The organism is Salinicoccus sp. CNSTN-B1 (assembly GCF_054792835.1).
In genome coordinates this window covers 1,382,742-1,613,427 of sequence record NZ_JBTWMN010000004.1, presented here as the reverse complement: position 1 = coordinate 1,613,427, position 230,686 = coordinate 1,382,742, and the positions used below count along the sequence as shown (strand labels likewise).

Here is a 230,686-nt window from a genome sequence, read left to right as displayed (position 1 = left end):
ACATTGTCCAAATTTCCGACCTCGAGCCTCATTACGCGCATGACCCAGGATGTCCTGCAGTCTGAGATGCTGCTGTATATGTCATTGAGGGTGATCATCAAGGCACCATTGCTTGTTGTCGGCTCCCTCATCATGTCTTTTGTCGTCAACCCGACGCTTGGATTCTATCTCTCTTTTCTCACACCTATCCTTCTTATCTTCTTGATTTTTACAGCGAGAAAAGGTGGACAGATTTTCTTAAGGGTCCAAAAACGACTGGATAAGATAAACCGCTTCATCCAGCAGAATCTCGAAGCTGTGAGGCTGATCAAGGCAAACGACCGTGCCGATTTTGAAATCAACAAATTCAGCAAAGTGGCAGGGCGTCTGCGCGATGATACCATATATGCCTTAAGGTTGATGGAATCCATCATGCCGGTGCTGCTCCTCATCATCAACGGCAGTCTGCTAGTCGTACTTTGGATGGCTTCTGATCTTTTGCAGAACAACACGATCCAAGTGGGGGAAGTGGTGGCCGTCGTCAACTATGCATTGAGGATGCAGGGCGGCTTCTCGATGTTTGCATTCATCATCATCGCCTTCAGCCGCTCCAAAGCATCGAGCGACCGCATGGAAGAAGTGCTGAAATCCCCAATCAGCATAAATGACAATGCAGAAATCGTTAAAGAAAATCAGGCGGGGTCGGTCAAGTTTGAAGGGGTCTCCTTCAGATACCCGGGTTCTTCCCGCTATGTGTTGCGCGATATCAGTTTTGAAGTCCGAGAAAAAGAAAAATTCATCATTATGGGCGGGACCGGGTCAGGCAAAAGTACGCTGCTCAGCCTGATACCCAAAATGTACGAGACAGAGGAAGGTACCATCTACATCAACGAACGAGACATCAAGGAATGGAATGAAGAAGACCTCAGGCAGGCCATTGGCTATGTTCCGCAATCGGCGGTGCTCTTCTCTGGAAGCATATTCGAGAATCTGCTGTGGGGTGATTTGGAAGCGCTGGAATCCGATATCTTCACATCGACCCAAAAAGCCCAGATCCATAATTCCATCGAATCGTTCGATCATCGCTACGACACGAGGGTCGGACAAAGGGGCGTAACATTGTCCGGTGGCCAGAAGCAGCGGTTGTCGATAGCACGTGCACTTGTCAGGAAGCCGGGGATACTTATATTGGACGACAGCACTTCAGCACTTGATATAAGAACGGAGTCCGCCCTTTGGGAGGCGATCAGGGAAGAGGAGACCACCCAGATCATCGTCACGCAGAAGATAGTCACCGCCAAGATGGCAGATCGGATTTTGCTGCTTGAAGGCGGCGAGATCAATGCGCTCGGTTCGCACGAGGAACTGCTGCAACAATCCGACTTGTATCGTTCAATAGTCGAGTCCCAGACGGAAGGAGGGCAATTGGATGATTGATTTCATAAAGAAACCATTTGGACACGAGCCTGTCCTTACCAAGGAAGACATCAAAAAAAGGAAGGATAAGGATGATCAGCGCCGTGCCAATGATATTTCAGGCACCTTGAAAAGGCTCTGGAAATTCATTTCCGAGGAGCGGAAGCTGCTCTATTCAATCATTTTCCTGGTGACCCTGACCAGTCTGCTCAGCATAACCGGTCCGTTCCTGGTCGGCTATATCGTGGACAATTATTTCGTACCACGTGAATTTGACGGGCTCGGCCGCATACTACTTTTCCTCCTGGTCGTCTATATCCTCCTCTCCTCCATACAGTACACAGCAGCCTTCTTTATGGTGGGCTTATCGCAGAGGACGATATTCAAGCTACGATCGCGGCTGTTTTCGCACATGCAGAAGCTTCCTGTAAAATTTTATGACAAGAGGCAGCATGGCGAGCTGATGAGTCGGATGACAAATGACATCGAAACCATTTCGCAGACATTGAACACTTCATTCATCCAATTTACGACAAGCGTCGTGACGCTGATTGGTACAATCAGCGTGATGCTCTACCTCAGTCCGCTGCTGACGCTGTTGACCGTCACCATCATACCGTTATTGATCATGGCGGTGGCATTCATCACCAAGCGAACGGGACCGCTCTATAAAAAGAGGCAGAAGGCGACGGGTGAAATGAACGGCTATATCGAAGAGATGGTATCCGGACAGGAAATCGTTAAAGTCTTTTCGCAGGAAGAAACGGCCATCCGCAACTTCAGCGACAAGGCGGCGAACTTGAGGGAGATCACTTTTTGGGCCTTCCTGTATGCAGGTCTGATCCCGAAGATCATGAACATGCTGAATAATGTCAGCTTTACGATTGTTGCCGGGGCCGGTGGCCTGCTTGTGTTCTATACAGACGGGCTTGTGACCATCGGGACGATTGTCGTCTTCGCTGAATATGCCCGCCAATTCACACGGCCCCTGGCTGACCTTTCGAACCAGTTCAACCAGGTGCTGTCGGCTCTTGCCGGCGCAGAGCGGGTTTTTGGAATCATCGATTCGGAGACTGAAACAGATGCAGGTCATATCGAGGATGTGACGATCCGCGGAGAAATAGAATTTGACGACGTCTCATTCTCTTATGATGCTGATCAAGAGAAGTCGACGATCAATCAACTAAGCTTCAAGATCGATGCCGGCGAATCGGTTGCGCTCATCGGCGCGACCGGCGCAGGCAAGACGACGGTCATGCAGCTGCTTGCCCGTTTCTATGAGACAGACGAGGGTGAAATCCGCATCGACGACCGGAACATATTGGATTATAAACGTACGGCAGTGCGTTCACAGACGGCGTTTGTGCTTCAGGATCCATACCTGTTCGAGGCGACGATCCGCGAAAATATACGATATGGTAAATTGGATGCGACAGACGATGAAGTCATTGAAGCGGCAAAACTCGCTAATGCTCATGAGTTCATCATAGAGCTTGAAAATGGCTATGATACTGTGCTCGAGGCCGATGAGGGCTTCGTCTCCCAAGGACAGAAACAACTCATTTCCATAGCGAGAGCTCTGATAACTGATCCGGCGATACTGCTTCTTGACGAGGCGACGAGCAGCATAGACACGGTTACGGAACTGAAGATCCAGGAGGCGCTTGAACGATTGATGAAGGACCGTACAAGCATCATCATCGCGCATAGATTGAATACAATCAAAGCCGTGGATCGTATATTCGTCATGGAACTCGGCGAACTCGTTGAAAGCGGCAGTGAAGAAGAACTGCTTGAAGCGGGTGGCAGATATCATCAGATGATTGCGGACAACAAGTGATTTTACAAAAGCCTGAGAATACGCTATCATATATTCAATTGAATAATAGCACACCACTAGGGGTGTCCTTTCGGACTGAGAATTACCCTTATCACCTGATCTAGATCATACTAGCGTAGGGAAGTGGCATATTACATAGTATTAATATGCACACCACTACATTAGTGGTGTGCTTTTTTATTCTCTAATAATTTTAGGAGGGTATCAAAATGAAGAAAAGAAAAGCATTAACATTGACGGACGTTTTGGTGACCGTCGTCGTTTCACTGGTATTCGCAGTCATCTACTCGGTTTGGGGCGCTTTTTACACAGCCTTGAAGCCTCTTGGCATCCATCTGAATGAATTGGTCTACGGGATGTGGTTCATCGCCCCTGTAGTCGTATATCTGATCATCAGAAAACCGGGGGTTGCATTGATTGCGGAATTTGCAGCAGCCTCGGCTGAAACCATAGTCCTGCTGCAGTTCGATGTCATGCTTATCATCTATGGACTTATACAAGGGTTGGCCTGTGAACTTGTTTTTGCAATTGTACGATATAAAAGTACAGCGTTGATGGTCGCTGTATCAGCGGGAACAGCAGCGGCACTCTCTACACTGCCATTGGACTGGTACTATGGTTACCTTGCCCATCTCGAGACATGGAACCTGATTCTGATGGCTGGCTTCAGGATATTGAGTGGGGCAGTGGTCGCAGGGTGGCTTGCGCATATCCTCTATAGAGCATTGCTTGAGACGGGTGTTCTTAAACTGCTCGGTCAGTATAAGGAAATAGAAAAGGAGGCATAGATGGGATGGAAGTGGTGAATATGGCACTGCAGTTTCGAGGTGCCCATGACCCATTGTTTACGGACATGAACCTGCAGATAGAAAAAGGTGAAAAAGTTCTGATAGTGGGACCAAGTGGTTCCGGAAAAAGTACGTTATTGAATATATTGAGTGGCCTCATGCCACGCGTCATTGATGCACTGCTGGAAGCGGACCATATGGATTTACCTGATGGGGGTGCTGTGGTCTTTCAAGATCCCGATTCCCAGTTCACCATGCCTACAATCGGTGAAGAACTTGCTTTCATAATGGAGAACAATCAAGTGCATATTGACGATATGACTTCGAATGCCTTGTCAGCATTAGAAGCAGTGGGTTTGAGAAAGCCTCTTGAGACCCAAATCAGCAGCTTATCGGGAGGCATGAAGCAAAAACTGGCGATTGCTTCTGCATTGCTGCAGAAAGCCGATACTTTCTTTCTCGACGAGCCGACAAGCATGTTGGATGAAAACACTGCCTGTTCTTTATGGGAAATGATTCAGGAAGTGTGGGAAGAGCGTACCGTAGTAATTGTCGAACACCGGGTTGAACACGTGTGGTTTAGAGTGGATCGGATTATTTTGTTGAATGATGAAGGCTGTATCGTCGCTTCCGCTACACCAAGTGAGATGTTAAGTGACAATAGGGAAGCTTTGGATGCTCTAGGAGTGTGGCATCCACATTCATGGCAGAATGCCCCACGATTCACCAAAAGCACAGATAATGGCGCCCCGCTTCTCCAGATTAATGACCTTTCGATAAATAGAGTAGGAAGCGAGCTGCTCAGTGTGGATGATCTGCATATTCCTAAAGGGCAATGGATTACACTGGAAGGGGAGAATGGGAGCGGAAAATCAAGTTTCATGATGGCAGTCATGAAGCTGATGCAGACACGAGGAGAAGTCATATTCGAAGACCGTCCTATACGAAAGACCAAACAATTCCAAGGGGCACTCTATCCGGTTTTTCAGAACCCCGAGCTCCAATTCATCACCAACAGTGTCTTTGATGAAGTGTTCATCAATCTGGAAATGCATCATGATGAATCAGCAGCTGAGAAGAAGACTGGACAGGTGCTCTCACGGATGGGTCTATCCCATATCAAAAGACTGCATCCGCTTGAAATATCAACAGGCCAAAAGAGGCGGTTAAGTGTCGCAACCGCACTTGGTGGCATCCCGCAGATCATCTTTTTGGACGAACCGACCTTCGGCTTGGACGCGCGCCACACATTCAAACTGCTCGAACTGATTCATGAGCTGGTCGAAGACGGTACGACGATCATCATGATCACCCACGACAAGGAAATAAAAGAACGCTATCCGTCGCGGCGCCTGAAAATCCATAATGGTATGTTGGAAGAGGTGGGTGGCGGTGTTTGAATCCATAAAACGCTATTCCACATTTATAGATAGGACCAATCCGCTCACTAAAATAGTGGCGGCAATCTGTCTATTTATAGCAGTAGTATTGATACATGATCCGAACCATCTATTCCATCTGTCACTTTGGATGCTTTTATTATTTTTGGTCATGAGTGGAATTGAACTCAAGTATCAAGCATTGCTGATTGCCGTCACCGTTTTAACAGGGCTTGTGTCCAGCGCATATATGATTTTATATGGCGAAGGTGACACGACTCTATTTGAATTCGGTCTCGTGCACATCACTGAGGAAAGTATAGTGAGGGGACTTCATATTACGATGCGTGGCCTGACGCTGTCATTCTTCGGCTCACTCATCATTTTTACCACAAGGTTGACCGATGTATTCTACAGCATGATGCAGCAGGCGAAAGTAAAGCCGAAGTACGCCTATTCATTTATGGCCTCGATTCGTATGTTGCCTGTTATAGTCAATGAGTTCATCACCTTGAGGAGGGCACGCAAGGTACGCCGTTCATTGATCAGCCGAAAGCATATCGGAGGGCTCAGGGGATTCACGAGTACGGTGGTGATATTGCTCAGTCAGAGTATCCGACGGGCCCACCGTCTTGCGGTGGCGATGGAATCGAAAGGATTCGATGATGGGGCTAGGACCTACTATCGTCAGACAAGATTTTCCGGATATGACGTCTGTTTTATAGCGCTCATTGCCGTAGGTCTCATTGCATCCTACTATTCAGGGCAGTGGATAACACCTTTTGGTACATCCGATGCAAGATAATGAAAGAATCGCTTTGAAATATAGCGATAAAAGATATATACTGATAGGAGATTTTAATAATCCGTAAAATATCATCTGCTATAAATGAAAGCCGGATGCAAAATATGAAAAGGTGGCAGTCGAATGTATACGAAGGACGATATTGTAAATGAAGCGAAAGATCTTGGGAAGATGATCGCCCAAACCGATCAGGTGGAGTTTTTCAAAAAAGCTGAAGCCAAAATCCATGAAAATAAAGAAGTGCGCGAAAAGATGGCCAGTTTGAAGAGTCTCCAGAAGCAGGCGGTCAATTTCCAGAACTACGGTAAGGAACGGGCCTATCAGATGACTGAGGAGAAGATCAAGAAAATCGAAGCCGAGCTCGATGAAATGCCGATTGTCGACCAGTTCAAGGAGTCCCAAGGACAAGTAAATGAACTCCTTCAGATGGTATCCCACGCAATCAGCCAGACTGTAACAAACGATATCATCACCTCAACCGGTGGAGATCTGCTCCAAGGTGAAACGGGCGCGGCAATGGAAAACATGCCGAACCAGAAAAGACTAGACATTCGAGAAGCTGCATATCCCTTTAGGGTATGCAGCTTCTTTTTCGCTTGTCGTGTGTGGATATGGTGAGAGCCGTTGACGCAAGAACAGTCGGTAAGGTTAAACAATGGAAGCGACACGTGATATAATGCAGTTATATTTCAATCGATAATGGAAGTGTTTAAATGGCTACAGTTACACCTATGATGCAACAATATTTGAATATAAAAGAGGAACATCCTGATACACTGCTTTTCTACAGGCTCGGTGATTTCTATGAGCTTTTCTATGAAGATGCAATTACAGCAAGTAAGGTGCTGGAGATTACACTGACTTCAAGGGATAAGAAGAAAGATCCGATTCCGATGTGCGGGGTGCCGTATCATTCGGCTGATGGCTATATCGAACGCCTCATCAATCAAGGCTACAAAGTTGCGATATGCGAACAGATGGAAGACCCTAAAAAAACAAAAGGCATGGTCAAGCGTGAAGTTGTGCGCATCATTACACCGGGTACTCTGATAGACGATTTTGGCATGGATGATGGACGGAGCAACTACATACTGGCGATCGGGGAAAACGATGGAGCATTCGCTGTCGCCTACTCCGATATATCAACCGGTGAGATACAGGCATTCACAACCGAGCAACTCGCCCTTTTAAAAAGTGAGATTGAGCGCATCAATCCACGGGAGATCGTTGTGGAAGAAGAGATAACGGGAGTTTTATCAGAAATCTACCGGGACCCTCCAATCAATACGCCGTATAAGGCAAAGGGGCATTTCAGCCTGGATTATGATGATGGTATAAGTGAAGCGGAGAAGGAGACACTGGATCTTCTCATCTCCTACATCAATGCACACAACATGAAAGAGTTGAAGCACTTCAGACAGGTCAAAAAGCACCGACTCAATGAGACGATGCAGCTGAATTATGCCGCCATCTCCAACCTCGAACTTCTCGAGAGCCTTCAGACGAGAAAAGTGAAAGGTTCCCTCTTTTGGTATCTAAACCGTACCGAAACACCTATGGGGAAGCGCAAACTCCGCAAATGGATCGAAAGGCCCCTGTTATCAGAAGCGCTCATCCAGGAGCGGCAGGACGCTGTTGCTGTGTTGCTTGAAAACTTTCTGGAGAGGGAGGATATCCGGGAATTACTGAATAATGTGTATGACATTGAAAGGCTGGTCGGACGACTGAGTTTCGGCAACATCGATGCAAAAGATCTGGTCCAGCTTAAAGATTCTCTTGAAGGTCTGCCTAGTATAGCCGATACGCTTGAAAGAACAGGACTATCCACTTCGCCGTTATTCAAGGATTTTGATGTGTTGGATGATGTCCACAAGGTACTGGAAGAAAGTTTGTCCGATACACCACCTAAAACCATAAGAGAAGGTGGCATATTCAAAACGGGATATGATGCACAATTGGATGAATATCGCTACATCGCCACCAACGGCAGAAAGTGGCTTGATGACTACATTGCAGGCGAGCGTGAAAAGACCGGCATCAAAACACTCAAGGTAGGATTCAACAAAGTTTTTGGCTACTACATTGAAATATCCAAGGGCAGTGCAGTCAACTTCGATGCCGAAGCATTCGATTACCAGCGAAAACAGACGCTGGCGAATGCTGAACGCTTCATCACTCCGGAACTGAAGGATATGGAATCCAAGCTTCTGAGTGCGCATGATGAAAGCATCATACTGGAATATGACTTGTTCATTGCACTAAGGACACATATGGAACAGTTCATCGGGCGGTTGCAGTATACGGCCGAATTGATCAGTACCCTTGACTGCCTTGTGTCCTTCGCTACTGTTTCAAATGACTACAGGCTTGTCCGGCCCGCATTCAGCGATGGTGAACTCAGTGTCAAGGAAGGACGTCACCCGGTCGTTGAAAAAGTGATCGGGGAGAACACCTATGTTCCGAACTCGCTCGACATGGATGATGAAACTTTCATCTACCTTATCACCGGACCCAACATGTCCGGTAAAAGCACTTATATGCGTCAGACCGCCATCATCAGCATCATGGCCCAGATCGGAATGTATGTACCAGCACAATCTGCAGTACTGCCGATCTTCGATCAGATATTCACACGCATCGGCGCGAGCGACGATCTGGCGAGTGGCAAATCGACATTCATGATTGAGATGATGGAGGCCAATGAAGCGTTGCTTAATGCGACAGAAAACAGTCTCTTGATATTTGATGAAATCGGCCGTGGGACATCTACTTATGACGGTATGTCACTGGCTCAGGCCATGCTTGAATATATCCATGACAATATTGGTGCAAAAACACTGTTTTCAACGCATTACCACGAAATGACCCGGCTCAGCGGTGAGCTCGAACATTTGAAGAATGTCCATGTAAAAGCGACTGAATATGACGGTAAACTGATTTTCCTCCATAAGGTCAAGCCAGGCGCCGTCGAAAAAAGTTACGGCATACAAGTAGCAAAGCTTGCAGAACTGCCTGATGCAGTTACAAAGCGGGCACATGAACTACTTAAAACCTTTGAAGACGGTACAGGGGTGGCAAGCCAGCAGCTCGCACTGCCCCTTGACGATACCGAGAGTGAACAGCTGCATCCGGTGATGGAGAAATTGAAATACGTCGACATCAATCAGATGACGCCAGTCGATGCCTTGATGAAACTGCAGGAACTGCAGAATGAAATGAAGGGGGAATGATCCGATGGGCACCATAAAAGTATTGGAGAGTGCCATACAGAATAAGATTTCAGCAGGCGAAGTGGTGGAGCGTCCGAGTTCAGTCGTCAAAGAACTTTTGGAGAACTCCCTCGATGCGAATGCGGCTGAAATAGAAGTGTTCATAGAAGAGTCGGGTATGAAGAAAATCCGCATCGTCGATGATGGTGACGGCATCCACCATACGGATGGTCCCCTCCTTTTCCAACGGCATGCGACCAGTAAGATCTCCTCTGATTACGACCTGTTCCAAATCCGTTCACTCGGTTTCCGCGGAGAGGCACTGGCAAGCATCGGCGCCGTCGCCAAAGTCTCTGTGGAGACGAAGCACCATTCTGGTGACCCTGTATTCATCCGCTTTGAAGGCGGGGAACTAATGAGGCAGAGTCCTGGCAAGGAACGCCAGGGAACTGACATCACCATTACAGATCTGTTCTTCAACACGCCTGCCAGACTCAAGTATATTCGTTCTTTGAAGACTGAGAGCGGCAAAATTATTGATGTGGTCCAGAAGATGGCGATGGCCCATCCAAAAGTGAGCTTCCGGCTGGTGTTGGACGACCAGCAGAGATTGATGACCAAGGGCAACGGCAACCTCAAAGAAACCATGAGCGATATATACGGTCTCAATGTTGCACGAAACGCCGTTGAAATACGGGCGCAAGATGCTGATTTCAAGATACATGGATACGCGGTTCGTCCAGAGATCAATCGCAGCAACCGCAATTATATGAACATTTCCGTCAATCAGCGCCACATTAAAAATTTCGCATTGTCACAATCGATAGTTAAAGGATTCCACACACTGCTGCCAAAAGACAAATATCCAATTGCTGTGATCGATATTGAAATGGATCCGAAGCTGGTCGATGTAAACGTACATCCCGCCAAAATAGAGGTGAAGTTTTCAAAGGAGAGGGAATTGAACCATCTGCTTGAGAACGCAGTGCTTGAGAGTATGAGAAAAGAAGTGCTCATCCCTGATGTGGCAAAAAAGACGTCGGACAGGCAAAAGCCTGTCCAGGACGCGATTGATTTCACCCAGCCGAATCCATTTGATCGTCCAAGATACGATGCACCCCCGGTACCACGCAATTTTGAGGCGCGGCAATCTGAGCAACCCGAAACAGCATACACTGTCGATCCCGTGCGGACCGTCGCCCGGGAGGAGGGCCCTTCCTCAGAAACCAATCCTCCACCGGAACCGGAAGAAGAGCATGTTCCAGCTCCCTCAGAAAGCGAAGATGAAGCGGAAAAGCTGCCTTATATGGAGATAGTCGGTCAACTCCACGGTACCTACATCATCCTCCAGAACGACTCCGGCATGTACATGATGGATCAGCATGCCGCACAGGAGAGGATCAAATATGAATATTATTCTGCAAACATCACTGCGGGGAAAACAGCTGCCGTGCCGCTCCTCATCCCATATACGTTCGAATTTCCGATGAATGATATAATAGAGATAGATGGGAAACTTGAGAAACTTAAACAATTGGGCTTTGACATCGACAAGGTCGGTCCGACACAGTATGCCGTGACCGGTTACCCGAATTGGATCGATGAGAAGCGTCCGGAAGAGGACATCGGGGAACTCATCGATTTTGTCAGCGAGAAGGAAGATTTTTCGGTAAATCAATATAAAGAAGAACTCGCAATCATGATGAGCTGTAAGCAGTCCATAAAGGCTAACCACTATTTGGACAGAAGCCAGATAGAAGCGCTGCTCAAGTCGCTACGCAGCTGTTATTCACCCTATACATGTCCGCACGGAAGACCAGTGCTCATCCATATGAGCACGTATGAAATCGAGCGGATGTTCAATAGGATTATGAAATAGGATGTGGATATATGAGAATGATCGAAAAGATTATAAATAACAATGGCAGAGATATAGAGGTCAGCATATTCATGCCGGATGAGCCCATATGTGCAATTCAACTGATGCATGGCATGGCCGAACATAAAGGGCGCTATACTGCAATGATGACCTGGCTTGCGATGAATGACTGTATGGTGATCATGCATAATCATAGGGGACATGGACCTGAAGCAAAAAAGCTAGGGCATTTCGAGTCCCTCGACGTTCTGGCTGATGATGCCATTGCGGTGTCCCGCCTATTGCCGGCAAATATCCCGTCATTCATACTCGGACATTCGATGGGTTCCATCATTGCCCGCAGGTTATTGGAGCAGAATATTTATGATGGCGCAATCATTGTAGCGACGGGCAATAAAAAATCCCTGATTGAAACCATGGGCGTCAAACTACTCAAGCTCCTTGCGGCCGTCGCTCCGGAATATCGCTCCCCGATAATCAACAGTGTGGCGGTGTCGGGATATGATGGTGCATTTAAAGGTGAACAGAAAAACAGATGGCTATCGGAGGATGACTCCCGTGTATCTAACTACAATCAAGACCCTTACTGCGGCTTCCTGATGAGCAACCGGGCATTATTTGAGATTGCCCGCAATATCGATGAAAGTCTTGAGAAGAAGAATTTGAAGCGGTTGAATGCGGATGTGCCGATACTGCTTATAGGCGGTAAATCGGATCCATTCTCGAAGTATGGTGCTGACATCAGGAGTTTGGGTCGGACCTACAGGAAATATGTGGATTCCGTGACCGTACAACTCTATGAAGAGAGCAGGCATGAAGTGCTGTTTGAGAAGAACCGTGCACAAGTTTACAATAGACTGTTAGGGTGGGTGAGGAGACATGTCTGAAAAGAAGAAACTTCTGATACTCGTTGGGCCTACGGCCGTAGGTAAATCTTCACTGGCCGTTGAGATCGCCAAAAGATTCGACCTTGAAGTCATTAGTGGAGACTCTATGCAGGTCTATCAGGGCATGGACATTGGCACCGGAAAGATTACAGAAGAAGAGATGGATGGCGTCCAGCATTACATGATCAATGTCATGCCGCCTGATACGACATTCTCCGTCCACCAGTTCCAACACCATGTGGAGGATCTGATCGATGAATTCCATGAAGATGCCCGCACCCCCTTTATAGTAGGGGGGACCGGACACTATATCCGCGCTCTGGTGTACGGCTATGAATTCGATGAAGAAGATGATGAAGAAAAGAGAAGGTTGACTGGCCACTTCGAAAAACTGGCTACCCCCGTTCTGCACAATCAGCTGCAGCGCATCGATCCGAAAAGTGCAGAAGACATCCATCCAAACAACCGCAAGCGGGTGATCCGAGCCTTGGTGAAACACGAACTGAGCAACAGGATCAGCAACAGGACGGGCCCTGGCTACACAGATGAAATGAAATATGATACATTTATAGTAGGATTGACACGCAACCGTAAAGTCCTTCATGGACGAATCCGGGAAAGGGTCGAAAAGATGTTCGAGATGGGGCTTGAATCAGAAGTTCGTAAATTACTGGATGGCGGCCCTTTATCGAAAACAGCGAGTGCGGCAATCGGCTATAAGGAATTTATGCCCTATTTTGAAGGACATGGAACTTTGGATGATGTTAAAGAAGCGATCATTCAACATTCAAGGCAATATGCCAAAAGACAACTTACATTTTTTAGAAATCAGCTGCCTGTAACATGGTACGATCTGGATGTAGTCGATACGGATATAATATTGGAAGATATATATCAATTTCTGCAGGCGAAGGAGAGATAAAAATGGCAAGTCTTAATTTGCAGGATACATTCCTGAGTGACTTCAAGGAAACTGAAGTGGAAGTGACGGTATTCCTGGTCAATGGGTTTCAGATGCGGGGTACAGTAATTGATTTCGATAAGTACGTGATCCAGCTCAGTTCCGGAGGCAAAGATCATTTGATCTATAAGCATGCGATCAGTACATTTACGAAATAAAAGGACATCCCACTAGGTGGGATGTTTTTTTAACCTCCAGTGGGGTTACTTTTTAAAGCAATTAAATGTGTTAATGTAATCTAGGAATCCAGCATCTGTTGGCTGAACAAGCACACCGTAGTAAAGAGCAGCATTAAAATTCGGAGGTGTCATAATGACTCATATATATAAAGGTGTCATCATTGCAGTCGATACACCGGACCGCACATCGATAGACACCGAGGTGGAAGAGTTGAAAAGTCTGGCAGAATCCGTCGGTATAGAGATTGTCGGCGTCCATATCCAGAACAGGACCCGGGTCGATGCACGCTCCTATGCAGGTACAGGTTTTCTGACTGAAACGGCTGAAGTCTACGGGGAAGATGATCTGATAGACTATACCATCGTCAACGATGAAATCACGGCAAGCCAGAACCGTTCCATTGAATCCTATATGGATACTAAGGTAATTGACCGAACACAAGTCATATTGGACATATTCAGTATGCGTGCCCATTCGAAGGCAGGCCAACTGCAAGTCGAATTGGCACAGCTCCAGTACCTCGTACCGAGGTTGAAGGGTCAAGGCATCAATCTGTCGCGCCTCGGGGGTGGCATTGGTACAAGAGGGCCAGGGGAGACGAAACTGGAAACCGATAGAAGGCATATCAACCAGCGTATAAAAGAAATCAAGAAGCAGTTGAAGACGGTTGAAGCCCATAGGGAGAGATACCGGGCACAGCGCAAGCGCAACCAAGTCGTAAAGGTTTCATTGATTGGCTATACGAATGCAGGCAAATCTTCACTGTTCAACACAATGGCAAAAAGCGATACGTTTGAAGAAGATGCACTCTTTGCCACACTTGACCCTAAGACGAGGCAGATTGTATTGCCTTCTGGTTTCGAGTGCATCATATCGGATACGGTGGGCTTCATCCAAAACTTGCCGACGACATTGATTGAAAGCTTTAAATCGACGCTCGAGGAAGCGGCGGACAGTGATTTCATCATCCATGTCATCGACAACAGCACCGATGCGCTCGGTACCCACTACGATACTGTAAAGCAACTGATCGAACAGTTGGGGATGGATGACATACCGTCATGCGTGTTCTTCAACAAGACGGACATTGATGATGGGCGTTATCTGACGCCTGGAGAACCGCATGCCTATGTCTATAAGGACATGGCTGGAGAAGAGATTTTGGGCATATTGGAAGATTTCCTGAAAGAGACGATGGAAGCCTACCATGTCACATTGCCAATCTCTGAGCCACAGAAAGTCTATGACCTGAAACGTCATACAATCGTAGAAGAGGCGCTTTTGGATGAGGATGATGGATCCTACAGCTTCAAAGGCTTCGAACCACCAGGAGACTGGAGTAGAAGAATCGTTCAAAGAGGAGAATAAGTGTGAACCATACTGAAATAGCGAAGATGGTGTCTGACGCCGTCGAAGAGATTGACCCCATCATAAAAAAGAATAAAAAGATAGGACAGGCGAACTTCAATAAAGTCATGTCGGCGTTCTATGAAAATGGCGTCACCGAAAGTGACTTCAGCGGCACGACCGGTTACGGATACGATGACACAGGGCGGGATAAGCTCGAGGATATCTACAGCGCAGTGTTCCGCAGTGAAGATGCACTGGTCAGAAGCCAGATCATCTCAGGGACGCATGCCATCAGCCTGGTATTACTATCACTGCTTGAGTCCGGTGATGAATTGCTTTATATCAGTGGAGAACCGTATGATACTTTGGAAAAGGTGATAGGCACAAGTCATGACGATATCGGGAGTCTGATGGAAAAGGGCGTAGAATACCGCTCTGTAGATCTGGTCGACGACCATTTTGATGAAGAGGCGATTATGGCGGCAATCAATGAAAAGACCAAGATAGTCGCGATACAGCGCTCCCGGGGCTACAGCATGCGCAAATCTCTGACTATAGCTGAAATGGAAGAGATGATCCAAAAAATTAAAAAACAGCATCCTGAAGTGATCGTCTTTGTAGATAACTGCTACGGTGAGTTTGTGGAGACCCGTGAACCGATAGAAGCCGGAGCGGATGTAATTGCCGGCAGTCTGATAAAAAATCCAGGTGGCGGCATTGCGCCAATGGGAGGGTATGTCGCGGGCAACACGGATATCATTACGCGGGTAAGCTACAGGCTGACCGTACCGGGAATAGGCAAAGAAATGGGAGCAAGCCTAGATGGCCTCAAAGACATGTATCAAGGCTTTTTCCTGGCTCCGCACACGGTAATTGAAGGGCTTAACGGTGCGGTATTGACGAGCCACCTGTTGGCTTCGGTCGGACTCAAGACAGATCCACTACCAGATGCTGAGCGGACAGATCTGATCCAGAGCGTCACATTCAATACGGAAGAAGAGATGATCACTTTCACCCAAATGATCCAGAAGGCATCCCCGGTGAATTCCAAGTTCCTGCCTATACCGGATGATATACCAGGTTATGAAAACCCGGTCATCATGGCTGCAGGCACATTCATCCAAGGTGCATCCCTAGAACTGAGCGCAGATGGACCGATCAGAAGTCCCTACACAGTATTTGTACAGGGTGGGCTGGTCTTCGAGCATGTCGTCTATGCTTTGACCATGGCCATTCTGGAAATGGCTGAAAAAGGAATGATTGAACTATAGAAGAGGCGACCCCATAGGGGCCGCCTCTTTTATTTATTCCAATACTATTCAATGATATGACGATTCTGCCTTTTATGTCTAAGGAAGCCCAAGCGGGCATTGAATGCAATATTGAGTATAATCGCCGTCAGGCTTCCGAGGACGATGCCGCTTTCCGTTATGACAGCTAAACTGTCAGGCACGATCGCAAAAAGGTCGGGCAAAGCCGTGACGCCAAGGCCCATACCGATCGATATTGCAACGATCATCAGATTGTTCTGGTCCTCAAAGTCCACTTCTGGAAAGCATTTTAATGCCATATGAGACGACCATCCCGAACATTGCCAACATCGCACCGCCAAGGACTGGGGTTGGAATGGCCACTGCTACAGCACCGATTTTTGGAACGAGACCGAGCAGAATGAGCATGGTGCCTGCAATATAGATGATTTGTCTGCTTTTTATGCCTGAAAGCTGGACGAGGCCGACGTTCTGGGAATAGGTGGTGTAGGGGAAGGCATTGAAAATGCCACCGAGCAGGATCGCCCAGCCCTCTGCCCTGTAGCCTCTTTTCAAATCTTCTTGTCCGATATCCTCATCGCATATATCTCCAAGAGCAAAGTAGACACCAGTCGCCTCTATCAGACCGACGATTGTCACGAGCATCATCGTCAGTATAGGCACTATATTGAACTCAGGCAGCCCGAAATAGAAGACCCTGGGAAGATGTAGCCAACTGGCCGCACTGACTGCACTGAAATCCACCATGCCAAAAAAGCCACTGATGAAAGTCATGATCACTATACCGCATAGTATGGCAATCGATTTCAGGAAACCTTCTCCGAATCGGAACAGCACCAATATGACTGCAAGTGTACCGAAACCAAGTGCGAGATTCAGGCCTGATCCATAGTCGGCACTGCCCTGACCACCTGATATATCGTGCATGGCGACCGGCACGAGAGTAATTCCGATGATGGTCACTACGGAACCTGTGACCACAGGCGGGAAGAATCTGATCAGTCGGCTGAAATATTTGGCAATGACGACGACGAACAGACCTGCAGCAAGGATTGCTCCGTATATTGAAGGGATGCCGTAAGTATTGCCTATGGCGATCATCGGCCCTACAGCAGTAAATGTACAGCCAAGGACGACCGGGAGTCCGATGCCCGAATATTGCCTTTTCCAGGCCTGTAGGATTGTTGCGACGCCGCACATCATGATATCGATGGCAATGAGGTAGGTGAGCTGTGCGGGGGTCAAGCCGATGGCGGCGCCGACGATCAAAGGGACGACCACCGCGCCGGCATACATGGCAAGGATATGCTGGATGCCGAGTGAAAGTTTTTTAAGTGAAGACATCTGCATCACACTTCCACTCCAGACATGAAGGTTATCTCACCTTCCGTCAAAGAGGCGATCCGGGCAAGGGAATGGACATCGTATCCAGCAGTACGAAGTATTTCGCCGCCTTCCTGAAAGGCTTTTTCGATGACGATGCCGATACCGGTTACTGAAGCTTCAGTCTGTTCCACAAGTTCGAGCAGACCTTTAACGGCTTCCCCATTTGCCAGAAAATCGTCGATGATCAATACATTATCATCAGGTGAGATGAATTTCTCGGCGATGGCAATGGTATTCGTCTCATTTTTAGTATAGGAGAAAACACCTGCCGTTAGTAGTCCTTCATTCAAGGTCAACGACTGGCGCTTCCTTGCAAAGATCACAGGAATGCCGAGTGCAAGCCCGGTCATGACCGAAGGTGCGATGCCAGAAGATTCCAGCGTCAATATTTTAGTTATCCCGCGATCTCCGAAATGTTCTTTAAACGCTGCTCCAATTTCTTTCATAAGCGATGGGTCGATCTGATGGTTGAGGAAATGGTCGACTTTCAATACAGTATCTGAAAGTGCTGTTCCTTCATCCAATATTTTCTGTTTAAGCAACTCCATGAAATCCACTCCAAAATCATATTTTGAAAAAGCCAAAAGCACACATCATGAGATGAGCAGACTTCAAGTGGTTGCACAAGAGTTACTCACTCATAGTCAAGGCGTTTACAGCGCCCCGGTAGAAACTTGCAGGCCATATTCCTGCGATTATATGAGTGCTTTGTATTCAAGATGCTTATTATGATAACACAAAAAACGAACCTTTCAATAACGATAGTTAATTAAGTTCATTTTTCGATGTTAAATGGGCTATTTTAAACCAATAACTTTCGTAAATTGAAAGTTTAGGCTAAAAAAGTGCAGAAAAATATCCTTGTGACGTGAATCCATAAAATGAGCTTTTGGGTTCACATCGGCAAGGATGCTGTCTACTTCTCCAGTTGGAAATCTGTCAGGCAAGTCGAATCATTCTCATATGTTGAAAACGAGCCCTCGGTTTCATAGTCGCCATACGTGATGGTGATATCATATTCACGGTCCCGCGGCAGCCACAGATCTATAAAGCCATTCTCAAGAGTCTCCATATTTTCATCCACATGGACCTCTCCTTCTCCATCGGTAATCTTTACATGCATCTCCTTGGATACGAGTTCACCCTGACAGCCTGTCAGGCTATGGAATTCGCATGGGTGCGTGTAATTGATGAACGGTGCGATCGATACAAAAAATTCATGGTCAGGCAAGTCGTACCGCTCTTCCTGATTTTCGCCGATGATCAATTCGGAACCAGTGATGGAGGCTGCTTCTGCTTCTTTATTTGCACTGTATTGATCAACCTTTTCCTTTATGTCCATTTGACCATCTTCACCGCCGCATCCGGCAACAAAGAAAATAAGCAACACAAATGGTAATATCAGTCTCTTCATGATCAATCGCTCCTTCTGATCACCTATTTTAGCATGAATAAATGCGTCTGGAGCAAGATGTACGAAATGACACAATATAGTCAATATCCGCGCTTATATTGATAGGCTTCCAATAGGGTGACTATGACGTCCAGGGTGGGGGTTTCAAGAGCCCCTTTCCTGTCATGGAGATACTTTTGGATATAGGCATACTCCGTTTCCACCTCTGCCATGACGTCGTAGTACATGCTCGTCCCCATATCCGGATTATAATTTTTGTAGATTGTCATGGCCCTATCTATAAATTCCGGCGACACAATTTCCCGCTCGCTATTGACGATGGCCACACCTTCCTCAAGAAGGGCACGGGTCAATTGCGTCACAGACTGCAGATCAAAGATCTTCGATGTGTTTTTTGACAAAGCCGTTACAGAGTTGATGCCGAGATTGATCAGCAGCTTTTCATAGCGGATGCGTTCGAAATCTTCGCTTTTCTTTATCTCCAATTGTGTCTCGGGATGTTTTTCCAATGCTGTAATCAAACGATCAAGATTGGGATGGGGGTCATCCTCAATCAGTAGCGTGGCATCCTGGAAATGTTCAATTATGTCGTTTTTCTTCTGTCCACTGATATATACCACTGCAGGCACCGGGCGATTGAAATAGTGCTCATAGCCCATGCCGTTCTCACATAGGATGACCTCCGTTTCCCCATTGATGAGAGGGTGGAAAGTCTGGCTGATGCCTCTCAACGCCGTCGCCTTTACCGCAATGAATACCACGTCAAACGATCCGCCCTGATAGGCATCCATCGTCTCTATCCTGTAGGGATAGAAATGTTCCTCTCCCGCTTCAGAAATGGTGAATCCGGATTTCGGCTGCCTGCCGAACAGCACCGTATCATAATCGAGCATCTTCAGCTCCCGGGCGACGATACTGCCCACAGCACCTATGCCTATAACTGCAATTTTCATTTTTTAATCCTCCCGACGTATTTCGACCATCCAAATATATGGTAAACTAATTATAATATAATAGGCTTTAAATAAAAGGAGCAGTATGATGAAAACAACCAGTGAATGGAGTCAGATGAAACAAAATGGCGAAAAGATCACCATGGTGACCGCCTATGATTATCCGAGTGCAAAACAAAGCGAGGCAGCAGGGATGGACATGCTGCTTGTCGGTGACTCACTCGGCATGACGGTGCTTGGATACAAAAGCACGGTGCAGGTGACGACCGGAGATATGATCCATCATGCCAAAGCTGTCAGGCGGGGTGCCCCAGACACATATATGGTGGTCGACATGCCATTTGGTACGTATCACGCGGATGATGATACAAGCGTAAGAAATGTTCTGTCGCTTTATCAGCAGACAGACGCCAATGCCATCAAACTTGAAGGCGTAGATTGCCTGCCCGTCGTCAAACGGGCAGTGCGGGCCGGTGTACCAATCGTCGCGCACTTGGGACTGACACCGCAGTCAGTCGGCGTGACAGGATTTAAGATGCAGGCCGACACCCAGGAAGCGGCCATGCAGCTGATTGAAGACGCCAAGGCAATGGAGGCCGCTGGTGCATCATTGCTTGTACTTGAGGCGATTCCATCAGATCTAGCCCAGAGGGTGACGGAAGCCCTCACAATACCCACCATCGGCATCGGCGCAGGTAAAGAGGTGGATGGACAAGTGCTGGTCTATCACGATCTGCTCCAGTATGGCACCGAACGCCTGCCGAAGTTCGTCAGGTCGTATGCAGATTTCAATACTGCTGGGGTAGAAGGCCTCTCGGCTTATGTACAGGCCGTAAAGAATTCGGAATTTCCCGATGAAACCACCACTTATAAGAGAAAGGTTTTTGAAGAGTGATGAAAAATACAGATACGATAGAAGGCATACGCAACATATTAAAACCTTTAAGGACAGGGAGATTGCATTCGTGCCCACCATGGGGTACCTGCATGAAGGTCATGTTGCGCTTATAGAAGAAGCGAGGCGCAGGGGTGATACGGTAGTGGTCAGCATCTTCGTCAATCCCCTCCAATTCGGACCCGACGAGGATCTGGAAAGCTACCCGAGGGATCTCGAGCGAGACCTAGAAATATGCAGGCAAGCTGGAGTCGATGTGGTTTTCCATCCTTCTGAAGAAGAAATGTACCCAGAACAACCCGAACTTCAACTGTCCCTAAAATCCATGGCCTCGATACTTGATGGCGTCAGGAGACCTGGCCACTTTGAAGGGGTTGTGACCGTAGTCAACAAATTATTCAACATCATACGCCCGGACTTTGCGGTATTCGGAGAGAAGGACCGCCAACAGCTGATGATCATAAAGCGCATGGTTTTGGACTTCAACCATGAGCTCGAGGTGATTGGTGTGCCGACCGAGCGGGAACGTGATGGATTGGCAAAAAGCAGCCGGAACGTCAATCTCTCTCCAGCCGAACGCAATGAGGCCCCTGAAATCCACCGCGCGCTTGTAAGGGCGCAGGAAAGCATAAAACACGGCATGGTTGACGCTGAAGCTGTCAAAGAGGACATAAGGACCATATCGAATCGAAAACATCAGCGCACGTGGACGATCTACAGATCTACACCCATCCAAGACTTGATGCTGTTCAAAACATCGAGGGGGATGCTATAATATTCATTGCTGTAAAGTTCGAAAGAACACGGTTAATAGATAATATGTTGGTGATGAAATGATCAGAACAATGATGAATGGCAAGATCCATCGTGCAAAAGTTACAGAAGCAAACTTGAATTATGTCGGCAGTATCACAATTGATCCTGATTTCCTTGATGCGGCTGATATCCTTCCGAATGAGAAGGTCCAGATTGTCAATAACAATAATGGCGAGCGGATTGAAACATACGTCATCGAAGGCAAGCGGGGTTCGCGTGAAATATGCCTGAACGGGGCAGCAGCCCGCAAGGTACAGGTGGGGATATAGTCATCATCATCAGCTATGTTCAGTTGGATGACAGTGAATTGGAGGCATTCAAACCGAATGTCGTGCTGATGGGTGAAGACAATACAATCGTAGATGAGGCGTATTTCGAAGAGCGTCAAACCGAATATATTCCAGGATAAAGTAATTAGACGAAAGTTTAATTACTTTTTTTAAAATATATGAGGAGGGGAGGTGCCTGTATGATAAGAAAAGTGATGATGATCGTATTCCTATATTTCGTTTGGATATTTACGGCTCCTGTGCTGCAATCCTATGATTTTGAGGAAGGTATGGAGTTGTCCTATCTGCGTGGATGGCTCGAAGAGCACATTTATCCTTCTTACAATATGGATAAAATCCACCAGGTGAACAGCGATCAGACCCAGGAAGTGGAGATTGCGCTCGACAGTGAATATGATACTACCGGTAAAGAACATATCGGCTCGGAATATGAAGGAGAGTTCTACATTGAAAGTGAGCCAGGCGTGTTCCATATGGTATTGGTTAAAGATCAGAGGGTCGTCGGCGCCTATACAAACAGTGGGGACGTATCAGTCGAGACGATCAACATCGAAGGGTTGGACAGAGAACAGGTCGACTCCATATATGGTACTCCGGAATCAACCATCAAGAAGGGATGGAAGCGGCTGCGTGTGGATAATGAAGAATATGCAGTCTATGATATCAATGGCACATACGTCTATTTCTTCTATGATCTTCACAAATCGGATCAGGTGAACGGTCTGCTTGTCGTAGATAAAGAGGCCTTTGGTGAAAGCAGCGCCCTTTATAATCATCCTGAACCGGCGGATAATTCCAAAATGAACCATCTTCTCGTTAACGCAACCAACAGGAATACGGTCTGGAACCTCTATCATGGGACGAAGCGGCTTCAAAAGCAGCGCTTGGCCATAGCCGGGACATGGTTGAGAAAAATTACTTCAACCATGATTCCCCAGACGGCGTGACTTTGAAGGATCGGTTGGAGTCAGCTGATGTATCATACAGGATGGCAGGGAAAATATAGCGATGGGGCATACTTCGCCTATCTTCTCGCACCATAGCCTCATGAATTCACCCCGCACCGGGAGAACACATTGAAAGCCAGTTTTACACACCTGGGGACCGGCACAGCATATAATGAAGAAAATGTGCCTTACTATACGGAAAACTATATAAGAAAATAAAGAAGGCGACTATCTCATAGTCGCCTTCTTTCAATCCATTAGTGCCATCAGTTAAAGTCCACGATTTTGAATGCGTGATCGGTTTCGCATACTGTATATTCAACCGTCCCGCCTTCGATGCCGTTGGAAGTGATATGTTCATATTCACGGTACATCGTGACATTATATGTGCCGTTTCCCTTGTCTTCGATGCTCTGGACATCAACGGAATGAGTCGTATGATCGGCAAAATTGCCAGATGCACGGTTGTTGTCAAGATAGGATATGGCAGGGCTATCCTGCCCGATGTAATCCATCAGCCGGTTCGGGTGGCCATTGAAGAAGTTGGCGAGTTCATAGGCATATGATTCCATGAAAGTATCGAGATCCGGAGTGAAAGGGGCACCTTTCTTATCCATCTCATTGATGCTGATCGGTTCTTGGGTGCCATCCATAACAGCGAACGAATAGTCCACCATGCACTCAAGGCAGCCAATGTTCGGTGAGATCGGCAGCACATTTGTAAAGTTAAGATGGTGGTAGGCGAGGAATTTCTGCTGCATCGTAATACCTTCACAGTGCTCTGCAGCAAGACGATTCATGATGCATGCCTCACCGGCGGGATTTTGGATCATATGCTGTTCATAGGGGCCGGATGCAGAAGACCCGCCCATGGAAACTTCTTCCGTTTCTTCCTTCGTCTTTTCGTTTGTCGCCTCTTCCACCTGTTCCTCGGTCGCTTCCTCTGTTGTTTCCTCTTCGGAGTCTTCTTTCGCTTCCTCCGTAGACGCTTCACTTGTGGTGCCTCCTACGGCCGCTTCTTCAGTGGTCACTGCTTCAGTCGGCTGCTCTGTCGTTTCCTTTTCCGTATCCGTCATCGCTTCTTCAGCCTCATTGTCAGTGCCACCGCATCCTGTAAGCAAAAGCATAATCAGGGTCATCAATAGAATACTTAAGGACTTTTTCATCGAATGCTCCTCTCCATTTAGTCTTCGCTAAACTGCATCCCGTCCTTGTCACTTTCTATCCTTTATCTGGCTATAGTGGCAATATCCTTTAGAAAACTCTAGGCTAAAATGGGTTTTATATGTGTATTTCATGTCAGTTGGCGTTTTTTCACTTAGTGGCATATTACCGATGATGACAAAGTCGTCCCTTTCGAAATGAATGTGTCAACTTATGCATCAATCATCTGTGTAGACATTGGGGATTTATATTGATTGGCATCCACAAACTATTTAAGTTTCAAACTCCTCTTGTGCAATGATTTTTATATGGTTCCCGCGAATATTACTAGAAATGTTATTCAGGACGCGGGTAGATATATGGATTGCTGTTGCGCATGGACTTTAATGAATGTACGTGTGCCATCAGAAGCAATTTCGTTGATGATGCCATACCCAGCTGTCCGGTCTTCCCATGTCATGCTATCTGTAATGAAGATCGTATTGGATTCAATAACATAAATCGTATCCAATTTATTATGTATAATTTGGCTTTTATTCCATAAATACCTGTATTACATACATAGCCAAGTTGTATGGTTTCTAATCATCGAACTAGGGGAGAGGAACAGATTTATGTGTTTAAATACGAAATCATCTTTCAGGATCACTACCTTGAATGAAGCGAATACAAAGGAAGGCAGTGAAGAAACAGCGTATAGGCTGCCACACCGCCCAGAATGATCAGCTTCCCTATTAAAAAGTTTTCTCGTAGAAATAGAGCATACTTGAAATTTATTGCCTACTTCAGAGAGGTCACTGTAATTCCTCACTCCTTTTACTGCTTATGATTGCGTTAATTTCACCGCCTACTAGAATTATCAGAGAAGATAAATACAACCAGATCAGTAGAATGACGATGGTTCCAAGGTTTCCATAAATAATGGAGTAATCGGCGATACTCACATAGTATGAGAACCCGAGCGAAGCCAGTTGCCAGCCAACAACTGCAAATAATGTGCCGGGAAGGATGTCGAGAAAACGCAATTTCTTATTTGGCACAAAGTAATACAGACCTGCAACTAATGCCACTAGGATGATAGAACTGAAAGTCCAGCGGAAAGTGTTCCAATCCTGCAGGAAACTGGGGTCGACTCCTAACATGGAAGAAATGGATAACCCGATTCCGCTTCCAAACACCAATAATATTAAAGAGATGATCACGCCTAGGATCATACCGACGGTGAGCAGAATTGCAACACCAAATGCCCTAAGGAAAGGCCTGCTCTCTTCCACCCGGTGCGCACTGTTCAATGTCCGTGCCAATGCACTGGCACCCATTGCGGACAACCATAAAGTCGCTACCATACTGATCGACAACAAGTCACCTCTTGTAACCTCGAGCACATGATACAAATTGTCTTCAATCAACTGCATTGACCCTTCTGGCGCATACGGACTGATGATATCCAGTACAGTCCCGGTTGAGAGTGGCAGGAATCGCATTAAGGTAAATATTAGGATTAAAAATGGAAATATCGCAAGCAGCAAATAATAAGAAAGCTGGGCAGCCATATCAAACACTTTATCTTTTAAGGAATAGTGGACCAACTTTTTGAAAAAAACCTTTATCCGGATTGCCATTTAAAATTCCTCCGGTCCTATTCATTTTGCAGAACATACAGGATAAATCCCCAACAATTGTGGTGTGGATTGTGCTTTAAAAAAGGGGTTTCAGCATGTTAATCCATACCCGGCTTCTGATGCTTCTACTCTAGACCAGCAATGGGGAAGCCAATCTTCCTTCGTCTGAACTCTAATGAGTCCCTCATGCATATTAAAAAGATAGAATATGATTCCATTGAAGTATTGTGGAAAATAAAAATTGAAAAATAATGTTTCGCCTATCGGAATAAGGGGAAAATAGAGGAGCGGGCTTATATATTTAAATATAGAATAATCTTTCCAGATCACCATCCTGAATGAAACAAGAACGAGGGGATGCAATTGAAACATAAAACAGAAGACAAGCAAACGCAAGATCCAAAAGATATTTTAGAACAAATCAGAATCATACTTGATAGATAAAACATTCGAAACAAAGGATATTGACAGGATGGATACGGAAAGACAAAAGGGCGCATCTTTACGATGCGCCCTTTTATATATGAAATTCTTTAAAATGCACGGAACAGTCCAACGACTTTGCCGAGTACAGCGACACTGTCCAAGATGATTGGTTCCATTGTCGTGTTTTCAGGCTGCAGCCTATAGTAGCCATTCTCCTTATAGAAACGTTTGACTGTTGCTTCATCGTCATCCGTCATTGCGACGATGATATCGCCATTATGGGCAATGTTCTGCTTGCGTACTATCACTCTATCCCCATCATGGATGCCTGCATCAATCATGCTGTCCCCAGCTACATTGAGGAGGAATATCTCACTGTTGTGGTTCGCTGTGAAATGTTCGGGAGAGGGAAGTACTCATCGATATTCTCTACGGCAGTAATCGGCAGCCCGGCTGTAACCTTACCGAGGACCGGGACATGGATTACGGCACCATGGCTCTCGTTCTCTTCCGTGATGACTTCGATTGCCCTAGGTTTTGTCGGGTCCCTTTTGATGAAGCCCTTTTCCTGCAGTTTAGCCAGATGGCCATGGACAGTCGAGCTCGATTGGAGGCCGACTGCATTGCCGATTTCCCTGACACTCGGCGGATAGCCTTTATCCTTCACTGTGGATTTGATGAATTGGTATATTTGTTTCTGCCTGTCTGTTAGCGCCTTCATAGTTATTACCTCCGCCTTGTTGTTGTTTAAATTTTATCATATGAGAGGGCATCTTACAAACATTTGTTCGCTCTTCCATTGACCCGGAACAGGCGTTCTGTTAATATGTTTATACAAACATATGTTCTGGAGGTAGTAATGATGACATTGAGGGAATTTAAACTATTAGGTATGGTCTTTATATTTGTTTTCGCTGCTGGCCTCATTTTCATGTTGGATTCCCACAAGGAAGGGAATAGTAATTCTGAAGTTGTCTATATAGATGAATACCAGGTCGTCACACATGACGATGCACCCCCGCCTGTAGAGGAGACGGATCTATCGGCTGAAGAATACGCCGAGCGCAGCAATATGGAGCAGTTGATGGAAATGATTGGATTCATAAGATGACTTTGAAGTGTGGTAATGGTACCACACTTTTTTTTATGGTAGATTATAAGAAAGTGGACAGGAGGGCTGCTATGTTAGACAAAGATAAAATTCAGCGGATCAATACGCTCGCTGCCAAAAAGAAGTCGGGCAGCATTACAGGGGATGAACGCTCCGAACTGAAAGGTTTGAGGGAAGAGTATCTTAAAAACTTCCGCTCTTCATTCAAGAAGCAGGTGGAGAACACTAAAGTCGTCGACCCTGAAGGCAATGATGTGACCCCTGAAAAGGTAAAGAAAATCCAAGCAGATAAAAATAAGAATTCATAAAGGAGTATGCGCAAATGACTTTTGACAAGACAGACCAACTAGCTATCAACACAATCCGCTCACTATCCATCGATGCGATCGAAAAGGCGGCATCCGGCCACCCGGGCCTCCCTATGGGGGCTGCACCGATGGCCTATACACTCTGGTCCCGTCATCTGAACTTCAACCCGAACTCAATGGACTGGTTCAACCGTGACCGTTTCGTATTGAGTGCGGGCCATGGGTCCATGTTGCTGTATAGCCTGCTGCACTTGAGCGGTTCGCTTGAAATGGAAGAGCTGAAGAACTTCAGGCAGTACGAGTCGAAGACGCCTGGACACCCTGAATTCAAACATACCGAAGGTGTGGAAGTGACGACAGGACCATTGGGTCAAGGCTTCGCAATGAGTGTCGGTATGGCGATGGCTGAAAAGCACCTGTCAGCCCGCTTCAATAGGGATGGCTATGATGTGATGGACCACTACACTTATGTCATCGCGAGCGATGGTGACCTGATGGAAGGTGTCTCCCATGAAGCGGCATCACTGGCCGGCCACTTGGCGTTGGACAAACTGATTGTGCTTTATGACTCAAACGACATATCGCTCGATGGCGATCTCGACATGAGCTTCTCAGAAGATGTGGGCACACGTTTTAAAGGGTATAACTGGCACTACATCAAAGTGGAGGATGGCAATGACTGCGATGCCATAGATAAAGCGATAAAGAATGCCAAGGCATCAAACCGCCCGACACTTATCGAAGTGAAGACGATCATCGGCTACGGTTCCCCGAACAAGCAAGGCAAAAGCGCCTCACACGGTGCGCCGCTCGGTGAAGAGGAACGCAAGGCAGCTTTTGAATATTATGGATTGGACCCGGAGAAGACATTCGATGTCGATCCATCGGTCTATGAACGCTTCAGTGAAACGATGAAAACAAGAAGCAATGAAAAGAAGAAGCATGGAATGAAATGCTTAAAGGCTACAAAGAAACGCATCCAGAACTGCACGCTGAACTCGAGGATGCCATCAACCACCGTCTACAGGAAGATTATGATAAGGATATGCCTTATTATGAAGCAGGGGAAGAGAAAGCCACACGTGCGGTCTCAAGCGATATGATACAGGCGCTGTCTGATTCCGTTCCGACATTGTTCGGTGGTGCCGCGGACCTCGCCAGCAGTAATAAGACCAATGTGAAGGATGAAGAAGACTTCGGCCCTGATAATTATGCGGGACGGAACATTTGGTTTGGCGTCAGGGAATTCGGTATGGCGGCTGCCTTGAATGGCATGGCAGCGCACGGCGGCCTTCGTCCTTACGGTGGCACGTTCTTCGTCTTCAGTGACTATTTGAAGCCAGCTATGCGTTTGAGCGCGCTGATGAAACTGCCTGTAACTTATGTACTGACTCATGATTCAATCGCAGTAGGGGAAGACGGTCCGACGCATGAACCGGTAGAACAGCTTGCTGGTCTGCGCGCCATCCCGAACCTCAATACAATCAGACCGGCAGAAGGCAATGAGACACGTGCCGCCTGGAAGATAGCGATGGAAGCTGAAGATGCACCGACGGCCCTTGTGCTGACACGTCAAAATGTCAAAACGATAGATGTGCCATATGACGTTGTTGAGGAAGGGGTCAAAAAAGGTGGCTATATTGCCTACGACGAAGGGGATGATGCGATCCTATTCGCTTCCGGAAGCGAGCTGCCATTGGCTGTGGATACAGCAGAGCAGCTTAATGCACAAGGTGTAAAAGTGAAAGTCGCCTCCATCCCGAATATGCAGCAGTTCCTGAAACAGGACGAAGCCTATATCGAAAGTGTATTGAACACGCATATAGAAAACCGGACGGCCATTGAAATGGCAGCCAGCCTGGGTTGGCACCGCTTCATCGGCATGAAAGGCAAATTGCACACAATCGATACGTTCGGTGCGAGTGCGCCTGGCGACATAGTCGTCGAAAAATATGGATTTACCGTCGAACGGATACTGGAGACGGTGATGGAGAAATAATCTGTTGAAAAACACCTGTTTTTGATGTAGACTTTATACTGTTCTACGAAGAAAGAGGTGAGCAGTTTGGCTACATGGATCTGGATACTGATTGTTATTGTTGCACTCATCGGTGGCGTTGCCCTTGGTTTCTTCATGGCACGGAAATATATGATGGATTACCTCGAAAAGAATCCACCTATCAATGAAGAGATGCTCAGAATGATGATGATGCAAATGGGACAGAAACCTTCCCAGAAGAAAATCAATCAGATGATGACGATGATGAATCGCAGTGCCGATTCAAAATCAACAAAAGAGCGTATGAAAGCATCAAAAAAATAAAGATGAACCCTTCTATTATAGAAGGGTTTATTTTTATGCTTAAAATATTTCAATTTTCGAAATATATGATAGAATTTAATTGCAGTCAACAATAAGGGGGGATGGCATGAAAGTCTTCAAAAAGTTGGGGTGGTTCTTTAAAAGGGAACGGAAAAACTACATCGCCGGCATCATCATGCTGATACTCGTTGCATTGATGGAACTGGTGCCCCCGCAAGTCATAGGATGGGTCATCGACGGCATAAGGCAGGAAACGCTGACCGGAGGGAGACTGGGGCAATTCATCATTCTGCTAATAGTAGTGGCCGTCTTGACATACATATTCAGATACTTCTGGCGCATCATGATTTTCGGGGCGAGTTACCGCCTCGGGAAGATTCTTCGGTCTTCACTCTACAATAAATATTCACAGATGAGCCCTTCATTCTATCAGAAGAAGCGCACCGGGGACTTGATGGCCCATGCCACCAATGATATACAAGCAGTCCAGGCGACTGCCGGTGCCGGCATTCTAACCATTGCCGATTCACTGATCACCGGAGGGGCGGTACTGGTGACGATGGCCGTTACAATCAGCCCCAAACTGACATTGATGGCGATGATTCCGTTACCGTTCATGGTGATATTGACGAGCTATTACGGTACTCTCTTAAACCGCGGTTTCAAGAAGGCACAGGCTGCCTTCAGCATGCTCAACGATAAGACCCAGGAAAGCATATCGGGCATCAAGGTGACCAAGACGTTCGGATATGAGTCGCATGACCAGGAAGACTTCAGGAAGTTGAGTGATGATGTCGTCGATAAAAATCTAAAAGTATCAAAAATCGATGCGCTGTTCGATCCGACGATAATGACAGTGATTGGGGCGAGTTACTTCATCTCCATATTTTTCGGGGCACGCATGGTGCTTGACGATGCAATCACCGTCGGACAGCTGGTCACATTCACAACCTACCTCGGCATGATGGTCTGGCCGCTCCTTGCGCTTGGGATGTTCTTCAACCTGATTCAAAGGGGGAGCGCCTCCTACGCCCGTATAGAGAAAATCATGGAAACGAAAAATGATATCGGGGAAGAATATCTGATAGAAGATCAGCCTGAAGGAGACATTCACTTTAACATCGGCGCATTTAATTTTCCAGGTGAAGATTCAGGTGGAGTACGGGATGTGCGTTTTACAATTGAGAGAGGCGCGACGGTCGGTATAGTCGGCCGTACCGGTTCTGGCAAAAGCGCATTGCTCAGGCTCCTGCTCCGCGAATTTGATACGGTCAACCCGGAAGATATCGTCTACGGCAGCCATCCGCTAAGAGACTATAACATCAGCAATCTGAGGGCGCAGTTCGGTTATGTGCCCCAGGATCATTTCCTCTTCTCCACGACGATCCGCAATAATATCGCGTTCAGCAATCCAGAAATGGATGATGCACAAATCCATGAAGCGGCGCGCCTCAGTCAGATACATGATGATATAGAAGCATTCGCCCACGGCTACGAAACCGTTGTCGGGGAGCGTGGCGTATCATTGTCCGGAGGGCAGAAACAGCGCATATCCATTGCGCGCGCACTGATTCTCGATCCTGAAGTGCTGATACTTGATGACTCATTATCAGCCGTCGATGCAGAGACCGAAGAACGTATACTTGAGAGCCTGCAATCCAACCGGCGCGGCAAGACAAACATCATTACCGCACACCGCATGAGTGCTGTCAGCCATGCAGATCTGATCATCGTCATGGACGCCGGCACCATAATGGAGATGGGTACGCACGACACGCTGATGGCGGAGCAGGGCTGGTACCACGACACCTATAACGCGCAGGCGCTGCGTGAATCTCTGAAGAGTTCCTTGGAAGACATGGCTGAAGGGAGGCGGAATTAGATGGAGAACGACACTCTGAATCTAACATTCAATGATCAGAAGGATGTTCTGATTCGTCTGATGAAATATACGCTGCCTTTCAAAGGTGTGCTGACATTGGGGTTCCTTATGCTTGCGGTATCCACTGCAGCAGGCGTGGCCACACCTTACCTTGTCATGATCTTCATTGATGATTATTTGACACCAGGCGTGTTTCCGGAGCAGGACATCATGTGGCTGATCGTCCTTTTCGCCATCGTCCAGATACTCGGGGCAGTCACCACATACATGAACATCTACCTCTTCCAGTATTTGGCGTTCAAGGTGATCCAGCAGCTGCGGATCGATGCTTTTGAAAAGATCGGTCGTCTTGGCATGCGCTATTTCGATAAAGTGCCTGGAGGCAGCGTCGTCTCACGCATCACAAATGATACGGAAGCCATCGTCGATATGTTCATCGGTGTCTTGGCAACGTTTCTTATGGCGATCTTCATGGTCATTTCAAGCTTTGTGATGATGTTCATCCTGGACATCAAGTTGGCTTTGTTTGCACTGCTTTTCATGCCTGTGATTGCTGCCATTTTGGCAGTATACCGTAGGTATTCAGCGAATTTCTTCTCCCATGCACGCCAGCTTTTGAGTGAGATGAATGCGAAGTTGGCAGAATCGATAGAAGGCATGAAGATCATCCAGGTGTTCAATCAGGAGCGGCGTCTGCAGGAAGAATTCAATACGATAAATGAAACGCATTATAAATACAATATGAAGAACGTCAAACTCGATGGGTTGCTCCTGAGGCCCGCGATCAGCATGATCTATGTGCTTGCCATCGCAGTGATACTTGGCTATTTCGGGTTGCTAAGCTTTGAGTCGACCGTTACAGCCGGTGTCGTCTTCGCCTTTCTGCAGTATATGGAACGGTTCTTTGAACCGATCAACCAGGTCAGTCAGAATCTGAACATTTTTCAGCAGGCACTCGTATCCGCAAGCCGGGTGTTCACCTTGATGGATGATGAGCGCCTGGAACCGGTCCAAGATAAGGATGAGGAAGCGGAGATCACCGATGGACATATCGAGTTTAAAGATGTGACCTTCAGCTATGACGGTGAGGTGGATGTGCTGAAGCACATCACATTTACAGCCAGGCCGGGTGAGACTGTGGCATTGGTCGGACATACCGGTTCCGGCAAGAGTTCCATCATTAACCTGTTTATGCGCTTTTATGAATTCAATCAAGGCGATATCACCATCGATGGACATTCCATCAAGAAAATGCCGAAAGGCGAACTGAAGCAGAAGGTCGGACTGGTGCTGCAGGACCCATTCATCTTCTATGGCACCATTGCTTCAAACATCCGACTGTACCATCCCGATATGACATTTGAAGCAGTGAAGGCCGCAGGGGAGTTCGTCTACGCGGAGAAATTCATAAACAATCTTCCGGGCGGCTATCAGCATAGAGTGATCGAAAAGGGCAGTGCTTTTTCAAGCGGACAGCGCCAGCTGATCGCATTCGCCCGGACGATGGCGATAGACCCTAAAATATTGATTCTTGATGAAGCGACGGCAAATATCGATTCCGAAACAGAGGAACAGATCCAACATTCCTTGGAGAAGATGCGTCGGGGACGCACGACGCTCGCGATTGCGCATAGATTGTCGACCATACAGGATGCCGACCAGATCCTGGTGCTCAACCGTGGTGAAATTGTCGAGCGCGGTACGCATGACACGCTGATCCGTGAAGGGGGCATCTACCATAAGATGTACCAGTTGCAGAATGGCCAGCAATAATTGTCATACAATGTTCGCATATTCAGTCCCATAGAATATCTAAACTGAGAGGATGTCTGATAGAATGATATCTGATTGGGGTTTTTCTATGGGTAGTGAAGTGACATTCCTTCTCGCATTTGGTGCAGGCGTACTCAGCTTCGTCTCCCCATGTGTACTTCCGGTCTTCCCGGCTTTCATCTCCTACATAACAGGTATGAGCTATAATGAAGTGGAAAACCAGAAGTTCAATGTGCGGGCGATCCTTCATACTTTATTTTTCTTGATTGGATTCAGTCTGATTTATATCGCACTCGGATTCGGCACCGCATTCTTTGGTGGATTATTGATAGAATACTCGAATCTGATCCGTCAACTTGGTGCCATCCTGATCATAATATTCGGTCTTATTGTAACCGGTGTACTGAACTTCAACTTTTTGATGAAGGACAGGAAGGTCCAGTTTAAAAACAGACCATCCGGTTTCTTTGGTTCCATTCTGATCGGCATGGCTTTTGGTGCAGGATGGACGCCGTGTAACGGTCCGATCATCGGTGCAATATTCGCGATGAGTGCATCTGAACCGAACAATGCCCTTATGCTGATGGTCGTATACTGCCTTGGTTTTGCAGTACCGTTCTTTACACTGAGCTTCTTCGTGTCGCGGACACGCTGGATGCTGAAATATTCAAACCGTATCATGAAGATCGGTGGCGTCATCATGATTATGATGGGTGTATTGCTCTATTTTGATGGACTGACGCAGATCATTATTGGCTGCAGCCGTTCTTCGGCGATTTCCAGGGGTTTTAGGCCATGGGCATTGAAAGCATTTTGTTTACAGCCGCATCCATTATGGCTGTCATCATGGGTATTGGTGCCATAATCGTCAGGCAGCGTGCGGCCAAACGACCGCTGACGTTACGCAAGATCATCATACCACCGGTGATGATGTCGACCGGCGCCTTGATGTATGTATTCCCATATTTCAGGCTCAGCGCTTCCGAAATCTTAGAAGCAGTGGCAATGGGACTCATCTTTTCCGTCCTGCTCGTCGTCACCACCCGTTATGAGGAGAAGGGCGGCGAGCTATACGTCAGACAATCGAAACTCTTCCCCGTCATACTGGTCGGGTTGCTTGTCCTTAGGATCGTACTGAAGACCATCCTGTCCATGAGCATCTCCCCGGTGAAATCGGTGGGATGTTCTTCCTGCTCGCCTTCGTCATGATCATAATATGGCGTCTGTCGATGCTGGTGAAATTGAAGCAATATGAAAAGCAGCAGATCAAGTCAACTTGATCTGCTGCTTACTTTTTCTGTCTGCTCAAATATGGAGAATTTCTGCTTTTCATCATCGGCATATTCGAAGAGCGCCTCATACGGTGTATAATCAATGTCCAATTCATTGAGTTTCTTTTTCATGAATTTGTGATCACGCTTTGGCGTGGCAATGATATATCCTTTCATGATGTGGTCCAAAGTGATCTTTTTAGCGCCCTCATCAAGGGCGATCTTTGAAATTCTACCTGCAATCCGTTCCTTTGCCACATCCCTGAATAGTTCCGGCACAGGAGTGACAAGCTCATTCAGCATGGATTTAGCTTCGTCGTGCCACAGGGGTAGCGCCTTATCTATATAAAACGCCTGCCAATCGAGTTCACTATATCCATCTCCCTTTGGCATACGCTTCAAAAATTTCCTGAACATGAAATATCCGCCGATTACCATGAGCCCCAACATGATGAAGGTCCATAGTGCAATCAGCCACATAAATAGATCGTCCATTGCCTCACCTCATGGCTATTATAAGAAATAAAAAGAATATTGTCCATCTAATCATCCCCTTCGATATATAAGGCGAAGGAGGTGAAGGACATGTTGAAAAACTTAAGTGCGAAGTTCTACTTTTTTGAAGCAGATGGAAAAGGCGGGGAAAAACTCCGCTTCAGATCTGTCAGAAACCTGGAGTTGTCAGCGACTGATGCAGATATCAATGCAGCAGCCGAGGTGTATCAAGTGTTGACGAATGATGTATATGCAATCGTCGAGAAGGAACAGACTTACGTCATCAATTAATAAGGGGGATAAACCATGACCAAGAAACTCGTCATCGTCTTCAACACATCGGCAGACCGCCGGTTTACACTGAACATCAGCAACCCGAAGGATAACCTGACAGAAGAGGCCATACTCCTCGAGGCCAGAAGCTTATGGACACAGGTGTACTGGCACCATCACAGGGCAAGCCGGTGTCTGTCCATTCCGCTAAAATCGTCGAACAGAATGTAACCGAGATAATCTAGCATGGAATGGGTACCATTAGTCAGTGATGTTGGATTTCCGGCAGTGATCACATTCTTTCTGCTCTATAGGATGGAGCAGAAATTGGATGCTCTCATCATATCCATCAGACAGCTGCATTGAAAAAGCGCCCCCCAACTTACTTGGGGGGCGTTTTTCTTGTATAATCAAAAGATACGAGGTGATAGGAAAATGAAAATTCTACATACAGGAGATTGGCATATAGGAAAGCGGCTGAACGGCATGGATCTTATTGAAGATCAGCAACATATGCTCGAACAGATACTCGATTGCGTAAGGCAAGAGGACATCGATGTCCTCGTCCTCGCAGGGGACGTCTTCGACCGCGCCAACCCTTCCCAATCTGCATTGAAGCTGGTGAATGATTATCTGTATAAGATAAATATAGAGGAAAATGTCCCCGTCCTGGCGATCAGCGGGAATCATGACAGCCGCTCGCGCCTTGACTACGGCAGCTACTGGTTTGCCAAGAGCGGTTACCACATGCGCACATCAATCGACGACATTACGACACCAATAAAAATGGGGGACCATCACTTCTATATGATTCCTTATCTGGATGTTCTGGAAGCGAAAGTCCATTTTCAGGACGACGGGATAAAAACCCATCACGACGTCTATGTCCGCATCACAGAACAGTTATCGAAAGTGATGGATAAAAGTGCCTTCAATATAGTCGTCGGCCATATGTTCATTTCTGAAGGCAAGGCATCGGAGTCAGAGCGGCCGCTGTCGATAGGGTTGTCAGAAGAGGTCGGTGCAGAACTGTTTGAAGCATTTGATCTTGTGTTGCTCGGTCACCTGCATCATCCCTTTGCCATTACCCATGAGAAGATATTCTACAGTGGCTCGCTGCTTAAATATTCCTTCTCGGAAGTGAGCCAGCCGAAAGGATATCGTATCATCGACACAGATGGTGGGGTGCAATGCCGCTTTGTGCCACTTGCTGTGAAGCGTGACCTCATTCATTACACTGGAACATTCGATGATGTCATTGAAGAAGCGATCCATTTTGATGATAAGGAAGCATATTTCAAATTTGAATTGTCTGGCATGTCGCACATCAATGACCCCATGTCCAAGATCAAGATGATATACCCGAACACATTGGAACTGAGGCCCATAAAAGAAGTCAGCGAAGAAAGCATGAAGGCTGTTGATGCGGGCAGTTCGACCGACGGGGAGATATTCGGTTCATTCATCGAGAACATTTTCGGTGAATCACCGAGCCGTTATCAGACAGAAATATTCAATAACTATTTCAAAGGTGATATAGATGAAACCGATACAGATTAGCATGCATTATTTCGGCCCGTTCGAGAAAGAAACGATAGACTTCACTAAAGTCAAAGACAGCATGTTCCTGATCAGCGGCAGGACAGGATCCGGCAAAACGATGATTTTTGACGCCATCACCTATGCGCTCTACGGCACACTGTCGACAAGAGATCGTACCGAAGGTTCGGTCAGAAGCCAATTTGCGACGGATGATGATATCAGTTCGATTCGGCTGCAGTTTGAAATACGCGGACGTACATATACAGTGGAGCGTACGCTGTCCTACCACAAGGCGGGTCGGAAGACCCCGGTCCCACCAAAAGCGGTATTGTACAGCGGGGAAGGTGAGGTGATCGACAGCAGCATCAACGGCGTCAAGCAATCGATCATGGATATCATCAAGTTGAATGCGGACCAGTTCAGGCAGATCCTCGTACTCCCCAGGGTGAATTCAAGAGACTGCTCACTTCTTCCAGCGAACAGAAGCAGGAGATACTGCGCACCCTTTTCCGGACGGAACGCTTCGTCCAGTTCGAAAACAAACTCAATGAACTGAAGAAAGAGAAATTGAAGGATACTGCAGTGATGGAGACCAAAATACAGGAGCTCTTCAATTCCTTGAGCGGGGATGAACATGACGCGGTCAAGAGCCTGATGGAAGCGGACTATCCCACATCAGCCAAAAGGGTAGAAGCAATCAACCAAATCCAGAAGCTGCTGGCAGAAAAGCTTGAAGCAGTGATTACAGAAGCGACCAGCCAGCAGAAGGTGTTTGAAACCATCAAAAAAAGGTTGGACGCCAAGGAACTGCATAACACAAGGGTGAAGGAACTGCAGGAGATTGCAGACGGATTAAACAAGTTGGAGAGCCGGAAATCCGAGATGGAAGAATTGGAGAAGGTATTGGCGGACTACCGGGTCGCCAAAGAGAAGGAATATGCACTCAAAAAGAGAGTGACGCCCTTGCTGAGCAGAAAAGGCTTGACTTGAGCCTGAAGGAATTGACCGAAGTGCAGCAGATTTCGCAAAAAAAGCATGCGGATCATCTTGCAGAATATGAAGAATTGAAGGCCGCTGGAGACCGCTACGCTGGGTTGGAGAAATGGTTGAACCGGACGGAACGTTTCATGTCGGACGCACACATTCGGGAAAGTATCTCTGGAATCGAAGCGTTGCAGCGGGCTAAAACCGACAGTGAAGAAACGTCGCAAGCGCTGGCACGCCAGATTGAAGAACTGAAGGGGCGCATGCACGAAGACGCATGGAGCCGAGAAGCATCAGATCGGCTGGCTCGGGCCGTCTTCGAAAATGAAAAGGAGAGGATGGCGCTTGATGTTGCCATCAAAGAAGAGCAAGATAACCGGCGCAATGATGAAGAGAAATCCAAGATAGATGAAGAACTCCTTCAATTGGAAAAGCAGTCTGAAGAAACGAAAGAAAAACTGGAAAAGCTGAAACGCAGCGTAGAGGATAAGTTCTCGACTGAAGATGGTCATCATATCAGCCATCTTCTACAGCACCTTGAAGTCGGTCATGACTGTCCAGTGTGCAGGCAGCCGGTCCAGACATTACCGCACGATGTGGAAACGCTGACTGAGGCTGAAGAGGAGCGTCTGAAAACCCTCAATGATGCAATGCAGCACCTGGCCGAGCGCCGATCGGAACTGCAGGCGAAACGTAGAGTGATGGAAGAGATGACGCCTGATAAGAAGCGGGTGGATCTGGAAGTGCTCAAAAAGACTTATGCAGATCTTGAATCGGCTTATCAACAGCTTAAGCAAGATCAGCAGGCAGATTCTGCGAAGTACCAGAGGCAGTCTGAGTATAATGAAGAATACAAGCGCCTGGAACAGCGGTTGGCGGACGGCAGAGTTAATGAGAATAACATCACCCACCAGCTGCACCGGGCCCAGGAATTGAAGGATATGTTCATAACCGAGACAGGTTACGAGCAGTTCGAAGCATTCGCGCAAGCCTTCAAAGAAAAACGCAAAGAGGTTGATGGATACCGCCACCGTCTGCAGCAAAACGAATCCGTGCGCCTTACGACGAAGGATGAGCTTGCCAGAATGGAAGAAAAGACCGCAGCGTTAAACGAACAGGCGGTGAAAGTGCAACAGACACTGTCTTCCCTGACACCTGAGATAGATCAATTTACCCATGAAGTATCGATGGATCGAGAAGAATTGATCAGAATCTCGGAACGCACTGACATCGGTGAAATTGAGACGGCGATCAAATCCTATCATCGTGAAAAAGAAGTGGCACTGGATAGGAAACGCCATCTGGAAAGTCAGATGGATGGCCGTGAATGGATGGATCCATCCGGGAGCAGGAAGAACTCGCAGCTATAGAAAAGCATCTCGAGTCCCTGACGGAATCCCGGGCGAAGCTAAACGCCCAGATTGAGCATAACGATAAGAATCTAAAGCGGATTAACGATTTGATCGACCAGCATGAAGCGGCCCTCGAAGAGACGCAAGCCCTGCTGGCACTGGCTGACGCGGTAGCCGGCAGGAACGATCAGAAGGTCTCTTTGGAGCGGTTCGTATTGACCTATTACCTGGATCGCATACTGCAGATCGCCAATGTCCGGCTCCTTGAGATGACGGGGCACAGGTATGAACTGAGGCGGAGCACCTCACGCAGCAACCGGAAAACCGGACTCGATATCGAAGTGTTCGATTTCTACAACAATCAGCCGAGGCATATTTCTTCCCTGTCCGGCGGTGAATCATTTCAGGCGGCACTGACGCTCGCACTTGCACTGAATGAAGCATTGCAGCAGGAGTCCGGGGGCATCAGTTGGAAACGATGCTGATCGATGAAGGGTTCGGTACCCTCGACCCCGAAACATTGGATGTAGCGGTGAATACGCTCATCGACCTGCAGACGACGGGCAAGATGGTCGGCATCATTTCGCATGTGGAAGAGTTGAAGACACGCATGGAGCATATACTCGAAGTCGATGCCGCCAATGAACGCAGCGTTACTCGTTTCAAGTAGATCCAAGTTCAATTCCAAGGAAGTAGTGAAGATATGAAACAAATGAAGACGAGTCCAAAGATGGTGCTGATCGCGACATTATTGATGGGGTCATTCCTCGTCCTGCTCAATCAGATGCTGCTTGTCACTGCAGTCCCGCCGATCATGAATGACTTCAATGTACCGTTCAGCACTGCACAATGGCTGACGACGGGGTTCTTCCTCGTCAATGGCATCATGATTCCAGTGTCAGCATTCCTGATCAACAAATTCACTTCGAGGACGCTCTATCTGACCGGCATGATGATCTTCATCACCGGTACGCTGCTCGCCGCCTTGTCGCCAGTCTATTCGGTTCTGCTTATCGGGCGGGTGTTCCAGGGTCTTGCAGCAGGCGTCATGATGCCGCTGACACAAGTCATCCTGCTGACCCAGTTCCCGCTTGAACAGCGTGGCAAGGCGATGGGCTACTTCGGCCTGGTCATCGGTCTGGCACCAGCCATCGGCCCACCACTTGCTGGATATATCGTAGGAATATGGCCATGGCGCGCACTGTTCTTCATCGTGCTGCCGCTGGTATTATTGAATTTCGTCCTGGCTTTGGTTTCCATGAAGAACGTTACCCAGCAGACGGATCCAAAAGTCGACTTGCCGTCGATTGTATTATCTACATTCGGCTTCGGAGGACTGCTCTACGGATTTTCGATTGCCGGTACGAGGGGATGGACAGATCTGCTCGTAATATTCTCGATTGTGGTTGGTCTGCTGTTGGTGCTGGTGTTCGCGAAGCGACAGCTGAAGCTTAGGCAGCCCATCTTGGAAATGCGCGTGTTCAAGAATCGGCACTTCCTCTTGAGCTCGCTGATCGGTGTCGTGGTATTCACTTCAATGGTCGGGGCAAACAATATATTGCCCGTCCTGATGCAGGATATGCTCGGCTATTCGCCGTTTGAGTCAGGACTTGCGCTATTGCCTGGTGCACTGCTCATGGGGCTGACGATGCCGGTTGCGGGTACATTGTTCGATAAATTCGGTATACGGATTCTGACATTTACCGGACTGGCTCTGATTCTGGTCACGTCCATATTGTTGTCGGACCTTACGACCGAATCCACGTTCCGCTACATCACAATCATCTACACCTTCAGGCTATTGGGGACAGGATTGACGATGATGCCGCTCACCACATTCGCCATGAATGCACTTAAGGATATATTGATTCCGCATGGCACCGCCATGAACAATACGATGCGGCAGATCGGCGGTTCACTCTTTACCGCAATGATGGTCACCATCATGACCGGTGTGACCCTCCGACTCTCAGACGGCTCACCAACGGCGATGGAAGAAGTCACAGGGGTGAACGCATCCTTCATCTTCTCAGCGGTGATGGCGGCAGTAGGCATAGTGATGGCCTTCTTCCTAAAGGAACAGACACGTGGGGACAATGCTTCTGGGAAACAATAATCCAGATGAAATTGGATTTTATTGTATCCGCCATATTATTTTCACAAATATCCCTTTTTTACAGGTTGTGTGAAGCCACTTCTCTGATATAGTTGGGTATAAACGTCTCCGGAGGGTTTTTAATGAAGAAAATATTAGTTACTGTTTTAATGGCATCATTCATACTCTCTGCCTGCAGTGATTCGGACGTCGAAGTGATGTCCCGTTATGGTAATGAGCTGGACGATTTTGAAGTGACGAATCAGCAGGGCGAGGCATTTACGCGTGAAGATATGGAGGGCAAAGTATGGCTTCTCGATTTCATATTCACAAATTGCGCAACCGTCTGCCCACCCATGACGGCGAATATGACCGATGTCGTCAATGAGCTCGAGGAACGGGGCGTAGAAGATTATGGCGTCCTTAGTTTATCAGTCGACCCTGAAACGGACACGCCGCAAGTATTGGCTGACTATCTGTCCCATTACGATGTGCCAGATGATACTGAATGGCAGCTCGCCACCGGTTACGACTACAGCTTCATCAGAGGATTTGCTGAAGATAACTTCAAGACGATCGTAGCACCGCCGCCGGAAGGCAGCAACCAGGTGACACACGGCATCAGCTTCTATCTCGTCAATAAGCAAGGTAAGGTAATCAAAGATTATCCGGGTGTCGATACGGGGGATAATGAATTCCCGCTTGAAGAAGTGGTCTCCGATGTGGAGACGCTCGCAGAAGAAGATCCAGGAATAAAGGCAGAACCCACCGGGTTCTGTCTTTTATGTTCAATTAAGAGGCTGATATTGGTAGAATGGAGAAGCCAGTAATTTAAAAATGAGGGATAGGATATGGAGAATAGGCATAAACAGGCACAAGTCGCCACCATCATAGGCATGGCCGTCAATATTCTTCTGCTGTACTGAAGCTGATCGGTGGCGTGCTTGGCAACAGTAAGGCTCTCATTGCAGATGCAGTGCATTCCGCTTCAGACGTATTGAGTTCCCTTGCTGTACTGATCGGCATACGCGCCTCGCGCAAACCGCCTGATGAAGAGCATCCATACGGCCACGGCAAGTCCGAAAACGTCGCCACTCTGATTATAGCCATATTGCTCATCGTCGTTGGTTTCGAGATCATATACAATTCGGTCCGGTCGCTGATCTCAGGCCCTGTAGAAAGTGAGACGACGCTCATCGCACTGTACATCATCATCTTCTCAGTCGTCGTCAAGGAAGCTCTCTTTCAGTATAAACACCGGCTCGGCACCAGGATAAAGAGCCCGGCTCTGATTGCAGATGCATGGCACCACCGCTCTGATGCCATATCGTCCCTGGTGGCACTTGTGGGCATCGGGCTGACCATAGTGGGCAGCGCGTTCAACATTCCTGCCTTAGGCTATCTGGACCCTATAGCCAGCGCTGTTATCGCCATTATCATCATGTATATGGGCTACCAGTTGGCAAAAGAAGCGGTCAGCGTCTCCCTTGAAGTCGTGCTGAACGAAGATGAGACCCAGGATATGAGAGAGGCAGTGCTTGCTGTCGATAAAGTGCGTAACATCGATAATTTGAGTGCACGTTCACACGGGTCCTATGTGATTATCGACATTAAAATCGCCGTCGATGCAAGGATGACGGTCGAGGAGGGGCACCATGTGGCCAGGGCGGTCAAACAACTATTGATGCGCCAGTTTGAAGAAGTACAGGACGTGAATGTCCATGTCAATCCATACTAAGGAATAGGAGAAATTGATCAATGACACACAGAAAAGTGATATTAGATTGCGATCCGGGTCATGACGATGCCATATCGATCATCATCGCCGCTTCAGCAAAAAGCAGCCTGGACATCCTCGGCATCACCACAGTCGCAGGGAATGTCGAAGTCGATAAGAATACAATCAACGCCCTGAAGGTCAAGGGCCTTCTGAAGATTGACGTGCCGGTTATCCAAGGGGCCGCAAGGCCGCTTGTCAAAGAAAGTGAAATCGCAACGGAAATCCATGGCGAATCCGGCATGGATGGTCCCGTTCTGCCGGAACCGGACAGTCAGAAGGAAGAGGGACACGCAGTCGATTTCATCATCAATCAAGTCAAAAAGGCTGATGGGAAAGTCACATTGGTGCCTACCGGGCCATTGACGAATATCGCGATGGCGCTGATCAAAGCCCCTGAAATCAAATCGGATATCGAAGAAATCGTCCTGATGGGCGGCGGCACATTCGGCAACTGGACCCCTTCTGCCGAGTTCAATATCTATGTCGATGCAGAAGCGGCGAAGGTCGTATTTGACAGCGGCATCCTCGTTACGATGTTCGGCCTCGATGTGACGCATCAGGTAATCGCTACAGATGAAATCCAGAAGCGTTTGGCTGTAATCGACAATCCAACAGCGAAATTCGTATCAGAACTCCTTATCTTCTTCGGGGATATGTATAAAGAGCATTTTGGTATGTCAGGCGGCCCCATCCATGATGCCTGCACAACGATGTACCTGTTGGATGCGGACTTGTTTACATTCAAGCATGTGCATGCAGACGTCGAGACAAAAGGGGAGTTGACCTATGGTGAAACAGTAGTAGATCTCCTCGGTGTCACAGGTAAACCTGCCAACACTAAATTTGCGTATGAGGTCGACCAGGAAAAGTTCTGGAACTTGTTTGAAACCATACTGAAGTCCTACGGCGAGGAGGGCTGATCATGCATACCCCTAAAATCACCGTTATCGGCAGCATCAATATGGATCTGGTGACGTTGGCGGAAGCTATGCCGAAGCAAGGTGAGACCCTGTCGGGTGAAAGCTTCAAGACCCTACCGGGCGGCAAAGGGGCCAATCAGGCGGTCGCCGCTGCGAGACTTGGTGCAGAAGTGCATATAATCGGCAAAGTGGGGGATGATCCGTTCGGTAAGACCCTCATCGATAATTTCGAATCGCAGGGGGTGAAGACAGAAGCTATAGGAATAGAAGCGGGCGTCTCTTCCGGGCTCGCCAACATTATCGTGTCGGATCAGGACAACAGAATCATCATCATCGCCGGTGCAAACGGCGAGATGCATCCCGATTATATAGACAAGTTCAAAAAAAGGATCGAGGCAAGCGACTATATCCTGATCCAGTTTGAGATTCCGAAACAAACAGTTGAACACATACTGGACCTCTGCGAGACGCTTGATGTACCCGTCATCATCAACCCCGCACCCGCGATGCAGTTGGATGATGCCTATTGGGCGAAAGCCGCCTATATCACGCCGAATGACACCGAAGCGGAGAAGCTGTTCGCGTACGACACCGATGGCCTGCCGAAGTTCCAGGATAAGCTGGTCATCACAAACGGCGCCAAGGGTGCATCCTTCTTCAGAGGGGACCGGATGATCACCGTGCCTTCAGAAAAGGTTGAAGTCACCGATACCACAGGCGCCGGCGATACATTCAATGGCGCACTCGCCGTCGCACTTGCTGAAGGAAAGGCGCTTGAAGAAGCGGTCGCATTCGCCAATAAAGCCGCATCCTTTTCCGTACAGAAACTTGGCGCCCAAAGCGGCATGCCGAAGCGCTCAGAGATCGAATAATTGGCTGATGCCAACCAGACATCTGCATTTCTAATTGAAGAAACTCCCCAAAGTTGGACCAAACCGACTTTGGGGAGTTTTTCTATATACGACACGAATAGATTATAAAACAAGAACACCTCGGCACAAGTGATGCCGAGGTGTTCTCGTCTAAACAATATTATAGATGGACAGTATTATCTATTACCCGTGAATGTAGTAGGGTCCGGGCCATTGCGTTCATCTTTATTCAACTGGTTGATCCGACTGATCTGCGTCTTGCTGAGGGAGAAGCCGAATACGTCTATATTCTCTTCTATCCGCTCAGGTGTCACGGATTTCGGTATGGTGACGAGACCATGCTCTATATTCCAGCGGATGACCACTTGAGCGGGTGACTTGCCGGTTTCTTCCGCAATCTCATTGATGGTGTCGTCCTCAAGGATTTTGGCGTTCATTAATGGGGACCAGGATTCCATGATGATCTTGCGGGAATCGAGGTACAACTTCAAGTCGTTTTGGACAAGGTAGGGGTGATATTCCACCTGGTTGATGACCGGTTTTACATCCGTGCGCTGCAGCAATGTATCCATGTGCGAAACCATGAAGTTGCTGACACCAATATTTTTGACACGATTATTGTTGTACAGACGCTCCATTTCATGCCACGTCTCAATCATAAGGTCTTCATCGGTGCCTGGCCAATGCATAAGATACAGATCCAAGTAGTCTAACTGAAGATTTTCAAGGGATGTGTCATAGGCTTTCTCCACATTTCCAAGACCGTAGTCGTCAAGCCATAGCTTGGACGTCACGAAAAGGTCGGCACGCTCGATGCCTGCTTCCTTGATGCCTTCTTTAATACCTTCTCCGACACTCTTTTCATTCTTATAGATCATAGCTGTATCAATGCTGCGGTAGCCATTTATAATCGCATGTTTGACAGCATTCTTACAATCTTCCCCGTCTTCCACCCTGAATACGCCAAGCCCTATCTGCGGCATTGTGTTGCCATTATGAAACTCTACTTCTCTCATTTCCTAATCTCTCCTGTTCATGAAATTGTATCATCATGCCGTATTGATTGGACATATAAATATTTACCCACAATTTGGATTTAATAAAGAAAAAAGTGGCATCTTATTGTTATTGGGGGCAATTAAGTGCCATACGTTCATATGTCACATTCTTAAAAATCTCTTAAATATGACCAGTTGGATTGTGTGCCATTCAAGTCGTCATAGTTGAAGAGAATCCCTCCATCTGTTAAAGTACATTTCAAACCGGACAACAATTGTCCGATATAAGAGGAGGAAGTGGTGCTGCCGTGAAAATAAAGACAGGTGTTGAACAATCCGTCTATGCTGTCATTCTCCTCAATCTGCTACCAGAAGGCGCTGTGTTGCACAGTGAGGAAATCAGCAGACATATCGGGGCCTCGCCCAGCTATTTTCAAAAGTTGTTGAGAAGAATGGTGAAGGCAGACCTGATCAGATCCGTTCATGGCACTAAAGGCGGCTTCAGACTAAATCGCTTGCCGGAAGACATTCGGATATATGATATCTATACTGCGATTGAAGGCCGTCAGTCGCTCTACACATCGAGCGGCATCTTAGATAATATGATGGACTCAATCGAGGCGTCAGAGCAGTGCATATTGAGGGACACGATGAGTGAGGCCGAGGCATCCTGGAAAAGTGTGTTGAAGCGCGAGAATGTTGCCGACCTGACTGAAAAGCTCCGTGCCGGGAATTACAACGAACGTTTCAAAGTACTTGAAAAAGAACTGCAGAAAAGTTGCAGTGTGCAATATGAGCATATATAAAAAAGTAAAACTAATATGAAAGAAGATGTTAAATATGATAGTGGGACTCGACCGGATCAATGAACTGGCACAGAAAAAGAAACAGATAGGTTTGACGGCAACCGAACAGCAAGAGCAAAAGGAATTGCGCGAAAATTATCTGCGCCAATTCCGCGGACAGGTTCTCGATAATCTTTCAGGGCTTACAGTCATTGACCCTGTGGGAAATGATGTTACGCCAGAAAAACTGAAAAGGGAACAAGAGCTCAGCCGGTTACTCGATTACTAGGTCACCATATAAAGAAAGAAGGGTTATTCAATGAAATTAAGTGTATTGGATCAGGCGCCTGTAACTAAGGGCAACAACGGGAAGGACGCCCTCCATAAAGCAGAGGAACTGGCGGTATTGGCCGATTCCCTCGGATACCATCGCATGTGGATGGCAGAACACCATGGGCTTGGCACAGTAGTCAGTTCAGCCCCTGAGATTACTGCAGCCAGACTCGCGGCCAAGACCGAAAACATCAGGATAGGGACAGGCGGCATCATGATGATGCACTACTCACCACTGAAACTGGCTGAAGTATTCAAGACACTCAGTGCATTCTCCCCTGGCAGGATTGATTTTGGCGTAGGCCGCGCACCAGGTGGGGACGGCAGCGCCATGTATGCATTATCACAGGGCAGACGTCCTGAACTTGATAACCTTTATGAAAAGGTTGAAATAGCGCTTCAGTTGATCAACGATGAAACACCTGAAGGCAGACTTTATGGCTCAACACCAGCATTTCCTCAAAACGTTACCCTCCCTGAGGCATGGATGCTTGGTTCGAGTGGGAACAGTGCAGTAGAGACCGCTAAAATGGGTGCTGGGTATTCATTTGCCCAATTCTTCAATGGGGCATTGAGCCGTGAAATATTGGATGCATATAAGCAGAACTTTAAGCCGACCGATTTCATGGAGCAGCCAGAAATCAATGTATGCTATATGGTGACGACTGCAGAAACACGTGAAGAAGCGGAATTCCAGGCACTCCCTCAAGATATTGCAGGACTCATGTTGTCACAAGGCAGGATAATGCCACCCCTTACACCCGAGGAAGCACAGGACTATCCGTTGACGGAAATGGATAAAATGAAGATAGAGCAACGCAGGCCACTCCATATCGTCGGTTCGGCAAAAGAAGTTGCAGACCAGCTGAAGGAAGAACAAGAAAGATATGGATTCGATGAGGCGATGATCGTCAGTATTCCACACTCCCAGGAAACCAGATTAAACGTCTATCGTCTCTTGGCAAAAGAATTGCTGTAGAATGAAAAGGGTCAGGATATTTGATATCCTGACCTTTTATCATTTCCAATCAAGATTGAAGGAAGGCTTGTACGTATGACCCAAGAAGAACTCAAATATTATGCACATGAATTTTTAATGGGTAAATTCAACATAGAACTTAATATTCCCATCCGAATCTCAAAGCGCATGACATCGAAACTTGGAGCGTTTCGCCTCAAATACATACAGGGCAATCGCCAGAAGGTCGATATGGAAATAATCATGTCGCACAACTTCATTGCCCACAATACTGAACAGGTCATTTTGGATGTCCTTTACCACGAGTGTGTGCATTATGCGTTATTTATTAAAGGCCAGCCATATAAAGACTCCGATCCAGAATTTGTAGAAACACTGAACCGTTTAGGCGTATCTCAGACACGCACCCATCAATTCAAAGGGCGCCGTCATCTATATGAATGCAAGAAATGCAGGTATCAATTCAGCAGAAATATGAAGGGGTATGAGAAGCGGTATGTGTGCTGGAAGTGCCGGGGGAGGTTTAGTTATGTGAAAAAATTTAATGAGGATAGGAGCTAAAATTAAAATGAGTAAAGTGAGGTTAAAAGTTCAGTGTTTCTTGTATGCGGTTTGCTTTTATAATTTATTTGAATTAAAAGGTAAATTTAATAAGATCCATTAATAACCCCTTTATTTTAATTGAATCATTCATATGCTAAGCTAAGTAGCTAGAATATATTATCATTATAAGTTAGAATAGAAATAATAAGTTGTGGAAGAAAGGTGGGGGTTATGCTTAGATTAGCTACTGTTTTTAGTGGTATAGGAGCCGTTGAACACGCCCTAGATAGGATGAATATCCCTCATGAGATTGTTTTTGCATGTGATAATGGGGATAGAGAATTAGACCTCGATGAAACTGAAATTGAAACTTTAATAAGCAATCGCAATACTGTACATGAGAGGAAAAAATTTATTGACAAACTATATAATCAAAATAGGAAAACTAATTTTGTAGAAAAAAGTTATTTTGCAAATTATAACATCAATAAAGAAAACTTTTACCAGGATGTCCGTTTTATAGAAGGCAAACATTATAAAAATGAAGTCGATTTATTTGTTGGGGGAAGTCCATGCCAATCTTTTTCAATGGTAGGTAAAAGGGGTGGATTTTCTGATACGAGAGGGACATTATTTTACGAGTTTGCACGTTTGGTAGATGAAATAAAACCGAGGGTATTTATATATGAGAATGTAAAAGGTGTTATAAACCATGATGGTGGAAATACTTGGACAATTATGAAAAACGTGTTTGAAGAACTAGGATACAAATGGCATTATGAAGTCCTAAATGCTAAAGATTTTGGTATACCTCAAAATAGGGAACGTTTGTTTGTTGTTGGATTTTTAAATAATGAAGCTGATTTTAAAATGCCTTCCCCAATTCCTTTGAATCTTAAGATGCAGGATTTACTACTAGACAATGTGGCTGAAAAGTATTATCTCGGTAAAAAAGGAATAGACTTTGTAACGAAAGAGAAAAATATCAAAAAGCAATATACTCAAATAAATGGTGACATTATGTTATGTCAAAAAGCTAATCAACAATTTAATTGGCATGGTGATTTTATTTTTGAAAAATTCGACTATGCAAAAGTAGAGGGAGAAGATGTTCCAGAAAAGTATTTCTTATCAGAAAAACTAGTTAATTACGTTTTAGCAAGCGGCACTAAAGATTTCTATTCAAGACCGGAAATAGATTTAGATATTGCAAGACCTTTATTATCTACTATGCACAAAATGCACAGAGCTGGAGTGGATAATTATGTTACAACAAAAGGAAGAATAAGAAAATTAACTCCAAGAGAATGTTTGAGACTAATGGGTTTTTCTGATGATTTTAAGATAGTAGTATCAGATACTCAAGTCTATAGACAAAGTGGCAACTCCATTGTAGTAGATGTTCTAATGCACATATTGAAAGAAATATTAAAATCAGAAGACATAACCCAAAAAATTGAAGAACAACTTATATTGGATTTGTAAACCTTCTTAACTTAAGAAGGTTTACAAATATTTAAAAGGAGCTTTTATAATGGAAAGTATAAGACCATCTATCCCGAGTTACTATACAACAACACCTATGAAGTTTAAAAAAGTTGGTAAGCAGACTTCAAGTGGAGGAGCAACAATTTTTCTAACGCAGACTCGTGCAAACTATTCTACATACGAAAATTATTTTAATGATTTTAGTGATGACAATACATACAAAGTTGATATTGAAGGTTTAAAAAAATATATGTTTACAGTGAAATTTGAATATATTCTAAATATTATTCCTCCTGATGGACTAGAGTATAGTGGCGAAGTTACTTTAGATTATTGGAAGAAAAAGTTAGATGAATTGAAGCAATGTGATGAGAATAGGTTAAATATTAATGTGGAAAAACATATGGCGTCCAATGGAAGATTTTATATACGCACTCAAAATATACCTGATCAAGAACCTATTGTAACTCTTATAAGAAGTATAGTCGTCCCAGGAGTCAGTCAAATGGAGATAACTAGAGAGGAGACCGATGAAGAAAATAAGTTCATTTATTTTTTTAGGCCCGTTCTTACAGAAGATTTAAATAGTCATTTAAATTATTATAGTACTAGAGAAGATGTATTCGATAGCGAAGAATTTCCAAGTGAACCTGGAAAAAATTTGATTATATATGGTGCCCCTGGAACAGGGAAAAGCAACGAAGCTAACAAAATTTATTTTAATAAGAACAGTACAAGAGTAACTTTTCACCCAGAATATACATATCATGATTTTGTAGGGAGTTTCAGGCCTGAACCTTTATACAAAAAGGTAAGTAATCCGAATTATAGTCTTCTTACAGTAGATGGAGAAGAATTTCAAAAAGGAGAACCTTTAATTAATTATCAATTTGTTCCAGGCCCTTTTACCCTAATACTAGAAAGAGCATTAAAAGCAAAAAAAGAGAATTCTTCTGAGATGTTTAATTTAATAATAGAAGAAATGAACAGAGCTAATGCGCCAGCGGTTTTTGGAGATTTGTTTCAATTATTAGATCGTGATTCATTTGGTGAAAGTATATACTCGGTATCAAATTTAGAAGTTTTAAAATACTTGAGAAACTCAGATGTCCTCAACCAAGATGACAAAGAATTTAAATTACCTTCTAATTTAAATTTAATCGGTACCATGAATAGTGCTGATCAAGGTGTATTCGTAATGGATTCAGCTTTTAAGAGAAGATGGATATTTAAATATATGCCAATAAATTTAAATGAAGCAATTCACAAAAATGAATTAGTACCATATAATAATCAGTTTGTTAGATGGCATCAATTTGTTTCAAAAATAAATAATATGCTAGCAACTTTAGGTATACGAGAAGATAGACATATTGGCCCTTACTTCTTAAAACCAGGTGAACCCCAAAAAGCTGAAATGATATCAGATAAACTTTTGATGTACTTATGGGACGACATATTTAAAATGCAAAAAAGTAGTTTCTTTGCAGATGAAATAACCACTTTGTCTCAATTAATTAATGATTATAATTGTGGAAAACCCGTTTTTAAAATTGATTTTGAATTTTTAGAAGAGGAAGAACATGAAGAATTAAGTAACGAAAGAGATTATGAGAATGAATAACTATATATTTTCAGAAGAAAATTATTATCTGCATTGTTTTGTAGAATTGGAAAAATACGAAAAATATGAATATTACGATTTATTAGATATGAGTTGGTTTGAAGAGGGACTGTGTATCCTTAAAGAAGATAAGCTTATTTTTTATTGTACTGGAGTGCTTATCAATAAAAACATAATCTATATAATTTTCCCTAAGGGATATTCATTAGCGGATGATACAGATATATTAAAAAAACATGCTAAAATTTTAATGAGAACTATTAATAAGTATCAGGAGAATTTATTACCACATTTAAAAACAGAATTTTGGGAAGGTGTAGGAGACAATTCTAATATACTTTCCGCTGCAATGTGGTTGATTGAGGACTTCGAAGCAAATGGTTTGATTCAATTTAGAGAAATAGAAAATAATATTAATTCGAGTAATAATATTAATTGGTCTAGGACCATTAAAGAATCTTACCCAACTATATCGAATGGGCAGCCAATCTACTTAGATTTAATAACTAAAAATCACAAACAGATAAGTCATCAGATAGAATTGTTACATCGATATGCTATTTCTAAAAGTATCAAAAATTTCGGATGGTTTTTAGGAGTTACTGATTCATATATAGATGATGTAGAATTAAATATTGATATAAATCAATTAATTTATCTATTAGACATGGAAATAAATAGAAGTTATGAAGAGCGTAGGCTTATTTTGCTTTTAAAGTTAAAAGAATTTCTATTAGGAGTCGGAAAAAATAGTATTGGAAATAATTTTAAAATTATAACATTCAATTTTCCGTGGATATGGGAAGATATTTGTAGAAGTATATTTAAGAATGACTCTGATGATACTCCAAAAATGCCTAAGCCATACTGGGAAGTATCCGGGGATATCGCTGAAACTTCTCAAATACCTGATATAATGCTTCGTGAAGATGAAACACTTTATATTCTCGATGCTAAATATTATACAATAAAGTATGCACCGAGAAAATTGCCAGGATGGTCGGACTTAGTAAAGCAATATTTTTATAGACACTCTTTAATGGATAAAGAAAGTGAGATTGTAAACGTTTTTATATTTCCAGGAAGTACGAATGATGTGATTAGTTACTTAGGCTACTCCTCTGTCAAGGATCAATTAGATCTAGGTGTTATTGAAGGGTACGAACTAAACATTATTGAAGCAATGAGTGTATACATAGGGTCTAAAAACGAGATTGATATTAGAAAGAGGCTAATTAACAATATAAAAATTAGAAATCCAAATTAAACAAAGTGGTGCATTTATAATATTTTCGTTTGTCAAAATAAGCTAGACAGTTCCTTGTCACCCATGTAACTCAAAAAGACTTCCAACGGTGTACGGTAGTCCAATGATTTTCTTGGGATATGGTTTCTTCTGGCGGCAACCGATGAGGTAAAAGCTTGGTCGACCGTGTTGAAATCCATATCTTTAGGCAGGCCATCCCTTCTGAGCAATCCATTTGAATGTTCATTCAACCCTCGCTGTGATGGTGTGCCCGGATCGGCAAAGTAGATGGATAGATCATTTCGATTACTCATCGACTGCCAGTTGGAGAATTCTTTACCACAGTCGAAGGTGATCGACTTGAACAGGTTTCTAGGCATCTCTTGGCACCATGTATTAATGGCAGCCTCAATATCCAGTGCGGTTCTGCCTTTGGGTTTCAAGGTGATAATGGCTTTTGACAGGCGCTCGACCAGCGTGATGACGGCACTCTTGTGACGGACACCGACGATGGTATCGCCTTCTAGGTGACCGAATTCTTCATTGAAAGAGGGATAGTCATCTGCTCTTTCAGAGATATTTCGCCTGAAGGTCTGTCGGCCCCGGCGTTCCTGGTGCCCATTTGGTTTTCGCTTGCCTTGCATCGGCAATGTGGCCGCATCAAAAATGTCACGCTTGAACATCCGGTACAGCGTACGAATTGAACAATCAATCCGCATTTCCTGCCGACCCACAATGACATCCGGCGTCCAGCCCTGAGCCACCTGCTTTTCAATATACGCCTGTTGGTCGGCTGGCAGGACAATCCGTTTTCTACCACACCGCTTTTTGTTTTCTTGATAGCGCTGGTAATAGTCCAACGCAGTGTGCCCGTCCCTGAGATATGCGATGACATTATGAACCGTCTGACGGGCACGTCCAATCCGTTTCGCAATATGAGAAATCGGTGTGTCGTGATGGAAATGGGCTTCTATGATTACCAGTTCATCCGTGGTAATATGGGTATGGGTCATGCATGATCACTCCTATGATTTCTTTGGTCGGAAAACCATTTTGAGTGTATCATGCGTGACCTTTTTATGTGTCTAGCTTAATTTTACAATCGGCGACATTTAAAACTTTGTTCTATTAGAAGATTGATTATTTTAAAATATTGACAATTCATTTATCTAGAGTAAAGTGAAATTCATTCAATTAAATACATTTATCTAGAGAAGTGGAGGGATTGGGCCCTATGAAGCTTCAGCAACAGGCTGTTATGGCACTGTGCTAAATCCTACAAGCTGATGCTTGGCAGATAGATATCTTTAAGCCATTTGCATTTAGCAGATGGCTTTTTTTATTAAAAAAAGGATGTGGTGGCGTGGCTATTGAAATTACCGATGTCTCTAAAGAATATTTTGTTAAAGGGGAAAGGATAGAAGCTTTGAAAAAGACGACCCTCTCCATTCGTGGGGGTGAGATCTTCGGTCTGATCGGTTTCAGTGGGGCGGGGAAGAGTACCCTGCTGCGCCTGATCAACTTGCTGGAGCAGCCGACTACCGGCAGCATCAATGTTAATGGAACAGACTTAGGCAAGTTGGCTGGGAGGGACCTGCGTATAAAACGTCAGAAGATCGGCAAGATATTCCAGCAATTCAATCTGATTGAAACTAAAACGGTCTATCAGAACATAGAATTTGTGTTGAAGGCGAGCAGTTACGATAAGAAGAAGGTGCCATCGCGTATTGAGGAGCTGCTGGCGCTTGTGGGCTTAGGCGATAAGATGGACAGCTATCCTAAAAATTTGAGTGGCGGACAGAAGCAGCGTGTCGGTATCGCGCGGGCGTTGGCCAATGATCCCGAAGTGCTTTTATGTGATGAGACGACGAAGATGATTTTGAAACCGCTAAAGGGATATGAGAAGCGGTATGTGTGTTGGAAATGTCGGGGAAAGTTTAGTTATGTGGGTATAGGAGAGGATTAAAATTATTGAGAGCATAATTATTTTCTGATCAAATTAATATTGTAATATACCCATGGCCTTTTAAAGAGAGTGTAAAATAGTTTGTGTAAATGAATAAATAGAAAAAGGGTGTCCTTTTCTTGTAAGATTAAGTTACTAGACCGAATCTAAGAAAAGCGGACACCTCTATGAATCATTTTACATCAGATATTATTCAAGCTCTAGTAAAAAAGGAGATGTCACAGAATTCTTCCCCAGCACCTGGAAACGACGGTGAACTCATTGCTTAAAACCGAACTGACTGCGTTCTTGGATTATGAAAGGTATGACCGCGTGGGTTTCAATCCCGGGAACTCCAGAAACGACGCCTATTCCCGCACCCTACATATAGAATACGGGGGCCTAGAGATCGCCATCCCCCGGGACCGGAACGGAGACTTCAAGCAACAGACTGTTGCGCCCTATAAGCGCTCCAATGACACACTGGAATCCTTTGTCATCCACATGTTTCAAAAAAGGGTGACGATATCTGTGATCTCTCATCTGATTGAACGGATGTATGGGAACCACTATACGCCCAGACCATTTCAAACATGACTCAGGCGGTCACAGAAGAGGTGGCGATATTCCGCCAGCGATCATTATCCGAGCGGTATGTGTGTATCTGAATGCGACATTCCTGCCTGTAAAAGAGGGACGATTTCGAAAGAAGCTGTCTATATCGCTGTGGGCATTCGAGAAGATAATTCCAAAGAAGTCCTGGCTTATACCGTCGCGCCGACCGAATCTGCCCATGTCTGGAAGGAATTGATTGAAGCCATTCATGCACGGGGCGTGTCGGACGTCCTGCTCTTCATTTCTGATGGACTCACAGGCATCAAAGACAGTATTCTATTCATTCGGTGTTTTCAAAAGCGAAATACCAGACGTATTTCATTCACGTTGCACGCAACATTTCTCACAGGGTTCGTGTATCGGACCGCAAAGAAATCTGTGAGGACCTGAAGTCCTTGTATTGTGCCACTGACAAAGCAGACGCTTAGCAGGCTTTGGACGCGTTTACCGAGAAGTGAAAGAAATCTTACGCCAAAATCACGCAATCGTTGAAAGCCAATCCGAATCTGTTCACTTTTTATGATTTCCCCGAAGCAATGAGGAGAAGCATCTACGCCACAAACCTGATTGAGTCATTCAATAAGCAGATCAAACGGTACAGTAAGCGCAAAGAGCAGTTTACGAACGCGGACGCCCTTGATTGTTTTCCTGGTCACTCAATTTGAAGCATATAACCAACGATTTGCGACACGGTGCCATATTGGTTTTGACCAGGCCCGTGCAGAATTAGCTGAAATGTTCAGCGGATAATGCACACTACATGAACAGGAATGCCTTCATTTATACATAATTATTGACAGTCTCTTAACCTAAAACCTATGTCAAAATAAAAAGGATAATATAGCTAAATTAAATCAATATGAGGTTAATAAAATTTATTAACTTTAATATACTTTCAAATTTATGATTTGAAGACTAATTATAAATTCAAGAACTTGTGTTTAATTCAAAGGAGGTCATTAATTTTTGAATTTTGTGTAATTTAAAAATTGGTATATACTAAATATAATTAAAGTAGAGAAAAGGTGATTTCGATAGTTAATGTAAGGGTAAAATATTATGATAGTACAATGGATTATCTGAGTAAATCAGAAAATAAGTCTAAAGCATATTCTAAAAGTATTAGAAAAGCTGATCTTTATCGACATTCCGTGATGATGGGGGATGTCTAGAAAGTCTCCGGACAAAAGTGGTGTAATATTTTATGCAAGATTAATCGATATGTCTTTAAAAGAAGAAAATAATAATTATTATAAAGGTTATAGTTATAAAATAGCTGAAACTTCTAATAAAGGTAATATTTCTTTTTATATTGGAATGATTATTTGCAGATTATTCACTGAAAAAAAATACAATATTAAACGTGTATATCATCTAAAAGACGTTAGGTTAGCGGTCACTAGCACGACTGGCCAAGCTCCGGATTATTTTGGCCTAAAAGGTAACATTGCATATCTATTTGAATGTAAAGGATCAAGTGCAGAAAGATTTAAAAGAGATGTTATCGAAAACGCGAAAAACCAGTTAGAATCTGTATCTAAAGTTATACTAACATCTCATAAAAATAAACAAACCAAAACTAGCTGTACTTCTTTTAAAAGACAAGTTTTTTTAACTAAATTTAATAATAATGATGAGTTAGTAGTGGAAGATATTGATCCAAAAGAGAACAAAGGTGAAAATAAAATAGAACTTAATATAACTAGAAGCTACATTTACTATTATAATAATATAGTTGAGATTTTAATGGATAATAGAAATTTTAATGAAACACATTATGGATTAGATTACACTATGGTGGAGTTAGAAGGTTTCAAAATTGGTTTGTTAAGCAATTTCTATGAAATTATAAAACATCATCTTATAAATCATGTAAACTTTCAAGACCTAGAATCTAATAAATACTTATACGATAATATAAACAATGAAGAATTAAGTAAATATGAAAAGAACATAAACAATTTAGAAGAAGTTATTGAAGATCTTGATAATAAATACGAAACAGATATTCAAACCTTTAAAGAAAAAGTTGAAAAAGGAAAACAAAATATATCAGTCGGATTAGACGGCACATTATTAATTATATAAAGGTTTTTAAATTAGGAAAGATTATATATATTAAATTCATTAGTCTAGTATATCCTATGCCATATTCGTCGATTTTAAAAATAAGTTAGACACATAAAAAAAGTCACACATGATACACTCAAATGATTTTCCGACAAAAGAAATCATAGAAGTGATTATGCATGGCCTACACTCATATTGCCACGGACGAACTGATGTTTATATAAGTCCATCACACATCCCCAGTTCTTCAGATTGTGAAATGACTTTGCCACGCCTGGCAGACAGACTTCTAGCGTAACATCTCTAAAAGAACGAATGACTATCCCACATTAATAATGAATTTGGTCACCTGGAGGCGGGCATCATTAGCAGTGTCCGATGCAAGAATGCCCTTATCATGGTAGTTGAACATCTATCAAAAGCCATCATCACATTAAAACCCGAAGGTAGAGAAGCCTCGGATATTGAGCCTACCATTAATAGATTATGTCAAAAGATGCCTAGAAATCTATTAAAATTTTTCACTTTCAACTGTCGCAATAAGTTCTCCAACTAAGAGTCTATGAGCAATCGAAATAATTTGTCCATCTATTTTTATCGGTCCGAACACAGTATCACAGCTGAGACTGAGTGAACCCTGAAATGGATTGCTCAGAAGAGATGGTTTGTCTAAAGAAATGAACTTCAAAACAATCCATCAAGTTTTTAACTCCTTGGCTGTAGCCAGAAGAAAACATATCCCAAGAAAATTATTGAAGTATCAAACATTATCAAAATTTTTAAGTTATATGGGTGAGAAAGAACTGTCTAGCTTATTTTGACAAAAAATATAATCTATATAACTCTTCTAGTGTATGCTTTATTAAAATATAAGAGAATTAAGAGGTGTAGAAATGAGTCGTGTTTATTTCAAGGAATTCATAAAAAGATATCATACCCAAAAGCCTGATTCATATATGTTTATACTTTGGTCTGTTTATAAAAATATAGAAGAAAAAGGGAAATTAAGTAATAAAATAAAAGAAGAATTAAGTGATTTTGAATTAAATGAAACAGAGCTTAATAAAAAAATAATTATAGGAAAAAGAATACTGAGTAGAATCACGACAAGTCAAAAAACATTTGAACAGGCTAGTTATCCCTCCATTGAGTCAATACAAATTAGTGACTTTAGAGGATTTGGGTCATTAAGTGAGGAGGATAGTGGTATTTATATGCCTTTAGACAGACGAAAAAATATCTTTTTTGGACCAAATGGATCCTGGAAAGACTTCGTTTTGTGAAGCTTTTGAATACAAACTAACTTCAAATGTTAAAGAAGCAAAAAGAAGAAATATAAAAGTTAATAATTACATTAAAAGAAATAATAAGAAACCAAATGTCAGAATAAACTTTCGTGATTCAGAATTTTCAGCAAGTAATCTTTCTGAAATGGAAAAAGAATACTATCAAATATGCTTTGTTGAAAAAAACAGGTTACAAGAATTTGCATTATTAGGATCAAGAGACACAGGGGTTAAGGAGCAGGATATAATAGCTAGTTTGTTGGGGTTAGAGGAGTTAGATAATTTGGTTTCCTCATTTGTTATGCCAAAAAGTTTCGATCTTACTCCTTTATTAAAAAATGATTGCAAAACAAATTTAGAAAATCTTCGCCATGAAAATGTTGCGAACTTAACATTAAAGGAAGATAAGGAAAAAGAGTTACAAAATATAAAAGATTTAATCTATAAGAAGTATCGTATTAATCCGTCAGAATTAGATGATTTAATTGAAGCTCAAAAAAATAATTATGAGAGTAAAGAAAAGGAAATAGATGTGTTAAAGCATAATAAAATTGTAGATCAAGATTATGAAACAGCTGAACGGGAGATTAATAAAGTAGTAACAAAGTATAAGCGATATGAAAATCTGGCTAAAAAGTTTACCGAAGAAGTTTTAAAAATAAATCACATATCGTTTTACGAAAACTTAAAAAGCATTTTTGAAGATCAACAAAATGAAAAATGTCCTGCATGTGAGACTCCTATAAAAAGTACTAATGTTCATCCATTGCAAAAAGCAGAAAAAGAGTTAGAACATTTAAAAGATATAGTTGACCTCGAAAAAGAGAAAAAAAAATTAGAAGCAGATTTAAATAACGAATCTTACGAGATTATTGCACGCTATGTTAACGGTTATAAAAACAACTCAGAATCCTTCGAAAATCTTAAACAAGAAGAATTGGAGAATTTACTATATTATTTGAATGAAAAGGATGGTTATTATAATCGTATAAATTACATAAAAATATTTCTAGATAATCTAAAGAAAAACTCAACATCTATTACAAATTATTTCTCAGAGCTAAAAAGAGTTATTGAAGAGGTTAAACAGGGAGAGACAGTAATCAAAGAATTAAAGAAGAGCCTTTCTGAAATAAATAGTAAGATAACTGAACTAAATACTTATAAAACACAATTAGAAAGTGCTGAATATAAATTAAAAGGATTGGAAAGTTCATTAGAAGATTTTACAAATAAAGAAAAACATTTAAAGCAAGAATTTAAAAAGAAGAGAAACATAATAGGTTTCTTAAAGACATCATGGTGGAATATCAACATTTTTATCGCGATATAAATCAATTTAAACTAGAATTAGAACGTGAAAGGATTGAAGATATTGAGGGAAAATTCTAAAGTATTATACACAAATCAACAGCGAAGATAGTTCATTTGAAGAAATAACTGGAGTGAGATTTCAACTAATAGATGATAATTATAAGATATACGTTAAAAATGCCCAAGACGATGTAGAAGTAGATGCTCATTCTTGTTTTAGTGAAGGACATCTAAGAACTTTAGGCTTATCATTGATGCTAGCTGTAGCAGAAAATAACAAAGTGCCTTTTTTAATTTTTGATGACGTTGTAAACGCTATAGACAGTGACCATCGTGCAAATATAATAAAAATGATGTTTAATGATGACTACTTAAAAACTACTCAATTAATAATTACAACACATGATAGATTATTTTGGGAGAGATTTTGTAATGAGTACAGCTCCTCAATTGATAAAAAAAATGTTGACAATATAAGTTATATAATAAATTACTCAAATCACGGTTCGGTTATAATTCAGTATAATGTTGGTTTTGATTCTAAAATTAGAGAGGCATTGAAAAAGTATGATATACGTCAAGCCCTTATTTATTGTAGAATTTGGTTTGAAACTGTAGCGACTAAATATTGCGTAGATAACAGTTTGGAATTAACAGCTAAATTTAGTAATGTAAATAAAGGGAATCTTTTACAAACTTCATTAGAAAGTATTTATTCGAGGCTAAGTGAAAAATTTAGAGGTAATGAAAATCTACAAGTAATTAAAAATGATTTAATTAATTGGAATGCTCAAAACCAAGAGCATCATAGTTTTGACGAGCATAGCTTTAATTTTGTTCATTCAAAAAACAGTGATGAGGTGTCTAATATTTATAAAGCTATTAAAAAATTTATAAATGATATGGATCCTGAAACAAGTATAACAAAACTAAAGCATGATTTAGAACACATGGAATGGTTGCTAGGAAAATCAGAAAGAAAATTACAAAACGAAGGATTTATAGCTAATGCAGGTGTTAAAAAAGTGCGAGATGAAAGAGAGCATAATTTAGAATGCAAACTATATATAGAAGAGGTGGAAGAAGAATTAGAAAGACTGAGAGCGTATATTAGCACATTGACTACTTAATGAGTTGATTTTCGGAGTGCTAATTCAAGGTGCACGGTAGTCTAATTTTTCTCTGAGGATATGGTTTCTCCTGGTGTCAATTGATGAGATAAAAGCTTAGTCAATCATGTTAAAATACTTACCCTCATGACCGACGCCGACAATGGTGTCCCCCTTCAGATGGTTGAATTCATTATTAAATGTGGATAGTCATTTGGTTTTTATGAGATATTGAACCATGAAACCTGTCTGCCAGGCGCGGCAAAGTCGTTTAGCAATCTGAGATGTCTCGGAAAACCATTTTGAGTATGTCATACGTACTATTTTTAAGTGTCAAGCTTAATTTTACAATCGTCAATATATTGACAATTCAATATGTTTCGAGTAAAGTGAGATTCATTCAATTAAATACATTTATCCAGAGAAGTGGAGGGATTGGGCCCTATGAAGCTTCAGCAACAGGCTGTTATGGTACTGTGCTAAATCCTACAAGCTGATGCTTGGCAGATAGATATCTTTAAGCCATTTGCATTTAGCAGATGGCTTTTTGTTTTTAATATAAAAAGGATGTGGTGGCGTGGCTATTGAAATTACCGATGTCTCTAAGGAATATTTTGTTAAAGGGAAAAGGATAGAAGCACTGAAAAAGACGACCCTCTCCATTCGTGAGGGAGAAATCTTCGGTCTGATCGGCTTCAGTGGGGCGGGGAAGAGTACTCTGCTCCGCCTGATCAACTTGCTGGAGCAGCCGACTACCGGCAGCATCAATGTTAATGGAACGGATTTGGAGAAGTTGGTAGGAAGGGACCTGCGTATAAAACGTCAGAAGATCGGCATGATATTCCAGCAGTTCAATCTGATTGAAACTAAAACTGTCTACCAGAACATAGAATTTGTGTTGAAGGCGAGCAGTTACGATAAGAAGAAAGTGCCCTCGCGTATTGAGGAGCTGCTGGCGCTTGTGGGCTTAGGCGACAAGATGGACAACTATCCTAAAAATTTAAGTGGCGGACAGAAGCAGCGTGTTGGTATTGCGCGGGCGCTGGCCAATGATCCTGAAGTGCTTCTATGTGACGAAGCGACGAGCGCGCTCGATCCTGATACGACAAAGACGATTCTGAAACTGCTTAAGAAGATCAACAAGGAGCTGGGGATCACCATTGTATTGATTACCCATGAGATGGAGGTCATCAAAGAGGTTGCTGACCGTGTGGGCGTGATGACGGCAGGGGAGATTGTGGAGATGGATGACGTCTACGCGATCTTCAGCCATCCAGAACACGAAGTGACGAAGGGGTTTGTTCAGGATATATATGATTTCATTATCCCCCGCACATCGAACTGAACAGCGAGTCTGAAGTGATCACCATCAAATTCCTGAATGAACATGCGGAAGCGAACTATGTAAACCAACTCTACCGTCATTTTGACTGCGATATAAGCATTTTGAACGGCAGAATCGAATACATCCAGGATATGCCCCTTGGATTTCTGATGCTCCACATCAAAGGCAGACAGGAAGAGGTCACTAGATTGAAGCAATTCATCGACGACTCAAAAGGAATAGAGAGGGCTGAAATATATGGATAGACTGATAGAAATTACACCGCTGTTATACCGGGCACTGCTCGAAACGACCCTGATGGTCTCGATATCCATATTCTTTGCGGTGTTGCTTGGGCTCCCGCTCGGTATATTGTTGTATGTGACCGCCAATCCGCTGCTCTATAGAATAAAACCGCTGAACCAGTTCTTGGGGGCGTTGACCAACGTGATCCGGTCGTTCCCTTTCATCATATTGATTGTGGCGATCATGCCGATTGCGACTTGGCTGACAAACAGTTCCCACGGGCCGGTATTTGCCAGTGTGGCGCTCTCTTTAGCTGCCATTCCGCTGTTTGCGAGACTGGTGGAGACAAGCTTCAATGGAGTGGATAAAGGTGTGATTGAAGCGAGCATTGCCGGGGGCGCATCACTCTGGCTGATCATTACGGATGTGTTGATTCCGGAAGCGAAGCGGGGAATCACCCAGGCGATTACGCTGACGATCATCACCATCGTCGCCTTCAGCGCCACAGCAGGTGTCGTCGGCGGGGGCGGCATCGGAGACCTTGCGATACGATATGGGTACTACCGCTACGACACCGTGACGATGATCGCGACTGTCGTCATTCTGATTATAATTGTCCAACTCATCCAGATAATCGGGGATTATTTGAGCCAAAGAGAGGAGAGGAACTGATATGCGTGGGATACTGATATTCCTTGCGTCAACACTTGCTGTCATCATAGGAAGCAGCGCACTGCTCTACGAAGGGGAGGGGGAAGTGATCACGATCGGCGCTTCCACCGGTCCCTACAGCGACATGGTGAACTTTGCATTGAAGCCGGCCTTGGAAGAACAAGGCTACACGGTGGAGCTTGTGGAGTACACCGACTACATCCAACCGAACAATGCTTTAGATAATGGAGATCTGGACGCGAACCTTTATCAGAACAAATCGTTCATGGCTGACTTCAATAAGGAGAACGGGACGGATTTCCATAACCTCATACAAGTGCCGACTGCGCCTATGGGACTCTATTCCAGCGAATATGATTCATTGGATGAAATAGAAAACGGCAGTGAAGTGGCGTTGCCTCTAGATCCCGTCAATTCCTCGAGGGGGTTCCAGACGCTTATGGATGCCGGTCTGATTGAGGTTGCAGAAGATGCAAACCTACTTGCGATAGAAGAGAAGGATATATTAAAGAACAATAAAAATCTGGAATTCGTCTACCAGGATTCAGGGCAGCTGCCGAGAAGTGTCGATCAGATCGGATTATCGCTCGTGCCGGGGAACTTTGCGCTGGCAAGCGGAATGGATCTCGCCGATGCGCTCCAGCTTGAAGATATGAATGAGAATTACAGGAATCAGATTGTCGTAAATGCTTCGGATAAAGACAGCAAAATGGCAGAAGACCTCATCGAAGCTGTTAAGTCGGAACATTTCAAACAGACGATAGACGAGCAGTTCAAAGGATTCGATAAACCAGAAGGAGAATGAAGATGAATAAACTACTCTCGAGCATTCCTGACAGTTATTTCAAGACGGCTATGGCCGGGGAGGCACCATCTGGTCCCCTTCCGCTGATCAATCTCGCAGTTGGCATCCCAGATGCCGAGACCCCTGAACCCATCCTCAAGCGAGCGGCAGAAGCCCTTTATCAGCCGGAAAACCAGCGATACGGGCAATTCGGGGGAAACAGTCATACAAGGATGCGATCATCGATTTCTATAAGAGTGAGTACGGGTGGAGTTGGAAGCGGATAATATCGCACTGCTGTACGGCACCAAGAGTGCCCTGGTGCAGTTTCCGATGATGTTTATCGAGCCGGGGAAGGCGTCTATCTGCCGAACCCAGGCTACCCAGATTATACAGCCGGTGTTGAATTGGCGAAAGGGGTGGTATATGATCTGCCGCTTCTTGCAGAAAACGGCTATCTGCCGGATTACAATGCATTGGATGACCAGGAGCAGGCAAATGCGCGGCTGATATACTTGAATTATCCCTCAAACCCCCTTGGCGCAGTTGCGGACCGCGAATTTTTCGATCGTACGATAGAGCGATTTAAAGGGACAGGCACCTGCATCCTCCATGATTTTGCCTACGCCCCGTTTTCATTTGATGGGAAACACCCAAGCATACTCCAGAGTGAAGGCAGCCTTGACTGTGCGATTGAAATATATTCCCTCTCGAAAGGGTTCAACATGTCTGGATTCCGTTCGGGTTTTGCTGTAGGAAATAAGGAAATGATCAATGCAATCAACACTTATCAGGACCATACACAAACGGGCATGTGGGGCGTGGTGCAGGAGGCATCTACAGCAGCACTCCGACATGCCGGGATATTCTGCCCGTCCAGGAGGATACTTTCTCCAAAAGGAGCCATCTGGTCACAGAAGCATTATTGGATATGGGTATTCCAATCAATCCGATTAAAGGGGGATATTCGGCTGGATCCGTGTGCCGGAGGGGTTTGATGGAGAGACGTTTAAAGCCTACCTGCTCCATGAATGTTCCATCCTTGTCACTCCGGGAATTCCATTCGGCTCGCGCGGAAAATATTACATCCGCATATCCCTTGCTGTGGAAGACACCCAGCTGAAAGAAGTGGTCGAACGCTTCAAAAAGCTTCAGAATTTATGGAAAGATGGCATTTTACATTAAATAATCTCCTTTATCCCCTTGAAAGCATACAATTAAACATGTAACATAATAATTGTAATGAAAACGACATAACAGGCTGTTGATGATTATGTCATCTACAAAGCCTTTGATAGAACATGTATACTTACTGTTCTAGATATCATATATATTATTATCTTATCTGTTATGGAGAGGCCCCTCGGGCCTCTCCTTTTTATTTACATATCCTTTATCAGCAGTGCTTTATTGTGGTATTCTTTTAATCAGATATCAACAATCAATGGAGGCGCTCGATCGTGAACAGGCTTTTCAACCGTAATCGTATGCTGATCATACTTTTTGGCATTATTGTATTAATACTTCTAATAGGTTTCTCGATGACGGATCGGAATTCCGTCACTAAGGCGGAGCAGTTCACCGGCGATCTGACAGCAGGTTCGCAAGTCGTCATAGACGCGCCGGTCGGATTCATAGGTGGCATCATCAATAAGATCTCCGCCAGTTTCAATGCTGTTGAAGAGAACGAGAAACTACATGCACAGCTTGAAATGCTGCCGCAGATGCAAGCAGATCTAGAAGGTCTTGAAGCGGAGAACGAGGAATTGAGGGAAACTCTGGATGTCAGTTCCAGACGCTCCTACGAAAGTGTCGACGCCCGTGTGATCTCAAGGTCACCTGACCAGTGGATGGATAACTTCACCATTGATAAAGGGGAATCGGACGGCATAAAGGAAGGCATGGCGGTGATGACCACCGAAGGCCTGGTGGGGACCGTAGTCAGGGCTAACGGCGGCTCAAGCTATGTCGAAATGCTGACGACCTCGTCAGCAGGCAATAACCTCTCAGTTCAAGTTACCCATGAAGATGATACAGCATATGGCAATATCCGCAGGTTTGATGATGAACGCAACCTGCTTGTGGTCGAGAACATTAAAAACCGCAGCGGGCTTGAACGCGGCGATGAAGTCTTCACGAGCGGTCTGGTGGGGAGCCTGCCGGAAGGTCTGATCATTGGCAAAATAGTTGAAGTCGAAAACGACGAGTATGGTTTGAGTCAAAATGCCTATGTGCAGCTGAACAGTAATATGGATGATATCGACCTTGTCCATGTCATCAAAAGAAATCCGGAGTCAATGGAGGAATAATATGAGAACACTTATGATTTTCCTCTGTGCATTCCTATTCATGTATATCGACTTTACCTTTGCAGAATTCAGTCCGGCGTCTATCAGTGGAGTGACGGTCTATTTTGTGCCCCGCACCCTGCTTATCTTCATATTGCTGCTGTCGATCTATGTAGGGTCAAGGATGGGAATATTTTTGGCGGTGGTCTTCGGAGTAATGCTCGACATCTACATAGGGTCCCTCTATGGCATACATACCTTCGGAATGGTGGCGTTCGTTGTATTTATGCACACCGCCTTCCGGGTCTTCCATAGAGATTTCGTCGCCATGGCATTTGTCGTACTCCTGCTGATTTTCTTCTACGATGCCTATATATATGCAATCTTTTCTGTACTCGGCATGATCAATATGCCATTGTTTGATTATGCGGCCCTCAGGGCGGTGCCGAGCATGCTCATCAATGCGCTGCTCTTTTTGATTGTTTTTGTCGTGGCACGCAAAGTCGCTAGGGTCAGGAAGGAACTCCTCAAGCAGGATTGACAGCACCATCTGCTGCTGGTATAATGCAGAGGTTGGTGATAATGTAAACATCAACCGCTCAGTTGCAGGTTCAAGCGATTACTATCCACCTGCAGATGGCGTGTCTTATTTTATATTAGGAGGTGTAAGTATGTTTGCAATTATCGAAACGGGTGGTAAACAAATTAAAGTTGAAGCGGGTCAAACTATCTACGTCGAAAAGATCGACGCAGAAGCAGGCGACACATTCACTTTTGACAAAGTACTCTTTGTAGGTGGAGATTCAGTTAAAGTTGGTGCCCCTACTGTAGAAGGCGCAACTGTAGCCGCAAAAGTTGAAAAGCACGGCCGCGGTAAAAAAATCGACGTCGTGAAATTCAAACGCAGAAAGAACTACAAGCGTAAACAAGGTCATCGTCAGCCATATACAAAACTGACAGTTGATAAGATAGACTTCTAATGATTAATGTAGAATTCCATATAAATGATGATGGACAGGTCACTTCCTTCAATATGGAAGGCCATGCCATGTTCGGTGAGTATGGCAGCGACATCGTCTGCGCAGGTGCTTCGGCAGTCGTCTTCGGTTCCGTAAACGCCATACTCAATATGACGGATGCAAATCCCTCAATCGATATGGAGGAGGCAACCGGCTACTTCAATTTCGAAGTGACGGACCCAGATGATGAAAAACTCCAGACTCTATTGGAAAGCATGATCATATCACTTAAAACAATAGAAGAAGAATACGGTGAAAACATCAAATTATCATTCAAGTGAGGTGAAAGCAATGCTTAAACTCAATCTGCAATTCTTCGCATCCAAAAAGGTGTAGGTTCAACGAGGAACGGACGTGACTCCCAATCCAAACGCCTTGGTGCCAAAAGACAAGATGGCCAGCATGTAACAGGCGGCTCCATACTTTTCCGCCAGCGTGGAACTAAATCCACCCAGGTGAGAACGTTGGACGCGGCGGAGATGATACTCTATTCGCTAAGATCGACGGCGTTGTAAAATACGAGCGTATTGGTCGCGATAAAAAGCGCGTTTCTGTTTATACCGAAGCGAAATAATGAACGAGTGGACATCAGCAGAGCTGGTGTCCTTTTTCATTAAATGAGCGGTGTACGATATGATATAATATTTTAAGGATAGGGGTGAGACTATGTTTATAGATCAGGTTGGTATATTCATAAAAGCCGGCGATGGCGGAAATGGCCTCGTCGCGTATAGACGTGAGAAATATATTCCGATGGGCGGACCTTCAGGCGGCGACGGCGGCGATGGTGCGGACATCATATTTGAGGTCGACGAAGGACTCAGGACATTGATGGATTTCCGCTATCAGCGCCACTTCAAAGCGAAGCGCGGCGGTAACGGAATGAGTGCGAATGCCCACGGTAAAAACAGTGAGCCTATGGTACTGAAGGTGCCACCAGGTACAGTAGTCAAAAAGAAAGAAGACGGAGAAACATTAGCTGATTTGACCCAGCACGGGCAAAGGGCCGTCGTCGCCAAAGGCGGACGGGGTGGTCGCGGAAATTCCCGCTTCGCTACGTCAAGGAACCAGGCGCCGGACTTTGCCGAGAATGGGGAACCGGGCCAGGAATTTGATGTAGTGCTTGAGCTGAAGCTACTTGCGGACGTTGGTCTCGTTGGTTTCCCGAGTGTCGGAAAATCCACGATACTCAGTGCCGTCACAAAAGCGAAGCCTAAAATTGGGGATTATCCCTTCACAACCATCAAGCCGAACTTGGGCGTCGTGGAGACGGGGACGGCCGATCATTTGTCATGGCGGATCTGCCCGGACTTATTGAAGGTGCCTCGGAAGGCACTGGGCTTGGCCATCAGTTCCTGAGGCACGTCGAGCGGACTAAAGTCATCGTTCATGTCATCGACATCAGTGAGGTTGAAGGACGGGACGCAGTAGAGGATTATGAAACAATCCGTAAAGAGATGGGTCTTTATAATGAAAGCCTGCTCAAACGGCCTGAAATCATCGTCCTCAATAAAACTGACCTGGTGGAAGACGAGGGTATCTTTGAGAGGTTTGCTGAAGCAGTGGGGGAGATAAGGAAATATATCGGATCTCGGCTGCCACTCGTGAAAACTTGGATAATATGCTCTACCGCGTTGCGGATATGCTTGAGAAAGCTTCCACGGTCGAAGAAGTCATCGAAGAGACAGATCACCGTGTCGTCTACCGGCACGAAAAAGATCCTGATGCATTTGAGATTACACGTGATGATGATGGCGCCTATGTCGTATCAGGCGATTCCATCGAGCGCATTTTCAAAATGACCGATTTCAACCGCGATGCAGCCGTTAGAAGGTTCGCAAGGCAGATGCGTACCATGGGCATCGACGATGCTCTGCGTGAGAAAGGCATCCAGACGGGCGATACAGTAAGGATCCTCCGCGGTGAATTCGAATTCGTAGAATGATGGTGATTTGATGTATCAGTATATAAAAGGCACGTTAAAAGAAGTTGCACCACAGAATATTACAGTAGAGACTGGTGGGATCGGCTACTTGATCATGGTGCCGAACCCATTCCGTTTTGAGAACAGGCACGGGGAGGAAGTGACGGTCCATACCGAACTGATTGTGCGGGACGACAGTCACACACTATACGGGTTTGTGACCATGGATGAAAAGGTCCTTTTCCAATCTTTGCTTCAAGTGACTGGAATCGGTCCGAAAAGTGCACTGGCGATACTTGCCGCTTCGAGTCCGGAAGAGATCATCGAGGCGGTGGAAGCCGAAGATGAGAAGTACATGCAGAAATTTCCGGGTGTCGGAAAAAGACGGCAAGCCAGATCATACTGGATCTAAAAGGCAAGCTCGGTCATGTCAGCGTGGCGTCGCCTACGCCTGACAAAGGCGGCAATAACCACCACATCGAAGAAGCCATGCTTGCACTTGAAGCACTGGGTTACAGCAAGCGCGAACTCAAGCGGGTTGAAAAGAACCTCAACCAGGAACATTTCGAATCAGTCGATCAGGCTGTTAAGCGAGGTTTGAAGTACCTAGTTCAATAATGGGGTGTTACTATGGACGATCGTATTTTAGATGAAGATAGGCAGAATCAGGAAGAACAGGTGGAAATGTCACTGCGCCCTGAATTTTTAAGCCAGTATATCGGACAGAAGACTCTGAAGGATAACCTCAAAGTCTTCATCGAGGCGGCAAAGATCAGGGGAGAGGCCCTCGACCATGTCATACTGCATGGACCTCCGGGTCTTGGTAAGACGACGCTTTCCAATATAATCGCAAATGAGATGGGGGTAAACATCCGGACAACCTCAGGTCCTGCCGTGGAACGTGCAGGGGACTTGGCTGCCATACTTTCAAGCCTTGAAACGGGGATGTGCTGTTCATCGATGAAATTCATCGTCTGCCACGCGCAGTGGAGGAGATACTCTACTCGGCAATGGAGGATTTCTTCCTTGACGTCGTTATCGGTAAAGGTGAAGAAGCGAGAAGCATCCGCATCGATTTGCCACCCTTCACTTTGGTAGGGGCCACGACCCGTTTCGGCAGTCTTTCGGCGCCGCTTCGGGACCGCTTCGGGGTACAGTTGCGACTCGAATATTATGATGTCGATAGCCTGATGACGATCGTGAACCGCACAGCGGAAATATTTGAAGTGTCCATCGACCCCGACAGCACAGTGGAACTGGCCAGGCGTTCAAGGGGCACGCCGCGTATAGCCAATCGATTGCTGCGCCGAGTACGGGACTTTTCCATAGTCAAGGAAGAGCCATCCATCACTTTGGAAACGACCGATCATGCCCTTAGAGTGCTTGAGGTGGACCCAAGCGGCCTCGACCCGGTCGACCATAAAATTATGAACACAATCATACATACTTATGGCGGCGGACCGGTGGGACTCGAGACGGTAGCGGTCTCCATCGGTGAGGAAGTGGTGACGCTCCTTGATGTCTATGAACCTTATCTGATCCAGCAAGGCTTCTTAGAACGCACTCAGCGTGGTCGCCGGGCCACGGCAAAAAGCTATGAATACTTCAAAGATGACACACAGCCAGATATATCGAGAAATGGGGAATAAGTTTGAAACTCGAAGAATTTGATTTCAACCTGCCACATGATCTGATCGCCCAAACCCCTTTGAAGGATCGGGCTTCAAGCAGACTATTGGCATTGGAAAAGAAATCAGGTGCGGTCTCGGATAAGAAGTTTGAAGATGTTATCGACTTCTTCAACCCGGGAGATGTACTCGTTTTAAATGATACAAAAGTACTGCCGGCAAGATTATACGGCGTCAAAGAAGAGACGGGCGCAAAAATAGAAATGCTTCTGCTGAAGCCGGTCGCAGGGGGATATGAGGTGCTGGTGAAACCAGCTAAAAAGATCAGCCCAGGTACGGTGGTAAGCTTTGGTGACGGCCTGCTTAAGGCAGTGTGTACAGACTCATTCGATGAAGGCATCAAGCATGTCGAACTCAAGCATGAGGGTGTGCTTGAAAATGTACTGGATGCCCTTGGAGAGATGCCTCTGCCTCCGTACATCAAGGAGACGCTTGAGGATAAAGACCGCTATCAGACTGTTTATGCGAAGCATTCAGGCTCAGCGGCTGCACCGACTGCAGGATTGCATTTCACCGATGCGCTGCTTGAGAGGATCAAGTCCAAAGGTGTACATATCGCCTACATCACACTGCATGTCGGTTTAGGTACATTCCGTCCCGTCAGTACAGAAGTGATTGAAGACCATAAGATGCATTCCGAGTTCTATATAATGGATAGTCCTACAGCGGAACTATTGAACGCGGTCAAGTCAAAGGGCGGCAAGATCATCAGTGTAGGGACGACGAGCACGAGGACATTGGAGACGATCGTCAGGGACCACGGTAAGTTCACTGAAGCCAGTGGATTCACTGATATCTTCATCTATCCCGGCTTTCAATACCGGGCGATCGATGCCCTGATCACAAACTTCCACCTGCCTAAATCTTCGCTGATGATGCTGGTGAGTGCATTCAGTGATAAAGAGACGATCATGGCGGCATATCAGCATGCCATCAATGAATCATACCGGTTCTTCAGTTTTGGCGATGCAATGATTATATATGAGGATGAAACTTAGATGGCAATCAGATATGAACATATTAAGACATGTAAACAGACCGGCGCACGTATAGGCAAACTCCATACACCACACGGCACTATAGATACCCCGATATTCATGCCGGTCGGCACTTTGGCGACAGTCAAATCTATGACTCCTGAGGAGCTTGCGGATATCGGCAGTCAAATCATTTTGAGCAATACCTATCATCTGTGGCTGAGACCGGGGAGCGATATCATCAAAGAAGCGGGCGGTCTCCATAAATTCATGAACTGGGATAAGCCGATCTTGACCGACTCAGGTGGATTCCAGGTATTCAGCCTGAGCGATAGGCGCAAAATCGAAGAAGAAGGTGTCCACTTCAGGAGCCATCTGGATGGCTCAAAGCTGTTCCTGAGTCCGGAGAAGGCGATGGACATCCAGCATGACCTCGGATCGGACATCATGATGGCATTTGATGAATGTCCGCCTTTCCCGGCTGAGGAACGATATGTAAAAGATTCCATCGAGCGTACAAGCAGGTGGGCTGAGAGGTGTCTCGATCATCACATTAAAGGTGGCCATGACCGCAACCAGGCGCTATTCGGCATTGTGCAGGGTGGAGAATACAAGCACTTGCGTGAACAAAGCGCAAAAGATCTGGTCAGCATGGATTTCCCTGGATATTCCATCGGCGGATTATCCGTCGGGGAACCAAAACCCATCATGTACCGTGTGCTTGAGGAGACCGTACCACTGCTGCCGGAAGACAAACCGAGGTATCTGATGGGCGTCGGCTCTCCGGATGCCCTGATAGAAGGTGTAATCAGAGGCATCGACATGTTCGACTGCGTGCTGCCGACCCGCATTGCGCGCAATGGCACAACCATGACTTCAAGGGGCAGGGTTGTCGTCAAGAACAAGAAGTTCGAACGAGATTTCACGCCGCTTGACCCCGGCTGCGATTGTTATACGTGCCGGAACTATTCAAAGGCGTACCTCAGGCATCTATTCAAAGCAAATGAAATTCTGGGATTAAGGCTTACGACTTACCATAATCTTTATTTTCTGCTAAAATTGATGGAAGATGTTCGAACTGCGATTTTAAATGATCAATTAATGGACTTTAAAGAAGCATTTTTCGAATCATATGGATTGAATGTTGAAAATCCAAAAAATTTCTAAAGAGGAGAAGATTTTTAAATGGAGTTTTTCATGGCCATTCTGCCGTTCCTGGTATTGATTCTGGTAATGTATTTCCTGATGATCCGTCCGGCACAGAAGAAACAAAAAGCAGTGCAAGATATGCAGGCGAATATGCAAAAAGGTGATGAAATCATCACTATCGGAGGCATTCACGGAACGGTTGAGTCATTCGATCAAAAACATATGTACATCCGCACCGATGATGTAAATGGTGCCATCCTTAAATTTGAACGCGTTGCACTTAAGGAGATTGTCAAGTAGTATGATAAGCTGGCTCGGTGAGCCAGCTTATTTTTATTTTTAATTTGAGCCCCCAAGCGTTATAATTGAAATGTTGATGATTCATAAAATAATCGAGGTGTGTCCTATTGAAAACTAAGAAAAACAGGATAATATCTGCAATTATCCTTGCAGTGATATTATTGACGGCAGTGGGGTTGACCGCTAAGGACCTGGGCAAGAATGTCAATCTTGGCCTGGATCTGCAGGGCGGTTTTGAAGTGCTCTATCAAGTCGAACCGCTGCATGAAGGAGACGAGATCGATGAAGCTGCAATGAGCAGCACCGCACAGACGCTCGATTCGCGCGTCAACGTACTTGGCGTCTCTGAGCCGAACATCCAGGTTGAAGACGGCAACAGGATCCGTGTACAGCTGGCGGGTGTGGAAGATCAGACGGAGGCCCGTGAACTGCTCAGTACACAGGCTGAACTGACGATCAGAAACGTGGATGATGAAGTCCTCCTTGACGGTTCGGACCTTGTACAGGGTGGCGCCAGTCAAAGCTTCGACGAGATGAACCAGCCGATGGTTTCGCTTCAGCTGAAGGATCCCGAAAAATTCAGGGACATCACTGAAGAGATCTCGAACCGTCCTCCGGGTGAGAATCTGATGGTAATCTGGATGGATTTTGAAGAGGGTGAAGACAGCTTTAAAGAAGAAGTCACAAAAGAAGATCCCAAATTCATCTCTGCACCGAGTGTAGAGCAGGCCTTGAACACATCCGACGTGATGATTTCGGTGGATTCTCCGGCCAGGAAGGACTGGAGCGCGCCCAGAATATCGCGGCACTGCTCAATGCAGGCTCGTTGCCTGTTGACCTGAAAGAAATCTATTCGACTTCGGTAGGTGCCCAGTTCGGTGAACAGGCACTCGACGAGACCGTAACGGCGGGACTGATCGGTGCGCTGATCGTCTTCCTCTATATGATTGCGTTCTACAGGCTCCCTGGGATCATCGCCGCTGTTACACTGACGGTCTATATCTATCTCACGGTGCTTGGTTTCAATATAATCGGTGGGGTGCTCACCCTGCCGGGTATCGCCGCCCTGATCCTCGGGGTCGGGATGGCAGTCGATGCGAACATCATCATGTATGAACGTATGAAGGATGAACTGCGGATCGGACGCAATATCAAACAGGCGTATAAGAAGGCATCCCAGGCGTCCCTCTGACAATCATAGATGCCAACATCACTACTTTGGTCGCCGGCATAGTGCTCTTCATATTCGGCACGAGCAGCGTCAAAGGGTTTGCGACCATGCTGCTTCTATCGATACTGATGAGTTTCATCACCGCCGTCTTCCTGACGCGCATACTGCTCTCACTGCTCGTCAAATCGAATTTCTTCAATAAGCGCCTGACATGGTTCGGAGTCAAGGAAGCGGATCGCTTCAGCTTGAACGAAGGCAAGGATATCGAACATCTGACGACACCTTGGGACAAGTTTGATTTTGTCGGCCATACGAAGAAGTTCTTTACGTTCAGTCTAGTGACGATACTTGCTGGCCTTCTCATCCTATCCATCTTCAAATTGAACTTGGGCATAGACTTCACAAGCGGCACACGGGCGGATATCCAGACGTCGGAAGAGGCCACTGTAGAAGAGGTGGAGGCAGAGCTTGAAGATATCGGCCTGGCCCCTGACAGCATCACCACTTCTGGTGAAGATATGGTGGTTGTCCGCTATACCAAAAACCTGGATCAGGAAGAAGTCACCACAATGCAGAATACATTCGATGAATTATACGGGTATGAACCTGCGGTCAGTACGGTCAGCCCGATAGTCGGGCAAGAGTTGGCGAAGAATGCGATGATAGCATTGGCCATCGCTTCAATAGGCATCATCATCTATGCCTCGATCCGCTTCGAATGGCGCATGGCGCTGCCGAGTGTGCTGGCACTCATCCACGATGCATTCATCATGATCGCCATCTTCTCCATCTTCAGGATTGAAGTAGACATTACATTCATTGCAGCGGTCCTGACGATCGTTGGTTACTCGATCAACGATACCATCGTGACATTCGACAGGGTGAGGGAGAACTTGCGCAAATATAAAGTCATCCATAACGAAAACGAGATTGATGCCATCATCAACCGTTCCCTGAAGCAGACACTGACCCGTTCGGTCAACACTGTATTCACAGTCGTCATTGTCGTATTATTCCTGATCATTTTCGGCAGCAGTGCGATCTTCAACTTCTCACTCGCCTTGCTGATTGGTCTGATCAGCGGCATCTATTCCTCGCTGTTCATCGCCCTTCAGTTATGGGGTATACTGAAGAAGCGTCAGTTCAGACAGACGGACGGCAGTTTGACGGTTTATGAAGAAAAGAAAAAGAACGACGAAAAAATATTGGTATAAGAGAACGCCCGGGAGTCCCCGGGCGTTTTATAAAGGGAGGATCACATGTATCAGTCGAAGTTTGAATGGAGAGTTCGCAAAAGGACAGAGGAGATACCGGAAACTTTAATCGGTGCTTTCAAATTGAATATGCTGGAACAGACCATCCTCGAAAACAGAGGATATACGACAGAGGAAGATTTGATGAAAATCTATAATCCCACGACCTATGATGCCTCTTTGGTGCATGACATGGATAAGGCGGTGGACCGGATCAATGTTGCTGTTGAGCGTGGGGAACGCATACTCATCTATGGCGACTTCGATGCGGACGGCATCACCAGCACCGTCCTGCTGCTTAAAGCATTGAGGCGAAAGGGGCTGACGCCGGATATTTCATACCCAACCGCATAGAAGATGGTTACGGACCGAACCGGGAAGTGTTCGAGGAGATCGTCATCGGCCAGTACGACCTTGTCATCACTGTAGACAATGGCATTTCAGGTAAAGAGGAACTGGCGTTCCTCAATGACCACGGCATAGATACAATCGTCGTCGACCACCACACTTTCGGTGAATCGGTACCGGAGACGGTGATCATCCACCCGGACCACCCTGACGGTTCATATCCCTTCAAAAGTCTGGCAGGCGTCGGCATCACATACAAATTGGTACAGGCTCTGGGCGCCGCCGCGCAGGACGATCTTGCACTTGTTGCAATCGGCACTGTAGCTGATCTTGTGCCCATGATAGACGAGAACAAGAAGCTGGTGATGGAAGGGTTGGAAATATTGAATAACGAACCTTCCACAGGGATTCATACCTTACTGCGTGCGGCCGGTCATGAAGGCGGGGTCGATGAGGAAACCATAGCGTTTACGGTTGCCCCCGTCTGAATGCCACCGGTCGGCTTGGAGAAGCTGAAATCGCCGTGGAACTGTTGCTCGAGGATGAGAGGCATGCAGCATATGAAATGGCTATGACGATCGAGAACATGAATGCCGAACGTAAGCAGCTGGTCATCGATATTTTCGGGGAGGCTGTAGAGCAGATCAGGACAGAGAACCAGATCAATATCGCATATGCCGACGGCTGGCATCCCGGGGTGCTCGGCATAGTCGCCTCGAGGATAGTGGAAGAGTTCGGCAAGCCCGCCATTGTACTGACCCGGGATGGGGACAGTTACCGTGGTTCCGGCCGCTCGATTGAAGGGCTTGACCTGCATGACATAATCACCCGGCAATCGACGCACTATACCCATTTTGGGGACACGCCCAAGCGCTTGGCATCGAGGTGGCGGCAGAAGACATTGACGCATTCAAAATAGAGCTGGAAGAATACTTCGCAAGCCTCGGACTTGATCTGAAGCCGGTGAAATACATCGATTACCAGGTGGATGGGACCAACATGACCATGCAGGGATTCGAGCGTTTCGAGCGCCTCAAACCATTCGGCCAATCATTTCAATCGCCTGTTTTCCTGCTCCAAAATGATACGATAGGGCAAATACGGCAAGTGGGTAAAGATAAGAGCCATATCAAACTGACGATGCCCCGGGTCGGCATGGATGTCATCGGTTTCGGGTTTGGGCACCTCATCAATGAAGTGTCACAGAATGATGTCATCAGCTTGATTGGGACGGTCAACATCAACGAGTTCAATCAAAAACGCAGTCTGCAGCTGATGCTTCAGGACGCCAATGTGGATAATGTCCAACTGATCGATATGAGGAGTCGGTCCGATCAGCGGTTCGACATGATATCAAAGAATGACGTTTTCGTCATCGCCAAAGGTAAGGAGCGGCTCGGTGACAATTACTACGAATACGGGAAGATCTGCCGTTCACTTCAGGGACTGTAGTACTGAGGGATCTGCCTGATGACCTTCTGGATCTTGCGTATTCACTGAATGGTATCCATGCATCTAAAATAATCTCGATATTCAACAGCCGTGAAGAACTCTTTTTTTCCGGGATTCCCTCACAAGCGGATGTCAACGCCCTGCAACAGCTGGTGTCGGGCGCTGACGATGGCACAATCAACCTCGCTAAACATGCGCCTGCACTTGCTGGGCGTCTTGGGGTAAAAATGAATTTCCTCAAAATGATGGTTGATATTATGGTGGATTTGGACATGATTACGTTAAAAGATGGTATAATATATAAGCAAAAGGATGATTCAGACCGTAAAATTGAAGAATCTTTGCTTTTCAATGAACTGAGGAAGCGGCTTGAGGCAGAAAAAATGTTGAAGATGTCTTCCTCCTCTGAGCTGAAAAACTATCTCAGGACATTAATTTCGAAGTGAGTGGGGTAAAAAATGGATTTAAAAAAATATGTTTCAGAAGTACAGGATTGGCCTAAAAAAGGCGTCAGTTTCAAAGACATCACGACTATAATGGACGATGGCAAGGCATATGGCTATGCAACAGACCAGATTGTCGAATATGCCAAGGAAAAACAAGTGGATATCATCGTCGGTCCAGAAGCACGGGGATTCATCATCGGGTGTCCTGTGGCATACAGCATGGGCATCGGATTTGCTCCTGTCAGAAAAGAAGGGAAGCTGCCGAGGGAAGTCATCAAGTATGAATATGATCTGGAATACGGCTCGAACATCCTGACTATGCACAGGGACGCAATCTCTCCCGGACAGCGCGTACTCATCACCGATGATCTTCTCGCTACCGGTGGGACGATTGAAGGGGCGATCCATCTGGTTGAGAAGCTCGGGGGCATCGTCGTCGGCATTGCCTTCCTTATAGAGCTTGAATATCTGGAAGGCAAGAAGCGTCTTGAGGGGTATGACACACTCTCTCTGATCACTTATGCACAATAGCACGCCATAAAGTCTGTGAAAACAGGCTTTTTTTCTACATTCATTTATTTGAAATGGATTTTATAGTATGATGATTCTAATCAGTGTAATGGGAAGCGGTGAGGACATGAACAAGGAATATCCCTATAGTGCGGATCAGGTGATACAAATGTGCAGCGCCTATATGAATGAGAAGGACATGGGCATGATAGAGAAGGCGTATAAACTTGCACATGAAGCGCACGAAGGACAATACAGGAAAAGCGGAGAGCCTTACATACTGCACCCGGTACAAGTTGCGGGGATCCTCGCAGAGCTGAAGCTTGACGGTCCCACCATCATCGCGGGATTCCTCCATGACGTTGTGGAAGATACACCCTATACTTTTGAAGATCTTGTGGGTATGTTCAACGAAGAAGTTGCAGTGATAGTGGACGGTGTAACGAAACTTGAAAAGGTCAAATACAAGTCCAAGCAAGAAGAGCAGGCGGAGAACCATAGAAAGCTCTTTATCGCCATCGCCAAGGATATCCGCGTCATCCTCGTGAAGCTCGCAGACCGGCTGCATAATATGAGGACGCTAAAAGCAATGCCTGAAGCCAAGCAGATAAGGACTTCACAGGAAACGCTTGAAATCTATGCGCCGCTTGCGCACAGGCTCGGTATTTCAAGCATCAAGTGGGAGCTTGAGGATATCGCGCTCAGATATATAGAGCCACAGCAGTATTTCAAGATTGTGAGCTTGATGAAAAAACGACGCAGTGAGCGTGAAGTGGTCATCAATGATGCGATGGAACGCATCGAGGAAGAGATGGCCAATACAAAAATAAAAGGACAATTATCAGGACGGCCGAAACATATATACAGCATCTACAGAAAAATGAAGAAGGACCATAAGCAGTTTGACCAGATATTCGATCTGCTTGCCATCCGGGTGCTGGTGGATAACATTAAGGACTGTTATGCGGTGCTCGGTGTCATCCACACGATATGGAAACCAATGCCAGGCCGCTTCAAGGATTATATCGCCATGCCCAAACCGAACATGTATCAGTCCCTCCACACCACAGTAGTCGGTCCGAACGGAGATCCTCTGGAAATCCAGAATCCGGACATATGAGATGCATGATATAGCGGAACACGGGGTGGCAGCCCATTGGGCTTACAAGGAAGGGAAGGAACTCAAGGAAGAACCTTCACGCGACAAGCGCCTCCACTGGTTCCAGGATCTTATAGACCAGGAGACATCTTCACCGGATGCAGAAGAATTCATGGAAGCATTGAAGACGGACCTGCTAAGCGATAAAGTGTATGTCTTCACACCGAATGGAGACGTGGTCGAGCTGCCGAAAGGGGCAATCCCAATCGATTTTGCCTACCAGGTCCATACAGAAGTGGGCAACAAGATGATCGGGGCGAAAGTGAACGGCAAGATCGTCCCGATCGACTATGAGTTATCGACGGGTGAGATCGTCGAAATAAGGACCAGCAAGCAATCCTACGGTCCGAGCCTGGACTGGCTGAAGCTCGTCAAATCATCAAGCTCCAAAAATAAGATACGCGCCTTCTTCAAAAAGCAGGATAGGGCGAGCAATATAGAAAAAGGACGTTTTGCGGTCGAGCATGAAATAAAGAACCGCGAATACAAACCTGATAATATCTTGAAGCCTCAACATATGGAACCTGTCCTTGAACGCTATAACTTAAATAGTGAGGATGATCTGTTTGCGATGGTCGGCTTTGGTGGCATAACAGCCCAGCAGGTGACAAACAGATTGATGGAGAAATTCAAAGTCACTGAAGAGAAATCGAATGTGGTGGAAGAGATCGACAGGACCCATCACTATAAGGAGATTTCAACGGAGTCCGGCGTCTATGTACAAGGCATGGATAATATGCTCATCAACCTCTCCAAATGCTGTAACCCTATACCGGGCGATGAGATAATCGGTTTCATCACGAAAGGTCATGGTGTGAAGGTCCACGTAACAAGCTGTCCGAACATCAGAAATGAGACCGAACGGCTCATAGATGTGGAGTGGGTGAAGAATAAGGATAAGGACCGTAAATATCAGGCTGACCTGGAAATAACAGGGTATGACAGGCAGGGGCTCGTCAACGAAGTGCTCAATATGATTGCCGGTACGAAATTCCCGATCACCCGGGTGAACGGACGGGCTGATATCGATAATCATGCCAAAATAAGTTTGTCGGTGATGGTCCATAATGTCACAGACTTGTATCGGATCGTCGACAAGATTAAACAGCTGCCTGACATCTACAGTGTAGAACGGGTATTTAAATGAGGTGGAATTAATGAGGGTCTTATTGCAGAGGGTGTCGAGTGCGACAGTGATAAGCAATGAATTTTACAATGAAATCAAAAAAGGATATTGCCTGCTGGTCGGCGTCTCCAAAGATTCGACGGAGGCGGATGCGAGGAAACTCGCTGAGAAGATTGCCGCCAGCCGGAATTTTGAAGATAGGGATGGGAAGATTAACCTCTCCATCAAAGATGTGGATGGGGAAATCCTCAGCATCTCCCAATTTACGCTCTACGCCGATGTGAAAAAAGGTAACCGTCCAAGCTTTACCGATTCAGCCGGCAAGGAGCAGGCCAAACATCTCTATGACGTCTTCAATTCCCATCTGAAGGACCAGGGCCTGACGGTGAAAGAAGGGTTCTTTGGTGAAATGATGAATGTACAGATCAACAACGAAGGGCCGATCACCTTCATGTATGAAGCGGAAAATGGAAAAATATTGTGATGGAATGGATGAAAAGGCTTCTCGTCAACACATTTGGTGCAGTCACCTTTTTCATCAAGTACAAAAAACATGTCTATATGATTCCTGTGGCTTTTCTGTTGGCCGCTTCCCTGATAGTCTTCATCACCGCCGCAACCGGTCACCTGTTCAAGGCTTCAGGCAACGAGGCGCCAATTGACCTGCAGCCGCGTGAATATGATATTTCAGGCACGACTATAGTGCTCGACCCGGGCCATGGTGGCAAAGATCCGGGGGCGACGAGTGCCTCGGGCATTACAGAGGATGAAATCGTCTACAGACTGGCTGGGCAGTTGAAGGAAGAACTGGAAAGGCACGGTGCAGAAGTGCTGCTCACAAGGGAGCAGGACACCTTCGCGTCGCTTGATGCCAGGAAAGTTGAAGGCGACCTGTTCATCAGCCTGCACAGCGATGCCATGGATGATCCGAGCGTCACCGGATTCACCACATATTATACGTATCCACATCAAAAGAAATTTGCCGAAACGCTGAACAATGCACTGGATACCCGCTCCTATTTCAGGAACCGCGGGGTCCACAGCATGAACTATCAGGTGACATGGCAACTGGATTATCCCGCGGTCCTTGTTGAACTTGGCTATTTGAGCAATGAATTGGATGATCGCATCCTTCTGACTTCGCATTATCAGGAACTGATGGTGCAGGGCCTTACCGACGGAATCGTAGAGTACTTGAAATGAATGCTTGACTTCATCGGCTTTAAGCCATAATATTAATATACTATATAAATGAAAAACTGTTCTTTGATCCAAAGAGGGGGATAGGGTGATGTCCAGAGAGGTCTGTCGAGGCTGAAAACAGACTCATCATCCGTATCCATGAACCGACACTTTGGTAGAACCCCGTGCGCCGGGCGGTGGCAGCCGTTAATATGCCAGAGGGCCTTTTATCGGCTGAATCAGGGTGGCAACGCGAGTAATCGCCCCTTATATCCAATTGGATATAAGGGGCTTTTTTTAATTTTCGGAAATGGAGTGGTTTATAATGATACAAATACCTAGAGGTACGCAGGATATCCTTCCTAAAGACACCTATAAATGGCAGTTCATCGAAGCACGTCTCCATCAGATCGCGCAGGATTACAACTACAGCGAAATCCGCACACCGGTTTTTGAATCGACTGAGCTGTTCGTCAGAGGAGTCGGTGGCTCCACTGATATCGTCAATAAGGAAATGTATACTTTCCAGGACAAGGGCGACCGCAGCATGACTTTGAAGCCTGAAGGGACCGCACCTGTCGTCAGAAGCTATATAGAAAACAAGATGCAGCATGATGTGAATCAGCCCGTCAAGGTCTATTACCTTGCGCCGATGTTCCGCTATGAAAGGAAGCAGAAGGGGCGCTACCGCCAATTTGTGCAGTTCGGTATAGAAGCGATCGGCGTAGAAGACCCGCTTATCGATGTGGAAGTCATCAGCATGCTGATGCAGATCTACAAGTCTTTCGGCCTTTCGAATCTGAAGCTCTACATCAATTCGATCGGTGACCAGGACAGTCGTTCCGCCTATAATGAAGCATTGGTGGCACACTTCAAACCATCCATCGGGGAGTTCTGTTCAGATTGCCAATCCCGGATCGATACGAACCCGATGCGCATCCTTGACTGCAAGAAGGATCGTGACCACCCACTCGTTAAACAGGCGCCAAGAATCTACGATTACTTGAATGAAGAATCAAAGGAATATTTCGAACAGGTCAAGCGCAACCTCGATGCACTCGGCATCGGCTATGAAATCGACTATAACCTGGTCAGGGGCCTCGATTATTATACGCACACGGCATTTGAGCTGATGAGCGATGCAGAAGGATTTGGCGCAATCACCACACTATGTGGCGGAGGGCGCTATAATGGTCTGCTGGAATTGCTGGACGGTCCGACTGAAACGGGTATCGGTTTTGCGCTCAGCATCGAGCGTCTGATTATGGCATTGGAGGCTGAAGGCATTGAAATTCCAAAGCCCCAAGGTATCGACCTCTACATCTGCACGCTGGATGGTGCATCAAGAACCGCAGCAAGCCGGCTCATCCATCAGCTGCGCGCTGAAGGCATCAGTTCGGATATGGATTATAAGAACAGGAAGTTGAAGGCCCAGATGAAGGATGCCGACCGTAAAGGCGCCAAGCATACCATCGTAATAGGCGAAGAAGAAAGGGAGACGAATGTAGCCGAGCTGAAGAATATGGCGGACGGCAGCACGAAGCAAGTCAAACTTGATGACATAAAAGCACTTGCTGAACTAATCGAGGAGGTAGAATCATGAGGAGACATACAGCGGAAATCACAGAAAAGATGACTGGAGAACGGGTGAACCTAAAAGGATGGGTACAGAAAAGACGCGATTTGGGCGGTCTGATATTCATCGATCTGAGGGACCGTAAAGGTGTGATTCAAGTGGTCTTCAACCCGGAAGTATCCGAGTCGGCATTGAATATTGCCGACCGCATCCGTACGGAATATGTCATCGCCGTTTCCGGCAAAGTGCATGAGCGAGATGAGTCACAATGGAACGACAATATCCCGACAGGGCGTATCGAAGTGTTTGCAGATGAAGTGGAAGTGCTGTCAAAATCAGAGACACCGCCATTCCAGATCACCGATGATACGACGAACGAGGACCTCAGGTTGAAATACAGATACCTGGAATTACGGAAGCCGAAGCTGCAGAGCATATTGAAGCTCAGACACTCATTGAACCGCAGTGTCAGGAATTTCCTGGACAATGAGGATTTCATCGACATCGAGACGCCGGTACTCTCCAAGTCTACGCCAGAGGGCGCGCGCGACTATTGGTGCCTTCCAGGATCCACGAAGGGGAATTCTATGCATTGCCCCAATCCCCACAGATCTATAAGCAGCTTCTTATGCTGTCCGGCATGGAACGCTACTATCAGATCGTCAAATGTTTCCGCGACGAAGATTTGAGGGCCGACCGCCAACCGGAATTTACACAGATTGATATTGAAACTTCATTCATGGACCAGGAGCAGATCATGGATCTGAATGAGAGAATGATTGCCCACGTCATGAAGGATGTTAAGGGTATGGATATCACACTGCCATTCCCGAGGATGACCTACAATGAGGCGATGGCTGAATACGGTGTGGATAAACCAGATACACGATTCGGCATGAAGTTGAATGACTTGAGCGCATTCAGCAGCAAATCCGAATTTAAAGTATTCCGTTCTGCAGTCGATAACGGCGGACTTGTCAAAGCGATTGTCGTGAAGGATGCGGCCGATAAGTTTTCGAGGAAAGACATCGACAAGCTCGAAGCGTTCGTCAAAAATTATGGCGCTAAAGGATTGGCTTGGCTGAAGGTGAATGAGGGCGCCTTGAATGGTCCGGTTGCCAAGTTCTTCGATGAAGGGGAGCAGTCGGAACTCTCAAGCACGCTTTCCCTGGTCGACAATGACCTTATCCTATTCGTGGCGGACTCTGCAAAAGTCGTCAACGCCGCACTCGGCAACTTGCGTAACAAGCTTGCCCGGGATCTGGAGCTGATACCGGCGGATCAGTTTAATTTCGTATGGGTGACCGACTGGCCGTTGCTTGAATATGATGACGAGGAAGACCGTTATTTCGCGGCCCACCATCCGTTCACTTCGCCAAGGCAAGAGGATATAGACAAATTGGAGGATCATCCGGAAGATGTGAAGGCGAATGCCTATGACATCGTATTGAATGGCTATGAACTCGGCGGTGGTTCGATCCGCATCCATGATGCCGAACTTCAGAAGAAGATGTTCAAAGCACTCGGTTTCACCGAAGAGGAACGCGATGAGCAGTTCGGCTTCCTTCTTGAAGCGTTCAAATACGGCGCACCTCCGCACGGTGGAATCGCATATGGTCTGGACCGGTTCGTGATGCTACTGGCGGGTACAGACAACATTCGTGACGTCATCGCCTTCCCTAAGACGGCAAGTGCCGGTGACCTGATGATGAATGCACCTTCACATGTCGATCCAAGACAATTAGATGAGCTGCATATCTCTGTAAACACAGAAGAATAGGAAAATACCGGCAGGCTAGAGCCTGCCGGTATTGCTACGTGAGTGGCCGGTTCCTGGATAGGTAAGGCAAAGGTCATTTTCAGCCTGCCGGTCGGTTGGAGAAGGCCAAACAGAGAAAACGTATTCATTTTCCTTTTCTTTTTTCGAGGCATGTGCTATTATGTATTCAAGAGGAATATCTGAGAAGTTCGTGATGTGTTGAATTATATTTTGACCTAACACTTTTATAAACGGGAGCTTGATAGGTTTTCCTATGAAAAACATGCCTGTCTGACAGGACGTTTGGAGTAGGAAACTGGGCACCCACCTGCAATTAGCAGGCCAAAATAATCAACAATAACACACGGCTTAAGCTCGGATATTCCAAATAAGTACCGAATTGTAAAATTCGGTGCTTATTTTTTTATATCTTTTTGAGCTTATCATATACTTCGGCGAGCTGTTTCTCGTATTTGGATACATCTGATTTCTGATAGTATGCTGCACTTTTCAGAGGATCCGGCAAGTATTGCTGCCTGACGACGTGATTCGGGTAGTTATGCGGATATTTATAGCTGACACCGTTGCCGAGTTTTTCTGCACTTTTATAGTGCGCGTCCTTCAAGTGCTTCGGCACACTACCTGTCTTTTTCTTTCTGATATCCGATAGGGCGGCATCGATGCTTTTAATTGCGCTGTTCGATTTCGGTGATAGGGCAAGTTCTATGACGGCCTGGGACAAGGGTATCCGCGCTTCCGGAAACCCGAGGCGTTCCGCTGAATGGATGGCGTCCAGGGTTCTTGAAGCAAGTTGTGGGTTCGCAAGCCCCACGTCCTCATAGCTGATGACAAGGAGGCGTCTGACGATGGTGACAAGGTCGCCTGCTTCTATCAGACGGGCCAGGTAATGCAGCGAAGCATCAACATCACTGCCGCGGATTGATTTTTGGAAGGCACTCATCACATCGTAGTGCTGATCGCCGTCTTTGTCATAGAGCAAGTCGGACTTCTGCATGCAGGCACGTGCGTCATCCAATGAAATATTGACGGCACCACTTGCGTCTTTGTCGGAACTGAGTGCTGCCAGTTCCAAAGCATTCAACGCACTTCTGACGTCACCCTGGCTTGTGACGGACAGATATTCGAGGGCTTCACCGCTGATATTTATGGACATATCCCCAAGGCCTCGGCCAGTATCCGAAAGCGCACGGTTAAGTGCCACCTCCACATCTTCCGGATCGAGCAGGTGCAATTCGAAAATCTGGCATCGGCTCCTGATGGCTGGATTGATGGCGTGGTAGGGGTTGGAAGTAGTGGCGCCGATCAGTATGATGTTGCCATTTTCCAGATGCGGCAGCAGAAAGTCCTGCTTAGCTTTATCCAGACGGTGTATCTCATCAAGAAGGAGGATGACGCTACCGCTCATCTTCCCTTCATCGGCCACCATCTGCATATCCTTCTTCGTATTGGTGACAGCATTCAAGGTACGGAATTTGTAACTTGTCGAACCTGCAATTGCGCTCGCGATGCTGGTCTTGCCGATGCCTGGTGGGCCATAGAGGATCATTGATGTAAGGCGTTTAGCCGTCACCATCCGGCGGATGATGCTGCCTTCACCGACAAGGTGGGTCTGGCCGAGGACTTCATCTATCGTTTTTGGTCGCATTCTAAAGCTCAGAGGCTGAGTTGACATATTTTCACCTGTTTCAGAGTTATGATATATTTAATACTACTATAACCGATATAAATATGAACTTAAACTATGAGGTGCTTTATGAAAATTTCTACACGCGGGAGATATGGTCTCTATTTTATGCTGGCTTTAGCCAGAAGCTACGGTGAGCATAAGCGTAGCGTCAAATCCATTGCCGACGAGCGGGGATCAGCGACCTATACCTTGAACAGATTGTCACGAACTTAAAACGTGCAGAACTCGTCAAAAGTACACGGGGCGCCTATGGCGGCTATGAATTGAACCATGCGCCGGATGAGATCACTGTCGGGAAGATCTTCAGGACACTGGAAGAGAATATCGTTGCGGTTGAAGGTGATGATAAGGACACCGATACGGAACGCTATCTGTGGGGCAGGATACGGGACGCCCTTCGTGACGTGCTCGACCACACTACGCTTTCGGATATGGTGAACCACGATGACGATGAAATCGACGACTACATGTTCTATATATGATATGAAAAAGCCCTGGGTCACTACACTACAGACCTCCAGGGCTTTTTCTAAAATCTTCCCGAACGGAATATGGAATAGATCATGCCGATGAACATCAGTAGAGCTACCACAGAACCGATTTCTATAGCCGGAATATTGAAGAGGACGGTGGCTTGGTCGGTCAATGCGGAACTGATGATGAGGCCGACCATGATGATGCTGAAGGACAGTAGGACGATACTGAACGTCAATCGGTTGCCTATCCGGTCGAGACGCTTCATGAACGCCTCGCTCCGCTTCACCTGCAGTTCTACAGGGACACTGCGACCTTTCAATCCTTTGGAGAATTCGTGGACATTACCGGAAACATCCTTTAGGTCATCGCTGAATTCGATCCAGCTGCGCCACGCATGATCTGCAGCATTTTTAGGGTTGTACCGCTCCCTCAGGAGCTGCCTGCCGAAAGGTTCTGCTACATCGACGATGCTGAAGTCCGGGTCAAGTTCGCGGACGATGCTCTCAAGCGTCAGAATGGTCTTGCCGAGCATCGTGAAATCTGTCGGCAGTTTGATATGGTGCTCGTTCGCTATATGGAAGATGTCCTGTACAGCTTCACCGAGGTCCATGCGGCTGAGCGGAACATCGTAATACTTGTCGCGGAGCAGTTCGGCATCTTTTTTGAGGATCTTCATATTGACCTCGTCCGGAACGACCCCCATCCGTGTTATGGCGCGGACGACGCCGTCTGCATCTTTTTTCATCATGGCGATGAGCAGCGAGCCGTAGATCGACTTCATCTCACGCGTCATCTTGCCCACCATGCCGAAGTCGAGGAATCCGATGACGCCGCCGTCCATTACGGTGATGTTCCCAGGGTGTGGGTCGCCATGGAAGAATCCTTCAATCAGGATCTGATGAAAAATTGCGTGTGTGAGACGCTCTGCAAGCACTTCGTTTGAATACCCCTCAGCCGCCAGTGAATCGAGGTCTCCAATTTGAATGCCTTCTATAAACTCCATCACGAGCACATCTTTCGTCGTGACATCCCAGTAGACTTCTGGAATATGGACGACCTCGTCATCTTTGAACTGTTTGCCGATCTTATCTGCATTACGCCCTTCGATGGTGTAGTCGAGTTCATTTATGATGGATTTCGAGAACTCCTTCATCATGTCCACCAGCTGATATTGGCGGGCCCATTCCATACGGGATTCTGCTATCAATGCCAATTGTTGCAGAATTTCCAAGTCGTTGCGGATGATTTTCTCGATATTCGGGCGCTGCACCTTAACTGCAACAGCTTCCCCGGTTACAAGCCTGGCCTTGTGGACCTGGCCTATGGAGGCGGACCCGATTGCTTCCTGTTCAAACTCCAAAAAGATATCATCCATCTCAGCTCCCAAAGAGTGTTCGATGATCTCTTTTGCTTCATCGTATGGAAAAGAAGGTACGTCGCTCTGCAGCTTCGATAGTTCCTCGATGATATCTTCCGGCAGAAGGTCAGGCCTGGTGCTTGCAATCTGGCCTACTTTGATGAAGGTGGGGCCCATTTCTTCCAAAAAGAGGCGTATGCGTTCTCCGCGCGTCTTTTCGATGTGTGTGCCATCCTTTTTGAGCAGCATTTTCTTCGGCAGGGACAGAACCTCATCAAGCCCCAACTCTTCTACGATAAATCCGAAACCACTTTTGGAGAAGGCCAGGGCAATCTCCCGGTATCTTCTTATATGTTCGATCCTTTTTCTGAATATCATTGCGGGCCTCCCATGCTTTTTCCGAACCCGTCTCCTTCTAGTATATGGTGAGGGGCAGGTGTCCATCTATTGTAGCCTGATTTTCAGGATTCATCAAAATAATTATAGTAGATTGCGTGAAGCGCCCTCTGGGCATCTTTTTGGGCCACGGCGAACATCATGCTGATCTCTGAAGCCCCCTGGTTGATCATACTGATGTTGATGTCATTTTCACTAAGGGCGACCGTTGTCTTCGTAGCGATGCCGATGTGATGTTTCATTCCTTCTCCGACTATGATGATCAGTACAAGGTCGTTTTCGACATGTATCGACTCGGTTTCAAGCGTATCTTCGATATCAGCGATGACCGCCGCCAATTTATCATTGCCTTCGAACTGCTTTGATCTGAGTATGATGGATAGATTATCTATACCCGAAGGGATATGTTCATAGGAGAGGTCATGGTCCTCCATGATCTGCAGCAGCCGTCTTGTAAAGCCGACTTCCCGGTTCATTAGGTATTTATTCATTGTGAGCGATGTGAAGCCCTCATCGCAGCTGATGCCGATGACCGGCATGCGGGGTATATACTCCCGTTCGGCTACAATCTTCGTCCCCTCTATCTCCGGGGCGTTCGTATTGCGTATCATGATGGGGATATTCTGTTTATAGACAGGTTCCAGTGCTTCATCGTGGAATACGCCGAAACCGGCATATGACAGCTCACGCATTTCGCGATAGGTGATCTCCTCGATTTTATGCGGCGAGCTGATGCGGGACGGATCGGCCGAATAGATGAAGCTGACATCCGTAAAGTTTTCGTAGAGTGATGCATTAACCGCACGTGCCACAATGGCTCCTGTAATATCCGATCCTCCTCTTGGGAAAGTAACGATCTGACCGCTTTTTGAATATCCAAAGAATCCGGGGATTACCACGACTTGGCCGGCGTCCTTCAACTTTTCCAGTCTGGCGTAGGATTCAGGAAGGAGCAGTGCATTGGAAGGTTCATCCGTTACCAGTATCCCCGCTTCACCAGGGCACATGTAAGTGGCATCGACGCCTATTTTATTCAAATACGCGCTGACCAGTTGCGCATTAAAATCCTCGCCGCATGACTTCAGGGCGTCGAGCAGGCGTTTCTTCTCGTTGATATCCGCCAGATGTGAGCGCAATATACCTTCATAATTTTCCAGCAGTTGGTGTTCCAGTCCAAGTTCATCGACCATTGCGGCAAATCTCCCTATGATATCCGTGATGATCTCCTCGACCGGCAGGCCGGCAGTGTGGTTGGCATGTAGGGCAATCAGCATATCCGTCACCTTCGTGTCGCCAGTGCTTCTTTTGCCGGGGGCGGAAACGACCGCAATGCGGCGTTCGCTGTCACTTTTCATTATATCGGCAATCTTTTTGACCTGTGCCGCATTACAGAGGGAACTGCCTCCAAACTTAGCTACCTTCATCCCTTTGCACCTCTACTTTTCTGAATTTTAAAAACAATAATACATCAAAAATCATATAATGTGTACCCTTATTTAAATTGCTGCTTGAATTATCCGACTTTTCTCTCTAATATATAGTCTTATATGAAAGTATGATTGGAGAAAGGTGATGGTGACATGAAAGTGGCAATACTCGGTATGGGGACGGTGGGTTCCGGAGTGATGGAAGTCATTCGGATGAACCGTCCGGAGATTGAGAGGCAAATCGGTACCAGCTTCTCCATCAGCCATGTCCTGGTCCGGGATAGATATAAGGAACGCGGAGTCGAGCTTAGCGGTGTAACCATAACGGATGCCGTCGATGAGATTCATGCCGCAGATATTGATGTAGTGGTCGAAGTGATGGGCGGTATGGCATCCACCCGGGATATTCTGCTCGGATTCCTCCAGAAAGGGGTGCATGTCATCAGCGCGAATAAAGATATGCTGGCAGAACATATCGATGAACTGGCTGAGGCGGCGAACAGGAGTGGTGCCATGCTGATGTATGAAGCCAGTGTAGCCGGTGGCATACCGATTATTAACGGCATCAGTCAAGGTCTGAACGCAAACCGCATACAGGAAGTGATGGGGATACTGAACGGCACCACCAACTACATATTGACCAGGATGACTGGTGAAGGTTGGGATTATGAAAAAGCGCTTGATGCCTCCAAGGAGAAAGGGTATGCAGAAGCTGATCCGACAAACGACGTGGCCGGCTTTGATGCCCAGAGGAAAATTGTGCTGTTATCCCGGCTGGCCTACAATCGCAAGGTGGCTATCGGGAAAGTCGGGACACAAGGCATCGATTCAGTAGAACTGAAAGACATAGAAGCAGGCAGCAATGCCGGATTGACGATGAAGCTGATCGGCCGGAGTGCATTCCATGATGACCAGCTGTCAATTGAAGTGGCGCCTGTCTTCCTGCCGGATGATCATCAGCTATCTTCAGTATCCAACGAGAAGAATGCAGTATATATAAGGGGCAATGCGGTAGGGGAAACGATGTTCTACGGGCCGGGTGCCGGCGGTCGGGAAACTGCCTCCGCTGTAGTATCCGACCTGATCAGTTGCCTTAGGCGCATGGAGCGCGTGGAACAGAATCTGGTTCCGGCATACGAGGCAGCCATCACAGAAGATGTCAGCCCCAAAAGATTCTACATCCGGTTCACCGTCGGTGAAATATCCGCCAGAGAACAGTTGTCGCAGCATGGGATAGATTATGAACTCATCGAGCGCAAGGAAGTGGCAGTGGTCATCACCTCCGCGATCAAACCGGAGAAGCTGCGGGCATTGGTGGAGAATAATGACAGCATTTATGTAACCTATAAAGTGGAAGGGGATTGATCCGATGCATTGGAGCGGTCTGATTGAAGAATATAAAACATATCTGCCGGTGGGCGATGACACACCGCGCCTGACCCTATATGAAGGGGGCACGCCTCTTATCCGGCTCGATACATTAAGCCAGAAGTTTGAAGCCAATCTCTATGCGAAAGTGGAAGGCCACAATCCGACTGGGTCCTTCAAGGACAGGGGAATGGTCATGGCGGTTGCCAAAGCGAAGGAAGCGGGTGCCCATACAGTCATCTGTGCTTCCACCGGCAACACGTCAGCTTCAGCAGCCGCCTACGCTTCTCGGGCAGGGCTCAAGACCATCGTGGTCGTGCCGGAAGGCAAGATTGCCCTAGGTAAGTTGGCTCAGGCGATGATGTATGGCGCAGAGATCATATCCATCCAGGGGAATTTTGATGAAGCATTGAAGGTCGTCCGTAAAATCGCCGAAAAAAATGACGGCATCACGCTGGTCAATTCAGTTAATCCATATCGGTTGGAAGGTCAGAAGACGGCAGCTTTTGAAATCGCTGAAGTTTTAGGGGCGGCACCGGACTATCTGACGATCCCAGTCGGCAATGCGGGCAACATTTCAGCGTACTGGAAAGGATTCAAGGAATATGATGCCAAAAATGACTCTGGTCTGCCGAAGATATACGGATTTGAGGCAGAAGGGGCGGCAGCCATCGTCAATGATCGGGTGATTGAACAGCCGGAGACGGTCGCAACAGCAATCCGGATCGGCAACCCGGCAAGCTGGTCGCTGGCTGTAGAAGCCCGTGATGAATCAGGTGGTCTGATAGAGTCGGTGACGGATGAGGAGATTCTTAAAGCCTATGAAATGTTGGCGGCAGCCGAGGGTATTTTTGCAGAACCAGGGTCCAACGCCAGCACAGCAGGCATGATCAGAGCGCTTGAAGAAGGTAAGATTGAAAAGGGCGCCACCGTCGTGACAGTCCTTACCGGCAATGGGCTGAAGGATCCTGAGACGGCTATGGAACAGATCATAAAGAAGCCGAAGCTGTTGCCGAACGATGAGGGCCAGATCATCGACTACATTGAAGGCCTGGGTAAAAATGATGCATCGGTTTAAGGTCCCGGCCACGAGCGCCAACCTTGGCCCGGGTTTTGATTCCGTCGGTCTGGCACTCGAAAAGTATCTTCATATAGAAGCAAAGGAAGGCGCCGGATTCAACATCATATTCGAGGATGATTTTCTTGCTGTGCTGCCGGATGATGAGACTAACCTTGTCATAAGTACAGCCCGGGATATCGCCCGGAAATATGGGTGCCGACTGCCTGGTCTTGAGGTCAGAATGGGCAGTGACATCCCACTCAGCCATGGGCTCGGAAGTTCCGCTTCAGCCATAGTCGCCGGCATCGAGCTTGCGGATCGGTTTTGCGGCCTGGATCTGACGGTTTACGATAAAGTGCTCCTTGGCAGCGAAATAGAAGGCCATCCGGATAATATCGGGCCTGCCGTTACAGGAGGACTGTTCGTCGGGTATTATGATGGAGAGCTGTTCTACCATGTGATGGATATCGAAGGCCTATCGGCGGTAATCAGTGTCCCCCCTTATGAGATGAATACAAAAGAAGCCCGACGGGCCTTGCCTGAAACATACAGTAGGCAGGATGCCGTGCGTCAGAATGCCTTGAATAATGTCCTCCTGCTCTCGATCATGAACAATGACTATAAGGCCATGCGCCAACTGATGACGCAGGATCACTACCACGAACCCTACCGCCGGCAGTTGATCGCCGAATACGATGCGGTGAGGCAAGCGGCTGAACAGGCAGGCGCTATCGCCACGACTATCAGCGGAGCGGGGCCGACTTTGCTGACTCTATGCAAAAGCAGTGAGGCCGCCGCGGTATTTGAGCAGCTGGGCACCGTGCGTGGTTGCCATCACGAAAAAGTGGATATATGCAGAAAAATTCCCGGGATGTAGACATCCCGGGAATTTTTATCTGCCATTATATTTTCTGACGATCTTTTCGAACAGGTCATAGGAATACTTCTGGGCATCTTTATCATAGATGTAGCTCACAGCCATGATTTCATCTGCACTGAATTTATTCTGGAACAATCTCAGTCTCTCAAGCGCAGTGGCTTCACTGCCCATGATCGCTACAGGAAAGCGGCTTTCGACGATCTGCCTTTCAGGCGGCGTCCAGATTGATTCCATGTCTGAAACAGGCGGCTGCAGTTTTTTGCCGCCGCCCCTGATGACATTCAGGACGAATTGGGCCATCGTCGTGGAGAGGTGCTTCGCCTCTTCATCAGTATCTGCCATGATAACATTCAGGCAGGCAATCTTATATGGTTCCGCCAACTGGTCGGAAGGCTCGAATTCCTGTTCATAGATCTTGAAGGCTGCTTCCATATGGTCTGGAGCGAAGTGCGCCGCAAAAGCGTATGGCAATCCCAGACGGGCTGCAAGGTGTGCAGAGTCGGTGGAAGAGCCGAGTATATAGAGCGGGATTTCTGTGCCGTTGCCTGGGAAGGCTACAACCTGGGTCTTTTCATCCGAAAGGTATTTGCGGATATCCTCCACTTCCGAGCCGAATGTATAGACGCCATCATGGTTGTTGCGGCGGATGGCGGATGCGGTACGCATATCAGTGCCAGGGGCACGGCCGAGGCCGATGTCCAGACGGTCTCCGAATATGGCGTGCATGGTGCCGAACTCTTCGGCAACGATTAGAGGGGAGTGGTTCGGCAGCATGACGCCCCCGCTCCCGACACGGATATGTTCTGTATGGTGCAGGATGTGATGAATCAGTTGGCGCGTCGCAGAAGACGCGATTGAAGTGGTGTTATGGTGTTCAGCCACCCAGTATCTTTTATAATCTGAACCATCGACATGTTCAGCGAGGTCGACCATATCCTTGAATGCCTCTTTGGCATCTCCGCCCTCACGTACAGGCACAAGGTTAAGAATGGATGGGGTCAGTTGTTTTGACATAGATAGAATCCTCCTTATAATGGACAATTATCATCCATTGGATTTATTTTGTCTAACAATGGGCTTCAAAAGTATAAAAATCTACCGTTCCATGTTAAAATCTTATAATGTATAATAAAGCTATTTTTGGAGATGGGTGATTCTAATGGAAGTATATGCAGACTATGCGGCGACCACCCCTATGGATGGAGCGGTCCGCCAAGCACTCTTGGAAGATGACGGTTTCGGCAATCCTTCAAGCATTCACCGGGCAGGTAAAGAGGCCCGGGCCAAAATCGAGAAGGCGCGCAGGGGGATTGCACAACTTTTAAACGCCTCTTCGTCAGAAATCTTTTTCACCAGTGGTGCCACCGAAGGCAACAATATGGCAATCAGAGGGGTGGCGAACCAATATGAGCGCCCCCATATCATCACGACCGAGATAGAACATGCCTCCGTTCTGAACACATTGAGAAGTCTGGATGCGGACGTCACCTATCTCCAAGCTAACGCGGATGGCGCGATAGACGTCGATGCACTCAAAAATAGCCTGCGGGATGAAACGGTGCTTGTATCGGTCATGCTGGTCAATAATGAAACCGGTGTGATGCAGCCGATTTATGAAATACAAGAAGCGTTGTCGGAGCATAAGGCTTTGCTCCATATAGATGCGGTCCAGGCCTATGGGCATATGACGGTAGACGTCAAAGAGCTCGGAGCGGATCTGCTGACATTGAGTGCCCATAAGATGTACGGGCCGAAGGTGTCGGCCTGCTCTATAAGCGTAAAGATGTGAAACTCATCCCGCTCATCACAGGCGGCGGCCAGGAGAAGGATCTTCGCGGCGGCACTGAAAACACCATTTGGATCGAAGGCCTGTCGCTCGCGATGCAGCAGGCATCCGATGAAATGACGCGCAGAAGCATACGGGAGATGCAGATCAAAGAGCAGTTCCTCAACTTGCTGACACAATCCGATATTCCATTTGAAGTGAACGGGGACGTCAATAAGTCGGCAAGCCACATCATCAACATCCATTTCCCTTTTGCCGAAGCAGAATTCATGCTGACGGCATTGGACATGGCCGGCATCCATGCTTCAGCCGGCTCCGCGTGCCAGGCCGGCACATTGAACCCTTCCCATGTCCTCACTTCGATGTATGGCGAATCGGACCGCAACCGCCAATCCATACGGTTCAGCTTCTCCTACATGATGACAGATGAGGAAGTGGAAGCCATCGTCACGGCACTTGAAGATATATACGGAAGACTTATGCGTTAGGCATACCCGGAAAGGAAGGATAACATGAATAATTCAGATATAACTGTCGTCGTCGGCATGAGTGGCGGCGTAGACAGCTCAGTGACAGCTAAGCTCCTGAAAGATCAGGGCTATAATACAATAGGCATCTTCATGAAGAATTGGGACGATACCGATGAAGATGGCGTATGCACCGCTACAGAAGACTATGAAGATGTGCGCCTGGTAGCCGAGGAGATCGGCATACCGTACTACTCTGTGAACTTCGAGAAGGAATATTACGACAGGGTATTCGAATATTTCCTCGAGGAGTACAGGAAAGGGCGTACTCCGAACCCTGATGTGATGTGCAACAAGGAGATAAAATTCAAGGCGTTCCTTGATCACGCCATGAAACTTGGGGCAGATTACGTTGCGACTGGACATTATGCACAAGTCGTGCATGACGAGGAAGGTACAAAGATGCTGAGGGGCATCGATAACAATAAGGATCAGACGTATTTCCTCAACCAACTCTCCCAGGAGCAATTATCCAAAGTGATGTTCCCACTTGGCCACTTGGACAAGAAGGAAGTGCGCAGGCTGGCCCGCGAATATGACCTGGCCACAAAAGACAAGAAAGATTCGACCGGCATATGCTTCATCGGCGAAAGGGACTTCAAGACATTCCTGAGCAGTTATCTGCCTGCCAATCCGGGACGCATGATCAATATGGATACCGGGGAAGATAAAGGCCGTCATGACGGCCTCATGTACTACACGATCGGACAGCGTCAAGGCCTCGGCATCGGCGGAGACGGAGGACCGTACTTCGTGGCAGGGAAAAACCTTGAAACGAATGAATTGTATGTAGTGTCCGGCTACGACAATGAAGCATTGTCTTCTTCCAGCCTGGAGGCTTCAGACATCAACTTCATCAATCCAGTACCGGAAACGTTTGAATGCACCGCCAAATTCAGATACCGCCAAGAAGATGTACCGGTCACCGTCAAGCAGATGGATGATAGGCTGCTTGTAGAATTCCATGAACCGGCGCGCGCCGTTACACCTGGTCAGGCAGTCGTCTTCTATGATGGTGATGTATGTCTCGGTGGGGCGACGATAGACCGCATATTCAAAGAATCAAAAGAATTGGAGTATCTTGCATAATGACCATCAGATATGAACAGTTGATCAAAGAGGGTAGAACTGAAGAGGCACTTGAGGAGATATTCAAGGAGATAGAGGCATCACCTGAGGAAGAAGCGCATTACATCAACGCCGGCAACCTGTTGCATCGGGCCGGCCAGGATGAAGAAGCGGAGCGGTTTTTGCAGAAGGCGATCACCTTGAATGAGGCGAGTACGAGCGCATACTATGCACTTGCGAACGTCTACTTCGATAATGAACGGTTCAAGGAGGCGGTGAGGCTCTACCTGCTGGCCTACACCCGGAACCCAGACGATGGCGACCTGAATTTCATGCTGGCCATGAGCCATGTCCATCTGAACGAACCTGAACAGGCCATTCAATTTTTTGAGAAAGCACATGAAGTAAAGCCCGAGGATACGGATATCGCGTTCCAATATGGGCTCCTCTGCTGTCAAGTCGGACTGTACGGGCCGGGGAGACCTTGTTGAAGAAAGTATTGTCCATGGAAGAGAACGCGGATGCCGAATATAACCTTGGACTGGTGAAGCTCATGAAAGATGATGAAGCGCAGGCGATAGGCCATTTCCAACGCGCAATAGAGATCCAAGAGGACCATCATCTTGCCCATCATGCACTTGCACGACTCAACGATTGAGAGGACCGGAACGAGGAAGGTGATTCCATTTGGATCAATCTACAATCTACGATGACACATTCATAACAGGGGAAGTGGAGCGCGTCATATTCGTCAGTGAACAGACGCGTTTTACTGTGCTCAAGGTACTCGTCAATGAAACGAATACGAACTTCAGTGACGAAGCGATCGTCACGGGCTACTTCCACGCGGTCGCAGAAGGGGACACATACAGATTTTCAGGCAAAGTGACCCGTCATGCACGTTTCGGGGAACAATTCAGTGCGGACACGTTCAGGAAAGAGCAGCCGACGACGATGCGCGGGCTGATCCAATACCTCTCAGGGGATACGTTTCCGGGAATAGGGGAAAAGACAGCCAAAAAGATCATTGAAACTCTTGGCGTCGATGCATTGAAAAAAATTGCAGATGACCGGAGTGTACTGGATGATGTGGCGGGCTTGTCCAAAAAGAAGCGCGATATGATCCACTACCGCATATTGGAGAACAGCCAGACTTAGCGTCTGGTCATCAAACTGACCGATCTTGGTTTCGGTGCCAGGATGAGCGCCAAAATATTGAAGACCTATCAGGACCAGGCCCTCCAGGTGATTGAGAAGGAGCCCTACCGGCTGGTTATGGACATCGATGGCATCGGCTTTCATACGGCGGACCGTATAGCGATGAATGCTGGCATCGGTAAAGATGATGTCAGCCGTCTTGAAGCCGGCATCATGTATCTGGTGGAGAGTGTCATCATGTCGGATGGCCATACTTATGCGACCCGGGATACTCTTGTCGGAATGACGCGGGAATTGCTGAACCATGACGCCGAGCAGTACTTTTCGGACGAGGCCATCAGCCGATCGATCGATCAGCTGTCAGACAACGACCGGCTCGTCCAGTATGAGCGCCGCATCTATGTCCCTTCCCTCTTTTATTCCGAATATAAATCGGCCGAGCAGATCTTCCGCATGATGAATGACCGCTCGGAAGTATCAGCGGGTGAAGAGAAGGCAGGCGAAATCATCGCAGATGTCGGTGAACGCTTCGATATCCACTATAATAATAGGCAGAAATCCGCCATGATCAAAGCGTTGACTGAAAAGATCTCCATCATTACAGGCGGTCCCGGCACAGGGAAGACCACAATCGTCAAAGGCATCATCAACGCCTACCATGAATTGAACGACTTGAAGCCCGCTGACGAGTATGAGGGTGACGAATACCCGATCAGGCTCGTCGCCCCCACTGGCCGGGCATCCAAGCGCCTCAGTGAAACTGCAGGCATCAAGGCGTCCACCATCCACCGTATGATAGGGTGGGGCATGGATACCGGTAAGGATGAAGTGATCGATGCGGAAATCGATGCAGACCTCATCATCATAGATGAGATGTCGATGGTCGATACATGGCTGTTCTTTCAGCTGATGCGCAACGTCAAACCTTTCACGCGGCTGGTGTTCGTCGGGGACCGCGATCAATTGCCATCCGTCGGGCCCGGGACCGTGTTCAAAGATTTGATCGAGTCTGGCGTCATTCCGACGACCGAGCTCGATACCATATACCGTCAAGGGGAAGGATCTTCGATCATCCGCTTGGCACACGAGATAAAAGAAGGCAGGAAAATGGACATCACCGAAAAGTTCAAAGACCGCCTTTTCATCCCCGCTAAAATGAACCATATCCCGGACATCGTGGATAATGTGGTGAAAAAAGCGGTCGACAAAGGATATGATATGCGTGATATTCAAGTGTTGGCCCCCATCTATAGAGGGGACGCCGGAATACTGAAGCTCAACCGCATCCTCCAGACCATCCTCAATCCTGAAGCTGAAGATAAAAATGAAATTGCCTTTGGCGATGTCATATTCAGGAAGGGTGACAAAGTCATACAGCTCGTCAACCGGGCTGAAGACAATGTCTTTAACGGTGACTCTGGAGTGATCGACTCCATACTGTTCAAGGATGAGGATGAGGCAGAAAAGGATACGATTCTGGTTGATTATGACGGCATCCATATCGCGTACGAACGCAAAGAACTGACGGAATTGTCGCACGCCTACTGTACGAGCATCCATAAAGCACAGGGGAGCGAATACCCGATCGTCATCATGCCGGTCGTCAAAAGCTACCGCCATATGTTGATGAAGAACATCGTCTATACAGGCATCACGCGTGCCAAAGAATCCCTCATATTATGTGGAGATCAAGAAGCATTCTATGATTCCCTGGAGAAGAGGGCGTCCACAGACGCACTTCGCTGGCCGAGATGATCCGTCTGCTCTTTGGCAAGGAGGATGAGCCGGCAGACGAGATGCCTGAAGTCCTGACCGAATCGAAAATGTTCCAGATCCCTGCCATGATAAATATGGAAGGCGTCACGCCCTACGATTTCAATTGACAGATCCGGTGAATATTCCTATAATCAAATCAAGGTTAAAACAAGTGGAGATCCCGAGTGACTGGATTGTGATGGACAGAGACATTGCGGCAGCTGAGAGCAATGACGCATCCTTTCACGTGCTAATCTCCACCCACTTTATATATATACAAAGTGATGACAGTGTCATAACTTGGGTGGTACCGCGGTTCAGATCGTCCCATATTTTGGGGGATCTTTTTTTATTTTAAAAAACTAAGGAGTGACTGTAATGAAAAGACTGACCGGCAACGAAATCAGGGATATGTTCCTCGAATACTTCAGGGCACACAACCATATGGTGGAGCCGAGTGCACCGCTTGTACCGATAGATGACGATTCTCTGCTGTGGATCAACTCGGGAGTGGCGACTCTAAAGAAGTACTTTGACGGCCGTACCATTCCGGAAAACCCTAAAATCGTCAACGCCCAAAAGGCGATCAGGACAAACGATATTGAGAACGTCGGCTTTACAGCCCGTCACCATACATTCTTCGAAATGCTCGGCAATTTTTCGATAGGGGATTACTTCAAGGAAGATGCAATCCGTTACGCATGGGACTTCCTGACGAACAGCGAATGGATCGGTTTCGACCCATCACTCCTCTATGTCACCGTCCACCCGGAAGATGAAGATGCCTACAGGATATGGCGGGAGATAATCGGCCTTGACGCCGACCGCATCATCCGCATAGAAGGTAACTTCTGGGATATCGGGAAGGTCCGTGCGGCCCGAACAGTGAAATCTTCTACGACCGCGGTCCGGATTTTGAGCCGGGTGCTCCGGCGGATGAAATGTACCCGGGCGGCGAGAATGAACGCTATCTGGAAATCTGGAATCTCGTATTCAGTGAATTCAACCACAACAAAGATGGTTCCTATACACCACTGCCTAAAAAGAATATTGATACGGGCATGGGGCTTGAAAGGATGGCCAGCATCATACAGGAAGTACCGACCAATTTCGATACCGACCTCTTCACCCCGATCCTTGCTGAGATCAGCCGGATCAGTGGCCACCGTTACGGCGCAGATGCCGAAGCCGATGTTGCGTACAAGGTGATAAGCGACCATATCCGCACCGTCAGCTTTGCGGTTGCGGATGGCGCTCTCCCTTCAAACGAAGGACGCGGTTATGTATTAAGACGTCTGATCAGACGCGCAGTCCGCTTCAGCAAAGAGCTCGGCATCAACCGGGCCTTCATGTTTGACCTGGTGGAACCTGTATCTGAAATCATGGAAGGTTTCTATCCGAACGTGGGCGAACGCAAAGCATTCATCAAGGAAGTCATCAAAAAGAAGAAGAGCGTTTCCTTGCGACGCTTGATGAAGGCATCCAAATCTACGAACAGGTCAAGAAGAAAGCGCAGCAGGATGATAATGTCATCAGTGGTGAAGATGCCTTCAGACTCTACGACACTTACGGATTCCCATATGAACTGACCAAGGAATATGCAGAGAATGACGGCATGACGGTTGATGAAGCAGGTTTTATCGAAGAGATGAAACAGCAGCGTGAACGGGCAAGGAATGCCCGGAAATCGGGTGATTCGATGCAGGTCCAGTCTGAAACGCTGGCACGTCTTACCGCGCCGAGCACATTCACCGGCTATACTTCCAAAAGCGAAGAAGCGGTGCTGCTTCATATCATCCATGCGGATAATGAGGTGGACGCTGCAGAAGCGGGCCAGGACGTGGAACTCATCTTTGACCGCACACCGTTCTATGCGACAAGCGGCGGACAGGTGGCAGACAAAGGGGAGATCCGGGCAGACGGAACAAAACTTACAGTCAACTCAGTCTACAAGGCGCCGAACGGCCAGAATGTGCATGTGGCACACATCTCGGAAGGTACGCTTTCCAAAGGTGCCACATATGACCTGGAAGTGGATGCAGAGAGCCGCAACTTCATCATCAAAAACCATACTGCAACGCACCTCCTGCATCAGGCATTAAAAGATGTGCTTGGCGATCATGTCAACCAGGCAGGTTCGCTTGTAGAAAAAGAACGGCTGCGTTTTGACTTCTCCCACCTTGAAGGGTTGAGTGAAGAAGAAACCGAGCAGATAGAAAATATAGTAAACACCAACATCTACCGCAATATGGCGGTAGAGATTGAGGAAATGCCGATAGAAGAAGCAAAACAGAAGGGTGCTACGGCACTGTTCGGCGAGAAATATGGAGACGTCGTCCGCGTAGTGGACATCAACCAGTACTCGATAGAGCTATGCGGCGGCATCCATGTCAGAAACACCGGTGAAATCGGTACTTTCAAGATAATATCTGAAACAGGCATCGGGGCAGGCATCAGACGTATAGAAGCCGTCACCAGCAAATACGCAGTTGAGTACTATAAAGAGAAGGAAGCAGTTGTGAAAGAGATCGCCAAAGATCTGAAGGTCAAAGAAGGCCAGGTCAATAAGAAGGTCTCAGCGCTGCTTGCTGAAAATCAGTCGATGCACAATGAGATCAAGGAAATGAAGGCATCTCGCCAAGATGAAAAGCTCGCAGAAGCCACCCACGAAACCAAGGAAATCAATGGTGTGCCGGTGCTATCCATGGAAGTCCAGGCAGAAGGTGCCAAGGAACTGAGAGAAACGATGGACCGTCTAAAGTCACGGGCCCAAGATACCGTAATTGCGCTTGGTTCGGTGAATGGCGACAAGGTATCCCTTGTCGTGACTGTGCCTAAATCATTGACCGACCGCCTAAAAGCCGGCGACATCATGAAAGGCATGGCTTCAACAGTCGAAGGTAAGGGGGGCGGACGCCCAGATATGGCACAAGGTGGCGGCACCGCTCCAGAGAATATAACAAGTGCATTACAATTTGTTGAAGACTATATTAAAAGTACTTTATAAAAACAATCAATGCTATACTGATTGAAAAGGGAAGCAACGATGGGAGTGCTGTAATTGAACCAGTTTGATGAAACAATGAAATTCAGTGTGGACGACATGAAGGCTGAAAATGTCAAAGATATCATGACCGTCGTGTACAGGACACTGGAGGAGCGTGGGTATAACCCAATCAACCAGATCGTCGGATACCTCCAAAGCGGTGACCCGGCCTATATCCCCGGCACAATGAGGCGCGCAATAGAATTCGGCATATCGACCGTGATGAAATAATGGAAGTCCTTGTCAGGAGCTACATCGAAAAGGAAATACATGAATAGGATACTCGGGCTTGATGTCGGGACCAAGACAGTCGGCGTGGCGCTGAGTGATGCACTCGGGTGGACAGCGCAGGGCGTAACGACGCTCAAGATCGACTACGATGAAGGGATATACGGCATTGAGGAAATCGTCAGGCTGGCGATGGATAATGATGTCGAAAGGATAATCGTAGGATTGCCAAAGAACATGAATAATTCAATCGGAGAGAGTGGAGAGCGTTCAATCCACTTTGCCAAATTGCTTGAAAACGCGTTGCCAGATGTTAAAATAACACTATGGGATGAACGATTGAGTACAATCGGAGCAGAGCGTTCGCTACTTGAAGCGGACCTCTCCCGAAAAAAAAGGAAGGCAGTTATCGATAAGATGGCTGCAGTATTCATACTGCAGGGCTACCTCGATAACCCAGTTAAAGGAGATTGAACTATGAGTCAGGAAGAAATGGAATTCAACATGGAAGAAGAAATGATGACGCTATACGACGAACAGGGGAATGAAGTACTTTACCGCAAAATGCTCGAATTCCATCATCCAGGGTTCGATAAGGAATACGTCATTCTTGCAGAGGAAGGAAATTTCTCCAATGAAGATGAAGAGATAGAACTTATTCCGATGATCAATGTACCCGATGAAGATGGCGAAGGCGGTAAGTTCATGCCCGTCGAGACGGATGAAGAATGGGATATGATCGAAGAGATCGTCAATACTCGTATGGACGAACCGGAAGAGTAGATTTTTTCTGGTATTACGGATGGCTTCCAATTTTATTGGAAGCTATTTTTGAGATAGGAGTTATACATGAGCAAATACGAAGATATCAAATTTTCAAAGAATGTATCGTCATACCTGTCCTTGTTCGTCATCGCCACGTTGGCGATACTGTTTGTAATCGCGGCCTTCTCCGTATATGTATATGTCAAATCGGGGATTGAGCCTCTGGACAGCGATTCCACAGAAGTTAAAGAAGTAAAGATAGAACAAGGGTCAACAGCCGACGAGATAGGTGAAGTACTGGAAGAGGAAGGAATCATCAAAAGTGGCATGATGTTTGAATACTATCTCAAACTAAACAGCATCACCAATTACCAGGCCGGCAACTATGAACTTTCTCCTTCAATGGACTTCGAAAAGATTGCAAAGACGTTGGAGACAGGACGCATCTATCAGGAAGTGCAACATAGACTGACGGTGCCTGAAGGCTATTCGATAGATGAGATTGCCGATCAGATGGCAGAGCAGCTGCCCATCAAGAAAAAAGAGTTCATGGATCTGATGAATGATGAATCCTACATCAAATCGTTGATTGAGGAATACCCTGATATGCTGTCTGATGCGATACTCGATGAAGAGGTCAAGTTCCCGCTTGAAGGCTACCTCTTCCCTGCAACATATGACATCACTGAGGAAGAACCAAAGGTGAAGGACATTGTTGAACAGATGCTTGATGCCACGAAGAATAATTCATACAGCATATTCAAGTCGAGTGAAGGATATACAATGACTTTTGAAGGGGAGACAAAGGAGCTCTCATTCCATGAGTTCCTCACATTGTCTTCCCTGGTCGAAGAAGAAGCGACATCGCTGGCGGACCGCTCCAAAATCGCAAGCGTGTTCCTAAACCGCATGTCCGAGAATCCGGCGATGCCGCTTCAGACCGACCCGACCGTGTTGTATGCCCTTGGTGAGCATAAGGAACGCACATTATTTGAAGACCTTGAAGTGGAGGATCCTTACAACACGTACAATATTACAGGCCTTCCACCTGGTCCAATCGCATCTCCAGGCATGGAGTCTGTACAGAGCACAATGAACCCTTCCAATACGAACTATTACTATTTCCTTGCAGACAGCGAAGGCAATAACCATTTTGCTGAAACATTTGAAGAACATACTGAAAACAGGGAAAAATATATTAATAACAATTAGCATGTAAAATCGTCTTTTCAACTGGAATAATCTGTGCTAATATGATTCTGACGAACAAAGCAACTGATAACTTTTGTTATCAGTTGTATTTTTTGTATATATGGTGGCTTATATGGATATTTATGAATATATTAAAGAAATGAACACTGAAGAAGAATTGTTTCCTGAAATGCTTGCGTATGCCCAGGAAAACCGTGTGCCCATCATGGATCAGGATGCTCTATCAGTCATGAAGCACTACATCCACCTCTCAGGCGCGAAAAGAATCCTTGAGATAGGTACTGCCATCGGCTACAGTGCAATGCACATGCTATCGGTAAGCCAGGATATTACTGTCGTCACTATCGAGAAAGACCAGGATTCCCACGCACATGCCAAACGATTTTTCGAAATGCAAGGTGTGTCAGATAGGGTGAGGAGCCTTTTGGCAGATGCCAAGGAAGTGGCCCCCGAGGAAATTGGTGAACAGAAGTTCGATCTTCTCTTCATCGATGCATCAAAAGGGAACAACCGGAATTTCTTCGATAAGTTCTCTGCTCATGTCAGACCGGGTGGACTGATCATCATCGATAATATACTGCTTAGAGGATTGGTCACAAAGGAAGAAATCACTGCCCGCGGCACCCGGAGAATGAAGGAGAAGGTGGACGGGTTCAATCGGATGATAAAAGAATCGAAGATGTCTTCAGCCTTTCTGCCGGTCGGCGATGGCCTACTCATAATTACAAAAGATAAAGAGGAGCAAGGCGAATGAGAAAACCAACAGTCATTGGCATAGCCGGGGGTTCAGGCTCCGGCAAGACATCAGTAACACGCAAGATAATGCATGCCCTGGACGGTCATAGCGTCATATTGATCGAGCAGGACTATTATTATAAGGACCAGAGCGATAAAACATTCGAGGAACGGCTGAAGACCAATTATGATCATCCATTTGCATTCGACAATGACCTTCTCATTTCCCACATTGGCCAGCTCATCGAGCGCAAGCCTGTAGAGATTCCGACATACAACTATGAAATCCATACGCGGAGCGATGAGACCATTCTGGTCGAGCCGAAAGATGTCATCATCATCGAAGGCATCTTCGCTCTTGAGAATGACGCACTGCGGGATCTGATGGACGTCAAACTCTATGTGGATACAGATTCCGACATCCGTATATTGAGAAGGCTGCAGCGGGACATCGAAGAGCGGGGCCGCACGATGGATTCAGTGATCAGCCAATACTTGAATGTAGTCAGGCCGATGCATCTGCAATTCATCGAACCCACTAAACGTTTCAGTGATGTCATCATCCCTGAAGGCGGTAAGAATGATGTGGCGATTGATCTCATCACAACCAAGATACGCACATTGCTTAACGAATCAAAAAATAACTAGACTTATAATTACTGGAGGCTTATAACCATTATGGATATGAATAAAGAATTTCCAATGACGAAAAGCGGATATGAACAATTGCAGGAGGAACTCGAACATCTGAAAGTCGTAAAACGCCCTGAAGTGGTTGAGAAGATAAAAGTCGCAAGAAGTTTCGGCGACCTCTCAGAGAACTCTGAATACGATGCAGCTAAAGATGAGCAAGGGTTCGTCGAACAGGAAATCACCAAAATCGAAGATATGCTGCGCCACGCTAAAATCATTGAAGACAGCAACAACAATAATGTGGTCCAGATCGGCAAGACCGTCACATTCAAAGAACTGCCTGACGGGGACAAAGAGTCCTATCAGATTGTCGGCAGTGCTGAAGCCGATCCGTTTGAAGGTAAAATATCGAATGAATCGCCGATAGCCCAGTCCCTGATGGGTGCCAAATTGAAGGATTCAGTTAATGTACCGCTCCCGAACGGCAACGAAATGAAAGTGGAGATTGTTTCCATTGACTAAGGGCCCCATCGGTATCATCGGTGCGATGAAGCCGGAAGTTGACATTCTGCTGGAGTGGATGGATATCAGCTCATTGGAGGAACTGGCCCATACCACCGCGTACATCGGCGAACTCTTCGGAAGAGATGCGATTGTCATCGAGAGCGGCATCGGAAAGGTGAATGCAAGCATGATTACCGCACTCTTCATTGAACGATATAACCCAAGCCTCATCATCAACACAGGTGTGGCCGGGGCCTTATCGGACACCCTTGATGTGACGGACATGGTTGTCAGCACTGATGTGCTGCATCACGATGTCGATGCCGTCGAATTCGGCTATGAGCTGGGGCAAGTGCCGGGCATGCCGAAAATGTACTATGCTGACAAGGGGCTCGTAAAGTTGGCAATGACTGCGATTTCTAAAAATCAGGATATAACTGGCCATAGCGGCCAAGTGGTCAGCGGCGACTCATTCATCAGCAATGCCGCCCAGAAGGGCACCATTCTACAAAACTTCAAAAAGGCCTATGCGGTGGATATGGAATCGGCGGCCATCGCACAGGCTTGCTATCAATTCTCGACACCGTTCGTCATCATCCGTTCGATTTCAGATAGGGCGGATGACAGTGCGGATATGGCTTATGAAGAATTTTTGTCTAAAGCTTGTATTCATTCATCTGAAGTTGTAAAATTATTAATGAAGGACTTGTGACCTGGAGGGATACTCAATGACTTTTCTCATGATCATTTCAATCATCATTACAGTCGTCATCGGTTTTCTGGTTTACAAAGAGACCGAGACAGAGGATAATGACATCATTGAATAGTTCAAAAAGCGCCTTAATTTTTTAAGGGGCTTTTATTTTTGTGATAGAATATAAAAAAACTCACTGGGAGTGCCGACATTGAAGCTTCTTAAAAAATACTTTTTACCAAGCGACTATTTCAGGGAATTTCATAGCATAACACCTGAATATTTAAAAGAACGCGGTATACGCGCAATCATCACGGATTTAGACAATACTCTGGTGGATTCGATGAACCCGATGCCAATGAAGAAGTGTTGAGGTGGCTTAAGGAGATGAAGGATAACGATATAAAAGTCTCCATCGTTTCCAACGGAAGCCAGCAGAGAGTCGGGGATTTCAGTGACCCGCACGAAATCCAGTATATATACCGGGCGCAAACCCCTGGGACATTCCTACCGAAGAGCGCTCGCCAATATGGGCGCAGCGAAATCTGAAACGGTCATGATCGGCGATCAGCTCCTGACGGATGTATTGGGGGCGAATCGGGCAGGGTTGGAAAGCATTCTGGTACTGCCCGTCAAAAAGAAAGATGGTTGGGCCACTGTGGTCAACCGGAGAATTGAACGCATCATAATGAGATATTTCGACCGTAAAGGTCTTATTCAATGGAGGGACTGACATTTGGAGTCTATTAAATGTATTGGCTGCGGAGCAGAACTGCAGAGCGATGACGAGAAACAACCGGGTTATATACCGGCAAGCGGTCTGGAAAAGGAAGACCCGATCTGCAAACGATGCTACCGTCTGAAACATTATAATGAAGTGATGGATGTGGATGTCGATTCCGGAGATTTCATGACGATGCTGAATGCCTTATATGAAACAGATGGTCTGATCGTCAAAGTAGTTGATGTATTCGACTTCAACGGCAGCATCATCCCGTCTTTCAACAGGATTGTGGGAGACAAGAAAGTGGTTGCGGTCATCAATAAGATTGACCTGCTGCCAAAATCGGTCAACCGCAGCCGGCTTGTGCATCGTGCTAAACTCATGCTCAGTGAAGCGGGCATCAAAGCTGTCGACACTGTAGTAGTGAGTGCGATGAAGAATGAAGGGATAGATAAGCTGATCGAGCGCTTGTCCAAGTTGTCGGAGGGCAAGGACATCTATGTTGTAGGCACGACGAACGTAGGTAAATCGACACTCATCAACCGTCTGATTGAAAACACATCTGGAGATAAAGAAGTGATTACGACGAGCCGTTTCCCTGGGACCACCCTCGACCTCATCGATATCCCGCTGGGTGGAAATGCGTTCATCTATGATACACCTGGTGTGATGTTGAATTCCCAGATGGCCCATTATGTTTCAAGCGACAGCTTGAAGCATATAACCCCAACTAAAGAAATCAAATCCAAAGGGTTCCAACTGGACTCTGGGCAGAGTCTTTTCATCGGTAACTTGGCGCGTATCGACCATAACTATGGAGAGCGCAACAGTTTCAATGTGTTTGCACACCATGCGCTTACCATCCACCGGACCAAGACGGATAATGCAGATGAATTCTACAGCAAACATTATAATACTCTGCTGGCGCCACCCGAAATTGGAACACCTTACTTGACCGAGTCCTATGAGAGTCATGAATTCGATATCGAAGAAGACAGTGACATAGAAATAAGCGGACTGTCGTTCATCCGCGTGGGCGGTGGATCCATAGTAGAAGTCCGCGTGCCTGAAGGGGTGGAAGTCACTTTGAGGCCGACGATATTTAAAGGAGACCAGTAATGGGTAATTATGCAGTAATAGGATTCCCTGTATCGCATAGTCTCTCGCCTTTAATCCACAATGCGAATTTCGCTGCTAGGGGAAGGGCTGATGAATACTCGGCGATTGAAGTTGAACCTGATGCGCTTGATGCCATACGGGAGACGGCATCAGCTAATAGGCTGAAAGGGTTCAACGTCACCCTCCCGCATAAAGAAAGCATCATGAAGCACCTGGATGAGATTGAAGCGGATGCCCGGAACATCGGTGCAGTGAACACCGTGTCCATAAGTAATGGAGTATGGAGGGGGCATAACACCGATGTTACAGGCTACATGAATGCGTTCCAGGGCAAGTTCGGCACAGGTCGGCGCAGAGTGCTCATCATCGGAGCCGGCGGTGCAGCAAAAGCAGTGCACCGGGCACATGCGAACATTGGAGATGACGTGATAATAGCGGCACGCCGGAGTACTGCCATGGAGGGATTTATAACGACGGACTTCTCTTTCACGCTGTTGCCTGAGCTGACCGGTCAAGAGGCGTTCGATGTCGTCATCAATTCGACGCCGATCGGGCTTGCAGATGAAGATCTTGTAGAAGTGTTGGACTTGCCGCAAGGATTATTCGGCGAATCGACAATTGGGGTCGACCTCATCTATAAACCGGAAGTAACGCCATTCCTCGATTATTTCAAGGAAGCAAACCGTATGAACGGCATGCCGATGCTCATCCATCAGGCAATGGATGCATATGAAATATGGACTGGCGACACGGGAGATTACGAAGCAGTCAATAAAAAGTATAAAGAATATAATGGAGGGCAATCATGAATACACTCACTTCTCGTCAAGTGAAACAATTGAAGGCAGAGGCGCATCATCTAAACCCAATCTTCCAGGTTGGGAAAAATGGAGTAAATGATAACTTCGTCGAGCAGATCAACGACGTTCTTGAAAAGAGGGAACTCATCAAAATATCAGTCCTGCAGAACTGTCTGGAGGATAAGGAAAATATAGCGGCCCAAATCAGTGAAGCCACGAACAGCCATGTCGTCACCATAATCGGAAAGACGATTGTGTTGTATAAAATGTCTGAAGAGAATAAGAAGATCGACCTGGGATGAGGATCGGCTTCTTCGGGGGTACATTCGATCCTGTGCACCTTGGTCATATACATGGCGTCGTCGAGGCGAAAATCGCCTTGGACCTGGATAAGATCATCATGATTCCTGCAAAACAGTCACCGCTGAAAGATGAATCCCCCACCGGTGATGCCCACCGCATTGAGATGCTGAAAAGAGCCGCCGCCCCCTATGGCTTCATGGAAATCCTCGAGTGGGAGATCACTCGGGAGGGCGTGAGCTACACTTTCGACACCGTCCAATATCTGAAAGAAGAATATCCATCAGATGAGCGGTTCTTCCTTATAGGTTCCGATCAATATGAAGGGTTCCACAAATGGCATCGCCATGAAGCGCTGCTTAAAATGATGAACTTTGTCGTAATGAGCCGCCGCCCGGATGAATTGGCCATAGATGAACGCTTTACCGCCCTTAGCCAGCCTGTCATGGAGATTTCTTCTACAGTCATTCGGGAAAGGATAAAAAAAGGCGAAGTGGCAATGCATCAGCTTGAGCCTTCTGTATACCAGTATATAAAGGAGCATCGCTTGTATGAAACATAAAATAGCGTTAGAGATGGTAAAGGCCAAGCTACCTGAAAAAAGGTATAAGCATTCCAAGAGGGTAGCGGAGACGGCAGTCAAAATGGCCGAAATATTCAAGGGAGATAAAAATAAGTGCTTCCTCGCAGGCATACTCCATGACTTCTCGAAGTACGATGAACTGGGGGAAATGTATCAATACGTCACAAAGTATAAATTGAACCCAGAACTCCTCAGCTATAAATCTGCAGTTCTGCATGGCCCGATAGCTGCGGTAAAAATGCGTGAAGAGTACCGTGTGGAGGACGAAGAGATCTATCAGGCGATTATGAATCATACCAGCGGCAGAAGCCATATGTCGCTTAACGAGAAAATCATCTACGTGGCAGATTATATTGAGCCGAAAAGAAGTCAGCCGGGTGTGGAAGCAATCCGAAGCCTTATTTTCGATGACCGCAATCTCGATGTTGCGGTCTATGAGATTACTAAAGCAAACATGCAGCATCTATTGTCTAAAGATCAGCCGATCTATCATAAGACATTGGAATGCTTGAATTATTATAATATGGTCAAGGAGTGAATTTATGAAAACCGGACAACTAATCGAACTTTTAGCAGAAGCATGTGATGATAAGCGTGCAGAAGAAATCATGAAATTTGATGTTTCAGGGTCAAGCAGCGTAACCGACTATTACCTTATCTGCGATGCAAGCTCGGACCGCCAGGTTCAGGCGATTGCCGATGAAGCGGAAGATGCATGTCAAAAACATGGCGTAGAGACGAATATGGAAGGCTATAAGGAAGGCAAATGGGTATTGCTCGACGCAGGCAACGTCGTCCTCCATATCTTCCATAAACCAGAACGAGAATATTATAATCTTGAGCGCCTGTTCAAGAATGGTGAACGCGTTGAAGTCTGAGTCAACCTACCAACTTTTCAGCCGCCATTATGAGGCGCTCACCTATGACCTGCCATATGATCTCTGGCTGGACATCATCAACTATTTCAAAGCGGGGCGACAAAGTGTCCTGGATATCGGGTGCGGTACAGGCCGTCTGACCAGTCAACTTGATTTCGACAAGGTGACCGGCATGGACCAGTCCCCGCAGATGATAGAAGAGGCGAAATCAAAAAAGTTGAAGCATACATCGTTTTTAACTGGAGATATGCTTGATTTCCGCCTTGATGAGAAGTTTGATATGGCAATTGCAACCGTCGATGTGATGAACTACTGCAAAGACCCTGGTGAAGTGGGACAGGTGCTGCAGAACGTCTACAATCATCTGAATCCAGGCGGCGTCTTCATTTTCGATATCCATAGCGTCTATAAAATGGAGCATGACTTCAATGATATGACCTATTCGGATGAAACAGACCATATCACATATATATGGCACGCCATTACAGGCGAGCATCCACTGTCGGTAATCCACGATATGACATTCTTCGTAAAAGAAGAAGATGGTGACACATACCGCAAAATTGCTGAAACCCATGAGCAACGAACCTACAAGCATAAGGAAATGATTCGAATAATCAATCAGACTGATTTCTCAATTCTTACTTCCTTCAGTGACTTTTCAATAGATAATCCAGTGACAGATATTTGTGACAGGGTATTCTATGTACTGAAAAAATAAACCGATGAAATGACCTGGTGGACGCCGGGTCATTTTTATTTTTCGAGTTTTATTATTTACTTGCAATGTAAAAAAAGAAAAACGGCCATTTCCTCCCATATATATATGAGAGATTATTCTAGGAGGAAATGCAGTGAATGAATTCATGGAAGTATGCAAAAAGTATAATGTTCCCATCGCTTGTGCGGCCGTATGTCTGGTCCTTTCGATAATTGTGTTTAGATTGATGTCTTCCAATGAGGAAGACATGCCGATGGAAGCCTATGAACCTCCAGCCTATGAAGAGTCATCCGATGAAGCCCCTGAGGAGGCGCAAGCCGAATCACAGACGATCATGGTGGAAGTCAAGGGGGCGGTGAAATATCCCGGTGTGTTCGAAGTCCCTAATGATGCCCGTGTAAAAAATGTCCTCGAGATGGCGCAGATCAAGGGGAATGCCGATCTATTGACCGTCAACCAATCCATGAAACTTAAGGATGAGCAGGTGGTGTATGTACCGGCTGTCGGAGAAGAAATTGCTGAAGGGCTTGTTAATCAGACGGAAGAAGGTGAAGAGACAAAAGCACTCGTAAACATCAATACTGCAGATGCAGACGAACTTACGACGCTTAATGGCATAGGTGAAAAGAAAGCTCAGCTTTTTTTGGATTACAGGGAAGAGAACGGGTTGTTCATGAAGCTTGAAGATATAAAGAATATCCCTGGCATCGGCGATAAAACATTTGAAAGTCTGAAGCCTTATATTACAATAGATGAATAGATACAGGAGGGGTAACATGAGAATCAATTGGCATCAGTACTTTCTTGCCCAAAGTCATCTGCTCAGTCTGCGGTCGACTTGCGAGCGGCTTAGAGTCGGTACGACCATCGTCAAGGATAACAGGGTCATTGCCGGTGGCTACAATGGGTCAGTTTCCGGAGAAGCGCATTGCATCGATGTGGGGTGTCTGCTCGAAGGGGGGCATTGCATCAGGACGATCCATGCCGAAATCAATGCATTGCTGCAATGTTCCAAGTTCGGCGTATCGACTGAAGGCGCAAGTGTCTATGTGACGCATTTCCCGTGTGTGCATTGTACAAAATCATTGATACAGGCCGGCATCAGCTCCATCTACTATGCAGAAGACTATAAGAACCACCCTTATGCGTTGGAACTTCTTGATAAAACCGGCGTCCATCATGAACGCATCGCATTCGACCGGGAAAACATCCTGGAATTATTCAAACAGGAGTCATGAAGTCGTTCCTGATTTTATTATCACTCGTAAATGCCCATATCATCTGCAATGCCCCTTGTTAGGGGCATTTTTTGTATCCATATCCTGTCTGGCCTGCATGAAGAGGTTGGACGGCTATGGATATCTTATTTTCCATATCACTTTGACAGCCGTGCTGACGACGGCTGTTTTTATATTGTCTGAAAGGCCTCAGTTGGAAACGGTCCAATCCATTACTATAACTGAATATAAATATTACCGTGAAGGTCTGGGGCATATAGCTGAAGCGGACGGGAGCAGTCTTGATGTGTATGTACCTGAAGGCATCGAGTTGCCGATCGGCACCCGGTGTGCTGGCCCTTTTCCGGTGGAGCAGCCTGAGGTGACACGGAACTTCATCAAATACAATGCCGTCAGGACGATGAAGGTCAACGGCATCGATGGTCGCATATATATGGAAAGAGGGGATCTGGAGAGGTGCAGGGGCTCTACACAACCGACTCTACATATGAAGATTGCACAGGCACGCGATGCCTATATGAGGAAAGTGCTCGCAAGTACGGCACACGATTATAAGTATGATATCCTGACGCTCTCGATCGGCAATAAATCATATATAACATCCGAATTTTTTGATGCGCTTCAGAAGCTCGGCATCTACCATCTGTATGTCATTTCAGGCACTCACGTCGCCTTCATCGGTACTGTGATATTCCATATCCTCAATCGCTTCCGCCTGGAAGTGGGTACGATAAGGATCATCATGATGGTTGTGCTGCTGCTGTTCCTTGCATTGAACTTTCCGAGCCCGAGCGTCTTCCGTGCCGTTCTTATGACGGTTACCCTGTTGATGTTGTCATTTACAAGGCGCAGACCGTACCTCACTGTCATCTCACTCTCTGCGATCATCCAGATAGTCATGAACCCCTGGATTGTGCATCATGCAGGCTTCCAACTATCATATCTTACGACTTTCGCCATTGTCCTTTCCAAAAACTATTGGATGCATTATGGCTTTATCGGACAGCTGATCGGCATTACACTTATTGCTGAAATTTCTACAGTAGCCACAGTGCTGATGCAGTTCAATGAACTCAGCATCAGCGGAATAGTGATGAATATGATCTATGTGCCTATTTTTACGCTGCTGTTTTTCCCGATGGTCATTTTCTATAACTGCTTGGTGTTCATAGGTATTCCCCAATCGGTGGACTTTCTGTATGCTTTCATGTTCAACAATCTGAAAGGGTCGATCGTATATTTGGCGGATATGATGACCCATCGGATCGCCGTCAAAAATTTAAGTGCCGTGGCACTGGTCATCGTTGTCATCGCGTCGTATCGGATGATCCGCGCCCTATGCCTGAGGGAGATGAAATCCTTCATCCTCTCGCTTTTGGTCCTCATCACTACACTGTTCACTTCAGATGCAATCCATCAGTATGATGTTACCGTCACCATGGTGGATGTCGGCCAGGGTGATGCCTTCATCCTGACCGATCATGTCAATGACCGGACCATATTGATTGATACAGGGGGCAAAAGATACTTGAATCCGGACTCGAAGAAACTATCGGATCAGACCGTGCTCCCATTTTTGAAAGAAGCGGGAATCAACAGTATAGACCTAATGATCCTGTCGCATTTTGATCTTGATCATGTGGGAGAATCAAAGCATATAATGGAGGAGCTGGATGTAGCGCAGATTTATCTGAACCCGTTCGACCCAAGCTTTAAAGAGTGGTATGATGATTTGTCCACGGTGCAAAAGGGCAGGGTGGTGGATGCTATGGAAGCGCCTGAAATTGAAGTGGGGGCCATCAGCATCAGGAAACTGTATCCCGTCTCCGAAGTGGCAAGTGATGATTCCAACCAGCACTCACTGGTGTTGGAGGTTTCGGCAGGTGCCTACACCTTCTTGTTTACAGGGGACGCTGATACGGAGGGTGAAGCCCAGATTATAGGGCGGTACGGATCCGTACATGCAGATGTCCTGAAGCTTGGGCATCATGGCTCGAACACTTCGACCGGAGAGGCGTTCATCAAAAATGGGGCATTTACATATGGCCTGGTATCTGCCGGAGTGGACAACCGCTACGGTCACCCCCATGATGAAGTGATGGAGCGGACTGCCCATCTTGAAATGTTCGACACTTCCGTGCACGGCATGGTCCGATTCAATATAAAAGATGAAGTGATGTGCGTCGACACGAAGTTCGAACAGAAAAATCACTGCATAAAAAAAAGAGCTGAATGATCAGCTCTCCATTAACCTGCAACAATCTGGAAAATCTGTGCCACGACGTAGATCGCCGTCAAACCGAGGAAACCGACAACAAAGCCGACACCGGAATCCACGACATCATTATTCTTGGATTGAACATGTTTTTCGAATTTATTCATGAGATAACCTCCTAAACATATCACTAACATTATATGATATTTACCAAAAAAAAGCTATAATGGATTTAGAATAGACAGAAGGGTGACGACCAATATGGACCGCTTACAGCTCATTTATGGCAATAATGCATTAAGGATATCAGAAAAAGCAAAGAAATTGGCTGAGGATTTTGTAGGGGAAGCGGATGATTTCAGCATCGTTGCCCTGAACTACAGGGAATCGACTATCGAGCAGATTATAGAAGAAGCACAAACTTTGCCTTTCCTATCGGACAGGAAGGCTATCCTGGTTGATGATGCCTATGCTTTTACAGGGGCTAAAGTACGCGCTGAAGTAGACCATGATATTGATCTGCTGGTGGAATACATCAACAATAAAAATGATGACGCACTCATCATATTCAAAGTCTATAATGAGCAGCTTGATAACCGTAAAAAGATAACCAAACTGCTTAAGAAAAAGGAGCCGTCACTGAAATGGCGGAGATGACGGAAAATGAAGTCAGGAGTTTCATCAATACGACAGCCGAAGAAGCCGGTGTCGAGGTGGACCCTAAAGCTTTGAACCTGTTCATTGCACGTGTCGGCATCAAATATGACCAAGTCAGGAATGAGTTGGATAAACTCCTCCTCTATACAGAGGGGAAGATCACCGAGGAGGCTGTGGATGAAATAGTCAGCGTAAGTCTTGAAGAGAATATCTTCAGGCTTACCGACCTCATACTGTCAGGTCAGAAGGCAGGTGCAGTCAAACTGCTCCGTGCGCTGATGCTTCAGAATGAAGAGCCGATGCAGCTGCTGCATCTGATCATCAATCAGCTGAGGCTGTTGTATCAAGTTAAGCTGATGATGCAGCAGGGCTATCAGGGAGAGCATATCGCAAAAGCACTGAAGGTGCATCCCTACAGGGTGAAATTGGCTGCACGGGAGATAGGAAAATACCGTCAGGATGAGTTGGAGCGGAAGATGGTCAAATGCCGTGATATCGACTATAAGTTCAAATCCAGCTATCTGAACCGGCAGAGCCTGTTTGAGCTTTTTATTCTGGAAATATAAAAAGGCCTCCAAGTGGAGGCCTTTTTTCATGAATAAACCCCTTCACAGAGGAGGGGGTTATTTTGTCATCAATTTTGATTTCAAGCGGGATGCTTTATTATCATGGATCAAGTTCTTCTTAGAAGCTTTATCTACGTATTTAACAGCATTGGAAACGAGTGTTTCCGTATTTTCCGCATTATTTTCTTTTGCAGTCATGGCACGCTTGACAGCAGTACGCATTTCATTTTTCTGAGCAATGTTTTGACGTTGAGCTTTATCAGTCGTCTTTACTCTTTTGATTGCTGATTTAATATTAGCCATTGCATTCACCTCCACCTTGTAGTTGTACAACATTGATTGCAACAAGAAGTATTTTATCAAACATCGCACCCTTATGCAATATAAACAGAAAAGGATTTGAATGAAATTGTTATTGTTGCTATAATACAACCATTGCTATTAGAGAAAGTTGGAAGATATATGAATGATCAAGAGCGTCTGGAACGACAGGAAAATATACGGAACTTCTCCATAATCGCCCATATTGATCACGGCAAGAGCACGCTTGCTGACCGCATCCTTGAAAACACCAAGTCGGTCACATCAAGGGAGATGAAGACGCAGCTACTGGATTCCATGGATCTGGAGCGCGAGCGGGGCATAACAATCAAATTGAATGCAGTGCAGCTTAAATATACCGCAAAAGACGGGAAGACTACATCTTCCACCTTATCGATACGCCGGGACACGTCGATTTTACATACGAAGTCTCCCGTTCATTAGCCGCATGTGAAGGCGCCATCCTTGTTGTGGATGCCGCGCAGGGCATTGAAGCGCAGACTTCTGGCCAACGTCTATTTGGCATTGGATAATGATCTGGAACTGATTCCGGTCATCAACAAGATCGATTTGCCTGCAGCGGAACCCGACCGCATCGCCCAGGAAGTGGAAGACGTCATCGGGTTGGACAAGGACGAAGCCATACATGCTTCCGCCAAGGCGAATATCGGCATAGAAGAAATTTTAGAGCGGGTGGTAGAAACGGTGCCACCGCCAAGCGGCGATCCTTCTGCACCATTGAAGGCACTCATCTTCGACTCGGTATACGACCCGTACCGCGGCGTAATCTCCTCGATCAGAATCGTCGACGGCACAATCAAGCCTGGTGACAAGATACGCATGATGGCTACCGGCAAAGAGTTTGAAGTGGCCGAGATAGGCATCAATACGCCTAAGCCATTGCCTGTGCAGGAATTGACGGTCGGTGATGTGGGCTACTTGATGGCCTCAGTCAAAAATGTCAGTGACTCCCGTGTCGGGGACACGATTACATCTGCTGAAAACCCTGCAGAAGCCCCTCTTCAAGGGTATAAAAAGATGAACCCTATGGTCTACTGCGGTATCTACCCGATAGATGCAAACAAGTACACTGACCTCAGGGAAGCACTGGAGAAACTCGAACTGAACGACTCTTCGCTTGTCTATGAGCCGGAGACATCACAAGCACTCGGCTTCGGCTATAGGACAGGATTCCTCGGGCTGCTCCACATGGAAATCGTGCAGGAGCGGATTGAACGCGAATTCGGCATCGAATTGATTGCGACCGCGCCGTCCGTAATCTACGATGTCTATATGACGGACGATACGAAGATAGCCGTCGACAACCCTGCAGAGATGCCGGATCCGCAAAAAATTTCACATATCGAAGAGCCATACGTCAAATCGACCGTCATGGTACCGAACGATTATGTAGGGGCAGTGATGGAACTGTGCCAGAAGAAACGGGGTAATTTCATCACCATGGATTACCTCGACGATATCAGGGTAAACATCATCTATGAAATCCCGCTTTCAGAAGTAGTGTTCGACTTCTTCGATCAGCTGAAGTCGCAGACTAAAGGCTATGCTTCATTTGATTATGAACTGATCGGCTATAAGGAAAGTAAGCTTGTCAAGATGGACATTCTGCTCAATAACGAAAAAGTCGATGCACTGAGTGTCATCGTTCACCGGGACTTCGCCTATGAACGCGGCAAAACCATCGTCGAGAAACTCAAGACACTCATACCCCGCCAACAGTTCGAGGTGCCTGTCCAGGCTTCCCTCGGTCAAAAGATCATTGCCCGGACGAACATCAAGTCAATGGGTAAGAATGTCCTTTCCAAGTGTTACGGTGGGGATATCAGCCGGAAGCGTAAACTGCTCGAGAAGCAGAAGGAAGGTAAGAAAAAGATGAAGTCGGTCGGAAGTGTCGAAATACCGCAGGAAGCATTCCTGGCCGTACTTAAAATGGATGAAGATTAAAAGCCACTACACCAGTGGCTTTTAGTTTTGATTGGAGAGTAAATCATGACAGAGAGTCTATATATCCACATACCGTTCTGCAACCGGATCTGCACATATTGCGATTTCAATAAAGTGCTCATTAAAAATCAGCCTGTCGATCAATATTTGGATGCGCTGATTGCAGAACTCGAAGGAATTGAACAGACGAACCTCAGAACTGTATTCGTCGGGGGCGGCACACCAACCGCCTTGACCGAGGCACAGCTCGATCGCCTGCTGACGGTCATCAATAACCGATTCGGCATAACGGAAGAATTTACGTTCGAAGCCAATCCGGATGAATTGACACCGGGTAAACTGGATGTCCTGGCCACCCATGGCGTCAACCGTGTGAGCCTTGGCGTGCAGACATTCAATGAAGATCTGCTTAAAGTTCTGGGCCGTTCACACGGTTACCGGGACATCTTCAATGCCATAGATCACATGGAGAAGATAGGACTAGACAACTACTCATTGGATCTGATGTATAACCTCCCGGGTGAAACGATGGGTGACCTGGATGACAGTCTGAACCACGTCGCCTCCCTTAAACCAAAACATGTCTCATGGTATTCGCTGATCATAGAACCCCATACGGTCTTCTATAATCAAATAAAGAAAGGCAAGATGACTGTGGATGACGATGATGTGGAAGCGCGTAAATATTTATATGTCATCGATGGATTAGATGCATTGGGTTATCCCCAATACGAAATCTCAAACTTCTCCATGCCGCAGTACGAATCTGAACACAATAAAACCTACTGGAAGAATGAACCTTATTATGGCGCCGGGGCAGGGAGCCACGGCTATATAGACGGAACAAGATACTATAACATCAAACCGGTGAACCATTATATAGAGGCGATGAAGGAATCAGGCAATGTCGTCAAAGAGAAAATCGTCCTTGAAAAGAAAGCTCAGATGGAAGAGGAGATGTTCCTTGGCCTGAGGATGAATAAAGGCGTCGACATGACACGTTTCGGTCAAAAATACGGTCCGATTGAAGATGTGTATGGCGAAGTGCTGGCGCGCCAGATTGCTGCCGGGCATCTGGAGCAAAAGGACGGCTACATTTCACTTACGCAGAAAGGGCGGCTTGTGGGCAACACCGTTTTTATGGATTTTCTCCTTGATTGAGTGTTTTTGAATTTATTCAAACTTATGGATTGACATTCTTTGACCATTTTGATAAATTAATATTGGCACTTGAGGATATGGAGTGCTAATGAGGTGAGGTCAATTTTAACCTATAGACAGGAGCTCATACTTTTTTCGATAGTTGATGATTTTCTGAAAGTCATGATGCCGATCAGTTCCAAATATCTGATCGACAAGTATAACCTCGACATCTCTTCAGCAACTGTGAGGAATGAAATGGCCAAGCTTGAAGCAGATGGCTTCTTGACTAAACCACATACCTCGGCAGGTCGTATACCGGCAAGGAAAGCGCTGAGATTCTATATCGATAGACTCAACCAGCAGTTGAGCACAGACAGTGATGCACTCGACTTCACTTTCCTGCCGAAGATGGAAAGGGAGATGGACCGCGACCAGATGAGCCGTTCCCTGGCAGATATGATCAGCGGCACCACCCAATACCTGACACAGGTTTCCTTATCTGAAGAAGATGAAAAAGTAAAAGGCCTTTTGCTTACACCCATTACCACACACACACTATTATTGATCATCGTGCTTCAATCAGGTGCGATCCGAAAAATTCCAGTCAACATGGAAGATGCAATCACGGTACCTGAGTTGGAAAAGCTGGGTAACGAGCTGAATGTGCTGACATTCGATCAGCCGATCAGCAGATTGCCGGAGATCATCCATGCAATGAAAGTCAGGCACGCCCTCAACGGCTTGAAGACGAATCTTGCGCGGGCAGCTGCAGAAGCTGCCGGCGAGCCGGGACAGATAGTGGGACATTCCGGATTCAATCATCTGATCCATCAGATCAGCAGCGACATCAGCACTTTGCAGCTGCTCTATGATGATATGGAATCAGATCAGTTGAATGAATTGATCGATCTCACTAAAATAGATGGCGTTGATGTCTATTTCAGTGATGAATTGAATCGGGACTATGATTCCATTTCAGTCATTGCGACGGACTTTCATGTAAACGGCATGAACGGCAACTTGATGATCATCGGTCCAGAATTGATGGGGTACAAAAAGGTAATTCAATTGATGTACGCCATCCGGAACCAGGAAATGAAGAAGGAGTGATTGTAGTGACAGAAAATAATAGCGAAGAAACAGTGGCAAAAAAGAATCATGCCGAGGATGAGGACACAATCATCGAGCATGAGTCGACTGACCAGGAACAAACTGGAATCGAGGGCGACAGTGCTGACGTGGTATCAGATGACGAGTCAGCCCAATCAGACGCCACACAAAAGGACGAGGAAATCGAAGCGCTGAAGCAGAAGTTGGAAGATGAAGAGAACAGAAATCTGAAACTGCATGCTGAGTTTGATAACTTCAAGCGCAGGAATCGTCAGGAGATTGAAAACAACAACAAATACAAACACCAGAAGATTGTGGAAGATCTTCTCCCGATCATTGATAATTTTGAGCGGGCCCTTAAAATCGAGGGGGACTCCGAGTCTTTCGTATCACTCCACAAAGGTGTTGAAATGGTCTACAATGATCTTGTCAATACATTGATGAAATATGAAGTGACGGAAGTGAAGAGCGTCGGAGAAGAATTCGACCCGAATTTCCACCAGGCGGTCATGACCGAGTCTTCCGATAAAGAAGCCGGCATCATCCTTGAGGAATTCCAAAAAGGCTATATCCTGAAGGATCGGGTCATCCGCCCGAGCATGGTTAAAGTAAGCGAATAAAGCTTTCTATCGACACGAATGAAGCAACACCAATCAACCAAAATGGAGGAATTTTGTAATGAGTAAAGTTATCGGTATCGACTTGGGAACAACTAACTCTGTAGTCTCTGTACTGGAAGGCGGAGAACCGAAAGTCATCCAGAACGCAGAAGGCAACCGTACGACGCCTTCAGTAGTATCTTTCAAAGATGGCGAGAAACAAGTAGGTGAAGTCGCTAAACGTCAGGCGATCACAAACCCTAACACGATCATGTCCATCAAGAGACATATGGGTACTGAACACAAGGAAACGATTGAAGGCAAAGATTATACACCTCAAGAAATTTCAGCTATGATCTTGCAAAATCTTAAAGAAACAGCAGAAAGCTACCTTGGAGAAAAAGTTGAAAAAGCAGTTGTAACTGTACCTGCATATTTCAACGACTCCGAGCGTCAGGCAACAAAAGACGCGGGACGCATCGCAGGAATGGAAGTTGAGCGTATCATCAACGAGCCGACTGCAGCTGCATTGGCATACGGCCTGGATAAAAAAGAGCAGGATGAAAAAATACTCGTATTCGACCTTGGTGGCGGTACGTTCGACGTTTCCATCCTTGAACTCGGCGATGGCGTATTCGAAGTGCTTTCAACAGCAGGTGACAACAAACTTGGTGGTGACGACTTCGACGACGTGATCATCGATTACCTGGTCGAGTCCTTCAAGAAAGAAAATGGCATCGACTTGTCTAAAGATAAGATGGCGACACAGCGTCTGAAAGATGCAGCTGAGAAAGCCAAGAAAGATCTTTCTGGAGTATCTTCCACACAAATCTCCCTGCCGTTCATCTCAGCAGGAGAAGCAGGTCCTCTTCACCTTGAAGAGACTCTGACGAGAGCCAAATTCGAAGAGTTGTCCAAAAACCTGGTTGAACGCACTATAGGCCCTGCACGTCAGGCAATCAAGGACGCAGGCATCAAAACAAGTGAAATCGATGAAGTAATCCTGGTCGGTGGTTCAACTCGTATACCTGCAGTTCAAGAAGCAATCAAGAAAGAAACGGGCAAAGATCCAAACAAGAGTGTCAACCCGGACGAAGTTGTCGCAATGGGTGCTGCAATCCAAGGCGGAGTCCTCTCCGGTGATGTTCAGGACGTCGTACTGCTGGACGTTACACCACTTTCCCTTGGTATCGAAACAATGGGTGGCGTATCCACTGTCCTGATCGAGCGCAACACTACAATCCCGACAAGCAAATCACAAGTGTTCTCAACAGCAGCGGACAACCAGCCGGCAGTCGATATCCATGTGCTGCAAGGTGAGCGTCCGATGGCTGCAGACAACAAGACACTCGGCAGATTCCAATTGACGGATATTCCACCAGCTCCACGAGGCGTACCTCAAATCGAAGTGACATTTGACATCGACAAAAACGGTATCGTAAATGTTGCCGCTAAAGATCAAGGTACAGGAAAAGAGCAGAAAATCACAATCGAATCCAGCTCCAACCTGTCTGATGAAGATATAGACAGAATGGTCCAGGAAGCGGAAAAGAATGCTGAAGAAGATAAGAAGCGCCGCGAAGAGGTTGATTTGAGGAACGAGGCGGATCAGCTCGTATTCACTACAGACAAGACGATCGAAGATCTTGGCGACAAAGTGGAAGCGGACGAAAAAGAAAAAGCTGAAAGTGCGAAAGAAGAATTGAAGACTGCACTTGAAGGTACTGATATGGAAGATATCAAAGCGAAAAAAGATGCACTGGAAGAAATCGTCCAAGGCATGTCCATGAAGCTGTACGAGCAGATGGCTCAAGAACAGCAAGCCCAAGAAGGTGCAGAGACACAAGGTACGCAAGATGACGATGTCGTTGATGCAGACTTCAAAGAAGTGGATGACGAAGAAGATAAAAAATAAGCAGAACCATAATTTCAATTGAGGAAAAGTCAAAGCCAAACGCATTGGCTTTGACTTTTTTAAATGATATAGTATACAGGTTGGAGGCGATAGTATGGCAAAGAAGGATTACTACGAGGTGCTTGGTGTCAGTAAAGATGCTTCAAAAGATGACATAAAGAAAGCATACAGGAAACTGTCCAAGAAATATCACCCTGATATAAATAAAGAAGAAGGCTCAGATGCTAAATTCAAGGAGATATCTGAAGCATATGAAACATTGAGCGACGAAAACAAAAGGGCGCAATACGACCGCTTCGGCCATGAAGGCATGAATCAGCAGTTCGGCGGCGGTGGTGGATTCAGCGGCGCCGGTGGCTTTGGAGGTTTTGAAGATATATTCAGCTCATTCTTTGGAGGCGGCGGTAGAATGGATCCGAACGCTCCGAGGAAGGGTGACGATCTCCAATACACCATGACGATCAGTTTTGAAGAAGCGGTGTTCGGGGTCACAAAAACAATCACAGTCAAAAAAGAAGTGCAGTGTGAGACTTGTGACGGCTCAGGTGCAAAACCGGGTACTTCCAAGACGACATGTAAGATGTGTTCCGGAGCTGGCCGTGTTGCAGTCGAACAGAATACACCGTTTGGCAGGATACAGACTGAACGCACATGTCCAACTTGTCAAGGTACAGGGGAAGAGATCGAAGACCCATGTAACGTCTGTAAAGGCGCCGGCACTGTAACCAAAGATGTCGAAATTGAAGTCACTGTGCCTGAAGGTGTCGACAATGGCCAACAAGTCAGACTACAAGGTAAGGGTGAACCGGGAGTAAACGGTGGCCCGTCAGGCGACCTCTATATCGTCTTCCGTGTCAGGGCCGACTCCAGATTCACAAGAGATGGCGATGACATCCACTATGAACTGCCGATTTCATTTGCCCAGGCCGCCCTTGGGGATGAGGTCACGGTGCCGACGTTGAATTCTGAAGTCGTCTTGACCGTGCCGGCCGGTACGCAAACGGGCAAACGCTTCCGTCTTAAAGAAAAGGGCGTCAAAAATGTCCATGGCTATGGTTATGGCGATCTCTTCGTAACAGTAAAAGTAGTAACACCAAGCAAACTTACTGAGAAGGAAGTTGATCTGTTCCGTCAATTGGCTGAACATGGCGGTGAAGACATCCAGGAGCAGAACGAAAATATTTTTGATAAAACAAGACGATTTTTTAAGGGTGACTGATCATGAAATGGAATGAAGTGTCAATCCATACAAAAGAAAGAAATGAAGAGTCATTCTCAATTTTTCTGAATAAAATATCCAAGGGAGTGTCGGTTGAACACTCCCTCGATATTTTAAAACGCAAAATAGATGACTTCGACGATAAATATCGCCTTGACCCAAAAGACTACCCGGAGAGTGACATCCGGATTGTCGTCTATTTCGATGAGACTGTGGATCTCGATAATAAGATGGATGCGATCCGTTCCTTTATCGATGAAGAGCCGTTGGATGCCAAAGCGGATATAAAAGTAGCGGTAAAGCAGATAGATGAAGCCGATTGGGAAAATGAATGGAAAAAATACTTCCATAGTTTCCGTGTTTCAGAGCATTTCGTCATAGTTCCTTCATGGGAGCTTGATGAGTATGAATTTCTGGAAGGCGATAAATTGATCAAGCTGGATCCTGGCATGGCTTTTGGTACAGGAGATCACCCCACAACGAGCATGTGCCTTCAACTGGTCGAGAGGATCGTCAGACCGGAACACAAGATCATCGATGTCGGCACAGGCTCCGGCATTTTGACGATCGGTGCGCATCTCTTGGGGCAAGGGACCTCAAAGCCACAGATATTGATGATCTTTCAATAAAAGTGGCCCGTGAAAATTTCGAGCTGAACGGCTGTGCCGACGATATTGTACTGGAGACTGGTGATCTATTGAAAGATGAGACGGAACAGTACGATATCATCATCGCCAACATTCTTGCGCATATCGTCGATGACATGATCGATGATGCCTATAGCCGTCTGAATGACGGTGGGAAATTCATCGCTTCCGGCATCATAACCGAAGCACAAGAAGGAATCACTTCCCATATGAGCGCGGCAGGCTTCGAAATAGAAGAAGTGCTAGCAGAGAATGGATGGGTCAGCATATTGGCCCAAAGGTATAGCACCATGCAGAGGTACTTCACAAAAGACGTCATCGAAAAGGGGAAAGCTTTCGAGCTTCCGGAGTCAGATGTGCATCATGTCAGGAATGTGATGCGTTTTAAGCCCGGAGATACTGTCCATATGGTAGATGCCTCGAGACAGACGCATTTATGTAAGTTGCTTACAGTGGAAGAGTCGGTAAGTCTCATGCCTGTGGAACTGATTGAAGAATCCCCCGAACTTCCGGTTGATGTGACAGTGCTGTGCCCGCTTTTGAAAGGCGAGAAATTCGAATGGATGCTCCAGAAGGCAACGGAACTGGCACCCATGCCTTTCAGATATATGCAGCGGATCGGTCAATCGTCAAACTGGATGATAAAAAGCGGCGGAAACGCCTTGAACGGTTTGAGAAAATCATCAAGGAAGCGAGCGAACAGAGCCGCCGCCAAATCATTCCGCAAATAGGATTTGAGGCAGGGGCAATTCAACTGGATTTCGAACAGTTCGATCATGTGTTCTTCGCCTTTGAAGGAAATGCAGGGGAGCGTGCAGCCAGCCTAGCCGAAGCGGCGAGTAAAACTGCAGCTGGCGATCACATAGCCATCATCTTCGGACCTGAAGGTGGGTTCAGTGAGCGTGAGGTGGAAAGATTATCGCATTTTCACTCAGTCCATCTTGGCCCCCGTATTCTGCGCGCAGAAACAGCTCCGTTATATGCGCTGTCAGCCATTAGCACCATATTCGAAGCACCGCCGGCTCCATTGAAGTAACGGGCCGGCTGTGCTATATTTGGTGCAGATGTACGACAAATTCTATGAAGAAAGATCTGATTTTAATGACTGAAAAAACAATTGCATTCCATACACTCGGCTGTAAGGTAAACCACTACGAAACGGAAGCGATGTGGCAGCTCTTCAAAAATGAAGGGTATGACCGCGTGGAATTTGACCAGAACGCTGATGTATTCGTCATCAATACATGTACCGTAACGAATACCGGAGATAAAAAAGCAGACAAGTCATCAGGCGGGCCATCAGGAAAAATCCGGATGCCGTAGTCTGCGTGACAGGATGCTACGCCCAGACTGCACCAAAGGATATCATGGAGATTCCGGGCGTCGATATCATCATCGGTACAGAAGACCGCGACAAGCTTATCGGCTATGTCAACCAGTACCATGAGGAACGCCAACCGATCAATGGCGTAAAGAACATCATGAAGAAACGTACATATGAAGAGATGGATGTGCCGTACTTTACGGATAGGACACGTGCAACCTTGAAGATACAGGAGGGGTGCAACAACTTCTGCACATTCTGCATCATCCCGTGGGCACGGGGCCTCATGCGTTCGAGGGACCCGGAGAAAGTCATTGAACAAGCGACTCAACTGGTCAATGAAGGCTATAAGGAAATCGTCCTCACAGGCATCCATACGGGAGGCTACGGAGAAGATCTCAAGGATTACAACCTGGCCCAGCTGTTGCGTGACCTTGAGGAAGTGGAAGGGCTGAACCGTCTCAGGATTTCAAGCATCGAGGCGAGCCAGCTGACCGACGAAGTCATCGATGTCATCAATGACTCGAATAAGATAGTACGCCACCTCCACATACCGATACAATCAGGCAGTGATACAGTCCTAAAACGCATGCGCCGCAAGTATACGATGGAATTCTTCGAGTCACGCATCATCAAATTGAAAGAGATCATGCCGAATGTCGCCATCACAAGTGACGTCATAGTCGGTTTCCCAGGAGAAACAGAAGAAGAGTTCATGGAGACATATGACTTCATCAATCGTCACCATTTCTCTGAACTGCATGTATTCCCGTATTCGATACGCACAGGCACGCCAGCCGCACGCATGACGGATCAGGTGGATGAAAATGTGAAGAATGAAAGGGTCCATCGCCTGATCGAACTCTCAGACCGCCTGGCGACAAGCTATGCCGAACTGTTCAAGGACGATGTGCTTGAAATCATACCAGAAGAAGAAAAGGACGGTAAGCTCATCGGCCACTCAGATAACTATCTGAAGGTGGAAATAGAAGGAGACGCTTCCTTGACGGGTGAACTCATCAAAGTGAAGATTACAGAACCTGGCTATCCAGTCAGCAAAGGGGAAGTCGTTAAAGTCCTCGAGAAACCGATGGTTAAAGCCTATGCCTATCTGGAGCGCACGATTTAGTTATTTGACTTGAAACAATAAAAAAGGATCATCTGATAATCCTAAAGTAATGGAGTGGAAGAATGGAACTTTCAAAATATATCGATCATACACTGCTTAAACCTGAAGCAACCCAAGATCAGATTTTCGAACTTTGCAAGGAAGCAAAAGAATATGACTTCTGCAGCGTCTGCATCAACCCGGCATGGGTGGCAACTTCAAGAGACCTGCTGGAAGACAGCAATGTCAAAGTATGTACAGTCATCGGCTTCCCGCTTGGAGCCTCTACTTCTGAAGTGAAGGCGTTCGAGACGATGAACGCGATCCAAAATGGAGCGGATGAAGTGGATATGGTCATCAATATCGGAGCGCTGAAATCGGGAAATGAAGATTTGGTATATAATGACATCAAATCCGTATGCGATGCAGCAGGCCAGGAAGTAATCGTCAAAGTCATCATCGAAACTGCGCTTTTAGACAGTGATGAAATCGTTAAGGCATGTGAACTGAGCAAGAAGGCGGGTGCCGATTTCGTCAAGACCTCCACTGGTTTCAATGGGGAAGGCGCCAAAGTCAAAGATGTCGCCCTGATGAGGATGACTGTAGGAGAAGACATGGGAGTCAAGGCCAGCGGCGGCGTCCGCTCGTTTGAAGATGCTAAACTCATGATTGAAAGTGGTGCAACGAGAATCGGTGCATCAAGCGGTATAGCGATCGTAAACGGTGGCCAGGGAGAGAGCAGTTATTAATTAGCGGTTGACCCAATTTTCTCTATATATTATAATGTATAAGTACATAGTAGATACTATGTAATAAGTAAGCTTTTTGTTATCCGGAGGGAGGGAAGACGATGTCTAAAACAGTAGTTAAGCAAAATGAACCTATTGAAGACGCGCTGCGTCGTTTCAAGCGCACAGTTTCTAAAAGCGGCACGATCAAGGAAGCTCGTAAAAGAGAATTTTACGAAAAACCTAGTGTAAGACGCAAAAAGAAATCAGAAGCTGCCCGTAAACGTAAATTCAAATAGGTCGACTCCCTCTGAATAGTCGATATATAGAGACAGCACACAGTGCTGTCTCTTTTTAGTGGAATCGATTTTATAATAGTATGTTTTAATGTATAATGGACTTAATGGAGGGATTCAAATGGCGATACTAGATTCATTTTTGCTCGGAAGTTTCATAACAACCTTCAGAGATGTCGTAACCATGCCATTGATTGCCTTTATTTTATTATCCACATTCTTTTTAGGTTTGATCTATCAGCTGTTTTCCGAGAACTTCAATTTTCTTGGCCTCCTCTCCTTCCTCTCAATTATCGTGTTTTATGCAGGACACCTTCTAGTTGGAGATTACAGTGGGTTATCACTCTCGCTCTTTATTGTGGGCATGATGTTCATGATAATCGAGTTTTTTGTAATCGGTGCCATACTTGGCATTTTGGGTGGCCTGATGCTGCTTTTTAGTATCTTGCTTGTAAGTGATGATATGCTGCTCTTCAGCATTTTCTTAGCTACCATCATTTTAATGGCATTAGTCGAATGGGTGATATTTGTGAAGTTCAAGAAGAAGAAAATTCCTTTTTTGAGCCGTCTGATTCTAGAGGATGCCACAGATAAGGAGTCTGGTTACACGTCATTTGATGACCGGTCGTATCTGCTCGGGGAAGCTGCCAAAACGGTTACTCCGCTCAGACCATCAGGAACAATCAAGTTTGGTGACCAGCGTATCGATGCTGTTGCAGAAGGTGCGTTCATTGAAGGGAATGTAGATGTAAAAGTGATACATGTCGAGGGAACGCGCGTAGTCGTCAGACCATTAGAAGAATAATGAAAAGGAGCGTATCATATGAATCTTATGTTTATTACAGGATCAGGATTGATGATCATCTTTTTGGTTGTTGTTGCATTCATTGTAATTTCCTTCTTCCTGTCCTTCGTGCCGATCGGGCTATGGATTTCTGCCATAGCTGCAGGCGTTAATGTAGGTATTTTCTCGCTTGTCGGGATGAGGCTCAGACGGGTCAAGCCTAAGCGGGTCATCGAACCGATGATCAAGGCACATAAAGCCGGCCTGAAAGTGTCGACGAACCAATTGGAGTCGCACTTCCTCGCAGGTGGTAACGTAGACCGTGTTGTAGATGCGCTTATTGCAGCGCAGCGTGCGGACATCAACCTTACGTTTGAACGGTGTGCGGCCATTGACCTTGCAGGCCGTGACGTTTTGGAAGCAGTACAGATGAGCGTCAATCCTAAAGTCATCGAGACACCTTTCATTGCGGGTGTTGCAATGGACGGGATCGAAGTCAAGGCGAAAGCGCGCATCACCGTCCGTGCCAACATCGAACGTCTTGTCGGTGGTGCAGGTGAAGAAACGATCGTTGCACGTGTAGGTGAAGGCATCGTTTCCACGATTGGTTCTTCAAAACGCCATACAGCGGTACTTGAGAACCCTGACAGCATCTCAAAGACAGTATTGGCTAAAGGACTCGATTCCGGTACAGCCTTTGAAATTCTGTCGATAGACATTGCTGATGTGGACATCGGCAAGAACATCGGTGCAGACCTTCAGACTGAACAGGCTGTGGCCGATAAGAATATCGCCCAGGCTAAAGCAGAAGAACGCCGTGCAATGGCTGTTGCGCAAGAACAGGAAATGAAAGCACGCGTAGAAGAAATGCGTGCGAAAGTGGTCGAAGCAGAATCCAAAGTACCACTTGCGTTTGCACAGGCACTTGAAAGCGGTAATATCGGAGTCAGCGATTACTATGATCTGAAAAATGTCGAAGCGGATACAAATATGCGCGATTCGATCAACAAAATGACGGACCCGACACGCAAAGATCAAGATGAATAGGCTGTGATACTATGGAAATACTTCCTCTGCTTATATTTTTGGGCGGTATCATCTATACAGCGATCGCCAGCCAAAAAGATAAAAGCAAAAATCAGGAGCGGAATATTGATCCGAGCAAGATGGAGCGTCCTACCAGCAAATCTGCACCAAGAAGAAGACAACCGAACACGCCAGATGAATCAAAAGGCATGTTTGGCGATCTGATGGGCGAGATTGAGCGTCGTATGGGCACCGGAGAAGACAACAAGACTCAACCTGTCCGTCAAGAACAGCAGACTGGGCAATCTTCGAGACCGGTATCCACACGTGGTGAACGCCAACCGAGAGAACGCCGTTCCAGTGAACGGACTTCATCTGAGCGCACATCCAGCCGCTCAATGGAAGACAAAGCAAAGAACACAAAGGCTGGGCGTCAAGTACAGAATCTTGAACGTGAGGCGAGAAACACAGATTGGGCTGAGAGGGTAAAGAGGAAAGCCAATCCAGAAATGGGGCAGTCCCGAAGTCGCAACGCTCCGATAGAAGTTGGCAAACCGGAAGCAGAAACGGAAAGACACACTGGCGGTAAAAAGGAAAAACCAAAATTGAAGAAAAACGGTCTTACATTTGAGGCACAAGATGTCGTCAACGGCGTCATTTTTTCTGAAATACTGGGTAAGCCTAAATCGAAGAAATAGCCTCCGCATTCGCGGGTGCTATTTTTTTGATTGGACATGATTAATATTGATTGTTAAAGATTGATTTTGATCGAATTTTACGATACAATCCATTCAAGAGGGTGATTAAATGCTCACGTCAAAAAGATATGAAATCATAATGGACCACCTTGCCAAAAATGGAACTGCTTCCGTCAATACACTTGTCGAACTGACCAAAAGCAGTTCAGCCACTGTAAGACGCGACCTCTCGTATCTAGAGGATGAAGGCGCCCTTCAACGGGTGCATGGCGGGGCGACGATCAGAAGAAATGAGAGGGAAGAGGATTATGGAGAAAAATCCGTAAAAAACCTCTCCAAGAAAATCAAAATCGCTCAAACGGCTGCTTCATTGATAGAAGAGGGAGATGTCATATTTATTGACGCCGGTACCACGACCTATGAGATGGTACACTTCATCAATCAAGAGAACATCACGATTGTGACGAATGGCATCACCCTGATAGAACCGTTGGTCCGGAACGGGCATGAAACACATGTTTTATCTGGCAGAGTCAAACCGGCGACCAAAGCAGTGGTGGGCCCTGAAGTCATAGAGAAGATCAATCACCTCAATTTCGATAAGTGCTTCGTAGGGGCAAATGCCATTTCGGCTGAACATGGTTTATCGACACCCAAAGAAGCAGAAGCGTTCATAAAGAAGAGTGCCATCCGTCAGTCCAGCCTGGCATATGCACTGGTCGACAGTTCGAAATACAACCGTAATGCATTCGTCCATTTTGCCGATATAGAAGAGACGGCAATCATTACCGACGATGCTTCCCACGGTTTCATTAAAGCAATCCAATCAAGGACAAATATAATAGGGGGTGGCAGTCAATGATCTATACAGTAACATTCAATCCATCTGTGGATTATGTAGTAAGGCTAGAGAAAATTAAAATGGGTGCACTCAACAGAAGTTCTGATACCGTCAAATACGCAGGCGGTAAAGGCATCAATGTATCACGCATCTTGAATGAACTCGGTGTTGAAACGACTGCACTTGGATTCGTAGGCGGATTCACCGGAGATTTCATTGAATCTGCGTTGTCAAAAAGCGGCATTAAAACTGATTTTTTAAGAGTGGAAGGAGATACGCGCATCAACGTCAAATTAAAGACGGATGATGAAACCGAAATAAATGGCGCAGGACCAATCATCACTGATGATGATCTCGCCAAGCTTGAGGATCAACTCACATCTTTGGATGAGGGCGACCATGTTGTGTTCGCCGGCAGTGTGCCCTCGAACCATAAGGATGTGTATGAATTTTTGAGCCGTCTCCTCCATGAGCGTAATATCAGCTTCAGCATCGACACTGAAGGGCAGAAGCTGCTATCAACCTTGAAGTATAACCCTTATCTGATCAAGCCCAACCACGTCGAATTGGAAGGGATGGTGGGGCGTAGACTGATTACGCAGCAAGAGATGATTGATGCTTGCGACGAGCTTCTGGCCCAGGGTGCTTCAAATATATTACTGACACTCGGCAGTGAAGGGGCGCTATTTGTCAATGCGAATGCCGTCTATCGCATGCCACCTCCACCTGGAACGCTCAAAAACTCTGTAGGTGCAGGCGACTCGACGGTCGCAGGATTCCTCGGTAAAAAAGGGAGTGGACTTGAAACGCAACTTAAATATGCAGTGGCTTCAGGAAGTGCCACAGCATTTAATGACGACCTTGCCAAAAGGGCGGATATTGAGCGTTTAGTGGATAAGATAGAACTTCAATCGATAGAAGGGGTGAAATGATGAGGATAACAGAACTGCTGACAAAAGATACAATTAATATGTCTGTCCGTGCCCAGGATAAGGATGCGGTCATAAAAGAACTCGCTGAAGGCTTGGAACAGACAGGCAAAGTGACGGACTCAACGCGTTTCATTGAAGCGATCCAAAAAAGGGAAAATCAAAGTACGACAGGGGTCGGTGACGGCATAGCGATTCCGCATGCCCAGACTTCTGAGGTGAAGACGCCGGCAATCATGTTCGGCCGCAGTATTGATGGGATAGATTATGATTCGATGGATGGGCAACCGGCTTATCTGTTCTTTATGATCGCTGCACCGGAAGGCCAGGCGACGACCCATCTCGATGCGCTTGCGAAGCTCTCCACAATATTGATGAATGATGAAGCGCGCAAGCAGTTGATGGCGGCATCGACTGAAGATGAGATATTGGATACCATCAATCATTTCGACGACAGTGCACCTGCAGAAGAAATAGCCGATGAATCTTCTGACAAGCCTTATGTGGTCGGTGTTACGGCGTGTCCAACGGGTATTGCGCACACTTATATGGCAGCAGATGCCTTGAAGAAGAAAGCAGGCGAGCTGGGCTATGACATCAAAGTGGAGACGAACGGCTCAGCAGGGGTCAAAAATGAACTGACTGAAGCGGATATAGAAAAAGCGGCAGGTGTCATCGTCGCTGCTGATACGAATGTGAACATGTCACGCTTTGATGGCAAGAACGTTGTTGAAGTTCCGGTGGCAGACGGCATCAAGCGTCCCGGGGAACTGCTCAATCAGGCACTTGATTCTTCGAGACCGCCATATGCAGCTAAAGAACCGGGCAAACAGCTTGAAGAGAGCCAGACATCCAAAGGAAAATCTTCGATTTATAAACACTTGATGAACGGCGTCTCCAATATGTTGCCATTTGTTGTTGCTGGTGGAATATTGATAGCGGCCAGTTTCATGTTCGGCATCCATTCAGCAGATCCGGATCATGAACAATACAATCCTTTTGCTGAAATGATCAACTTCGTCGGTGGCAATGCCTTTCAGCTGATGATTCCGATCCTTGCCGGTTTTATCGCCATGAGTATTGCTGATAGGCCGGGTCTTGCGCCAGGTATGATCGGCGGCCTTATGGCATCTACGATGGGGTCAGGTTTCCTCGGTGGCCTGATCGCCGGTTTCCTTGCCGGTTATCTGATGGTCGGCATCAAGAAAGTGCTTGAAGGCTTGCCGCAGACATTGGATGGTTTGAAGCCAGTACTGCTCTATCCGTTGATCGGTGTGTTCTTGACAGGACTGATCATGTACTATATCGTCGATCCTCCAGCGAGTGCATTGAATGAATGGATGAATACATCTCTCAGCAGCATGAGTGGCGGAAACATCATCCTGCTTGGGGCCATTGTCGGTGGCATGATGGCGATCGATATGGGTGGCCCGATAAACAAAGCAGCTTATGCATTCGGCATTGCAGCACTTTCAGCGGGCAACGCAGAACCGATTACTGCAGCTATGATCGGTGGGATGGTGCCGCCGCTCGCGATTGCATTCGCGACCATGATATTCAGAAATAAGTTTACGGAGGTTGAAAGGTCATCCGGCCCGACAAACTTGATCATGGGTGCTTCATTCATAACGGAAGGCGCCATCCCTTTCGCCGCAGCTGACCCGCTCCGCGTCATCCCGACGATGGTCATCGGTTCCGCTACAGCAGGCGCGCTTGCGATGGCTTTCGCCACAACGGTGAATGCACCCCACGGTGGACTGTTCGTTGCACTGACAATCGGTGAGGGCAGACTGATGTTCCTCGCATCACTATTGATCGGTACAATAGTTTCTGCAGTATTGCTCGGACTGTTTAAAAGAAAAGTAGCATGATTTTTCAAGATTTTTATATAGAGGATAAATACCGGCCGCATCCATCAACCTGGATGCGGCCGGTATCATTTCTGTGGAAGGTTGAATCCACGTCAGAAATATAGCCTGCATATCATAATAGCTTATACATATACAGTTCATTAACCATTTTGCCGTTGATTTTCAAAGACTGCACTTTTTCACCTTCAACTTTAAACCCCATCTTCCGATAAAGTCTCAAGGCAGGCATATTGTTCTCGATGACCGTCAGTTCCAGCCTTAAAAGGTTATTGTCCCGGGACCATCGGAATATCTTCTGAAAAAGGCGGGTCGCGATGCCTTTGCCACGATACGCTTCATCTACACCCACCACAAGGGAGGCACGGTGCCTGTTCCTATTGAGTGTTCCCCGAAAGGCTGCTATAAAACCGAGGAGTCGGCCGGACTCCTCGGCAACATAAAAGATAGTTGAAGCATCATCATTCAGTTTCACGAGTGCGCGGCGTTGTTCTGCTGCTTTCATTTTTCTTTCTCCCGGGTCATGGAGCATGAATCCGGAGTCGTCCAACTTTTTATTCAAGGCGAGGAAATTTTCAGCATCGCTGATGGTCAGGCGTCTTATATGCATCGGGTCACTCCCTGTTTAATTTTTATACTGTGCATAAATATATATGATTCGATTTGATGATAGAATACCAGAAAATAAAAAGCCTTTCAGCAATCAGATGAATTGAATCTAAGCCATTATATTCAATGGCTTAGAGCACAAGTGATATTATAGAGGGGTAATGGATTTAATCATTCACCTGACCTATTCAGCAATTACAAATGCAGTAAACAGAAATCAGGTGGATATATACTACACGAAAAGGATGATCAAGATGGGCAAATTGGATGACAAAGTTGCAGTCATTACAGGGAGTGCCTCGGGGATAGGCAAAGAAATCGCCAAGACCTATGCCGAAGCGGGTGCTAAAGTCGTCATAGCAGATTTCAATGAAGAGGCGCTGAATGGTACAGTCGATGCGTTTAAAACTGAAGGTTTCGACGTGCACGGTGTGAAAGTGAATGTCGCTTCGAACGAAGAAGTGGAAAATATGATCGATGTCGCCATAGAAGCATTCGGCAGGGTAGATATCCTGGTCAATAATGCAGGCGTGAGCGACAACATGCAAGCAGCCGAAAATGTTACAGATGATGTGTGGAACCGTGTGATGTCGATCAATGTTGATGGCGTCATGTATGCAATGCGTAAAGTCATTCCACACTTCAAGGAGAACGGCGGGGGCACGATTGTAAATATGGCTTCAATCACCGGATTGACGGGTGGTCGTGGAGGGTTGACCTACACGGCTGCCAAACACGCAATCGTCGGTATGACGAAAAATGTCTCGTCCCACTACGGGTCTGAGAATATCCGGTGCAATGCATTGGCGCCGGCGGCTGTCCAATCAGGGTTTTCAGCTGGCATGAAAGATGTAGACGAATTTGGCATGGAAGCATCAACGAGGGGTGTCAATCTCATGCCACGGGCCGGGACGGTGGAGGAAATTGCAAATATTGCCTTGTTCCTTGCTTCCAAAGAGTCAAGTTATATAAACGGCGTGGCGCTCGCTGCAGATGCCGGCTGGAGCGCATATTAGTGCGAGACTCTAAAAATCATCAAATATGACCTACAAAAATATATTTGAATAGAAAGAAGCCCTTTAAAAATTAAAGGGCTTCTTTTTCATATATAATCGCTCAGCCAAAATCAGGAATTCTGATTCGCAAAGCGTTTTGACAATTGCTCCAACAGATCGGGTTTGTCGTCACGGTGCATGATGACTTCAATGAAGGTCATCGATTCTGAATTATCTTCTGCCGCCTTCAAGGCTTCTTCAAGCTCAGTCTCAGTTTCGACTTTAAGTGTCAAAGTTTTTCCTTCAGGATCGAATACTTCTGAAGTTTCATATAGTCCCACATCGGTATATCGTTATAGGGCTGGTTTTCACCATGGATGGCACGTTCAACAGTATAGCCATCATTATTGATCAGGAAGATGATCGGTTTGATCTGCTGCGCGAGCATAGTCGACAGTTCCTGCGCGGTCAGTTGGAATGAGCCGTCCCCGATAAGGAGGATGTTCCGACGGTTCATATCTGCAAGTTGAGACCCTAGTAGGGCAGGCAGTGTAAAGCCGATTGAACCCCATAACGGTTGGCCGATGACCATCGTATCTTTCGGTATCGGCATCGTTGCTGCGCCGTAGTAGGCGGTGCCTTGTTCTGCAAGCAGTATATCCTTTTCCTTCATGAACGAGGATAGGCGTTCAAAGAAGCGGTTCTGTTGAAGATTCTCTTCTTTGGCTTCATATGTGCCAGACTTAAGCTGCTCGTGCAAGGACTTGATGTCCATCGATTTAGGGTCTTTTTTGCTGACTTTCCCACTCAACGCAGACAATGCATCGTGCATTGTGATAGGCGCGTGTTTCTTTTCTGTAGCTTTTACGGAAAATGGTGAAATCTGAATGACGTTTTTTTCAGAGAAGTTGTAGGAGAAGCCGCCCGTCGTCGAGTCGGTCGGTTTGGCTCCGATCTGGATGATGCAGTCAGCTTCATCGACACGTTGCTGCAGGTAGGGCGCACTCAGTTCACCATTATAGACACCGATGAACTGCGGATGTTCTTCATTGAATACCCCTTTGCCGCCACTCAAAATTGTAACCGGTATGCCTGTTTTATCAGCGAACTGCAGCAGCTCTTCCCTGTTCTCATAGCGGTTCACTTCATACCCCGCCAATATGACAGGGCGTTTTGCCTCATTGATCATGGGCGTGATTTCAGCAAGCATCTGCTCCAATGCCTCCTGGTTGCTGTCAGCCACTGCTTCATGGAGCGGGGATGTTGGCTTACTTGCCGGTTTGTTGTATACGTCTATCGGCAATGTAATATGAACAGGACGCTTCTCAGTCAGACAGGCAAGCAGTACCCGGTCGATTTCGTGGGCGGCGTTTTCCTGCGTCAAGAAAGTTTGGGCCGCAGTCACTTCCTGAAACATCTGGAGAAATGATCGAATTTACCATCGCCTAGTGTATGATGGACGTACAGGCCGTTATCCATCACTTTTGTTGTCGGTGCACCTGAAATTTTAACTACTGGCACGTGCTCGGCGTAGGAACCGGCAATGCCATTGACGGCACTCAATTCACCGACACCGAACGTCGTACTCAAAGCAGCAATGCCATTAATGCGGGCGTAGCCATCTGCAGCGTAGGCGGCATTCAATTCATTGCGGTTACCTACCCATTCCATACCTTCATGGTCGATGACATCATCGAGGAAGGCTAAGTTGTAATCGCCTGGTACGCCAAACATATGGCGGATGCCAAGCTCTGATAACCGATCTAATAGATAGTCTGAAACAGTATACTCATATTTCACTCTAAACACCTCAAATTAGTATTTTGTCATGCGTTTCTGATAGAATCATTGTCTGATGGCTGGGTCTTCGCTTTATAAGGCGCCAGATTCCAACCAGCTTATGTCTGATTAAAGGGTAACACTAGCATCATTATAGGTCAATGTTATTGACCTATAAAAGATTAACGTTTTTATGGCTAGCCACTCAGCACAAGGACACTTAATTCTGATATTCTTTTACAAGGAGGTAATTGCACTATGGATAAAAATCGTGAAGATCAGTTGAACGACACGCTTATGCTTTTTTATTTTGCATACCGGACATTTACAAAAGAACCTGACCGCATCCTCTCGCAACACGGGATTCATCGTCTTCATCATCGAATTCTATTTTTTTGTCGCCAACAACCGAATATAAGTGTCCATGAACTTTTGGATACGCTAGAAGTGACTAAGCAGGCGCTGCATGCCCCAACACGTCAACTGGTTGAGATGGGTTATATGACGAGCGAACCCGCATCACACGACCGTCGTGTTCGTGAATTGAAGCTGACAGAAAAGGGAGAGGCGCTTGAGAAGCAATTGAGCGATGTTCAAAGAGGCAAAATGAATGAAATATTCGAGTCCATGGGATCAAACAGCGAGGAAATCTGGAAAGAAGTGATGAAAAACATCATTGCGATTGATGAGTCAAAATCTGAAGATGGAGGATCCAATTGAAATGGACACATTAAAACCTCCCTCGGGGAATCAACATATGATTTCCCGAGGGAGGTTCATTTTACTTATTAAAATGGGAACTCTCTTGTTTTCTTCTGGACTGAAACCCATTTTTTCTCTGTAAACTCATCAATGATATACGGGCTGCCGAATCGACCGATGCCGCTTTGGCGCATACCACCGAACATCGCAGTCGGTTCGTCCTGGACCGGTTGGTCATTGATGTGGGTCATGCCGAATTTGAGCTCAAGTGCGTATTGACGTGCTTTTTCTTCATCCTGTGAAAATATGGCGGAGCTGAGCCCATACTGGGTGTCGTTTGATTTCTTGATGATGTCATCATCGGATGATCCTTTGATTATTATGGCAATAGGAGAGAACATTTCAGTCTGTGCCAGTTCGCTGTCATTCTCTACATTACCGATTACAGTAGGGGTCAGCACATTGCCTTTCTGTTCGCCTTCTAGCAGTATCTCAAAGCCCGCATCTTTCGCAGTCTGGATATTATCAAGAGACTTCTCCATCTGTTTGCTGTTAATCAATGGGCCAACGACCACTTCTGGATCTTTAGGGTCTCCGTATTTAATATTTTTGGAGCGTTCTACGAATTTTTCCGTGAATTCATCATACAGATCTTCGTGCACAATGATGCGGTTAATTGCCATACATATTTGTCCCTGGTGCAGATATTTACCGTAGATTGCCGCATTCACAGCATTATCGACATCTGCATCACTCATGACTGCCATCGGACCATTACCGCCAAGTTCCAATGAAACTTCCTTCAACAGTTCACCAGCGACCTCACCGATATGGCGGCCGACAGGTGTAGAACCGGTAAAGCTTACATGGCCAATGACATCATGGTTGAACATGATGTCACCGATGACGCTTGAGCGTGAGAGGATGGAATGGAATATTCCGGAAGGCAGTCCCGCTTCCTCAAACGCTTTGGCGATGGCCGAACCGGATACAAGTCCACATTGTATATCTGCTTTATGCACGACAGCATTACCGAGCGCGAGTGCAGGGGCAATCGTCCTCATGGACAGATAAAGCGGGAAGTTGAATGGTGCAATCGAGGAAATGACACCTTGCGGCAGACGGTAGTTCTCATTGACCTTATCAGGAATGATTGATTCCTTCTCTTCAAATTTGCCGATTTTGTCGACCATGGTCAGTGATTCCTCCATGACACCTACAGTCAAGTTGAATTCGAGCTCTGCCTTGACTGATGTACTACCGGATTCCAGCGTAAGCATTTCCACAATGTCGTTTTTATTATCCTTAAAATACTGGATTGCCTGTTCCATCACTTCTTTTCTTTTGGCGGAATCCTTACCCCATGCATCCTGTGCATTGGCTGCACCTGTGAACGCTTCTTCCACTTGGTCGACAGAAGCCATGGTGGCTTCCGCCAATGTTTCACCATTATATGGATTCGTCATTTCAGTCTTCTTCTCATCAGCACCATCAACCCATTTACCATTGATGAAACTTTTGTTGAGTTTTTGATATTGGTTCATGATTTGCCTCCTATATTTTCAGTACTGCAATAATCTAATGCAGGCTACTCATTCATCTATTGGTATAGCAACCAAATAATCATCGGTTGACTCCCAAATCATATTCCCTTACTTTTCATCACTAAACCTAGTTCATTGTATTGTAACAACTCCCCCGATCACGGGCATTTCAGGAGCAAATTGTTATACAAATCAGCAGGTATGTGAAATAATAAAGGTAATCCCAACAACAAGGAGTATCATATAATGAAACGATTAGAAGGCAAAGTAGTCATCATTACCGGAGCGGCACAAGGCATGGGCAAACTGCATGCTGAAAAAGCGGTCGCCCAAGGCGCAAAAGTCGCGATTACGGACATCAATGAAGAGAAGGGCCAGGCTGCTGCGAAAGAACTGGGAAAAACGCCATGTTCATCAAGCATGACGTATCCAATGAAGAAGACTGGAAAAATGTAGTCGACCAAGTCATCGAGAAGTTCGAGCGTCTAGATGTTCTCGTCAACAATGCGGGCATCACTTACAATAAAGCGCTTGAAGATATTTCACTTGATGATTATATGAAGATTGTAAACATCAACCAAGTTTCTGTATTCCTCGGTACCAAAACAGTGGCACCTATCATGAAAGAACAAAAAAGCGGCTCCATAATCAATATTTCTTCAATGAATGGACTGGTAGGGGGCGCGCCAGCGTATACGGATACTAAGTTTGCTGTACGCGGACTTACGAAAGCAAGTGCACGTGAATTGTCTCCATTCAACATTAGAGTGAACTCTGTTCACCCAGGTGTCATCCAGACACCGATGCTTGAACAGGAAGGCGTAAAAGAAGCGGTTGAAGAATTCAAGAAGACGATACCGCTCCGCCGCGTTGCACAGCCTGAAGAAGTTTCCGACATGGTGGTATTCCTGGCTTCAGACGAAGCAAGATACTCTACCGGTTCAGAATTCGTCATAGACGGCGGCGTGACGGCACTATAATGATAGACAAAAAGGATGCTCATGATGAGCATCCTTTTTATTATGAAGTATTCTGTTTTAAAGAGCCTACAAAGCCAATGTCGGGCCCTCTATCTCTCCAGGAACTCCACAGGGAAATCCACTTTGAATATTCGCTTCAATCTGGATAAGCCCCGCGCCTTCTGATCGCCTGATGTTTTGAGCTCTGCTCGTTCTATGACGGCGGAGTATGTGCTGTAGTTTTTGGTGCTGGCGTCGAAATCTTCAAAAGTGATGTTCAACTTTTGGGAATCCTCCTGGAAGACCACCTTGAGTTCCTCTTCTTCCAAATCGTATTCTCCCTTGGCCTCATTAATATAAGGGGTTTCAACCGCTCCATCCTTGAATTTGAAGACGGTCAACCCTTGGTGATTACTCTGGCCGCTAGGGAGACTGGTAGGATAGATGAGGTTGAATGATCTGCCGGAGAGTTCATCCGTCTGATCGTCGCATCCTGTAAGAAAGCACAATGCCAGAAATATGAGGAGGATGACTTGCTTTTTCATACACATGCACTCCATTGAATCGTGAATTGGTCAGATAAATATAATCTTCTTATAAGCAGAGAGTTTAGTGCGAAATGTGGCCTTAACTTATTGAATAGTCAGATCATTTAATTTATGTTAGGTTCTATGATAACGGTTTTACTATTATATTCCAACCCTAAAAGGGGATGAGGGGAGTCTTATCCAATGAATGAAATCCATGGTTCACCAATTGATGAACAGACGAGATGCATCCATTACCATTCCGATAAAGATATCGTCGCCATCAAGTTCAAGTGCTGTAATACATATTATCCATGCTACAAATGCCACCAGGAAGCAGCGGATCATGTTAAAGCAGTATGGCAGAAGGAAGAATTTTATACGCCTGCCATACTATGCGGAGCCTGTGGGCATATCCATACCATCCATGATTACTTATCACGATCCAGTTGTGCCAATTGTCATGCTGCCTTCAATGAGGGATGTGCGCTCCATCATCATCTATATTTCGATGTCTAGATGAGTGTCTATTTGAGCAGTTTCTTGGATAGAGGTGAGACGCCAAGACTTTGTATCACCAGCGAAGCAAGGGTGGCTGCAAATGCCAGTGAGATGATCATTGCAGAATCTGCCGAATCCGTCTGGGAATACAGACTCAGTATCAGGTAGACTGACATCGAGCCCTTTAGTCCTGCCCATGAAATCAGAGTGGACTCGCGCCAACTTATGTGATGGCGCCATTTTGGGAATATCTGCGTAGTCGACATAATGATGATGAAGCGGGTCACGAGTGCCAAAATGAAGACGATGATGGCAAAAACCCACCCGTCGAAGATGAGGAATTTAGCCGCTTCGATACCAATCAGTAGGAACAGAAGGGACAATACAGATAGTTCCACGACTTCCCAGAACCCATCAAGCGCTTCCCTGAAATGGTCTTCTTTGCTTGCGCGGCTATATTCAAACGACAGCATGATACCGGCAAAAATTGTTGCAAGCACACCGGAGAAACCAACGGCTTCAGCAAGGTTGAAGAGGCCATAGGCCAAAATGATGCTCAGCATGACCTGGTACTGCCTGTTATGGATGAAGTGCACCGCCTTACTCATCAGCCAACCGAACACAACGCCGAGCAATGTACCACCTAACGAGACAAACAGAAATTCCCCAAGAAACGTGAATACCCCGAAAGACTGGCTGCCAGTATACATGCCGGAAAGCGTACTGAAGATGACAATGCTTGTGCCATCATTGATCATCGATTCGCCTTCAACGACATCGGCCACTGTCTCATCATCTGACGCACTCTGTATGATCGACACGACAGAAACAGGGTCAGTCGGAGTGAGAATCGACGCAATGACCAGTGCGCCGAGGAAGGATATCGACACGAAAGGACCGCTCAACGCGTAGATTGCCGCGCCGAGGATCGCCACTGTCAACATGATGCCGATAGTGGCAAGAAAAGCGATGATACCGACATTTTTCCGGAATTTATCAGCTGGAAACTGATAGGCAGATGTAAATAGAAGGGCCGGCAGGAACACATGGTAGATGGTGTTTTCGGTCAAGTTGATGGATGAGAAGTAGGGGATGAAATATAATCCAATGCCAATCAGCACAAGTACTACCGGCACAGGAAAGTTATTCTTCTTTTTGTCTATTGTAAAGACCATATAGCCGATCAGCAGCAATATGATCAATTGCGAAGCAGTCATGGTGCCACCTCCTAAAGAGTTTATTTAAGTCATGATATGGTTAACTGCTTCCTTTTATGAAAGTCTTTCAATACATATTGCCCCTCCTGCCGCTATTCTAATCATCTTAGGAATCGGCGGCCAGCTTGATATAGATGGCAACCGTTCCCCATTTCTCTTCTTGTTCGTGCCTGTATATATCATAAGTGTTCCGGACCATTTCCGCGATTGATTCACCGCGGTCATTGCCGAGCGCTTTGGCACTTATGTTGGTGTACATATCCTTGAAAGTGGGGTAGGTCTCCAACTTTTCCACAGTCACTGCTACAGATTGATCCTCTTCGGGCAGTACAGTGAAGTGTATCGTATCATTAGGTTTTAATGTGCGTCTCTTATCATCATTCAATCTTACTTCTACGGTTTTATATCCTGACTGGATCATATTGAAAGGGGTTTTGAATAACCGCATATAATGTTCCATTGGCTCCACTCCAAACTTATAGATAGTTGTATCTTCAATGGCTCAGAAACCACTATTTTGAGCCAAAAATATGATACCCTTTAATTGATTGAATAATAAGTCAAATTAAAATAAAAGAGTATTTTTCGGAAAGAGTGTAATGATGAAAAAATCTGTTGTGGCATTACTGGCCCTCTCTGTTGTCTGCATTGCTTTCGCCGCAATTTTTGTGAAATTGTCAGCAGCCCCCGCAAGCATCATCAGCATGTACCGAATGCTGTTTGCCGGCATATTGTTGTCGCCGATCGTCTTCACGTACAAACGTGAACTATTGAAACCCACCATAAAAGAGTGGTGGGCGTTGATGGCGGCGGGGCTTTTTTTGGCCATGCATTTCGGATTCCTGGTTTGCTTCCCTACAGTTGACTTCCGTTGCAAGTTCGACTGTCATTCTTGCGTTACAGCCACTTGTCGCAATGATGGCTTCCTACCTCTTATATAAAGAGAAAGTCTCAGCAAAGATGGTAACAGCCGTCTTCATCTCATTCTTTGGTGTGGTACTCATCAGTTGGGTGATTTTAGCTTCACAGACTTAAGTGCCATCTTTGGGAACATGCTTTCTTTTCTTGGGGTGTTGGCTGTTGTGGCATATTTTCTGATCGGCCAGAATACAGTCCGGAACCTGACGCACTGGGTCTACAGCTTTCTAGTATTCAGTATCGCCGGCATATTTCTGTTGCTCTACAACATTGTCACCGACACTGAACTGTTCAGATACGGACCTCGGGAATGGAGCCTGTTCCTTCTGCTCGCCATTCTTCCGACAATCGCCCATGTGATATTCAATTATCTGCTTAACGAGTTGAACCCTACAACTGTTTCCATGGCTATGCTTTTGGAACCTGTGGGGGCATCATTTCTTGCCTATTTCATACTGTCCGAAAGTTTGACGCCCCTTCAGGTGATGGGTGGCATAATTGTATTGACCGGTGTCTACTTCTTCCTGTTCAGCCAGCACCGTGAAAGGCGTACTAGAACGCTTTAAAATTCAGTGTGTGCTTCAAATTCCGCCTTTTCCAACCTGAACTGTTCAAAGCTGTATTCAGCAACTAAAGCATAGAGCAACAGTCCCAAAAAGGCGATGGCCTGATGGAAAAATGTATCGACAAGCAACATTATGACGGCTAGCAGGACGATTAATATGACTAAGGACAGTGTGCGCCATGGAGTAGAGCGGATGATGATGTACTCTTCATCGGCCACTTTTATTGTGTTGCTGCGGGACAGTCCGCGGGAAACGCTCAGTTCTGCAACTGGTTGCTCCAACTCAACTTCCTTCTCCTCTTCATGGTAGATTCTGTCGATTTTTTTGCCGTCAGCCTTGATGTTCAAAGCTGTGCCCATTCCGATGGAATTGGTACTTCTTTTAACAGTGATCGTCATTATGATTACGCTCCGTTTCTATATGTAGGCCTTTCATGTCGAGTATATCAAATATATATTATAAAGGTCGCCATCTGCAGATGAATGGAGAAGAAAAATGTGTGCGCCTGTAAGGAAGGGTAGGTGTTTGTTGTTGGCAGGCATTCCATTTCTTGTATGCCATTGTTATCATTAAGTAAAAGAGGAGAACTTTATGGTTGGTACAACACAGATTATTTTTATGGTATTGGCAGGCTTAGCTGCAGTATTGTTACCATTTGTCTTCATCCTTATATTAAGGCGTAGATTCAAGATCCAATGGATTCCTATATTGATTGGTTCTGCGATATTCATCTTATTCGCCATGGTGCTTGAACAGATCAGCCATTTCCTGGTGCTTCAGCCCGCGATGGATGGAACGATTCCGCTGCTTGATAGATCACCTTGGCTTTATGTGCTGTACGGTGTACTGGCTGCGGGGATATTCGAGGAAACCGGACGCCTGACTGCTTTTTTGCTGATGAAGCGCAAATACAACAAGGTAGATTCGGCGGTTTCATACGGCATCGGCCATGGGGGGATTGAAGCCATCATAGTTTTGGGTCTCGGCATGCTGAATTCAATCGTCTTCAGCATTATGATAAACAACGGAAGTGGTGTAGTCGATAATCTGCCGCCAGCACTCATCGAATCGATTGCCGGCACACCGGCCTTCACCTATGTACTTTCAATTGTGGAACGCATCCTTGCCATCACTGTTCATATTGGTCTGTCCATCATCGTGTTTACATCTGTGATGAAGAAGGGGAAATGGTGGCTGTTCCCAGCAGCAATCGTGCTCCATGCATTGACGAATGTGACAGCGGCCATGATGCAGGCTGGTCTTCTAGAGGGTATGTGGCTCGTGTATGCTGGTTTGATTATAATGACCGCGATTATAATTTGGATAGCATATAAACTAGTGGCACGAGGGGGCAGATTGGATTCAGAGCAGCATGAAGAATTTTAGGACGATAAAAAGAGCAGCTATCCCATAGCTGCTCTTTTTGGTGTAGCTTGAAAGAAGGTGATCTTGATTCGGACAGTAAAATATCGGGGCCGGTTACGGATGTCCGATCCCGATATAATATCTCCAGCAAATCATGGAATTACAGATTCATCTTCTCAAATGCATCTACACCAGCTTGTGATACTTTGGTATCATTTTCGACACTGCTGCCGCTTACGCCGATGGCACCGATGACTTTATCATCTTTTTCAAGAGGGAAGCCCCCTCCGAATACTACAATCTTGCCTTGATTGGTGGTATTCAGACCGTAGAGTTCGGCGTTTGGCACCGTTGCTTCTGCGAGGTTCGAAGTCGGCATCTTCAACGCTACGGAAGTCCATGCTTTATTCTGTGCGATGTCGATGCTCGCGAGCCACGCGTCATCCATGCGATGTGTAGCGATCAGGTTACCGCCTTCGTCCAAAACAGATATCACCATTTTAACTCCGATATCTTCTGCCTGCTTCTCAGCCGCCGCTATAATTTCTTTTGCGACCTGAAGATTTACCTTACCCATAAAAACATCCCCTTTATCAATATTGATGACGCACTGATGCTTATATAAGGCGCCTTGCTTATATAAATGGTTCATGGAGCTGTTAAAACCCATATTAACCATGAATATCTTCATTCTATGTTATTCTTAATATTCAGTCAAATAAGTTATAATTTTCTATATCTAATATTGAAATTAATCTTAGATTTATTATTTATGGATGTCTACTAGTCGAAAGATGATATGATTAAAAGTAAAATTATACTCTATGCGCTGATTAGAGAATACAAGGAGTAGAAATTATGAAGACAAATTGGGTAGAAACTTATTATAAGAGTCAATATGAATTAATGACATCCAATTTCGCCTACCCGCCCAATCACTTCTTTGAAGATGAAGTTTCATTATTAGAAGAACAAGTAGGGCGGCCTTTTACAACGGTTTTGGAATTGGGAGCTGGACGCGGTGATATAGCTAATATACTGGCGCGTCAGGATAGAGAAATAGTAACTATAGAATTGGTGGAAGAAATTTGTGAATATGCGAAAAAACATGCCCATCAAAATATTCAAGTGCTGTGTGGCGACTTCTATACGATAAAGTTACAACGGAATTTCGATCTGATTTTGTATCTTGATGGATTTGGTGTCGGCAATGACGACGATCAGTCATTTTTGCTGCAAAGGATTTTCAATTGGTTGAGTGACGACGGGTACGCACTAATCGATATTTATCAACCTCTATATTGGCAAGAAATCACTGGTCAGGAAATGTATCCATTTGGTATAGAAAATATTATTCGAAAGTATGATTACGACGAAACGGGAAATAGAATGACCGATACCTGGCGGGAAAAAGGCAAAGAGAACGAAGCGATTACACAATCCCTCGCTTGCTATTCACCCGAGCAGATTTATACGCTCTGCGAAAGGCAGGAATGCATATTATAGCCTATTATCCTTCAGGTGCAATGGATTTTGAGACGGGCATATTCCAAAAAAAGCGCATCGTTGGATGAGTGCCTGTCCTATCAAATTAAATTAAGGAAGAAATAAGATGAGAAAATCTTTCCATATAGCAGTTCTGGAGTTCCCTTTTTTGATAAATGGCTGATAGAAGAACTGTCCATCATACTATGACAGCACAGAGGCATACTTTTTTGCTTACAGGGTAAAATTATTAATGGATATTAAATTATTGGGAGGTTATAAAATGGCAAGAATGATATTTCAATCACCAGGTAAATATGTACAGGGGCAGGCGTATTAAAAGATTTGGGAGAAGAGACCCGTAAACTGGCCGAAAAGCCAATGGTCATTGCCGATGATATGGTTTGGTCGATTACCAGTGAAACGATTACGCAAAGTTTTAAAGATACCGATATAGATTTTGACTATGAAGCCTTTAATGGTGAAGCCTCGGAAAAAGAGATTGATAGGTTAAGTGAGGTTGCTAAAAATAAAGGCTCTGACGCAGTGGTTGGAGTAGGCGGCGGTAAGACACTGGATACAGCAAAAGCAATAGCCGATAGTTTGGAAGCGCCTGTCATCATCGTTCCGACAACGGCTTCAACTGATGCGCCGTCAAGTTCACTTTCTGTAATCTACTCAGAATCCGGTGAATTTACAGGCTATAAGTTTTATGACAAAAACCCTAATCTGATCATCATCGACTCGCAAGTAGTCGTGAATGCTCCGATAAAACTTTTTGCTTCAGGAATGAGTGATGCCATGGCGACTCTGGTAGAGGCAAGGGCAGCTCTAAAAAGCCATGGTGAAAATATGGTGGGTGGACAGCCTACTTTAGCTTCGATGGCCATCGCAGAAAAATGTGAAGAAACTTTATTTAGATATGGTGATTCTGCGTACCGAGCTGCGTCAGAAGGTTTAGTGACACCTCATGTCGAAGCGGTTATTGAAGCGAATACACTGCTTTCAGGACTTGGTTTTGAAAACGGCGGATTGGCTGCAGCCCATGCCATCCATAACGGTTTCACTTCTCTGTCAGGGGATATCCACAATCTCTCACACGGGGAGAAGGTAACTTATGGCACCCTTGTACAATTGGTCCTTGAGAATGCTTCGGATGAAACATTGCATAAATATATCGATTTTTACAAAAGTATAGGTATGCCAACAACCCTAAAAGAAATGCACTTGGAAAATACCAGCTTCGAAGATCTGGTTAAAGTTGGAGAGCTTGCTACAGACCCGGGAGATACGTTCTCTAACTTAAGTGATAAAATTACTCCTGAAGAAATCGCCAATGCAATCCTTGCGGTAAATGAAATAAGCACATCCAATAAATAATATTAAACAATTAACCCGGGCAATGAACACAATCCATAAATGTTCATTGCCCGGGTTTTTTAGCTAATAAAATTATTTAATCTATTGTTCGGTTGATTCAGTTTCTTTTCGTTCAGGTGCTGTACTCCGCCAGTATTTATATGAAATCCAAGTCGAGACCAACACCGCAATCCAGGCAATAACCAATACTGTGCCATGGAAAATTGATGGGTTAGATGCAAATGCTCCCAAAGCCACTAGAGAAATCTGTCCCGGCATGGAAGCGACAAAGGTGGCGGAAACGAATGCATATTGTTTCACACCTAAAGCACCAGCCCCATAGTTTATTGGCCAGTAAGGTAATGCAGGCATCAGCCTTACAGTACACATTGCCCAGAACCCTGCATTGCTGAGGTAATTCTGTACAATGGTACTGTGGCGTCCTAAAAGGCGGAAGACAATACGTTGGCCTAAAGCACGGGCTAACCAGTAACCGATCCAGGAACCAACCATCACGCCGGAGAAGGAGAGCAGGGTTCCTTCTATCAAGCCGTAAAGGGACCCTGCCACCAGGGCCGGCACTGTTACAGGAATGGGGGTGATGGCTATTGCGGTAGTGATTCCAAGAAATACCAGCCAACCGGCCCAGCCATAGCTAAGAATGGTTTCACGCAACGCCTCTGGTGAGGGCAACTCCGTATTGAAGCTCACCCAAAGCAGTGATGCGCCCAATACAACTAGAGCAATCAGAGATCCTACTGAACGGAGGGAAAGTAGACTGGTTGGTTCCTTTTCTGAATTCATAAGTTTCCTCCTTTCATTTTGACAATGAATCGTACTTTGGCCTCATCGGAAATATGATACAGATTTCCGGATTTTTTGATAATGCTTGTAGACTTCACGTTAATTTCCCCTTGATTCCCTTTCGTTTATAATGGGTCTGGAACTTTACTGATTTTCTGTAATGTTATTGTATTAAATCTTCCGTCTGCTTTTCATAAAATAACTTCGGCACCTGCCGTTAAATGTATATTATACATTATCCCTTCATGTCATTGCTATCAATGATTATTTCATAAAAACTATACTTGGATTACTTTTAAAAAGAAGGTTTCAATATTTGAAAAAGACGACATTTTTAACTGGGCACGTCAAAAATCAAAACTCTTTGTTTCCTGAATGCCTTTATCTGATAATTCTGTCGGCACATCAATTTAATAGAAAATCCAGATTATTGAAATAATTAAAAATGTACGTTATCCTGAAATTGGAAATAATCTTAATCCATGAAAGGATGTTGTTGGATGAAAAAATCAGTTTTTCTCAGTTCAGCACTAGTAGCAGGCACACTGATGTTTAGCGGATTAAGCGGTACGGCACAGGCAGAAGAGGGAGACGGCGCCAAAACGGTCTGGGCGAAGTACTGCCTGCAGAAACCGATCCAGATGGAGATGGTTGGGCAAATACGGATTTTGATCCAACCTGGATGTCCCAGGAATCCCAGGATAAAATTAGTGAGTTGGCCTATAAGAAAGATACAGGGGAATTGTCTCAAGTAGAATTTAATGAAGCCGTGGCAGCACTCTATCAAAAAGAACAGCAAATGCAGATGGAGCACTCTAATAGGGACAACGACGAACACGACATGGATTCAAGTCAAAACATGGCCGGTATGCAAGAGGAACTTGCCAATCTCGCCATGCACTCACCACAGACACTAAATGAAGCGCCATTGCAAGAAACCCCTTATCATCATAATTTTAACTACGACGGTTACGAATTCGACTTCTCTTATGATGGCATGTACTGGGAGTGGGTATATGGCACGAACAAGAATTTTACAGCGTATGAATTAATTGATCTGGCACATAATGATCCGGAACAATTGAATGAAACCCCGGTGCTCAATGGCACTTATGATTTTCATTTAACAGACCAGATGGGTGAATATGTATATCATTTCTCTTCAGACGGATCAGAATGGACTTGGTCGTACGAGAAAAAATAGTATAAGTTGTTAGGTGCAAAAGAGAAAATGCTGCAGGTTATCTAACTTGCGGCATTTTTATGGTCAGCTAGATAGAACGGGCCTGACTGCTTTATTATCCAAAATTTAAAAGACTGAGGCTGACATATTATGGGTAGGAAAATAACATGTGGTTGAAACAAGATCGAATGAATTCAATATGAGGAGTATTTTTATGCGATTAGTTTTATTTTCAATTTTATCGTTACTTATACTTTCAAGCTGCCAATCAAATGCAGCACCCGATGATACGGCTGATGGTACAGAAACGGATACAGAAGAGACGTCAGTGCCATCTTCTGAGGGCAATGACGATACCAACGCTTCAGAGAATGAAAAAGGCAATGAAGCATCAGATGCAAGTGATCCGTCGGAAGAGCCAACTGAGGAAAAAGAGAATAGTGAAAATGATTCAACAACAGAAAGTTCCGACGGTCAATCAGATGACAGTAGTAATGAAAAAAATGCCACTGCATTCGACATCCACTCCGACGCAGTGCAACAGACTTTGTTCAATCCGGATGGTGTAAAGGCAGAGAATCTGACGTTTTCCCAAGACGTCATTACTGAAGGAATGTCCCGCGCAGAAGTAGAGGCGCAATATGGGACTTATGACCTGGTTTATCCAGGGCATGGTGGGCCTGTGGTCATATATGGCAATCTGGGCGTCAATTATTCAGACCCCGGTCCATTCATAAATAAGGATGAGCAGACAGCAGAAAAAACAAATCCGGAAGAGAATACTGTAACCAATGTAATGTACTATGCTGGATTACCGTATGAGAAAGTGATTGATGCTTTAGGACCACCGGATGTAGATGTTTATACATCGGAAGGCGGGCCCATTAGTGGGCAGCAATATATGAAATATGAAATTGAAGACAAGGAAGACTCAACAGTCATCGGTACTTTCTGGCTGCATGATAATGAGGCCGGTGAGAAAATTGTTGATGTAATGGTGATGAATGATGTGCCTGATGATGCTAAGCAGGATACCGATTCAAATTCCGAAGAGACAGACGGATTAAGTGAGGAAGAGAAACGAATGGCTCAATTTATAGAAGGATATATCGAAGAGTTGATGGCCTACTATAATGGCAATGCAGAAGACATCATAACTTTCACGCGCGAAAACTCCCCGAATTTTGAAAAGATCTCTGCCAATAAAGATTCAGGGAATTATCGAAACCACAAAACTTACGGTATAAATGTTAAGGATGTTACGCAAACTGATGGAAATACCTATAAAGTAACGGCCAGCAGACAATATTCACACGCAACCTCAAATGGAAAACGCTTCACAGAGGTAGAATATACCATCGTTGAAACCCCGCAAGGCTTTATGGTTTTTGATTACCATGAAGTCAATAATGAACCTGTTGAATGAAAGCAGGAAGAACTTATGATACCATGATTGCATTTTATAAAACCTGTATTGTCATTAAGGAGATACTGACAAAATAATATATGCTATCATTGATAGCACAATAATACTATCGGATGTGGTCGCATTGAGTATAATGAGAAAAAGAGTATACGAAGAAATAACTGACATAATCCTATCAGATATCAAATCCGGGAAGTTAAAACCAGGTGGTAAACTGCCTGCAATTTCAAAGATGGCAGAAACCTACCAAGTATCCCAAGCTTCTATACGTGAAGCACTGAATAGCCTCAAAGTGTTGGATGTCATTCAAGTTAAACACGGCAAGGTTCATTCATCAATGAACAGATGCCTCTTGGATTTGAACAGAACTTCGAAATCATTACAAAATCAGATATAGCAAATCTTCTGGAGTTACGGAAAATCATAGAAGTCGGTTGTGCTGGCGCTGCTTGTAAAAAAGCTGATGCCTTTCATTTTGATAAAATGGAGGAGGCGCTAAAGAAAATGGAGACGGCAGTCGAGAACAATGAGTTGGGTGAACAGGCAGATTATGATTTTCATATGTCTATTGCTGAAGCGACAGAGAATCCACTGCTCATCAATCTGTTAGAAGATGTCTCAGATACAATGATCCGTACAATGAGAGAAACGAGAAGACTATGGTTGTATGAAACACAGAAATCAATCGAAAAAATTTATGAGGAACATAAACTCATATACAAAGCAATAAAAAATAAGGATGAGGATGAAGCTACCAAAAACATGTTGTCTCATTTGAAGGAAGTAGAAGAATTGTTATTAATGCATTATTGAAGAATCTCAAATGAGATTCTTTTTTATTCTTCGATATTTTGAAAAAAGTTTGACATTTAGAAAACGGTTACATATAATTTCAAATAGACATATGGTCATCAGATGACTTAAGTTCGGTTATAATATTTCTAGAAGTAAGGGGAGGGTACTTTGACATTTTTGAGTTTGCTGCCAATACTATCAATATTCTTCTTTCTTGTGATTCTCAGATGGTCAGCTAAAAAAGGAATGTTCTACAGTTTTATAATTACAGTGTTGATCGCATTTTTTGGGTGGCAGATGGGTGTTACTGAGATTGCAGCCGCATCATTTAAAGGGGTACTGACTGCACTTGAAGTGGGTGTCATTGTGTTCGGGGCAGTATTGCTACTCAATGTTCTAAAAGAAAGTGGAGCTGTAGATACAATCCGAACATCTTTTACAAGCATATCCCCGGACAGAAGGGTGCAGGCGATCATTGTCGCATGGTTGTTCGGTACATTCCTGGAAGGTGCTGCAGGTTGGGGAGCGCCGGCAACCGTAGTGGGACCTCTACTTATTGCGCTAGGCTTCCCAGCACTTGCCGCCGTTATGGTTGCATTGATGCTTCAGTCTACACCTGTTTCATACGGAGCAGTAGGTACACCTATTTTGGTAGGGGTAAATACCAGCTTAGAAGATAAACCAGTTGTAAATTCGTTTCTGGATGCAGAAGGCATGGAATTGTCAACATTCATATTCAATGTGGGAGGCCAAGTATCGATATTCCATGCGATGGTTGGATTATTTATCCCACTCTTCATGTCGGCGATGCTGACTAAATTTTTTGGGAAGAACAGAAGCTTTCTGGAAGGACTTAAAGTATGGCCATTCGCTATTTTTGCAGGTCTTGCATTCGTCGTCCCTTATTCTCTTACTGCTAATTTTCTAGGGCCTGAGTTCCCATCAATTATCGGGGGATTAATCGGTCTTGCAATTGTAGTGCCTTTAGCCAGAAAAGGTTTTCTCATGCCTAAAGAAACATTTGTATTTGAGCCACGTGAGAAATGGCACGCATCGTGGATAAGTGAAATGGCCGGCGATGCTAGAGCTCCTAAGAAAATCTCAATGTTTAAAGCATGGCTGCCATACGTGCTAGTGGCATTATTATTGGTTGTGACAAGAATTGATGCGCTTGGACTAAAAGCGCTTCTTTCAAGCTGGGTTATATCATTTGATGATATTCTTGGTACAGGGATAACACACAGTCTGACTCCGTTGATGATACCTGGGACCGTGTTCATTATCGTAGCAATTCTGACAGGATGGGTACATAAGTTGGATGTTAGAGGCATGGGGGACGCATTCAGGGTATCTTGGAAAACAATTCTATCAGCAATGGCTGCATTGATAGTATCAGTGCCCCTTGTGCAAGTATTCATCAATTCTGGTATTAACGGGGCAGGATATGAATCGATGCCGTTAGTTCTGGCACAAGCAGCTGCAGGGCTTTTCGGAGATAGTTGGCCTTTAATATCTCCTACCATAGGTGGTTTAGGTGCATTTGCAGCAGGAAGTAATACCGTGAGCAACATGATGTTTGGGCTATTCCAATTTGGTGTAGCGGAGCAGATCAACATGAGTCCTTTAGCCATAGTCTCCCTTCAAGCGGTGGGTGGTGCAGCAGGTAATATGATTTGTGTGCATAACGTGGTGGCAGCGAGTGCAGCTGTTGGAATGGTGGGTAAAGAAGGCACCATCATTACAAAGCTGCTTATACCTACAACTTTCTATCTTGTGTTCGCAGGGGCAATCGGATACGCATGGGTAAATGGTATCGGCTTTAATATTGGGTTTCTTTTAGTCCTGGCTATCCTTACACTGATTGTTGTCATGATTTTACGCTCATATAAAATGGTGGAAAGAAAGCAGTAGGAGTCATCTGTATTTAGATATCGCTATGATTATATAATGCTGAGAGAAGATTATATTGATGTAATAAAAAATATTTTATGAATAGGAAAGGCGGTCATAAAATGGTTAATTCAAAACCAAAGAGTGTCATATTGATAGGCGCTGGTGTGCTAAGCGGCACATTTGGTTCTTTCTTGAAAAATATAGAACCAGACTGGAATATTAAAGTCTTTGAAAGGCTGAACCAGCCAGCTATGGAGAGTTCCAATGAAAAAAATAATGCTGGAACAGGCCACGCAGCACTGTGCGAGCTGAATTATACAGTCGAACAGGAAGATGGCTCGATAGATATCGAAAAGGCAAAAGAAATAAATGAACAGTTCGAGGTCTCTAAGCAGTTCTGGGCACATCTAGTTAAAAATAATGAAATACAAAACCCTAGGGAGTTTATACATCCTTTGCCACATATAAGTTTTGTCCAAGGTGAAGATAATATGAATTTCTTGAGAAAACGGTATGAAGCACTGTCTCCACTGCCGATGTTCGAAGGAATGGAATACTCAGAGGATTTCAATCAGCTTAAGGAATGGATGCCGTTGATGATGGAAGGGCGCCCGTCGGATCAACCTGTTGCGGCGAGTAAAATTGACTCGGGTACCGATGTCAATTTCGGCGAGCTCACCAGGAAGTTGATGAAAAACATCAGTGAACATGACAATGCACAGGTGCATTATAATCATGAGGTGCTTGATTTTGAGAGAAGAAGAGATGGCAAGTGGGGCGTCAAAGTGCGTAATCTTGAGGATGATACAGTCGACTATCATGTGGCGGATCATATTTTTATCGGAGCAGGGGCAATGCTATACCACTGCTCCAGAAACAAAGATTCCCGAGAGTAGAAACCTGGGGGCTTCCCGATAAGCGGTGCATTTCTAGTCTGCAGCAATCCTGAAGCAGTCAAAAAGCATGATGCCAAAGTTTATGGGAAAGAGCCGCCAAACACGCCTCCTATGACTGTTCCACATTTAGACAGACGTTATATTCAGGGGAACGAAAGTCTTCTGTTCGGCCCCTTTGCAGCTATAGGGCCTAAATTCCTTAAGAACGGCTCTAATTCAGATCTGTTCAAATCCATTAATCCAAGCAACATAATGACGATGCTATCGGCAGGCATCAAGAATATGCCATTGGTTAAATACTCCATCGAACAGGTCATGATGGATAAGGATGACCGGATGAAGGAACTGAGGAAGTTTGTGCCCGATGCGAAAGATGAGGATTGGGACTTGCTTGTAGCCGGTAAACGCGTACAAGTAATCAAAGATACTAAAGAATACGGGAAAGGATTTATTCAATTTGGAACTGAAGTGGTGCATTCCAAAGATAATTCCGTCATCGCCCTGCTAGGTGAATCACCGGGTGCTTCTATATCTGTATCTGTCGTCCTGGAAGTCTTTGAGAAGAATTTCCCTGAGTACAAAGAGCAATGGACACCTAAGATAAAAGAAATCATCCCTTCATATGGGCGTTCATTGATAGAAGACACTGAATTGTTGAAGGAAATCAGGGAATCAACCTCCCGGGAACTTGCCTTGAAACAATAATACCTCTTCCCCGGGACATTTATAGGCCCATTAAAGATATGTATTTTGAAGACCAACGTATGACTTAAGCCATATGTTGGTCTTTTCTATATGCATGGATTTAAATATATCCAGCCAAGAGGACTCTGATAAAATTATTTACAAATTATTTCTTGTATTGCATAATAGTTTAGAGTAACCTAAAAATTATATTAATACTTATAAAATGAGTATAATACGGTTGCCAGCAAATCAAATGGATGACCATTTATCATGGGTTTCAAAAATCCTTATTCTTTATCTACTGTTGGTAATTAAGTTCTGTCCGGTAAATGGAATGTACTAAAGGGTTGTCACTTTATTGGATGGGTTTAAGGGATACCGAATAATGGTTATAGGAAACACAGGAAACTAACTAGAAATCTTAAATATTTATATAAGGAGGATTCATGCAACATGGTTGATTATTTTCTGGGATTGAATCCAGTTTTACAGGCAACCATTGCCACACTCTTTACATGGGGCATGACTGCTATCGGGGCGGCGCTCGTTTTTACAACGAAAGGTTTTAACCAACGATTTATGGACAGTATGCTCGGGTTTGCCGGCGGGGTCATGATTGCTGCAAGTTTCTGGTCTTTGCTGGCACCAGCGCTGGAAAAAGCCGAAGGCGGCGCTCTGCCGATTTGGGCGCCAGTCGCAATTGGCTTTTTAGCTGGCGGTGGGTTCCTTTGGCTAGCTGATAAGATTCTTCCACATGTTCATCCAGGATTGGACTCGGAATCGGCAGAAGGGATCAATCCAGAGCGAAAAAGACGCAGCACGCTTCTTGTCTTAGCCATAACATTGCATAATATTCCAGAAGGATTGGCTGTTGGGGTGGCGTTCGGAGCTGTTGCCGCTGACTTGCCGTCTGCTTCACTCGGAGGCGCCATAGCGCTGGCAATCGGTATCGGCATCCAAAACTTCCCTGAAGGCTTGGCCGTATCGATGCCGCTCCGACGTGAGGGGATGTCCAGGCGGAAAAGTTTCGCCTATGGACAGGCATCCGGCCTCGTTGAACCCATTGCCGGAATCACCGGGGCACTTGCCGTCACCGTAATGCAGCCCCTATTGCCTTATGCATTAGCCTTTGCAGCAGGCGCGATGATCTTTGTTGTCGCGGAAGAAGTCATCCCTGGTTCCCAGGAGAATGGCAATACCGATCTTGCTTCCATGAGTCTTATGGTCGGATTTACAATTATGATGATTCTTGACGTTGCGCTAGGATAGGTAGCATTGGGTCAACCCAAATTAACGAAAACATTAACAAGTAGCCCCGTCATTTTAAATGACGGGGCTTTTATCTTGTTTGAGATATACTTGCTTTATATCCAAATTGAACTACCGACTAGAAGATTAAAAAAACATCACTTGAACTTCTCAAGGCGATAAAGACCCTCTTCATCTACTTCACCTACATCATCTTTAAAACCATATCCCATATTCAAGTAAAAGTTCAGCGCAGTTATTGAAGCAGGTATTTCAATACGGCTTGCCCTTATGAAGTATTCATCAGATTCCAATGTTTCCATAATTCTCTTGCCAACCCCCTTTTCTTGGTAGGCGGGAGAAACAAAGATTGTAAACAGACTGCTTTCATTCTCACTTCCCCAATATGGACCTATAGATCCAGTCCCTATAATATCTTTCGTATTCTCATCTACAAAGACATAGCAATTTGTAAATTGAGCTCTTTCAATAAAGAAGTTCTCGTCCATTTGCCTTACTTGATCTTCAATATATTCCTGTGAATAATCCTTAATATTTGTTTCCTTTAAGGTTATTCTCACCAGCTCTGAAACTGCTCTTGCATCCTCATTAACAAAACGTCTGCATTGAATAATATGAACCTCGCTTCTAATTTATTTTGATATCTTCTATCAATAATCTAATCTCACTTTAAAATATAGGGTTGAATATATCGAAACACTCTTAAATGAGTTACTAGTCTTCATTATTTAATGCATATCTATTAAGGAAAATTTCCAGAATCTTATTATAAACTTCTGGCCTATCCAAGTGTACTGCGTGACCAGCAAAAGGGACTACTGAGGTATGTATCTTGGGGTTCGTTTCTGGATATTTGATAATGCCTATTGTTTCATGAGCATTTTGTTCCCCGACGATGTAAAGAGTGGGGCAATGTATCATAGATAAATCTGAAGTAATATTAAATGGATACCAATCGGGATCTTGTGTAATCTTTAGCAGTGCTTTCCAGTTACCTTTATGAATTGTGTCAAAGTAGTTGAGAGTACCAGAATCTTTTAAGACCTCTTCTATTTGTTCAGTTTCATTTTGATTTAATTTTTCCCAATCAGATGGTTTTTCTGGCATAATTCCGGATAAGGTTAAACTGCTCACCCTGTCAGAATATTGTTTGGCAAATACAAGGCCGACAAGTGCCCCTAATGAACACCCTACAATATGCACTGTACGAAGATCCAATGCATCAAGCGTCTCTGCCAGATCATTAGCTGAGCGGTTAAAATAATCGGAAAAATCATCGGAAGTTGACTTCCCATGCCCACGCAAATCAGGAAGTATCACTTGGTAATTTTGATTGAAGTATTCTCTTTGGGCGTCGAGTTCGGTCTTTCCAGTCTGCAATCCGGTATGTAAAAAAATAATAGGCTCTCCGGTACCTGTCACTTCTGTATTTAAAATCATAAGAATTCATCTCCATATAAATTTCTAAAAATTGAGATTAATTTGTTATACTCTCACTATACCAAATAATTACAAACATAGGAATGATGAATCAGCGATAGGAAGACCATCATGGTAGTTAAGCAGATGAACTAAAGAGGTTAGGAAAAACAGGAATCATGAGACGCTTTGAGGGAATGGATTCTATTCTGAGGGGATGGCCACCATTCATCGAGAGTGGGCGGGGTATCTGTGAACGGTTACAGAATAATGTTACTGGGGGTATTTAAATTTAATATATACGGGAGTGTTGATATGAAACCACAAGTCCTTTTGGTCGGTACCTATCACTTTACTTCGAACCTCGATATGGTGTCCCATGTCGACAAATTTAATGAAGGAAAAGACCGGCATCAATTACAAGAGTTGATAGAGTTACTGGCTGCTTTCGATCCAACGGCCTTGGCAGTAGAAATTACAAAAGATAAGCAAAAATTGTTGGACGATGAGTATCAAGCATATTTAAGTGACAAGTTCGTACTCGAATCAAATGAAGTTCATCAAGTCATGTACCGGCTGGGTAAACGTCTGGATATAGATAGACTTAATGCAGTAGATTGGATGGATTCAGTCGGGAATAGAGATATGGGCGATGTGATGGAGTGGGCGAAAATTCATCAACCTAATTTATATAATGAAATTTATGATATGTCCATGAGGAATGATCAAATTGAAAAGCACAATACAATCATTGAGAATCTCAGAATCATCAACGCGATTGAAAACACATGGGATAGCCATCGCACCTACATGAAGTTCGCCCAGATCGGCGAGGAGACAGATTACATAGGAATCGACTGGCTGCGATGGTGGTATCAACGGAATTTGATTATATATAAGAATATAATGGAACTTATTCAAGCCAAGCACGATAGAGTACTACTGTATATAGGGGCAGCGCACTTACATCTTATAGAACAATTTTTAGCGGAATCTGGGGAGGTGGATGTGGTGGGATTCAATGAGCTCTAAGCACTTGAACGTTGAAATTAAGCGATTTTCAGCTACTTTTACTAATTTTAATCTATCCGCACGTATACGTAATACTTCGCTCATACACTTGGTGAAATACGTTGAGTACATTTGCCTATGTCCACTACTCAGTGCTCAACTTGTTTGACGTTGAGCACTGTAATTGTCACCAGTATGATCCCCATACCAAATAATTGGATAAATTCAAGTTCGTCACCCAGAATGAAGACACCAAACAGCGAGGCTGTCACCGGTTCCACCATGGCGACCATTGAAGCATTCGTCGGTGTCGTCCGACGGACGCCGATGACATAGATGATAAACGATAAGCCGGCTCCCACCACACCAAGCAGCAGAAACCACCATATGTCATCAGAAGTCAATACTTTCAAAGCCTCAGCCATATCAATGAACCACACAAGGATGAGACAGAATGCTAAAAAGGCGACGGTCAATACTGTCTGTGGACTTCCGATGGCAGAAGCATTTTTGAAACTGAAGATGAATAGGGCGTATGACAATCCGGCAACCAGTCCTGAAACCACACCGAATATGCCGGTTGAAATGGAGGCTGGTTGATAGGCACCGGTAAGCAGGACAATACCGGCGACGACAGAGAAAACGCATGTCCACTTGAACCATGTCGATTGCTCCAGACCGAAGAGGAATGAAATAAGTAGGACAAACACCGGTGCGGTGTACATCAAAGTTGCCGCCACGGCGACACTCGACTCCTGGATACTAAAAAAATAAAAGGTGAAGTTTCCCGCTACTCCGATACCTCCAAGCACCGACCAGAGATGAAAACGTAGTGAGGTGATCCAGTTTTGGCGGAAGCGGGTCATGAACCACACAAAGAAGAATATAAAACCGACAGCCCCACGATAAAAGGAGATAATTAGGGGATTCCATTCCTTTTTCATGAGTATATCCGCAATACCACCGCTGATGCCCCAAAAAATGGCAGCTAACATGACAAGTGCAATGCCAGTGTATTTCATAGTTACGTCCTCCTCCACATTCAGCCTGATAATGCAATCTATACATATATATTCAAATACATGAATAACTTTCTCGAAATATCTGTTCCGGAGCTTTATCTTCAGTTATTCCCAAAGGAAGCCCTCATCACACGTGTCAATTTTAATTTTACGATCGATTTGATAAGAAGCGCTTCTGTGGTTTAAAATTTAAAGCCGTGCAGTAAAATAGGCGATAGCTTTAATGGATAAGTCTTGAAATATTTTTTTATATGACAATAAGTATAGTCTGTGGCAGACTGATTATATTTGCTGTAAAATGTCGATTTCTGCTTGATGGCAATTGACTTCATTACTTATAATAAATAGATGATGATGAATCTCATTACCACTCGTGTATTGATGGCATCTTAAAATATAAAGTAATGTAAATAGATTTTGAGAAAAGGAAGCTAGTCGTGAAGAAGGTTTTGTTGTTTACTGTACTTATGATTTCCGTTTTTCTTACAGCCTGTAGTTCCGATGGAGAATCTGAAGGGGCTGAAAAAACAGCGAATCGGAAACCATTACAATAGAGGATGGGTTTGGGGAAGTAGAAATACCAAAAAAATCCGGAGAAAGTCGTTGTGCTTGATTATGGTATTCTAGACACTTTGGATAAACTGGATGTTGAAGTGGCTGGCGTCCTGAAAGGATCACTGCCTACATATCTGGACAAATATAATGGATCTGAATATGTCAATGTCGGGGCCGCACGAGAGCCGGATCTTGAGGAGATTAGTGCAATGAATCCGGACCTCATCATCATATCTGGCCGTGAAGCTGAGATGTATGAGGAGATAAAACAATTAGGGCCCACCATCTATCTGCCAATAGACTTCACCAATTATATGGAAGAATTCACCAACAATATGGAGACCGTCGGAAAAATCTTCGGCAAAGAAGATGAAATCTCAAAAGAGTTGAAAGAACTAGATGAGAAAATGAACGATGTTAAAGATAAAGCAACAGAGGTTGATGAAGAAGCATTAATCATCATGGCAAATGGTGGTAAGATAAGTGCTTATGGCCCAGGTTCACGTTATGGTGGACTCATTCACAATACTGCAGGCTATAAGGCAGCTGATGAAAACATCGAAGATTCAAGGTATGGGAAAAGCGTCAACTTTGAATATGTGATGAAGGAAGACCCAGGCATCGTCTTTGTTGTTGACCGGAATGCAGCACTCAATCCAGAGCATGTTGGTACCAAAAAAGCAATTGAAAATGAGCTTTTCAAGAAAACAGAAGCCTATAAAAATGATCAAGTATATTACTTGAAAATGGATGCATGGTTTTATGGCGGAGGATTGCAATCTATGGAAATGATGATCGAAGACTTAGATATATTTTAAGGTTAGAAGACTTTTGGGACTCGGTGCATAACCGGGTCCCATTTTTTAATATTTTTTGATATGAACTAACAAAAGTAAAATTATTGTTAGCATCTACATGACTAATTTTCCGAGCTGGTCACAAGATTTGTAAGAAGAGGAAGAGATTCTATGTTACTCCTATTGTACTGTTTAGTGCCGACATTAGAACGTTTTCTTTATAAGTGATTTACGAATTTACACAATATTAAAATAAATATTTAACTATTTAAAATATTTGGTATGCTTATCTTATACCAAATAATTACATATATCGAAATCAACCAAGACTGAATAGTCGAGCGCAGTGCCTAGTTGGCATGGCATTCTTGTAAATTGGCTGTACATAAGAGAAGGGGCAATCATTAGAATGAAACTTAAGCAATGTAGATTAATTATTATTTCACTTCTACTATTGGTTTTGTTATCTGGATGTGGTGGGGCAGCTGAGCCTCCTAAAGATTATTATGACTTGGAGGCGGACATTGAGTCGATTGGCGATATTCTCGGAGAACAGGATATCGTCATATTGGGGGAGAGTACCCATTGGTCATCTGATATCGCGAAACAAAAAACTGATCTTATCGATTACTTGGCTGAAGAACACAATTTCAATAAATTATTTCTGGAAACAGGGGACTCAGAATTCAACTACCATCAAGAGAGCGAGTTACCGGTGATGGACGGGGTTGTTCCTCAATATCAACATGAAACGTTTAAGAAATACCTAGATGGCAGCAACAAAAATATTCAGGCGTTGCCGATGGATTGGGCGCCTGGATATGCAGGCGCACATGCCAGTTCTGTCTCCAGTTTAGAAAGAAATATTGTAGATGAAATTTCTGAATATGATCTTGAACTTGCGGAAGAATTTAAGCGTTCGGAGTTCGCCTTACGGGATTGGTTTTCTAAAGGGTTGTTAAAAGGGAAAAAAGTAGGGTATTTCAAGCGCCCCACCAATGTATATGAAGCTATCAGAAGTCAGGATTTCTTTGCTAAATTAACTCCTGAAACACAAAACTATATCATTTCAAGACAGAAGAATATTGATAAGTACTACTCAAAGATTAGTTTTGAAGATGGCGTTGCTGAATACTATGACCATCGAGAGATTGGAATGGCTGAGAAGGTATTAGAACAAATGACTAAAGACGATAAAGCCATTTTATGGGTGGCAAACGGGCATTCCAATTATGATGTGACGTCCATAGAATATACTAATGAATTATTCGTCGAGCAAAAGAGAAGCGAGCGTGTAGAGTCTCTCGGAGCGTTGCTTCGAGAGAGTGACTACAGTGTGTATAATGTAGGTTTATTCCACAATGAGGCAGACAGTTATGCACTCGTTTCTGAGGACTATGTCACACCAAGAAAAGAGAAAGATGAGGCATTAGAAGGTTATATCGGGAACCGGGTTCAAAGCGACGTCTTTATTGATTTTGCCAGCAGTGACTTTATCGAAGAAAATCAATATACAGTTTTTTGGGAAGGGTTTTTTGACTCCAAAATGGTACCTCAAGAGCAATTTGATGGACTGATTTATATCGATCATATAAATAAATAAGATAATTGAGCATGTATAAACATCAAACACATTCATTGAAACTAATAATAAATAGGGAATTGATTCAACTTATGAAACTAAATAATGTAACATTTTTGAATAGCGATATGAAATTTGAAACAGGTGAGTTTTTAATAAAAGATAATAAAATAGTTTTTGATTTAAATGTTGAAGATGAAGAGGATACAATAGATTGCAAAGATTATTTCGTAATCCCGGGACTTATAAATGCTCATTTTCACAGCTACTCACCTTTAGCTAAAGGATTGATGCAGGAAATGGCGCTTCAAGATTGGGGCAATACATCAGAGCAAGGGAAAATACAACAACTACTATTCGATTACTTAGAAAATGAGATTTCAGAAAAAGAGTTTGGGTACATTGCTCAAAAGAGCTATATTGATATGGTCAAAAATGGAGTGACCTTTATAAGTGACTCAGACCCACAATCACCCCAGCAACTAAGTGATGTAATGAATGAGATAGGCATACGAGGGATGATTGATACGTATGAAGAAATTGGAGATTATTATAATAAGTCACAGGGGAACATTCTATTTGGAACCCATTTATTAGAAGAAGAAGACATGACTGAAGATGAATTGTTTAATTTGAAAAAGGTAAAAGATAAATATAATACTATTATGATGACGCACTGTTTAGAGAATGAGTGGAGATCTAATATAGTTAAATCCAAATTTGGTAAATCAAGCATCGAACTTTACAGTGAAAGGAATTTACTTGATGATAAAACAATTCTTTTTCATGGCGTTTATATGTCAGAAGAGGATATCGAGTTGGTAGCAAAACATAAAAGCTCTGTTGTTCATTGTCCTCTTTCAAATTTGGATACTGGCGCGGGAGTTGCAGATGTTAATGCCATGCTAGAGAATGGTGTGAATGTTTGCTTAGGTACTGATTACGCTCATACTAATGTATGGGAGTTAATGAGGTTGGCATATTACTTACTGAAAATAAATAATCATGTTGATAAATATAGCGTTGAAGAGATTTTTAGAATGATGACTATTAATGGTGCAAAAGCATATAAATTACAAAATGACATAGGAAAAATTAAAGATGGTTATAAAGCTGATTTAGTTTTTATTAAAAAAGATGATGTAGATCTAGAACCACTGCTGAATAGAGAAAGCTTTTCCACCTATCTCTATAATTTATTATTTTACAATAAAGCCGATTCAATTCATCACGTGATGATTGATGGAAAGTGGATTATGAAGGACAGAAAATTGGAAACATTGGATGAAAAAAAAGTTGTGAGTAGATATAATCAAATTGCAGAGGGATTTTTAAATTATTTAAAAGAGCATAATTATTGAACTAGCGAATTGCACTATTTGTATCTATTCAAAGTTGGCAGATTGCTTTTGTTTTCTAGAAACTCTTCCTTAATACCATTGATATATTATTATATTCAGTAATAACAGTGTCGTATAATATGACGCTATATTGTATACTCCGTAAGAGGAAGTGTTGAAATGTCGTCATTATATTTCTACGTGGGTGTCGTGTTAATCATTATCATTGTCACGATAATTATATCCATAACTGAAAACAGAAAAAAACGAGTCATAGTTAAACAACTTTGGGAACAAAACGCCAAGTGGTTGGAATATAATGAGACGTTCATTAATTTTGATCATTTCTATCGAAATCTAATTGCAGATGGCAATGTCAGTCGGGAGTTTGAAGTCGATGATGTGACGTGGCATGACTTGGATATGGATTCACTTTTTAAAGAAATCAATCATACGTTCACCACGGTGGGGAAGAACGTCTCTATGCGGCATTGCGAAATGTGGGGGCCTGCGAGGATGTTGACGAAAATTTCATTGCGAGGCTGAACACCGATCAACCTTGGCGGGAAAAAATCACATGGATTCTGTCGAAGTTATCCAAACAGCCAAACTCAGACACTTCAAAGTACTTCACACACTATACGCCATCGGGCTCAGTACGTTATCAACCTCTATACGCATTTCTAAGTGTGCTGCCTGTAGTCGGCATAGGGATGCTGCTCATTAACTTCCTTTTAGGGATTTTAGTTATAATCGGTGCATTATTATTGAACATGGTGATTTCATACCAGCATAAATCGAAGTATGAAAATGAATACTCAGATTTATTCTATGGTTTAAATATTATAAGTGTGGCGACTCAACTTAAACCGCATTTTCACGATATGCTGAATACTTCCGTCAACATTGAAGATGGGGTCAAGCATTTACAGTTGTTCAGTACGCTACTGATTAATGAAGAGGCCGATCAGAATAATATACTTCTTCAATTATTGACTGGTGTTAAACATGCATTTATTTCTGGATTACCATGTTTGTCATTATATTATTAATACTCTTGTTAAAAATAAGGATACATATGAAAAATGCTGGCATCTGGTTTCTACAGCTGACTTGAACTATTCCGTGGCAATGTGGCGAAGGCAGTTGCCTTATTATGTTACCCCGAATGCAGTGCAAGATGAAAGTATGGTAATACATGACGTATATCATCCATTGATTACTGAACCTATCAGCAATTCAATTGATTTGAGACAAAACATCCTGCTCACCGGATCGAATGCCTCCGGCAAATCCACTTTTATGAAATCATTGGCTGTGAATGTCATTCTGAGTAATGGCATCAATACCTCAACCAGTGGCTACTTTAAATATGTGCCTGGTAGAGTGTTGTCTTCAATGGATATTTCAGACAGTATCTCGGAAGGGGATAGTTATTTTATCAGTGAAATCAAATCATTGAAAAGGATAATCGAAGCCCTAAATGGCAGTAATGCTCATTTCTATTGTTTCATTGATGAGATATTTAAAGGGACGAATACGAAAGAACGTTTGGCAGCAGCAGAAGTGCTGCTGAGATTTTTGAGTACGCATAGGAGAATTTCTTTGGTGGCAGCCACTCATGATATAGAATTGACAGAGACACTATGTGATGAAATGGTGATGTACCACTTTTCTGAAGTGCTTGAAGGCGATGATATATTCTTTGACTATCAAATTAAAAAAGGGCCAGCCCAAACATCCAATGCACTGGAACTGCTCAGAGTATTCAACTTCCCAAAATCGATTTATAAGGACTCTAAACAAATTCTAGAAGAATATTATTAAAATACAGTTTTTTTCAGGTCATACGCTTCAAAAACCGCCCGAACAACACAATCCCCCCTAAACCATATTTCAGGTTAGGGGGATTGCTTAATTTTAAGGCGCCTAAGTGTAATGTAGGTAGCATTAGCTTATTAAAAACATATCAGAATTAACTCTACTTTGGCCATGCTAGATAAATAGCAAATATAATAAAGATGATTCCGAACACTAATGAAATCTTATATAGTGAATTATGTGTTCTACGAGAAATACCTAGGACAGTCAAGTAAGCGCCGAGTATGAATGACAAAATCATTATATAGAATCCCATTTTTTCATTCCTTTTCAAGATTTTTAAGAATTCGTGATGTCAGCTTTCATTTAAGTTTAAATTGCTGAATGACAGGTGTGATGAGTCCTTTAAATGTAATAACATTAGCTAGCTAGAGGCTAGAGAGTGCGACATAATATATTGACCGATCATTCCTCACTGGCTTCTTGTGAACGCAGGCGATGTCGATAGCCATATGTGCTTTCCTTCATTACATTCTCGTCCTGAACACCCGCTCCGATTGCAGCTACAACTGTTGAAAGTGATGTGGCGAACCATGCTAGCTTAAGGTAAAAGCGGATGTCTATCTGTTCTAATCCAATATTCCTTATTATAAAGTCAGGTGGTAGCAGCACAAGGGAACCGGTCAGGAACATCAGATACAACACAGTGAAATAAAACACCAATGATATAACCAGCGTTACGACTGTCGCACCGTTATATAACTTCAAAAATCTTTTATCCTCACCTTCTTCCAGCCTTTCCCATAGACCATGGGAGATAATGATCCACACTAGCATACTGGTTAAAGCGAATATTGAAACAGCAATCATCCTCCAGATAGAGAACAAATCGCTTAGGCTCCACATGGTAGAAAAGATCATACTGAAGGAACCTGTCGCAAAAGCAAGTGCTACTACTGAGCTCAAAACCCGCATCATGTTTAAAGGATTATTCGCCCAAGCCATTCCACTGATCAGTCGGAAATATCCCCGCAAATTATTCTTCATTTGATATATTGAATGCTCGGAATCGGTGGCATCGTTATGACTTTTCTCATAATAAAGTGTATTGAATTTAAAATATCGGTTGAATATCCTTTTCAAATTCCTACGATTCTCTTCATTTGATTCGGTGGATTCCTTGTCATTTTTTGCCTGGACCGAAGTGATCAGGGTCACGATGGTCTCGAGAACACTCTGTTTGTTAGGAGGCCAACCGTAGGCGGGCAATGACACCAATCCAACCTCAGTGGCTTCATTTATATCTATGCCGATAATATTCTCGTTATGGTATAACGGGAGATCTGTGATGAAAATAGTATAATCCCAATCCCTATCTTGGTAATATTGATCTGTTTTCTGAAACAACTCCTTCGTCAGCTCTGCATAACTCGTAAGTGGGTCTACATGGACGCCAACTTCCCATTCATGTTCTTCTTCAAATTCCTCGGAAAGCACCTCCGGTAATTCTTCCTTTATTTTTCTTGCAAGTTCATCTGGCGCACCAGGCGCTGCGACGATGCCAACATATCTCTTGCTCATATCAATCATCCTCTGACTTATCATGAGTTTGTTTTGTGCCTGCATGCTCTTCGGTCTGTTCTTCTTTTGTAGTTTCTTCATTTTCTTCTTCTATTTGCTTATACCGGTACATTTGTCTGTAGGAATACGTCACATTCTGAATCGTTCCTTCATCTTCGACAGTGGAGCCCAAGGCACCTGCCAGAACTCCTGCAGAGGCAGAAAACCATACGAGATTTAAATAATCCATCCATTCCACATCAGGCTCAATCTTAGTCCAGGTTTCAAAAAGTCCCATCGGAACAAATACGACAACTGATATTACAAGCAGCAGAAAGACGACCAGGTAGTTTACGATTGTAATAAACAACAAGGTGGCCAATGTGGTGAAGTTGTATAGATAACGATATGACCGCTGGTTTTTACTGGAAACCAATTCCCATAGATCATGAGCGTATATCAACCATCCAACCACACCAAAGATCGCGATGAACGTCAGCAACACGAACCGCCACAAGGAATAATCCAGAACTCAATTCCCAAGGTATCGAAAAGATGGAGATGTATGTACCTGTGGCAAATGATAATGCAACGATAGTCTTAAGGTTGCTTAAAGCCGTCCATGGCTCGTTCGTTAAAGTCATGCCTGCAACAAGTTTACTCCATCCGGCTACCGTCGATTTCCGTATGTACCGCTTATTGCTCACCTCATCTTCAGAAGTCGACACTTCAGTGATCTGATTGATGAAGCTCAAGCGTATGCCGTCAGGGGTTTCAGATAAATCTTTGCGGTGTAGCCATGTAATGTGATGCATTAGTAGATTCTGCAGTTTTTTCTTAACCCTAATGGCGCCAAGTGACGGCACTGAAAGCAGTGATATCGTCTGGTCATAATTCACTTCTGAAACGACGATCTTATTACTGGATATACTGGGGAGGTCACTGATTGCGATTGCCAAGTCCCATTGGTTATCCTCTCGGATGGCTTCCGCTTTTTCGAATGTCTGATTGATGAACTCGGCGGAGGCAGCTAACGGATTGGTCTGATAATCAAATTGCCAATCCACTTTGTCATCAATATGTTTACTGGATAGTTCGCTCAAATCTTTCAGCATCCCTTTTATTAACTCTTCAGGAAGACCGGGAGCTGTGATGAGACCCACGACAACTTTTTCCACCAGCTCACTCCTTTCATCAAGACTTGATATTATAGCTGAAAACAAGCGGTTGTTAAGGGTATCGCTTATATTCATCTTAAACTGGCATTATCTATTTTCAACTATTTTACTGCAGTAGAACTTAAGGATAGTCCTTTAGAACAAATCCACTGATAAGTATGCACCATTGAAATGCGGGGAGGTCGAAAATAAGAAATGTTGAAGAAAGATATTTGTATGCATATATCCATTATACCCATGCAGCTGAAAAATAATTAAAGGCGTCCATAATTATAGGGATAAACCCATTGTGTGACCTGTGCGAGGGGAGTGGTGCAAGCGTTTATGAAGGCGCCGACAGGGAAAATTAAAACTATTAATAGGAAACTAGGAGGCAATTAGGATGGCTAAGACAATCTTGATTACAGGTGCAGGATCAGGTTTAGGAAAGGGTACAGCGCTTGGCTAAAGTGGACCCCATTGTCAAGACACGGATTTTATGAAAATAAGGTGGGGCCTCAGTTCTGTTCCTTCCCCGCTTTTCCGAGATCAGGTTCTGTCAAGGCGTACTGCCCTTGATAGGTTCTGACATCGGAAAGATAATTGTTCAAGGAGGAGCGGGGGCGCATCTAATGAATATGAATGGTGCCTGGTGTCTGATAGTCCAATGACTGATGCAGGCGCTCGTGGTTGTAGAATGCCATATAGTCACGGATATGCTGCCGTGCCTCCCTTGGCGTCCCATAGTCCTTCAAATATACCTCTTCATACTTGAGACTCCGCCAGAAACGCTCAATCATGATGTTATCCAATGCACGCCCTCTGCTGTCCATACTGATTCTGGATGCCCGGCTGTGATTTCAAGAGCTCGATGTATCTAGGACTGGTGAAATGACTGCCCTGGTCGCTGTTGAATATTTCGGGCGTCCCACTTGCCAGTGCCCGTTGCACAGTATCAGAACAAAGTCCATTTCCAGTGTTTGGTCCAGTTCCCAGCTGATGATATAGCGGGAATACCAGTCGATGACGGCGGTGAGATACACCCAGTGATTCTGAAGTCGGATATATGTAATATCAATACTCCACACCTGATTGGGACGGGTGATGGGCAGACCTTTCAACAGATAGGGATAGATACGGTGCTGCAGATTGCGCTTGCTCAGGTTGGGCCCTGGATAGATGGCCTGTATGCCCATTTCCCGCATATGCCGCTGGACCCGCTTACGGTTGATGGCGATGCCTTCATGTTTCAGTTTTTCGGTAATCCGGCGTGATCCATAGAATGGAAATCGGGTATAGAGCTCATCAATCCGGTGTTTGATGGCTACCTCTTCCGGTGAGGGCGTCACCGGTTTGTAGTAGAGACTGGATCGATTGAGACTCAGTAGTCTGGCTTGTTCCGAAATGGGAAAATCAGTGGCTGCCCAGTCCACCATTTCCATGCGTTCCTGTCTAGTCGTGGTAGATGCCAGATTTTTTTTTGACCCACGACAATTGCGTGGTGAGTTTTCCGACTTCCGCATAGAGGCTTTCTAGCTTCTCTTCATAGTCGGCTTTCATTCTGTCCAGATCTTTGGATTGGCTGTCAAAAATCTGTGGCATCTCCTGTAGGAACTGCTTTTTCCAATTATGCAGCTGGTTCACATGGACGCCACGTTCCGAAGCGATCTGGTTCATTGTTTTTTCTTCCTTCAAGACTTCCAACACAACTTGGGATTTGAATTCGGGTGTATATCTTTTACGTTTCATATACCTACCTTAACATCTCCTTCTTTCGCGTCTAAAATCCTGGGTCCATTATAGGCCTTGCGCGCGAAGGGCACACGGTCATTGCCGCTGTTGAAAAAGAGGAACAGGTTGAAGGGTTGCGTGAAGTAGGAAAAGAAGCGGGTGTAGATCTTGAAGTCTTCAAAATGGATATCACAGACGCATATGATCGCGAAGCCATGAAAAAATATGATTATGATATCTTCGTAGCCAATGCGGCAATCAATGAAGGGGGACCGATATGGGAGATGCCGATGGAGAACATCAGACGATTATACGAAATCAATGTATTTGGTACCCTTGAAACCGCTCGTATCGCAGCCGAACATTTTGTAGAGAAGCGGCAGGGTAAAATCATTTTCGTATCGTCCAAAGCGGAAAAGATGAGCTCTGCCTATAAAGGACTCTATTCATCCTCCAAGCATGCCATCGGTGCCATAGCGAAAGCGCTGAAGCAGGAGATGGAAGCGTTCAATGTCCAGGTCGCCACCATCAATCCCGGCAGATTCGGCACCGGCTTCAACGACCGTGCAGTCGCAGCAAACTGGAAATGGTATGATGAAGAGAAGCATCACACTTCAAAAGATAAGCTGGAAGCAAGCGGAGATAGTCTGAATCACCAGATGGATCCACAGCTGATGATCGATAAGATGGTGGAAGTCATTCCTAAAGACCATCATAAATTCAGGGTCGTCTACCCGGAAGACACGGCAGAAGATATGCGTAGAGAAGAGCAGAAGGACTGGGAGACTGATATATAGGATAATAGGCTACCAGACGTATAGAGGAGTCGGGAAAAGTTCTCGACTCCTTTACCATTATGATGTCTTTTAACCATCAACTATTTTATTCTGCTACGTTCAACCAATTTCCAAGCTATCGGTCCCAGTATAAGCAAAAGAATCAACGGCATCAGAAGTACGCCGAATGTAGATGAGCCAGTAAGCCCGTGGTTGGTAATTTCGACATATAGAACTGCAAATACAATCAACGTCCCATTTGATGTTAAATTGAGTAATATTCTGCTGTTCAAATAGAACTCCCTGACATTAGAGGCGTCCATACGTTTTGGATAATTATGCATTTCCGGAAACCGCTCCAACGCCTTGAGTCCCGGTATCAAGAGCAGTGGTATGACGATGAGGACAATTATTTCATACTTCGATCCATATCTATCCACCTCACCATCTGCTCCAAAGTGAGCGGGTACTTCTGCAGGTAGGGATGGGAAGGTGATGATTACATAGATTAGGGCTCCGATGAAAATAGTGTAGCCTATGACATTTGCGGTCTTTTCAGTCAAAGTCTTAGGTATGTCGATTTTTGGTCTTTCTTTCATGTTAATTACCTTTCAGCAGATTTAATATAGTAGCCTAGAGTCATTCGTTATCCATTTGATGCCCGTTTGACGATTTATATATTTCGGCTGAAGAGAGCCAATATAAAAATTGTTTATATGGATAATACGTTGTGCCGTTTAATATTATTTTAGGAGCATTTGGATGCTTATCTAATAAGTCATCAATTTCTTCTTTATCTAAACTGAAGTATATTGGCAAATCTTCTTTCTTTATAAAATTGGTGGCGGGATGTTCGCTATCAGGCTTACCCATATTTTTGAGGCCATCCCCAATAAAATATCCCATAAAACCCAATCCGACTGCCAAAATAAGCATACTTACCACTAATCCAGATAATTCTATTTGCATTTCGCTTACTCCCTCTCATTCTATTTTAATTATTTTATTTTGGAATTTTGATCATCACCAAATAAGAAGCCTAATCCAATCGCAAAGGTTATTGTGTTAATGATTCCTAATGAAATGGATAAAACCTTTTTCATGACTTACCCCCTTCTACTAAAGTTTTTCTCAGATGTCATCACTTAAATTGAAAATATAACAAAATGAATATGATATAACCGTACTTTCAATTTCATAATTCCCACTTACATTTTGGACAAGTCTCTTGTTCTTCTTTTGAAAAGTATAGTGTGAGGCAATAGGCCTACTTTGCTAGATATCTAAATGTTTAGATATATTGTTATACTGATAGTGTACCAGATATTTAGAAAGGGGGAGGTAAATTTTGGAGCAAGCTATATTTATTATCGCGCTTTCTTCTTTTTGCCTTGCGGTACTATTGATGGGAGTAAATTGAAACTGTAAGCCGTCTTGCAAGATAAAATAGTATATAAATCAGCCAGAGACTCACAGTGGTATAGTCCAAATGCATCACGCCTGTAACCATGTAAATAATACACAAAACTAGGGCGTCCACATAAACAAAGGGGAGCAGTGTCTATGATTAAAGTAAAGCACGTCAACTGGATCGATCTGGATAAGGGAAGCATTGAAGTCAAGGATGTGACATTCCAATCAGATGAGGAGAGGGAAGTAGATGGTACAGGAAAATATCTGATGCCTGGTCTGGTGGATATGCATACTCACATTACACCAGTCAGTGCGAAGCATTATTTGGCAAGTGGTGTGACCTCAGTAAGAAATACCGGTGGCAACTATGAACTTATCCAGATGATGGATGATATCGCACCGCATGTATACGCGACTTATCGCTTCATCGATGGTGAACCTGGGCTGTGGGGGCCGACTTCCTTTGGCAATGTCTCCACCAATGACATCGATACAGCAATGGAGGCTGTCGAGGAGCTGTATAACCAAGATGCGAAGTTCATCAAAGTGTATGGCCATATCCAGGAAGATGTCTTGGGTGCTGTAGTGAAAAGGGGAGGCACACTTGGACTCGAGGTTGCGGCTGATCTGCTGCATTCCAAGGTCATCGATGCAATGAAGGCAACAGAGTATGGGGTAAAGTGGCTCGAACATGCATCGAGCATCGTCCAACACCTTTTTCCCGGCTATCACAGCCAACTTTCAGACGAAGCGTTTGATACGATTACGAGCAAGCCAATAGATACTGATAGGCTGAATAATTTATTGTCGTACCTTCTTGAACATGAAGTGAAGTTGGTGCCCACATTGACACTGTACCGGCACTTGGCAGAAGGGTGTACATTCAACCCGCCTGAATTGGTGTCATCCAAGCAGATGAAGCTGGTTGAAGCGGATGAGCAATTATCTATAAATACTCAGTTCGAAACCATTGATGCGCAGCTTAGTGAAGCGTTCAAGAAACGCCAAAAATGGGAGTATGAACAAGTGAAGCGGGTTACAGGTAAGTATCTTGAAAGGGGCGGGGAAGTATATATCGGCACCGATGCACCTGCAGGTACGTGGGTGTATCCCGGGCTTAGTATGATTGAAGAGCTGAATGAATTTAAGGACTTTAGCTTGGCTGATTTTGAAATATTGAGGAAGGCGACAATTGAAGCCAAAAAGATTGTAGGGGAAGACGATGGCTACATATTACTCAACCAGAATCCATTGGAAAATTTTGAACATATCCTCGACATCGATGCCATTTTCTTGGCGGGGAAGATATTGATGTATGAGGATATCAAAAACCATCAAGTGGACAGCTATAGCATGATGAAGAAATTTGAAGAAATTGAGGAGATCTACAGGCAACAGTAAACGAAGCAAGCTGCTTCTTTAGAATATGTGTAAACTTAATGGCTAACTTAAAGTTATTACTAACTTTATATTACTTGAATATATAGAAAAATCTGTATATGCTGAAGTAAACAGTTCAGAAATGAGGAGATATAATGAGTAAACTTGTCCCTCCATTCACGCAAGAAACTGCCGTGCAGAAAGTCCGTATGGCCGAAGATAGTTGGAACAGTCGTGACCCGCATAAAGTATCCTTGTCTTACACAGAGGATAGCCGCTGGCGGAACCGCGCCGAATTCCCAACTGGCCGTTCAGAAATCGTAGAGTTTCTCGAAAGAAAATGGGCTAAGGAGCTCGACTATCGATTGATTAAGGAACTTTGGTCATTTACCGAAGACCGCCTTGCAGTACGGTTTGCATATGAGTGGCATGACGATAACGGGAATTGGTTCCGATCATACGGAAATGAGAATTGGGAGTTTTCTTCAGATGGCTTGATGAAGCAACGCTTTGCATCCATCAACGATCTGCCGATCAGCGAATCAGAACGAAAATTTTATTGGCCGCTTGGTAGACGACCCGATGACCATCCTGGATTTACCGAACTTGGCCTATAATTTGTATTTCTTTTGCTGGAATATAAACGTATATTATTCATAATACCCCCAAATGAGTCTCTTTGTTGGAGAACTCACTTTGGGGGTGTTTTATGTGACATTTTAGGTTTCCAGTTTAATTTTCAATCGAAGGTGTAATTAAAATACACCCTAGTCATACATTTAGAACCTAGCAGTGGAGACAACGCCACACTGTCTAATTAGGGTCTACCCAAAATTAACGATATATACTTACCAATTAACCTTAATAACTATTTAAGTTTAATTTTTTGATATAGGATAATCTAATTTATCTTCTATTTTATTGAGTAATTCTTAATGACTAATGACTATGTCTAAATATAGCACTATTTAAAGTACTATATTTAGTGCTAAATATATGGTATAATTAACGTAATATATTAGTGTAAGAAAGGTGATGTATGAATATGAAGATCATGGATGTGCCATTTAAAAGCATCTCTGATGTTAAGCGAGCGCCAATGGGTGTATTCAATGAAGCGAGAGAAAGCAGGAACGGTGTCTATATCCTAAACAACAATAAAGCGGTCGGTGTCGCATTGACGCCGGAGCAGTACGAGTCTATGAGTAAAGAAATAGAGTCACTCTATGATCGTATTGACGAATTGACGGTTAAAGCACGTCTAGCTGAGCCAAACATCAAAACCTATACAGAAGAAGAGGTTCTAGGGAACAGACTAGATGATGTCACTTACGATGAAAATGATGGTTGGGAGTAAGTAATGTACGAACTAGAATTCACAGCGCATACAGCTAGAGAAGAAAAGGAATTGGACGGCAACGAACGCGTATTCGTCGACAAAGCACTCAAACGGATTAAAGAGCGCGGTATGCAAGCCGGACAACCGCTGCAAGGAGAATTGAAACACTGTCGTAAACTAAAGAATCAGAAGATGGGATTACGCGTTATATTTCGTCAGTTAGATGACAAGATAGAGGTAATTCAAATAGTTGCGATTGGGAAACGTTCAGATGCTGAAGTATACAAGAACGCTATTGAGCGATTAAAAGAAGATGAATAGAATGAAGCATTGTTGTATATTTTACGATGGGGCTATTTTTGTATGTATTGCTCGCATATTGAACGTTCGTAAAGGATTTTATATCTTTGTGAACGTTTGTTTTAATCTATTTTAAATGCTTCCAAGAGCGTTCGCAAAAGTGTACTTTTACGAACTCTTCATCTTTAAAATTGCATTTCTAAATGTCTTTACTCAGAATATATCGAATGCAACCAGTTTTTAATTAATGTAATTCATAAATATTTGAGTTACACTTTGACTTTAAATAAGATATAGATAGTAGAAGAAACTTTACCTTAAAGTGAGTTTTATAATCGAGGAGTTATGGTTTACGGTAGAGCCAATTGACGATAATAAGTATGCAATTAGCAAATATTGTCATTGGGATATGTGTGATTCATAGCAAGAACAACCATTTTCATCCTACTTGTATTGGCCATATTGGTTACTGTAGTCATAAGGGAACAGAGCAAAAATAAAAGGTATATCTCCTATAGAGCATAGGAAATATACCTTAAAAAAATATTATTTAGTTGGGCGATCAACTTTTGAGATGCCATTATACTACCTCGAATTTGTTAAGAGAAGTTAATTCATCTTATAAGATTGCGATTGTTTTAAATATGGAATATCTTCTGGAATGTAACTTAAAAAGTTGGAATCCATGTAAGATTCAATCAATAGGTAGAGCTCCTTGTCCTTAATGGCATTCTTAACATCATTATTCAACGTAACTTTTATACTTTTATCTGGTTGAAATTGAACTTTTTCTTTTTGTAACACACTACCTTCATCGTCATAAACTAAGATATCTTGATTGATTTTCTGTTCATAGTTTTGAGCAATTAGAATTTCAGAAGTCTCTTCGTTAATGGGGAGAGAGTCTTTATTATTAGGTTTTACCTCATCATTTATAGACTCATCTACTATCAATTCATCCGAGGAATACTCACTTTTATCGTAGCTAGTATTACTAATATATTCATTACCATTACTGAGATAAATGTGGGTTGGGAATGTTGCTACGTCATCGTCTTTTAAATGACTTAGAACTGTTATATCAGAGTAGCTATACTGCGTTTCTAAATCAGTTGCTTTCAGATCATAACGGTAATTTATTGGATCCCCATTATTCTCTAAACGTATAAAATTGTTAGAATTTTGATTTTCTGAAATTGTCATAAATTCCTCATCATACATAAATAATACTTTTAAGCTATCTGGTTGACTATAGTGTGTATCAAAGGAAAAACTTATTTCTGCGCTTTTACCATCCATCTCAACTATAGGGAATTCTTGATTGTCAACACTGATGTAATCTACAGATTTATGATCGAATAATGGTCTTGATGCAAAATATGGAATGAAGTCCAAAGATTCTTTTTCTTCTTCGCTTAAAACCTGATTGCCTTTCGACTCTGTTAAATCCTGCACTTCCATAAAAGACTCTTCTTTACTACATCCGGCTAAAATAATAAAGAAGAGTAGTATTACTGTTAAATTTTTCATCATATCGGATTAAAACTGAAGTATAGTTCCTGTTCTTCCTTGAACAGAGCCACTATTATTGACACTCGCTCGGTGAACTCCTAATGCTCTGAATTCTGTGCCATTAGGTACTGAGCCAGGGTAAGTTGAAGCCGTAGCATTTGCTGTTTTAGATATTACAGCACTACTTGATTGAGTAGAAATAGTTCTTCCACTTTGCATTAGAGTTACTTGAACATATGAAGAGCCTAGTCTTCCATTTCTAGTTGTTTCTCCATTAGCATGAATAGAGCTCACTGGAACAGCTAACGGTTCCACTATAGATTGTGAGTCTTTTATACTTGATGCTCTAGTACTACCAGAGTTTATTCTAATACTGCCTGTAAGTATTTCATGATAGTAATTAGAAGCAGAAGTAGTAACTTGATCGTCATCCACTTCCATCTCGCCCTCTACAGTAACAGTTGAATCTAATTCTGCAGCTTGTTCCCAATCAGATTTTTCTGAAGCATCTACAGTATTCCCCATAACAGAAACATGAACGAAACACCAAGCATTGAAGTAATTATACTTTTCATAGTGAACACCCTTTCTAATTTTTGCAATAATTATTATTGCAACTTCAAAATTATAGAAAATTTAGTAATTAGTCAACGGCTATTTTTAAATTGTCACAATTTTGCATATGTTAAAAATATATGCAATTACATGATTTATCTAAAATAGCCTAGCTAGAAATTCAGATCGATTCCTCTGCCTTTTGCTGATATAATGACTTAGGCTTGTCGACGGTTAGACTCAGAACATTTATTTTCTGCAATCTCGGCTAGTATTTGATAAATGAAATCTTTGATGAACTTAGCCAAACTTAGTAAACCATTCAGTGATATCGACTATCGTGTAGGTATATTAATGTATAAGCTTTGAGTTCTTTCTACCATACATTTTTTAAAGTACTTGTAAAAGGTAAAAGTTTAATATGCGCGAGCGCGCTTTGCTTTACGAACACACATTTCAATCATTCTAAAAAACGACAATATATTAAACGCGATAGATGGCTTGAACTTTGGCAACAATCAACGAAAAATCCACTCATCACACAAGTAGATATCCGACGCGTAAAACATACGGACAACAAAAAGAAATCTCCGAAATTGCCAAATACAGCGCCAAAGACAGCGACTATCTCCAAGACGAAACCGTATTTGACACATTCTATAACACACTTTCCGGCAAACGCCTTATTGTATATTCCGGCCTCTTTAAAGACGCCAGCACACTCTATGAAACCAAAGCACTCGACCACTATAAAGACATAGATCCAACCTACTACATCTACCAAATTTTCTATCACTGGGGTAAAACAGACTACATCGAAACTGAACGCAAACTCATGAATCAAGACATGCAAAAAGAAATCAATCAGACCCTATTAGACGAAACAGACATCGAGGAATAACCGTTACACCTGCACCCATTGTTACACTTTCCATTCCCCCTTTAACCTTGACCCCTGTATCACGACACGCAGTGATGCAGGGGTCAAGGTTTGAGACTAGCAACTTGTTGCTTATCGAATGGGGAAGATGCCAGGGATATCAATGGGTGCGGGTGTATACGACCATTCCAAATAAAAAAATGGGTCACAACCACCATTTACCCCCCATTTACCCTACCATTTGGAATAGTCATGGAATCTTCGTGGAACGTGTATTTAGCATGTTATTTAGAATGATATTAGAATTTTATTAAGTATTTTTTTGGTCTCACTCTTGAAGCGAACTATCCCAGTACAGAATACGACACTTTGATAAAAAGTGTCGTGTGCGTAACTGGGCAGTACTGAGATTTGAATTTAAACCGAACTGAGAGTTAGACACCATTTCAGAGTTCAAATAAGCGCATATGAGCGTCCAAATTATTTTTAGGGTACTTTTCTCTGACTTAATTCCTTAGAAACGCTCTGAGGGCTCTTTCTGACGTTTTGAGCCATATAATCATCGGAGATCCATTTATGCCGAGAAAATTTATTGTGCGTTGAGAAGAACCCTTAACTAAACTTGCAGACGAATGTCGGCATAGCGTGAGCTATAAAGCCGACTATTCGACAAGTTTTGGGATTGTTAAGGGTTCCGAGGCTCAACGTCAATAAAGCAATTGGAATAAAGCAATATTTATTTAGTTGTTAATTTTGAAATTAGTAAAAATATTATCCAAAATGCTACTCCGAAGCTTATAAATATACCAAAAACTTTTAAGTAGTCTAAAAAAACATTTAATTTAAACCATCCACTGAGAAGTAAAATTGGATAGATTGTAACAAGCATTAGAACGAAATGAACAATGGTTTTTTGTTTCAAATTTAGCGTATTAATTTCGTATATAAAAGAGCTTAATCCTAAAATTAATATTATAAGACTTGTAATAAATGTACCTTTTGCTTGGTAATTTTCTTCTTGTAGCAATAGAATTAAGGAAATAGAACTCATTACAGCAAAGGGAATTATAGCTCTATAAAAAATTTGTAAAATCATAAAATCAACTCCGTTTTTTTGTTTTTTAAAACGAGTGAAACGAGTTTCTTCTTGTCTTGATACTATATATCAGATTTCTGATTCGAATACATTCTATCAGAAAATGATTTGAATATTTTAGAGATTGACTTTAATTTTTCTATCTCAGGCACTTATTTTTAGAAGAAACCTAAGTCAAATCGTTTGAATTTAAAAAACGATTTCAATTATTTCTATAGTGTATTCGATTTAAAATAAAATACAAAAGATGAAAATCGATAAATATAGTAAGAGCATAAGGAGGATTTTATATATTTCCAATATATAAATCCTCAAAAGCCTTGATATGTCGGCAGTGCCGACAATATATTTACGAATACTGAAATCAATAGAATATATAATGAAATATATATAAAAACAGCGATTTTTTAGAGTGATTTTACAAATATATATAGATATATATATTTATATTTTTTAGGGAGAATGATATAAATGGCTCAATTTAGTATTAAAGATTTGGATGAACAGGTCATGATTCAGCTGAAAGCAATTGCGAAAGAAAGAGGCATTACTTTCAGTGAATTAGTCAGAGGAGTATTAGAAAAATATGTAGAAGACCGCATATTATCTTCTTCTATAACGAAGTTTGAAGTCGCATTAAGGAATACGCAGATTAGTTTAGATGCCAATACTGAAGCGTATAACCAATTCATTGAAGAAAATAAACGATTCAGAGGCTTCTTCATTGATTTACTGACAAAAGAAGAACTACATCTTGATGAAGAGAACTATGATGTGTCCAATTAAGGAGGGGCTTTATGATTTCAAAACGATATGACTTTGATAATGAGACCGTTTCGAAGATTAAAACAATAAAGACAGCCAAAGCGATCAAGACAGAAAAAGAGGTGTTAATCCGGGCACTGGATCATTACCTGCTTTCAGAAATGATTGAGCATGAATCCGTTGAGTTTAAAAAATTGCAGAAGATGAATGAGATAGCCGCACAACTCAAAAAGTTGAACAGCAAAATGAATCATGTGGACCTCGGAGTCAGTATCAACAACTTATTTCTCGCTTCTGAATTTGAAATCGAACGGCATCCGAGAGCAATTATTAATAGAGACACCTTGGACGGATACTATTTTTCTGAAGCTAAAAAGAAATTCAAAAAATGATTCGTATAAAAGATCAGGAAAATCGGATGACACAAGCAAAGAACGATGACAGAACATCCACAGACTCTAGAAGAGAATTTCAAAAGAATAAAGATACTGATGATGATTGGCTGAACATTTAATTGCGTTTCTTAGCTGTTTTATAAGAGTAAGAGAAGGACCGACTCGTATTACTATAAAAACAAGCCTGTTTCTAGTTTGATTAAGATTGGAGATGTAGGATGAAAAATTGGTATATTCATGGTTTAAATATAATTGTTCTAGTTGCTATGTCAGTATTTGGTCTATTTGCTCTGTTTGGGAATGCAATGAGTGCTGGCTCATCTCCTAGCATCAATTTTGCAGTCTACACTTCTTTTTTACTGTGGGGAATTTTTTATGGCATTCAGTTTTTAAGAAAAGCATATTTGGAGAGTTACTTGGTTTTTAGTTTCTCTAATTGTTTTATGGTGGTTGCATTTAAATGAAATTTGGGCTTTTTACAGGATCAAATCTTTCAAATTTATTAAGGGAGAATAACGATGAAAAATAAATTGCGATTGATTACAATCATAGGAACTTTTATTATGCTGACTGTATTCTTTTTAATCGTGACTAATAGAGTTTTACATTTAATTCCGGCAGATATTTATTACAGCAATAATCTATCTCCAACCTTACCTTTTATTCTCTTATCAATAGTTTCTTCCATATTTCTGATGCTTGGGATTGTTGGTTTATTTATCTTAAAGGAAGGAAGAGGAATGCTTATCTTATCGCTGGTGGTTAATGTTGGCTTTCTTGCTTTCCATTACTTCTTGTTTTTTGGTCTATTACAATGGGGCGCATAATATCCTCTATTATAAAAAGATATTAGAAAAAATGACTTTATTTAAAGAGAAACCTGCATTGAGATGCAAAAATCTCAATGCAGGTTTCTCCTTTTATAAGTTCTTTATTCTATAGTCATACTATCTAGAGTTTATTTTTTATCAGTTTTGTATTAGCAAATTTGTTGCTATTAGCGAAAAGAACAAAAATTAACAGTCATCTTTGCTTGAAAAGCAAGAATAATATCTCCTGATTCCACAATTCCATATACATCTCGAACCCTTCGAGCACAATCTATTAGATCTTGATCACAATTACAACGTCCTGGGTAGGAAGTATAATCATAATTGTAACAAGAGTCATGGCCTACACAGCATGAATCTAATGCATTCACACTAATCCCGCTCCCATTAGACAATCCATTACCACAATCAGCGCCACATCAGCGCCACAATAATTATATTCTGTGCAATTACCTGCAGTATCACAAAATACGCAACACTGACCACTAAATCCAGCTGAAGCATCAAAACAAGGAACAGGATCAGATCCAGAATTTTGACTAATAGATACTGAATCCTCTATTTGCGGAGCATTATAAACACTGGAAACTTCTATAGGTTGAACACTATCGATCGTTGTTTGATTTTTAATCTAAGCCATCGTTAAATGAACTAAGACTAAATCTTAAACGGTCGTTATAAAAACTATAAATTTAAAAGGTATTGATGTCACTTTTAGACACTATGATTTCTTCTTATCTTGATTGATATTTCTATAATGAGACTACTTAATTTAATTAGCACTCATACCAGATACAATATAAATAAATAAATGGAATATACCGAATGCTATTGCTAACGCAAAAGATATCCCAGGAAGAAGAGTGTTTTCGGATTTTTTTATAATCCCAGTTATTGAAAAGAGTAAAGATACAACTAATAAAATAAGACTAATATAAATTTCTATCGGTGGCCCTCCTCTAATAATTGGCCCTCTTGTCATGATGAGTATAAAAAAAGCAATAGAAAAAAGGATGCTAATTAGAGAAGTCCAACCTATCCAAGACAACTTTTTCATATAGATTTTTTACCTTCTCTCAATAGTAATATTCCAACTTTTTTTACCTTAACATAAACAAATTCATCATAAAAGAAAGCACCTTTAAAACTTAAGTTTTAAAGGTGCTACAATAGAAAATTTCTAACTCTGGATTCTAGTTTTCAAATTTTACCAAGGACATCCATCAATGACGTGTGCTTTATATCGAATCCCCAATCCCATGATGGTATCACCTGGAGCGGAATAACTGCCCAAACAGTTTAATAGCAGCTCATGACATGTGCAGGAAGAAGTTGTTCCTGCGAATAGACAGTCATCATGTTGCTGACAGCATCTATCGACAGTATGAATTGGGCTCCCGACATCACCGATTGGGTCCCCTCCTCCTGATGATTCATGATCATCACAATAAGCACCGCAATGATTGTATGTTACTCCTTCAAATTGACAACAACTACCACTGGCAGTACAAGTGTGGGCATCTCCGATAGCCAAAGGTTCTATAATGCTTTCTTCGTTCTCAGAATCAATGCTTTCAAACTCAGGGATATACTCTGGTTGTTTATATCCTTCTTCTACCATCTCATCAAATACAATTTCATGATTTATAAACTTTTGGTGGTGGTAAAGATCATGTTCTTCTTTATACTCCCATACTTTTTCAATTAGTTCTCTGCTTTCATTTCTATTTTTGAGATTCATCAACAAAACTTGCGTGTTTTCATCATAATACAAATATCTAATGGTAAGTTCATCGAACAATTCACCTGAATCTTCAAATGTTGAAATAACTGCCATTCTTCGTTGGATGTTATTTGTTTCATTATTAAAACCTTCAATACCTGCCTTTAATTCTTGATCTGATAACACCTTGCTGTCTTTAAACATTTCGTTATACTGTGAATACTCACTGGATTTTAAAAATTTTCCTCTTTGTATCATTATAATTCCTCCTTATAATTTTGGAGGCGATGCCCGGATTCGAACCGAGGATTCAAGGTTTTGCAGACCTTTGCCTTACCGCTTGGCCACATCGCCATCTCTTTCAAAGATGTTCTACTGATAAAAGAGCGATCAAATTAGTAAATCACAACCTGCTGGAAGAAAAATTTAATTTTTTTCTTCCAGCAGGTTTTCTAGTTCCTGGCGTTGGAAACCTTGCACCAATGTTACTTCCCCGTCAGGGGCTATAGCGACAGTCAATGGCGTCCCAGTGCCCCCTTGTTGAAAAAATCCCTCACGATGCTCCGGGTTCGATACTTCTTTCGTGACAAAGGCATATCCCTTTTGCTCCATCCAATCAATTTGACGGTGACAGTGCAGACAAGTGTCCTGGATATATACAGTAGGTTCCAAATGACTCATGATTATCTTCTCCTTTTCTTCGTGTTTTGGCTTACATATATAAAAGATAGATAAATTATCCAAAACACAACCTTAGTTCAAAAATGGTTGTGTTTTTAGTTTTCCATCTTCCTTTTATAAGTACATAAATATATAGAAGTATTTGAAAATATTTGAAGAATATGCTACTTTTAATACGAACATATGTTCGTATTAAAAGCGAGGTGTTTAAATGAATTCGATCTGTGAGTATCAAACGCCACCCCCGTATCACAAGCTTTGGCAGTCATTTTTACACGAAAAAGAAAACAAAGGATTACTATATCGTTATGCTCGTAAACCGAATGAAGAACGTAGGAAAATCCTCGAACAAACCTTTCAACAATTTATTTTTGAACGCCGATTTATTTCTTATTTTGCAAAAACCATTCATTATACAGCCGTGCAATTTGATAAAAAGGAACGCCGTTTTCTGTACCGCAATCAACGCTATCTCGATGCGCCAATACAAGAAGGTCATCTAGCTGTAGAAGTACCATCCGTAATGCCTGAACATGATAATGGTGTTCACACCTTGGAAAATCATATGTCTTCGGATTTTCTTTTTTCTGCATGGGAGAAGTTAACAAAGAAACAGCAACACGTATTGGATTTATCTTTTGTGTATGGCTATACGGATACCGAAATCGGAGAAATGTTTAACCAGAAGCCAGCAATCGATTTCTCGTTTGAAACAACGGGCACTTCAGCATATGCGTCAATGGTATGCACAGAAACAGAATGGATAAGAAGGAGGAGCTTTCATGGAGGAACACCCAGCGTTCGCTACGCTAGTTCAGGAGATTCAAAACCTGGAGTATAAAGCACAAGAAGAACCATTGGATATGTTATTTGAGCGATTACAGCCAAAAATTCAGCAGGCTTTATTTCAAACATCTCCAGATAGACGAGAGGATCTGGAACAAGAAATTCGTATAAAACTAATGGAAATTACTCGGAATTATCAGTGGAAAGACAGTCCGGAAATCGACCACTTTATTCGATGGAACTAACAGAGAGGAGGGGGCATATGAATACAGAAATTTTTGACTGCTGGTGTCGATGTCGGGGATTGAGTGCTTCGATTACACAAATACTCGATAACGAAAATTTAACCGTGGAAGAAAAAGCATTACTGTATGATACGTTGATCGATATTCAAACAGCTGCTAATAACATTCAACAGTTCTGTACAACGCCTTTAGAATAAGAATGTCCGTGAGCATTAGAAATCATAAGCTGATCTTTCATGGAGATGAAGCAAACGACGAAGCAGGGTTTTTCGAAAAGAAAAACTACATTTGGGAAAAAGGATGATAGATAGAGCGATTTTAAGGCAAGTTAGGTGTATTGATATGGACAGGGAGGCATAACTTGCCTTTAAATGACTCTGTAGATATTGGTTTATTTACGAGGCAACATGAAAATGCTATAATATAAGTAATCAAACATTGTTGCTTAACATGGCACACCGAACCCCCAATCTATGGCAGTAGATTGGGGGTTATTTGGTGTTATCGGTCTAGTCATCTAGTTAGTCTTCACGATTATCCAACCAATACGAGAATAATGTGATTACTGCACCGACTAAAATTGGTGCAATAAGGAACTCAAACATTGTTGCAAACATGGTGTCACCTCCTCCCATGCTATCCGCACAGAAGTGAACTAGATGACCGCATCAATTTTATCATATAAAATGTTTTTGAATACATAGCTTTTATATAGTGAAGACTGATATAAATTGTTCTTAATTCTGTAGATTGTCTGTCATGTAATCCTGACCGCTTTGGCAATTTGGGATATGGTAATCCCTTTCTTTAGCCGAGAAATCACATGATGGTATACAAGCCTTTCTTGAGGACCTTTAGCTAATTGGATGCCCTGGGCTTGTTTACGCTTTGAATCCGAACATTCCTGTTCTGTCATTCGAATATTCCCTGACCAGCTTTAATTTGAATGGGTGACCATATTTAGCCATAAACCCCCAAAAAAGTTAGAGTTGTAAATCTAACTTTTTTGGGGGTGGCCCTTAAATAACTCTTTGGATCAATCTTTTTTTCCTTTTTTATTTATTTAGCAGAAACGATTTTTCGCAGCGTTGCAACCATCTCCAACTATGGAAGCACATAAGTTACGACAAATCGTAAGTCCAAGAAGGATACCTATAATTGGAATAGCTCTACAAGCGGCATTACATGCAGCAATCCCGCCAAAACCACAAAGTAAGTTAATCGCATTTTCACACGTAGTTGCTTGAGTTGTTATTAGAGTGGTAGGTCTCTGATAATCTGTTTGAACAGTACGTGAAGAACCGTTTTCTTTGATATCTAAAGTTGCGAAACCGTTATCCCAATAGGCAGTTACAGCAACTTTTTCTTCACTGTTATCATTTTTAACTTCGTAAACGACAACAGTGGCTTCCTCCTCTTCCTTTTTGTGTGTTAAACCGTAGACCAAATTTTCGTCAACTTGAATATCCACAATCTCTAAAATCTCGGGATGTTGTGTTTTTGTTTTTTTAATCAATTTCTCTACCATTAATCTTTCCCTCCTTATTTAATTTGTAAAGCGCTTTACAATATATAAAGAGCAATTTAAAGTTGAAAAAACAACTCCAAAAATTTAAAATTCATTTAAGTTGTTTAACTATGTATGTGATAAAATATAAGCAATCTGTAAAATATTAAGGAGGAGAACATGAATATCATAGCAAACCGTGATGGGATTGGTGCATCTAAGTTTGAACTTTGGTTTTTTAAATCCTTATATTTATTAACGTTTAAAAAGTCTAAATGCCTTAAAAATATAATACGTCGGATAGAAGCAGATATAGAAGCTATCAAAAATAAACGCGTTTAATAAAGGTGATTTTTTATGAAGGGTTGTCTTTGGATAACCTTTTTTGTTGAATGAATTTTACAACCGGTCTTATCAAATTTATTTAACGACCGTTTTTTGGAAAGTTTATCTAAATCAAATTTAGTTTTATATAACGGGAATATTCTCTTTAGAAACTTGTTTAAATATCAGTTTTCATTTACTTAAAATTTACGTGAGTTTTTGTACTAGAAGAAAATATACTTTGTTTGGATAAATATAAAGTCTGTATCTAACCTAAAGTAGAGGGGGAGATACAGACTTTTTTTAAGGCGTGAAAGTAACAACATTTATATTCTCAAGAAATTACGATGATTAACGTATTGTTATTAATGTGTCTCGGTAAAGTTAGGATGGATCGTGCATTATTCTTCAATAGCTGTCTTGATGCTCGAAGCTATCAGCTGCCAAGCCTCTTGAGCCTTTTCTTTTGGGCCGATATGCGTGAACGCATGGATGCAGTTTATGAAGAGGTGATCTTCGACACTTACTCCAACTGCTTTTAATTTGGCAGCATACATTTCCGCTTCTGGTCTGAACGCATCATGCTCTGCAATTATGATAAGTGCAGGAGCCAACTGGCTGTTTATATCGGCATAGACGGGGGAGGCCAGGGGGTGTTTGGCATCTTCCTTTTTAGGCACATAGCACAGATTCAAAAAGTGAGCGACTTGTGGGAAGCGTGCGCGCCACTTGTTGGGCTCGGGTTTTTCTGAGAATGGTGTGGCAAAATCAAGCATTGGAGAAGAGAGGACTTGGAGGAGGGGTTGTTTTTCGCCAATTTCTTCAAGATGGAGGCACAGAGCGGCTGCGATATTACCGCCTGAGCTCTGGCCACCAATCATTATTTTATCGGCATCGACTTTCAAGTCATCTGCACTTTCCTTCATCCACTGTAGTACTTCATAACATTGTTCAATCGCCTTGGGAAAAGGATACTCGGGTGCTTTCACATAGTCGATGTTAAAGACGACACATCCCGTCTGACTTGCCAGGAAGCGGCAATAGGGATCATCCATGTCCTTGTCATTCATGATGAAGGCGCCGCCGTGGAGATTGATGTAGACGGGCCGCTTCTTTTGTTTGTCTCCCAATGGATAGTAGAAGGACACTGGAGTCGGCCCTATGGATGTCTCAACTGTGAAATCCGTTTTGGCTTCTATATGTTGATGATCGACCATGGGTGCTTTAATCGCTTGATCGGGGAGCGCCCGTAATAGTTTCGCGATGATGGTTTTAATGATAACTGACTCACTTCTTTCTCTGCTGTGATGCAACAATGGTTGAGGAATGCTACATAACTCCAGTCTCCAAAAGTATAGCTGGCACTATCCCTCAATTAATAATGGGTCCTGTGGATGGGCGAGTAGGGGAGCTTAGAGACAACATTCACTTGAGGGTTATCTTCCGTCCTCTCCAATTGACGGAGCGCAGTATGTGTACCCGGAATAGGGAATATACGAATACTCCTGCAAAGAATGTAAAGAGGATAGGGTGGAAGAGGAAGATAAACCTTTTGAAATTCCCGCTTCTTCGGGCGAACCCCATCGTTTGAAATGCGTAGAGTAGATACAACAAGCCCGTGAGCACGATGGCTACTGGGTCCATTGCCACAAGGGAAGAGATCAATGCGCCGGCACTTATGAAACTGCCGGAAATCCAGATGATGGTCATCATCATGACGAGAGGGTGTGTGGATTGTGAACCGAGCGCAAAACTTTTACACCAGCCGTCTACAAGACTTTTGAATCCTTCAGGGTACATGCGGAAAGATATGACGCCTTTACCGCCAAGACAATAAACAGGTAAATCTTCATCTAGAAAAGCTTCGCCCAGTGCGAGATCATCCATTAGCGCGCCCTCGATTTTCTTATGTCCGCCTGATGCAAGGTAATCGTCCCTATTGGATAAGATGGTCGGGCCGAATGAGCCTGCTGGCTTGAATCGGCGCCCCCATATGGTGAAGACGTTCATGCCCACAATGACGATTATGTTGAAGATCGCGGATAGATTTTCATACATATCTTTGATGTGATGGAATGGCTGCAAGGATAACAGGCCCCTTGCGCCTTTTTGGCGATAGAACTCGAGCAGATGACCCAGACTATCTGGAGTGGTGAAGTGTGTGTCGGCATCGAGGAAAAGCAGCCATTCTCCTTTTGAATGCTGCACACCGTGCCAACATGCTGCTGATTTCCCGGCACCCTCCTGCGTCGCTTCATTACACAGCACGGTGGCCCCGAAAGATTGCGAGATGGACATTGTATCGTCCATAGAGTCATCATCGACGACCAGCACTTCAAATGCTTTGAAATTCTGATGCTGCAAGGATTCTAATAGGGCGGGGATCCTTTCCGCTTCATTCCTTGCCGGAATGATGATGGATACAAAAGGCATGTTGGCATGCCTCCCTTGGCTGTGAGGAAGTGGCAGCTGCCAAAACATGAGGATCCCCACCAGAATTGTGAGTAGCCCCAATATGATACTGACCATCATAAATTGTTCCCTCTCTTCATTCAGTGATCATTCGTGGTTCATATTTCATCTGTCATCCTGCATGAGTGCGTCTGTCGCAATCTTTGCAGACATCAGTACAATCGGCACGCCTGCACCTGGGTGCGTGCTGCTGCCTATGAAGTACAAATTGTCACAGCTCGGCGACTTGCTTTGCGGGCGTTTATGGATACTTTGTGAAAGGGTAGGCTGGAGCCCGAAAGCAGCCCCATTATACGCATTGAATCTGGATGCGAATTCATGTGGTGTGAAATGGGTTTCGGTGACGATTTCCTGCTCAATGTTCTCGAAGCCCTTTATTTTCTTCAGAGTATCCAGGATATATGTGCGGTAGTAATCAATCGTTTCATCATTCCACTCATAGTCTGCTGTGGCGACATCCGATACCGGCATCAGTATATACAGTCCATCTTTGCCTTCCGGTGCAAGCGTGGGGTCGAGTTTCGATGCAATATAGACATAGAATGATGCATGTTCGAGCTTCTTGCCATCAAAAATATCCTGCATGTTCTTCTCAAGCTTTTCATTGAAGATGAAGTTATGGACATGCTCGACGTCTTCGTACTTCCGGTCCATTCCCAAATACAGCAGGAAGCCGGAACAGGAGTATTTCATACCCTCAATCTTCTTGTCTGTGAATTTCCCCTTGGCCTTAGGTGCTTTCACCAGATGCTTCATCGCATACGGAAAATCTGCGTTGCAGACGACAAAATCCGCTTCGACCTTCCTATCATCTATAATGATGCCATCTGCCTTATTGTTGTCGATGGTTATTTCCTGCACCGCGCTTCCGTAGTGCACCACACCGCCAAGTTCTTCAAAAAGCCTTTCCATGGACGATGCCATCGTATACATGCCGCCTTTAATGAACCATATCCCATATAAAAATTGAATCATTGGGATCATCGAATAGAAAGAGGGGCCATTAAATGGGGACACTCCGATATACAATGTCTGGAAACCGAAGATCTGTTTTAGGCGTTCACTTTCAATATACCTTCCGATGAAATTATCAGCAGTGCCGACCAGTTTCACCTTTGGTGCTTTTTTAATCATGGAAAGGTTATAGACATCCTTTCTGTTATAGAAAGGTCGATTAAGGATGTTTTCCATGGCAAAAGTATAGCCTTTATATATATCACTCATATAGTGAAGGAAGCCTTCGACATCCGCTTCATTGATGGCATTGATGGTTTTGGTCAATGCAGTCAGATCGGATGAGATGTCTATCGGTTCATCGGGCTTATCGCTGAAGTAGACCCGATACATGGGATCCAATTTCTCCATAGGGATATAGTCATCAGGGTCACGTCCGCACAGCTCGAACACTTCCCGGTATAATTCCGGCATCATGACGATGCTCGGGCCGAGATCAAATTGATACCCATCCTTTTCTATGCGGTTCATTTTTCCGCCCGGAGTGGATGCCTTCTCATGGATTTCCACCTGATAGCCGGCGTACTGCAGTCTGATGGCGCTTGCCAGTCCGGCAACCCCGGCCCCGATGACGATCACTTTTTTACTCATGGTTATTCCCCGTTCCTAAAGCATATTCAATCCTGTTTATATTGTAATGCGCTGTGTACAGTGTTTTGGTATGTAGGCCGACAGTTGAAGCTGTCTGTTTATGACAACATCTTTTCAATGCGGCCGCGGTTGTACCGCTGGGTGATGATGAAGGGGAGGTTGAAGACGACTGCATAGACGATCATCAGAAAACCTGCCAGAGGCGGATTCCATAAAAAGAACAGTGGAGCGGGTAGAATGGATGCCCAGTGCGTCAGCTCGGCCCGCTTCGTCTCTTCGGCAAAAGTCTTAAGCTCTGATCGATTCACCCCGTGCAACGTCTTTTTCTGATACCCTTTTTTAAATAGGGAAGCGCCGTCGATCAATCTGCCTTTCCATGATTTCACGCGGAATAGGCGATGCCAAAGATTTCCTGAATCTTCCCATCGATAGATGCGCGACCAGAAAGCATTGTTCTGAAAAGAAGCAAGCGGCAGTTTGAAGCACAAGACTGAAATGATCATATGGAAAAAGAACCATGCGATTATATCAAGGATGATGGTCCAAAATAGGGGGAGCGAGATCATTTGCATGGCTTGGCCTCCTAATCGCTTTTATTATTCGAAACAGGCTTCTGTACCCCTGCCTTTAACACTAGGGTGATTCCAGGGGAGTTGGGCATCACTCTTCCTCTGAATCCCTTTTGACAATCTTATCGGCAACATGCTGACCACTCAGCGTCACCATCGGCATACCGCCGCCTGGATTGACCGTGCCGCCGACAAAGTAGAGGTTATTATAGTGGGGGCTTTGCTTCGGGTGTTTGAACCCTTTATTCTTTTTACGGTCGGATAGGGTGCCGTAGATCGCCCCGCGGTCTGATCCATATGCGCGCTCGATGTCTTCTGGTGTCCATATATCTTTTGTGACAATGTTCTGCCGAAGGTCCTGAAGGCCCATCCTTTCAAGCTTGATCAAGGTTTGTTCCGCAAACCGCTCATAGTCTTCAGCGGTAAAAGGTTCATCCTGGATATATGGGATGTGGGGAGGACCTTCAAGTTTTCATGGCCTGGCGGGGCCTGGTTTGGATCGGTCTTATTGACGTTGACGAGATAGATGACGGGGTCATCCGGCAGTTCATGGCGTTGGAATATCTTGTTCATCTGTTTCTTCATATCTTCTGCAAAGAAGAAGTTATGATGCGCAAGCTGAGGATAGCTTTTCTTTACCCCCAGATGCATGATGAGTCCGGAGCTGGCCGGTTCGAATTTCTTTTTTATCTTCTCGACATAATCCTTGTTCCCCCGATCAGCTTTTCGTAGGTCGGGATGACTTCCATATTCGAGACGTAGTAGTCTGCCTGCAAGTCTGTGCCGTCTTCCAAAGCAGCGCCGATGATTTTGCCATCTTCATAGTGGAGGGCCGTAATCTGCTGGCCGGTATGGAATGTCACGCCGACCTCTTCGGCGAGCTGCACAAGCCCTTTGGCAAGATTACCCAGACCGCCCGGCACATACCACACGCCCTGGTCATGCTGCATATATATCATCATGTTCAATACAGCAGGCGCATCGTAGGGGAGGACCCGACATATTTGATGAAATAGGACAGCATATCCTTCAATTGGTCATTACTGATCCGCCTGTCGATGCCCTGATAGATTGTGGAAAATAGGTCGAAGCCCTTCAATGTGCTGATCAGCCCCTGGTACTCCATGATATCCTTTTTATCATCGACCCCTTTGAAGTAGCTGTTCTCGGTCGTATCGTAAAGCTTCTTTGAATACGCAAGCAGATCTTCATACTGTTTAATATCTTTATCACTCAATGATGGATTCTGCTCGCGCATATCTTTTAGATCCTCATACAGATCGATGACATTGCCATCCGGGAAGAAGGAACGCCACTGGTGGTCGAGCTTGATGGTCGGCACGTAGTCTTTCATCTTCTTTCCGCTATTGGTGAATAGCGTTTCAAATACTTTCGGCATGGTCAGAATCGAGGGGCCAAGATCAAACCCGAAACCATCCTGCTCCAGGCGGTTCACCTTCCCACCCAAGTGGTCATTCTTTTCATATAGAGATACCTTATATCGTTTTTGGGCCAGGGAAATTGCTGCAGACAGGCCGCCGAGCCCGCCGCCGATTATCAATACGCTTTTTTGTGGCATTCGACACATCTCCTTATTATAGAAACGATTGTTACAATGTAATATGCATCTTACATTTACAGCAATGATATCACAGTGATTGAGTGTACAGAATTATTATAATTATCTAGATGATTTTAAATATCTATCTTAATTTATATACCGTAACCGTAGAAAATTGAAGGAATCGATCATTCATAATGGTATAAAAAGACGATTCATGCAGTCGTTCACATGAATCGTCCATTTGTCATTTCCGGTTGATTATTATTTGCCGCCGTCGAAACTACGTTTGGCGAGCTCCCGTTCATAGATGAAGAGGGCATTGTTGTCGTCTTTGATGCGCTCGATATAGTCGATATGGCGCTCGAATGTGGCTTCTTCCTCAACCTGTTCATCGAGGAACCATCTGACGAAGGACAGTGTCGCATATTCTTTTTCTTCAGTCGCGATATCAGAAATAGTGTAGAAGGATTCCGTCACTTCCCTCTCTTGTGCCAATCCTGCCTTGAAGGTGTCGATGATAGAATCATAATTCACTTTTGGAGCAGGAATCTCTTTAAATGTGGCGTGCACGCTGCGATCATTTAAATAATTATAGAGCTTCATGGCATGGAAGCGTTCCTCTTCCGCCTGCTGAATATAAAAGTTCGCAAAACCATCATAACTTCTATGCTCGCAATAAGCGGCCATAGCCATATACTCGTGAGCTGCCGCAAATTCATTATTCATCTGATCATTCAATTTTTCTGTAAGTTTTTCCGATAACATACTATAAACACTCCCTTTAGACGATTTAGTTATATTTACCCTCTTCTGATCAAATATATCATTTTTAAGAACAAAAATTTAATGTCGTCCCTTTATCCCTTCAGCAATAGAGGGAGGACTTCCAGCAATCAGTTAAATCGAAAAAATCACTGAAAAACAGAATTTCTTGTGATATCATTTAATTTGTCAATTATTTGAATTCCGAATAATATTTTAAACGAATGAAAGGAGTGTAATGTATGCCGGAATCTACAGTGGCCATTACGGAGCTGAATAAAAAGATCGGACGTAAAACCATCATTAAAGACCTTGATTTTACCGTGCGTCCGGGAGAAGTATTTGGCTTCATTGGACCCAATGGAGCAGGCAAGACGACGACCATCCGAATGATGGTTGGGCTCATGGGCATCACAAGCGGGGATGTGATCATCCAAGGCAACAGCATCAAAAAGAACTACAAGCAAGCAATCAGTGAGGTCGGTGCCATCGTCGAAAACCCTGAAATGTACCCGTTCATGACCGGTTGGCAGAACTTGAAGCACTTTGCCCGCATGTCACAAGGTGTGACACAAGAACGCATCGATGAAGTGATCCGTCTTGTGGGTCTTGAAAATGCGATCAAAACGAAAGTGGCGAAGTATTCTTTAGGGATGCGCCAGCGTCTCGGCATCGCCCAGGCTCTGCTGCATAACCCATCGGTCCTCATACTGGATGAGCCGACGAACGGTCTTGACCCTTCAGGGATAAGGGAAATACGCAGATACATACGCAAGCTGGCAGTGGAGGACGGTGTTTCTGTCATCGTCTCGAGCCATCTATTGAGCGAAATCGATCTGATGTGCGACCGCATCGGGGTCATTAAAAATGGTGAAATCATCGCCATCAAAGATTTGAACGAAGCAGATGACACAAAGGTGCATACCGTCAAACTCACCCTCGAGCCAAAGGAGCAGGCAATCGAACTGCTCAAGCTTGAAGAGACAATTAAAATAGTGGATACGACCGATCAGATTCAAGTTGAAATGAACCAGTCCGACATCCCGCAACTGATCACAAAACTGGTGGCCGAAGACATCGCCGTTTATGGCGTGGATGCGGCCAAATCGACATTGGAAGAACGATTCCTCGAGATGATTGGAGAGAATGTCATTGAATAGAATAATGAGCCTGATCAGAAACGAACTATCGAAGATCTACATCATGAAGTCAACTTGGATCATGTATGCCTTCCTGCTGGCAGCGGTCGTCTTCAGCCTGGTGATGAATACCGTCACCGATTCGGTTGACACTGAAACGTCCTATTCGGACGACTGGAAGACCGAGCTCGAGGAAGAGAACGAGACGCTGATGCAGGAGATCGAAGATGAAAAGGAAGAAGATCCGTTCATTGAACAAATAAATATGCAGCAGATAGAGGAGAACACCTACAGAATCGATAATGATGTGCAGCCGTTCGGCTATCATGCCGGCAATTTCGTTTTGGATAATCTATTCGGCTCTTCGCTGATCAACCTGTTCACCATCATTGTCGCAGGGGGATTGTAGCCAACGAATTCAGATGGGGCACCATCAAGCAACTGCTTATCCGCCCCATCCCGAGAGCGACGATCTTATTGTCGAAATATATAGCTGTATTGTTGTTTGCGCTGTTGACCATGTTGAGCCTGCTCGTGATGACCTTTATCGTCGGTGCAATCATGTACGGATTGCCATCAGCTGGTCCGGAAACGTTAGTGAACCGACCTGAAGGCCTGTCCCATAACGGCGTGATGTCCGAAATAATGCTCCAATATGGATTTAAGCTGATAAACATAATCGTGCTTGCCACGTTTGCATTTATGATATCAAGCATATTCAGAAGCAGTGCCCTGGCGATCGGCATTTCGATGTTCCTGATGTTCGCCGGCACGACAGCCTCAGTGGCCATGTCCCAGTACGCCTGGTCTAAATTCATACTGTTTGCCAACACCGACCTGGCGGTCTACTTCAACAGTATGGGGCCGATAAGGGAAGAGATGACCATAGGGTTCTCAGTTGCGGTCATTGCCGTCTATATGCTCATCTTCATCGTTGCGGCGTGGAGTATCTTCACTAAACGGGACGTCACATAATTTGTGATGAGATAAACTCCAACGCATGTTTAATTTGATATGCCATAAAGAAAGGACACCTGCTATTCAGCAGGTGTCCTTTTGATCGTTATAGGTCTTTCAGCAGCTCGTGCGCCGCTTCGTTTTTACGCGGTGTCCTTTTGAAGAGATATTCGCCATCACGTACAGAACAGAGCACTTCCGCCCTCTCTCGGATGGCTTCGTATGGGTTTTGTGCATCGAGTACGATGAAGTTGGCCGGATTACCCGCTTCCAACCCGTACGCTTCAATGTTCATGACCTTCGCGCCATTATAGGTGATGAGATCGAACGCTTTGTTGATTTCATCGATGTGGGTGTAGTGCGCGAGGTGGATGCCGTTATCGAGTATATTCATCATGTTCCCATTGCCTAAAGGATACCAGTAGTCGGCTATGGAATCTTGCGCGAAAGCGACCGTGTTGCCGTTTTCCAGGAGCTCCTTGACACGCGTCAGTCCCCGGCGCTTCGGATAGGAATCCGCGCGTCCCTGGAGGTGGGCGTTCTCGGTCGGACAGGAGATGAAGTTGATCTGGGAGGCCTTGAACAGCCCCATCATCTTCGATGCATATGAGCCATCGACCGAGCCGAAGCTGCATGTGTGGCTCGCCGTCGTTTTAGGGCCGTAGTCCTGCTCCATGGCGAGTGCATTCAGCACTTCCAGGAAGCGGCTGTTGGGATCATCGTTTTCGTCACAGTGGATATCTATCATGACGTCGTATTTGACCGCCAAGTCCACAATGCGCCTCAATGATTCGACGCCGTATTCATAGGATATTTCAAAGTGGGGGATGCCACCGACGACATCAGCGCCCATGGTCAATGCTTCCTCAACCAGCTGTTCTGCGCCTTCGTACCGGAAGAACCCTTCCTGTGGAAACGCGACGAGCTGGAGCGTGACAACATCCCTCAGCTCTTCTTTGAGCTTCAGCAGTGCCTTCATGCCGGTGAGGTTGGGGTCGGTCACGTCGACATGCGTCCGGATGTATTGTACACCGTGGTTCATTTCTTTACGGATGCCCTCTAATGCACGTTCGCGTACCATTTCCTCGGTCAATGACTTCTTGTTGTCGCTCCATCTCTGTATCCCTTCGAACAGGGTGCCTGAGCGGTTTGCGTTGCCTTCGCCCAATCCGGAAAAAATATAATCCAGATGGAGGTGTGGGTCGACGTAGGGTGGCAGTACCAATTTCCCTTCAAGATCAGTAACGGTGTCGACTTCTCCAACATCCGGCGCGATTGATTTGAACTTTCCGTCGTCGACCAGAATTTGCTGGGGCCCTTCTGTTCCATAAATGTTGGCGTTGATGAATTTCTTCATTGCGATTTACCTCGTTTCTGTTATTGCTTGATTCAATTTTATTATATTTATCCGATAACCATATTAATTACAATCAATATCCAACTTCTACAACGGCATTGACGATATACATCAGATCATTTTTATCATTCTGGTCTTCAAGATAGATGCCGCTTGAAGTGGCAAGACCGCCGTCAAGCAGTTCAACTGTAACCATACCGTACGGAATCATGCCTTTGACCGCTTCAACATCCAGGCGATCATGATCCATCGGCAGACCAAGCTTCACATTCACCTTCATGTTGGAGAGGTTGTTCTCAGGCAGTATGTTTCTGATGCCCGGCATTGAATTATAGTGCAGGGCATTCTCCACAGCCCTACGGGCTGCCACATTTATATCCTGCCCATGCACATCGGTGCCGGTGCCCGTTTCGATGAAAACAAGTTGTTCCATAGTCAACACTCCTTGAATCATTTTTTGTATCCACCATTACTATACCGTTTATGACAGTGGGGAACAAATTTTTGGCGATTATGAGCGGAATACATACAAGTTATTATTTGACTGAATATTCAGAAGGGTATAAGATGGATATATGTTCCATATTTTGGACTTATGTAAAGCGGATAAAGCCATTGGGCTTATCATATAAACACCTTGGAAGGAGATGAAATTACAGCACCTTGTCACTCTTGCATTCCGCTGTTCAACAAAACATATTACGCAGTGCTTGTGCACTGTCAGGAGGGGTATCATGCAAGGAAACCGTGGTGTAGTCTATACAGGTAATGGTAAAGTTGAAGTTCAGGATATCAGTTATCCCGATCTCGTATTGAGGGATGGGCCGGGTGTGCCGAAGGAAAACGTCGGCAGGAAATGTGAACACGGCGTCATCCTGAAAGTCATTACAACAAACATATGCGGCAGTGACCAACATATGGTAAGGGGACGGACCACTGCACCGGAAGGAATGGTGCTCGGTCATGAAATACTGGGAGAAGTGATTGAGGTCGGCCGTGATGTCGAATTCGTCAAGAAGGGCGATATCGCATCTGTACCGTTCAACATAGCGTGCGGCCGTTGTGTAATGTGCCGTGAACAGAAGACGCATATCTGCCTGAATACAAACCCTGAACGGCCAGGCGCCGCATATGGGTATGTCGACATGGGTGGATGGGTCGGTGGCCAATCCGAATACGTGATGGTGCCATATGCCGACTTCCAGCTGCTCGTCTTCCCGGATAGGGAAGTCGCAATGGAGAAGGTGCTGGATCTGACGATGCTGTCGGATATATTCCCGACAGGCTATCATGGTGCATACTCTGCAGGCGTCAGGACAGGCTCGACCGTCTACATCGCCGGTGCTGGCCCTGTCGGCCTGGCAGCAGCCCATTCAGCGCAACTGCTCGGAGCATCTAGGGTAATTGTCGGTGATCTGCAGGACGATCGCCTCAAACAGGCGGAGAGCTTCGGCTGTGAGACAATCAACGTTTCTAAGCATGACCGTTTGGGCGAACAGATCGAAAATATCCTCGGCACCGATCAAGTCGACTCTGCTGTGGATGCGGTCGGATTCGAAGCTTATGGCCAGGAAGGTGAAGACAAACCAGCAGCGGTATTAAACAGTATAATGGACGTCACCTCTGCCGGTGGCAGCCTTGGCATTCCAGGGTTGTATGTTACAGAAGACCCAGGTGCAAAGGATAAAGATGCACAACAGGGAAGCCTAAAGGTCCGTTTCGGTCTGGGTTGGGCGAAGGCACATACATTCGTCACCGGACAGACGCCTGCAATGAAATACAACCGCGATCTGATGAAGGCGATACTATCAGGCCGAGCGGAAATCGCGAAAGCCGTTAATGCGACTGTCATCAGCCTTGATGAAGCACCAGGCGGTTATGAGGACTTCGACAAAGGAGCGGCTAAGAAGTTCGTCATCGACCCACATGGCGCACTCAAATAAATAGGCCACTCAATTTAAAAAAACCTGGATGAAGTAATCCCTTCATCCAGGTTTTTCTGCGTCTTCCGGCAAACGTGGAAACGTTTGAAGTCGTTATTCGATGATTTTTTTAAGGAACTGCTTGTCTTCAAGCTCAAGGAAGTCCACACCGAATAACACAAGAATGGAAATTCCAGCCGTCCACAAGATGACGCTCGCCGTCACCCACCAGAATGTCGCTTTCCTGCTGCCTCCGAGAATGACTGCCATCAGGGCAGTGAAGTGGCTGCCGACGAAGAAGGGGCCGATGAACGCCAGACCCGGCAGACCATATTTATGCCAGATCTTCTCGGCACGCTGTGATTTACCTGAGCCATTTTTGCCTTTCGCTTCCCGTCGCCTCAAGTACCAATTTTTAACCCGGTCGATTACTACGACGAGCAGCAGCAATGTGACCAGATTGCCGATGATGCCGATGAGCAGGGTCATCGGGAAGTTCATGCCGCTCAGTATGCCAAGCGGTACGATGACGAATGATTCGAACAGTGGCACTGCAGAGAGCACAAAGACGAAAAAGTAGGCGATAAGTAGAGATGAATTCATGACTTTCCTCCAAACCATGCAGCATTATAGAGACAGCATCGATGTTTTATATTTCTCCAATCATACACGAATGCGGGTATCCCATCAAAGGAAGCACACTTTCTGGCATGCTTATCAACTCCTATAAAAGGGAATAAACTACTATCATTCAGGTGAGGAGGATTAAGATGGCAGTGGATATCAAAAAAGGTGAAAATATGCTGTTTGTCGAGGAGGATGAGCTCGATCCCCAGGCTAAAATGGTTTTCGAAACGGACGCAGAAGGGGACTATGTCGTGACACATACAGAAGTGTCAAGCGACATGGACGGGAAGGAGAAACGCAAGATTACACCGCGCTGCTCCTTTACAAGGAGTGTCATGGAGAATGATGATAAGATGAGAAAAATGATTAAAGATTAAAATGCACGCCGGGGATGAATATTCCCGGCATTTTATGTATAATGGATGGCAGTGAAAAAATGAAAGGATGAAGGATAGTGGCAAAAAGTGTCGTACTCGCCGAAAAACCATCCGTAGCGCGGGATATAGCGAAAGTGTTGAACTGTCATAAAAAAGGCAATGGATTTTTAGAGGGGGATAAATATATTGTAACGTGGGCGCTCGGTCATCTTGTGACACTGGCCGACCCTGAAAGCTACGATCAGAAATACAAGACATGGAACCTCGATGACCTCCCGATGCTCCCGGATCCGCTCAAGTTGACTGTCATCAAGAAAGCGGGCAGGCAATTCAATGCTGTAAAGTCACAGCTGATACGTAAAGATATAGATAAAATCATCATCGCAACGGATGCCGGCCGTGAAGGGGAGCTTGTGGCCCGTTGGATCATCAAAAAAGCAAAAGTACAAAAGCCGATTGAACGGTTGTGGATCTCTTCAGTGACGGATAAGGCGATCAGGGAAGGGTTCAACAACTTGAAACCCGGCAAAAATTATGAAGATCTCTATGAAGCGGCTGTAGCGCGTTCTGAGGCGGACTGGTACATCGGACTCAACGCTTCCCGGGCTTTGACGACAAAATTCAATGCGCAGTTGAATTGCGGCCGCGTCCAAACTCCGACGCTTGCGATCATCGAACGCCGCGAACAGGAAATCAAACATTTCAACCCCAGGACATACTATGGCATAGAAGCATATGCACACGGTTTGAAGCTGGCATGGCAAGATGATAAAGGCCAGACGCGCAGCTTCAATAAAGACGCTTTGGACCGTACCATGCAGAGAATTGAAGGCGAAGTATTTAAAGTCGCTGTCATCACACATAAAACGAAGAAATCTTCTGCACCTGGTTTGTATGACTTGACGGAACTGCAGCGCGACGCCAACAGACAATTGAATTTTTCGGCAAAGGAAACGTTGAATGTGCTGCAGAGCCTATACGAGCGCCATAAGGTCGTCACCTATCCACGTACCGACTCAAGGTATATTTCCGAAGATATCACCCCCACGCTCCCCGAAAGGCTCAAAGCGGCAGGCATCGGCGAGTACCGGCCCATCGCAACCAAAATATTGCGCAGTGGCATAAAGGCCAATAAATCATTTGTCGATGACAGCAAAGTCAGCGACCACCATGCGATCATACCGACTGAGAACCATGTACATCCTGGAGACTTCAATGAAAGGGAAAAGCGTCTCTATGATATGATCATAAAAAGGTTCATGGCTGTGCTGCTCCCGGCACATGAATACGATCAGGTGACGGTGAAGGTGAATGCCGGGACCGAGCACTTCACGGCTCAGGGCAGCACCGTCAAGAAAGAAGGATGGAAAGCGGCATATAAGAATCATCGTGAAGATCCAGGGACTGAGCAGAAGAATCAGCAGCTCCCTGAATTGAATGAAGGCGATATCCTTGAAATTGATCGCATCAACCAGACATCCGGACAGACTAAAGCACCATCACGGTTTACAGAAGCCACCTTATTGTCGGCAATGGAAAATCCAGCCAAGTACATGGAAATGGACGACAAGCAGCTTAAGAACGTATTGGATGCGACAGGTGGACTTGGCACGGTTGCAACACGTGCGGACATCATTGAAAAATTATTGAACGCCTTTATGATTGAAAAACAAGGTCAGGAACTTCGCACGACTTCAAAAGGGCGCCAGCTGTTGGAACTGGTCCCGGATTCGCTACGCTCACCGGCCACTACAGCCATATGGGAACAGAAACTTGAGCAAATCGAAAAAGGTAGGCTGGATAGGGAAACTTTCATCAAAGAAATGAAAGCGCACACCAAAACGATCATCCAGGAGATAAAGGCGAGCGACAAGACGTACAGACATGACAATATTTCAAGCAGATCATGCCCTGACTGCGGAAAGCCGATGCTTGAAGTCAATGGCAAAAAAGGCAAGATGCTCGTATGCCAGGATCGTGAGTGTGGCCACCGCAAAAATGTTGCGCGCATCACCAATGCCCGTTGTCCGAGATGCAAGAAGAAGATGACTTTAAGTGGTGAAGGCGAGGGCCAGATATTCACATGCTCCTGCGGATACAGGGAAAAACTATCAGCGTTCGAAGCGCGCAAAAAGAAACAGGACCGCGGGAAAGTCGATAAAAAGACAGTGAAGAAGTATATGCAGAAGCAGGATGACGAAGCACCGATCAATAATGCCCTGGCAGAGCAGTTGAAAGGCTTGAAGCTTGATGACTAGATAAGTGGTGGTTTGCGTTATCGAGATGTCTATGGCATAATGTCGTGCATGCATGGAAGACCATGGACTCATTCACGAGCCTCCATATGACGAATGTATAAAGGAGAGGTACCTTGACACAGTGTAACAATTGTGGAGAGAACTGGAATTTTAAACATGTCATGACACAATATCTGGCATTCAATCCATCAATGGACTGTCCGTCATGCGGTGAAAAGCAGTACTTGTCCAGCAAGTATGCCAAAAGATGTGTGGCTGCCACGCTGCTGCTGCCCATCCTCATGCTGCTGCCCGCTTTTTTTGAAATATCCATCGTGGCGATGGCAATTATGTTTGCAATCGCCCTGATCGCCATAGTTTCCGTCCATCTGTTTACGGTTGAATTGATGTGCGAAGATGAAAGATGGCCAGGGCGTCTATATGACCGCATGGCAGACAGATGAAATAAATGAAGACAAGGAAGGCTCCCTTCCTTGTTTTTTTATTCACAAAAGTGTCGGTTTCGCCGCGTCCTGCCTCATTATGGGACTGCTATGATTGAAGCAGGAGGTGTCGGGATGAAATTCAAGAAACAGAATCAGCACGGTGCATGGGCCATGGTATTCATGCCGCTCATAATAGGCATGGTCGCCGGAGGCTTTCATCTTTCTCAGTTATTTTATATGGCAGGATGGTTGATGATATTCTTTATGGCGGATCACATCCTCCATTTCATCAAACGGTTCAAACGAAAGGAATATGGCTATTTGAAAGCAGCAGCCCTGTTCTTTGCAGCTGCCGCATTGCTCTTTGTCTACCCGCTCATCACCGAATACCAGATAATCTTCTTCTTTATGGCGATGATTCCATTCGGTATGGTAAATGCGCGCTATGCCTATATCAAAAGGAGCGTGCCTTGGTCAATGATGTTGCAGCCATCATCATCTTTTCAATAGCAGGCGGGGGCATTGCATTTTTGAATCTACATACATTTACAAGTGGTATCTTCTTCACCATGCTGATCAGCTTGTTATTTTTCATCAGCACTGCATTATTCGTCAAAACGATGATCAGGGAAAAGAAGAACAGGATATTTAAAATCATTTCCTTTTCGTATCATACGGCACTTTTTATACTGATGATGTGGTGGCACTGGTTTTTGGCAATCGCATTCATATTCAGCCTGATCAGGGCTGTTCTCCTGTACGGCAGGGGATGGAAGATGAAGCGGATCGGCATCCTCGAAATCATCCATGCCATATGGGTGACGTGCTGGGCGATCATCTATCTTGTCTACGTCATATAGATGAAATGAAGATTCATCAATCGTCATTCATTCTGATATAATTAATCATGAATATGAAAAAGATTGGAATGACGAAGATGGAACGGGACACCTTGTACGAATCGGCTAGAGAAAGACTCAATACTAAAAGGACCACCCGCAACGGCAAGTTGGGTCATGTCGCGAGCGCCATTTTAACCCGCACGGGCAATATTTATACAGGAGTAGCCATGGACCTGCCTTCATCAATCGGCTTCTGTGCAGAACATGCTGCAGTGTCCGCTATGGTGACGGCTGGGGAGTACGATATCGCAAGCATCATCGCCGTCTATGAGAACGGTGATGTCATGGCCCCATGCGGCAGGTGTCGCGAATTGATCAACCAGGTAGGGGAAGATAATTATGACTGCACAATCTATCTTCCTGACGGGCGCAGCGCATCCCTCCGGCAGTTATTGCCGGAACGCTGGGATGTGCGATACCTGAATTGAAGGGTGGACTATGCTAAAATTTGAGGGGAATTGAACGAAAGGGGGAGAATGATGGCTAATTTCAATGACATAAATGCAACGGCGCAAGGGAACACCAAACGTCTGGTGAAGAGCGTGCCGGATGTGATGAAAAGCTTCAAAGACCTGCAGGAGGCAGCCTACAAGGACGCAGCACTTGATACGAAGACTAAAGAGTTCGCTGCTTTATCCTATGCCATAGCAGACAAATGCGAAGGTTGCATCGGCGCACACGTCAATAAATTGATCAAACTCGGCGCGACCCGCGATGAAATCGCTGAAATTGCAGGCGTCGCCATCGTCATGGGCGGGGGCCCGGGCAGTGTATACGGTGGTAAAGCGTTACAGGCCTACGATGACTCCATGGAAAATCAAAGGTAATGAAATAACACAGACCAGGGTAGAGGCTACTCCGGTCTGTGTTTATTTTTTCGGCGCATGATGACGATTTTAATTGCGATATCAATTACTTATATTTTTGTTACTTAGGGCTTGATCAGTGTATTTTAAGCGAATCGGTGTGCTTACGAATCAATTGCAGTCAAGGGGACTTAGTGGTAAATTAAATGGGAGAAACTTTCACAAAAAGGGGTTTATGAATGTCTAACACCATAAATATAGACAGCCTCGAAGAGGCACAGGCACTATTGGGTGCAAATGATCAGCACATCTCATTCCTGGAAGAGGAATTCGGCGTCACCATCCATACACTGGGCAATGAAATCACTGTCGAAGGCAGCTCAGAAAAAAATGTTGGAATGGCTGAAGATGTGCTGAGCAATCTATTGAAAATCATCCAGCGGGGTATGGCGGTCAACCTCCGGGACGTCCAGTCGGCCGCCCTTATGGCCCAGAAAGGCACAATCGAATACCTTGCTGATCTTTATAATGAAGAAATTGCACGCGATCAAAAAGGCAAAAGCATCCGTGCCAAAACAACGGGTCAACGGCTCTATGTCGAAAATATCAAGCGGCATGATCTTACATTGGGCATCGGCCCGGCCGGTACAGGCAAAACGTTCCTTGCCGTCGTCCTCGCGTGCCAGATGCTCCGTGACAACAATGTAAAGCGCATAGTGCTCACAAGGCCGGCAGTTGAGGCTGGAGAGAACCTCGGCTTCCTTCCAGGTGACCTCAAGGAGAAGGTAGATCCATACTTGCGCCCGCTCTACGATGGTCTACATGCCGTACTCGGAGTGGAACAGACGGACCGTCTGATAGACCGTGGGGTTATAGAAGTTGCACCACTTGCATACATGCGCGGCAGGACGCTCAACGAAGCATTCGTCATCCTCGATGAAGCGCAGAATACCACTCAAATGCAGATGAAGATGTTTTTGACCCGTCTTGGCTTCGGTTCCAAGATGGTCGTCACAGGAGATGAAACGCAGATCGACCTACCGGGATCCACTAAAAGCGGCTTGGTTGAAGCCGTCAGAATTTTAGGCGACGTCAAAGGGGTTGCGGTCAACAGAATGGATGAAACGGACGTCGTCAGACATCCGCTCGTCTCTAAAATCATCAAAGCTTACGAGAAGGAGTGAACGGAATGGTCAATATAGATTTTCTCGACGAACAGAATTTCACAGACGACACAGAGAAGAAAGAGATAGATTCACTTCTTAACTTTGCATATGAACACCTCGATGAAACCGAGTCTGCTGAGATCAGCATATCGTTTGTCGACCAGGAGGAAATCAGGGCGCTCAATAATGACTACCGCGGCAAGGATAGTGTCACTGATGTCATCAGTTTTGCGATGGAAGATGAGGATGACAGCCTCATCCACGAAGACGCGCCAAGGATGCTTGGCGACATCATCATCTGTACTGACCGTGCAAAGGAGCAGGCGGAAGAGTACGGACACAGCTACAAACGCGAGTTGATGTTCCTGAGCCTCCACGGTTTTTTGCATCTGCTGAAATACGATCATATGGAAGCGGAAGAAGAAAAGAGATGAATGAAACCCAAGATAGGATATTGGATGCTTTCGGCATTCCCCGTAAGAACTGATATGAAATGGTTGGACCGCTTCAAGTATGCTGTAAACGGCATACGGCAACTACTGGAGAAGGATAGCCATTTCGCACTGCATACAGGCTTTGGCTTGATTGCCGTTATGGCCGGGGCGATCATTGGCATAGACAGGGTGGAATGGCTGTTCATACTCAGTGCGGTGTTTTTTGTATTGGTGGCTGAAGCCTTCAATACTGCGCTGGAAACGGCGGTGGATCTTGCTGAACCGGGCCACCATCCACTGGCGGGTGCCGCCAAGGATATGGCAGCAGGCGGTGTGCTGCTCTCAAGCATATACGCTGCAAGCGTCGGATTGATTGTCTTCATACCTTATTTGATTTGAACAGGGAGAGATTGCGATGAATGATGGAATTTATAGAGAAGAGTGGCTGGAAGAGGTCAAAGTGGCGCAAAGCCGTGCCTATACGCCGTATTCCAAATTTAATGTAGGTGCATTGCTGGTTACACAGGATGATGAATATATTTATGGTGCCAATATCGAGAATGCCGCGTATCCCGCGACGATATGCGCCGAGCGCAGTGCCTTAGTCAGTGCGTATTCCAACAACATCAAAACATTCAAGGCGATCGTCATCATTACAGATGCAGAGGAGCCAGCAAGCCCTTGCGGGACATGCCGCCAGGTGATGAAGGAACTGTGCGATGACGATATGCCAGTCTATATGACGAACAAGGCAGGGGAAGTGATCAAGCGTACGGTGGATGAACTGCTGCCGCTTGGTTTCTCAGGAAAGGATATGGATCTATGAGTGAAAAAGGGTTTAAATCAGGTTTTATAAGTATCATCGGACGGCCGAATGTCGGTAAATCGACGTTCATGAACAAAGTACTGGGGCAAAAAGTCGCCATCATGTCGGATAAGCCACAGACCACACGCAACAAAATCCAAGGGGTCCATACTACTGAAGACAGCCAGATGATTTTTATCGATACCCCAGGAATCCACAAGCCGAAGCACCAGCTGGGCGAACACATGATGAAGGTGGCCCGCAATACGCTGAGAGAGACAGAAGTCATCCTCTTCATCATCAACGCAGCTGAAGAAATCGGCCGGGGTGATGAATACATCATCGATATGCTGAAAAACAATGACACCCCAATCATCCTCGTCCTCAATAAAATCGACCTGGTCCATCCCGATAAATTAATGGAACAGATTACAGTCTATAAGGATAAATTGAACTTCAGCGAAGTCGTGCCGATCTCTGCCTTGCAGGGCAATAATGTCGACCATTTGTTGTCGGTCATCGAAAGCTATCTTCCTGAAGGGCCGATGTACTATCCTGAAGACCGGATAACAGACCATCCGGAACACTTCATCGTCAGCGAACTCATACGTGAAAAGGTTTTGCACCTGACCAGCCAGGAAATTCCGCATGCAATCGGCGTTGAAGTCGACAAGATGAAGGCAGATGACAACGGCACCGTCCATGTGACTGCGACAATCTATGTCGAACGCGACTCGCAAAAGGGCATGGTGATCGGCAAGGGCGGTAAGATGTTGAAAGAAGTAGGACAGCTTGCCCGCTATGATATCGAGAATCTGCTCGGCAGCAAAGTCTTCCTTGAGTTGTGGGTCAAAGTCCAAAAGGACTGGCGCAACAAAAGCCAGTTCATCCGTTCGCTCGGATACCGCGATGAGGAGTATTAGAAAGAAATGATTTTTCAGCAAAAAGGCATCATGATCCGGCAGACTAACTATAGTGAGTCCAGCCGGATCATTACTGTGCTGACCGAAGACGGCACCCAAGTGCCGATGATGGCAAGGGGGTTCAATAAGCCAAAAAGCCCCTTTATAGTACTCAGGCAGGGGATCAAGGAAGTCCTATTCACATACAACCGCTTCAAAGGCATCGGCACGTTGAATGAAACCGATGTCGTCCAGCCCTTCAAGTACATCAACAACACATTTTCAGTCTATACGTATGCCTCCTATATCGTCGAACTGATCATCCGTGCCCTTGAAGAAGATCAGCAGCAGGAAAGTTTCTACCGGCTGCTCATCAAAAGCGCCTCCCTTCTGGAAGATAAGAGTACGCCCGCTGCAGTGACGGCCTTTGCAGCAATTAAGATGCTGCCGTACTACGGGGGACAGATGAATGTGGATGAATGTGCCACCTGCGGCAGTCCTGACCGTTCGCGCTTCTCGCATTACTCATTCAACTATCATGGTGTGATATGTGCGGACTGCTTCAACGAAGACACGGGTGTGCGTTCGGTCCCGGTCAAAAGCCGGGTCTTGTATCTTGCAGGCTATATGAAACACGTCGCACTCCACAATGTCGAGTCCATCAATGTTACTGATGAGAATGGCAAGGCGTTGCTGAAGTTCGTGGAAATGATCTACGATGAGTATACCGGAGTATTCTTCAAATCCCGAAAACTCATTGAAACATTATAGAAAAATCCCACAGTACCAGCCTGAATGGTGGAAGATGAACAGACCTTCCACCATTCAGGCTTTTTATCTACACTCAATTCATGACTATTGCCACACATTATGGATGACAGTACATGTTGGCTATTTGAATTTCATGCATGAAGGCCGCTTCGCAGGGTAGAGATAAGGAAGAGAAAAAGGAGGGCTATAATGGATATTGGAATCATTGGTGCTGGCGCGATTGCAAACGTGATGCTCAAGCGGATCAATGGCGACCAGCATGAGAACCTTACGATCAAGAGTGTGTTTGTAAGGAATGAAGAGAAGTACAATCATCTGGAAGATGAATTTAGTGTGCAGCTGTACACCGACTTGGAAGCGTTTCTGGCATTGGGCATCGACATTGTAGTCGAAGCGGCCGATGTTGCAGCTGTCAAGGCGCGTCTGCCGGAAGTGCTCAAGCATAAGGACGCCATGCTGGTCAGCGTCGGTGCATTGGCTGATGGTGAGCTTGTAGCTGACCTCATGCAGACCGCGAAAAAATATGACCACACCCTGCACCTGCCGTCCGGCGCCATCGGTGGTTTGGATCTGCTGCAGAACGTCCAGTCACATGGTGAACTGGAACGTGTGCGGTTGACTACGCGTAAACCAGCCTCATCACTCAGCTATGAGGACGCCGAATCGGAGAAGGTGATATTCGAAGGCAAGGCAGCAGATGCCATCACCCACTATCCGAAGAACATGAATGTCTCCATCATCCTCGGGATGGCTGGTGTGGGCATAGAGGAAACGGAAGTGACATTGATCGCTGACCCCGAAATTGACCGGAATATCCATCAGATTGAAGTCGAAGGGGCGTTCGGCAACGCGGAATTCAAAATAGAGAATCGTGCCCTACCTGAGAATCCTAAGACGAGCTACCTTGCGGCCATCAGTATACTCGGCACTCTTGAGCGCCTCAACAGACATTTCAGGATTGGATGATTATCCAAGCATATAAAAATCGCACTCGTTCCCCTAGAGGAATCAAGTGCGATTTCTTTATATGCTGGCGCGGCTTGCCATTTTGGCCGCTGGTTATTCTAATATTTCATTTTGTCTGCAAGGAAAGCGTTCAGATCATCTATGCTGACCCGCTGCTGTTCCATAGTGTCACGGTCCCTTACCGTCACTTTCTGGTCTTCCAGTGAATCGAAATCAAAAGTGATGCAGTAAGGTGTACCGATTTCATCCTGACGTCTATATCTTTTGCCGATTGACTGGGACTCATCGAATTCTATGTTGAAGTCGCCTGCGAGCTTCTCATAGACTTTGATTGCCTCTCCACTCAACTTCTTGGATAGCGGCAACACTGCTGCTTTATAAGGCGCAAGCTGGTGGTGGAATTTGAGCACCGTGCGCTTCTCGCCATTATCCAATTCCTCTTCATTGTACGCATCACACAGGAACGCAAGCGTGACGCGGTCGAGTCCAAGGGAAGGCTCGATGCAATAAGGGATATATTTCTCATTCGTCTCCTGATCATGATAGGTCAAGTCTTCGTTCGAATGCTCCATATGCTGACGCAGGTCAAAGTCCGTACGGCTTGCGATGCCCCAAAGCTCTCCCCAGCCGAACGGGAATTTGTATTCGATGTCGGTTGTGGCGTTGGAGTAGTGGCTGAGTTCATCCTCATCGTGATCGCGGAGCCTTGTATTCTCTTCTTTCAAAGAAAGGTTTTTCAACCAGTCTGTTGCGAAGTTTTTCCAGTAATCCTGCCATTCCATTTCAGTGCCCGGCTTACAGAAGAATTCGAGTTCCATCTGATCGAATTCACGTGTCCTGAATGTAAAGTTACCTGGCGTAATCTCGTTACGGAATGATTTACCGATCTGGCCGATGCCAAACGGCAATTTCTTGCGCATCGAGCGCTGGACATTTTTGTAGTTGACGAATATACCTTGGGCCGTTTCAGGTCTCAGGAAGATCTCGTTGGTCGAAGACTCCGTCACACCCTGGAACGTTTTGAACATCAGGCTGAATTGTCTGATATCGGTATAGTTGTGCGCGCCACAGTTCGGGCATCTGATATCGCGGTCGTCGATGATTTTCTTCATTTCATCAAAGCTCAGGCCATCTGCAACGAATGAATCGTCTTCCTCCTGGAGGACGTCTTCAATGAGCTTATCTGCGCGGTGGCGTGTATTGCATTCCTTACAGTCGATCATCGGATCGTTGAAGTTGTTGAGGTGCCCTGAGGCTTCCCAAGTTTTCGGGTTCATCAGGATTGCAGCATCAAGCCCGACGTTGTACGGGGATTCCTGAATGAATTTCTTCCACCAAGCCTGCTTTACGTTGTTCTTCAGTTCGATGCCAAGCGGTCCATAGTCCCAAGTGTTGGCCAGACCGCCATAAATTTCACTGCCTGGGAACACAAATCCTCTGGCCTTCGCCAAATTTACGATTGTTTCCATTTCCATTTGATTCGACTCCTTACTTTATCTTTTGTCATAGCGAAAGATGGTGAAAAATATAAACGTCCCCGGATAACAGTACTGTTATCCGGGGACGAGCCAAGCCCGCGGTTCCACCCCAATTAGTGTAAACACTCCGCTTTTATATATTTTCTGATCATCATATGCCAATTTCGGGTGTTAAGCTCGCACCATCCTTAACTCGCTTCACTATCATTATAGCCAGTCATCCACTTTTGTGCAACGATTTGCCTGTATTTCTTTATTTGCCCGAATGTATTATAATTATCCTGTTGGGAGTGAGCGCATGGAACTTAATGAGAGACAGGAAAAGATACTTAAAATCGTAAAGCAGCATGGGCCCATAACCGGCAGTAAAATTGCCGAACAGTTGTCCTTGACCAGGGCGACTTTGAGGCCCGACCTGGCGATACTGACCATGAGCGGCTATTTGGATGCCAGGCCGCGTGTCGGCTATTTCTATACCGGTAAAGAATCCGAGGAAGTAATGACTTCGAAAGTACGCAACATCCTTGTCAGCGAGGTGCAGAGCGTACCGATCCTGATCAAACAGGATACTTCCATCTATGAAGCGATCGTCAAGATGTTCCTTGAAGATGTCGGTACATTGTATGCAATCGATGAAGACCAGTCGCTGGTCGGCGTAATTTCGAGGAAAGATCTTCTGCGTGGGACGATGGGGTCGAACGATATCGAAAAGGTGCCCGTCAGCGTCATCATGACACGCAAGCCGAATATTACAATCTGTTATCCGAATGATCTGTTGATCTACGCAGCCAATCAACTGATCGAAAAACAGATTGATTCACTGCCCGTAGTCGAAGCACATGATGGTGTCGATAAGGTCATCGGCCGCGTCACAAAGACCACCATCACACGGGCATTCGTCAATCTAATGGAATAAGGAAGTGTTTCAATGAATAAAATCAAAGTGATCATCGCATCCGATTCGGTGGGGGAGACGGCTGAACTTGTCGCCAAAGCCTGTCTGTCCCAATTTGAAGTCGATGAATCAGAAGAGGTACTGATCAGGTACCCTTATATAGAGTCAGAAGAAAATGTGGATGAAGTGATAGACCTGGCCAAGAGTAAAGAGGCCATCGTAGTCTTTACGATCATCACGCCGGAGATACGGGCATACTTGAAGAAGGAGCTTGAGGCTGAAAACATCTCCAATGTCGATGTCATGGGACCGCTTATGAATATCCTTAAAGAAGAGACTGAGGATAAGCCATATTACGAACCCGGAAGGGTGCACCGCCTCGATGAAGATTACTTCAAGAAGATAGAAGCCATCGAGTTTGCAGTCAAATACGATGATGGGAAGGATGCCCGCGGCCTTGACAAGGCTGATATCGTGTTGATAGGCGTATCACGCACCTCAAAGACGCCGCTTTCTCAATACTTGGCCCATAAAAAATATAAAGTGATGAATGTGCCACTCGTCCCTGAGGTGACACCTCCCCGTGAAATCTACAATATCGATCCCGGTAAATGTGTCGGCCTCAAAATAAATGCGCCCGCACTCAATAAAATCCGAAAAGAACGGCTCACCCAGCTCGGCCTGAAGGATACGGCGAATTATGCGGATGACCAGCGCATCCAGGAAGAACTCGATTACTTCAATGAAGTGATCGGCAAAATAGGATGTCCCGTAATAGATGTCTCGGACAAGGCGATTGAGGAAACGGCGAATGAAATTTTGGATTACGTCGAAAAAAGACTTGAATATAAGGATTGATGCAAGTGAGGATACCTGAAGAGACAGTGGAAGCAGTAAAGCAGGGGACCGACATCACCGATCTCGTCTCCAGTTACATCAAACTGGAGAAGCGGGGACGGAACTATGTCGGTCTCTGCCCGTTCCATAATGAGAACACCCCGTCCTTTACAGTAAGTCCGGATAAGCAGATCTGTCACTGCTTCGGCTGTAAGAAGGGCGGTAATGTATTCCAATTCTATATGGAAGCCGAAAATGTCGCTTTTTCTGAAGCAGTCCGCCGTCTTGGGAAACCGCTCGGCATCGAAATAGAGAAGCAGGAAAGCAATGTCGACGATAATGACATGCAGTTCATCAAAATGCATGAATATCTGACTGACTTGTATCATCACGTCCTGATGCACACAAAAGAAGGCGAGACCGCACTCGAATACCTGGAGGACCGGGGCTTTACGCCGGAAATCATCCGTCGGGAAAAAATCGGCATCGCGCCAAGCATGAAGGATTTCACTAAAAACGCATTGACTGAAAAGGGCTTCAGCCTCGAAATGGCTTATCAGGCAGGCCTCATTTCAAGGAATGAGGAAGCATTCACCTACTACGACCGCTTCAGCAGCAGGATAATGATCCCCATCCTGAATCATCAGGGTTATAACGTCGGCTATACCGCACGGAGCCTAGATGGACGCGAACCGAAATACCTCAACACCCCGAAACAGCAATCTTCCAAAAAAGAAGGCTGCTATACAATCTGAATGATGCGCGCAAGGCGATCAGAAGTCATGATGAAGTCATTTTGATGGAGGGACACCTGGACATCGTCAAAGTCAAGATGACGGCTGTGCAGAATGTAGTCGGGCTGATGGGTACTGCGCTCAGCGATGAGCATATCCGGATGCTGCATCGGCTCGCCTCGAACGTGACGCTTATGTTCGATGGGGATGGGGCTGGGCAAAACGCCCAGTTGAGTTTGGGTGAAACGCTGTTGGAAGCAGGTCTCGATGTATTCATCATCTCGCTGCCAAAAGGTATGGACCCTGATGAATATATCGAACAGAATGGCCGCGAGGCCTTCGAAGATCTGGTGCGCAGTGAAAAGCGCCACTATATCCATTTCAAGGCGGAGCATCTGTTGGAAGAGAGCATGAATAATGACATGGCATTTTCAACCAACTTGAAGACACTCACTGGCCATATGAAATTCGTCAAAGATGAAGTCATCCGTGAAAGGCTCATCCAGCACATAAGCCAACTCTATAAAATAGATGCCAGATCACTCGGACAGAACATTCCCGCGCCGACTAAAAAAGGCAATGGTACAGCCCGCATCCAAAGTAGGCAGATTCCATTGCGCGAGCGTAAAGAACGATATCTTCTCAGGGCATTGATGCAGGATGTCGGCTTGTTTAAACGTTTTCAGGAATCAATTGATGCGGAAGTGTTAACCAGTCCTTCTTATTATGGTATATTTAAAGGGTTGTGCACTTACTTTGACAAACATGAAGCCTTTGATATATCATCATTCAGCCAGTATATTGATGGCGACCATTTCAGTGATGCCCTCGAAATTGATGGCCTACTGATCCATGACGATATCACGGGTGATGAAATCAATGATTACATTGAAGATCTAAGTGGTATTAGAAATAGTGAGAAGGAGAAGCGCTCTCTCTATCTGCAGCTCCAAGAAGCAGAAAACAGCAACGATATAGAGCTTCAGGTAAAACTAGTGCAGCAATTGAATGAATTGAACAGTCGCTATAAAAGATGATTGTGAAGTCTGAATAGGAGGGCTTTAAATGGCAGATAAAAATGTACAAACGACCGATACAAAAGAAGTGGAACTGCTCACGACCGTAGAGCAGGTCAAGAACCATCTTGTTGAAAAAGGGAAGACCCAGGGCCATCTGTCGCATGAGGAGATCGCTGACAAACTGTCCAGTTTCGAATTGGATGCGGATGCGATGGATGAGTTCTTTGACGAGATAAACGAAAATGATATCCAGCTCATCAATGAGAAGGATTCGACGGATTCCGACGAGAAACTCAACCTCCATGATATGAGTGCGCCGCCAGGCGTCAAAATAAATGACCCGGTCCGGATGTACCTCAAAGAAATCGGTCGTGTGGACCTTCTCAGTGCGCAAGAGGAAATTGAACTGGCCAAACGCATCGAAACGGGCGACGAAGTCGCGAAAAGCCGTCTGGCAGAAGCCAACCTGCGTCTTGTGGTCAGTATAGCGAAGCGTTATGTCGGCCGCGGCATGCTCTTCCTCGACCTTATCCAGGAAGGTAATATGGGGCTCATCAAAGCAGTGGAAAAATTCGACTTCTCCAAAGGCTTCAAATTCTCCACTTATGCCACTTGGTGGATCCGTCAGGCAATTACACGTGCCATCGCCGACCAGGCGAGGACGATACGTATTCCAGTCCATATGGTCGAAACGATCAACAAGCTGATCCGGGTACAGCGTCAGCTACTCCAGGACTTGGGACGTGAGCCATTGCCAGAGGAAATTGGTGAGGAAATGGATCTTCCTGCAGAAAAAGTCAGGGAAATCCTGAAGATTTCACAAGAGCCCGTCTCCCTTGAAACACCGATTGGGGAAGAGGACGACAGTCATCTTGGAGACTTCATCGAGGACCAGGAGGCCCAGAGCCCTTCAGACCACGCGGCATATGAGCTGTTGAAGGAACAATTGGAAGATGTATTGGATACTCTCACCGACCGTGAAGAAAATGTGTTGCGTTTGAGGTTCGGCCTTGATGATGGCAGGACACGTACACTGGAAGAAGTCGGGAAGGTGTTTGGCGTGACCCGCGAGCGGATCAGACAGATTGAAGCGAAAGCGCTGAGGAAATTAAGGCACCCAAGCAGAAGCAAGCGCCTGAAAGATTTCATGGACTAGGAAAACTGTCAAGAGTGTAATATTTTAGAAAAAAGCTTTTGACTTTACGCATATTTAATATACAATTATATATGTGAATATGTATATGGAATGACATTAGGGAGGTTGTTTTATGAATCGTAATCCGATCGTGCCTTTTATACTTATCATTTTCCTCGGCATCGGCTTGATTTTCCTGCTTTCTTCCCAGGGCGCCAACAACGATGGTGGCGAAGGTGAAGGCGAAGAAACGGCCAGTGAAGAGAGTGGAAGTGGTGAAGGCGGCGAAGAAGGTGGCGAAGCATCTTCTGGAGACTTTGACCCTGAAGGCTTTGCAAAGGATAACTGTGCTTCTTGTCACGGCCAGGACTTCTCAGGCGGCATGGGACCTGCACTAGCAGGTACAGGCCTTTCTGAAGAGGAATTCTCTGGTACAGTAAGAGAAGGACCAGGATCTATGCCAGCATTCAGCGAAGACCAGATTGGTGATGAAGACCTGTCTTCACTCCACAAGTTCTTCTCAGAGCAATAATTAAACGGAACTTCCACACTCTGTGTGGAAGTTTTTATTTTGAATGGAGGAATTTTGATGCTTGATGCACGCCTCGACGCAGTACTCGGGTATGTCAATGGGGAGGTTTTGCTTGATGTTGGTTCGGACCATGCATACCTTCCAATAGAAGCAGTCCGTCAAGGAAAGGTTTCATCAGCAATATGTGGCGAAGTGGTTGAAGGGCCGTTCAAATCCACACTCAGAAATATCGCCGCTGAAGGCATGACAGGACAGATTGAAGCGAGATTCGGGTCTGGTCTTCAAGTTGTTGCAGAAGGGGATAAAGTGGACACCGTGTCGATCTGCGGTATGGGCGGCCCCCTGATTGCAGAGATATTAAAAGAGGGACTTCATCGCTTGCCCAATAAACCACGCCTGGTCCTTCAGGCAAACATCCATACTTATCCGGTCAGAAAGGTGCTCGCTGAATCGGGCTACAGAGTCATAGACGAAACCGTAGTCCAGGATGGCCATCATTTTTATGAGATCATAGTAGCAGAAGCGGGTGAGGTTGAATATGATGAGCAGTCACTTACATTCGGTCCTGTCCTTCTAGAAAAACGTGAAGCTGCGTTTATAGAAAAATTGCAGCGGGAATTAAACCATCAGGAGAAGATATTAAGGAATCTTGTTGAAAATTCCAATGATACCGCGAAGATAAAGGAAGTCTCACTTAAAGTTGAACAGTTGAAAGAGGTGCTTATAACATGAAAGTTAGGGAACTCATGGAAGAACTCGATCAGATAGCGCCATTTGCCGAAAGTGAATCATGGGATAATACAGGATTGCTTGTCGGTGATATGCAGGATGAGGTGACAGGTATCCTGACGACACTTGATTGTGCCAAGGAGACGGTCGATGAGGCGATTTCAAAGGGTGCGAATGTCATCATCGCCCACCATCCCCTGATTTTTGCCAAAATGGACGCGGTTGTTGAATCGGGCATAGGTCGTATCGTACGTCAGTTGATCAGAAATGACATCAATCTGATTGCCATGCACACCAACCTGGATCATCAGCCTGATGGTGTCAGCCATATGATTGCAGAAAAACTGGGCTACACGGACACAGAAGTCCTGATCAGTAATGAACGGGACTATAAGAAACTGCGTGTGACCGTACCGAAATCATCTGCCGAACAGCTGAAGAAAGACCTCGCCGCTGCCGGAGCAGGCAACCAGGGAGAGTACTCGGAATGCTTCTTCGAGCACCCTATAACGGGACAATTCAGGCCAAGCGAAGGGGCAGATCCCCATATTGGTGATGCAGGTCGGCTTGAACAGGTGGAAGAATACATGATTGAGGCCATATTTGAAGTGCAGGATGAGAAAAGGGTGATGCAGGCTCTGATTGCTTCACATCCTTATGAAGAACCTGCCTATGATGTGCTGTCGTTGAAGCTCCCGAGTGATAAAGGTCTCGGCGTTTCATTCGACTTCAACGGTTCGCTTACTCAACTCGCATCGCTGATAGAGGACAAGACAGGCAGCCCGATCGTGAATATGGTAGCTGCGGACCAAAATGAAATAAGTAAAGTCGGGATCATCGGCGGATCAGGCATGTCTTATGTAGAAGAAGCTTTTGGACAGGGGATAGATGTTCTTGTGACCGGAGATGTCAAATATCACGAAGCCTATGACGCAAAACTTGCCGGCCGCAATATAATAGATGGCGGGCACTATATGGAAAGTGTTATGGCTGAAGGACTCAAGGCGCTGATTGAAGAGTGCATGACAGTTGAAGTGCATGCCACTGAAGTATCCACCAATCCTTTCGCAAACTAAAAAACGGGGCACACGCGATGAGGTGCTACCTCCTAAGTTTACAGATGAAAGAAAAAATCTGTAGCTTAGGAGGTTTTTTAATGGCCAGACATCGCAGTTTCAAAGAAAAGATGGCAATTATAGAGCATTATTTAACACATGGTGATATGAAGACGACCAGCAGACGATTTGAGGTTAGTAAAACAACCATTCATCGATGGGTGTTAACGCATCAAGAGAAAGGGCCTGAGTCACTGGCAGTCAGAAGACGGCATCATACCTATTCAACCGATTTCAAAGAAAGAGTCATCCTTGAGTATTTAGAGCAGGGCATTGGGTATCTCCCACTCGCAAGGAAATACGATATTGCTTCTGATACTACAGTCAAACAATGGGTCATCGAGTATACTGAAGGTAAAAGATTAAAATCGACCTTTGGGGGTGCGCGCTCTATGACGAAAAGCAGAAAGCCGACATATGAAGAACGATTGGAAATCGCACAGTATCACGCAACCCATGATGTCAGTATCCGTGAGCTCTCAGAACGATTCGATGTCTCCTATCAACAAGCGTATCAATATGTGAAGAAGTACGAGAGAGCGGGGCAGATGGCCTCGAAGACCGACGGGGCCGCCCTAAACCGGAAGCAGCGTTGACTGAAGTCGACAAACTGAAGCGTGAGCTGGAAATCGAACGGAATAAGCTTAAAAAAGTGGAAGTGGAGAATGCATTCTTAAAAAAGTTGGAAGAACTCGAGAGGAGACGCAAGTAAGCCGGGTTCGGGGTCAACGGATTCATGAAGCGATCACAGAACTGCACAGCGCAGGCTACTCCATCTCTGAACTGTGCGCAGTCGCAAACATCAGCCGCCAAGCGTATTATCAGTACCAAAAGCGCCAAAAAACGAAGAATGAAATTGAAAACGAAACAATTGCCGCATGCATCGCGGACTTCTACATCAAGTACCAGGGGGTGCCGGGGTATCGCATGATGCGTCACCTTGTGAACCGTCATTTGAACACGGCCTACAGTCGTAACCGTATCCTGCGCATCATGCGGCTGATGGGCATTCAGTCCGTCACACGGAAGAAGAAGATGGTCCGCACCATGAAATCCGGCGACTTCACGGCAAAGAATGGCCTGGGCCGACAGTTCATCTCGGAATTTAAGAACGAAAAGTGGTTGACCGATGTGACCGAGTTCAAGTTGAAGACTGGCCGGCGGGTCTTCATGTGTGCGATTCTCGATCTGTTTGATAACAGTATCGTCGCTTACCGATTCGGTCTCAGTAATAATAACCGGCTGGTGTTTGATACACTCAAGGCAGCGCTCGCAGCCAATCCAGGCGCCTCCCCCATGATCCACAGTGATCGCGGCTTCCAGTTCACATCATATGGTTTCAGAAAGATTTTAAAGGCGCATGGCATGACGCAAAGCATGTCCCGTGTTGGCAAGTGCATTGATAACGGGCCGATGGAGTCGTTCTTTGGCAAACTGAAATCGGAACGGTACAATCTGGTGCGGAAAGATACTGGATATGGGACGTATCAGCAACTCATAGATGATCTGGATGTCTACATCCATTTTTACAATCACGAACGCCCGCAAGAGGTACTCTACGGCCTTACGCCTGTCGAATTACGCAAGATTGCCGCATAAAAAAACTGAGATTCTAATCGATTAGAATCTCAGCAAAAATTATTTTATTCATCTGTAAACTTTAGTGGTACCAGATCACGATGTGCCCCGTTTTTTTTAGTCCATTATTTTTACTGGTTTTGCTTTTTTGATCTTAGGCAGTATTTTGGAAGTCGGTACCGTGGATTGCGGTGCTGTTGCATTCGCCTTATCATATTCTTTGATGTAGTCGATCACTTCTTTAACGATTGGAGTTGGCGTCGAGGCGCCTGCAGTGATTGCCACACTGTCTATATTTTCGAGCCACTCATTCTTCAATTCATCGAGTGAACTGATGCGGTAGGCATTAGTGTGGGCGATTTCCTTGGAAACCTGGGCCAACCTGTTCGAGTTGTTACTTTTCGGGTCACCGACGACTATAAGCAGATCTGCCTCCTGTGCCTGCTCGGCAACCGCTTCCTGACGGACCTGGGTCGCCATGCATATCTCCTTATGCACCTCGATGTGCGGGAACTGAAGCTTGAGCTGATCCATCAGATGACTGACGTCCCACGTACTCATCGTCGTCTGATTGGTCACGATGAGCTTCTTGTCCTTGAGGGATTCCGGCAGCGTTTTGACATCTTCTATTGTTTCCACGAGATGTACGTTATCGGGTGCGACGCCGATAGCGCCCTCTGGTTCAGGGTGATTTTTCTTACCGATGTAGACAACGTCATAACCATCAGCTGTGCGTTCCCGGATGAGTTGGTGGGTGACTTCGACGTCCGGGCATGTTGCATCAATGCACGTCAGCCCCTTTTCCTTGGCCCGTGCCTTGACCTGGGGCGAGACACCGTGTGCTGTAAATATTACAGTACCTTCATCTATGCCCTCCAGAATTTCCAGACGGTTGGCACCGTCCAATGTGACGATACCCTCTTCTTCAAACGCATCTGTCACGTGTTTATTGTGCACTATCATTCCCAGTATATATATCGGGCGAGGCAGAGTCTTGTCCATGGAAGCATTCTTGGCGATCACCATTGCATCCACAACACCATAACAGTAGCCACGCGGGCTTATTTTAATAATATCCATGAAGTTTATTCCTCCCTTACAGGCATTATAACTGAAACCAACTGAATTTGAAATCAACACACGGTATGAATGGTGTAGATTAAGGGAAATGTTTCAGTTATAATAAATGTTGAGTTTATTTAAGAAATCAGGTGAAGCAATGAGTAATGCATTCAAAAGATTCAATTTCAGCGATAAGATGCTGAATGCAATCGATCGTATAAATTTCACGCACCCCACACTGGTGCAGGAACGCGTCATCCCGAAAGTGCTGAAAAAGGACAACGTGGTTGTCCAGTCCGAAACGGGAAGCGGGAAATCCCATGCCTTCCTGTTACCGATCATACATGAAATCAACCCAGAGAGTCCCCGCACACAAGCTGTAATCCTGGCACCGACCAGAGAGCTTGCCAAACAGCTCCACCAAATGACACTCGGCATATTGGAGAGCTATCCGGAAATTACCGCCAAGGCGTTTATAGGCGGGACAGACATAGAACGGGACACACAAAAAGCCTCCCATGCGCCCCATATCGTAATCGGTACGCCGACAAGAGTCAAGGATCTGCGGGATAACGGAGGATTGAACCTGCGTCATGTGACGCGCCTCGTCATAGATGAGGCGGATTTGATGATCGACCTCGGTTTCCTGGAACAGATAGACAGCATATCTTCCTCAGTCGATGAAAAATCCCAGTTCCTCGTATTCTCTGCAACAATACCTGAGGCACTAAGGAATTTCCTCAGAAAATATATCGGGGACACCGAAGTGATTGTCATAGACCAGCCGAGGAACAAGGCTTCCATCCACTACAGCCTTGTGCCGGTCAAAGGGGACGATAAAGCCAAGAAAGTGTTGGAGCTCACCGAAAACATCACGCCATACATCGGTCTCATCTTTGCGAATTCCAAAGAGCGTGCCGATGATCTGTTTGATTACCTAAACAGCAACGGGGTGAATGTCGGTTTGTTCCACGGTGGCCTGAAGCCCCGTGAACGGACGAAGGAAATCAGGAAAATACGGAGTCTTGAATATGAATGGATTGTGGCGAGTGATTTGGCTGCCAGGGGCCTTGATATAGATGGTGCCTCCCACGTCATCAACTACGATATTCCAAAAGATATAGAATTCTTCACGCACCGCATTGGACGTGTGGGACGTGGCAACTATACAGGTACTGGAATCACCATCTACACGCCGGAGGATGAGCATCTCATCAATCTACTGGAGTCCAAAGGCTATGCATTTGTGCATGAAGACATCAAAAATGGTGAACTGACCGAAATCAAATCCAGAACAGAGCGTGCCAAACGTAAAAGGCGCGAGTCCCATCTCGAAAATCAGCTCGTAAATAAAGTCAAGAAACGTAAGAAAGTCAAACCAGGCTATAAAAAGAAGATGAAGTCCGAACTCGATGCGCTGAAAAGGGAAGAGCGCATGAAACATGCCAAACGCAATAAGAAAAAAAGATAGGTTGGAAAGGTGATACAATGCTTATAGGATCACATGTCTCGATGAGTGGAAAAAGATGCTGGAAGCAGCCAGCATCTCAGCTGCAAGTTTTGGAGCGAGTACTTTTATGATCTATACCGGTGCTCCCCAGAACACGAGAAGAAAGAAGATAGAAGACTTGAATATAGAAGCCGGCAAACGCCACATGGCGGATAACGGCATTTCGAATATCGTCGTCCACGCGCCCTACATCATCAATATCGCAAATTCCGAACGGGAAGGGGTCTTTGAACATGGTGTAGAGTTCCTTCAGGAAGAAATCGTCAGAACAGAACATCTAGGTAGCAGACAGATCGTCCTACATCCCGGCAGCCATGTCGAAACAGGGGCTGAGCGCGGCATCCAGTCGATCATCGATGGATTGAACCAAGTGCTTGAGAATGACCATGATGTACAGATAGCTCTTGAAACGATGGCCGGAAAGGGAACGGAAGTCGGCCGTACATTTGAAGAGTTGGCTCAGATCATCGAAGGTGTGGAACATGATGAACGGTTGAGCGTCTGTTTCGACACATGCCACGTCCACGATGCCGGTTATGATATCGTCAATGATTTCGAAGGCGTGATGGAGGAATTCGACCGCATCATCGGCAAGGACAGGATTAAAGTCCTCCACATCAACGACTCTAAGAACGAACGCGGTGCGCATAAGGACCGCCATGAGAATATCGGTTTCGGACATATCGGTTTTGACGCCCTGCACCACATCGTGCATCATCCTGATTTCAAGGATATCCCTAAAATACTTGAAACCCCATTCGTCGGGCCGGATAAAAAGAATAGGGTAGCACCTTACAAACATGAAATTGAAATGCTTAAAGAGGGTACATTCAATCCATCCCTTAAAGAAGAAATAAATCCTATGATCGCAGATACAGAAGCACAATAGAGAGGAAGGCTCAGGCCTTCCTCTCTATTTTATTTCGTAATCATTCCTATTTACAAACTGTAATGATTCTTCTATAATATTATGATGATCATAAATCGAAGGAGCAACCACCATGGAGCATCCCATTTTCGAACTGAAAAATATTTCATATGTCTATAAAGACAAGATGGAAACGACCCAAGCTTTAAAAGACATTAATCTGAAAGTACACAAAGGAGACTTTGTAGCACTCGTGGGACCAAATGGGTCGGGCAAGACGACCCTCATCAAATTGATCCTTGGAGTCTTGAAGCTTCAGACTGGGGAAATATACATCAACGGCAAAAGCCTGCGCCACTTTCAGGCATGGCAGGAAGTCGGCTATGTATCACAGAAATCCAACAGTTTCGCAAAAGGATTCCCAGCGACTGTCAGTGAAGTCATACTGAGTGGCCTGACAAAGTCCAAAGGACTGTTCAGCCGTTTCAAAAAAGAAGACTACGACAAGCTGGATGAAGTGCTTGCGCTTTTGAACATAGTGGAGCTGAAGGATAAGAACATTTCCCAATTGTCGGGCGGCCAGACCCAGCGTGTCTTCATCGCGCGTGCACTGATCAACAGGCCGAGCATACTCGTGCTTGATGAACCGACCGTCGGAATAGATGCCAAGCATGTAAAGGAGTTCTATGACGTGTTGCTCCGCCTTAAGGAACAATCCGTGACGATTCTCCTGGTCACCCATGACATCGGTGTAGTGGTGGACCATGCCAACGAAGTGGCGTGCCTCAATGAACACCTTCACTTCCATGGCAGCAACCATGAGTTCAAAAATCTTGGGGAAGCAGAACTTTCGAAGATTTACGGCTTTCCGCTGCAGTTGGTCTCCCACGATCATGAGAGGAGCTGCTGTGAATGATTCAGGCATTCTTTGAATATGACTTTATAAGATACTCAGTCATCAGCGGCCTGATCGCCGGATTGATTGCACCACTCATTGGTACATTCATCGTCATCAGGCGCCTTTCCCTGATTGCAGATGCACTCAGCCATGTGACGCTTGGTGGCATTACATTCGGGGTCTATCTGTCCTCCCTTATCGGCACGGCCATAAATCCCCTGGTTACCGGTATATTGTTTTCGATACTCGGTGCTCTAGGGATTGAACGCCTCCGTACAGTCTACAAGCATTATCAGGAGCTCGCCATTCCAATCATCATGAGCTTTGGTGTGGCATTGAGCGTATTGTTTCTGTCACTGGCGGATGGCTTCAATCAGGATCTCTTCGGCTATCTGTTCGGGAGCATCAGTGCCGTCAACTTGTTTGACCTCACATTGATCGCTTCAATCGGGGTCATTGTATTGGTCTTCATATTCTTCCTATACAAAGAGATGTTTCTAGTGTCCTTCGATGAAGAATATGCAGATGTGATGAACATCAGCAAATGGATCCATTTCCTGTTCATCGTGGTCGTTGCACTCGTCATCAGCGCTTCGATGAGGATTGTCGGCATACTGCTTGTCAGTGCTTTGATGACCCTGCCCGTCGCTTCTGCCATGCGTGTCACCTCAAGCTTTAAGCAGCTTATGGCAATGAGCGTCATATTTGGTGAAATTGCCGTCATCATCGGACTTTTTATAAGTTTTCATCTGGATATTTCACCAGGCGGCACAATCGTACTTGTATCATTAGCTATCCTCATGGGTGCCATTATACTGGATCACATAGGAGTGAAAAAGATGGGGAACAATCTGAATCAATATAAAGATAAATTAAGAAAGAATAAGCTTAAAGTAACTGAGAAAAGGATGCGCATGATTGAAACGCTTCTTGAAGGGGACCGTTACATGAGTGCAAAAGACATCCAGGAGATTCTTAAACCAGAGTACCCTGGCATGAGCTACGACACCATTTACCGAAACTTGTATACCCTAAAAGATATTGAAGTCCTTGAGCAGACGACATTATCCGGGGAAATGCATTATAAGATAGCCTGCACGACACATCACCATCACCATTTCATCTGTGATGACTGTGGTGAGACGAAAGTCATCCGCTACTGTCCAGTGGAAACATGGCAGAGCGAGTTGGAGGATGTCGAAATAAAAAACCATAAAATAGAGCTTTATGGTTTGTGTGGCGCATGTAAGGAAGCCAAGAATCTATTAGATTCTGGTTTTTTGTTGACCTAATAGTACATAGTGTGTATATTATATATATACATTATGTACGGGGGAGGTGATGGATCTGGATATAAAAATTTCAAATCAGGGTGATGTACCGATATATGAACAGTTGAAAAACGAAATCATACGTCACATTATAACTGGCACATTGAAACCGGGGGAGCCCCTGTTATCGATGCGGGCTCTGGCAAAGGAACTGAGCATTAGTATCATCACTACCAAACGAGCGTATCAGGATCTTGAAGCTTCAGGGTATGTATATTCCGTCGTTGGGAAGGGCACATTTGTTAAGGAACAGGATAACGAAAGTAGAAGAGAACAGATATTAATCGAAGTTGAAAAGAAATTGAAAGACCTGATTTCAACCGCGAATAAGATCGAGTTGTCTACTGAAGAACTGATGGAGATGATGAAAGTAATGGAGGGAGAGCAATAATGAATGCTTTAACCATCACTGGATTAAACAAGGATATGGGACGATTCAGATTGAAAGATATTACGCTAAACATCAGGAAAGGATATATCACTGGGATGATAGGCGAGAACGGTGCAGGAAAATCCACTTTAATTCAGCATATATTGTCATTGAAGAAACAGGATGAGGGGCAGATTAGCATATTGGGCCAAGACCTCGAGACGGAAAGGGAAGCACTGCTGAACCGCATTGGAGTGGTTATGTCGGAAAACTATCTCCCTCAAAATATCAGCCCGAAAAAACTTAATAAACTTTTGGCAGTCTACTATAAAAATTGGCGGCCCGATAAATTCTTTAGCTTTTTGAAACGATTCAACATAGATGAAGCAAGCAAAATAAAATACTTTTCCACCGGGGAAAAAGCGAAGCTTTCCATTGCTGTTGCGTTGAGCCATGAGGCTGAACTACTGATTTTAGATGAACCAACTTCAAACCTTGACCCGACATTCAGGAGAGAATTGCTAGATATTTTGCAGACACTCATGATGGAAGAAAATACAACTATACTCTTCAGTACCCACATTACCACAGATCTCGAGAAAATTGCCGACTATATCGTAATGATAGATGAAGGGGAAATAGTGTTTGATATGGAGAGAGAAGTACTTTTTGACTCCTATAAAAAAGTGAAGGGAGACCTTCAAATTATCGAAGATGCGGATGAACTATTAATCGGTACAACTACGAATGCACTCGGTTTTGAAGCAATGACAAGAGAACATCAAGCCCTTGAAGAGCTCTATGGAAATAAAGTGTTAATTGAAAATCTGACTATAGAAGAAATTATGTACTTCTTAAAAAATACGAAAAGAGGGGTAGATAATGAATAAGCAACTCTATTTGAATATGTTCTTGTCCAAGTGGATATGGTATTTCGGCATGTCCGTAATCTTTATAAATCTTTTCACCACGATTTTCATATCAGATTATAAAGAAGTACTAATGCCGTTCATCGATTTGTTAAATATTATTGCAGTACTTTACACAACTTCGAGTTATCTGAGCATCCATCATATGATGAAGCAGGATGGCAACCATCACTTCTACTTTTCACTGCCTAACACGAAAAGAAATATCATCACAGGCGACTATCTTTACTATATACTCATGATGGCTTTGACAACCGCTATTTTTGG

215 protein-coding genes, 1 tRNA gene, 1 other RNA gene, 42 pseudogenes, 4 riboswitches and 1 other annotated feature (2 of these 264 only partly in view) are annotated in these 230,686 nt (G+C 44.9%); of the genes and pseudogenes, 205 read left to right on the top strand and 54 right to left on the bottom strand.

The annotated features are described in order from the left end of the window. The 13 genes and pseudogenes from ACYF68_RS09520 to ACYF68_RS09460 form a co-directional block, all read left to right on the top strand. A protein-coding gene (locus ACYF68_RS09520; RefSeq protein WP_461046568.1) for an ABC transporter ATP-binding protein crosses the window boundary here: on the top strand, positions 1-1,416 show its 3' portion. It extends 306 nt beyond the left edge of the window; only the last 1,416 of its 1,722 coding nucleotides appear in the window; its start codon lies off the left edge, out of view; its stop codon occupies positions 1,414-1,416. Beyond that, positions 1,409-3,235, top strand: coding sequence for an ABC transporter ATP-binding protein (locus ACYF68_RS09515; RefSeq protein ID WP_461046566.1), 1,827 nt, complete (start codon positions 1,409-1,411; stop codon positions 3,233-3,235). The genes ACYF68_RS09520 and ACYF68_RS09515 overlap by 8 nt, the downstream gene beginning before the upstream one ends. Before the next feature lie 48 nt (positions 3,236-3,283). Then, a riboswitch (TPP riboswitch) is annotated at positions 3,284-3,374 on the top strand. 70 nt (positions 3,375-3,444) lie between these two features. Then, positions 3,445-4,023, top strand: a complete 579-nt coding sequence (locus tag ACYF68_RS09510) for an ECF transporter S component (protein ID WP_461046564.1) — start codon at positions 3,445-3,447, stop codon at positions 4,021-4,023. A gap of 5 nt (positions 4,024-4,028) precedes the next feature. Further along, entirely contained in the window at positions 4,029-5,423 is a 1,395-nt protein-coding gene (locus ACYF68_RS09505) for an ABC transporter ATP-binding protein (protein WP_461046562.1), read from the top strand. Further along, a complete protein-coding gene (locus tag ACYF68_RS09500; RefSeq protein WP_461046561.1) occupies positions 5,416-6,207 on the top strand; it encodes an energy-coupling factor transporter transmembrane component T family protein in 792 nt (263 codons plus the stop codon). The genes ACYF68_RS09505 and ACYF68_RS09500 overlap by 8 nt, the downstream gene beginning before the upstream one ends. A gap of 123 nt (positions 6,208-6,330) precedes the next feature. After that, positions 6,331-6,741, top strand: a pseudogene (locus ACYF68_RS09495) (YlbF/YmcA family competence regulator); the annotation flags it as partial. Between the two features lie 179 nt (positions 6,742-6,920). After that, entirely contained in the window at positions 6,921-9,437 is a 2,517-nt protein-coding gene (gene mutS / locus ACYF68_RS09490; protein WP_461046559.1) for a DNA mismatch repair protein MutS, read from the top strand. Between the two features lie 4 nt (positions 9,438-9,441). Then, a complete protein-coding gene (gene mutL, locus ACYF68_RS09485) occupies positions 9,442-11,295 on the top strand; it encodes a DNA mismatch repair endonuclease MutL (protein WP_461046557.1) in 1,854 nt (617 codons plus the stop codon). Positions 11,296-11,306: 11 nt separating this feature from the next. Beyond that, positions 11,307-12,182, top strand: a complete 876-nt coding sequence (locus ACYF68_RS09480; RefSeq protein WP_461046555.1) for an alpha/beta hydrolase — start codon at positions 11,307-11,309, stop codon at positions 12,180-12,182. Further along, complete coding sequence (gene miaA, locus ACYF68_RS09475) at positions 12,175-13,104, top strand: tRNA (adenosine(37)-N6)-dimethylallyltransferase MiaA (protein ID WP_344701471.1); 930 nt, start codon at positions 12,175-12,177, stop codon at positions 13,102-13,104. The genes ACYF68_RS09480 and miaA overlap by 8 nt, the downstream gene beginning before the upstream one ends. Positions 13,105-13,106: 2 nt before the next feature. Next, a complete protein-coding gene (gene hfq, locus ACYF68_RS09470) occupies positions 13,107-13,301 on the top strand; it encodes an RNA chaperone Hfq (protein ID WP_344701473.1) in 195 nt (64 codons plus the stop codon). A 154-nt stretch (positions 13,302-13,455) separates the two neighbouring features. Beyond that, positions 13,456-14,691 (top strand): GTPase HflX, encoded by a 1,236-nt coding sequence (gene hflX / locus ACYF68_RS09465; protein WP_461046553.1) that lies wholly within the window; start codon positions 13,456-13,458, stop codon positions 14,689-14,691. Between the two features lie 26 nt (positions 14,692-14,717). Continuing rightward, the gene (locus ACYF68_RS09460; RefSeq protein ID WP_461047572.1) at positions 14,718-15,944 is read left to right on the top strand and encodes a methionine gamma-lyase family protein; all 1,227 of its coding nucleotides are present in this window, start codon (positions 14,718-14,720) and stop codon (positions 15,942-15,944) included. Positions 15,945-15,988: 44 nt separating this feature from the next. Here the strand turns inward: ACYF68_RS09460 and ACYF68_RS09455 are convergent. The 4 genes and pseudogenes from ACYF68_RS09455 to ACYF68_RS09440 form a co-directional block, all read right to left on the bottom strand. Continuing rightward, positions 15,989-17,294, bottom strand: a pseudogene (locus ACYF68_RS09455) (nucleobase:cation symporter-2 family protein). Next, a complete protein-coding gene (locus tag ACYF68_RS09450; RefSeq protein WP_461046551.1) occupies positions 17,294-17,878 on the bottom strand; it encodes a xanthine phosphoribosyltransferase in 585 nt (194 codons plus the stop codon). Before ACYF68_RS09450 ends, ACYF68_RS09455 begins: the two are co-directional and overlap by 1 nt. 73 nt (positions 17,879-17,951) lie before the next feature. Next, a riboswitch (purine riboswitch) is annotated at positions 17,952-18,053 on the bottom strand. Positions 18,054-18,246: 193 nt separating this feature from the next. Further along, positions 18,247-18,744, bottom strand: coding sequence for a CueP family metal-binding protein (locus ACYF68_RS09445; RefSeq protein ID WP_461046549.1), 498 nt, complete (start codon positions 18,742-18,744; stop codon positions 18,247-18,249). An 80-nt stretch (positions 18,745-18,824) separates the two neighbouring features. Continuing rightward, a complete protein-coding gene (locus ACYF68_RS09440; protein ID WP_461046547.1) occupies positions 18,825-19,697 on the bottom strand; it encodes a ketopantoate reductase C-terminal domain-containing protein in 873 nt (290 codons plus the stop codon). 88 nt (positions 19,698-19,785) lie between these two features. Between ACYF68_RS09440 and panB the strand changes: the two genes are divergently transcribed. The 5 genes and pseudogenes from panB to ACYF68_RS09415 all read left to right on the top strand — a co-directional run bounded on the left by panB (position 19,786) and on the right by ACYF68_RS09415 (position 22,704). Beyond that, positions 19,786-20,592 carry a 3-methyl-2-oxobutanoate hydroxymethyltransferase gene (panB, locus tag ACYF68_RS09435; protein ID WP_461047570.1) on the top strand — a complete coding sequence of 269 codons (807 nt, stop codon included), beginning with the start codon at positions 19,786-19,788 and terminating at the stop codon, positions 20,590-20,592. Continuing rightward, positions 20,552-21,429: pseudogene (panC, locus tag ACYF68_RS09430) on the top strand (pantoate--beta-alanine ligase). Before panB ends, panC begins: the two are co-directional and overlap by 41 nt. Next, positions 21,426-21,817 (top strand): annotated as a pseudogene (panD, locus tag ACYF68_RS09425) (aspartate 1-decarboxylase). Before panC ends, panD begins: the two co-directional pseudogenes overlap by 4 nt. Positions 21,818-21,856: 39 nt before the next feature. Next, a pseudogene (locus ACYF68_RS09420) lies at positions 21,857-22,435 on the top strand (CAP-associated domain-containing protein); the annotation flags it as partial. 104 nt (positions 22,436-22,539) lie between these two features. Then, the gene (locus ACYF68_RS09415) at positions 22,540-22,704 is read left to right on the top strand and encodes a CAP domain-containing protein (protein WP_461047568.1); all 165 of its coding nucleotides are present in this window, start codon (positions 22,540-22,542) and stop codon (positions 22,702-22,704) included. A 207-nt stretch (positions 22,705-22,911) separates the two neighbouring features. Here the strand turns inward: ACYF68_RS09415 and ACYF68_RS09410 are convergent, their stop codons facing one another. The 3 genes and pseudogenes from ACYF68_RS09410 to lexA all read right to left on the bottom strand — a co-directional run bounded on the left by ACYF68_RS09410 (position 22,912) and on the right by lexA (position 26,578). Next, positions 22,912-23,811, bottom strand: a complete 900-nt coding sequence (locus tag ACYF68_RS09410; protein WP_461046545.1) for a hypothetical protein — start codon at positions 23,809-23,811, stop codon at positions 22,912-22,914. Between the two features lie 792 nt (positions 23,812-24,603). After that, a complete protein-coding gene (locus tag ACYF68_RS09405) occupies positions 24,604-25,431 on the bottom strand; it encodes a YihY/virulence factor BrkB family protein (RefSeq protein WP_461046543.1) in 828 nt (275 codons plus the stop codon). 533 nt (positions 25,432-25,964) lie between these two features. Further along, a pseudogene (gene lexA, locus ACYF68_RS09400) lies at positions 25,965-26,578 on the bottom strand (transcriptional repressor LexA). A 138-nt stretch (positions 26,579-26,716) separates the two neighbouring features. On the opposite strand from lexA, the gene ACYF68_RS09395 reads away from it, so the two are divergent. The 8 genes and pseudogenes from ACYF68_RS09395 to ACYF68_RS09360 all read left to right on the top strand — a co-directional run bounded on the left by ACYF68_RS09395 (position 26,717) and on the right by ACYF68_RS09360 (position 34,534). Next, complete coding sequence (locus tag ACYF68_RS09395) at positions 26,717-26,968, top strand: hypothetical protein (protein ID WP_461046541.1); 252 nt, start codon at positions 26,717-26,719, stop codon at positions 26,966-26,968. 71 nt (positions 26,969-27,039) lie between these two features. Next, positions 27,040-27,276: a DUF896 domain-containing protein gene (locus ACYF68_RS09390; protein ID WP_461046540.1), complete on the top strand. Its 237-nt coding sequence runs from the start codon at positions 27,040-27,042 to the stop codon at positions 27,274-27,276. A 14-nt stretch (positions 27,277-27,290) separates the two neighbouring features. After that, positions 27,291-29,275, top strand: a pseudogene (tkt, locus tag ACYF68_RS09385) (transketolase). Positions 29,276-29,341: 66 nt separating this feature from the next. After that, entirely contained in the window at positions 29,342-29,599 is a 258-nt protein-coding gene (locus tag ACYF68_RS09380) for a YneF family protein (RefSeq protein WP_344701034.1), read from the top strand. Between the two features lie 106 nt (positions 29,600-29,705). Continuing rightward, positions 29,706-31,481 carry an ABC transporter transmembrane domain-containing protein gene (locus tag ACYF68_RS09375; RefSeq protein WP_461046538.1) on the top strand — a complete coding sequence of 592 codons (1,776 nt, stop codon included), beginning with the start codon at positions 29,706-29,708 and terminating at the stop codon, positions 31,479-31,481. Then, entirely contained in the window at positions 31,482-33,254 is a 1,773-nt protein-coding gene (locus ACYF68_RS09370) for an ABC transporter ATP-binding protein (protein WP_461046536.1), read from the top strand. It abuts the gene before it with no gap. Positions 33,255-33,342: 88 nt separating this feature from the next. Then, positions 33,343-34,046, top strand: a pseudogene (locus tag ACYF68_RS09365) (cytochrome c biogenesis CcdA family protein). 3 nt (positions 34,047-34,049) lie between these two features. Continuing rightward, positions 34,050-34,534: pseudogene (locus ACYF68_RS09360) on the top strand (CcdC family protein). On the opposite strand, the gene ACYF68_RS09355 reads toward ACYF68_RS09360, so the two are convergent. After that, positions 34,526-35,020 carry a DUF2621 family protein gene (locus ACYF68_RS09355; RefSeq protein ID WP_380570860.1) on the bottom strand — a complete coding sequence of 165 codons (495 nt, stop codon included), beginning with the start codon at positions 35,018-35,020 and terminating at the stop codon, positions 34,526-34,528. The pseudogene ACYF68_RS09360 and the gene ACYF68_RS09355 overlap by 9 nt on opposite strands. Before the next feature lie 90 nt (positions 35,021-35,110). On the opposite strand from ACYF68_RS09355, the gene ACYF68_RS09350 reads away from it, so the two are divergent. The 14 genes and pseudogenes from ACYF68_RS09350 to rbsK all read left to right on the top strand — a co-directional run bounded on the left by ACYF68_RS09350 (position 35,111) and on the right by rbsK (position 44,838). Then, entirely contained in the window at positions 35,111-35,311 is a 201-nt protein-coding gene (locus ACYF68_RS09350) for a DUF1659 domain-containing protein (protein ID WP_344701022.1), read from the top strand. Positions 35,312-35,326: 15 nt separating this feature from the next. Continuing rightward, positions 35,327-35,380: pseudogene (locus tag ACYF68_RS09345) on the top strand (DUF2922 domain-containing protein); the annotation flags it as partial. A gap of 65 nt (positions 35,381-35,445) precedes the next feature. After that, on the top strand, positions 35,446-35,538 hold the full coding sequence (locus ACYF68_RS09340; protein WP_461046534.1) for a hypothetical protein: 93 nt from the start codon (positions 35,446-35,448) through the stop codon (positions 35,536-35,538). 1 nt (position 35,539) lies between these two features. Next, positions 35,540-35,659 carry a YvrJ family protein gene (locus ACYF68_RS09335; protein ID WP_344701018.1) on the top strand — a complete coding sequence of 40 codons (120 nt, stop codon included), beginning with the start codon at positions 35,540-35,542 and terminating at the stop codon, positions 35,657-35,659. Positions 35,660-35,728: 69 nt separating this feature from the next. After that, positions 35,729-36,853 carry an exonuclease SbcCD subunit D gene (locus ACYF68_RS09330; protein ID WP_461046532.1) on the top strand — a complete coding sequence of 375 codons (1,125 nt, stop codon included), beginning with the start codon at positions 35,729-35,731 and terminating at the stop codon, positions 36,851-36,853. Continuing rightward, positions 36,834-37,391 (top strand): AAA family ATPase, encoded by a 558-nt coding sequence (locus ACYF68_RS09325; protein ID WP_461046530.1) that lies wholly within the window; start codon positions 36,834-36,836, stop codon positions 37,389-37,391. Before ACYF68_RS09330 ends, ACYF68_RS09325 begins: the two co-directional genes overlap by 20 nt. Before the next feature lie 29 nt (positions 37,392-37,420). After that, positions 37,421-37,825, top strand: coding sequence for a hypothetical protein (locus tag ACYF68_RS09320; protein ID WP_461046528.1), 405 nt, complete (start codon positions 37,421-37,423; stop codon positions 37,823-37,825). Beyond that, on the top strand, positions 37,822-39,189 hold the full coding sequence (locus tag ACYF68_RS09315; RefSeq protein WP_461046526.1) for a hypothetical protein: 1,368 nt from the start codon (positions 37,822-37,824) through the stop codon (positions 39,187-39,189). The genes ACYF68_RS09320 and ACYF68_RS09315 overlap by 4 nt, the downstream gene beginning before the upstream one ends. A 353-nt stretch (positions 39,190-39,542) precedes the next feature. Further along, positions 39,543-39,841 (top strand): annotated as a pseudogene (locus ACYF68_RS09310) (SbcC/MukB-like Walker B domain-containing protein); the annotation flags it as partial. 33 nt (positions 39,842-39,874) lie between these two features. Next, positions 39,875-41,287, top strand: a complete 1,413-nt coding sequence (locus tag ACYF68_RS09305; RefSeq protein WP_461046525.1) for an MDR family MFS transporter — start codon at positions 39,875-39,877, stop codon at positions 41,285-41,287. Between the two features lie 122 nt (positions 41,288-41,409). Beyond that, positions 41,410-42,096: an SCO family protein gene (locus tag ACYF68_RS09300; protein ID WP_461046523.1), complete on the top strand. Its 687-nt coding sequence runs from the start codon at positions 41,410-41,412 to the stop codon at positions 42,094-42,096. A gap of 110 nt (positions 42,097-42,206) precedes the next feature. After that, positions 42,207-43,004: a cation diffusion facilitator family transporter gene (locus tag ACYF68_RS09295; RefSeq protein ID WP_461046521.1), complete on the top strand. Its 798-nt coding sequence runs from the start codon at positions 42,207-42,209 to the stop codon at positions 43,002-43,004. A gap of 20 nt (positions 43,005-43,024) precedes the next feature. Beyond that, a complete protein-coding gene (locus tag ACYF68_RS09290; RefSeq protein WP_461046519.1) occupies positions 43,025-43,966 on the top strand; it encodes a nucleoside hydrolase in 942 nt (313 codons plus the stop codon). Between the two features lie 2 nt (positions 43,967-43,968). Then, on the top strand, positions 43,969-44,838 hold the full coding sequence (gene rbsK, locus ACYF68_RS09285) for a ribokinase (RefSeq protein ID WP_461046518.1): 870 nt from the start codon (positions 43,969-43,971) through the stop codon (positions 44,836-44,838). A gap of 176 nt (positions 44,839-45,014) precedes the next feature. Here rbsK and ACYF68_RS09280 read toward each other — a convergent pair whose 3' ends face one another. Beyond that, the gene (locus tag ACYF68_RS09280) at positions 45,015-45,854 is read right to left on the bottom strand and encodes an aldo/keto reductase (protein WP_461046516.1); all 840 of its coding nucleotides are present in this window, start codon (positions 45,852-45,854) and stop codon (positions 45,015-45,017) included. 290 nt (positions 45,855-46,144) lie between these two features. On the opposite strand from ACYF68_RS09280, the gene ACYF68_RS09275 reads away from it, so the two are divergent. From ACYF68_RS09275 to ACYF68_RS09245, 7 genes are all read left to right on the top strand, one after another. Next, positions 46,145-46,642, top strand: coding sequence for an RrF2 family transcriptional regulator (locus tag ACYF68_RS09275; protein ID WP_461046515.1), 498 nt, complete (start codon positions 46,145-46,147; stop codon positions 46,640-46,642). 34 nt (positions 46,643-46,676) lie between these two features. Next, complete coding sequence (locus ACYF68_RS09270; protein ID WP_461046513.1) at positions 46,677-46,910, top strand: DUF896 domain-containing protein; 234 nt, start codon at positions 46,677-46,679, stop codon at positions 46,908-46,910. Between the two features lie 30 nt (positions 46,911-46,940). Beyond that, complete coding sequence (locus tag ACYF68_RS09265; RefSeq protein ID WP_461046511.1) at positions 46,941-47,933, top strand: LLM class flavin-dependent oxidoreductase; 993 nt, start codon at positions 46,941-46,943, stop codon at positions 47,931-47,933. Between the two features lie 75 nt (positions 47,934-48,008). Continuing rightward, a complete protein-coding gene (locus tag ACYF68_RS09260) occupies positions 48,009-48,494 on the top strand; it encodes a SprT-like domain-containing protein (RefSeq protein WP_461046510.1) in 486 nt (161 codons plus the stop codon). A gap of 213 nt (positions 48,495-48,707) precedes the next feature. Further along, the gene (locus tag ACYF68_RS09255) at positions 48,708-49,961 is read left to right on the top strand and encodes a DNA cytosine methyltransferase (RefSeq protein WP_461046509.1); all 1,254 of its coding nucleotides are present in this window, start codon (positions 48,708-48,710) and stop codon (positions 49,959-49,961) included. A 49-nt stretch (positions 49,962-50,010) separates the two neighbouring features. Then, entirely contained in the window at positions 50,011-51,588 is a 1,578-nt protein-coding gene (locus tag ACYF68_RS09250) for an AAA family ATPase (RefSeq protein WP_461046507.1), read from the top strand. Further along, positions 51,581-52,855: an LlaJI family restriction endonuclease gene (locus ACYF68_RS09245; RefSeq protein ID WP_461046505.1), complete on the top strand. Its 1,275-nt coding sequence runs from the start codon at positions 51,581-51,583 to the stop codon at positions 52,853-52,855. Before ACYF68_RS09250 ends, ACYF68_RS09245 begins: the two co-directional genes overlap by 8 nt. A gap of 32 nt (positions 52,856-52,887) precedes the next feature. Here the strand turns inward: ACYF68_RS09245 and ACYF68_RS09240 are convergent, their stop codons facing one another. Next, positions 52,888-53,847 carry an IS30 family transposase gene (locus tag ACYF68_RS09240; RefSeq protein WP_461046503.1) on the bottom strand — a complete coding sequence of 320 codons (960 nt, stop codon included), beginning with the start codon at positions 53,845-53,847 and terminating at the stop codon, positions 52,888-52,890. 188 nt (positions 53,848-54,035) lie between these two features. Continuing rightward, positions 54,036-54,138, top strand: a riboswitch (SAM riboswitch). A gap of 59 nt (positions 54,139-54,197) precedes the next feature. On the opposite strand from ACYF68_RS09240, the gene ACYF68_RS09235 reads away from it, so the two are divergent. The 36 genes and pseudogenes from ACYF68_RS09235 to ssrS all read left to right on the top strand — a co-directional run bounded on the left by ACYF68_RS09235 (position 54,198) and on the right by ssrS (position 85,912). After that, the gene (locus ACYF68_RS09235) at positions 54,198-54,800 is read left to right on the top strand and encodes an ATP-binding cassette domain-containing protein (RefSeq protein ID WP_461046501.1); all 603 of its coding nucleotides are present in this window, start codon (positions 54,198-54,200) and stop codon (positions 54,798-54,800) included. Positions 54,801-55,052: 252 nt separating this feature from the next. Continuing rightward, positions 55,053-56,059 (top strand): annotated as a pseudogene (locus ACYF68_RS09230) (IS256 family transposase). Positions 56,060-56,558: 499 nt separating this feature from the next. Beyond that, positions 56,559-57,482, top strand: coding sequence for a hypothetical protein (locus tag ACYF68_RS09225; protein ID WP_461046500.1), 924 nt, complete (start codon positions 56,559-56,561; stop codon positions 57,480-57,482). A gap of 875 nt (positions 57,483-58,357) precedes the next feature. After that, positions 58,358-58,747, top strand: a complete 390-nt coding sequence (locus ACYF68_RS09220) for a hypothetical protein (protein ID WP_461046498.1) — start codon at positions 58,358-58,360, stop codon at positions 58,745-58,747. Further along, on the top strand, positions 58,710-60,083 hold the full coding sequence (locus ACYF68_RS09215) for a hypothetical protein (RefSeq protein WP_461046496.1): 1,374 nt from the start codon (positions 58,710-58,712) through the stop codon (positions 60,081-60,083). Before ACYF68_RS09220 ends, ACYF68_RS09215 begins: the two co-directional genes overlap by 38 nt. 112 nt (positions 60,084-60,195) lie before the next feature. Beyond that, positions 60,196-61,194 carry a hypothetical protein gene (locus ACYF68_RS09210; RefSeq protein ID WP_461046495.1) on the top strand — a complete coding sequence of 333 codons (999 nt, stop codon included), beginning with the start codon at positions 60,196-60,198 and terminating at the stop codon, positions 61,192-61,194. A 390-nt stretch (positions 61,195-61,584) separates the two neighbouring features. Further along, a riboswitch (SAM riboswitch) is annotated at positions 61,585-61,687 on the top strand. A gap of 63 nt (positions 61,688-61,750) precedes the next feature. Next, positions 61,751-62,763, top strand: a pseudogene (locus ACYF68_RS09205) (methionine ABC transporter ATP-binding protein). Next, on the top strand, positions 62,756-63,415 hold the full coding sequence (locus ACYF68_RS09200) for a methionine ABC transporter permease (protein WP_461046493.1): 660 nt from the start codon (positions 62,756-62,758) through the stop codon (positions 63,413-63,415). Before ACYF68_RS09205 ends, ACYF68_RS09200 begins: the two are co-directional and overlap by 8 nt. 1 nt (position 63,416) lies before the next feature. Continuing rightward, positions 63,417-64,220: a MetQ/NlpA family ABC transporter substrate-binding protein gene (locus tag ACYF68_RS09195; protein WP_461046491.1), complete on the top strand. Its 804-nt coding sequence runs from the start codon at positions 63,417-63,419 to the stop codon at positions 64,218-64,220. Next, positions 64,217-65,384: pseudogene (locus ACYF68_RS09190) on the top strand (aminotransferase class I/II-fold pyridoxal phosphate-dependent enzyme). The gene ACYF68_RS09195 and the pseudogene ACYF68_RS09190 overlap by 4 nt, the downstream one beginning before the upstream one ends. 275 nt (positions 65,385-65,659) lie before the next feature. Beyond that, on the top strand, positions 65,660-66,508 hold the full coding sequence (mreC, locus tag ACYF68_RS09185) for a rod shape-determining protein MreC (RefSeq protein WP_461046489.1): 849 nt from the start codon (positions 65,660-65,662) through the stop codon (positions 66,506-66,508). A 1-nt stretch (position 66,509) separates the two neighbouring features. Then, positions 66,510-67,028 carry a rod shape-determining protein MreD gene (gene mreD / locus ACYF68_RS09180; RefSeq protein WP_461046487.1) on the top strand — a complete coding sequence of 173 codons (519 nt, stop codon included), beginning with the start codon at positions 66,510-66,512 and terminating at the stop codon, positions 67,026-67,028. A gap of 42 nt (positions 67,029-67,070) precedes the next feature. Next, positions 67,071-67,144 (top strand) — a sequence feature (ribosomal protein L21 leader region). A gap of 14 nt (positions 67,145-67,158) precedes the next feature. Next, positions 67,159-67,467 (top strand): 50S ribosomal protein L21, encoded by a 309-nt coding sequence (rplU, locus tag ACYF68_RS09175; RefSeq protein WP_380570231.1) that lies wholly within the window; start codon positions 67,159-67,161, stop codon positions 67,465-67,467. After that, a complete protein-coding gene (locus ACYF68_RS09170) occupies positions 67,467-67,787 on the top strand; it encodes a ribosomal-processing cysteine protease Prp (RefSeq protein ID WP_461046485.1) in 321 nt (106 codons plus the stop codon). The genes rplU and ACYF68_RS09170 overlap by 1 nt, the downstream gene beginning before the upstream one ends. A 10-nt stretch (positions 67,788-67,797) precedes the next feature. After that, a pseudogene (gene rpmA, locus ACYF68_RS09165) lies at positions 67,798-68,080 on the top strand (50S ribosomal protein L27). A 92-nt stretch (positions 68,081-68,172) separates the two neighbouring features. Further along, complete coding sequence (gene cgtA / locus ACYF68_RS09160) at positions 68,173-68,865, top strand: Obg family GTPase CgtA (protein ID WP_461046483.1); 693 nt, start codon at positions 68,173-68,175, stop codon at positions 68,863-68,865. Then, positions 68,799-68,960, top strand: a pseudogene (locus ACYF68_RS09155) (GTPase); the annotation flags it as partial. The gene cgtA (ACYF68_RS09160) and the pseudogene ACYF68_RS09155, both read left to right, overlap by 67 nt. A 161-nt stretch (positions 68,961-69,121) precedes the next feature. Next, positions 69,122-69,451, top strand: a pseudogene (gene cgtA / locus ACYF68_RS09150) (Obg family GTPase CgtA); the annotation flags it as partial. Between the two features lie 10 nt (positions 69,452-69,461). Next, positions 69,462-70,048 (top strand): annotated as a pseudogene (gene ruvA / locus ACYF68_RS09145) (Holliday junction branch migration protein RuvA). Positions 70,049-70,060: 12 nt separating this feature from the next. After that, a pseudogene (gene ruvB, locus ACYF68_RS09140) lies at positions 70,061-71,079 on the top strand (Holliday junction branch migration DNA helicase RuvB). Positions 71,080-71,081: 2 nt separating this feature from the next. Next, positions 71,082-72,116 carry a tRNA preQ1(34) S-adenosylmethionine ribosyltransferase-isomerase QueA gene (queA, locus tag ACYF68_RS09135; protein ID WP_461046481.1) on the top strand — a complete coding sequence of 345 codons (1,035 nt, stop codon included), beginning with the start codon at positions 71,082-71,084 and terminating at the stop codon, positions 72,114-72,116. Beyond that, positions 72,117-73,262, top strand: a complete 1,146-nt coding sequence (tgt, locus tag ACYF68_RS09130; RefSeq protein WP_380570238.1) for a tRNA guanosine(34) transglycosylase Tgt — start codon at positions 72,117-72,119, stop codon at positions 73,260-73,262. 18 nt (positions 73,263-73,280) lie between these two features. Beyond that, a complete protein-coding gene (gene yajC / locus ACYF68_RS09125) occupies positions 73,281-73,544 on the top strand; it encodes a preprotein translocase subunit YajC (RefSeq protein WP_380570239.1) in 264 nt (87 codons plus the stop codon). 107 nt (positions 73,545-73,651) lie between these two features. Continuing rightward, positions 73,652-75,929 (top strand): annotated as a pseudogene (gene secDF / locus ACYF68_RS09120) (protein translocase subunit SecDF). A 45-nt stretch (positions 75,930-75,974) separates the two neighbouring features. Continuing rightward, entirely contained in the window at positions 75,975-76,322 is a 348-nt protein-coding gene (locus ACYF68_RS09115) for a hypothetical protein (RefSeq protein WP_461046478.1), read from the top strand. Next, positions 76,274-76,804 carry a DHH family phosphoesterase gene (locus ACYF68_RS09110; protein ID WP_461047565.1) on the top strand — a complete coding sequence of 177 codons (531 nt, stop codon included), beginning with the start codon at positions 76,274-76,276 and terminating at the stop codon, positions 76,802-76,804. Before ACYF68_RS09115 ends, ACYF68_RS09110 begins: the two co-directional genes overlap by 49 nt. A gap of 35 nt (positions 76,805-76,839) precedes the next feature. After that, positions 76,840-77,235 (top strand): DHHA1 domain-containing protein, encoded by a 396-nt coding sequence (locus tag ACYF68_RS09105; RefSeq protein WP_461046476.1) that lies wholly within the window; start codon positions 76,840-76,842, stop codon positions 77,233-77,235. Continuing rightward, the gene (locus ACYF68_RS09100) at positions 77,202-77,768 is read left to right on the top strand and encodes a hypothetical protein (protein ID WP_461046474.1); all 567 of its coding nucleotides are present in this window, start codon (positions 77,202-77,204) and stop codon (positions 77,766-77,768) included. Before ACYF68_RS09105 ends, ACYF68_RS09100 begins: the two co-directional genes overlap by 34 nt. Next, the gene (locus ACYF68_RS09095) at positions 77,732-78,214 is read left to right on the top strand and encodes a single-stranded-DNA-specific exonuclease C-terminal domain-containing protein (protein ID WP_461047563.1); all 483 of its coding nucleotides are present in this window, start codon (positions 77,732-77,734) and stop codon (positions 78,212-78,214) included. The genes ACYF68_RS09100 and ACYF68_RS09095 overlap by 37 nt, the downstream gene beginning before the upstream one ends. A gap of 12 nt (positions 78,215-78,226) precedes the next feature. Further along, the gene (locus tag ACYF68_RS09090) at positions 78,227-78,745 is read left to right on the top strand and encodes an adenine phosphoribosyltransferase (protein WP_461046472.1); all 519 of its coding nucleotides are present in this window, start codon (positions 78,227-78,229) and stop codon (positions 78,743-78,745) included. A 106-nt stretch (positions 78,746-78,851) separates the two neighbouring features. After that, positions 78,852-81,030, top strand: a pseudogene (locus ACYF68_RS09085) (RelA/SpoT family protein). Between the two features lie 10 nt (positions 81,031-81,040). Further along, the gene (gene dtd, locus ACYF68_RS09080) at positions 81,041-81,493 is read left to right on the top strand and encodes a D-aminoacyl-tRNA deacylase (RefSeq protein ID WP_344700977.1); all 453 of its coding nucleotides are present in this window, start codon (positions 81,041-81,043) and stop codon (positions 81,491-81,493) included. After that, positions 81,493-82,212 (top strand): N-acetylmuramoyl-L-alanine amidase family protein, encoded by a 720-nt coding sequence (locus ACYF68_RS09075; protein WP_344700976.1) that lies wholly within the window; start codon positions 81,493-81,495, stop codon positions 82,210-82,212. Before dtd ends, ACYF68_RS09075 begins: the two co-directional genes overlap by 1 nt. A 304-nt stretch (positions 82,213-82,516) precedes the next feature. Further along, positions 82,517-83,794, top strand: coding sequence for a histidine--tRNA ligase (gene hisS, locus ACYF68_RS09070; protein ID WP_344700975.1), 1,278 nt, complete (start codon positions 82,517-82,519; stop codon positions 83,792-83,794). After that, positions 83,791-85,547: pseudogene (gene aspS / locus ACYF68_RS09065) on the top strand (aspartate--tRNA ligase). The gene hisS and the pseudogene aspS overlap by 4 nt, the downstream one beginning before the upstream one ends. Before the next feature lie 173 nt (positions 85,548-85,720). Further along, positions 85,721-85,912: non-coding RNA, 6S RNA (gene ssrS, locus ACYF68_RS09060), on the top strand. A gap of 38 nt (positions 85,913-85,950) precedes the next feature. Here ssrS and ACYF68_RS09055 read toward each other — a convergent pair. Further along, positions 85,951-87,219 carry a replication-associated recombination protein A gene (locus ACYF68_RS09055; protein ID WP_461046469.1) on the bottom strand — a complete coding sequence of 423 codons (1,269 nt, stop codon included), beginning with the start codon at positions 87,217-87,219 and terminating at the stop codon, positions 85,951-85,953. Between the two features lie 81 nt (positions 87,220-87,300). On the opposite strand from ACYF68_RS09055, the pseudogene ACYF68_RS09050 reads away from it, so the two are divergent. Then, positions 87,301-87,716 (top strand): annotated as a pseudogene (locus ACYF68_RS09050) (RrF2 family transcriptional regulator). A gap of 47 nt (positions 87,717-87,763) precedes the next feature. On the opposite strand, the gene ACYF68_RS09045 reads toward ACYF68_RS09050, so the two are convergent. Both ACYF68_RS09045 and ACYF68_RS09040 read right to left on the bottom strand, forming a co-directional pair. Beyond that, positions 87,764-89,446: an ABC1 kinase family protein gene (locus ACYF68_RS09045; RefSeq protein ID WP_461046467.1), complete on the bottom strand. Its 1,683-nt coding sequence runs from the start codon at positions 89,444-89,446 to the stop codon at positions 87,764-87,766. A gap of 83 nt (positions 89,447-89,529) precedes the next feature. Beyond that, complete coding sequence (locus ACYF68_RS09040; protein WP_461046465.1) at positions 89,530-90,888, bottom strand: aspartate kinase; 1,359 nt, start codon at positions 90,886-90,888, stop codon at positions 89,530-89,532. A 156-nt stretch (positions 90,889-91,044) separates the two neighbouring features. On the opposite strand from ACYF68_RS09040, the gene ACYF68_RS09035 reads away from it, so the two are divergent. Genes ACYF68_RS09035 through thrB form a run of 3 tightly spaced genes read left to right on the top strand, consistent with a single transcriptional unit; the run spans position 91,045 to position 94,196 of the window. After that, positions 91,045-92,256, top strand: coding sequence for a homoserine dehydrogenase (locus ACYF68_RS09035; RefSeq protein ID WP_461046463.1), 1,212 nt, complete (start codon positions 91,045-91,047; stop codon positions 92,254-92,256). 4 nt (positions 92,257-92,260) lie between these two features. Continuing rightward, positions 92,261-93,337 (top strand): threonine synthase, encoded by a 1,077-nt coding sequence (gene thrC, locus ACYF68_RS09030; protein WP_461046462.1) that lies wholly within the window; start codon positions 92,261-92,263, stop codon positions 93,335-93,337. After that, positions 93,321-94,196: a homoserine kinase gene (thrB, locus tag ACYF68_RS09025; protein WP_461046460.1), complete on the top strand. Its 876-nt coding sequence runs from the start codon at positions 93,321-93,323 to the stop codon at positions 94,194-94,196. The genes thrC and thrB overlap by 17 nt, the downstream gene beginning before the upstream one ends. Positions 94,197-94,211: 15 nt before the next feature. Here thrB and ACYF68_RS09020 read toward each other — a convergent pair whose 3' ends face one another. Further along, positions 94,212-95,213, bottom strand: a complete 1,002-nt coding sequence (locus ACYF68_RS09020; RefSeq protein WP_461046458.1) for an LLM class flavin-dependent oxidoreductase — start codon at positions 95,211-95,213, stop codon at positions 94,212-94,214. A gap of 145 nt (positions 95,214-95,358) precedes the next feature. Here ACYF68_RS09020 and ACYF68_RS09015 point away from each other — a divergent pair. The 27 genes and pseudogenes from ACYF68_RS09015 (at position 95,359) to ACYF68_RS08885 (ending at position 116,909) form a co-directional block, all read left to right on the top strand. Continuing rightward, positions 95,359-96,473 (top strand): annotated as a pseudogene (locus ACYF68_RS09015) (cysteine desulfurase family protein). 24 nt (positions 96,474-96,497) lie between these two features. Continuing rightward, positions 96,498-97,601, top strand: a complete 1,104-nt coding sequence (mnmA, locus tag ACYF68_RS09010; RefSeq protein ID WP_461046456.1) for a tRNA 2-thiouridine(34) synthase MnmA — start codon at positions 96,498-96,500, stop codon at positions 97,599-97,601. After that, complete coding sequence (locus tag ACYF68_RS09005; RefSeq protein ID WP_461046454.1) at positions 97,601-98,071, top strand: tetratricopeptide repeat protein; 471 nt, start codon at positions 97,601-97,603, stop codon at positions 98,069-98,071. Before mnmA ends, ACYF68_RS09005 begins: the two co-directional genes overlap by 1 nt. Next, positions 98,068-98,238, top strand: coding sequence for a hypothetical protein (locus tag ACYF68_RS09000; RefSeq protein WP_461046452.1), 171 nt, complete (start codon positions 98,068-98,070; stop codon positions 98,236-98,238). Before ACYF68_RS09005 ends, ACYF68_RS09000 begins: the two co-directional genes overlap by 4 nt. 29 nt (positions 98,239-98,267) lie before the next feature. Then, positions 98,268-98,738 carry a YrrC family ATP-dependent DNA helicase gene (locus ACYF68_RS08995; protein ID WP_461046450.1) on the top strand — a complete coding sequence of 157 codons (471 nt, stop codon included), beginning with the start codon at positions 98,268-98,270 and terminating at the stop codon, positions 98,736-98,738. Between the two features lie 57 nt (positions 98,739-98,795). After that, positions 98,796-100,493, top strand: coding sequence for an SF1B family DNA helicase RecD2 (recD2, locus tag ACYF68_RS08990; RefSeq protein WP_461046449.1), 1,698 nt, complete (start codon positions 98,796-98,798; stop codon positions 100,491-100,493). Next, positions 100,490-100,621, top strand: coding sequence for a hypothetical protein (locus tag ACYF68_RS08985; protein ID WP_461046447.1), 132 nt, complete (start codon positions 100,490-100,492; stop codon positions 100,619-100,621). The genes recD2 and ACYF68_RS08985 overlap by 4 nt, the downstream gene beginning before the upstream one ends. Before the next feature lie 250 nt (positions 100,622-100,871). Beyond that, positions 100,872-103,500, top strand: a pseudogene (alaS, locus tag ACYF68_RS08980) (alanine--tRNA ligase). Between the two features lie 54 nt (positions 103,501-103,554). Continuing rightward, positions 103,555-103,817, top strand: a pseudogene (locus tag ACYF68_RS08975) (IreB family regulatory phosphoprotein). Then, positions 103,810-104,241 (top strand): Holliday junction resolvase RuvX, encoded by a 432-nt coding sequence (gene ruvX, locus ACYF68_RS08970; protein ID WP_380570262.1) that lies wholly within the window; start codon positions 103,810-103,812, stop codon positions 104,239-104,241. The pseudogene ACYF68_RS08975 and the gene ruvX overlap by 8 nt, the downstream one beginning before the upstream one ends. 3 nt (positions 104,242-104,244) lie before the next feature. Then, positions 104,245-104,550, top strand: a complete 306-nt coding sequence (locus ACYF68_RS08965) for a DUF1292 domain-containing protein (RefSeq protein WP_380570263.1) — start codon at positions 104,245-104,247, stop codon at positions 104,548-104,550. A gap of 66 nt (positions 104,551-104,616) precedes the next feature. Continuing rightward, positions 104,617-105,744: an endolytic transglycosylase MltG gene (gene mltG, locus ACYF68_RS08960; RefSeq protein WP_461046444.1), complete on the top strand. Its 1,128-nt coding sequence runs from the start codon at positions 104,617-104,619 to the stop codon at positions 105,742-105,744. Positions 105,745-105,856: 112 nt separating this feature from the next. Next, the gene (locus ACYF68_RS08955; protein ID WP_461046442.1) at positions 105,857-106,498 is read left to right on the top strand and encodes an O-methyltransferase; all 642 of its coding nucleotides are present in this window, start codon (positions 105,857-105,859) and stop codon (positions 106,496-106,498) included. Further along, on the top strand, positions 106,495-107,127 hold the full coding sequence (gene udk / locus ACYF68_RS08950) for a uridine kinase (protein ID WP_380570266.1): 633 nt from the start codon (positions 106,495-106,497) through the stop codon (positions 107,125-107,127). Before ACYF68_RS08955 ends, udk begins: the two co-directional genes overlap by 4 nt. Positions 107,128-107,157: 30 nt before the next feature. Further along, complete coding sequence (gene greA, locus ACYF68_RS08945) at positions 107,158-107,634, top strand: transcription elongation factor GreA (protein WP_344700954.1); 477 nt, start codon at positions 107,158-107,160, stop codon at positions 107,632-107,634. Further along, complete coding sequence (locus ACYF68_RS08940; protein WP_380570267.1) at positions 107,627-108,328, top strand: 5'-methylthioadenosine/adenosylhomocysteine nucleosidase; 702 nt, start codon at positions 107,627-107,629, stop codon at positions 108,326-108,328. The genes greA and ACYF68_RS08940 overlap by 8 nt, the downstream gene beginning before the upstream one ends. A 193-nt stretch (positions 108,329-108,521) precedes the next feature. After that, a pseudogene (locus ACYF68_RS08935) lies at positions 108,522-109,043 on the top strand (YqeG family HAD IIIA-type phosphatase). 3 nt (positions 109,044-109,046) lie between these two features. Continuing rightward, entirely contained in the window at positions 109,047-110,153 is a 1,107-nt protein-coding gene (yqeH, locus tag ACYF68_RS08930; protein ID WP_461046439.1) for a ribosome biogenesis GTPase YqeH, read from the top strand. Beyond that, the gene (gene aroE / locus ACYF68_RS08925; RefSeq protein WP_461046438.1) at positions 110,153-110,962 is read left to right on the top strand and encodes a shikimate dehydrogenase; all 810 of its coding nucleotides are present in this window, start codon (positions 110,153-110,155) and stop codon (positions 110,960-110,962) included. The genes yqeH and aroE overlap by 1 nt, the downstream gene beginning before the upstream one ends. Continuing rightward, positions 110,959-111,255, top strand: a complete 297-nt coding sequence (yhbY, locus tag ACYF68_RS08920) for a ribosome assembly RNA-binding protein YhbY (RefSeq protein ID WP_380570271.1) — start codon at positions 110,959-110,961, stop codon at positions 111,253-111,255. The genes aroE and yhbY overlap by 4 nt, the downstream gene beginning before the upstream one ends. Next, entirely contained in the window at positions 111,252-111,815 is a 564-nt protein-coding gene (gene nadD / locus ACYF68_RS08915; RefSeq protein ID WP_380570272.1) for a nicotinate (nicotinamide) nucleotide adenylyltransferase, read from the top strand. Before yhbY ends, nadD begins: the two co-directional genes overlap by 4 nt. After that, on the top strand, positions 111,805-112,374 hold the full coding sequence (gene yqeK / locus ACYF68_RS08910; RefSeq protein ID WP_461046437.1) for a bis(5'-nucleosyl)-tetraphosphatase (symmetrical) YqeK: 570 nt from the start codon (positions 111,805-111,807) through the stop codon (positions 112,372-112,374). Before nadD ends, yqeK begins: the two co-directional genes overlap by 11 nt. 4 nt (positions 112,375-112,378) lie before the next feature. Next, complete coding sequence (gene rsfS / locus ACYF68_RS08905; RefSeq protein WP_344700946.1) at positions 112,379-112,714, top strand: ribosome silencing factor; 336 nt, start codon at positions 112,379-112,381, stop codon at positions 112,712-112,714. Continuing rightward, positions 112,695-113,435 (top strand): class I SAM-dependent DNA methyltransferase, encoded by a 741-nt coding sequence (locus ACYF68_RS08900; RefSeq protein ID WP_461047562.1) that lies wholly within the window; start codon positions 112,695-112,697, stop codon positions 113,433-113,435. The genes rsfS and ACYF68_RS08900 overlap by 20 nt, the downstream gene beginning before the upstream one ends. A 133-nt stretch (positions 113,436-113,568) precedes the next feature. Next, on the top strand, positions 113,569-114,195 hold the full coding sequence (locus tag ACYF68_RS08895) for a helix-hairpin-helix domain-containing protein (RefSeq protein WP_461046434.1): 627 nt from the start codon (positions 113,569-113,571) through the stop codon (positions 114,193-114,195). A 16-nt stretch (positions 114,196-114,211) separates the two neighbouring features. Next, positions 114,212-114,673: a ComE operon protein 2 gene (locus ACYF68_RS08890; protein ID WP_344700944.1), complete on the top strand. Its 462-nt coding sequence runs from the start codon at positions 114,212-114,214 to the stop codon at positions 114,671-114,673. 106 nt (positions 114,674-114,779) lie between these two features. Further along, on the top strand, positions 114,780-116,909 hold the full coding sequence (locus ACYF68_RS08885; protein WP_461046433.1) for a DNA internalization-related competence protein ComEC/Rec2: 2,130 nt from the start codon (positions 114,780-114,782) through the stop codon (positions 116,907-116,909). 11 nt (positions 116,910-116,920) lie between these two features. Here the strand turns inward: ACYF68_RS08885 and ACYF68_RS08880 are convergent, their stop codons facing one another. Further along, positions 116,921-117,055 carry a YqzM family protein gene (locus ACYF68_RS08880; RefSeq protein WP_344700942.1) on the bottom strand — a complete coding sequence of 45 codons (135 nt, stop codon included), beginning with the start codon at positions 117,053-117,055 and terminating at the stop codon, positions 116,921-116,923. Between the two features lie 94 nt (positions 117,056-117,149). On the opposite strand from ACYF68_RS08880, the gene ACYF68_RS08875 reads away from it, so the two are divergent. After that, the gene (locus ACYF68_RS08875; RefSeq protein WP_461046431.1) at positions 117,150-117,545 is read left to right on the top strand and encodes a hypothetical protein; all 396 of its coding nucleotides are present in this window, start codon (positions 117,150-117,152) and stop codon (positions 117,543-117,545) included. Further along, the gene (holA, locus tag ACYF68_RS08870) at positions 117,533-118,111 is read left to right on the top strand and encodes a DNA polymerase III subunit delta (RefSeq protein ID WP_461046430.1); all 579 of its coding nucleotides are present in this window, start codon (positions 117,533-117,535) and stop codon (positions 118,109-118,111) included. Before ACYF68_RS08875 ends, holA begins: the two co-directional genes overlap by 13 nt. Positions 118,112-118,168: 57 nt before the next feature. Here the strand turns inward: holA and rpsT are convergent, their stop codons facing one another. Beyond that, positions 118,169-118,414, bottom strand: coding sequence for a 30S ribosomal protein S20 (rpsT, locus tag ACYF68_RS08865; RefSeq protein ID WP_344700940.1), 246 nt, complete (start codon positions 118,412-118,414; stop codon positions 118,169-118,171). Between the two features lie 159 nt (positions 118,415-118,573). Here rpsT and lepA point away from each other — a divergent pair. From lepA to ACYF68_RS08780, 17 genes and pseudogenes are all read left to right on the top strand, one after another. Then, positions 118,574-120,397: pseudogene (lepA, locus tag ACYF68_RS08860) on the top strand (translation elongation factor 4). A 45-nt stretch (positions 120,398-120,442) separates the two neighbouring features. Then, positions 120,443-121,558: a radical SAM family heme chaperone HemW gene (hemW, locus tag ACYF68_RS08855; RefSeq protein WP_461046428.1), complete on the top strand. Its 1,116-nt coding sequence runs from the start codon at positions 120,443-120,445 to the stop codon at positions 121,556-121,558. A 93-nt stretch (positions 121,559-121,651) separates the two neighbouring features. Continuing rightward, the gene (gene hrcA, locus ACYF68_RS08850; protein WP_461046427.1) at positions 121,652-122,650 is read left to right on the top strand and encodes a heat-inducible transcriptional repressor HrcA; all 999 of its coding nucleotides are present in this window, start codon (positions 121,652-121,654) and stop codon (positions 122,648-122,650) included. Between the two features lie 5 nt (positions 122,651-122,655). Then, complete coding sequence (gene grpE / locus ACYF68_RS08845; RefSeq protein WP_461046425.1) at positions 122,656-123,270, top strand: nucleotide exchange factor GrpE; 615 nt, start codon at positions 122,656-122,658, stop codon at positions 123,268-123,270. A 58-nt stretch (positions 123,271-123,328) separates the two neighbouring features. Next, on the top strand, positions 123,329-125,164 hold the full coding sequence (dnaK, locus tag ACYF68_RS08840) for a molecular chaperone DnaK (protein WP_461046423.1): 1,836 nt from the start codon (positions 123,329-123,331) through the stop codon (positions 125,162-125,164). A 94-nt stretch (positions 125,165-125,258) separates the two neighbouring features. Then, entirely contained in the window at positions 125,259-126,383 is a 1,125-nt protein-coding gene (gene dnaJ / locus ACYF68_RS08835; RefSeq protein WP_461046421.1) for a molecular chaperone DnaJ, read from the top strand. Positions 126,384-126,385: 2 nt separating this feature from the next. Further along, positions 126,386-127,317: pseudogene (gene prmA, locus ACYF68_RS08830) on the top strand (50S ribosomal protein L11 methyltransferase); the annotation flags it as partial. A gap of 3 nt (positions 127,318-127,320) precedes the next feature. Then, positions 127,321-128,066: pseudogene (locus tag ACYF68_RS08825) on the top strand (RsmE family RNA methyltransferase). Between the two features lie 65 nt (positions 128,067-128,131). Then, positions 128,132-129,483, top strand: a pseudogene (gene mtaB, locus ACYF68_RS08820) (tRNA (N(6)-L-threonylcarbamoyladenosine(37)-C(2))-methylthiotransferase MtaB). Between the two features lie 62 nt (positions 129,484-129,545). Continuing rightward, on the top strand, positions 129,546-130,211 hold the full coding sequence (gene deoC, locus ACYF68_RS08815) for a deoxyribose-phosphate aldolase (RefSeq protein WP_461046419.1): 666 nt from the start codon (positions 129,546-129,548) through the stop codon (positions 130,209-130,211). Positions 130,212-130,312: 101 nt separating this feature from the next. Continuing rightward, positions 130,313-130,489, top strand: a complete 177-nt coding sequence (gene rpsU / locus ACYF68_RS08810; RefSeq protein WP_344700930.1) for a 30S ribosomal protein S21 — start codon at positions 130,313-130,315, stop codon at positions 130,487-130,489. Positions 130,490-130,607: 118 nt separating this feature from the next. After that, positions 130,608-131,291 (top strand): NfeD family protein, encoded by a 684-nt coding sequence (locus ACYF68_RS08805; RefSeq protein WP_461046416.1) that lies wholly within the window; start codon positions 130,608-130,610, stop codon positions 131,289-131,291. 51 nt (positions 131,292-131,342) lie between these two features. Continuing rightward, positions 131,343-132,317 carry a flotillin-like protein FloA gene (floA, locus tag ACYF68_RS08800; protein ID WP_461047561.1) on the top strand — a complete coding sequence of 325 codons (975 nt, stop codon included), beginning with the start codon at positions 131,343-131,345 and terminating at the stop codon, positions 132,315-132,317. An 11-nt stretch (positions 132,318-132,328) separates the two neighbouring features. Next, positions 132,329-132,994: a hypothetical protein gene (locus ACYF68_RS08795; RefSeq protein ID WP_461046414.1), complete on the top strand. Its 666-nt coding sequence runs from the start codon at positions 132,329-132,331 to the stop codon at positions 132,992-132,994. Between the two features lie 109 nt (positions 132,995-133,103). After that, positions 133,104-133,856: a DeoR/GlpR family DNA-binding transcription regulator gene (locus ACYF68_RS08790; protein WP_461046413.1), complete on the top strand. Its 753-nt coding sequence runs from the start codon at positions 133,104-133,106 to the stop codon at positions 133,854-133,856. Beyond that, complete coding sequence (pfkB, locus tag ACYF68_RS08785; RefSeq protein WP_461046411.1) at positions 133,853-134,767, top strand: 1-phosphofructokinase; 915 nt, start codon at positions 133,853-133,855, stop codon at positions 134,765-134,767. Before ACYF68_RS08790 ends, pfkB begins: the two co-directional genes overlap by 4 nt. Beyond that, positions 134,767-136,635: a PTS fructose transporter subunit IIABC gene (locus ACYF68_RS08780; protein ID WP_461047559.1), complete on the top strand. Its 1,869-nt coding sequence runs from the start codon at positions 134,767-134,769 to the stop codon at positions 136,633-136,635. The genes pfkB and ACYF68_RS08780 overlap by 1 nt, the downstream gene beginning before the upstream one ends. 112 nt (positions 136,636-136,747) lie before the next feature. On the opposite strand, the gene ACYF68_RS08775 is transcribed toward ACYF68_RS08780, so the two are convergent. Beyond that, complete coding sequence (locus tag ACYF68_RS08775) at positions 136,748-137,242, bottom strand: GNAT family N-acetyltransferase (RefSeq protein WP_461046409.1); 495 nt, start codon at positions 137,240-137,242, stop codon at positions 136,748-136,750. Positions 137,243-137,495: 253 nt separating this feature from the next. Between ACYF68_RS08775 and ACYF68_RS08770 the strand changes: the two genes are divergently transcribed. Next, a complete protein-coding gene (locus ACYF68_RS08770) occupies positions 137,496-138,257 on the top strand; it encodes a glucose 1-dehydrogenase (RefSeq protein ID WP_461047558.1) in 762 nt (253 codons plus the stop codon). A 110-nt stretch (positions 138,258-138,367) separates the two neighbouring features. On the opposite strand, the pseudogene ACYF68_RS08765 reads toward ACYF68_RS08770, so the two are convergent. Beyond that, positions 138,368-140,036 (bottom strand): annotated as a pseudogene (locus ACYF68_RS08765) (alpha-keto acid decarboxylase family protein). A 237-nt stretch (positions 140,037-140,273) separates the two neighbouring features. On the opposite strand from ACYF68_RS08765, the gene ACYF68_RS08760 reads away from it, so the two are divergent. After that, positions 140,274-140,735, top strand: coding sequence for a MarR family winged helix-turn-helix transcriptional regulator (locus ACYF68_RS08760; protein WP_461046407.1), 462 nt, complete (start codon positions 140,274-140,276; stop codon positions 140,733-140,735). 68 nt (positions 140,736-140,803) lie between these two features. On the opposite strand, the gene ACYF68_RS08755 is transcribed toward ACYF68_RS08760, so the two are convergent. Further along, complete coding sequence (locus ACYF68_RS08755; RefSeq protein WP_461046406.1) at positions 140,804-142,261, bottom strand: aldehyde dehydrogenase family protein; 1,458 nt, start codon at positions 142,259-142,261, stop codon at positions 140,804-140,806. Positions 142,262-142,507: 246 nt separating this feature from the next. Between ACYF68_RS08755 and ACYF68_RS08750 the strand changes: the two are divergent. Then, positions 142,508-143,241 (top strand): annotated as a pseudogene (locus ACYF68_RS08750) (glucose 1-dehydrogenase). 89 nt (positions 143,242-143,330) lie between these two features. Here the strand turns inward: ACYF68_RS08750 and ACYF68_RS08745 are convergent. Further along, the gene (locus ACYF68_RS08745; protein ID WP_461046404.1) at positions 143,331-143,765 is read right to left on the bottom strand and encodes a hypothetical protein; all 435 of its coding nucleotides are present in this window, start codon (positions 143,763-143,765) and stop codon (positions 143,331-143,333) included. Positions 143,766-143,951: 186 nt separating this feature from the next. On the opposite strand from ACYF68_RS08745, the gene ACYF68_RS08740 reads away from it, so the two are divergent. Beyond that, on the top strand, positions 143,952-144,266 hold the full coding sequence (locus ACYF68_RS08740) for a CHY zinc finger protein (RefSeq protein WP_461046402.1): 315 nt from the start codon (positions 143,952-143,954) through the stop codon (positions 144,264-144,266). An 8-nt stretch (positions 144,267-144,274) separates the two neighbouring features. On the opposite strand, the gene ACYF68_RS08735 is transcribed toward ACYF68_RS08740, so the two are convergent. Together ACYF68_RS08735 and ACYF68_RS08730 are read right to left on the bottom strand one after the other, a co-directional pair. Further along, on the bottom strand, positions 144,275-145,465 hold the full coding sequence (locus ACYF68_RS08735) for a cation:proton antiporter (RefSeq protein ID WP_461046400.1): 1,191 nt from the start codon (positions 145,463-145,465) through the stop codon (positions 144,275-144,277). A 106-nt stretch (positions 145,466-145,571) separates the two neighbouring features. Continuing rightward, positions 145,572-145,925: an ASCH domain-containing protein gene (locus tag ACYF68_RS08730; RefSeq protein WP_461046398.1), complete on the bottom strand. Its 354-nt coding sequence runs from the start codon at positions 145,923-145,925 to the stop codon at positions 145,572-145,574. A 139-nt stretch (positions 145,926-146,064) separates the two neighbouring features. Here ACYF68_RS08730 and ACYF68_RS08725 point away from each other — a divergent pair. Both ACYF68_RS08725 and ACYF68_RS08720 read left to right on the top strand, forming a co-directional pair. Beyond that, positions 146,065-146,500, top strand: a pseudogene (locus ACYF68_RS08725) (EamA family transporter). Continuing rightward, the gene (locus tag ACYF68_RS08720; RefSeq protein ID WP_461046396.1) at positions 146,473-146,949 is read left to right on the top strand and encodes a DMT family transporter; all 477 of its coding nucleotides are present in this window, start codon (positions 146,473-146,475) and stop codon (positions 146,947-146,949) included. Before ACYF68_RS08725 ends, ACYF68_RS08720 begins: the two are co-directional and overlap by 28 nt. Here ACYF68_RS08720 and ACYF68_RS08715 read toward each other — a convergent pair. After that, positions 146,946-147,347 carry a hypothetical protein gene (locus ACYF68_RS08715; protein WP_461046394.1) on the bottom strand — a complete coding sequence of 134 codons (402 nt, stop codon included), beginning with the start codon at positions 147,345-147,347 and terminating at the stop codon, positions 146,946-146,948. The genes ACYF68_RS08720 and ACYF68_RS08715 overlap by 4 nt on opposite strands. Positions 147,348-147,540: 193 nt before the next feature. On the opposite strand from ACYF68_RS08715, the gene ACYF68_RS08710 reads away from it, so the two are divergent. Then, complete coding sequence (locus ACYF68_RS08710; protein ID WP_461046393.1) at positions 147,541-148,335, top strand: YhfC family intramembrane metalloprotease; 795 nt, start codon at positions 147,541-147,543, stop codon at positions 148,333-148,335. A gap of 139 nt (positions 148,336-148,474) precedes the next feature. Here the strand turns inward: ACYF68_RS08710 and ACYF68_RS08705 are convergent, their stop codons facing one another. Then, on the bottom strand, positions 148,475-148,891 hold the full coding sequence (locus ACYF68_RS08705) for a GlcG/HbpS family heme-binding protein (RefSeq protein ID WP_461046391.1): 417 nt from the start codon (positions 148,889-148,891) through the stop codon (positions 148,475-148,477). Positions 148,892-149,172: 281 nt separating this feature from the next. On the opposite strand from ACYF68_RS08705, the gene ACYF68_RS08700 reads away from it, so the two are divergent. Together ACYF68_RS08700 and ACYF68_RS08695 are read left to right on the top strand one after the other, a co-directional pair. Continuing rightward, positions 149,173-149,820, top strand: coding sequence for a class I SAM-dependent methyltransferase (locus tag ACYF68_RS08700; RefSeq protein ID WP_461046389.1), 648 nt, complete (start codon positions 149,173-149,175; stop codon positions 149,818-149,820). A gap of 262 nt (positions 149,821-150,082) precedes the next feature. Continuing rightward, positions 150,083-151,179, top strand: a pseudogene (locus ACYF68_RS08695) (glycerol dehydrogenase). 81 nt (positions 151,180-151,260) lie between these two features. Here ACYF68_RS08695 and ACYF68_RS08690 read toward each other — a convergent pair. Further along, positions 151,261-151,962: a TVP38/TMEM64 family protein gene (locus tag ACYF68_RS08690; protein ID WP_461046387.1), complete on the bottom strand. Its 702-nt coding sequence runs from the start codon at positions 151,960-151,962 to the stop codon at positions 151,261-151,263. Between the two features lie 715 nt (positions 151,963-152,677). On the opposite strand from ACYF68_RS08690, the gene ACYF68_RS08685 reads away from it, so the two are divergent. The 7 genes and pseudogenes from ACYF68_RS08685 (at position 152,678) to ACYF68_RS08655 (ending at position 160,111) form a co-directional block, all read left to right on the top strand. Beyond that, positions 152,678-153,166 (top strand): hypothetical protein, encoded by a 489-nt coding sequence (locus ACYF68_RS08685; RefSeq protein ID WP_461046385.1) that lies wholly within the window; start codon positions 152,678-152,680, stop codon positions 153,164-153,166. 193 nt (positions 153,167-153,359) lie between these two features. Then, on the top strand, positions 153,360-154,571 hold the full coding sequence (locus ACYF68_RS08680) for a hypothetical protein (protein WP_461046383.1): 1,212 nt from the start codon (positions 153,360-153,362) through the stop codon (positions 154,569-154,571). A 133-nt stretch (positions 154,572-154,704) separates the two neighbouring features. After that, on the top strand, positions 154,705-154,968 hold the full coding sequence (locus tag ACYF68_RS08675) for a FadR/GntR family transcriptional regulator (protein WP_461047556.1): 264 nt from the start codon (positions 154,705-154,707) through the stop codon (positions 154,966-154,968). Continuing rightward, positions 154,917-155,384 (top strand): FadR/GntR family transcriptional regulator, encoded by a 468-nt coding sequence (locus ACYF68_RS08670; protein ID WP_461046382.1) that lies wholly within the window; start codon positions 154,917-154,919, stop codon positions 155,382-155,384. Before ACYF68_RS08675 ends, ACYF68_RS08670 begins: the two co-directional genes overlap by 52 nt. A gap of 150 nt (positions 155,385-155,534) precedes the next feature. After that, entirely contained in the window at positions 155,535-157,277 is a 1,743-nt protein-coding gene (locus ACYF68_RS08665; protein ID WP_461046380.1) for an L-lactate permease, read from the top strand. Between the two features lie 77 nt (positions 157,278-157,354). Next, a pseudogene (mqo, locus tag ACYF68_RS08660) lies at positions 157,355-158,860 on the top strand (malate dehydrogenase (quinone)). A gap of 435 nt (positions 158,861-159,295) precedes the next feature. Then, positions 159,296-160,111, top strand: coding sequence for a ZIP family metal transporter (locus ACYF68_RS08655; protein ID WP_461046379.1), 816 nt, complete (start codon positions 159,296-159,298; stop codon positions 160,109-160,111). A gap of 137 nt (positions 160,112-160,248) precedes the next feature. Here the strand turns inward: ACYF68_RS08655 and ACYF68_RS08650 are convergent, their stop codons facing one another. Next, the gene (locus tag ACYF68_RS08650; RefSeq protein WP_461046377.1) at positions 160,249-160,671 is read right to left on the bottom strand and encodes a GNAT family N-acetyltransferase; all 423 of its coding nucleotides are present in this window, start codon (positions 160,669-160,671) and stop codon (positions 160,249-160,251) included. Positions 160,672-160,825: 154 nt separating this feature from the next. After that, on the bottom strand, positions 160,826-161,551 hold the full coding sequence (locus ACYF68_RS08645; protein ID WP_461046375.1) for an alpha/beta fold hydrolase: 726 nt from the start codon (positions 161,549-161,551) through the stop codon (positions 160,826-160,828). 294 nt (positions 161,552-161,845) lie between these two features. Between ACYF68_RS08645 and ACYF68_RS08640 the strand changes: the two genes are divergently transcribed. After that, positions 161,846-162,562, top strand: coding sequence for a DUF5694 domain-containing protein (locus ACYF68_RS08640; protein ID WP_461046373.1), 717 nt, complete (start codon positions 161,846-161,848; stop codon positions 162,560-162,562). 128 nt (positions 162,563-162,690) lie between these two features. On the opposite strand, the gene ACYF68_RS08635 is transcribed toward ACYF68_RS08640, so the two are convergent. Continuing rightward, a complete protein-coding gene (locus ACYF68_RS08635; protein WP_461046372.1) occupies positions 162,691-163,563 on the bottom strand; it encodes a DMT family transporter in 873 nt (290 codons plus the stop codon). Between the two features lie 605 nt (positions 163,564-164,168). Here ACYF68_RS08635 and ACYF68_RS08630 point away from each other — a divergent pair. The 5 genes from ACYF68_RS08630 (at position 164,169) to ACYF68_RS08610 (ending at position 169,664) form a co-directional block, all read left to right on the top strand. Next, positions 164,169-164,936, top strand: coding sequence for a siderophore ABC transporter substrate-binding protein (locus ACYF68_RS08630; RefSeq protein ID WP_461046371.1), 768 nt, complete (start codon positions 164,169-164,171; stop codon positions 164,934-164,936). Between the two features lie 388 nt (positions 164,937-165,324). After that, on the top strand, positions 165,325-166,518 hold the full coding sequence (locus tag ACYF68_RS08625) for an erythromycin esterase family protein (protein ID WP_461046370.1): 1,194 nt from the start codon (positions 165,325-165,327) through the stop codon (positions 166,516-166,518). Positions 166,519-166,589: 71 nt separating this feature from the next. Then, positions 166,590-167,858, top strand: a complete 1,269-nt coding sequence (locus ACYF68_RS08620; RefSeq protein WP_461046368.1) for an amidohydrolase family protein — start codon at positions 166,590-166,592, stop codon at positions 167,856-167,858. 159 nt (positions 167,859-168,017) lie between these two features. Continuing rightward, on the top strand, positions 168,018-168,383 hold the full coding sequence (locus tag ACYF68_RS08615) for a hypothetical protein (RefSeq protein WP_461046366.1): 366 nt from the start codon (positions 168,018-168,020) through the stop codon (positions 168,381-168,383). Positions 168,384-169,025: 642 nt separating this feature from the next. Next, entirely contained in the window at positions 169,026-169,664 is a 639-nt protein-coding gene (locus tag ACYF68_RS08610) for a MutS-related protein (protein WP_461046364.1), read from the top strand. Positions 169,665-170,123: 459 nt separating this feature from the next. Here ACYF68_RS08610 and ACYF68_RS08605 read toward each other — a convergent pair whose 3' ends face one another. The 4 genes and pseudogenes from ACYF68_RS08605 to ACYF68_RS08590 form a co-directional block, all read right to left on the bottom strand. Continuing rightward, positions 170,124-171,239 (bottom strand): 5,10-methylene-tetrahydrofolate dehydrogenase, encoded by a 1,116-nt coding sequence (locus ACYF68_RS08605; RefSeq protein WP_344703303.1) that lies wholly within the window; start codon positions 171,237-171,239, stop codon positions 170,124-170,126. A 1-nt stretch (position 171,240) separates the two neighbouring features. Beyond that, positions 171,241-171,720 (bottom strand): hypothetical protein, encoded by a 480-nt coding sequence (locus ACYF68_RS08600; protein WP_461046362.1) that lies wholly within the window; start codon positions 171,718-171,720, stop codon positions 171,241-171,243. Continuing rightward, positions 171,665-172,396: a hypothetical protein gene (locus tag ACYF68_RS08595; RefSeq protein ID WP_461046360.1), complete on the bottom strand. Its 732-nt coding sequence runs from the start codon at positions 172,394-172,396 to the stop codon at positions 171,665-171,667. The genes ACYF68_RS08600 and ACYF68_RS08595 overlap by 56 nt, the downstream gene beginning before the upstream one ends. A 608-nt stretch (positions 172,397-173,004) precedes the next feature. Beyond that, positions 173,005-174,124: pseudogene (locus ACYF68_RS08590) on the bottom strand (IS3 family transposase). 47 nt (positions 174,125-174,171) lie between these two features. Here ACYF68_RS08590 and ACYF68_RS08585 point away from each other — a divergent pair. Further along, positions 174,172-174,903: an SDR family oxidoreductase gene (locus ACYF68_RS08585; RefSeq protein WP_461047555.1), complete on the top strand. Its 732-nt coding sequence runs from the start codon at positions 174,172-174,174 to the stop codon at positions 174,901-174,903. 80 nt (positions 174,904-174,983) lie between these two features. Here the strand turns inward: ACYF68_RS08585 and ACYF68_RS08580 are convergent, their stop codons facing one another. Further along, positions 174,984-175,481, bottom strand: coding sequence for a DUF1648 domain-containing protein (locus ACYF68_RS08580; RefSeq protein WP_344703308.1), 498 nt, complete (start codon positions 175,479-175,481; stop codon positions 174,984-174,986). Positions 175,482-175,521: 40 nt separating this feature from the next. Then, positions 175,522-175,851: a DNA-binding protein gene (locus ACYF68_RS08575; protein ID WP_344703310.1), complete on the bottom strand. Its 330-nt coding sequence runs from the start codon at positions 175,849-175,851 to the stop codon at positions 175,522-175,524. Positions 175,852-176,445: 594 nt separating this feature from the next. Between ACYF68_RS08575 and ACYF68_RS08570 the strand changes: the two genes are divergently transcribed. The 4 genes from ACYF68_RS08570 to ACYF68_RS08555 all read left to right on the top strand — a co-directional run bounded on the left by ACYF68_RS08570 (position 176,446) and on the right by ACYF68_RS08555 (position 179,335). Then, positions 176,446-177,696, top strand: a complete 1,251-nt coding sequence (locus ACYF68_RS08570; RefSeq protein ID WP_344703311.1) for an amidohydrolase family protein — start codon at positions 176,446-176,448, stop codon at positions 177,694-177,696. A 134-nt stretch (positions 177,697-177,830) separates the two neighbouring features. Next, positions 177,831-178,292 (top strand): nuclear transport factor 2 family protein, encoded by a 462-nt coding sequence (locus ACYF68_RS08565; RefSeq protein WP_344703312.1) that lies wholly within the window; start codon positions 177,831-177,833, stop codon positions 178,290-178,292. 428 nt (positions 178,293-178,720) lie between these two features. Then, a complete protein-coding gene (locus ACYF68_RS08560) occupies positions 178,721-179,032 on the top strand; it encodes a hypothetical protein (RefSeq protein WP_461046357.1) in 312 nt (103 codons plus the stop codon). Positions 179,033-179,035: 3 nt separating this feature from the next. After that, positions 179,036-179,335 (top strand): type II toxin-antitoxin system RelE family toxin, encoded by a 300-nt coding sequence (locus ACYF68_RS08555; protein WP_461046355.1) that lies wholly within the window; start codon positions 179,036-179,038, stop codon positions 179,333-179,335. A gap of 588 nt (positions 179,336-179,923) precedes the next feature. Here ACYF68_RS08555 and ACYF68_RS08550 read toward each other — a convergent pair. Together ACYF68_RS08550 and ACYF68_RS08545 are read right to left on the bottom strand one after the other, a co-directional pair. Then, entirely contained in the window at positions 179,924-180,775 is an 852-nt protein-coding gene (locus ACYF68_RS08550) for a hypothetical protein (RefSeq protein WP_461046353.1), read from the bottom strand. 78 nt (positions 180,776-180,853) lie between these two features. Further along, positions 180,854-181,351, bottom strand: a complete 498-nt coding sequence (locus ACYF68_RS08545; RefSeq protein ID WP_461046351.1) for a hypothetical protein — start codon at positions 181,349-181,351, stop codon at positions 180,854-180,856. Between the two features lie 395 nt (positions 181,352-181,746). On the opposite strand from ACYF68_RS08545, the gene ACYF68_RS08540 reads away from it, so the two are divergent. After that, on the top strand, positions 181,747-182,142 hold the full coding sequence (locus ACYF68_RS08540; RefSeq protein WP_461047553.1) for a protein rep: 396 nt from the start codon (positions 181,747-181,749) through the stop codon (positions 182,140-182,142). Beyond that, complete coding sequence (locus tag ACYF68_RS08535) at positions 182,067-182,282, top strand: replication initiation protein (RefSeq protein ID WP_461047552.1); 216 nt, start codon at positions 182,067-182,069, stop codon at positions 182,280-182,282. The genes ACYF68_RS08540 and ACYF68_RS08535 overlap by 76 nt, the downstream gene beginning before the upstream one ends. 715 nt (positions 182,283-182,997) lie before the next feature. Here ACYF68_RS08535 and ACYF68_RS08530 read toward each other — a convergent pair. Continuing rightward, entirely contained in the window at positions 182,998-183,357 is a 360-nt protein-coding gene (locus ACYF68_RS08530; RefSeq protein ID WP_461046349.1) for a DUF3021 family protein, read from the bottom strand. Between the two features lie 471 nt (positions 183,358-183,828). Between ACYF68_RS08530 and ACYF68_RS08525 the strand changes: the two genes are divergently transcribed. The 4 genes from ACYF68_RS08525 to ACYF68_RS08510 all read left to right on the top strand — a co-directional run bounded on the left by ACYF68_RS08525 (position 183,829) and on the right by ACYF68_RS08510 (position 185,344). Beyond that, positions 183,829-184,143, top strand: coding sequence for a hypothetical protein (locus ACYF68_RS08525; protein ID WP_461046348.1), 315 nt, complete (start codon positions 183,829-183,831; stop codon positions 184,141-184,143). An 11-nt stretch (positions 184,144-184,154) separates the two neighbouring features. Continuing rightward, positions 184,155-184,514, top strand: a complete 360-nt coding sequence (locus ACYF68_RS08520) for a hypothetical protein (protein WP_461046346.1) — start codon at positions 184,155-184,157, stop codon at positions 184,512-184,514. 221 nt (positions 184,515-184,735) lie between these two features. Then, positions 184,736-184,981, top strand: coding sequence for a hypothetical protein (locus ACYF68_RS08515; protein ID WP_461046344.1), 246 nt, complete (start codon positions 184,736-184,738; stop codon positions 184,979-184,981). A gap of 54 nt (positions 184,982-185,035) precedes the next feature. After that, positions 185,036-185,344 (top strand): hypothetical protein, encoded by a 309-nt coding sequence (locus ACYF68_RS08510; RefSeq protein ID WP_461046342.1) that lies wholly within the window; start codon positions 185,036-185,038, stop codon positions 185,342-185,344. Between the two features lie 1,210 nt (positions 185,345-186,554). Here ACYF68_RS08510 and ACYF68_RS08505 read toward each other — a convergent pair. From ACYF68_RS08505 to ACYF68_RS08495, 3 genes are all read right to left on the bottom strand, one after another. After that, complete coding sequence (locus ACYF68_RS08505; protein ID WP_461046340.1) at positions 186,555-187,328, bottom strand: hypothetical protein; 774 nt, start codon at positions 187,326-187,328, stop codon at positions 186,555-186,557. A gap of 21 nt (positions 187,329-187,349) precedes the next feature. Continuing rightward, a tRNA-Cys gene (locus ACYF68_RS08500) sits at positions 187,350-187,424 on the bottom strand. A gap of 72 nt (positions 187,425-187,496) precedes the next feature. Further along, positions 187,497-187,751 (bottom strand): glutaredoxin family protein, encoded by a 255-nt coding sequence (locus tag ACYF68_RS08495; protein WP_461046338.1) that lies wholly within the window; start codon positions 187,749-187,751, stop codon positions 187,497-187,499. Between the two features lie 211 nt (positions 187,752-187,962). Here ACYF68_RS08495 and ACYF68_RS08490 point away from each other — a divergent pair, with 211 nt between their 5' ends. Continuing rightward, positions 187,963-188,592, top strand: a complete 630-nt coding sequence (locus ACYF68_RS08490; protein ID WP_461046336.1) for a sigma-70 family RNA polymerase sigma factor — start codon at positions 187,963-187,965, stop codon at positions 188,590-188,592. A gap of 207 nt (positions 188,593-188,799) precedes the next feature. Next, on the top strand, positions 188,800-188,979 hold the full coding sequence (locus ACYF68_RS08485) for a hypothetical protein (protein WP_434122284.1): 180 nt from the start codon (positions 188,800-188,802) through the stop codon (positions 188,977-188,979). A gap of 324 nt (positions 188,980-189,303) precedes the next feature. Here the strand turns inward: ACYF68_RS08485 and ACYF68_RS08480 are convergent, their stop codons facing one another. From ACYF68_RS08480 to ACYF68_RS08470, 3 genes and pseudogenes are all read right to left on the bottom strand, one after another. Continuing rightward, positions 189,304-189,387 carry a type I toxin-antitoxin system Fst family toxin gene (locus ACYF68_RS08480; RefSeq protein WP_434122287.1) on the bottom strand — a complete coding sequence of 28 codons (84 nt, stop codon included), beginning with the start codon at positions 189,385-189,387 and terminating at the stop codon, positions 189,304-189,306. Between the two features lie 152 nt (positions 189,388-189,539). Continuing rightward, positions 189,540-189,698, bottom strand: a pseudogene (locus tag ACYF68_RS08475) (recombinase family protein); the annotation flags it as partial. A gap of 147 nt (positions 189,699-189,845) precedes the next feature. Continuing rightward, positions 189,846-190,310 (bottom strand): hypothetical protein, encoded by a 465-nt coding sequence (locus ACYF68_RS08470; protein ID WP_461046335.1) that lies wholly within the window; start codon positions 190,308-190,310, stop codon positions 189,846-189,848. A gap of 159 nt (positions 190,311-190,469) precedes the next feature. Here ACYF68_RS08470 and ACYF68_RS08465 point away from each other — a divergent pair, with 159 nt between their 5' ends. Then, positions 190,470-190,631, top strand: a complete 162-nt coding sequence (locus ACYF68_RS08465; protein ID WP_461046333.1) for a hypothetical protein — start codon at positions 190,470-190,472, stop codon at positions 190,629-190,631. Positions 190,632-191,014: 383 nt separating this feature from the next. Here ACYF68_RS08465 and ACYF68_RS08460 read toward each other — a convergent pair whose 3' ends face one another. From ACYF68_RS08460 to ACYF68_RS08435, 6 genes and pseudogenes are all read right to left on the bottom strand, one after another. Beyond that, the gene (locus tag ACYF68_RS08460; protein WP_461046331.1) at positions 191,015-191,926 is read right to left on the bottom strand and encodes an alpha/beta hydrolase; all 912 of its coding nucleotides are present in this window, start codon (positions 191,924-191,926) and stop codon (positions 191,015-191,017) included. A gap of 112 nt (positions 191,927-192,038) precedes the next feature. Then, positions 192,039-193,145 (bottom strand): glycosyltransferase family 2 protein, encoded by a 1,107-nt coding sequence (locus ACYF68_RS08455; RefSeq protein ID WP_344702051.1) that lies wholly within the window; start codon positions 193,143-193,145, stop codon positions 192,039-192,041. A 45-nt stretch (positions 193,146-193,190) separates the two neighbouring features. After that, positions 193,191-194,690, bottom strand: a complete 1,500-nt coding sequence (locus ACYF68_RS08450) for a phytoene desaturase family protein (RefSeq protein WP_344702053.1) — start codon at positions 194,688-194,690, stop codon at positions 193,191-193,193. 98 nt (positions 194,691-194,788) lie between these two features. Then, positions 194,789-195,262, bottom strand: a complete 474-nt coding sequence (locus ACYF68_RS08445) for a glycosyl-4,4'-diaponeurosporenoate acyltransferase CrtO family protein (protein ID WP_344702055.1) — start codon at positions 195,260-195,262, stop codon at positions 194,789-194,791. Positions 195,263-195,350: 88 nt separating this feature from the next. Beyond that, positions 195,351-196,838: pseudogene (locus ACYF68_RS08440) on the bottom strand (phytoene desaturase family protein). A 246-nt stretch (positions 196,839-197,084) separates the two neighbouring features. Beyond that, positions 197,085-197,588: a ferritin gene (locus ACYF68_RS08435; protein WP_344702059.1), complete on the bottom strand. Its 504-nt coding sequence runs from the start codon at positions 197,586-197,588 to the stop codon at positions 197,085-197,087. 239 nt (positions 197,589-197,827) lie between these two features. On the opposite strand from ACYF68_RS08435, the gene ACYF68_RS08430 reads away from it, so the two are divergent. From ACYF68_RS08430 to ACYF68_RS08420, 3 genes are read left to right on the top strand one after another with little or no spacing between them, the layout of a single operon-like run. Further along, positions 197,828-198,745, top strand: coding sequence for an ABC transporter ATP-binding protein (locus ACYF68_RS08430; RefSeq protein WP_461046328.1), 918 nt, complete (start codon positions 197,828-197,830; stop codon positions 198,743-198,745). Next, a complete protein-coding gene (locus ACYF68_RS08425) occupies positions 198,738-199,133 on the top strand; it encodes a hypothetical protein (RefSeq protein ID WP_461046326.1) in 396 nt (131 codons plus the stop codon). Before ACYF68_RS08430 ends, ACYF68_RS08425 begins: the two co-directional genes overlap by 8 nt. Continuing rightward, the gene (locus ACYF68_RS08420) at positions 199,079-199,699 is read left to right on the top strand and encodes an ABC transporter permease (RefSeq protein WP_461047550.1); all 621 of its coding nucleotides are present in this window, start codon (positions 199,079-199,081) and stop codon (positions 199,697-199,699) included. The genes ACYF68_RS08425 and ACYF68_RS08420 overlap by 55 nt, the downstream gene beginning before the upstream one ends. 88 nt (positions 199,700-199,787) lie before the next feature. Here ACYF68_RS08420 and ACYF68_RS08415 read toward each other — a convergent pair whose 3' ends face one another. Both ACYF68_RS08415 and ACYF68_RS08410 read right to left on the bottom strand, forming a co-directional pair. After that, positions 199,788-201,038 (bottom strand): amidohydrolase family protein, encoded by a 1,251-nt coding sequence (locus tag ACYF68_RS08415; protein WP_461046324.1) that lies wholly within the window; start codon positions 201,036-201,038, stop codon positions 199,788-199,790. A 73-nt stretch (positions 201,039-201,111) separates the two neighbouring features. Next, the gene (locus tag ACYF68_RS08410) at positions 201,112-201,471 is read right to left on the bottom strand and encodes a Lin0512 family protein (RefSeq protein WP_461046322.1); all 360 of its coding nucleotides are present in this window, start codon (positions 201,469-201,471) and stop codon (positions 201,112-201,114) included. Between the two features lie 301 nt (positions 201,472-201,772). Here ACYF68_RS08410 and fdhA point away from each other — a divergent pair, with 301 nt between their 5' ends. Continuing rightward, positions 201,773-202,981 carry a formaldehyde dehydrogenase, glutathione-independent gene (gene fdhA, locus ACYF68_RS08405; RefSeq protein WP_344702069.1) on the top strand — a complete coding sequence of 403 codons (1,209 nt, stop codon included), beginning with the start codon at positions 201,773-201,775 and terminating at the stop codon, positions 202,979-202,981. Positions 202,982-203,074: 93 nt separating this feature from the next. On the opposite strand, the gene ACYF68_RS08400 is transcribed toward fdhA, so the two are convergent. Beyond that, on the bottom strand, positions 203,075-203,563 hold the full coding sequence (locus ACYF68_RS08400; protein ID WP_344702071.1) for a small multi-drug export protein: 489 nt from the start codon (positions 203,561-203,563) through the stop codon (positions 203,075-203,077). A gap of 167 nt (positions 203,564-203,730) precedes the next feature. Between ACYF68_RS08400 and ACYF68_RS08395 the strand changes: the two genes are divergently transcribed. The 14 genes and pseudogenes from ACYF68_RS08395 (at position 203,731) to nadX (ending at position 213,399) form a co-directional block, all read left to right on the top strand. Next, on the top strand, positions 203,731-203,964 hold the full coding sequence (locus ACYF68_RS08395; RefSeq protein ID WP_461046320.1) for a GNAT family protein: 234 nt from the start codon (positions 203,731-203,733) through the stop codon (positions 203,962-203,964). Positions 203,965-204,041: 77 nt separating this feature from the next. Continuing rightward, positions 204,042-206,222, top strand: coding sequence for a DNA topoisomerase III (locus ACYF68_RS08390; protein WP_461046318.1), 2,181 nt, complete (start codon positions 204,042-204,044; stop codon positions 206,220-206,222). A 113-nt stretch (positions 206,223-206,335) separates the two neighbouring features. Further along, entirely contained in the window at positions 206,336-206,665 is a 330-nt protein-coding gene (locus tag ACYF68_RS08385; RefSeq protein WP_344702102.1) for a TIGR04104 family putative zinc finger protein, read from the top strand. A gap of 114 nt (positions 206,666-206,779) precedes the next feature. Next, positions 206,780-207,157, top strand: a complete 378-nt coding sequence (locus ACYF68_RS08380; protein ID WP_461046315.1) for a YwiC-like family protein — start codon at positions 206,780-206,782, stop codon at positions 207,155-207,157. After that, the gene (locus ACYF68_RS08375) at positions 207,118-207,507 is read left to right on the top strand and encodes a hypothetical protein (RefSeq protein WP_461046313.1); all 390 of its coding nucleotides are present in this window, start codon (positions 207,118-207,120) and stop codon (positions 207,505-207,507) included. The genes ACYF68_RS08380 and ACYF68_RS08375 overlap by 40 nt, the downstream gene beginning before the upstream one ends. Before the next feature lie 68 nt (positions 207,508-207,575). Continuing rightward, on the top strand, positions 207,576-207,977 hold the full coding sequence (locus ACYF68_RS08370) for a cytidine deaminase family protein (RefSeq protein ID WP_461046311.1): 402 nt from the start codon (positions 207,576-207,578) through the stop codon (positions 207,975-207,977). A 48-nt stretch (positions 207,978-208,025) separates the two neighbouring features. Continuing rightward, complete coding sequence (locus ACYF68_RS08365; RefSeq protein ID WP_461046309.1) at positions 208,026-208,376, top strand: carboxymuconolactone decarboxylase family protein; 351 nt, start codon at positions 208,026-208,028, stop codon at positions 208,374-208,376. Between the two features lie 218 nt (positions 208,377-208,594). Next, the gene (locus ACYF68_RS08360; protein ID WP_461046307.1) at positions 208,595-209,539 is read left to right on the top strand and encodes a PhoH family protein; all 945 of its coding nucleotides are present in this window, start codon (positions 208,595-208,597) and stop codon (positions 209,537-209,539) included. A 5-nt stretch (positions 209,540-209,544) separates the two neighbouring features. Beyond that, positions 209,545-210,008 (top strand): annotated as a pseudogene (gene ybeY / locus ACYF68_RS08355) (rRNA maturation RNase YbeY). Next, positions 209,956-210,354, top strand: a complete 399-nt coding sequence (locus ACYF68_RS08350) for a diacylglycerol kinase family protein (protein WP_461046306.1) — start codon at positions 209,956-209,958, stop codon at positions 210,352-210,354. Before ybeY ends, ACYF68_RS08350 begins: the two are co-directional and overlap by 53 nt. A 16-nt stretch (positions 210,355-210,370) precedes the next feature. Then, positions 210,371-210,781 carry a cytidine deaminase gene (cdd, locus tag ACYF68_RS08345; protein WP_461046304.1) on the top strand — a complete coding sequence of 137 codons (411 nt, stop codon included), beginning with the start codon at positions 210,371-210,373 and terminating at the stop codon, positions 210,779-210,781. After that, positions 210,778-211,683, top strand: coding sequence for a GTPase Era (gene era / locus ACYF68_RS08340; protein WP_344702118.1), 906 nt, complete (start codon positions 210,778-210,780; stop codon positions 211,681-211,683). Before cdd ends, era begins: the two co-directional genes overlap by 4 nt. Before the next feature lie 6 nt (positions 211,684-211,689). Further along, on the top strand, positions 211,690-212,433 hold the full coding sequence (gene recO, locus ACYF68_RS08335) for a DNA repair protein RecO (RefSeq protein ID WP_461046302.1): 744 nt from the start codon (positions 211,690-211,692) through the stop codon (positions 212,431-212,433). A 189-nt stretch (positions 212,434-212,622) separates the two neighbouring features. Further along, on the top strand, positions 212,623-213,399 hold the full coding sequence (gene nadX / locus ACYF68_RS08330; protein ID WP_461046300.1) for an aspartate dehydrogenase: 777 nt from the start codon (positions 212,623-212,625) through the stop codon (positions 213,397-213,399). A 98-nt stretch (positions 213,400-213,497) separates the two neighbouring features. Here nadX and ACYF68_RS08325 read toward each other — a convergent pair whose 3' ends face one another. After that, the gene (locus ACYF68_RS08325; protein WP_461046299.1) at positions 213,498-214,874 is read right to left on the bottom strand and encodes a glycine--tRNA ligase; all 1,377 of its coding nucleotides are present in this window, start codon (positions 214,872-214,874) and stop codon (positions 213,498-213,500) included. A 301-nt stretch (positions 214,875-215,175) separates the two neighbouring features. On the opposite strand from ACYF68_RS08325, the gene ACYF68_RS08320 reads away from it, so the two are divergent. From ACYF68_RS08320 to ACYF68_RS08275, 10 genes are all read left to right on the top strand, one after another. Further along, positions 215,176-215,793 (top strand): helix-turn-helix transcriptional regulator, encoded by a 618-nt coding sequence (locus tag ACYF68_RS08320; protein ID WP_461046297.1) that lies wholly within the window; start codon positions 215,176-215,178, stop codon positions 215,791-215,793. Between the two features lie 12 nt (positions 215,794-215,805). Beyond that, on the top strand, positions 215,806-216,630 hold the full coding sequence (locus tag ACYF68_RS08315; protein ID WP_380569588.1) for a pyruvate, water dikinase regulatory protein: 825 nt from the start codon (positions 215,806-215,808) through the stop codon (positions 216,628-216,630). 5 nt (positions 216,631-216,635) lie between these two features. Next, complete coding sequence (locus ACYF68_RS08310; RefSeq protein WP_461046295.1) at positions 216,636-217,364, top strand: DNA primase; 729 nt, start codon at positions 216,636-216,638, stop codon at positions 217,362-217,364. Positions 217,365-217,408: 44 nt separating this feature from the next. Further along, positions 217,409-218,380, top strand: coding sequence for a toprim domain-containing protein (locus ACYF68_RS08305; RefSeq protein ID WP_461046294.1), 972 nt, complete (start codon positions 217,409-217,411; stop codon positions 218,378-218,380). Positions 218,381-218,408: 28 nt separating this feature from the next. Continuing rightward, the gene (gene rpoD, locus ACYF68_RS08300; protein ID WP_344702133.1) at positions 218,409-219,518 is read left to right on the top strand and encodes an RNA polymerase sigma factor RpoD; all 1,110 of its coding nucleotides are present in this window, start codon (positions 218,409-218,411) and stop codon (positions 219,516-219,518) included. A 112-nt stretch (positions 219,519-219,630) separates the two neighbouring features. After that, entirely contained in the window at positions 219,631-220,029 is a 399-nt protein-coding gene (locus ACYF68_RS08295; protein WP_461046291.1) for a c-type cytochrome, read from the top strand. A gap of 57 nt (positions 220,030-220,086) precedes the next feature. After that, complete coding sequence (locus ACYF68_RS08290) at positions 220,087-220,761, top strand: tRNA (adenine(22)-N(1))-methyltransferase (RefSeq protein WP_461046290.1); 675 nt, start codon at positions 220,087-220,089, stop codon at positions 220,759-220,761. Next, positions 220,758-221,834, top strand: a complete 1,077-nt coding sequence (locus ACYF68_RS08285; RefSeq protein ID WP_461046288.1) for a Nif3-like dinuclear metal center hexameric protein — start codon at positions 220,758-220,760, stop codon at positions 221,832-221,834. Before ACYF68_RS08290 ends, ACYF68_RS08285 begins: the two co-directional genes overlap by 4 nt. A gap of 80 nt (positions 221,835-221,914) precedes the next feature. Beyond that, the gene (locus ACYF68_RS08280; RefSeq protein ID WP_461046286.1) at positions 221,915-222,469 is read left to right on the top strand and encodes a transposase; all 555 of its coding nucleotides are present in this window, start codon (positions 221,915-221,917) and stop codon (positions 222,467-222,469) included. Positions 222,470-222,542: 73 nt separating this feature from the next. Beyond that, positions 222,543-223,472 carry an IS3 family transposase gene (locus ACYF68_RS08275; RefSeq protein ID WP_344703364.1) on the top strand — a complete coding sequence of 310 codons (930 nt, stop codon included), beginning with the start codon at positions 222,543-222,545 and terminating at the stop codon, positions 223,470-223,472. 96 nt (positions 223,473-223,568) lie between these two features. Here ACYF68_RS08275 and ACYF68_RS08270 read toward each other — a convergent pair whose 3' ends face one another. Next, on the bottom strand, positions 223,569-224,531 hold the full coding sequence (locus ACYF68_RS08270) for a 4-hydroxy-3-methylbut-2-enyl diphosphate reductase (RefSeq protein WP_461046284.1): 963 nt from the start codon (positions 224,529-224,531) through the stop codon (positions 223,569-223,571). Positions 224,532-224,670: 139 nt separating this feature from the next. On the opposite strand from ACYF68_RS08270, the gene ACYF68_RS08265 reads away from it, so the two are divergent. The 8 genes and pseudogenes from ACYF68_RS08265 to ACYF68_RS08230 form a co-directional block, all read left to right on the top strand. Next, entirely contained in the window at positions 224,671-225,984 is a 1,314-nt protein-coding gene (locus ACYF68_RS08265) for a DEAD/DEAH box helicase (protein WP_344702143.1), read from the top strand. Between the two features lie 17 nt (positions 225,985-226,001). Continuing rightward, positions 226,002-226,912 (top strand): annotated as a pseudogene (locus ACYF68_RS08260) (deoxyribonuclease IV). A gap of 112 nt (positions 226,913-227,024) precedes the next feature. Beyond that, positions 227,025-227,807, top strand: a complete 783-nt coding sequence (locus ACYF68_RS08255) for a metal ABC transporter ATP-binding protein (protein WP_344702146.1) — start codon at positions 227,025-227,027, stop codon at positions 227,805-227,807. Next, positions 227,804-228,625 (top strand): annotated as a pseudogene (locus ACYF68_RS08250) (metal ABC transporter permease); the annotation flags it as partial. The gene ACYF68_RS08255 and the pseudogene ACYF68_RS08250, both read left to right, overlap by 4 nt. A gap of 3 nt (positions 228,626-228,628) precedes the next feature. After that, on the top strand, positions 228,629-229,081 hold the full coding sequence (locus tag ACYF68_RS08245; RefSeq protein ID WP_461047548.1) for a Fur family transcriptional regulator: 453 nt from the start codon (positions 228,629-228,631) through the stop codon (positions 229,079-229,081). A 49-nt stretch (positions 229,082-229,130) separates the two neighbouring features. Further along, complete coding sequence (locus tag ACYF68_RS08240; RefSeq protein WP_344702152.1) at positions 229,131-229,511, top strand: GntR family transcriptional regulator; 381 nt, start codon at positions 229,131-229,133, stop codon at positions 229,509-229,511. 50 nt (positions 229,512-229,561) lie between these two features. Beyond that, positions 229,562-230,380 carry an ABC transporter ATP-binding protein gene (locus ACYF68_RS08235; RefSeq protein WP_461046281.1) on the top strand — a complete coding sequence of 273 codons (819 nt, stop codon included), beginning with the start codon at positions 229,562-229,564 and terminating at the stop codon, positions 230,378-230,380. Continuing rightward, positions 230,373-230,686, top strand: the beginning of a protein-coding gene (locus tag ACYF68_RS08230) for a hypothetical protein (RefSeq protein WP_344702156.1). Its footprint extends 340 nt past the window's final position; only the first 314 of its 654 coding nucleotides appear in the window; the start codon lies at positions 230,373-230,375; its stop codon lies off the right edge, out of view. Before ACYF68_RS08235 ends, ACYF68_RS08230 begins: the two co-directional genes overlap by 8 nt.

Excerpts from the sequence above, each read along its gene's own strand:
- ACYF68_RS09515 (WP_461046566.1), top strand. The coding sequence starts at position 1,409 with ATGATTGATTTCATAAAGAAACCATTTGGACACGAGCCTGTCCTTACC.
- ACYF68_RS09510 (WP_461046564.1), top strand. The coding sequence starts at position 3,445 with ATGAAGAAAAGAAAAGCATTAACATTGACGGACGTTTTGGTGACCGTC.
- ACYF68_RS09505 (WP_461046562.1), top strand. The coding sequence starts at position 4,029 with ATGGAAGTGGTGAATATGGCACTGCAGTTTCGAGGTGCCCATGACCCA.
- mutS (WP_461046559.1), top strand. The coding sequence starts at position 6,921 with ATGGCTACAGTTACACCTATGATGCAACAATATTTGAATATAAAAGAG.
- mutL (WP_461046557.1), top strand. The coding sequence starts at position 9,442 with ATGGGCACCATAAAAGTATTGGAGAGTGCCATACAGAATAAGATTTCA.
- ACYF68_RS09480 (WP_461046555.1), top strand. The coding sequence starts at position 11,307 with ATGAGAATGATCGAAAAGATTATAAATAACAATGGCAGAGATATAGAG.
- miaA (WP_344701471.1), top strand. The coding sequence starts at position 12,175 with ATGTCTGAAAAGAAGAAACTTCTGATACTCGTTGGGCCTACGGCCGTA.
- hfq (WP_344701473.1), top strand. The coding sequence starts at position 13,107 with ATGGCAAGTCTTAATTTGCAGGATACATTCCTGAGTGACTTCAAGGAA.
- hflX (WP_461046553.1), top strand. The coding sequence starts at position 13,456 with ATGACTCATATATATAAAGGTGTCATCATTGCAGTCGATACACCGGAC.
- ACYF68_RS09460 (WP_461047572.1), top strand. The coding sequence starts at position 14,718 with ATGGTGTCTGACGCCGTCGAAGAGATTGACCCCATCATAAAAAAGAAT.
- ACYF68_RS09450 (WP_461046551.1), bottom strand. The coding sequence starts at position 17,878 with ATGGAGTTGCTTAAACAGAAAATATTGGATGAAGGAACAGCACTTTCA.
- ACYF68_RS09445 (WP_461046549.1), bottom strand. The coding sequence starts at position 18,744 with ATGAAGAGACTGATATTACCATTTGTGTTGCTTATTTTCTTTGTTGCC.
- ACYF68_RS09440 (WP_461046547.1), bottom strand. The coding sequence starts at position 19,697 with ATGAAAATTGCAGTTATAGGCATAGGTGCTGTGGGCAGTATCGTCGCC.
- panB (WP_461047570.1), top strand. The coding sequence starts at position 19,786 with ATGAAAACAACCAGTGAATGGAGTCAGATGAAACAAAATGGCGAAAAG.
- ACYF68_RS09410 (WP_461046545.1), bottom strand. The coding sequence starts at position 23,811 with ATGAAAAAGTCCTTAAGTATTCTATTGATGACCCTGATTATGCTTTTG.
- ACYF68_RS09405 (WP_461046543.1), bottom strand. The coding sequence starts at position 25,431 with ATGGCAATCCGGATAAAGGTTTTTTTCAAAAAGTTGGTCCACTATTCC.
- ACYF68_RS09395 (WP_461046541.1), top strand. The coding sequence starts at position 26,717 with ATGATGACATTGAGGGAATTTAAACTATTAGGTATGGTCTTTATATTT.
- ACYF68_RS09390 (WP_461046540.1), top strand. The coding sequence starts at position 27,040 with ATGTTAGACAAAGATAAAATTCAGCGGATCAATACGCTCGCTGCCAAA.
- ACYF68_RS09375 (WP_461046538.1), top strand. The coding sequence starts at position 29,706 with ATGAAAGTCTTCAAAAAGTTGGGGTGGTTCTTTAAAAGGGAACGGAAA.
- ACYF68_RS09370 (WP_461046536.1), top strand. The coding sequence starts at position 31,482 with ATGGAGAACGACACTCTGAATCTAACATTCAATGATCAGAAGGATGTT.
- ACYF68_RS09355 (WP_380570860.1), bottom strand. The coding sequence starts at position 35,020 with ATGGACGATCTATTTATGTGGCTGATTGCACTATGGACCTTCATCATG.
- ACYF68_RS09350 (WP_344701022.1), top strand. The coding sequence starts at position 35,111 with ATGTTGAAAAACTTAAGTGCGAAGTTCTACTTTTTTGAAGCAGATGGA.
- ACYF68_RS09340 (WP_461046534.1), top strand. The coding sequence starts at position 35,446 with ATGGACACAGGTGTACTGGCACCATCACAGGGCAAGCCGGTGTCTGTC.
- ACYF68_RS09335 (WP_344701018.1), top strand. The coding sequence starts at position 35,540 with ATGGAATGGGTACCATTAGTCAGTGATGTTGGATTTCCGGCAGTGATC.
- ACYF68_RS09330 (WP_461046532.1), top strand. The coding sequence starts at position 35,729 with ATGAAAATTCTACATACAGGAGATTGGCATATAGGAAAGCGGCTGAAC.
- ACYF68_RS09325 (WP_461046530.1), top strand. The coding sequence starts at position 36,834 with ATGAAACCGATACAGATTAGCATGCATTATTTCGGCCCGTTCGAGAAA.
- ACYF68_RS09320 (WP_461046528.1), top strand. The coding sequence starts at position 37,421 with ATGGAGACCAAAATACAGGAGCTCTTCAATTCCTTGAGCGGGGATGAA.
- ACYF68_RS09305 (WP_461046525.1), top strand. The coding sequence starts at position 39,875 with ATGAAACAAATGAAGACGAGTCCAAAGATGGTGCTGATCGCGACATTA.
- ACYF68_RS09300 (WP_461046523.1), top strand. The coding sequence starts at position 41,410 with ATGAAGAAAATATTAGTTACTGTTTTAATGGCATCATTCATACTCTCT.
- ACYF68_RS09290 (WP_461046519.1), top strand. The coding sequence starts at position 43,025 with ATGACACACAGAAAAGTGATATTAGATTGCGATCCGGGTCATGACGAT.
- rbsK (WP_461046518.1), top strand. The coding sequence starts at position 43,969 with ATGCATACCCCTAAAATCACCGTTATCGGCAGCATCAATATGGATCTG.
- ACYF68_RS09280 (WP_461046516.1), bottom strand. The coding sequence starts at position 45,854 with ATGAGAGAAGTAGAGTTTCATAATGGCAACACAATGCCGCAGATAGGG.
- ACYF68_RS09270 (WP_461046513.1), top strand. The coding sequence starts at position 46,677 with ATGATAGTGGGACTCGACCGGATCAATGAACTGGCACAGAAAAAGAAA.
- ACYF68_RS09265 (WP_461046511.1), top strand. The coding sequence starts at position 46,941 with ATGAAATTAAGTGTATTGGATCAGGCGCCTGTAACTAAGGGCAACAAC.
- ACYF68_RS09260 (WP_461046510.1), top strand. The coding sequence starts at position 48,009 with ATGACCCAAGAAGAACTCAAATATTATGCACATGAATTTTTAATGGGT.
- ACYF68_RS09255 (WP_461046509.1), top strand. The coding sequence starts at position 48,708 with ATGCTTAGATTAGCTACTGTTTTTAGTGGTATAGGAGCCGTTGAACAC.
- ACYF68_RS09250 (WP_461046507.1), top strand. The coding sequence starts at position 50,011 with ATGGAAAGTATAAGACCATCTATCCCGAGTTACTATACAACAACACCT.
- ACYF68_RS09245 (WP_461046505.1), top strand. The coding sequence starts at position 51,581 with ATGAATAACTATATATTTTCAGAAGAAAATTATTATCTGCATTGTTTT.
- ACYF68_RS09240 (WP_461046503.1), bottom strand. The coding sequence starts at position 53,847 with ATGACCCATACCCATATTACCACGGATGAACTGGTAATCATAGAAGCC.
- ACYF68_RS09225 (WP_461046500.1), top strand. The coding sequence starts at position 56,559 with ATGTCTAGAAAGTCTCCGGACAAAAGTGGTGTAATATTTTATGCAAGA.
- ACYF68_RS09220 (WP_461046498.1), top strand. The coding sequence starts at position 58,358 with ATGAGTCGTGTTTATTTCAAGGAATTCATAAAAAGATATCATACCCAA.
- ACYF68_RS09200 (WP_461046493.1), top strand. The coding sequence starts at position 62,756 with ATGGATAGACTGATAGAAATTACACCGCTGTTATACCGGGCACTGCTC.
- ACYF68_RS09195 (WP_461046491.1), top strand. The coding sequence starts at position 63,417 with ATGCGTGGGATACTGATATTCCTTGCGTCAACACTTGCTGTCATCATA.
- mreD (WP_461046487.1), top strand. The coding sequence starts at position 66,510 with ATGAGAACACTTATGATTTTCCTCTGTGCATTCCTATTCATGTATATC.
- rplU (WP_380570231.1), top strand. The coding sequence starts at position 67,159 with ATGTTTGCAATTATCGAAACGGGTGGTAAACAAATTAAAGTTGAAGCG.
- ACYF68_RS09170 (WP_461046485.1), top strand. The coding sequence starts at position 67,467 with ATGATTAATGTAGAATTCCATATAAATGATGATGGACAGGTCACTTCC.
- cgtA (WP_461046483.1), top strand. The coding sequence starts at position 68,173 with ATGTTTATAGATCAGGTTGGTATATTCATAAAAGCCGGCGATGGCGGA.
- tgt (WP_380570238.1), top strand. The coding sequence starts at position 72,117 with ATGGCAATCAGATATGAACATATTAAGACATGTAAACAGACCGGCGCA.
- yajC (WP_380570239.1), top strand. The coding sequence starts at position 73,281 with ATGGAGTTTTTCATGGCCATTCTGCCGTTCCTGGTATTGATTCTGGTA.
- ACYF68_RS09115 (WP_461046478.1), top strand. The coding sequence starts at position 75,975 with ATGTATCAGTCGAAGTTTGAATGGAGAGTTCGCAAAAGGACAGAGGAG.
- ACYF68_RS09090 (WP_461046472.1), top strand. The coding sequence starts at position 78,227 with ATGGATTTAAAAAAATATGTTTCAGAAGTACAGGATTGGCCTAAAAAA.
- dtd (WP_344700977.1), top strand. The coding sequence starts at position 81,041 with ATGAGGGTCTTATTGCAGAGGGTGTCGAGTGCGACAGTGATAAGCAAT.
- ACYF68_RS09075 (WP_344700976.1), top strand. The coding sequence starts at position 81,493 with ATGGAATGGATGAAAAGGCTTCTCGTCAACACATTTGGTGCAGTCACC.
- hisS (WP_344700975.1), top strand. The coding sequence starts at position 82,517 with ATGATACAAATACCTAGAGGTACGCAGGATATCCTTCCTAAAGACACC.
- ACYF68_RS09055 (WP_461046469.1), bottom strand. The coding sequence starts at position 87,219 with ATGTCAACTCAGCCTCTGAGCTTTAGAATGCGACCAAAAACGATAGAT.
- ACYF68_RS09045 (WP_461046467.1), bottom strand. The coding sequence starts at position 89,446 with ATGATATTCAGAAAAAGGATCGAACATATAAGAAGATACCGGGAGATT.
- ACYF68_RS09040 (WP_461046465.1), bottom strand. The coding sequence starts at position 90,888 with ATGAAGGTAGCTAAGTTTGGAGGCAGTTCCCTCTGTAATGCGGCACAG.
- ACYF68_RS09035 (WP_461046463.1), top strand. The coding sequence starts at position 91,045 with ATGAAAGTGGCAATACTCGGTATGGGGACGGTGGGTTCCGGAGTGATG.
- thrC (WP_461046462.1), top strand. The coding sequence starts at position 92,261 with ATGCATTGGAGCGGTCTGATTGAAGAATATAAAACATATCTGCCGGTG.
- thrB (WP_461046460.1), top strand. The coding sequence starts at position 93,321 with ATGATGCATCGGTTTAAGGTCCCGGCCACGAGCGCCAACCTTGGCCCG.
- ACYF68_RS09020 (WP_461046458.1), bottom strand. The coding sequence starts at position 95,213 with ATGTCAAAACAACTGACCCCATCCATTCTTAACCTTGTGCCTGTACGT.
- mnmA (WP_461046456.1), top strand. The coding sequence starts at position 96,498 with ATGAATAATTCAGATATAACTGTCGTCGTCGGCATGAGTGGCGGCGTA.
- ACYF68_RS09005 (WP_461046454.1), top strand. The coding sequence starts at position 97,601 with ATGACCATCAGATATGAACAGTTGATCAAAGAGGGTAGAACTGAAGAG.
- ACYF68_RS08985 (WP_461046447.1), top strand. The coding sequence starts at position 100,490 with ATGATCCGTCTGCTCTTTGGCAAGGAGGATGAGCCGGCAGACGAGATG.
- ruvX (WP_380570262.1), top strand. The coding sequence starts at position 103,810 with ATGAATAGGATACTCGGGCTTGATGTCGGGACCAAGACAGTCGGCGTG.
- ACYF68_RS08965 (WP_380570263.1), top strand. The coding sequence starts at position 104,245 with ATGAGTCAGGAAGAAATGGAATTCAACATGGAAGAAGAAATGATGACG.
- mltG (WP_461046444.1), top strand. The coding sequence starts at position 104,617 with ATGAGCAAATACGAAGATATCAAATTTTCAAAGAATGTATCGTCATAC.
- ACYF68_RS08955 (WP_461046442.1), top strand. The coding sequence starts at position 105,857 with ATGGATATTTATGAATATATTAAAGAAATGAACACTGAAGAAGAATTG.
- udk (WP_380570266.1), top strand. The coding sequence starts at position 106,495 with ATGAGAAAACCAACAGTCATTGGCATAGCCGGGGGTTCAGGCTCCGGC.
- greA (WP_344700954.1), top strand. The coding sequence starts at position 107,158 with ATGGATATGAATAAAGAATTTCCAATGACGAAAAGCGGATATGAACAA.
- aroE (WP_461046438.1), top strand. The coding sequence starts at position 110,153 with ATGGGTAATTATGCAGTAATAGGATTCCCTGTATCGCATAGTCTCTCG.
- yhbY (WP_380570271.1), top strand. The coding sequence starts at position 110,959 with ATGAATACACTCACTTCTCGTCAAGTGAAACAATTGAAGGCAGAGGCG.
- nadD (WP_380570272.1), top strand. The coding sequence starts at position 111,252 with ATGAGGATCGGCTTCTTCGGGGGTACATTCGATCCTGTGCACCTTGGT.
- yqeK (WP_461046437.1), top strand. The coding sequence starts at position 111,805 with ATGAAACATAAAATAGCGTTAGAGATGGTAAAGGCCAAGCTACCTGAA.
- rsfS (WP_344700946.1), top strand. The coding sequence starts at position 112,379 with ATGAAAACCGGACAACTAATCGAACTTTTAGCAGAAGCATGTGATGAT.
- ACYF68_RS08890 (WP_344700944.1), top strand. The coding sequence starts at position 114,212 with ATGAGAATCAATTGGCATCAGTACTTTCTTGCCCAAAGTCATCTGCTC.
- ACYF68_RS08880 (WP_344700942.1), bottom strand. The coding sequence starts at position 117,055 with ATGAATAAATTCGAAAAACATGTTCAATCCAAGAATAATGATGTCGTG.
- ACYF68_RS08875 (WP_461046431.1), top strand. The coding sequence starts at position 117,150 with ATGGACCGCTTACAGCTCATTTATGGCAATAATGCATTAAGGATATCA.
- holA (WP_461046430.1), top strand. The coding sequence starts at position 117,533 with ATGGCGGAGATGACGGAAAATGAAGTCAGGAGTTTCATCAATACGACA.
- rpsT (WP_344700940.1), bottom strand. The coding sequence starts at position 118,414 with ATGGCTAATATTAAATCAGCAATCAAAAGAGTAAAGACGACTGATAAA.
- hemW (WP_461046428.1), top strand. The coding sequence starts at position 120,443 with ATGACAGAGAGTCTATATATCCACATACCGTTCTGCAACCGGATCTGC.
- dnaK (WP_461046423.1), top strand. The coding sequence starts at position 123,329 with ATGAGTAAAGTTATCGGTATCGACTTGGGAACAACTAACTCTGTAGTC.
- dnaJ (WP_461046421.1), top strand. The coding sequence starts at position 125,259 with ATGGCAAAGAAGGATTACTACGAGGTGCTTGGTGTCAGTAAAGATGCT.
- deoC (WP_461046419.1), top strand. The coding sequence starts at position 129,546 with ATGGAACTTTCAAAATATATCGATCATACACTGCTTAAACCTGAAGCA.
- rpsU (WP_344700930.1), top strand. The coding sequence starts at position 130,313 with ATGTCTAAAACAGTAGTTAAGCAAAATGAACCTATTGAAGACGCGCTG.
- ACYF68_RS08805 (WP_461046416.1), top strand. The coding sequence starts at position 130,608 with ATGGCGATACTAGATTCATTTTTGCTCGGAAGTTTCATAACAACCTTC.
- floA (WP_461047561.1), top strand. The coding sequence starts at position 131,343 with ATGATCATCTTTTTGGTTGTTGTTGCATTCATTGTAATTTCCTTCTTC.
- ACYF68_RS08795 (WP_461046414.1), top strand. The coding sequence starts at position 132,329 with ATGGAAATACTTCCTCTGCTTATATTTTTGGGCGGTATCATCTATACA.
- ACYF68_RS08790 (WP_461046413.1), top strand. The coding sequence starts at position 133,104 with ATGCTCACGTCAAAAAGATATGAAATCATAATGGACCACCTTGCCAAA.
- pfkB (WP_461046411.1), top strand. The coding sequence starts at position 133,853 with ATGATCTATACAGTAACATTCAATCCATCTGTGGATTATGTAGTAAGG.
- ACYF68_RS08780 (WP_461047559.1), top strand. The coding sequence starts at position 134,767 with ATGAGGATAACAGAACTGCTGACAAAAGATACAATTAATATGTCTGTC.
- ACYF68_RS08775 (WP_461046409.1), bottom strand. The coding sequence starts at position 137,242 with ATGCATATAAGACGCCTGACCATCAGCGATGCTGAAAATTTCCTCGCC.
- ACYF68_RS08770 (WP_461047558.1), top strand. The coding sequence starts at position 137,496 with ATGGGCAAATTGGATGACAAAGTTGCAGTCATTACAGGGAGTGCCTCG.
- ACYF68_RS08760 (WP_461046407.1), top strand. The coding sequence starts at position 140,274 with ATGGATAAAAATCGTGAAGATCAGTTGAACGACACGCTTATGCTTTTT.
- ACYF68_RS08755 (WP_461046406.1), bottom strand. The coding sequence starts at position 142,261 with ATGAACCAATATCAAAAACTCAACAAAAGTTTCATCAATGGTAAATGG.
- ACYF68_RS08745 (WP_461046404.1), bottom strand. The coding sequence starts at position 143,765 with ATGAAAAAGCAAGTCATCCTCCTCATATTTCTGGCATTGTGCTTTCTT.
- ACYF68_RS08740 (WP_461046402.1), top strand. The coding sequence starts at position 143,952 with ATGAATGAAATCCATGGTTCACCAATTGATGAACAGACGAGATGCATC.
- ACYF68_RS08735 (WP_461046400.1), bottom strand. The coding sequence starts at position 145,465 with ATGACTGCTTCGCAATTGATCATATTGCTGCTGATCGGCTATATGGTC.
- ACYF68_RS08730 (WP_461046398.1), bottom strand. The coding sequence starts at position 145,925 with ATGGAACATTATATGCGGTTATTCAAAACCCCTTTCAATATGATCCAG.
- ACYF68_RS08715 (WP_461046394.1), bottom strand. The coding sequence starts at position 147,347 with ATGACGATCACTGTTAAAAGAAGTACCAATTCCATCGGAATGGGCACA.
- ACYF68_RS08710 (WP_461046393.1), top strand. The coding sequence starts at position 147,541 with ATGGTTGGTACAACACAGATTATTTTTATGGTATTGGCAGGCTTAGCT.
- ACYF68_RS08705 (WP_461046391.1), bottom strand. The coding sequence starts at position 148,891 with ATGGGTAAGGTAAATCTTCAGGTCGCAAAAGAAATTATAGCGGCGGCT.
- ACYF68_RS08700 (WP_461046389.1), top strand. The coding sequence starts at position 149,173 with ATGAAGACAAATTGGGTAGAAACTTATTATAAGAGTCAATATGAATTA.
- ACYF68_RS08690 (WP_461046387.1), bottom strand. The coding sequence starts at position 151,962 with ATGAATTCAGAAAAGGAACCAACCAGTCTACTTTCCCTCCGTTCAGTA.
- ACYF68_RS08680 (WP_461046383.1), top strand. The coding sequence starts at position 153,360 with ATGCGATTAGTTTTATTTTCAATTTTATCGTTACTTATACTTTCAAGC.
- ACYF68_RS08675 (WP_461047556.1), top strand. The coding sequence starts at position 154,705 with ATGAGAAAAAGAGTATACGAAGAAATAACTGACATAATCCTATCAGAT.
- ACYF68_RS08670 (WP_461046382.1), top strand. The coding sequence starts at position 154,917 with ATGCCTCTTGGATTTGAACAGAACTTCGAAATCATTACAAAATCAGAT.
- ACYF68_RS08655 (WP_461046379.1), top strand. The coding sequence starts at position 159,296 with ATGGTTGATTATTTTCTGGGATTGAATCCAGTTTTACAGGCAACCATT.
- ACYF68_RS08645 (WP_461046375.1), bottom strand. The coding sequence starts at position 161,551 with ATGATTTTAAATACAGAAGTGACAGGTACCGGAGAGCCTATTATTTTT.
- ACYF68_RS08640 (WP_461046373.1), top strand. The coding sequence starts at position 161,846 with ATGAAACCACAAGTCCTTTTGGTCGGTACCTATCACTTTACTTCGAAC.
- ACYF68_RS08635 (WP_461046372.1), bottom strand. The coding sequence starts at position 163,563 with ATGAAATACACTGGCATTGCACTTGTCATGTTAGCTGCCATTTTTTGG.
- ACYF68_RS08625 (WP_461046370.1), top strand. The coding sequence starts at position 165,325 with ATGAAACTTAAGCAATGTAGATTAATTATTATTTCACTTCTACTATTG.
- ACYF68_RS08620 (WP_461046368.1), top strand. The coding sequence starts at position 166,590 with ATGAAACTAAATAATGTAACATTTTTGAATAGCGATATGAAATTTGAA.
- ACYF68_RS08615 (WP_461046366.1), top strand. The coding sequence starts at position 168,018 with ATGTCGTCATTATATTTCTACGTGGGTGTCGTGTTAATCATTATCATT.
- ACYF68_RS08610 (WP_461046364.1), top strand. The coding sequence starts at position 169,026 with ATGGTAATACATGACGTATATCATCCATTGATTACTGAACCTATCAGC.
- ACYF68_RS08605 (WP_344703303.1), bottom strand. The coding sequence starts at position 171,239 with ATGAGCAAGAGATATGTTGGCATCGTCGCAGCGCCTGGTGCGCCAGAT.
- ACYF68_RS08580 (WP_344703308.1), bottom strand. The coding sequence starts at position 175,481 with ATGAAAGAAAGACCAAAAATCGACATACCTAAGACTTTGACTGAAAAG.
- ACYF68_RS08575 (WP_344703310.1), bottom strand. The coding sequence starts at position 175,851 with ATGCAAATAGAATTATCTGGATTAGTGGTAAGTATGCTTATTTTGGCA.
- ACYF68_RS08570 (WP_344703311.1), top strand. The coding sequence starts at position 176,446 with ATGATTAAAGTAAAGCACGTCAACTGGATCGATCTGGATAAGGGAAGC.
- ACYF68_RS08565 (WP_344703312.1), top strand. The coding sequence starts at position 177,831 with ATGAGTAAACTTGTCCCTCCATTCACGCAAGAAACTGCCGTGCAGAAA.
- ACYF68_RS08560 (WP_461046357.1), top strand. The coding sequence starts at position 178,721 with ATGAAGATCATGGATGTGCCATTTAAAAGCATCTCTGATGTTAAGCGA.
- ACYF68_RS08555 (WP_461046355.1), top strand. The coding sequence starts at position 179,036 with ATGTACGAACTAGAATTCACAGCGCATACAGCTAGAGAAGAAAAGGAA.
- ACYF68_RS08550 (WP_461046353.1), bottom strand. The coding sequence starts at position 180,775 with ATGGAAGTGCAGGATTTAACAGAGTCGAAAGGCAATCAGGTTTTAAGC.
- ACYF68_RS08545 (WP_461046351.1), bottom strand. The coding sequence starts at position 181,351 with ATGGGGAATACTGTAGATGCTTCAGAAAAATCTGATTGGGAACAAGCT.
- ACYF68_RS08530 (WP_461046349.1), bottom strand. The coding sequence starts at position 183,357 with ATGATTTTACAAATTTTTTATAGAGCTATAATTCCCTTTGCTGTAATG.
- ACYF68_RS08525 (WP_461046348.1), top strand. The coding sequence starts at position 183,829 with ATGGCTCAATTTAGTATTAAAGATTTGGATGAACAGGTCATGATTCAG.
- ACYF68_RS08520 (WP_461046346.1), top strand. The coding sequence starts at position 184,155 with ATGATTTCAAAACGATATGACTTTGATAATGAGACCGTTTCGAAGATT.
- ACYF68_RS08515 (WP_461046344.1), top strand. The coding sequence starts at position 184,736 with ATGAAAAATTGGTATATTCATGGTTTAAATATAATTGTTCTAGTTGCT.
- ACYF68_RS08510 (WP_461046342.1), top strand. The coding sequence starts at position 185,036 with ATGAAAAATAAATTGCGATTGATTACAATCATAGGAACTTTTATTATG.
- ACYF68_RS08505 (WP_461046340.1), bottom strand. The coding sequence starts at position 187,328 with ATGATACAAAGAGGAAAATTTTTAAAATCCAGTGAGTATTCACAGTAT.
- ACYF68_RS08495 (WP_461046338.1), bottom strand. The coding sequence starts at position 187,751 with ATGAGTCATTTGGAACCTACTGTATATATCCAGGACACTTGTCTGCAC.
- ACYF68_RS08490 (WP_461046336.1), top strand. The coding sequence starts at position 187,963 with ATGAATTCGATCTGTGAGTATCAAACGCCACCCCCGTATCACAAGCTT.
- ACYF68_RS08485 (WP_434122284.1), top strand. The coding sequence starts at position 188,800 with ATGAATACAGAAATTTTTGACTGCTGGTGTCGATGTCGGGGATTGAGT.
- ACYF68_RS08480 (WP_434122287.1), bottom strand. The coding sequence starts at position 189,387 with ATGTTTGAGTTCCTTATTGCACCAATTTTAGTCGGTGCAGTAATCACA.
- ACYF68_RS08470 (WP_461046335.1), bottom strand. The coding sequence starts at position 190,310 with ATGGTAGAGAAATTGATTAAAAAAACAAAAACACAACATCCCGAGATT.
- ACYF68_RS08465 (WP_461046333.1), top strand. The coding sequence starts at position 190,470 with ATGAATATCATAGCAAACCGTGATGGGATTGGTGCATCTAAGTTTGAA.
- ACYF68_RS08455 (WP_344702051.1), bottom strand. The coding sequence starts at position 193,145 with ATGATGGTCAGTATCATATTGGGGCTACTCACAATTCTGGTGGGGATC.
- ACYF68_RS08450 (WP_344702053.1), bottom strand. The coding sequence starts at position 194,690 with ATGAGTAAAAAAGTGATCGTCATCGGGGCCGGGGTTGCCGGACTGGCA.
- ACYF68_RS08445 (WP_344702055.1), bottom strand. The coding sequence starts at position 195,262 with ATGCAAATGATCTCGCTCCCCCTATTTTGGACCATCATCCTTGATATA.
- ACYF68_RS08435 (WP_344702059.1), bottom strand. The coding sequence starts at position 197,588 with ATGTTATCGGAAAAACTTACAGAAAAATTGAATGATCAGATGAATAAT.
- ACYF68_RS08430 (WP_461046328.1), top strand. The coding sequence starts at position 197,828 with ATGCCGGAATCTACAGTGGCCATTACGGAGCTGAATAAAAAGATCGGA.
- ACYF68_RS08415 (WP_461046324.1), bottom strand. The coding sequence starts at position 201,038 with ATGAAGAAATTCATCAACGCCAACATTTATGGAACAGAAGGGCCCCAG.
- ACYF68_RS08410 (WP_461046322.1), bottom strand. The coding sequence starts at position 201,471 with ATGGAACAACTTGTTTTCATCGAAACGGGCACCGGCACCGATGTGCAT.
- fdhA (WP_344702069.1), top strand. The coding sequence starts at position 201,773 with ATGCAAGGAAACCGTGGTGTAGTCTATACAGGTAATGGTAAAGTTGAA.
- ACYF68_RS08400 (WP_344702071.1), bottom strand. The coding sequence starts at position 203,563 with ATGAATTCATCTCTACTTATCGCCTACTTTTTCGTCTTTGTGCTCTCT.
- ACYF68_RS08395 (WP_461046320.1), top strand. The coding sequence starts at position 203,731 with ATGGCAGTGGATATCAAAAAAGGTGAAAATATGCTGTTTGTCGAGGAG.
- ACYF68_RS08380 (WP_461046315.1), top strand. The coding sequence starts at position 206,780 with ATGAAATTCAAGAAACAGAATCAGCACGGTGCATGGGCCATGGTATTC.
- ACYF68_RS08370 (WP_461046311.1), top strand. The coding sequence starts at position 207,576 with ATGACGAAGATGGAACGGGACACCTTGTACGAATCGGCTAGAGAAAGA.
- ACYF68_RS08365 (WP_461046309.1), top strand. The coding sequence starts at position 208,026 with ATGATGGCTAATTTCAATGACATAAATGCAACGGCGCAAGGGAACACC.
- ACYF68_RS08360 (WP_461046307.1), top strand. The coding sequence starts at position 208,595 with ATGTCTAACACCATAAATATAGACAGCCTCGAAGAGGCACAGGCACTA.
- ACYF68_RS08350 (WP_461046306.1), top strand. The coding sequence starts at position 209,956 with ATGAAACCCAAGATAGGATATTGGATGCTTTCGGCATTCCCCGTAAGA.
- cdd (WP_461046304.1), top strand. The coding sequence starts at position 210,371 with ATGAATGATGGAATTTATAGAGAAGAGTGGCTGGAAGAGGTCAAAGTG.
- era (WP_344702118.1), top strand. The coding sequence starts at position 210,778 with ATGAGTGAAAAAGGGTTTAAATCAGGTTTTATAAGTATCATCGGACGG.
- recO (WP_461046302.1), top strand. The coding sequence starts at position 211,690 with ATGATTTTTCAGCAAAAAGGCATCATGATCCGGCAGACTAACTATAGT.
- nadX (WP_461046300.1), top strand. The coding sequence starts at position 212,623 with ATGGATATTGGAATCATTGGTGCTGGCGCGATTGCAAACGTGATGCTC.
- ACYF68_RS08325 (WP_461046299.1), bottom strand. The coding sequence starts at position 214,874 with ATGGAAATGGAAACAATCGTAAATTTGGCGAAGGCCAGAGGATTTGTG.
- ACYF68_RS08320 (WP_461046297.1), top strand. The coding sequence starts at position 215,176 with ATGGAACTTAATGAGAGACAGGAAAAGATACTTAAAATCGTAAAGCAG.
- ACYF68_RS08315 (WP_380569588.1), top strand. The coding sequence starts at position 215,806 with ATGAATAAAATCAAAGTGATCATCGCATCCGATTCGGTGGGGGAGACG.
- ACYF68_RS08305 (WP_461046294.1), top strand. The coding sequence starts at position 217,409 with ATGGAGGGACACCTGGACATCGTCAAAGTCAAGATGACGGCTGTGCAG.
- rpoD (WP_344702133.1), top strand. The coding sequence starts at position 218,409 with ATGGCAGATAAAAATGTACAAACGACCGATACAAAAGAAGTGGAACTG.
- ACYF68_RS08295 (WP_461046291.1), top strand. The coding sequence starts at position 219,631 with ATGAATCGTAATCCGATCGTGCCTTTTATACTTATCATTTTCCTCGGC.
- ACYF68_RS08290 (WP_461046290.1), top strand. The coding sequence starts at position 220,087 with ATGCTTGATGCACGCCTCGACGCAGTACTCGGGTATGTCAATGGGGAG.
- ACYF68_RS08285 (WP_461046288.1), top strand. The coding sequence starts at position 220,758 with ATGAAAGTTAGGGAACTCATGGAAGAACTCGATCAGATAGCGCCATTT.
- ACYF68_RS08280 (WP_461046286.1), top strand. The coding sequence starts at position 221,915 with ATGGCCAGACATCGCAGTTTCAAAGAAAAGATGGCAATTATAGAGCAT.
- ACYF68_RS08270 (WP_461046284.1), bottom strand. The coding sequence starts at position 224,531 with ATGGATATTATTAAAATAAGCCCGCGTGGCTACTGTTATGGTGTTGTG.
- ACYF68_RS08265 (WP_344702143.1), top strand. The coding sequence starts at position 224,671 with ATGAGTAATGCATTCAAAAGATTCAATTTCAGCGATAAGATGCTGAAT.
- ACYF68_RS08255 (WP_344702146.1), top strand. The coding sequence starts at position 227,025 with ATGGAGCATCCCATTTTCGAACTGAAAAATATTTCATATGTCTATAAA.
- ACYF68_RS08245 (WP_461047548.1), top strand. The coding sequence starts at position 228,629 with ATGGGGAACAATCTGAATCAATATAAAGATAAATTAAGAAAGAATAAG.
- ACYF68_RS08240 (WP_344702152.1), top strand. The coding sequence starts at position 229,131 with ATGGATCTGGATATAAAAATTTCAAATCAGGGTGATGTACCGATATAT.